195 protein-coding genes, 1 tRNA gene, 3 pseudogenes and 1 other annotated feature (2 of these 200 cut by a window edge) are annotated in these 230,686 nt (G+C 56.4%); of the genes and pseudogenes, 158 read left to right on the forward strand and 41 right to left on the reverse strand.

All coding sequences use genetic code 11. The features are described 5' to 3' along the window. From ACK2JC_RS17510 to ACK2JC_RS17525, 4 genes are all read left to right on the forward strand, one after another. On the forward strand, positions 1-296 hold the 3' end of the coding sequence (locus ACK2JC_RS17510) for a M20 peptidase aminoacylase family protein (protein WP_007706514.1). It extends 829 nt beyond the left edge of the window; the window shows 296 of its 1,125 coding nt (coding positions 830-1,125); its start codon lies beyond the left edge, outside the window; its stop codon occupies positions 294-296. Positions 297-527: 231 nt separating this feature from the next. Next, a complete protein-coding gene (locus tag ACK2JC_RS17515) occupies positions 528-1,979 on the forward strand; it encodes a lipopolysaccharide biosynthesis protein (protein ID WP_233460824.1) in 1,452 nt (483 codons plus the stop codon). 34 nt (positions 1,980-2,013) lie between these two features. After that, complete coding sequence (locus ACK2JC_RS17520) at positions 2,014-2,988, forward strand: ATP-grasp domain-containing protein (protein WP_320938137.1); 975 nt, start codon at positions 2,014-2,016, stop codon at positions 2,986-2,988. A gap of 13 nt (positions 2,989-3,001) precedes the next feature. Beyond that, positions 3,002-3,973, forward strand: a complete 972-nt coding sequence (locus tag ACK2JC_RS17525; protein WP_107434253.1) for a glycosyltransferase — start codon at positions 3,002-3,004, stop codon at positions 3,971-3,973. Between the two features lie 39 nt (positions 3,974-4,012). Here ACK2JC_RS17525 and ACK2JC_RS17530 read toward each other — a convergent pair whose 3' ends face one another. Next, entirely contained in the window at positions 4,013-5,488 is a 1,476-nt protein-coding gene (locus tag ACK2JC_RS17530; protein WP_092370796.1) for a L,D-transpeptidase, read from the reverse strand. 151 nt (positions 5,489-5,639) lie between these two features. On the opposite strand from ACK2JC_RS17530, the gene ACK2JC_RS17535 reads away from it, so the two are divergent. The 11 genes from ACK2JC_RS17535 (at position 5,640) to ACK2JC_RS17585 (ending at position 16,459) form a co-directional block, all read left to right on the forward strand. Then, the gene (locus tag ACK2JC_RS17535; RefSeq protein ID WP_320938135.1) at positions 5,640-6,638 is read left to right on the forward strand and encodes a glycosyltransferase family 8 protein; all 999 of its coding nucleotides are present in this window, start codon (positions 5,640-5,642) and stop codon (positions 6,636-6,638) included. 11 nt (positions 6,639-6,649) lie between these two features. Continuing rightward, positions 6,650-7,549, forward strand: a complete 900-nt coding sequence (locus tag ACK2JC_RS17540) for a glycosyltransferase family 2 protein (protein WP_092370790.1) — start codon at positions 6,650-6,652, stop codon at positions 7,547-7,549. A 23-nt stretch (positions 7,550-7,572) separates the two neighbouring features. After that, positions 7,573-8,688: a DegT/DnrJ/EryC1/StrS family aminotransferase gene (locus ACK2JC_RS17545; RefSeq protein ID WP_331681293.1), complete on the forward strand. Its 1,116-nt coding sequence runs from the start codon at positions 7,573-7,575 to the stop codon at positions 8,686-8,688. 50 nt (positions 8,689-8,738) lie between these two features. Further along, the gene (locus tag ACK2JC_RS17550; RefSeq protein WP_092370787.1) at positions 8,739-9,425 is read left to right on the forward strand and encodes a glycosyltransferase family 2 protein; all 687 of its coding nucleotides are present in this window, start codon (positions 8,739-8,741) and stop codon (positions 9,423-9,425) included. 24 nt (positions 9,426-9,449) lie between these two features. After that, entirely contained in the window at positions 9,450-10,763 is a 1,314-nt protein-coding gene (locus ACK2JC_RS17555) for a lipopolysaccharide biosynthesis protein (RefSeq protein WP_092370784.1), read from the forward strand. Next, the gene (locus tag ACK2JC_RS17560) at positions 10,753-11,739 is read left to right on the forward strand and encodes a glycosyltransferase (RefSeq protein WP_320938134.1); all 987 of its coding nucleotides are present in this window, start codon (positions 10,753-10,755) and stop codon (positions 11,737-11,739) included. Before ACK2JC_RS17555 ends, ACK2JC_RS17560 begins: the two co-directional genes overlap by 11 nt. 38 nt (positions 11,740-11,777) lie before the next feature. Beyond that, positions 11,778-12,191: a DUF2304 domain-containing protein gene (locus ACK2JC_RS17565; RefSeq protein WP_092370781.1), complete on the forward strand. Its 414-nt coding sequence runs from the start codon at positions 11,778-11,780 to the stop codon at positions 12,189-12,191. Next, positions 12,175-13,953: a DUF2142 domain-containing protein gene (locus ACK2JC_RS17570; protein ID WP_320938133.1), complete on the forward strand. Its 1,779-nt coding sequence runs from the start codon at positions 12,175-12,177 to the stop codon at positions 13,951-13,953. Before ACK2JC_RS17565 ends, ACK2JC_RS17570 begins: the two co-directional genes overlap by 17 nt. 148 nt (positions 13,954-14,101) lie before the next feature. Further along, on the forward strand, positions 14,102-14,656 hold the full coding sequence (gene rfbC / locus ACK2JC_RS17575) for a dTDP-4-dehydrorhamnose 3,5-epimerase (RefSeq protein WP_320938132.1): 555 nt from the start codon (positions 14,102-14,104) through the stop codon (positions 14,654-14,656). 120 nt (positions 14,657-14,776) lie between these two features. Then, positions 14,777-15,592: an ABC transporter permease gene (locus ACK2JC_RS17580; protein WP_092370775.1), complete on the forward strand. Its 816-nt coding sequence runs from the start codon at positions 14,777-14,779 to the stop codon at positions 15,590-15,592. Between the two features lie 267 nt (positions 15,593-15,859). Beyond that, entirely contained in the window at positions 15,860-16,459 is a 600-nt protein-coding gene (locus ACK2JC_RS17585; RefSeq protein WP_092370772.1) for a M48 family metallopeptidase, read from the forward strand. A 98-nt stretch (positions 16,460-16,557) separates the two neighbouring features. On the opposite strand, the gene ACK2JC_RS17590 is transcribed toward ACK2JC_RS17585, so the two are convergent. Next, positions 16,558-17,172, reverse strand: a complete 615-nt coding sequence (locus ACK2JC_RS17590) for a chromate transporter (RefSeq protein WP_320938131.1) — start codon at positions 17,170-17,172, stop codon at positions 16,558-16,560. Then, the gene (locus ACK2JC_RS17595) at positions 17,169-17,774 is read right to left on the reverse strand and encodes a chromate transporter (RefSeq protein WP_182481703.1); all 606 of its coding nucleotides are present in this window, start codon (positions 17,772-17,774) and stop codon (positions 17,169-17,171) included. The genes ACK2JC_RS17590 and ACK2JC_RS17595 overlap by 4 nt, the downstream gene beginning before the upstream one ends. A 179-nt stretch (positions 17,775-17,953) precedes the next feature. On the opposite strand from ACK2JC_RS17595, the gene ACK2JC_RS17600 reads away from it, so the two are divergent. After that, positions 17,954-18,883: a LysR family transcriptional regulator gene (locus ACK2JC_RS17600; protein WP_276853739.1), complete on the forward strand. Its 930-nt coding sequence runs from the start codon at positions 17,954-17,956 to the stop codon at positions 18,881-18,883. On the opposite strand, the gene ACK2JC_RS17605 is transcribed toward ACK2JC_RS17600, so the two are convergent. The 5 genes from ACK2JC_RS17605 to trxA all read right to left on the reverse strand — a co-directional run bounded on the left by ACK2JC_RS17605 (position 18,846) and on the right by trxA (position 21,252). Then, a complete protein-coding gene (locus tag ACK2JC_RS17605; protein WP_368271178.1) occupies positions 18,846-19,517 on the reverse strand; it encodes a Crp/Fnr family transcriptional regulator in 672 nt (223 codons plus the stop codon). The genes ACK2JC_RS17600 and ACK2JC_RS17605 overlap by 38 nt on opposite strands. Before the next feature lie 29 nt (positions 19,518-19,546). After that, entirely contained in the window at positions 19,547-19,912 is a 366-nt protein-coding gene (locus tag ACK2JC_RS17610) for an ACT domain-containing protein (RefSeq protein ID WP_320938130.1), read from the reverse strand. 233 nt (positions 19,913-20,145) lie between these two features. Further along, positions 20,146-20,718, reverse strand: a complete 573-nt coding sequence (locus ACK2JC_RS17615) for a 4Fe-4S binding protein (protein ID WP_320938129.1) — start codon at positions 20,716-20,718, stop codon at positions 20,146-20,148. Beyond that, complete coding sequence (locus tag ACK2JC_RS17620) at positions 20,715-20,933, reverse strand: 4Fe-4S binding protein (protein ID WP_107434263.1); 219 nt, start codon at positions 20,931-20,933, stop codon at positions 20,715-20,717. The genes ACK2JC_RS17615 and ACK2JC_RS17620 overlap by 4 nt, the downstream gene beginning before the upstream one ends. A 1-nt stretch (position 20,934) precedes the next feature. Beyond that, a complete protein-coding gene (gene trxA / locus ACK2JC_RS17625) occupies positions 20,935-21,252 on the reverse strand; it encodes a thioredoxin (protein WP_107434264.1) in 318 nt (105 codons plus the stop codon). A gap of 211 nt (positions 21,253-21,463) precedes the next feature. Here trxA and ACK2JC_RS17630 point away from each other — a divergent pair, with 211 nt between their 5' ends. The 19 genes from ACK2JC_RS17630 (at position 21,464) to ACK2JC_RS17720 (ending at position 46,395) form a co-directional block, all read left to right on the forward strand. After that, the gene (locus ACK2JC_RS17630) at positions 21,464-23,011 is read left to right on the forward strand and encodes an ABC transporter ATP-binding protein (RefSeq protein WP_368271177.1); all 1,548 of its coding nucleotides are present in this window, start codon (positions 21,464-21,466) and stop codon (positions 23,009-23,011) included. A gap of 50 nt (positions 23,012-23,061) precedes the next feature. After that, positions 23,062-26,952: a glycosyltransferase gene (locus ACK2JC_RS17635; RefSeq protein WP_368271176.1), complete on the forward strand. Its 3,891-nt coding sequence runs from the start codon at positions 23,062-23,064 to the stop codon at positions 26,950-26,952. Positions 26,953-27,245: 293 nt separating this feature from the next. Beyond that, a complete protein-coding gene (locus ACK2JC_RS17640; RefSeq protein WP_320938126.1) occupies positions 27,246-27,953 on the forward strand; it encodes a nucleotidyltransferase family protein in 708 nt (235 codons plus the stop codon). 75 nt (positions 27,954-28,028) lie between these two features. Then, positions 28,029-29,099 carry a GHMP kinase gene (locus tag ACK2JC_RS17645; protein WP_092368394.1) on the forward strand — a complete coding sequence of 357 codons (1,071 nt, stop codon included), beginning with the start codon at positions 28,029-28,031 and terminating at the stop codon, positions 29,097-29,099. Positions 29,100-29,187: 88 nt separating this feature from the next. After that, entirely contained in the window at positions 29,188-29,778 is a 591-nt protein-coding gene (locus ACK2JC_RS17650; RefSeq protein WP_320938125.1) for an HAD family hydrolase, read from the forward strand. Positions 29,779-29,791: 13 nt separating this feature from the next. Further along, positions 29,792-30,430: an SIS domain-containing protein gene (locus ACK2JC_RS17655; RefSeq protein WP_320938124.1), complete on the forward strand. Its 639-nt coding sequence runs from the start codon at positions 29,792-29,794 to the stop codon at positions 30,428-30,430. A gap of 13 nt (positions 30,431-30,443) precedes the next feature. Continuing rightward, positions 30,444-31,229, forward strand: coding sequence for a glycosyltransferase family 2 protein (locus ACK2JC_RS17660; protein ID WP_368271175.1), 786 nt, complete (start codon positions 30,444-30,446; stop codon positions 31,227-31,229). A 14-nt stretch (positions 31,230-31,243) separates the two neighbouring features. Beyond that, the gene (locus ACK2JC_RS17665; protein ID WP_320938122.1) at positions 31,244-33,631 is read left to right on the forward strand and encodes a hypothetical protein; all 2,388 of its coding nucleotides are present in this window, start codon (positions 31,244-31,246) and stop codon (positions 33,629-33,631) included. A 55-nt stretch (positions 33,632-33,686) separates the two neighbouring features. Next, positions 33,687-35,546, forward strand: a complete 1,860-nt coding sequence (locus ACK2JC_RS17670; RefSeq protein ID WP_368271174.1) for a hypothetical protein — start codon at positions 33,687-33,689, stop codon at positions 35,544-35,546. Between the two features lie 178 nt (positions 35,547-35,724). Further along, on the forward strand, positions 35,725-37,113 hold the full coding sequence (locus tag ACK2JC_RS17675; RefSeq protein ID WP_331681292.1) for a hypothetical protein: 1,389 nt from the start codon (positions 35,725-35,727) through the stop codon (positions 37,111-37,113). A gap of 21 nt (positions 37,114-37,134) precedes the next feature. Beyond that, a complete protein-coding gene (rfbF, locus tag ACK2JC_RS17680) occupies positions 37,135-37,911 on the forward strand; it encodes a glucose-1-phosphate cytidylyltransferase (protein WP_092368373.1) in 777 nt (258 codons plus the stop codon). 4 nt (positions 37,912-37,915) lie between these two features. Beyond that, a complete protein-coding gene (gene rfbG / locus ACK2JC_RS17685; RefSeq protein WP_368271173.1) occupies positions 37,916-38,974 on the forward strand; it encodes a CDP-glucose 4,6-dehydratase in 1,059 nt (352 codons plus the stop codon). 306 nt (positions 38,975-39,280) lie between these two features. Continuing rightward, a complete protein-coding gene (rfbH, locus tag ACK2JC_RS17690; RefSeq protein ID WP_320938118.1) occupies positions 39,281-40,630 on the forward strand; it encodes a lipopolysaccharide biosynthesis protein RfbH in 1,350 nt (449 codons plus the stop codon). Positions 40,631-40,678: 48 nt separating this feature from the next. Further along, the gene (locus ACK2JC_RS17695; RefSeq protein ID WP_320938117.1) at positions 40,679-41,521 is read left to right on the forward strand and encodes a phosphorylcholine transferase LicD; all 843 of its coding nucleotides are present in this window, start codon (positions 40,679-40,681) and stop codon (positions 41,519-41,521) included. 62 nt (positions 41,522-41,583) lie between these two features. Further along, positions 41,584-42,510 carry a glycosyltransferase family 2 protein gene (locus tag ACK2JC_RS17700; RefSeq protein ID WP_320938116.1) on the forward strand — a complete coding sequence of 309 codons (927 nt, stop codon included), beginning with the start codon at positions 41,584-41,586 and terminating at the stop codon, positions 42,508-42,510. 231 nt (positions 42,511-42,741) lie between these two features. Beyond that, complete coding sequence (locus ACK2JC_RS17705) at positions 42,742-43,440, forward strand: TetR family transcriptional regulator (RefSeq protein ID WP_320938115.1); 699 nt, start codon at positions 42,742-42,744, stop codon at positions 43,438-43,440. After that, the gene (locus ACK2JC_RS17710; protein WP_092368354.1) at positions 43,430-44,647 is read left to right on the forward strand and encodes a TolC family protein; all 1,218 of its coding nucleotides are present in this window, start codon (positions 43,430-43,432) and stop codon (positions 44,645-44,647) included. The genes ACK2JC_RS17705 and ACK2JC_RS17710 overlap by 11 nt, the downstream gene beginning before the upstream one ends. Before the next feature lie 26 nt (positions 44,648-44,673). Next, positions 44,674-45,903 carry a TolC family protein gene (locus tag ACK2JC_RS17715; RefSeq protein WP_320938114.1) on the forward strand — a complete coding sequence of 410 codons (1,230 nt, stop codon included), beginning with the start codon at positions 44,674-44,676 and terminating at the stop codon, positions 45,901-45,903. Positions 45,904-46,146: 243 nt separating this feature from the next. Further along, positions 46,147-46,395, forward strand: coding sequence for an HPr family phosphocarrier protein (locus ACK2JC_RS17720; protein ID WP_007717299.1), 249 nt, complete (start codon positions 46,147-46,149; stop codon positions 46,393-46,395). Between the two features lie 114 nt (positions 46,396-46,509). Here the strand turns inward: ACK2JC_RS17720 and ACK2JC_RS17725 are convergent, their stop codons facing one another. After that, a complete protein-coding gene (locus ACK2JC_RS17725; RefSeq protein WP_227169433.1) occupies positions 46,510-48,051 on the reverse strand; it encodes a BCCT family transporter in 1,542 nt (513 codons plus the stop codon). A 331-nt stretch (positions 48,052-48,382) separates the two neighbouring features. Between ACK2JC_RS17725 and ACK2JC_RS17730 the strand changes: the two genes are divergently transcribed. Then, entirely contained in the window at positions 48,383-48,919 is a 537-nt protein-coding gene (locus ACK2JC_RS17730) for a hypothetical protein (RefSeq protein WP_092368345.1), read from the forward strand. A gap of 51 nt (positions 48,920-48,970) precedes the next feature. Then, on the forward strand, positions 48,971-50,209 hold the full coding sequence (locus tag ACK2JC_RS17735) for a ComEC/Rec2 family competence protein (RefSeq protein ID WP_320938113.1): 1,239 nt from the start codon (positions 48,971-48,973) through the stop codon (positions 50,207-50,209). Positions 50,210-50,311: 102 nt separating this feature from the next. On the opposite strand, the gene ACK2JC_RS17740 is transcribed toward ACK2JC_RS17735, so the two are convergent. Then, a complete protein-coding gene (locus tag ACK2JC_RS17740) occupies positions 50,312-51,292 on the reverse strand; it encodes a zinc dependent phospholipase C family protein (protein ID WP_092368339.1) in 981 nt (326 codons plus the stop codon). A 162-nt stretch (positions 51,293-51,454) separates the two neighbouring features. Between ACK2JC_RS17740 and ACK2JC_RS17745 the strand changes: the two genes are divergently transcribed. After that, positions 51,455-52,840: an alanine/glycine:cation symporter family protein gene (locus tag ACK2JC_RS17745; RefSeq protein WP_118757076.1), complete on the forward strand. Its 1,386-nt coding sequence runs from the start codon at positions 51,455-51,457 to the stop codon at positions 52,838-52,840. Here the strand turns inward: ACK2JC_RS17745 and ACK2JC_RS17750 are convergent. Further along, the gene (locus ACK2JC_RS17750) at positions 52,837-53,925 is read right to left on the reverse strand and encodes a metallophosphoesterase (protein ID WP_368274882.1); all 1,089 of its coding nucleotides are present in this window, start codon (positions 53,923-53,925) and stop codon (positions 52,837-52,839) included. The two genes, ACK2JC_RS17745 and ACK2JC_RS17750, sit on opposite strands and share 4 nt — an antisense overlap. Further along, positions 53,901-54,599 carry an MBL fold metallo-hydrolase gene (locus ACK2JC_RS17755; RefSeq protein ID WP_368271357.1) on the reverse strand — a complete coding sequence of 233 codons (699 nt, stop codon included), beginning with the start codon at positions 54,597-54,599 and terminating at the stop codon, positions 53,901-53,903. The genes ACK2JC_RS17750 and ACK2JC_RS17755 overlap by 25 nt, the downstream gene beginning before the upstream one ends. Before the next feature lie 206 nt (positions 54,600-54,805). On the opposite strand from ACK2JC_RS17755, the gene ACK2JC_RS17760 reads away from it, so the two are divergent. The 5 genes from ACK2JC_RS17760 (at position 54,806) to ACK2JC_RS17780 (ending at position 61,577) form a co-directional block, all read left to right on the forward strand. After that, the gene (locus ACK2JC_RS17760) at positions 54,806-56,602 is read left to right on the forward strand and encodes a sensor histidine kinase (RefSeq protein ID WP_320938110.1); all 1,797 of its coding nucleotides are present in this window, start codon (positions 54,806-54,808) and stop codon (positions 56,600-56,602) included. Beyond that, complete coding sequence (locus tag ACK2JC_RS17765) at positions 56,595-58,199, forward strand: response regulator (protein WP_320938109.1); 1,605 nt, start codon at positions 56,595-56,597, stop codon at positions 58,197-58,199. The genes ACK2JC_RS17760 and ACK2JC_RS17765 overlap by 8 nt, the downstream gene beginning before the upstream one ends. 185 nt (positions 58,200-58,384) lie before the next feature. Further along, on the forward strand, positions 58,385-59,740 hold the full coding sequence (locus ACK2JC_RS17770; protein ID WP_320938108.1) for a sugar ABC transporter substrate-binding protein: 1,356 nt from the start codon (positions 58,385-58,387) through the stop codon (positions 59,738-59,740). A gap of 67 nt (positions 59,741-59,807) precedes the next feature. Further along, the gene (locus tag ACK2JC_RS17775) at positions 59,808-60,725 is read left to right on the forward strand and encodes a sugar ABC transporter permease (RefSeq protein WP_320938107.1); all 918 of its coding nucleotides are present in this window, start codon (positions 59,808-59,810) and stop codon (positions 60,723-60,725) included. Positions 60,726-60,743: 18 nt separating this feature from the next. Continuing rightward, positions 60,744-61,577 (forward strand): carbohydrate ABC transporter permease, encoded by an 834-nt coding sequence (locus ACK2JC_RS17780; RefSeq protein ID WP_302325219.1) that lies wholly within the window; start codon positions 60,744-60,746, stop codon positions 61,575-61,577. Between the two features lie 416 nt (positions 61,578-61,993). Here the strand turns inward: ACK2JC_RS17780 and ACK2JC_RS17785 are convergent, their stop codons facing one another. Next, positions 61,994-62,395, reverse strand: coding sequence for a hypothetical protein (locus tag ACK2JC_RS17785; RefSeq protein WP_276948469.1), 402 nt, complete (start codon positions 62,393-62,395; stop codon positions 61,994-61,996). 352 nt (positions 62,396-62,747) lie between these two features. Between ACK2JC_RS17785 and ACK2JC_RS17790 the strand changes: the two genes are divergently transcribed. Beyond that, positions 62,748-63,011: a hypothetical protein gene (locus ACK2JC_RS17790; RefSeq protein WP_320938106.1), complete on the forward strand. Its 264-nt coding sequence runs from the start codon at positions 62,748-62,750 to the stop codon at positions 63,009-63,011. Here the strand turns inward: ACK2JC_RS17790 and ACK2JC_RS17795 are convergent. Beyond that, positions 62,986-63,186 carry a helix-turn-helix domain-containing protein gene (locus ACK2JC_RS17795; RefSeq protein ID WP_092368329.1) on the reverse strand — a complete coding sequence of 67 codons (201 nt, stop codon included), beginning with the start codon at positions 63,184-63,186 and terminating at the stop codon, positions 62,986-62,988. The two genes, ACK2JC_RS17790 and ACK2JC_RS17795, sit on opposite strands and share 26 nt — an antisense overlap. Before the next feature lie 133 nt (positions 63,187-63,319). On the opposite strand from ACK2JC_RS17795, the gene ACK2JC_RS17800 reads away from it, so the two are divergent. From ACK2JC_RS17800 to ACK2JC_RS17825, 6 genes are all read left to right on the forward strand, one after another. Then, positions 63,320-63,502 carry a hypothetical protein gene (locus ACK2JC_RS17800; protein ID WP_320938105.1) on the forward strand — a complete coding sequence of 61 codons (183 nt, stop codon included), beginning with the start codon at positions 63,320-63,322 and terminating at the stop codon, positions 63,500-63,502. A 112-nt stretch (positions 63,503-63,614) separates the two neighbouring features. Next, a complete protein-coding gene (locus ACK2JC_RS17805) occupies positions 63,615-65,666 on the forward strand; it encodes a transglutaminase domain-containing protein (protein WP_320938104.1) in 2,052 nt (683 codons plus the stop codon). Positions 65,667-65,807: 141 nt separating this feature from the next. Then, the gene (locus tag ACK2JC_RS17810) at positions 65,808-66,458 is read left to right on the forward strand and encodes a hypothetical protein (RefSeq protein WP_320938103.1); all 651 of its coding nucleotides are present in this window, start codon (positions 65,808-65,810) and stop codon (positions 66,456-66,458) included. A gap of 248 nt (positions 66,459-66,706) precedes the next feature. Then, complete coding sequence (locus tag ACK2JC_RS17815; RefSeq protein ID WP_320938102.1) at positions 66,707-67,837, forward strand: zinc ribbon domain-containing protein; 1,131 nt, start codon at positions 66,707-66,709, stop codon at positions 67,835-67,837. Positions 67,838-67,905: 68 nt separating this feature from the next. Next, entirely contained in the window at positions 67,906-68,424 is a 519-nt protein-coding gene (locus ACK2JC_RS17820) for a peptidylprolyl isomerase (protein WP_024736272.1), read from the forward strand. Positions 68,425-68,431: 7 nt separating this feature from the next. Beyond that, the gene (locus tag ACK2JC_RS17825; protein WP_320938101.1) at positions 68,432-69,232 is read left to right on the forward strand and encodes a GNAT family N-acetyltransferase; all 801 of its coding nucleotides are present in this window, start codon (positions 68,432-68,434) and stop codon (positions 69,230-69,232) included. Here ACK2JC_RS17825 and ACK2JC_RS17830 read toward each other — a convergent pair. After that, positions 69,147-69,815, reverse strand: a complete 669-nt coding sequence (locus tag ACK2JC_RS17830) for a hypothetical protein (protein WP_320938100.1) — start codon at positions 69,813-69,815, stop codon at positions 69,147-69,149. The two genes, ACK2JC_RS17825 and ACK2JC_RS17830, sit on opposite strands and share 86 nt — an antisense overlap. Before the next feature lie 415 nt (positions 69,816-70,230). Here ACK2JC_RS17830 and ACK2JC_RS17835 point away from each other — a divergent pair, with 415 nt between their 5' ends. The 4 genes from ACK2JC_RS17835 (at position 70,231) to ACK2JC_RS17850 (ending at position 73,191) form a co-directional block, all read left to right on the forward strand. Further along, complete coding sequence (locus ACK2JC_RS17835; protein WP_007717243.1) at positions 70,231-70,974, forward strand: YesL family protein; 744 nt, start codon at positions 70,231-70,233, stop codon at positions 70,972-70,974. A 400-nt stretch (positions 70,975-71,374) separates the two neighbouring features. Further along, positions 71,375-72,268 carry a 4-(cytidine 5'-diphospho)-2-C-methyl-D-erythritol kinase gene (ispE, locus tag ACK2JC_RS17840; protein WP_092368306.1) on the forward strand — a complete coding sequence of 298 codons (894 nt, stop codon included), beginning with the start codon at positions 71,375-71,377 and terminating at the stop codon, positions 72,266-72,268. A gap of 18 nt (positions 72,269-72,286) precedes the next feature. Beyond that, complete coding sequence (locus ACK2JC_RS17845; protein ID WP_007717240.1) at positions 72,287-72,988, forward strand: GntR family transcriptional regulator; 702 nt, start codon at positions 72,287-72,289, stop codon at positions 72,986-72,988. After that, complete coding sequence (locus tag ACK2JC_RS17850) at positions 72,988-73,191, forward strand: hypothetical protein (RefSeq protein WP_024736268.1); 204 nt, start codon at positions 72,988-72,990, stop codon at positions 73,189-73,191. Before ACK2JC_RS17845 ends, ACK2JC_RS17850 begins: the two co-directional genes overlap by 1 nt. Positions 73,192-73,309: 118 nt before the next feature. Here ACK2JC_RS17850 and spoIIR read toward each other — a convergent pair whose 3' ends face one another. Continuing rightward, positions 73,310-73,978 (reverse strand): stage II sporulation protein R, encoded by a 669-nt coding sequence (gene spoIIR, locus ACK2JC_RS17855; protein WP_320938099.1) that lies wholly within the window; start codon positions 73,976-73,978, stop codon positions 73,310-73,312. A gap of 398 nt (positions 73,979-74,376) precedes the next feature. Between spoIIR and ACK2JC_RS17860 the strand changes: the two genes are divergently transcribed. Together ACK2JC_RS17860 and ACK2JC_RS17865 are read left to right on the forward strand one after the other, a co-directional pair. After that, positions 74,377-75,438: a D-alanine--D-alanine ligase family protein gene (locus tag ACK2JC_RS17860; protein ID WP_320938098.1), complete on the forward strand. Its 1,062-nt coding sequence runs from the start codon at positions 74,377-74,379 to the stop codon at positions 75,436-75,438. 59 nt (positions 75,439-75,497) lie between these two features. After that, complete coding sequence (locus tag ACK2JC_RS17865; RefSeq protein ID WP_107434289.1) at positions 75,498-75,947, forward strand: DUF1934 domain-containing protein; 450 nt, start codon at positions 75,498-75,500, stop codon at positions 75,945-75,947. 52 nt (positions 75,948-75,999) lie between these two features. Here the strand turns inward: ACK2JC_RS17865 and ACK2JC_RS17870 are convergent, their stop codons facing one another. After that, the gene (locus ACK2JC_RS17870; protein ID WP_166434351.1) at positions 76,000-76,890 is read right to left on the reverse strand and encodes an AraC family transcriptional regulator; all 891 of its coding nucleotides are present in this window, start codon (positions 76,888-76,890) and stop codon (positions 76,000-76,002) included. 226 nt (positions 76,891-77,116) lie between these two features. Between ACK2JC_RS17870 and ACK2JC_RS17875 the strand changes: the two genes are divergently transcribed. The 5 genes from ACK2JC_RS17875 (at position 77,117) to ACK2JC_RS17895 (ending at position 82,386) form a co-directional block, all read left to right on the forward strand. Continuing rightward, on the forward strand, positions 77,117-78,145 hold the full coding sequence (locus ACK2JC_RS17875) for a Gfo/Idh/MocA family protein (protein WP_166434352.1): 1,029 nt from the start codon (positions 77,117-77,119) through the stop codon (positions 78,143-78,145). Between the two features lie 33 nt (positions 78,146-78,178). Beyond that, entirely contained in the window at positions 78,179-79,267 is a 1,089-nt protein-coding gene (locus tag ACK2JC_RS17880; protein WP_146153720.1) for a tripartite tricarboxylate transporter substrate binding protein, read from the forward strand. Between the two features lie 67 nt (positions 79,268-79,334). Then, positions 79,335-79,793 (forward strand): tripartite tricarboxylate transporter TctB family protein, encoded by a 459-nt coding sequence (locus ACK2JC_RS17885; protein WP_107434293.1) that lies wholly within the window; start codon positions 79,335-79,337, stop codon positions 79,791-79,793. Positions 79,794-79,805: 12 nt separating this feature from the next. Continuing rightward, positions 79,806-81,305 carry a tripartite tricarboxylate transporter permease gene (locus ACK2JC_RS17890; protein ID WP_107434294.1) on the forward strand — a complete coding sequence of 500 codons (1,500 nt, stop codon included), beginning with the start codon at positions 79,806-79,808 and terminating at the stop codon, positions 81,303-81,305. Further along, entirely contained in the window at positions 81,289-82,386 is a 1,098-nt protein-coding gene (locus ACK2JC_RS17895; protein ID WP_107434295.1) for a M24 family metallopeptidase, read from the forward strand. Before ACK2JC_RS17890 ends, ACK2JC_RS17895 begins: the two co-directional genes overlap by 17 nt. A gap of 91 nt (positions 82,387-82,477) precedes the next feature. Here the strand turns inward: ACK2JC_RS17895 and ACK2JC_RS17900 are convergent, their stop codons facing one another. From ACK2JC_RS17900 to ACK2JC_RS17910, 3 genes are all read right to left on the reverse strand, one after another. Continuing rightward, positions 82,478-83,914, reverse strand: a complete 1,437-nt coding sequence (locus ACK2JC_RS17900) for an aldehyde dehydrogenase family protein (RefSeq protein ID WP_368271356.1) — start codon at positions 83,912-83,914, stop codon at positions 82,478-82,480. Between the two features lie 19 nt (positions 83,915-83,933). Beyond that, positions 83,934-85,028, reverse strand: coding sequence for an NAD(P)-dependent alcohol dehydrogenase (locus ACK2JC_RS17905; RefSeq protein WP_092368271.1), 1,095 nt, complete (start codon positions 85,026-85,028; stop codon positions 83,934-83,936). Positions 85,029-85,222: 194 nt separating this feature from the next. Continuing rightward, a complete protein-coding gene (locus tag ACK2JC_RS17910; RefSeq protein WP_007717203.1) occupies positions 85,223-85,699 on the reverse strand; it encodes a hypothetical protein in 477 nt (158 codons plus the stop codon). A 292-nt stretch (positions 85,700-85,991) separates the two neighbouring features. Here ACK2JC_RS17910 and ACK2JC_RS17915 point away from each other — a divergent pair. The 21 genes and pseudogenes from ACK2JC_RS17915 (at position 85,992) to ACK2JC_RS18015 (ending at position 117,633) form a co-directional block, all read left to right on the forward strand. After that, positions 85,992-89,872 (forward strand): annotated as a pseudogene (locus tag ACK2JC_RS17915) (DNA-directed RNA polymerase subunit beta). 18 nt (positions 89,873-89,890) lie between these two features. Next, positions 89,891-93,619: a DNA-directed RNA polymerase subunit beta' gene (gene rpoC, locus ACK2JC_RS17920; protein ID WP_107434298.1), complete on the forward strand. Its 3,729-nt coding sequence runs from the start codon at positions 89,891-89,893 to the stop codon at positions 93,617-93,619. A gap of 222 nt (positions 93,620-93,841) precedes the next feature. Beyond that, positions 93,842-94,618 carry an IclR family transcriptional regulator gene (locus ACK2JC_RS17925; protein ID WP_092368265.1) on the forward strand — a complete coding sequence of 259 codons (777 nt, stop codon included), beginning with the start codon at positions 93,842-93,844 and terminating at the stop codon, positions 94,616-94,618. A gap of 330 nt (positions 94,619-94,948) precedes the next feature. Beyond that, positions 94,949-95,914: a threonine/serine dehydratase gene (locus ACK2JC_RS17930; RefSeq protein WP_118756515.1), complete on the forward strand. Its 966-nt coding sequence runs from the start codon at positions 94,949-94,951 to the stop codon at positions 95,912-95,914. Between the two features lie 11 nt (positions 95,915-95,925). After that, a complete protein-coding gene (locus tag ACK2JC_RS17935) occupies positions 95,926-97,158 on the forward strand; it encodes an MFS transporter (RefSeq protein WP_092368259.1) in 1,233 nt (410 codons plus the stop codon). Between the two features lie 29 nt (positions 97,159-97,187). Next, positions 97,188-98,330 (forward strand): Glu/Leu/Phe/Val dehydrogenase dimerization domain-containing protein, encoded by a 1,143-nt coding sequence (locus tag ACK2JC_RS17940; protein WP_368271790.1) that lies wholly within the window; start codon positions 97,188-97,190, stop codon positions 98,328-98,330. Positions 98,331-98,348: 18 nt separating this feature from the next. Beyond that, positions 98,349-98,558 carry a 4Fe-4S binding protein gene (locus tag ACK2JC_RS17945; protein WP_092368256.1) on the forward strand — a complete coding sequence of 70 codons (210 nt, stop codon included), beginning with the start codon at positions 98,349-98,351 and terminating at the stop codon, positions 98,556-98,558. A 5-nt stretch (positions 98,559-98,563) separates the two neighbouring features. Continuing rightward, a complete protein-coding gene (vorB, locus tag ACK2JC_RS17950) occupies positions 98,564-99,634 on the forward strand; it encodes a 3-methyl-2-oxobutanoate dehydrogenase subunit VorB (RefSeq protein WP_107434300.1) in 1,071 nt (356 codons plus the stop codon). After that, on the forward strand, positions 99,627-100,367 hold the full coding sequence (locus tag ACK2JC_RS17955) for a thiamine pyrophosphate-dependent enzyme (protein WP_320938263.1): 741 nt from the start codon (positions 99,627-99,629) through the stop codon (positions 100,365-100,367). Before vorB ends, ACK2JC_RS17955 begins: the two co-directional genes overlap by 8 nt. Then, positions 100,360-100,911, forward strand: a complete 552-nt coding sequence (locus ACK2JC_RS17960; RefSeq protein WP_118756513.1) for a 2-oxoacid:acceptor oxidoreductase family protein — start codon at positions 100,360-100,362, stop codon at positions 100,909-100,911. Before ACK2JC_RS17955 ends, ACK2JC_RS17960 begins: the two co-directional genes overlap by 8 nt. Beyond that, entirely contained in the window at positions 100,911-102,998 is a 2,088-nt protein-coding gene (locus ACK2JC_RS17965; protein ID WP_320938262.1) for an acetate--CoA ligase family protein, read from the forward strand. Before ACK2JC_RS17960 ends, ACK2JC_RS17965 begins: the two co-directional genes overlap by 1 nt. Positions 102,999-103,203: 205 nt before the next feature. Further along, positions 103,204-104,775, forward strand: a complete 1,572-nt coding sequence (locus tag ACK2JC_RS17970) for a VWA-like domain-containing protein (protein WP_320938261.1) — start codon at positions 103,204-103,206, stop codon at positions 104,773-104,775. Beyond that, positions 104,753-105,973 (forward strand): ATP-binding protein, encoded by a 1,221-nt coding sequence (locus ACK2JC_RS17975; protein WP_320938260.1) that lies wholly within the window; start codon positions 104,753-104,755, stop codon positions 105,971-105,973. Before ACK2JC_RS17970 ends, ACK2JC_RS17975 begins: the two co-directional genes overlap by 23 nt. A gap of 20 nt (positions 105,974-105,993) precedes the next feature. After that, positions 105,994-108,630 carry a hypothetical protein gene (locus tag ACK2JC_RS17980; RefSeq protein ID WP_411337549.1) on the forward strand — a complete coding sequence of 879 codons (2,637 nt, stop codon included), beginning with the start codon at positions 105,994-105,996 and terminating at the stop codon, positions 108,628-108,630. 92 nt (positions 108,631-108,722) lie between these two features. Continuing rightward, a complete protein-coding gene (locus ACK2JC_RS17985) occupies positions 108,723-109,457 on the forward strand; it encodes a tyrosine-protein phosphatase (RefSeq protein WP_320938258.1) in 735 nt (244 codons plus the stop codon). Between the two features lie 180 nt (positions 109,458-109,637). Further along, positions 109,638-110,848 (forward strand): annotated as a pseudogene (locus ACK2JC_RS17990) (DUF401 family protein). A 351-nt stretch (positions 110,849-111,199) separates the two neighbouring features. Further along, on the forward strand, positions 111,200-111,625 hold the full coding sequence (locus tag ACK2JC_RS17995) for a hypothetical protein (protein WP_368271796.1): 426 nt from the start codon (positions 111,200-111,202) through the stop codon (positions 111,623-111,625). 156 nt (positions 111,626-111,781) lie between these two features. Continuing rightward, positions 111,782-113,017 carry an RNA polymerase sigma factor gene (locus tag ACK2JC_RS18000; protein WP_320938256.1) on the forward strand — a complete coding sequence of 412 codons (1,236 nt, stop codon included), beginning with the start codon at positions 111,782-111,784 and terminating at the stop codon, positions 113,015-113,017. Then, on the forward strand, positions 112,966-114,267 hold the full coding sequence (locus tag ACK2JC_RS18005) for a hypothetical protein (RefSeq protein WP_320938255.1): 1,302 nt from the start codon (positions 112,966-112,968) through the stop codon (positions 114,265-114,267). Before ACK2JC_RS18000 ends, ACK2JC_RS18005 begins: the two co-directional genes overlap by 52 nt. A 52-nt stretch (positions 114,268-114,319) precedes the next feature. Then, a complete protein-coding gene (locus tag ACK2JC_RS18010; protein ID WP_368271799.1) occupies positions 114,320-117,319 on the forward strand; it encodes an RNA polymerase sigma factor in 3,000 nt (999 codons plus the stop codon). A 35-nt stretch (positions 117,320-117,354) separates the two neighbouring features. Then, a complete protein-coding gene (locus ACK2JC_RS18015; protein ID WP_320938253.1) occupies positions 117,355-117,633 on the forward strand; it encodes an RNA polymerase sigma factor in 279 nt (92 codons plus the stop codon). Between the two features lie 95 nt (positions 117,634-117,728). On the opposite strand, the gene ACK2JC_RS18020 is transcribed toward ACK2JC_RS18015, so the two are convergent. Further along, positions 117,729-118,934: an IS110 family transposase gene (locus ACK2JC_RS18020; protein ID WP_368282939.1), complete on the reverse strand. Its 1,206-nt coding sequence runs from the start codon at positions 118,932-118,934 to the stop codon at positions 117,729-117,731. 299 nt (positions 118,935-119,233) lie between these two features. On the opposite strand from ACK2JC_RS18020, the gene ACK2JC_RS18025 reads away from it, so the two are divergent. The 5 genes from ACK2JC_RS18025 (at position 119,234) to tuf (ending at position 126,378) form a co-directional block, all read left to right on the forward strand. Beyond that, positions 119,234-121,510, forward strand: a complete 2,277-nt coding sequence (locus ACK2JC_RS18025) for a sigma-70 family RNA polymerase sigma factor (protein WP_320936770.1) — start codon at positions 119,234-119,236, stop codon at positions 121,508-121,510. Between the two features lie 247 nt (positions 121,511-121,757). Then, positions 121,758-122,177: a 30S ribosomal protein S12 gene (rpsL, locus tag ACK2JC_RS18030; protein WP_024736244.1), complete on the forward strand. Its 420-nt coding sequence runs from the start codon at positions 121,758-121,760 to the stop codon at positions 122,175-122,177. 199 nt (positions 122,178-122,376) lie between these two features. After that, positions 122,377-122,847, forward strand: coding sequence for a 30S ribosomal protein S7 (gene rpsG, locus ACK2JC_RS18035; RefSeq protein WP_024736243.1), 471 nt, complete (start codon positions 122,377-122,379; stop codon positions 122,845-122,847). A 43-nt stretch (positions 122,848-122,890) separates the two neighbouring features. Continuing rightward, positions 122,891-125,008, forward strand: coding sequence for an elongation factor G (gene fusA / locus ACK2JC_RS18040; protein ID WP_024736242.1), 2,118 nt, complete (start codon positions 122,891-122,893; stop codon positions 125,006-125,008). 176 nt (positions 125,009-125,184) lie between these two features. After that, on the forward strand, positions 125,185-126,378 hold the full coding sequence (tuf, locus tag ACK2JC_RS18045; protein WP_007717083.1) for an elongation factor Tu: 1,194 nt from the start codon (positions 125,185-125,187) through the stop codon (positions 126,376-126,378). Positions 126,379-126,609: 231 nt separating this feature from the next. Here the strand turns inward: tuf and ACK2JC_RS18050 are convergent, their stop codons facing one another. From ACK2JC_RS18050 to ACK2JC_RS18070, 5 genes are all read right to left on the reverse strand, one after another. Further along, positions 126,610-127,842, reverse strand: coding sequence for an NAD(P)/FAD-dependent oxidoreductase (locus ACK2JC_RS18050; RefSeq protein WP_320936006.1), 1,233 nt, complete (start codon positions 127,840-127,842; stop codon positions 126,610-126,612). Next, positions 127,839-128,291, reverse strand: a complete 453-nt coding sequence (locus ACK2JC_RS18055) for a 4Fe-4S dicluster domain-containing protein (protein ID WP_320936005.1) — start codon at positions 128,289-128,291, stop codon at positions 127,839-127,841. Before ACK2JC_RS18055 ends, ACK2JC_RS18050 begins: the two co-directional genes overlap by 4 nt. An 11-nt stretch (positions 128,292-128,302) precedes the next feature. Next, positions 128,303-130,186, reverse strand: coding sequence for an anaerobic carbon-monoxide dehydrogenase catalytic subunit (gene cooS / locus ACK2JC_RS18060; RefSeq protein WP_320936004.1), 1,884 nt, complete (start codon positions 130,184-130,186; stop codon positions 128,303-128,305). A gap of 265 nt (positions 130,187-130,451) precedes the next feature. Beyond that, positions 130,452-130,850, reverse strand: coding sequence for an RrF2 family transcriptional regulator (locus tag ACK2JC_RS18065; protein WP_092361554.1), 399 nt, complete (start codon positions 130,848-130,850; stop codon positions 130,452-130,454). 307 nt (positions 130,851-131,157) lie between these two features. After that, entirely contained in the window at positions 131,158-132,063 is a 906-nt protein-coding gene (locus ACK2JC_RS18070) for a LysR family transcriptional regulator (RefSeq protein ID WP_107434314.1), read from the reverse strand. Between the two features lie 152 nt (positions 132,064-132,215). On the opposite strand from ACK2JC_RS18070, the gene ACK2JC_RS18075 reads away from it, so the two are divergent. The 24 genes from ACK2JC_RS18075 to ACK2JC_RS18190 all read left to right on the forward strand — a co-directional run bounded on the left by ACK2JC_RS18075 (position 132,216) and on the right by ACK2JC_RS18190 (position 159,276). Continuing rightward, positions 132,216-133,397, forward strand: a complete 1,182-nt coding sequence (locus tag ACK2JC_RS18075; protein WP_092361552.1) for a MalY/PatB family protein — start codon at positions 132,216-132,218, stop codon at positions 133,395-133,397. Between the two features lie 47 nt (positions 133,398-133,444). Beyond that, complete coding sequence (locus ACK2JC_RS18080; RefSeq protein WP_092361551.1) at positions 133,445-134,773, forward strand: APC family permease; 1,329 nt, start codon at positions 133,445-133,447, stop codon at positions 134,771-134,773. 11 nt (positions 134,774-134,784) lie between these two features. Further along, positions 134,785-136,206, forward strand: coding sequence for an NAD(P)/FAD-dependent oxidoreductase (locus tag ACK2JC_RS18085; RefSeq protein WP_368271471.1), 1,422 nt, complete (start codon positions 134,785-134,787; stop codon positions 136,204-136,206). Continuing rightward, positions 136,148-138,280 (forward strand): molybdopterin-dependent oxidoreductase, encoded by a 2,133-nt coding sequence (locus ACK2JC_RS18090; RefSeq protein ID WP_320936002.1) that lies wholly within the window; start codon positions 136,148-136,150, stop codon positions 138,278-138,280. Before ACK2JC_RS18085 ends, ACK2JC_RS18090 begins: the two co-directional genes overlap by 59 nt. Then, complete coding sequence (locus tag ACK2JC_RS18095) at positions 138,281-138,802, forward strand: 4Fe-4S dicluster domain-containing protein (protein WP_092361547.1); 522 nt, start codon at positions 138,281-138,283, stop codon at positions 138,800-138,802. A gap of 655 nt (positions 138,803-139,457) precedes the next feature. Further along, positions 139,458-140,285: a MurR/RpiR family transcriptional regulator gene (locus ACK2JC_RS18100; protein WP_024736229.1), complete on the forward strand. Its 828-nt coding sequence runs from the start codon at positions 139,458-139,460 to the stop codon at positions 140,283-140,285. 2 nt (positions 140,286-140,287) lie between these two features. Further along, entirely contained in the window at positions 140,288-141,151 is an 864-nt protein-coding gene (locus tag ACK2JC_RS18105) for a transketolase (RefSeq protein ID WP_267903030.1), read from the forward strand. Further along, a complete protein-coding gene (locus tag ACK2JC_RS18110; protein ID WP_107434321.1) occupies positions 141,151-142,104 on the forward strand; it encodes a transketolase family protein in 954 nt (317 codons plus the stop codon). The genes ACK2JC_RS18105 and ACK2JC_RS18110 overlap by 1 nt, the downstream gene beginning before the upstream one ends. Before the next feature lie 14 nt (positions 142,105-142,118). Beyond that, the gene (locus ACK2JC_RS18115) at positions 142,119-143,042 is read left to right on the forward strand and encodes a carbohydrate kinase family protein (RefSeq protein WP_320936001.1); all 924 of its coding nucleotides are present in this window, start codon (positions 142,119-142,121) and stop codon (positions 143,040-143,042) included. A gap of 166 nt (positions 143,043-143,208) precedes the next feature. After that, on the forward strand, positions 143,209-144,336 hold the full coding sequence (locus tag ACK2JC_RS18120; protein ID WP_092361539.1) for an ABC transporter substrate-binding protein: 1,128 nt from the start codon (positions 143,209-143,211) through the stop codon (positions 144,334-144,336). Positions 144,337-144,537: 201 nt separating this feature from the next. Further along, entirely contained in the window at positions 144,538-145,632 is a 1,095-nt protein-coding gene (locus ACK2JC_RS18125) for an ABC transporter ATP-binding protein (protein ID WP_092361537.1), read from the forward strand. A gap of 15 nt (positions 145,633-145,647) precedes the next feature. Next, on the forward strand, positions 145,648-147,306 hold the full coding sequence (locus tag ACK2JC_RS18130) for an ABC transporter permease (RefSeq protein WP_024736227.1): 1,659 nt from the start codon (positions 145,648-145,650) through the stop codon (positions 147,304-147,306). Between the two features lie 36 nt (positions 147,307-147,342). Then, positions 147,343-148,209, forward strand: a complete 867-nt coding sequence (gene fba / locus ACK2JC_RS18135) for a class II fructose-1,6-bisphosphate aldolase (RefSeq protein ID WP_092361535.1) — start codon at positions 147,343-147,345, stop codon at positions 148,207-148,209. A gap of 59 nt (positions 148,210-148,268) precedes the next feature. Further along, positions 148,269-148,547 (forward strand) — a binding site (T-box leader). Positions 148,548-148,648: 101 nt separating this feature from the next. Next, on the forward strand, positions 148,649-148,879 hold the full coding sequence (locus tag ACK2JC_RS18140; RefSeq protein WP_118756493.1) for a hypothetical protein: 231 nt from the start codon (positions 148,649-148,651) through the stop codon (positions 148,877-148,879). A 53-nt stretch (positions 148,880-148,932) separates the two neighbouring features. Then, positions 148,933-149,496, forward strand: coding sequence for a hypothetical protein (locus ACK2JC_RS18145; RefSeq protein WP_320936000.1), 564 nt, complete (start codon positions 148,933-148,935; stop codon positions 149,494-149,496). Positions 149,497-149,741: 245 nt separating this feature from the next. Then, positions 149,742-150,629, forward strand: a complete 888-nt coding sequence (locus ACK2JC_RS18150) for a YitT family protein (RefSeq protein WP_320935999.1) — start codon at positions 149,742-149,744, stop codon at positions 150,627-150,629. Between the two features lie 47 nt (positions 150,630-150,676). After that, positions 150,677-151,489, forward strand: coding sequence for a hypothetical protein (locus ACK2JC_RS18155; RefSeq protein ID WP_320935998.1), 813 nt, complete (start codon positions 150,677-150,679; stop codon positions 151,487-151,489). 53 nt (positions 151,490-151,542) lie between these two features. Continuing rightward, a complete protein-coding gene (locus ACK2JC_RS18160) occupies positions 151,543-152,502 on the forward strand; it encodes a hypothetical protein (RefSeq protein WP_276954088.1) in 960 nt (319 codons plus the stop codon). Further along, positions 152,499-153,710, forward strand: a complete 1,212-nt coding sequence (locus ACK2JC_RS18165) for an aspartate kinase (protein WP_092361524.1) — start codon at positions 152,499-152,501, stop codon at positions 153,708-153,710. The genes ACK2JC_RS18160 and ACK2JC_RS18165 overlap by 4 nt, the downstream gene beginning before the upstream one ends. 172 nt (positions 153,711-153,882) lie before the next feature. Next, positions 153,883-155,334, forward strand: a complete 1,452-nt coding sequence (locus ACK2JC_RS18170; protein WP_368271470.1) for an acyl-CoA carboxylase subunit beta — start codon at positions 153,883-153,885, stop codon at positions 155,332-155,334. A 17-nt stretch (positions 155,335-155,351) separates the two neighbouring features. Next, on the forward strand, positions 155,352-156,170 hold the full coding sequence (locus ACK2JC_RS18175) for an OadG family protein (protein WP_368271469.1): 819 nt from the start codon (positions 155,352-155,354) through the stop codon (positions 156,168-156,170). Positions 156,171-156,232: 62 nt separating this feature from the next. Beyond that, positions 156,233-156,628: a biotin/lipoyl-containing protein gene (locus ACK2JC_RS18180; RefSeq protein ID WP_117778044.1), complete on the forward strand. Its 396-nt coding sequence runs from the start codon at positions 156,233-156,235 to the stop codon at positions 156,626-156,628. Positions 156,629-156,676: 48 nt separating this feature from the next. Next, the gene (locus ACK2JC_RS18185) at positions 156,677-157,822 is read left to right on the forward strand and encodes a sodium ion-translocating decarboxylase subunit beta (RefSeq protein ID WP_007716983.1); all 1,146 of its coding nucleotides are present in this window, start codon (positions 156,677-156,679) and stop codon (positions 157,820-157,822) included. A gap of 41 nt (positions 157,823-157,863) precedes the next feature. Next, positions 157,864-159,276 carry an oxaloacetate decarboxylase subunit alpha gene (locus ACK2JC_RS18190; RefSeq protein ID WP_092361516.1) on the forward strand — a complete coding sequence of 471 codons (1,413 nt, stop codon included), beginning with the start codon at positions 157,864-157,866 and terminating at the stop codon, positions 159,274-159,276. A 189-nt stretch (positions 159,277-159,465) separates the two neighbouring features. On the opposite strand, the gene ACK2JC_RS18195 is transcribed toward ACK2JC_RS18190, so the two are convergent. After that, positions 159,466-159,642 carry a hypothetical protein gene (locus ACK2JC_RS18195; RefSeq protein ID WP_368271468.1) on the reverse strand — a complete coding sequence of 59 codons (177 nt, stop codon included), beginning with the start codon at positions 159,640-159,642 and terminating at the stop codon, positions 159,466-159,468. Beyond that, a complete protein-coding gene (locus ACK2JC_RS18200; RefSeq protein WP_368271467.1) occupies positions 159,642-160,946 on the reverse strand; it encodes a S8 family peptidase in 1,305 nt (434 codons plus the stop codon). Before ACK2JC_RS18200 ends, ACK2JC_RS18195 begins: the two co-directional genes overlap by 1 nt. Before the next feature lie 215 nt (positions 160,947-161,161). Between ACK2JC_RS18200 and ACK2JC_RS18205 the strand changes: the two genes are divergently transcribed. Beyond that, on the forward strand, positions 161,162-162,019 hold the full coding sequence (locus ACK2JC_RS18205) for a MurR/RpiR family transcriptional regulator (RefSeq protein WP_368271466.1): 858 nt from the start codon (positions 161,162-161,164) through the stop codon (positions 162,017-162,019). A 214-nt stretch (positions 162,020-162,233) separates the two neighbouring features. Here the strand turns inward: ACK2JC_RS18205 and ACK2JC_RS18210 are convergent, their stop codons facing one another. Next, positions 162,234-164,534: a glycogen/starch/alpha-glucan phosphorylase gene (locus tag ACK2JC_RS18210; protein WP_368271465.1), complete on the reverse strand. Its 2,301-nt coding sequence runs from the start codon at positions 164,532-164,534 to the stop codon at positions 162,234-162,236. Between the two features lie 182 nt (positions 164,535-164,716). On the opposite strand from ACK2JC_RS18210, the gene ACK2JC_RS18215 reads away from it, so the two are divergent. After that, complete coding sequence (locus ACK2JC_RS18215) at positions 164,717-165,595, forward strand: AraC family transcriptional regulator (protein WP_320935992.1); 879 nt, start codon at positions 164,717-164,719, stop codon at positions 165,593-165,595. An 87-nt stretch (positions 165,596-165,682) separates the two neighbouring features. Beyond that, on the forward strand, positions 165,683-167,284 hold the full coding sequence (gene malQ / locus ACK2JC_RS18220) for a 4-alpha-glucanotransferase (RefSeq protein ID WP_368272089.1): 1,602 nt from the start codon (positions 165,683-165,685) through the stop codon (positions 167,282-167,284). A 159-nt stretch (positions 167,285-167,443) separates the two neighbouring features. Here malQ and ACK2JC_RS18225 read toward each other — a convergent pair whose 3' ends face one another. From ACK2JC_RS18225 to ACK2JC_RS18240, 4 genes are all read right to left on the reverse strand, one after another. Next, on the reverse strand, positions 167,444-167,989 hold the full coding sequence (locus ACK2JC_RS18225) for a rhodanese-like domain-containing protein (RefSeq protein ID WP_320935990.1): 546 nt from the start codon (positions 167,987-167,989) through the stop codon (positions 167,444-167,446). Between the two features lie 59 nt (positions 167,990-168,048). Further along, entirely contained in the window at positions 168,049-169,737 is a 1,689-nt protein-coding gene (locus ACK2JC_RS18230) for a VanW family protein (protein WP_320935989.1), read from the reverse strand. A gap of 486 nt (positions 169,738-170,223) precedes the next feature. Beyond that, complete coding sequence (locus tag ACK2JC_RS18235; protein WP_320935988.1) at positions 170,224-170,592, reverse strand: YkvA family protein; 369 nt, start codon at positions 170,590-170,592, stop codon at positions 170,224-170,226. Between the two features lie 22 nt (positions 170,593-170,614). Continuing rightward, positions 170,615-170,785 (reverse strand): hypothetical protein, encoded by a 171-nt coding sequence (locus tag ACK2JC_RS18240; protein WP_166434354.1) that lies wholly within the window; start codon positions 170,783-170,785, stop codon positions 170,615-170,617. A gap of 512 nt (positions 170,786-171,297) precedes the next feature. Between ACK2JC_RS18240 and ACK2JC_RS18245 the strand changes: the two genes are divergently transcribed. The 3 genes from ACK2JC_RS18245 to ACK2JC_RS18255 all read left to right on the forward strand — a co-directional run bounded on the left by ACK2JC_RS18245 (position 171,298) and on the right by ACK2JC_RS18255 (position 174,292). After that, positions 171,298-172,968 (forward strand): putative manganese-dependent inorganic diphosphatase, encoded by a 1,671-nt coding sequence (locus tag ACK2JC_RS18245; RefSeq protein WP_092361485.1) that lies wholly within the window; start codon positions 171,298-171,300, stop codon positions 172,966-172,968. Between the two features lie 119 nt (positions 172,969-173,087). Beyond that, positions 173,088-173,777: a flavin reductase family protein gene (locus tag ACK2JC_RS18250; protein WP_276948126.1), complete on the forward strand. Its 690-nt coding sequence runs from the start codon at positions 173,088-173,090 to the stop codon at positions 173,775-173,777. After that, positions 173,774-174,292, forward strand: a complete 519-nt coding sequence (locus ACK2JC_RS18255) for a shikimate kinase (RefSeq protein ID WP_024736210.1) — start codon at positions 173,774-173,776, stop codon at positions 174,290-174,292. The genes ACK2JC_RS18250 and ACK2JC_RS18255 overlap by 4 nt, the downstream gene beginning before the upstream one ends. Positions 174,293-174,565: 273 nt before the next feature. Here the strand turns inward: ACK2JC_RS18255 and ACK2JC_RS18260 are convergent, their stop codons facing one another. From ACK2JC_RS18260 to ACK2JC_RS18270, 3 genes are all read right to left on the reverse strand, one after another. Beyond that, the gene (locus ACK2JC_RS18260; protein ID WP_368272087.1) at positions 174,566-175,219 is read right to left on the reverse strand and encodes a hypothetical protein; all 654 of its coding nucleotides are present in this window, start codon (positions 175,217-175,219) and stop codon (positions 174,566-174,568) included. After that, positions 175,209-178,028, reverse strand: a complete 2,820-nt coding sequence (locus ACK2JC_RS18265; RefSeq protein ID WP_368272086.1) for a transglycosylase domain-containing protein — start codon at positions 178,026-178,028, stop codon at positions 175,209-175,211. Before ACK2JC_RS18265 ends, ACK2JC_RS18260 begins: the two co-directional genes overlap by 11 nt. A 150-nt stretch (positions 178,029-178,178) precedes the next feature. Beyond that, on the reverse strand, positions 178,179-178,796 hold the full coding sequence (locus ACK2JC_RS18270) for a TetR/AcrR family transcriptional regulator (protein ID WP_092361475.1): 618 nt from the start codon (positions 178,794-178,796) through the stop codon (positions 178,179-178,181). 183 nt (positions 178,797-178,979) lie between these two features. Here ACK2JC_RS18270 and ACK2JC_RS18275 point away from each other — a divergent pair, with 183 nt between their 5' ends. The 3 genes from ACK2JC_RS18275 (at position 178,980) to ACK2JC_RS18285 (ending at position 181,351) form a co-directional block, all read left to right on the forward strand. After that, positions 178,980-179,297: an SCP2 sterol-binding domain-containing protein gene (locus ACK2JC_RS18275; protein ID WP_368272085.1), complete on the forward strand. Its 318-nt coding sequence runs from the start codon at positions 178,980-178,982 to the stop codon at positions 179,295-179,297. A gap of 117 nt (positions 179,298-179,414) precedes the next feature. Next, entirely contained in the window at positions 179,415-180,272 is an 858-nt protein-coding gene (locus ACK2JC_RS18280) for an alpha/beta hydrolase (protein ID WP_368272084.1), read from the forward strand. Between the two features lie 431 nt (positions 180,273-180,703). Beyond that, positions 180,704-181,351, forward strand: a complete 648-nt coding sequence (locus ACK2JC_RS18285) for an endonuclease III (RefSeq protein ID WP_320936011.1) — start codon at positions 180,704-180,706, stop codon at positions 181,349-181,351. A gap of 90 nt (positions 181,352-181,441) precedes the next feature. On the opposite strand, the gene ACK2JC_RS18290 is transcribed toward ACK2JC_RS18285, so the two are convergent. Further along, a complete protein-coding gene (locus ACK2JC_RS18290; protein ID WP_368272083.1) occupies positions 181,442-182,326 on the reverse strand; it encodes a hypothetical protein in 885 nt (294 codons plus the stop codon). Between the two features lie 442 nt (positions 182,327-182,768). Here ACK2JC_RS18290 and ACK2JC_RS18295 point away from each other — a divergent pair, with 442 nt between their 5' ends. From ACK2JC_RS18295 to ACK2JC_RS18305, 3 genes are read left to right on the forward strand one after another with little or no spacing between them, the layout of a single operon-like run. Next, positions 182,769-183,083, forward strand: a complete 315-nt coding sequence (locus ACK2JC_RS18295; RefSeq protein WP_024736194.1) for a PTS fructose transporter subunit IIB — start codon at positions 182,769-182,771, stop codon at positions 183,081-183,083. A 13-nt stretch (positions 183,084-183,096) separates the two neighbouring features. Then, on the forward strand, positions 183,097-184,200 hold the full coding sequence (locus ACK2JC_RS18300; protein ID WP_368272082.1) for a fructose-specific PTS transporter subunit EIIC: 1,104 nt from the start codon (positions 183,097-183,099) through the stop codon (positions 184,198-184,200). Then, the gene (locus ACK2JC_RS18305; protein ID WP_368274758.1) at positions 184,184-185,377 is read left to right on the forward strand and encodes a hypothetical protein; all 1,194 of its coding nucleotides are present in this window, start codon (positions 184,184-184,186) and stop codon (positions 185,375-185,377) included. Before ACK2JC_RS18300 ends, ACK2JC_RS18305 begins: the two co-directional genes overlap by 17 nt. Positions 185,378-185,609: 232 nt before the next feature. Here the strand turns inward: ACK2JC_RS18305 and ACK2JC_RS18310 are convergent. Beyond that, positions 185,610-186,987 (reverse strand): annotated as a pseudogene (locus tag ACK2JC_RS18310) (transposase). 120 nt (positions 186,988-187,107) lie between these two features. Between ACK2JC_RS18310 and ACK2JC_RS18315 the strand changes: the two are divergent. From ACK2JC_RS18315 to ACK2JC_RS18360, 10 genes are all read left to right on the forward strand, one after another. Beyond that, complete coding sequence (locus tag ACK2JC_RS18315; RefSeq protein ID WP_368274806.1) at positions 187,108-188,559, forward strand: glycoside hydrolase family 38 C-terminal domain-containing protein; 1,452 nt, start codon at positions 187,108-187,110, stop codon at positions 188,557-188,559. A gap of 3 nt (positions 188,560-188,562) precedes the next feature. After that, positions 188,563-189,561 (forward strand): Gfo/Idh/MocA family protein, encoded by a 999-nt coding sequence (locus tag ACK2JC_RS18320; RefSeq protein WP_368272336.1) that lies wholly within the window; start codon positions 188,563-188,565, stop codon positions 189,559-189,561. Next, positions 189,554-190,531, forward strand: a complete 978-nt coding sequence (locus ACK2JC_RS18325) for a Gfo/Idh/MocA family protein (protein ID WP_368272337.1) — start codon at positions 189,554-189,556, stop codon at positions 190,529-190,531. The genes ACK2JC_RS18320 and ACK2JC_RS18325 overlap by 8 nt, the downstream gene beginning before the upstream one ends. A 63-nt stretch (positions 190,532-190,594) precedes the next feature. Beyond that, entirely contained in the window at positions 190,595-191,041 is a 447-nt protein-coding gene (locus tag ACK2JC_RS18330) for a PTS sugar transporter subunit IIA (RefSeq protein WP_368272338.1), read from the forward strand. A 9-nt stretch (positions 191,042-191,050) separates the two neighbouring features. Beyond that, complete coding sequence (locus ACK2JC_RS18335) at positions 191,051-192,955, forward strand: transcription antiterminator (protein WP_368272339.1); 1,905 nt, start codon at positions 191,051-191,053, stop codon at positions 192,953-192,955. A gap of 257 nt (positions 192,956-193,212) precedes the next feature. Next, complete coding sequence (locus tag ACK2JC_RS18340; protein ID WP_309471928.1) at positions 193,213-195,234, forward strand: [FeFe] hydrogenase, group A; 2,022 nt, start codon at positions 193,213-193,215, stop codon at positions 195,232-195,234. A 518-nt stretch (positions 195,235-195,752) separates the two neighbouring features. Continuing rightward, the gene (locus ACK2JC_RS18345; RefSeq protein ID WP_320938382.1) at positions 195,753-197,201 is read left to right on the forward strand and encodes an MBOAT family protein; all 1,449 of its coding nucleotides are present in this window, start codon (positions 195,753-195,755) and stop codon (positions 197,199-197,201) included. Between the two features lie 17 nt (positions 197,202-197,218). Beyond that, on the forward strand, positions 197,219-198,253 hold the full coding sequence (locus ACK2JC_RS18350) for a hypothetical protein (protein ID WP_320938381.1): 1,035 nt from the start codon (positions 197,219-197,221) through the stop codon (positions 198,251-198,253). A gap of 234 nt (positions 198,254-198,487) precedes the next feature. Then, positions 198,488-200,224: a DUF5722 domain-containing protein gene (locus tag ACK2JC_RS18355; protein ID WP_309471939.1), complete on the forward strand. Its 1,737-nt coding sequence runs from the start codon at positions 198,488-198,490 to the stop codon at positions 200,222-200,224. A gap of 248 nt (positions 200,225-200,472) precedes the next feature. Beyond that, positions 200,473-202,071, forward strand: a complete 1,599-nt coding sequence (locus tag ACK2JC_RS18360; RefSeq protein WP_368274805.1) for a glucosyltransferase domain-containing protein — start codon at positions 200,473-200,475, stop codon at positions 202,069-202,071. A 9-nt stretch (positions 202,072-202,080) separates the two neighbouring features. On the opposite strand, the gene ACK2JC_RS18365 is transcribed toward ACK2JC_RS18360, so the two are convergent. Then, entirely contained in the window at positions 202,081-202,836 is a 756-nt protein-coding gene (locus ACK2JC_RS18365; protein ID WP_092361453.1) for an AAA family ATPase, read from the reverse strand. Positions 202,837-203,015: 179 nt separating this feature from the next. Between ACK2JC_RS18365 and ACK2JC_RS18370 the strand changes: the two genes are divergently transcribed. The 17 genes from ACK2JC_RS18370 to ACK2JC_RS18450 all read left to right on the forward strand — a co-directional run bounded on the left by ACK2JC_RS18370 (position 203,016) and on the right by ACK2JC_RS18450 (position 219,988). Continuing rightward, complete coding sequence (locus ACK2JC_RS18370) at positions 203,016-203,957, forward strand: sugar-binding transcriptional regulator (RefSeq protein ID WP_227169368.1); 942 nt, start codon at positions 203,016-203,018, stop codon at positions 203,955-203,957. A gap of 170 nt (positions 203,958-204,127) precedes the next feature. Next, the gene (locus tag ACK2JC_RS18375) at positions 204,128-204,748 is read left to right on the forward strand and encodes a DAK2 domain-containing protein (RefSeq protein WP_118756468.1); all 621 of its coding nucleotides are present in this window, start codon (positions 204,128-204,130) and stop codon (positions 204,746-204,748) included. Between the two features lie 172 nt (positions 204,749-204,920). Next, entirely contained in the window at positions 204,921-205,919 is a 999-nt protein-coding gene (locus ACK2JC_RS18380; RefSeq protein WP_118756467.1) for a dihydroxyacetone kinase subunit DhaK, read from the forward strand. Positions 205,920-205,938: 19 nt separating this feature from the next. Then, entirely contained in the window at positions 205,939-206,259 is a 321-nt protein-coding gene (locus tag ACK2JC_RS18385) for a hypothetical protein (protein WP_024736179.1), read from the forward strand. A 12-nt stretch (positions 206,260-206,271) separates the two neighbouring features. Continuing rightward, positions 206,272-207,114, forward strand: a complete 843-nt coding sequence (locus ACK2JC_RS18390) for a ketose-bisphosphate aldolase (protein ID WP_368271725.1) — start codon at positions 206,272-206,274, stop codon at positions 207,112-207,114. A gap of 166 nt (positions 207,115-207,280) precedes the next feature. Next, a complete protein-coding gene (locus ACK2JC_RS18395) occupies positions 207,281-208,186 on the forward strand; it encodes a LysR family transcriptional regulator (RefSeq protein WP_320938378.1) in 906 nt (301 codons plus the stop codon). 151 nt (positions 208,187-208,337) lie between these two features. After that, positions 208,338-209,285: an ABC transporter permease gene (locus ACK2JC_RS18400; protein ID WP_368271727.1), complete on the forward strand. Its 948-nt coding sequence runs from the start codon at positions 208,338-208,340 to the stop codon at positions 209,283-209,285. Positions 209,286-209,303: 18 nt separating this feature from the next. After that, positions 209,304-210,227, forward strand: a complete 924-nt coding sequence (locus ACK2JC_RS18405) for an ABC transporter permease (RefSeq protein WP_320938383.1) — start codon at positions 209,304-209,306, stop codon at positions 210,225-210,227. 12 nt (positions 210,228-210,239) lie between these two features. After that, a complete protein-coding gene (locus tag ACK2JC_RS18410; protein WP_320938376.1) occupies positions 210,240-211,214 on the forward strand; it encodes an ABC transporter ATP-binding protein in 975 nt (324 codons plus the stop codon). Between the two features lies 1 nt (position 211,215). Then, positions 211,216-212,211 (forward strand): dipeptide ABC transporter ATP-binding protein, encoded by a 996-nt coding sequence (locus tag ACK2JC_RS18415; protein WP_320938375.1) that lies wholly within the window; start codon positions 211,216-211,218, stop codon positions 212,209-212,211. Next, complete coding sequence (locus tag ACK2JC_RS18420) at positions 212,208-213,824, forward strand: ABC transporter substrate-binding protein (protein ID WP_320938374.1); 1,617 nt, start codon at positions 212,208-212,210, stop codon at positions 213,822-213,824. Before ACK2JC_RS18415 ends, ACK2JC_RS18420 begins: the two co-directional genes overlap by 4 nt. 27 nt (positions 213,825-213,851) lie before the next feature. Next, positions 213,852-215,564 (forward strand): M28 family metallopeptidase, encoded by a 1,713-nt coding sequence (locus ACK2JC_RS18425; protein ID WP_320938373.1) that lies wholly within the window; start codon positions 213,852-213,854, stop codon positions 215,562-215,564. Between the two features lies 1 nt (position 215,565). Further along, positions 215,566-216,930 carry a M20/M25/M40 family metallo-hydrolase gene (locus ACK2JC_RS18430; protein WP_320938372.1) on the forward strand — a complete coding sequence of 455 codons (1,365 nt, stop codon included), beginning with the start codon at positions 215,566-215,568 and terminating at the stop codon, positions 216,928-216,930. Positions 216,931-217,042: 112 nt separating this feature from the next. After that, entirely contained in the window at positions 217,043-217,825 is a 783-nt protein-coding gene (locus ACK2JC_RS18435; RefSeq protein ID WP_092361427.1) for a threonine/serine exporter family protein, read from the forward strand. A 20-nt stretch (positions 217,826-217,845) separates the two neighbouring features. Then, positions 217,846-218,256 carry a threonine/serine exporter family protein gene (locus ACK2JC_RS18440; RefSeq protein ID WP_411338522.1) on the forward strand — a complete coding sequence of 137 codons (411 nt, stop codon included), beginning with the start codon at positions 217,846-217,848 and terminating at the stop codon, positions 218,254-218,256. A 130-nt stretch (positions 218,257-218,386) separates the two neighbouring features. After that, positions 218,387-218,707, forward strand: a complete 321-nt coding sequence (locus ACK2JC_RS18445; RefSeq protein ID WP_320938370.1) for a hypothetical protein — start codon at positions 218,387-218,389, stop codon at positions 218,705-218,707. A 246-nt stretch (positions 218,708-218,953) separates the two neighbouring features. Beyond that, a complete protein-coding gene (locus tag ACK2JC_RS18450) occupies positions 218,954-219,988 on the forward strand; it encodes a hypothetical protein (RefSeq protein ID WP_320938369.1) in 1,035 nt (344 codons plus the stop codon). An 88-nt stretch (positions 219,989-220,076) separates the two neighbouring features. Here ACK2JC_RS18450 and ACK2JC_RS18455 read toward each other — a convergent pair. Together ACK2JC_RS18455 and ACK2JC_RS18460 are read right to left on the reverse strand one after the other, a co-directional pair. Continuing rightward, positions 220,077-220,150 (reverse strand) — tRNA-Arg (locus ACK2JC_RS18455). An 81-nt stretch (positions 220,151-220,231) separates the two neighbouring features. Further along, positions 220,232-221,026, reverse strand: a complete 795-nt coding sequence (locus ACK2JC_RS18460; RefSeq protein ID WP_320937628.1) for a M55 family metallopeptidase — start codon at positions 221,024-221,026, stop codon at positions 220,232-220,234. Positions 221,027-221,377: 351 nt separating this feature from the next. On the opposite strand from ACK2JC_RS18460, the gene ACK2JC_RS18465 reads away from it, so the two are divergent. From ACK2JC_RS18465 to ACK2JC_RS18500, 8 genes are all read left to right on the forward strand, one after another. Beyond that, positions 221,378-222,304, forward strand: a complete 927-nt coding sequence (locus ACK2JC_RS18465) for an ABC transporter permease (RefSeq protein ID WP_007716872.1) — start codon at positions 221,378-221,380, stop codon at positions 222,302-222,304. Positions 222,305-222,312: 8 nt separating this feature from the next. Continuing rightward, positions 222,313-223,266: an ABC transporter permease gene (locus ACK2JC_RS18470; RefSeq protein ID WP_320937627.1), complete on the forward strand. Its 954-nt coding sequence runs from the start codon at positions 222,313-222,315 to the stop codon at positions 223,264-223,266. Between the two features lie 16 nt (positions 223,267-223,282). Beyond that, positions 223,283-224,281, forward strand: coding sequence for an ABC transporter ATP-binding protein (locus tag ACK2JC_RS18475; RefSeq protein WP_092361416.1), 999 nt, complete (start codon positions 223,283-223,285; stop codon positions 224,279-224,281). Continuing rightward, positions 224,278-225,264, forward strand: a complete 987-nt coding sequence (locus ACK2JC_RS18480) for an ABC transporter ATP-binding protein (protein WP_118757224.1) — start codon at positions 224,278-224,280, stop codon at positions 225,262-225,264. The genes ACK2JC_RS18475 and ACK2JC_RS18480 overlap by 4 nt, the downstream gene beginning before the upstream one ends. Positions 225,265-225,425: 161 nt before the next feature. After that, on the forward strand, positions 225,426-227,084 hold the full coding sequence (locus tag ACK2JC_RS18485; RefSeq protein WP_092361413.1) for a peptide ABC transporter substrate-binding protein: 1,659 nt from the start codon (positions 225,426-225,428) through the stop codon (positions 227,082-227,084). A 172-nt stretch (positions 227,085-227,256) separates the two neighbouring features. Next, positions 227,257-228,195 (forward strand): LD-carboxypeptidase, encoded by a 939-nt coding sequence (locus tag ACK2JC_RS18490; protein WP_092361411.1) that lies wholly within the window; start codon positions 227,257-227,259, stop codon positions 228,193-228,195. 203 nt (positions 228,196-228,398) lie between these two features. Beyond that, on the forward strand, positions 228,399-229,790 hold the full coding sequence (gene brnQ, locus ACK2JC_RS18495) for a branched-chain amino acid transport system II carrier protein (RefSeq protein ID WP_320937626.1): 1,392 nt from the start codon (positions 228,399-228,401) through the stop codon (positions 229,788-229,790). 209 nt (positions 229,791-229,999) lie between these two features. Then, positions 230,000-230,686 carry the 5' portion of a carbohydrate ABC transporter permease gene (locus ACK2JC_RS18500; RefSeq protein ID WP_368272287.1) on the forward strand. 198 nt of this gene lie beyond the right edge of the window, so 687 of the gene's 885 nt are visible here — the first part of the coding sequence; the start codon lies at positions 230,000-230,002; its stop codon lies beyond the right edge, outside the window.

Raw genomic sequence — 230,686 nt, forward strand, 5'->3', positions numbered from 1 at the left:
TGCGCTCCAAGGACGGCGTTCCGGCGGCTGAGTTCGACCAGGGTATGATCGAGCTGGCCGAGGAGACCATAAAGGACGTGCTGGGCGAGGACGGCTCCATCGGAATTTTCAAGAATTCCGGCGGAGAGGATTTCCACTACTACGCCCAGAAGCTTCACTGCAAAGCCACCTATCTGGGACTGGGCGCGGACGCGGTTCCGGGCTTCCACAATCCCAACGTGGTGATCGACACCAAGGCGCTGGAGTACGGCGTGCCCATTTGGTGCAGACTCGTAGAGAAACGCCTGGGAGCATAAAACTTCATAGACAGACGGACCACGCGGCCCCGGCATATAAACCTGCCGGGGCCGTATCTGTTGTGGGTGGCGGGACGGGATCGCGTTACACAGGGGATTTACATTTTACGGCGCGCATAGTACAATGGTGGGAGCGAAATGGGCTTGCCGCCGCGCCGTCTGCGCGCGGGGAAACAGGAAATATGCCGGCGGCCTGCGGTGAATGATTGTTTGACGGAAGGAAATAAAAGATTGGCTGAAACAGAAATCAAAGGTCAGGTGATCAAAGGGCTTTTTTGGAAAATATCGGAAAATTTTGGGGCGCAGGGCCTGCAATTTGTGATCTCCATCCTGCTGGCCCGCCTGCTGACGCCTGCGGAGTACGGGCTGGTGGGGATTGTGATGATCTTTATCACCCTCGCCAACGTCACGGTGCAGAGCGGCTTTTCAACGGCGCTGATTCAGAAGAAAAACTCGGACGAGACGGATTTTTCGTCGGTATTTTATTTCGGACTGTGCCTTGCGGCGGCGATGTACGGGGCGCTGTTTTTCGCGGCTCCGGCCATCGCCCGGTTCTACCAAAACGATGTGCTGGTCCCCATCGTGCGGGTGCTGGCGTTCGTCTTGTTTCCCGGTTCCGTAATTTCGGTGCAGACCGCTTACGTTTCCAGAAAAATGGAGTTCAAGGGGCTGTTTAAAGCCACGATCTGCGCGGTTGTGGTGTCCGGCGCGGCCAGCATCTGGATGGCCTACACGGGATTTGGCATCTGGGCCATCGTGGGGCAGCAGCTCTCCTACTACGTGGTTTTGATGGTCTGCCTATTCTGGACCGTGACCTGGAGACCGGGGCTTGTGTGCTCCTTTGTCCGGGTTGTGAGAATCCTGTCCTTTGGCTGGAAGCTGTTGGCGGCGTCCCTGATCGATACGCTGTTCAATAACCTGTACGGCCTTATTATGGGAAAAATTTACAATGAAGAGCTGCTGGGCATCTACAACCGCGGAGATCAGTTTCCCAAACTGATCGTCAACAACCTGGGAGCGGCCATCCAGGCCGTGCTCCTGCCCGCCTTTTCCTCGCGTCAGGGGGAGGCAGCCGAAGTGCGCAGCATGGTGCGCCGGGCCATCCGCACCAGCTCCTTTCTGGTGCTGCCCATGCTGTTCGGACTGTTCGCCGTGGCGGACACCATGGTGTTGGCGCTGCTGGGCGAAAAATGGCTGGTCTGCGTTCCCTATCTGCGGATTATGTGCGTGGCTTACTCCTTCTGGCCGATCCACATCACCAACCTCCAGGCCATCAACGCGGTGGGGCGCAGCGACGTGTTCCTGAAGCTGGAGGTGATCAAGAAGGTCGTGGGGATTTTGGGCCTGGTGGTGGGAATCCGCTACAGTCCCATTGTTCTGGTGTCCATCAAGGCGGCGCTGGATTTCCTCAGCACCTTTATCAACGCCTGGCCCAACAAGAAGCTTTTGGGCTACAGCATCGGCAGCCAGTGGAGGGATATCATGCCGTCCATGGCCCTGTCTCTGGTGATGTGCGCCCTGGTCTACGGGCTCCAGTTTGCGCTGCCCGGCGGGCCCTGGATGAAGCTGATTCTCCAGATTCTGGCAGGAGCGGGAATCTATGGGGGGCTGGCGTGGCTGTTTAAGGTGGAGAGCTTTACCTATCTCTTTAATCTTGTGAGCGTGCGGATGGGACGGAGATAGTACAATGGTGAGAGCGAATTTGTGAGGTGACAAAGTGAAAACAGTATTGATAACGGCGATTGGTTCCTTTTCAGCGGATATCGTCATAAAGAAGTGCCGGGAAAACGGTATGCGGGTGATCGGCTGCGATATTTATCCCCGGGAATGGGTGGTGGACGCGGGCAATGTGGACGCGTTCTACCAGGTGCCCCGCGCCACCGAGGCGGAGGCTTACCCGGAGGCTCTTTTGGAGATCTGCTCCCGCGAGAAGGTGGATGGGATTCTGCCTCTGACCGATGTGGAGGTCGACGTGCTCTGCCGGCTGCGCGGGGAATTTGCGGGCAGGGGAATCACGCTGTGCATTTCAGAGGACGCCTGCATCGGGCTTTGCCGGGATAAAATGAAGCTGTTCTGCCGTCTGGAGGAGGAGCGGCCGGGCACGGTGATCCCCACCCAAACGCTCTTTGGGGTAAAACCGGAAGCCCTCTCCTACCCGGTGGTCTGCAAGCCCTATAACGGCCGGAGCAGCCAGGGACTGACCTTCATCGGCTCGCTTCGGGAGATGGAGCACTTTTTGGAGGGAAGGGACGTATCGGATTACATTGTGCAGCCCCTGGTAAAGGGGGACGTTATAACGGTGGACGTGGTGCGAAACGCAGCGGACGGAGCCTGGGCGGCCGTGTGCCGCCGGGAGCTTCTGCGCACGCTAAACGGCGCTGGCACGTCGGTGCGGGTGTTTCGGAACCCGGAGCTGGAAGGGCTGTGCGGGCGCATCGCGGGCTGGCTGGGCGTGAACGGCTGTGTGAATATAGAGTTTATCGAGGACAGCCGGGGGCAATACCACATGCTGGAGTGTAATCCCCGTTTTTCGGGCGGGGTGGAATTTTCCTGCATGGCCGGGTACGACTGCGTGACGGAACACCTGCACTGCTTTGAGGGAAAACCGGTCAACACCCGGGCGGAGATAACAGAGATGTATATTGCCAGAAAATTTGAGGAATATATTACCGGGACCGGCGGGGCGCGGTGAGAGAGGGAGAACGATGGAAGCTGAGACAGTGATGGCGAGCATCAACTGCGTTACATTTAACCATGTGAATTATATCAGAAAGGCGCTGGACAGTTTTCTGATGCAGAAGACGGATTTCGCCTTTGAGATTCTGGTGCACGACGACGCCTCCACGGACGGGACCAGCGAGATCATAAGAGAGTACGAGGCAAGGTATCCCGGCCAGGTGCGGCCGCTGATTCAGAAGGAGAACCAGTATTCCCAGGGTATTGACAACATCAGCGGAGCGTTCAATTTTCCCAGGGCCAGGGGAAAGTATATTTTCATGTGCGACGGGGACGACTATTTCCTCTCCCCGGACAAGCTGCAGCGCCAGGTGGATTATATGGAGGCCCACCCGGACTGTACGCTGTGTATCCACAGCGCCCGGATCGACCTGGTGGGAAAGGCGCTGACTGAGGGCCAGATGCGGCCCTACCGGAAGAGCCGGGTGATCCCCCCGGAGGAGATCATCGACAAGTCCTCCGGCTACGCCATGTCCTCCATGGCTTTTCCGGCCCGGCTGGTGAAAGAACTGCCCGACTATTACGTGGACTGTCCGGTGGGCGACACGCCCCTGCAGCTTTTGGCCGCGGCCAATGGATACGGCTATTATATGGATGAGCCCATGAGCGCGTACCGCGTGGGGGTCGCCGGTTCCTGGACCGTGGAGGGCAAGAGCGGCGACTATGAGGGGAAGCAGAGCGCGTATTACCGGCGGATGAAGCGGACCTACGAACAGTTCGACCGGGCCACCGGCGGGCGGTTTCATCAGGCGTCTGAGAGCGCAGCCCTTCGGACCTACTACCACACCATGGTGAATACGAAGAAGTTCGACGAGATATATAACCCGGCCTACCGCCGGTATTACAGGGAGCTTACGCCCAGGACCCGCTTCTTTCTGCGGTTTGAGCGTTCCATGCCCGGGGCATATAAAATGGCGAGGAAAGCATTCACTGGAAGATAATTCCAGTGGCTGCTTCCTCGCCGTTTTTACGGTTTGGATTTACTGTTGTGCAAAGAGCGGGTCCGTGGGATCCCAGGTCTGATCCGCGGGAATTGTCTGCTCGATGGCGGGTCGGTCATAGGGGCCGGGCTTTTCCGAGTTGTAGATATTCACAGTGGTGCCGATGCCGCAGTGGTCATACACCCACTTGGCTTCCCCGGAGACCAGACGGACGCAGCCGGCAGACTCGGCGATACCCAGGTAGTTGTAGGTCATGGGGTCCAGCGTCATGGGATCCGGGCTGCTGTAAAGGATCGAATGGATCAGGAAGCCCTTGTAGATCCGGGTTGCGTACTGGGTGAAGATCCCGTGGTTCATATCGCGCCAGCGGTACTTGGCCGGCGTCTGGAAGGTTCCAAGGGGCGTATCCGGGCCGGTGGAGGTCAGGAACGTCTTGACCGGGATAATGAAGCCGTTGGCGCCGTCCTGGGCGAAAATGGTCATGCAGTTCATCTGCTTGTTGATGCTGATGAGGAACGGGCCGTTGTTGCCCACGATGGGCTCTAAGTCGGTCAGCAGCTTTCCGGTCTCGTCAAAGTAATACTTGAAGCCGTCGATGTACTGCCAGCCGGTCACAGGGGCGTTGTCCACAAAGTAGTAGCGGTCCTTGTCGTTCCATCCCCATCCGGTGAAGGGAACGCCGGTGCCGTTGGTGTAGGAAACCACACCGTCCACAATCTGAACGCCGTCCGGGAACGCCGCCTCCACTGCGTTTTCCATATTGTAGGAAGCGCCCTCCACGTCCTTGCCCCAGAGGGAAACGCGGAAGCCCTTTAATACCTTTCCGGTGCCCATGGTGCCCGCTGTTCCGCTGTTGCGCGCCCAGCCCAGCTCCGTGCCGTCGTTTAAGGTGGTGCAGTAGTAGATGTCAAACTTGTTGCGGGCAAAACCGTTGAAGCGCAGCTGAATGGCTTCCACCAGCGCGCCGTCGTCCCATACGGTGGTGTGGCCGCCGTTCATGGCCCAATCGCTCCAGCCGTGGGCTCCGGTGTAAGTCCGGTACAGGACGTCGCCCACGATGTTGTTGAGGTAAATGGACACGGAGCGGAAGCCTTCGTCCGCTGTCACCGGTGTGTCGCCAACCACCGGATCGGTCCAGGTGGTGTCGGGTCTTAAGACCTGAATCTGGACATAGGGAGTGTTCGCAATCACCGCCTGTCTGGCAGCCTCCTCCTCGGCGAATCTGGCGGCCGCCTCGGCTTCCGCATCGCCCTGGGCTGTGTCGTCGGCCGCCTGCTGGGCGTTAGCCGCATCTTCCGGAGTGGTAACGCCGGCGTCCGGCGCGGTAGTTCCGGCGTTGGGGTCGGCCTGGTTCTCCGCCGGTGTATCCGTGGGCGCAGACTCGCTCTCCGCCGCTGTGGTAAAGCCTGGTCCGTAGTTCGAATCATCCTGGACAGCCCATGCGGGACTTGCCTGGCCGATGATCAGAAGGCCGGATAAAAAAGCGGCGGCAGCCCGCTTAGCTAATTTATTCATTCGTGAATCCTCCTAATTTTTGATAGAATTTCCGTACATGTCCTAATTTAACATATCTGTTATGAAAATTCTATATGTGATTTACTTTTTATTGGGATTATTGTAAAATTGTAAATAAAATGACCACGGAATGTAAGAAATGGGTGCCATAATGAAATGGAATAAAGAGACAGTCAATATCATATACGCCTCCAACGACGGGTACGCGGGACATCTGGCCGCCTCCCTGGTTTCCCTGCTGGAGAACAACCGGCAGATTCCCCATATGCACGTCTATGTGCTCTCGGTGAATATGTGCGGCCTTTACAAGGATCGCCTGCGCCGGATCGCGGAGGGATACGGCCGTGGGTTTACGGCCGTGGAGCTGGGGGATCTGAAGCAGCGCTTTACCTACGACATCGACACCAGGGGCTTTGACATCAGCGCCATGGGGCGTCTGTTTGCGGCCGAGGTGCTGCCGGAAACGGTGGAGAGGGCCCTTTATCTGGACTGCGACACCATCGTTTGCGGCAGCATTTTGCCGTTGTACGAGTGGGATCTGGGGGACTGCCTGGTGGGGATGGTGATGGAGCCCACGGTTTACGGGGAGATGAAGGAAGCGCTGGGGATGGGCCGGGACGACGCCTACTACAATTCCGGCGTGCTGCTCATGGCCCTGGGGCGCTGGCGCAGGGAGCGCGTGTTAACCTGGCTGCTGGATTTTTACGGAGCCCACGCAGGACGCCTTTTTGCCTGCGACCAGGACACCATCAATGGCGCCCTGCGGGGACAGATCCGCACCCTGCCGCCCAAATACAACTTTTTTACCAATTACCGGTATTTCCGCTACGATACGCTCTATGGCCTGTGCCGCGCCTACGAGGAGGTGGGGCGGGAGGCCTTTGCCGAGGCAAAGCGTTACCCGGTGGTGCTCCATTACCTGGGGGACGAGCGGCCGTGGATCGCGGGGAACCGCAATCATTACCGGAAGCTGTATGAGACGTATCTGGACCGGACACCCTGGAAGGGGACGCCCAAGCAGACCGGCAAGGAGCTTTACATGTTCCTGTGGTGGGGGCTCAACAAGGCGACGCTCCTTTGTCCGGGGCTGCGGCTGTGGATCAGCCGCCGGTTCGGCATGAAGGTGATCGACGCCCGGAAGAAATCATAAGGACTGGAAGAATGGACAAGATCAGCTGTATTGTGCTCAATTACAACGATGCCCGCACCACCTGTGGACTGGTGGAGGAGCTTTTGGGGATAAACTGCCTGGATTCGGTGGTGGTGGTGGATAACTGCTCCACGGACGATTCCTGGGTTCAGCTTTCCGGGCTTGCGCGCCCGGACGGCCGCGTGAGCCTGATCCGGGCGGAGCAGAACGGCGGCTACGGCTGGGGCAATCAGATTGGGGTGGACTGGGCGGTGGACCGCCTGGGCGCGGATTACGTGATCGTGGCCAACCCGGATATCCATGTGTCGGAGGAGTGTATTCTGCGGGTGAAGGAAGCCCTGGACCGGACGGAGCGCTGCGCGCTGGCCTCGGCCTTGGTGGAGAGCCCGGAGGGGAAGCCGCTGTTCAGTTATTGGATGCTGCTGCCTCTGTGGAAGGATCTGCTGGACACGGGACTTGTGACCCGGCGGCTGTTTGCGCGCTGGCTGAATGTGCCGCGGGAACGGCTGAAGCAGGGGGGGCTGTCCGGCTGCCGCCTGGTGGATGCGGTTCCGGGGTCTTTTTTTATGCTGCGCCCGGACCGTTTCCCGGAGGGGGAAATTCACAAAGTATTTGACAAAAGGATCTTTTTATATTATGAAGAGAAGGTGCTGGGACAGAAGTTAAAGGCCATGGGCCTGACCGCCGTCCTGGCTCTGGACTGCTCCTACGTCCATGCCCACTCGGTGAGCATCGACAAGAGCGTGAAAAACATCGGGGACAAGCAGCGGCTGCTGCACGAGAGCAAGCTGTATTATTACCGGGAGTACCTCCACGCCGGGCCGGTGAAAACGGCCGCCGCCAGAGTTTTTCTGGGGCTGGTGCTGGCGGAGGTGCGGTTTCTCACCGGGGTGTGCGGCATGCGCTGGTAGCGCGTGCACGGAAAGGAACGATTATGTCTGCGAAAGAAACGGAAAAGCCGATACTGGTGACAAGGTCCTCCCTGCCGCCGTTCGAGGAATTTACAGAAATGTTAAAGCCCATCTGGGAGTCCGGGTGGCTGACCAATATGGGAGATTACCACAAGGAGCTGGAACAGAAGCTGAAGGAGTATCTGGGCGCGGACCGGCTGGTGCTTTTCACCAACGGCCACATGGCCCTGGAGATGGTGATTCAGGCCCTGGAGCTGACGGGCGAGGTGATCACCACGCCCTTTACCTTTGCCTCCACCACCCACGCCATTGTGCGCAACGGGCTGACGCCGGTGTTCTGCGATATCAATCCCCGGGATTACACCATGGACGTGGACAAAATTGAGGCTCTGATCACGGAAAAGACCTCCGCCATCCTGCCGGTGCACGTTTACGGAAATATATGTGACGTGGAGCGGATTGAAGCCATCGCCAGGAGGCATAATTTAAAGGTGATCTACGACGCGGCCCACACCTTCGGGGAGACGTACAACGGGGTGGGCACGGCCTGCTTCGGGGACGCCAGCATTTTCAGCTTCCACGCCACCAAGGTGTACCACACCATCGAGGGCGGCGCGGTGGCTTTTCGGGAAGAGTGGATGGAACACCGCCTGAACTGCCTGAAAAACTTCGGCATCGTGGATCAGGACCACGTGGTCTGGGTGGGCGGAAACGCCAAGATGAACGAGTTCCAGGCCGCAATGGGCCTGTGCAATCTGCGCCATCTGGAGGACGAGATAACGAAACGCCGCCGCGTGGCGGAGCGGTATCTGGAGAATCTTGACGGTGTGAAGGGCTTGAAGCTGCCGGAGTACCGCCCCGGGGTAAAGCCCAATTACGCCTATTTCCCCGTGGTGTTCGACGGCTTCGCCCGGACCCGGAACCAGGTGTTCGATGGCCTGGGGGCCCATCAGATCCATCCGCGGAAATATTTTTACCCGCTGATCAACGATTTCCAGTGCTATGAGGGCAGATTTTCCTCCAAGGACACGCCGGTGGCCAAGTACATCGCGGACCGGGTGCTGACGCTTCCGCTGTACGCGGATCTGGCGCTGGAGGACGTGGACCGGATCTGCGGGCTGCTCCGGGAGATGGGCTGATTGATCCGGGACCAATATTGTGGAACGATATCGCATAAGAGGAACAATTCATGGACAAGGTGCTGCTGGTAATACCGGCTTACAATGAGGAAAAGAATATACGAAAGGTTGTGGGCCGTCTGGTGGAGGATTTTCCGGAGCTGGACTACATTGTGGTCAACGACGGTTCCCGGGATTCCACGGCCGATATCTGTCGGCAGAACGGCTACAACCTGCTGGATCTGCCTGTGAATCTGGGGCTGGCGGGCTGTTTTCAGGCGGGTATGAAGTACGCCTACTTGAAGGGCTATCAGTACGCCATCCAATTTGACGGGGACGGCCAGCACCGGCCGGAATATATCGGCGCTATGAAGGATAAGATGGATGAGGGATACGACATTGTGGTGGGGTCCCGGTTCGTGGAGCAAAGGAAGGACTGGTCCCCCCGCATGCTGGGCAGCCGCCTGATCGGGGCGGCCATCCGCCTGACCACCGGGGCGAAGATCAAGGACCCCACCTCCGGGATGCGCATGTTCAACCGCAGTATGATCGAGGAGTTTGCGCTGAACTTAAATTACGGCCCCGAGCCGGACACCCTCTCCTTTTTGATCAAGCAGGGGGCCAGGGTGGCGGAGATTCAGGTGGAGATCGACGAACGCCTGGCGGGGGAGAGCTATTTAAAGCCCATGGTGGCGATGAAATATATGACGCGGATGCTGATTTCCATATTTTTGATTCAGAATTTCCGCAAGCGGTGACAGCCGCATGAGGTGGTGGATAAAATGAACAAACTGACGGCCCGCCTGCTCTACAAGGGCGGCAATATCGAACGGCAGAACGTCCTGTGGAACACCGCGGGCAGCTTCTGCTACGCGCTGGCCAGCATGGTGCTGTCCTTCCTGGTCATCCGGATGATCGGGGAGGACCAGGGAGGAATCTTTTCCTTCGGGTTTTCCACGTTGGGCCAGCAGATGTTTATCATCGCGTACTTCGGAATCCGCCCGTTCCAGATCACGGACGGCAAGGGCGAGTTTTCCTTCCGGGATTACCTGGAACACCGTTACATTACCTGTCTGGCCGCGCTGGCGGCGGGCTGCGTGTATCTGACGGCCCAGGTGTCCGTGGGATTTTACACCCCCTACAAGGCGCTGATCCTGATTCTCCTGGTGCTGTACAAGGTGATCGACGGATATGCCGACGTCTACGAGTCGGAGTTCCAGCGCCGGGGCAGCCTGTATCTCACCGGAAAATCCAATTTTTTCCGCACCCTGCTGTCCGTGTCCTGCTTCCTGCTGGCCCTGGCCGTCACCCGGAACCTGTTTGCGGCCTGCCTGACGGCGGTGGCGGCCCAGGTCGCCGGAGTCTGCCTGTTCAATCTGCCGGTGATCCACGCGGTGGACGGTGTGAGCTGGATGCGGGGAGAGCGGCAGACCTCCCGCCTGTTTCACAGTACGGCGTTACTGTTTCTGTCCGCGTTTTTGGACTTTTTTGTGTTTTCCTCCGCCAAGTACGCCATCGACGCCCGGCTCAGTGACGCGGCTTCCGGGTATTTCAACCTGATTTTTATGCCAACCTCCGTGATTTATATGGTGGCGAATTTCGTGATCCGGCCGTTTCTGACCAAGCTGACGGATCTGTGGGAGGGAAAATTATTTCTGGGCTTTAAGGAGCAGCTGGCGCGCATCGGCGCCATCATCTCCGGTCTGACGGTGCTGGCCGTGGCCGCGACCCTGATTCTGGGGCGGTTTGTGCTGGGGGTCATGGAGACGATCCTGGGCGCCGGATACGAGGGCACGCTGACCGTATATCAGACCGCCTTTGTGGTAATCGTATTAGGCGGGGGCTTTTATGCCCTGGCCAATTTGATGTATTATGCGCTGGTGATTATGAGAAAACAGAAGGCCATTTTCATCGTGTATCTTTTGGCGGCCGTCACGGCGGCCCTGATTTCCGGCCCAATCGTTTCGCGCTGGGGAATCGGAGGAGCCGCGGGCTGTTATCTGCTGCTGATGATCGGGCTGACCGCTGGCTTCGGATTCTGTATGGTCCGGGCCTATAAACGTGAGAAAGGGGAGAATCGTGGGAATGCAGGATGAGACAATGGAAGTGCGCAGTGAGAGAAATGCGGGCGCGCGCAGGCGCACCGTGGATGTGATCATCCCGACCTACAAGCCGGACAAGAAATTCAGCCGTCTGCTGCGCATGCTGGAATTGCAGACGTACCCAATCCGAAGAATTATTGTGATGAATACGGAGAAATCCTACTGGAACGACAAGGGTTACGAGGGCATAAAAGGGCTGGAGGTCCACCACCTGACCAAGGCGGAATTCGACCACGGCAGGACCCGCAACCTGGGCGCGCGCTACAGCCGTGCGGACATCATGGTGTTCATGACCGACGACGCGGTGCCCGCCGACAACCAGCTGATCGAGCAGCTTATGGCTGCCTTTGACCGGCGGGGGCCGCTGGGGGAGTCGGTGATTATGGCCTACGCCCGGCAGCTGGCGGATAAGGACTGCGGCCTGGCGGAGCGCTACACCCGCTCCTTCAATTATCCGGACCAGAGCCGGGTGAAAACCAGGGCGGACTTAAAGGAGCTTGGAATCAAGACCTTTTTCGCCTCAAACGTATGCTGCGCCTATGACCGGGAAAAGTTCTGGTTCCAGGGAGGTTTTACCGACAAGACCATTTTCAACGAGGATATGATTTTTGCGGGCCGCGCGGTGCTGGAGGACGACTACGCCGTGGCCTACGTGGCTGAAGCGCGGGTGGTGCACTCCCACAACTACAGCTGCATGGCCCAGTTCCACCGGAATTTCGACCTGGCGGTGTCCCAGGCCGACCACCCGGAGCTGTTTTCGGCGGTGCGCTCGGAGAGCGAGGGCATCCGCCTGGTCAAACAGACGGCCCGCTACCTGGTGAAGCAGCGCCGTCCCTGGCTGGTGCCCGGGATGTTCGTGAAGAGCGGTTTTAAGTATCTGGGCTACCGTGTTGGGAAATGCTACCGGCTTCTGCCGCGGGCCCTGGTGCTGCGCTGTACCATGAACAAGGAATACTGGAGCCGGGTCTGACTTGTCCCGGAAATGACGAAAGAAGGTAGGAAATTCCTATGATGCAACCGATGTTCCGAGTGATTTTGATCATTGTATCCCTGGCCACCATGGCGTACATGATGCGCAAGATCCGCCAGGCCAAGGTTCAGATCGAGGCAGCCATGTTCTGGGTGATGCTGGCCCTGCTGCTGGTGGTATTTGCAATCTGTCCGCCGGTGGCCAACATCTGCGCCAGACTGCTGGGCATCTACTCCACCCCCAACTTCCTGTTTCTGTTCACCATTTTCCTGCTCATGGCAAAGGTGTTCAGCATGACCATCCATCTGTCGCAGATCGAGAGCAAACAGAAGGAGCTGATCCAGAAAATGGCGTTGGACCAGAAGGAGAAGGAGGAGCTGGAGCTGAAGGTACAGGAGCTGATGGACGGGAAAGACAGAGCGGCCGAGGTGGAAGATGAGTGCGAACGATAAAAAATTACAACTGAGGACTCCGGGGCTGCGCCTTCTGGCCGCCTGCGCGCTGGCGGTGGCCGTTCTGGGACTCTGGCATGGGTTGGATGTGCGGGACGGCATCGCCAGGACCGGGAACCGCTTCCTGTACGGCTGGTACGGGGCGGCGTTTGTCTGGGGCATGGGGCTTCTGGCCGCGTCGGGCTGGCTGCTCCTGATCCGGAGGCAGTGGAGCCTGGAGCGGGTGTTCGTGGTCTGCAGCCTCGCCCTGGGGGTGTTGTTCGCGGCCGTGCTGCCGCCGCTGTCCGCGCCCGATGAGGTGGCCCACTATATTTCCGCCTACCAGGTGTCCAACCGCCTGATGGGGAAAACAGCAGCAGATGAGGACGGGCGGGTGCTCATCCGGGCGCAGGACGCCTGGGTGGAGGACCTGGAGGACGTTCTGGCCGACGACGGAAGCGGCCGGACATCGGACCGGGACTCCGCGGTGTTGGGGCAGATGATGACGCAGTATACCTATGGGGAGATTCGCGGCGGGGGGCCGGGAGGCGGAGAGGCTGCTGTGGCTCCGGGCGGAGGAATGGCTGAGGCGGCGGGCGGCGGAGAGGCTGCTGCGGCTCCGGATGGAGGAATGGCTGAGGCTGTGGGCGGCGGAGAGGCTGAGGCGGCTCCGGGCGGCGGGAAATCCGCCGCGGTTTCCGGGGATGGCGTGGCCGTCTCCTACCAGCCCGCCGTGCACACCACGCCCTTGGCGTATGCGCCGCAGGCAGTGGGAATTACGCTGGCAAGGGCGCTGGGCCTTGGCAGCATCGGGCTGCTGTTTCTGGGACGTCTGTTTAACCTGCTGTTTTACACCGGAATGGGTTATCTGACCATGAGGCGGATGCCCTTTGGGAAAGAGGTGGTGTTCGGGGGTGGGCTGCTGCCGATGACGCTGAACCTGGTCTCCTCCATGTCCTACGATGTGATGATTCTGGCCATGACCGCCTACTTTACCGCGGTGTGCCTGGACCTGGCGTACCGGGCGGAGCGGGTGCGGCTCTTGGACGTGGCGGTTCTGGCTCTGGTGATGGCGGTCATGGGGCCCTGCAAGATGGTTTACGGCGTGATCGCCGGGCTGTGCCTGCTGATCCCGGTGAAAAAATTCGGCGGCTGGGGCCGGTGGCTGGCGGCCGCTGCCGCGGTGTTGGGCGCATTTGCGCTGGCTATGCTGGTGGTGAACAGCCAGACCGTGGCGCTGTATACCGGGATCCAGGATCGTCATGTGATCTGGGCCGACGAGCCGGGATATTCCTTTGCGCAGCTGATCCACAGCCCGCTCCTGGTGCTGAAAATGTGTTACAGCACCCTGGTCTGGCAGGGTGGGGAGCTGTTCTCCGGTATGATCGGCGGCAGCCTGGGCAACATGGACCCGGTGCTGAACACGCCCTATATCATTGTGCTGGGACTGGCCTTTACTCTGCTCATGCTGGCCCTGCGGAAGCCCGGGGAATCCTTAAAAATCTCAGGCGGGCAGCGGGTCTGGATCTGGGTGATCTGCCTGATCTGCCTGGGAGCGCTGATGTTTTCCATGCTGCTGGCCTGGACGCCGGTGAGCGCCAGCTTCATCCGGGGAGTGCAGGGCCGGTATCTCCTGCCGCTGCTGCCCATATTCGCGCTCTCCCTGAAAAATGACCGGCTGGTGCGCACGGACTGCGACGACCGCAAGCTGCTGTTTGGCATGATCTGCATGGATGTGTATGTGATTCTGCGGATTTTCAGCGTGGTGTGCTTGCGGGTGTGATGGGGCGGGCAGAAAACTCCCGCCCTGGGTATTGTCAGCAACGCCGGAATGTGATAGAATTGCCAGATGTGCAGCGGCCATCGCTGCAAAAAATTTACATAAAATGGAAGGGCCTTTGAACCTTCTGAACATAAAGGAGCATTGAATTATGGGAAAGATAAAAGTGACGCCCTGTCCCATCGAGGGGCTGTATGTGATTGAACCGACTGTGTTTAAGGATGAGCGCGGATATTTTGTGGAGACCTACAACCAGAATGATTTCCGGGAGGCGGGCCTCAATATGGTGTTTGTGCAGGACAACCAGTCCATGTCCGTGAAGGGCGTGCTGCGGGGGCTTCATTTCCAGAAGCAGTATCCCCAGGGTAAGCTGGTGCGCGCCATCCGCGGCACGGTGTTCGACGTGGCGGTGGACCTGCGCTCCGATTCCGGGACCTACGGGAAATGGTTCGGCGTGACACTGTCCGCTGAGAACAAGAAGCAGTTCTATATCCCGGAAGGTTTTGCACATGGTTTCCTGGTGCTCTCCGACGAGGCGGAATTTGCGTACAAGTGCACGGATTTCTACCATCCGGGTGACGAGGGCGGCCTGCTGTGGAGCGATCCCGAGATTGGCGTGGAGTGGCCCATTGAGGAGGGAATGGAACTGATCATTTCCGAGAAGGATCAGAAGTGGAGCGGCCTTAAGGATACGTTCAAGTTCTGACGGAGAACCGGCCGCCGGAGCGGTCTTGGGACGGCAGCTGCGGACCCGGTAAACGGCCCGGCAGATTCTACGGTCTGCCGCCTGGCGGCTTTTACGCACAAGAAAAGGAATTAAACGCATATGAAGTATGTCATCTCTCTGGTGAAAGAGATTGTAAAAAAACGGAAAATGATTCTGGACCTGGCGCTGGCGGATTTCCGCAAGCGGTTTGTGGGCTCGTATTTCGGGATTGTCTGGATGTTTCTGCAGCCCCTGGTGACCGTGCTGATCTACTGGTTCATTTTCGGCGAGTACGGCATGAAGACGGTGCCCCCTGTCCCCAACGCCACCTATGTGGTGTGGCTGGTTCCTGGTCTGGTGCCCTGGTTCTTTTACAGCGAGGCGCTGAACTCCATCACGGGCTGCCTTCAGGAGTACAGCTACCTGGTGAAGAAGGTGGTGTTTAAGGTGGAGATGCTGCCTGTCATCAAGCTGCTTTCCTGCCTGCTGGTGCACTTCTTTTTTGTGCTGATCATGCTGGCGCTGTACGCGGCGTACCGGCAGCCGGTGTTCGCCACCTGGATTCAGATTCTGTACTACACCTTTGCGGCGGCCATGCTGGCCCTGGCCTTCGGGTATTTTACCAGCGCGGTGAACGTATTTTTCAAGGACATGGCCAATATTGTGGGAATCTGCCTGCAGTTCGGCATATGGATGACACCGATTATGTACGACGAGGCCATTTTCACCAGCCGGAATCCCTGGATCGGCACTGTGCTCAAGCTGAACCCGTTTTACTATATTGTGGCGGGCTACCGCGACAGCATGCTCACGGGCGACTGGTTCTGGAGGCGTCCCACCATGACCCTGTACTTCTGGGGAGTGACCATTGTGGTGATGCTGGTGGGTTTACGGATGTTTAAACGGCTTCGGCCGCATTTTTCAGACGTCCTCTGACGCGGCTGCGGCAGGGATGGACGGGGTATAGCGAGAGCGGGCGACCGTTCCGGCCGGGGCAGGGATGCCGGGCCGGAGCGGTTGTTTGCATTGCGGAGGGCGGTTAAACGGCGGGGGCGGGCAGCAGCCGGTGACCGGTACCGGTTTACCGGATTGTCCGGCCGGAGAAAACACCGGGCCGGGGGATGGAGCGCCGGGCCCAAGCGCCGGGATATCCGCTATAATGCAATAGATGGGGGAAATAAACGGGAAAGGAGGCCGGAGGCTGTGATAAAACAGATATGTCTGAGCTGGAGCGATGGCCGGGAGGAGGGTGCGATTCAGGTGGAAGTGGTTTACTCCGCCCGCAGGACTCTGGGGCTGGAGGTAAAAGCCGACGGTTCGGTGCTGGCCAGAGTTCCCAGGCGTATGCCGGATCAGGCGGTGAAAGAGTTTGTGGAGGAGCGCCGGGAGTGGATTGTGGAGAAATGGTTCCTCATGCAGGACAGGCGGCGGGCTGAGGAGGAGCGCGGGCCCCGGGACTACGAGGGGGACCCGGCTCTGGAACGGTGGTACCGGGAACAGGCGCGCAAGCGGATCGCCTGGCGCACCGCCTATTTCGCCCGCCGCATGGGCGTGACCTACGGCCGTATCTCCATCCGGGCGGCCAAAACCAGGTGGGGCAGCTGCAGCGCCGAGGGAAATTTGAATTTCCATTGGAAACTGATTTTAATGCCGCCGGAAATCCTGGATTACGTGGTGGTGCACGAGCTGGCCCACCGGAAGGAGATGAACCACTCCGACCGCTTCTGGGCGGAGGTGGAGCGGGTATTGCCGGATTACCGGCAGAGGAGGGCTTGGCTTAAGGAGCACGGCCGGGAGGCGTGAGGGCCGGGAGGTAGTGGCGGGAGGTGCGTGGGCCGGGAGGTAATGGCGGGAGGTACGTGGGCCGGCGGCTACAGGAGGCGGGCCAGGTATCCCTACGTCTACGCAATACCCGGCAGCGCCCGCATCGCCAGCTGGTAAGCCACTTCCACCACGCCGGACAGAAGCATCACCTGGATGGGATTGCGTTTGAAGCGCACCAGCAGCACCATGGCGCCCAGGAAAATGAGGAAGGCGCGCAGGTTGGCGGACCGGAGCGCTGTTCCCAGAATCTGGGACAGGGAGCCGGAAACGGTGATTGCCTGGGGCCAGAGGGCCGTGACCAGGATGCTCACGCCCGCGGAGGCGATCATGGCGATCACGGCAGGGCGCAGGGCGGTGAGGACCTGCTGGATCAGCGTGAGGTTGCGGTACTTCAGATAGGCCCAGGCCAGCAGGGAAACCAGCAGGCAGGAGGGAAGCACGCAGCCCACGGTGGCGGCGACCGCTCCCCCAAAGCCAGCGATTCTGGTGCCCACGAAGGTGGCGGAGTTGATGGCGATGGGCCCCGGGGTCATCTGGGAGATGGTGATCAGGTCCGTGAATTCGGCGGGGGAAAGCCAGCCGTGGAGCGTGACGACCTGCTGCTGGATCAACGGCATTGCGGCGTAGCCGCCGCCGAAGCTTAACGCTCCGATCTGTATAAAGCTGATGAAAAGCTGAAGGTAAATGTTCATTTGTTCTCAGCACCTCCTTTTTTGCGGGTCAAAAGACCGAGAACGGCGCAGGCGAGAATAATCAGGGCTGCGTTGACGTTAAATACATAGCTGGCAACGAACGCGATCACCAGCACGACCATGGAACTCCAACTGCGCTGCTTCACCAGGCCCTGAGTCATTTCCAGCACCACCTGGGCGATCACCGCGGCCACGCCGGACTGCATGCCGTTTAACATCCAGCCCACGTAGGGGTTGCTGCGGAACGCGGTGTAACACAGGGAGATCAGGGAGAGGATGGTGAAGGGAGGAATCACGGTGGCTAACACCGAGATGATCAGCCCGGGAACCCGCGCCAGCTGGTAGCCCACCACAATGGCTCCGTTTACCGCGATGGGCCCGGGGCAGGACTGGGCGATGGCTACCAGATCCAGCATTTCCTGATCGTCGATCCAGTGGTACTGGTCCACAAATTTTTTCTTCATCAGCGTGACGATCACATAGCCGCCGCCGAAGGTAAAAGTGCTGAGGTAGAGGTTGGAAATAAACAATTTTAACAATATCTTTTTTCGGCTCTCGTTCTCATGAGGCCGGATGGCTTCCTGGGCTGTCATAGAAATCATCTCCGTTTTCCTTCCCTGTTCGGGATATTTATTCCACTGCATGATCCGGCAACCGGCGCGCCGCAAGGGCAGACGGAGCCTTATCGCTGTATCTACTATAGAACTTGTAAATCCATATGTAAAATAGTATAATTTTATAATATATATAATGAATTCGATATGAATTGGAGGAAATGAATGTGACGCTGCGGCATCTGAGGATTTTTCTGACTGTGTGCGAGGCCGGAAGCATGACCGGGGCGGCGAACCGGCTGTTTACGGCCCAGCCGTCGGTCAGCCTGGCAATCCGGGAAATGGAGGAATACTATGGCGTTAAGCTGTTTGACCGCATCTCCAAGAAGCTGTTTCTGACAGAGGCGGGGCACCAGGTGCTGGAATACGCCAGGCACATTATCGCGTTGTTCGACGAGATGGAGCAGGAGGTGCGCAACCCGGACATGAGCGGAACGCTGCGGGTGGGCACCAGCATCACTGTTGGTACGTTTCTGCTGCCCGGATATGTGAAGGAGCTGACCCGCCTTTATCCGGAGCTGCGGGTGGAGGCCAGAATTGAGAATTCCAACAACATCGAGAAGTGCGTTCTCTCCAATGAGATCGATCTCGGCGTGATCGAGGGCATCGCCCACAGCCGCTACATCAACAGCGAGAGCTTTCACGGGGACAGACTGGCCTTTGTCTGCCCGCCGGGACACCGGTTTGCCGGGAAACAGGGCGTGAAGCTGGGGGATCTGCAGAGCGAGAGCTTTATTCTGCGGGAGAAGGGCAGCGCCGGGCGGGAGATTTTCGACGGCCTGGCGGCCGCCCATGAGCTGGATATCCGCATCGCCTGGCAGAGCACCAGCAACCAGGCCATCATCCACGGGGTGGCGGCCGGTTTCGGGCTTTCCGTTCTTCCGGCCTCCCTGGCCGCAGAGGGGGTGGAGCGCGGGAGTATCGCAGAATTTACGGTAGAGGGATTATCCATGGAACGGAAATTCTGCGTTATCTACCATAAAAACAAATTCCTGGCCCGGGGGGCCAGGGAATTGATCCGTCTGTTTAAAGAGGGCGGGGAGGAAAAGCCCGCCGCCCCTACGCGGTCAGAGCCTTTAAACGTGGAATATCGGTGATGGTCACCGTGCCGCGGGAGAGGGACACCAGCCCTTCCTTCTCAAAATATTTCAACATGCGGGAGACCACTTCCCGGGCGCTGCCCAGATTTTTGGCGATCTGGTCGTGGGTGGCGGTGATGGCGGTGGAGCCGCTTCGGCGGCGCTCATCCTCCAGGTAGGAGGCCAGGCGCTTGTCAAAGCTGGAAAACAGAATCTGGCTGATGGCCCACATCACGTCGGAGAAGCGCTCGGCCGTCTGTTTGTAGATGAAATTTTCCACGTAGATATTGGTTTCCATAAAACGGTGGACGCAGCCGGCCCGGGTGATCAGCACCTGACTTGGCTCCGCGGCCTCCACATAGATGTCGAAGGTGATTTCCGACATGACGCAGGAGGCGGAGAGCGTGCAGAGTTCTCCCGGTCCTACCCGGAACAGGGTCACCTCCCGTCCCTCGTCGGACTGGATGTAGATGCGCAGCTCGCCGGAGAGCACCAGCAGAACTCCCAGGCACTCGTCGCAGTCGCTGCGCACAAAGCTGCCCTTTTCATAACCGCGGATCATGGAGCAGGCCACAAAGGCATGCTGCTCATCCGCTTTTAAATGTTCCCAGAACGGGTAGTGCTCCGCTAAAATAGATGGGATTTCCGTCATGCTGAAATTACCTCCTTATGGTTGGAAAATCAATGGATCCGGCAGCCGCTCTGCTCCAAAAGCGCCAGCGCCCGGCCGAAATCCGATTCCTTTATCAGAATGTAGTCGGTATTGTAGGTGGAGACGGCAAAGAGGCTGATTTTGCCCTCCGCCAGTATTCCGGAGATTTGAGCCAGTATGCCCACCAGGGAGAAATCCAGCACGCCCTGCACGCGAAACGCCCGCCATCCGTCCTCGCGGACCAGCGTGTTTGCCGGAACCCGGCCGGTGGGACAGACCAGGGAAATCTCTTCGTCGGTTCTGCTGAGAAAACACCAGGGCGTGTTTGGATCGACGCCGGAGCAGTCCTCCAGCTTGCAGACCGTGAAGTTCTCATCGATAACATGTAATTCCATATGATATGCTCCTTGCTGGGGAAAATTGTCATTTGCTTTGCACGACCGGCTGACAACCGTAAATTATCCGTTAAAACTATTATAAGGGCGGGGGCTGCGAAATGCAAGGCTGCCCGGAAAAACCCAGACAGGGCGGCGGCAATTCCATAATCGGAACAGCCGCCGCCCTGTCTGGGTTGCATGTATGATTTAGAAGAAGTTAGAAAAAGGTTGGCAAAATACAAAGGCCGCCGCTAATCGCGGGCCTTGGCCTTGCAGATCATCTGGGTCATGGTGCCCATGGGGCAGTAGACGCACCAGGAACGGGGCTTGAACAGCACCATGGTGATCAGCCCCAGGATCGTGGAGGTGAGCATCACGCTGTAAAAGCCAAAGGCAAACTGAGAAACCCACAGGGGGAGTCCAGTAATGTGGTAGGCCTGATGCCAGGGCAGGAGGAAGGTCCACAGCAGCGTCACCACCTGGCGCAGATCCCGGGCGCCCTTAAAGACCAGCGCGGTGTTGAAAAGCATCTGCCCGAACATGACCATAAAAAAGGCCAGGAATCCGTAGCGGAATCCCTTGGAGCTGAGCCATGCGGGGGCAGGACGGCAGCCGGACAGATGAAATTTGCGGCCCAGCAGAGCAAAGAGCTGGCCACGGCCACAGTAGGTGTGGCAGTAAGCCTTGCTCCCGGTCACCAGGGAGATGACGATGGGGACAATAAAACAGATCAGTCCCAGCCAGGCGAACAAAATGTTAAAAAATCCCAAAATCAGGTAAGTAAGGGAGGCGATCCAGAGGTAGTCGGACCATTTTTTCTTCATGCCATACCTCCCTCTGCCGCCTCTCGGACGTTCATGGAAATAATGCAGGCCGGGCATTCCTTCTCACATTTGCCGCAGCCCACGCATAAGGCCGGATCCACCGACGCGTAATATCCGTTTGAAATACAGATGGCGCGGCGGGGGCAGACCTTCACGCAGCAGCCGCAGGCGACGCATCGCGCCGTGTCGACTGCCGCCAGACGTTTAGGCGCCATATCAGCCCAAACGCTCCAGCATGGATTCCAACTGTTTGCGGCTGATTACACCGCTGTTCTGGAACACCAGCTTACCGTCTTTAAAGAAGAGAAGGGTGGGGACGGTCATGATTTTATACTGGTTGGCCAGCTCCATTTCCTCATCGATGTCTACTTTGTAGAACTGTACATTGGTCAATTCTTCGGCTGCTTTTTCCAGAACCGGCGCCAGCATTTTGCAGGGGCCGCACCAGGTGGCGAAGAAGTCCACCACTACAACGTGATCTGCGGAATTTGTCTTTTCGTTAAAATTTGCTTTGCTTAAATGTTCGAGTGTCATATGTTTATCCCTCCGAATGTGTTGGTTGTTTGATTTGTTGAGTTAAGGATACCACATGAAAAGAGGGATTTCTGTGATTAAGTCACGCACAGTTTTCAATACCCTTAACATTTCTTTAAATCAAAGGAATGGGGTATAAAAAGTTGGCGAGATATGCTATACTTATGCCTAAAGTGGGGAAATATGCAGAAATGAGATAACGGAGAACACTATGTCGGATTCGAAACAACAGGCGGAGTATGCCATTTCCGTCAAAGATGTGACAAAAGTTTATAAATTATATGAGAAGCCCATCGACCGCCTGAAAGAGTCGGTCAGCCCGACCCATAAGAATTACCACCGCGATTTCTACGCGCTGAACGGGCTGTCCTTCAATGTGAAAAAGGGCGAAACGGTGGGCATTATCGGGACCAACGGTTCCGGAAAATCCACGATCTTAAAGATTATCACCGGCGTGCTCACGCCGAGTACGGGCCAGGTTCAGGTGAACGGAAAGATTTCCGCCCTGCTGGAGCTGGGCGCCGGTTTCAACATGGATTACACGGGAATTGAAAATATATACATGAACGGCACCATGATGGGCTACACGAAAAAAGAGATGGAGGCGAAGCTGGACGACATTCTGGACTTTGCGGAGATCGGGGATTTCGTGTACCAGCCGGTCAAGACTTACTCCAGCGGTATGTTTGTACGGCTGGCTTTTGCGCTGGCCATCAATGTGGAGCCGGAGATTCTGATCGTGGACGAGGCCCTGTCCGTGGGCGACGTATTTTTCCAGTCCAAATGCTATCGCAGGATGGAGGAGATCCGTCAGAGCGGAACCACGATCCTGATGGTGACCCACGATATGGGCAGTATCATCAAATACTGCGATAAGGTGGTGCTGCTGCACAAGGGCGAGTTCATTTCCCAGGGTACCCCGGGGCACATGGTGGACTTGTACAAGAAAATCCTGGCTGGTCAGATGGATTCCCTGCGGGCCCAGCTGGAGCAGGAGCGCCGGGAGGAGGAACTGCGGGGAGCGGAAGGACGGGACGGCGCGGAAGCCGGGATGAGCCAAGGCGGCGGTCCAGACCGGGGTACCGGGATGGGCCAAGGCGGCGAGTCAGCCGGGCTGTCTCCGGACGGTGCGGGTTCCCATTCGTCCCAGCCCGGCACAGGCGGAGCTGCCGTCACGCCCGGCGGCGATCCGGATGCGCAGATGTCGGACTTTTCCGGCGGTATGGATCTGTCCGGCGGCGGGAAGCCTCTTCTTATGAAGGATCAGCTCACCATCAATTACGACCGCACCGAGTACGGGGACGGCAGGGCTGAGATTTACGATCTTGGGCTGTTGGACGAGCGGGGCAATATTACCAATCTGCTGTTAAAAGGGGAAATGTTCACCATCCGGGAGCGCATCCGCTTTAACGCGGAGATTCAGGCCCCTATTTTCACCTTCACCATCAAGGACAAGATGGGCACGGAGCTGACGGGCACCAACACCATGTTCGAGGGAGCGGATATCAAGCCGGTGAAGCCCGGCGACGCCTACACCGTGGAGTTTACTCAGAAAATGACGCTTCAGGGCGGCGAGTATCTGCTGAGCATGAGCTGCACCGGATTTGAGCACGGGGAGCATGTGGTGTACCACCGGCTTTACAATATCACCAATGTCACCGTGATCTCCAACAAGAACACGGTGGGCGTCTACGACATGGAATCCCAGGTGAAGGCTGTGAAGGAACCCTACCGGGCGCAGCCCGAACCCACGAAGTAGGCTGTGGGGCAAATTGGCGAACTGCTTTCGCGAGAATAAGAGGAATACCGATGAAAGATGTCAGTTACGAAATTTTAGATTTATTTGAAACGTATGGGAGCGATCCGGAGGGGATCCGCCGTGCGCTGGCGGCGGAAAAACGGCCGGAGTATCTCTACGCGCTCTCCGATATCCGCCAGAATCTCCTGGAGTGGTATCCGTTTGACGGCACGGAGCAGGTGCTGGAGATCGGCTCCGGCTATGGAGCCCTGACCGGCCTGCTGGCAAAGCGCGCCGCCCATGTGACGGTTCTGGATGAGAGCGACGAGAATCTGGAGGTGAACCGCAGGAGAAACGCCGGGTGTGCCAATATTTCCTACGGGCTGGAAGATCCGTCCCGGAAATTTGACCTGGTGGTGATCTGCGGCGTGAAAAAGGGGACTTCGGCCCCGGCGGCCGTGGAGCGGGGCTGCTCCTTCCTGGCGGAGGAGGGCTCGCTCATTCTGGCCTGCGAGAACAGCCTGGGACTGCGCTATCTGGCGGGCGGCTCCCACGGGGAGGACCAGGCGGATTTCACCCGTTCCCAGGTGGCCGGGGCGTTTGCGGACCGTGGATTTAAGGAAGTGGAGTTCTACTATCCAACGCCGGATTACCGGCTTGCGGTGTCGATCTATTCCGACCGTTACCTTCCGGGTAAGGGAGAGCTGGCGGACGGGCCGGCCTACGATGAACCGCGTTATAGCTGTGTGAATCAGGAGGCGGTCTTTGACCTTCTGGAGCAGGAGGGGGACTTCGGCCGTTTTTCCAACTCCTTCCTGGTGGCGGCGTCGAAAAAGGCGTGGGAGAGCAGAACCATTTTCGTCAAGTATAACCGCACCCGGCGGGAGGCATTTGCCATCCGCACCTCCATCGGGGAGGAAAATGGACGGCGCTATGTGGAAAAAACGGCGCTGGACGACGCCGGGAGCTGGCACATCCTCTCGTTTGAGAAAAAGTACGCCCAGCTTCAGGCGCTGTGCCCCAATATCCACATTTTAAAGCCGGAAATGGGTGGGGACGGCAGGTCCGTACGCTTTGAATTCCTGACCGGAGTGACGCTGGCGGAGAAGCTGGGGCGTCAGATTTCGGACGGCAGGGCGCCGGTGGCGGCGATCCGGGAGGCCATGGACCTGGTATTTGCCGTGCCGGAGGAACAGACCGGTCCCTTCAAGGTGACGCCGGAATTTACCGAGGTTTTTGGGGAGGTTCCTGAGCTGTCTGACCGGGCTTACCGGGCCAGCAACATCGACGGGCTCTTTGAGAATCTCATGGAGGTGGACGGCCGGATTTATTGCCTGGATTACGAGTGGGTGTTCGACTTTCCGGTTCCGGCGGGATTTGTCCAATACCGGAATCTGGCTTATTTCTATTATAAATACCAACGGCAGATGGTTTACGCCTCCCTGGAGGAATTTCTCGGGGAATTCGGTGTGAGCCGTGAGCTGGCGGGCGTCTACGGCGCGATGGAGCGGGCGTTTCAGGCCTATGTCCACGGCGACGGGAACCAGGGGTATCTGGCGAATTACCAACAGAAGGTGACCACGCTGGAGGAGCTGAAAGCGGCGGACGGCGAGCTGTCCAGGGCCAGGGAGCGGATCAACCAGCTTCAGGCCGAGGTGGAGGAGAAAAACCAGCAGATCCGCAAGGAGCAGGAGGTCCAGCGTCTGACCAACAACCATGTGGCCAATCTGGAAGTGATGATCAAGGACCTGCGCCATGAGATCGACGAGCTGGGCAAGCTCGCCACCTACCTAAACGGCCACGAGGCCCTGGTATTCAAGGCCCGCCGGAAGCTGGGGGCCCAGGTGAACAAGGCGTTTCCCAAGGGCACCAGAAAGCGCAAGGTGTTGAATTACTGCTTTAACACGGTCAAGCACCCCTGCCGTTACGGAAAATTATATCTGACCAGCGAAGGGCGCAGGCAGATTGACGGAGATTTCAAGATCGGCGAGGATTATCTGAAATACGGCCGTTTGAAATTTAAAACCTATGATGAGGCGTCCGGGGAAATGCCCCTGGTGTCCATCGTGATCCCGTGCTACAACCAGGTGCATTACACCTACGCATGCCTGCAGTCCATTCTGGAACACACGGGCGACGTCTCCTACGAGGTGATTATTGCGGACGACGTGTCAACGGACGCCACGGCGGAGCTTGACAAGTTCGTGGAAGGGCTGGTGATCCGGCACAATTCCACCAACCAGGGCTTTTTGCGTAACTGTAACCAGGCGGCTCAGGCGGCCCGGGGAAAATACATCATGTTCCTGAACAACGACACCAAGGTGACGCCGGGCTGGCTGTCCTCCCTGGTAAACCTGATCGAATCCGATCCGTCCATCGGCATGGTCGGCTCCAAGCTGGTGTACCCGGACGGCCGTCTCCAGGAGGCGGGCGGAATCATCTGGAGCGACGGTTCCGGCTGGAATTACGGGCGTCTGGACGACCCGGAAAAGGCGGAATACAACTATGTGAAGGATGTGGACTACATTTCCGGGGCGGCGATCCTGCTGTCCGTCTCACTGTGGAAGCAGATCGGTGGTTTCGACGAGCGCTTTGCGCCGGCCTACTGCGAGGATTCGGATCTGGCATTTGAGGTGCGCCGGGCCGGTTACCGGGTGGTGTACCAGCCTCTTTCCAGGGTGATCCATTTTGAGGGAGTTTCCAACGGCACGGATGTGAACGGCACCGGGCTCAAGCGCTATCAGGTGGAAAACAGCCGGAAGCTTAAGGAAAAGTGGGCCGGGGAGTTTAAAAAGCAGTGCGTCAACGACGGCAATCCCAACCCCTTTAGGGCCAGGGAGCGCAGCCAGGGCAAGCCGGTGGTGCTGGTGGTGGACCACTACGTGCCCACCTTTGACCGGGACGCCGGTTCCAAGACCACGTACCAGTATCTGAAAATGTTCCTGAAAAAGGGATATGTGGTGAAGTTCCTGGGGGACAATTTCCTTCACGAGGAACCGTATTCCACCGCATTGCAGCAGATGGGCATCGAGGTGCTTTACGGGGACGAGTACGCGGCGGGAATCTGGGACTGGATCAAGAAAAATGGGGACGAGATCGATTTCGCGTATCTGAACCGGCCCCATATCGCCACCAAATATGTGGATTTTATCAAGGATTACACCAATATCAAGGTGATTTATTACGGCCACGACCTGCATTTCCTGCGCCTGGGCCGGGAGTATGAGCTGACCGGGGATATTAACATCAAGCGGGAGGCGGATTACTGGAAATCCGTGGAGCTGACCATGATGTACAAGGCGGCGGTTTCCTACTATCCGTCCAATGTGGAGGTGGAAGCCATCCACGCCATCGACGCGGGCATCCGGGCCAAGGCCATTACGGCCTACGTGTACGACACCTTCCTGACGGATATTCAGGACGACTTTGCCAAACGGGAGGGGTTATTGTTCGTGGGCGGCTTCGCGCATCCGCCGAATGCGGACGCGGTGCTGTGGTTTGCGCGCGAGGTATTCCCGAAAATCCGGGCGGAGCTGCCCGAGGTGAAATTCTACGTGGTGGGCTCCAAGGTCACGGAGGAGATCAAGGCATTAGCGCAGCCGGACAATGGGATTGTAATCAAGGGCTTTGTCAGCGAGGAAGAGCTGGCCTGTCTGTACGCCACCTGCAAAGTGGTGGTAGTGCCCCTGCGTTACGGAGCCGGGGTCAAGGGCAAGGTAGTGGAAGCCATCTACAACGGAGCCCCCATCGTCACCACCGCCACCGGAGCCGAAGGAATCCCCTTCGTAGACCAGGTATTAAAGATCGCAGACGGAGCCGAAAACTTCGCCGCCGCTACTGTATCTCTATACCGCGATAATACACGCTGCCGCCAGCTCTGTCACAGGACCCAGGATTATATTCGGAAACACTTCAGCCTGGACGGAGCCTGGGAAGTGGTGAAGGGGGACTTTTCGCGATAGCAATGTACGCGCCAGCAATGAGCCGTGCAAAGATACGCTTGTGGGCCGCCTGGCGCGAGCTCGCTCGGGTCAGGCGGCCCGCAAGTGTAGCTTTATGGGGCGAAGCCCGCGACTGAGAAAACGCGCAGCGTTTTCGAAGTTGCCACGGCGGGGTAGTGGGGAGGAAAGCGAGCTCGCTCGAGTCAGGCGGCCCGCAAGTGTAGCTTTATGGGGCGAAGCCGTGGGGCGGAACACAACCCCCCTCACGCCACCCCTCACCCCTCTCATCTCTCAAAATCAGGAGGAATTTCAAAATGCAGGCAATACTTCTCGCCGGAGGCTTAGGCACCCGCCTACGCAGCGTAGTAAGCGACCGTCCCAAGCCCATGGCCCTGATCGAGGGCCGTCCGTTTATGGAATACGTCACCCGTGAGCTGGTCCGCCACGGCATCGCAGACATCATATTCGCCGTAGGCTACAAAGGCTCTATGGTGGAAGAACACTTTGGCGACGGCTCCGCCTACGGCTTCAAAGCCGCCTACGCCTACGAGGAAACCCTTCTGGGCACGGCCGGGGCCATCAAAAACGCCGGCCGGCTGATCACCGAGGACCGCTTCTTCGTATTAAATGCGGATACATTCTACCAGATCGACTACACCCGCCTGACCCGCCTTCGGGACGAGATGAACCTGGACATGGCCCTGGTGCTGCGGGAGGTTCCCGATGTGTCCCGCTATGGGCAGGCGGTGCTGGACGGCGCGGGCCGTCTCACCGGCTTTAACGAAAAGACAACCGAAGCGCGGCCGGGTACCATAAACGGCGGTATTTACCTGATGAAACGCGGATTGCTGGAAGATATCCCGGAGGGCAAGGTGTCCCTGGAGAACGAGATGATCCCACGCTGGCTGGAAACGGGGCGGCCTCTGGGCGGATTCGTCAACGACGGATATTTCATCGACATCGGGATTCCGGAGGCATATTTCCAGTTTCAGGAAGATGTGATCCGGGGAACCGTGCGCTGACGGCTGCGGTTCACGGCAATGATCCCGAGGGGTGGAACCGGCCAATCGGGAATCACTTATTTGGAGGAGAAAGTTATGGTTATCAGAGGAAGAGCGCCGCTGCGCATAAGCTTTGGCGGCGGAGGTACGGATGTGGCCCCGTTTTGCGAGGAGCAGGGCGGAGCGATTATCGGAAGCACCATCAACAAGTACGCTTACTGTTCCATCGTTCCCAGAGACGACGACCAGATCGTGGTCCACTCCCTGGATTTCGATATGACGGTGAAGTACAACACCAACGAAAACTATGTGTACGACGGCAAGCTGGATCTGGTGACGGCGGCCCTCAAGGCAATGGACATCAAGCAGGGTTGCGAAGTTTACCTTCAGTGCGACGCGCCGCCCGGATCGGGCCTTGGAACCTCCTCCACGGTGATGGTGGCCATGCTGACCGCCATGTCCCGCTGGAAAGGCACCATGATGGATGCCTACGCCATGGCGGACCTGGCCTACCAGGTTGAGCGGCTGGACCTTAAGATTGACGGCGGTTATCAGGACCAGTACGCGTCCACCTTCGGCGGCTTCAACTTCATTGAGTTTCACGGCCGCAACAACGTGGTGGTGAATCCCCTGCGCATCAAAAAAGACATTATCCACGAATTGCAGTATAACCTGCTGCTCTGCTACACCGGCAAGGTCCACGTTTCCGCCAACATCATCAAGGACCAGGTGCAAAACTACGAGAAGCAGGATGCGTTCCAGGCCATGTGCGAGGTGAAAGCCCTGGCCTACGCCCTGAAGGACGAATTGCTGAAAGGCAATCTGCACAGCTTCGGAAAGCTTCTGGACTACGGCTGGCAGAGCAAAAAACGCATGAGCACCAAGATTTCCAACCCGCAGATCGACGAGCTCTACGAGGAAGCGCTGAAGGCCGGGGCCATGGGCGGCAAGCTGCTGGGCGCCGGCGGCGGCGGTTTCCTGCTGCTGTACTGCCCCTACAACGTGCGCCACAAGGTGGCGGCGCGCATGGAACAGATGGGCGGCCAGCTGACAGACTGGAATTTCGAGCTGCGGGGCGCTCAGAGCTGGGTGGCCGACGACGACCGCTGGCAGTACAACCAGGTCAAGGTGCATATGCCCAACGGGGAATACCGGTTCGATATTTAGAATCAGCCGTGGAAAGCGGGAGCGGGGCAGTCGCGGCAAGCCGGATGCAAAACTGCCCGCAATCACATCACAGAAGGAGCGCACATCGATGGATAAGGTAGTATTTCTGGACCGGGACGGGACAATCAACGAGGAGGTTCACTACCTCTACCGCCCGGAGGACTTTAAATTCCTGCCCGGCGTTCCGGAGGCCCTGAAAATGCTCACGGATTCCGGTTACAAGCTGGTGGTTGTGACCAACCAGGCCGGGGTTGCCAGGGGATATTACAGCGAGGCGGACGTGGTAAAGCTGCACGGTTATGTCAACCAACTGCTGAAACCGTACGGCACCGGAATTCACGGGTTCTACTACTGTCCCCATCACCCGGAACACGGCAAGGGCCGCTACAAGATGGCCTGCGGCTGCCGCAAGCCTGGCATCGGTTTATTTGAACAGGCGGAAAAGGACTTTTCGGTGGACAAATCCGCTTCCTATATGATCGGGGACAAGCTTCTGGACGTGGAGGCGGGAAAACGTTACGGCGTCACCTCCATTCTGGTGGGAACCGGGTATGGAGCCGGATACCGCCGGCAGGCGGAGGAGGCGGGAACTCTGCCGGAATATGATTATTACGCGGAAACCCTGACGGAAGCGGCCCGGTGGATATTGCAGAGAGACGAGGATATCGCAAAGAGATAGGAGGAACATTCCCATGAGTGAGATGGATTATCTGGAATTACTGATCAAACGTTACCCGGCGCTGTCGCCGGTGCGGGATTCGATTCTGGCGGCATACGAGACCATGAAGGAGTGCTATGAGAACGGCGGAACGCTTCTGGTGGCCGGAAACGGCGGAAGCTGCGCGGACAGCGAGCACATTGTAGGGGAGCTGATGAAGGGATTTGTGAAGCCCCGCCGTGTGTCCGAAGAATTTGCCAGGGCTTTGGCCCAGGCGGACCCCGAACGGGGGCCTGAGCTGGCGGCTAAGCTTCAGGGCGGACTTCCGGCCATCGCGCTGACCGGCCACAACGGCCTGACCACCGCATTTGCCAACGACGTGGACAGCAGCATGGCCTTTGCCCAGCAGTTAAACGGCTACGGCCGGAAGGAGGATGTGTTCCTGGGTATCTCCACCTCGGGAAATTCTGCCAATGTGCTGTACGCCATGGCGGTTGCAAAGGCTAAGGGGATCAGCACCATCGCTCTCACCGGACGGGACGGGGGCGCTATGGGGCGCTCTGCGGACGTGGCGGTCATTGTGCCGGAAACAGAGACCTACATGATTCAGGAGCTGCACCTTCCGGTCTACCACGCCCTGTGCCTGATGCTGGAGGAACATTTTTTCAAATAAGGAGCCAAACCCGATGAAACATAAGCATGTATTTGCCATCTGCGCCTATAAGGACTCGCCATATCTGGAGAGCTGCATCCGCTCTCTGGTGGGGCAGCGCACCAAATCCCCGGTGATTCTCTGCACCTCCACGCCCAGCCCCTACATAGACGGGCTGGCCGGGCGATACGGAATCCCGGTCTTTGTGCGGGACGGGGCCAGCAACATGCGGGACGACTGGAATTTCGCCTACCACATGGCGGACGGGGAGCTGGTGACCATCGCCCATCAGGACGACGTGTACCACAAGGATTATGTCACGGAGCTGCTGAGAGCTTACAGGCGTTACCCGGATATGACCATGTTCACATCGGACTATGTGATCGTGAAAAACGGCGCGCTGATCACCGGGGACAAAATGCTCCTGGTGAAGCGCCTGCTGCGCCTGCCCCTGCGTTTCCCGGCTCTGAATGACCGGGGCTGGGTGAAAAAGCTGCCCCTGAGGTTCGGCAACTCCATCTGCTGCCCGGCGTCCACCTACCGGAAAGACCGGTTGGGCGAGCCGCTGTTTTTGGAGGACTACAAGTTTGCCCTGGACTGGGCCAACCTTTTGGCGCTGGCGGAGCGGGACGGGCGCTTCATCTGCGTGGAACGCCCGCTTCTGTACTACCGGGTTCACGACGGCGCTACCACCAAACAGTGCATCGTAAACAACGACCGGGCCCGGGAGGAAGAGGAAATGTTCCGCAGATTCTGGCCAGAGGCGATGGTGAAGCTGCTGATGATACCCTACCGGACCGCTTATGACGAGTACCAATAGTCAGGAAAGGACGCATGAACAGACGGGAAAAATGGATTCTGGCGCTGGCCGGCCTGCTGGTGCTGTTTTTATTAACCATACAGGGGATCGGATTGTGGATTCTGGGGCCCTTTCATCAAATAATTGTGGATCACGCCACCGCGGCCATGCTGGTGGAGACGGCTGCGGTGCTGGTCTGGAATTTCTGGTGGCTCAGCCGCGTGGAACAGCCGGGCCTGCAGATCACCGGCTGCGCGGCGGGACTGGCGGTATTTTCCTGGTGCCACCGGATTCTGGTGCCGCTGGCGGGGACCGCACTTTATGTGGGAGTCCTCCTACTTGCCGGGCGGAATGTGCGAAAGGGAATTTTTGGAAAATCATCTTTGCTTCCCACGGCGGAGCGCCTGGGGCTTGATTTGATCCTGGGCTGTGCGCTCTGGATTGTGATTGTCTGTCTGGTCTCCCTGACCGGCCACGGAGGACTTTGGCTGTGGCGGACCTTGGCAGCGCTTCTGGGGGCCGTGTGCGGTCTGGCTGAGCTGTGGGCCCGGGGACGAGAAAGCTCCCAGATCCCGGACGTCCCAACCGGCGGCCCGTCCGGGTCCTGTCTCCTCCCCGAGAACCGCAAGCAGGCGCTTCTGGCCGCTTTTGCCCTGACCATGGTGATGGTGCAGATCGGCCGCCTGAACCTTTCGCTGGATTACGATTCCCTCCATTACGGCCTGCGATCCGCCTACGTGCTGGACAACGGCAGGGGGATTTTTGAGGATTTGGGGATGGTCAATCTGGTTTACACCTACCCCAAAGGGCTGGAGGTTCTGGCTCTGCCCTTAAACGGCACGCCCACCTACGGTTTTGTGCTCTCCCTGTCCCTATTGGCAACGGTGGGAGTTATGCTTCTGGCGGGCCACATTGCGGGCCGCCGGGCGGGAAAGACTAGGCGCTTCTGGGCCATGGCGATGCTGGGGGCGGTTCCCGGCGTCATGAACATGGCCGCCACCGCCAAAAGCGACAACGTGACCCTTCTGTTCCAGCTGCTGTTTTTCGACTTCGTGTGCTGTGCTCTGGGGGCCGCGGGAGAAAAGCAGGAAAGGGAACAGCCCTGGTTTCTCATGGGACTCTGCACCTATCTGATGACCCTGGTGCTAAAGCCCACGGCCATCGTGTTCTCCACAATTATGGCGGCCGTGTGCCTCTTCTGCCTGGCATGGTGCAGGCGGCTTCGGATCACCATAAAAGGCAGGGAAAAATGGACCCGGCTTCTGTTTCTGCCGCTGCTGCCCGCGGCAGCTGTGGCGGGCCTGTGGTACAGGACCTGGAAAATGACCGGGGTGCCCGTGACGTCCATCTTTGCCGGAATATTTGAGCGCCTGGGCTTTACCGTCCGGCTTCCTTACACCTTTACCGGCGTCATCGGGAATCCCGCCAGTCTGAGTACGGGAGAGAAGCTGACCCGTCTGGCACGGAGAATCTGGGGCATGGCGGTGCTGCCGCTGGGCGAGGACATGGACCATGTGATCATTGCCTGGGGGACCGGGCTGGTCACGCTGCTGGCCTTTCTCTGGGCCTGCTGGTTGGCTGGTTTTGTTCGGACCGGGGGAATGAGGGGGCGGCGGGGATTTGCCGCCGGGAAACACGCGGTCCCCGGCGCTCACGGCTCCGCGGCCCGGCCCTGGGCTTCTGCACAGCCCTTCTGCGAGGCCCTTCTCCTGCCTGTCCTGGGGCTGGCCTGTATTTACAGCGTCTACACCCTCTCCCAGGTGGACGGAAATTATTTCATCCTGTTCTACACGTTGTTAATCACCGGCGTGTCCGGGATCCGGCAGCGCCATGGGAGAAAGACCGATCTGGAGCGCAATCTGTCGGGCCTTCTGGCTCCGCTGGCCGCGGCCGGACTTTTTGCCACCTGCTGTACCAGCTGGGCGGGCGCTGTGGGATTCACGCCGGTTTCCCTGATCCATCCCGGATGGTACGATCACCGGGAAGCGATACAGGAGCGCCAGGCGGAGGCCGGCATATCGGAAATCGTTTCCGCCCTGACACCCAGAAGCCGGGTGGTGGCATTCGGCGAGCATCCCCGGGTGCTGGACCTGCCCTGCAGCGTGCAGAGCTACTACGATATCACCGGCAGCGGCGGGAACGTCTACCTGGTGAAAAAGCTGGACTATTTCAAATGGTATCTGGACATCTCCGGCACCGAGTACATTTTCGTGGAAAAGGGCTATGGGGACCGGCAGAGCCGGGCGGGCGAGATTATCCGCTATATGATTGAGGACAAAAGCCTGACGGATCTGGTGTACGAGGACGGCAATCTGCTGGGGCGCGTCCATCTGGGCGGCCCGGACAGCGATGGAAATCCCTACGACCGCCAGCGGATCGGCCGGGAGTTTGCCGAGAGTTTCTACCAATATATGGGAAAATAGATGGAGCGTTTTACCGGAAACAGACGGGAGATAAGACAGAAGGAGGCGGCTTACATTGGAAAAAAAGCAAACCAGGAAATACACCATCGGCTTCTCGCGCATGGAGAAAAAATACGAGTGGAAGGACCATGTGATTTTCATGGGGCTTCTGCTGGCTCTGGCGGTCTGGGTCAACCGGGGAATCGAGATCAAAGGGCTTTACATGGACGACCTCTATTTCTGGTCCTGCTATGGGGAGCAGAGTTTTCTGGAGTACGTGTTCCCAATGGGCAGCACGCGGTTCCGCTTCCTCTATTACCTGGCGGCCTGGCTGGAGATGGCGGTGGTGCAGAATCACACCGGCCTGTTTGTGCCCATCAACATTCTGCTAAACGCCGCCTTGTCCTGGATGCTCTACGGCATCGGACGCCGCCTTGCCTCCTCCAAGGGCGTTGGTTTTCTCTGCGGCGCCATGTTTCTGATCAGCCGGATGGCCTACTATCAGATCGGCCAGGTATTGGGGCTGATGGAGACCATGGCCCTGTGGATGGCGATTCTCATTCTCTGGTATCTCTACCGCTATTTAAATGAGGAAGGGCAGCAGCGGCGCTATTTCATCGCCTGCGGCCTGTACTTCGGCGTCTGCTTTGTCCATGAGCGCTACATGGCCCTGATCCCCCTCTTTCTGCTGGTGCTTTTGTTCAAACGCTCCAGAAAGCTTTGGGAGTGGCTGGCCCCGGCCATTTCCTTCCTGGCGGTCCAGCTGATCCGCACCCTCACCATCGGCTCCGTCCTTCCCGCGGGAACGGGGGGAACCCAGGTGGCGGACACCTTCAGCATTTCCCGATCGATCCGCTTCGCTTTAAGCCAGGCGGCCTATGTGTTCGGGATCAACGCGGGGCCGGAACATTTAAACGGCCTGCCCTGGTCCGAGAGCCCATGGCTCATTAGGGGGCTGGTGATTCTGGCGGACCTTATGGTGGCCGCGCTGGTGGTTGGATTCCTGATCCGGCTGGTAAAGTCGGTGAAAGAGGAGCGGCAGTCCCTGCTCAAAAATATCGTGCTGTTTCTTGTGTTCATCGCTATGTGCATCGCCAGCTCCAGCGTCACCATCCGGGTGGAAATGCGCTGGGTGTACGTTTCCCTGGCCGCGGCCCTGCTGTTTATGGCCTGGATGTACGGCGTGCTGACCGCGGACGTGAAGAAGGAGCTGTATTTAAAACGCCTGTGGCCCTGGGGCGCGGCCTTCGCCTGCTATGTGCTCCTCATGCTTCCGGTGGAACTGTTCTACCGGGGGTATTATCCCAAATTGTACCTCTGGCCCAACCAGCTGCGGTACAATTCCCTGGCCGAGGAAACCTATGAAAAGTACGGGGATGAACTGTTCGGCAAGACCATCTATATCATCGGCGACAGTTACGAGATGAGCGATTTCACCGCCAATACCTTTTTCAAGGTCTTTGACCCGGAGCGGAAGGCCCAGGGAACCCGGGTGGTGCACATCCGGAGCATCCGGGAGTTCGGCCTGGTGACGGACAACATGCTGGTGCTGCGGGAGGACCCGGAGAACAACGCGTTCCAGGACGTGACGGAGTTCGTGCGGGAGCTGAAGCTCAAGCCGGAGTACGGTTATTACCGGGACGGCTGGATGGACGAGCACGCGGAGATCAGCGTGATGGCCGGTTCCACCGGGAGTATTGATCTGGAAATCATGTACCCGGGGGTGCTCCGGGGAGGAGAGACCATCTCCATCACCCGTGAGGGCTGGCCGCCGGACACCATGGCGGTGCAGTCCAGCGTGATCCGCACCTCGGTTCACGTGGAGCCGTTCCAGACGGTGCGGCTGAGATTCGACTATAACTTCTATATGCAGGACGCCCAGGAACAGCGGGGGGAGGACCGGTTGGCCGCTATTGTGAACATTAGAGCTGATTAGAGGTAGCAGTTTAGACGGCGGGAAAATTGGTGCGGGAAGCCGCGTCAAGCTCGCTTGTAAGCGGATTTTCGCGCCAATTTTCACATCGGATGGACATCCGATGCTTCTTGACCGGTTTTTTCGGTCAAGAAGAGGGGCTGTCTGAACTGTTACAATTAGAGGACAGGAATTGCGGATTATGAGACAGAAGAAACAGATTTTATACTGGCTGCTGCCCCTCATGGGCACGGCCTTCGCCCTTTGGTATGTGAAAAACGCCACGGCGGACGTGGTGTATTCCGACTACATCCGCCTGGTCAACAGCTATCTGCCGGACGTGTGGAACCCGGCAAAGTTCTTTGTGCCCGACGTGCTCACCCGAATCCCCGTCAGCTACCTGGCCCGTATCGTGAACGTGGAGCTGTTCGGCTTCTCCGTCACCTTCGAGCGGGTGCTGGGGGTGTTGAGCCTGGGGCTCTCCGGGGCGGTGTTCGGGCTGTACTGCCGGGAGCGCAGGGTGGGTTTCCTGTGGTTTGCGCTGTTGTCGGCGGTGATGTTCAGCCTGAACAAGTGGGAGATGCTGACAAACGGCAGCGGTTGGGCCCATTTCCTGGCGTTTGCCTGCTTTTATTACCACGAGGTGGTGCTGGACCGGGTTTGGGCCGGGGAAGAGAAAACACACGACCGGCTTAAGCTGTGCATTCTGCCCTGGCTGGTGATCCTGGGAGCGGCAGGCCCCTACTGCGCCAGCTACGCGGCGACCCTGCTGTTGTCCTACGGTTTCTGTATGGTCCGGGACCATTATAGAAGAGCGGATGGAAAATGGGACCGGCGCTACGTCCTCTACGGCCTCTGCGCCCTGCTGCCCCTGCTGCTGTACATGCTCAGCAATTCCTTTGCGGTTAATGAGCACGCCGGGGCCACCGGCCGTTCCCTGGGGCAGATTCTGGCCGACCATCCCAGCTTTCCGGTGCGGTTCCTGCTGAAATCCTTTGCCGGTATTCTGGTGGGCGGGGAGGAATTGCAGGCGCTTGTGGAAAATGGGACTCTGACGAATTTGGGGGTCTACCTGCTGGGACTGTTTGTGGTTTTGGGGTATCTTTTGGCCCTTTGGCTGAACCTGAAGCTGAGGCTGTACGAGAAAACTTTATTTCCCATGATGCTGCTGGCGTCCGGGGGAATGAACCATGTGCTGATCTTCCTGTCCCGGTACATTTTCGAGAAGGAGGACTACGCCTGGAGTTCCCGCTACGCGCTGCAGTTTCAGGTGGGAGTCCTGGGGATTGTATTGACCTTTGCCCTGGCGGTTCCCATTATTTCCCAGAGCAGGAGGGCCTGGCGGGCGATGACGGTGTTGTTCTGCCTTGCAATCCTGGCCGGAAATGGTTATACTACTTATCGTGAGTTGAAGAAAGCTCCCTACCGGGAGGACCGGTTTGAGCAGATGGCGCGGCAGGCCGGGGATTTTTCCGGGATGACGGACGATAAGCTTGCCGATCTGTACGAGTACCACAAGGGCCGGGACAAGATTGAGCAGGCATTTGAGATATTGAAGGAGAACCACCTGAACGTATTTCGGGACAGGTAGAGGATAACGGAGGATAATACTATGAAGGTTGTGATTTTAGCGGGCGGTCTGGGGACCAGGATCAGCGAGGAGAGCCATTTAAAGCCGAAGCCCATGATCGAGGTCGGCGGCAGGCCTATCATGTGGCATATTATGAAGTATTACTCGGAGTACGGGTTCCATGACTTCGTGATCTGCCTGGGTTACAAGCAGTATGTGGTGAAGGAGTTTTTCGCGGATTATTTCCTGCACACCTCCGACGTGACCTTTGACCTGGCCCACAACAAGATGGAAGTGCACAACAACTATTCCGAGCCCTGGAAGGTGACCCTGGTGGACACCGGGCTCAACACCATGACCGGCGGGCGGGTGAAGCGGATTCAGCCCTACATCGGGGACGAGCCCTTCATGCTGACCTACGGCGACGGCGTGAGCACAGTGGACCTGGATAAGCTGGTGAAATTCCACCAGTCCCACGGCAAGATTGCCACCATCACCACGGTGAACATCGGACAGATGAAAGGCGTGCTGGACATCGCCCCGGACAACACCATTCTCTCCTTCCGCGAGAAGCAGGACGACGACGGGGCGCTGATCAACGGTGGATTTATGATGCTGAACCCGCAGATTTTCGATTATCTGGAAAATGACGCCACCGTCTTTGAGAAGGAGCCCATGCAGCGGCTGGCCGCGGAGGGGGAGCTGAAATCCTTCTACCACAGCGGATTCTGGCAGTGCATGGACACCCAGCGGGAGATGAACAAGCTGGAGACATTGTGGCAGTCCGGCAACGCGCCGTGGAAAATCTGGAAGGACTGAGCGTATGAATTGGAATGAATTGGAGAAGTTTTATAGTGGAAAGTCCGTGCTGGTCACCGGCCACACGGGGTTTAAGGGCTCCTGGCTGACGCGCATGCTGACGCTGGCAGGTGCGAAGGTTACGGGATATTCCCTGAATCCGCCCACGGATCCCAGTCTTTTTGAGATCGCGGGGCTGGAGGACACCATGGACAGCGTGATCGGGGACGTGCGGGACCTGGCCCGTCTCCAGGAGGTATTTGAGCGGGTGCAGCCCCAGGTGGTGTTCCATCTGGCGGCCCAGCCCATTGTGCGGGATTCCTATAAAGACCCGGTCTACACCTATGAGACCAATGTGATGGGCACGGTGAACGTGCTAGAGTGCGTGCGCAGGACGAAAAGCGTGCAGTCGTTTTTGAATGTGACCACGGATAAGGTGTATGAGAATAAGGAATGGGAGTACGGCTACCGGGAGTGCGATCCCCTGGACGGCTACGACCCCTACTCCAACAGCAAATCCTGCTCCGAGCTGGTGACCCACAGCTACCAGAAGTCCTTTTTCCAGGATGGGCGCTGCGCCATCTCCACCTCCCGCGCGGGAAATGTGATCGGCGGCGGCGATTTTGCCAACGACCGGATCATCCCCGACTGCGTGCGGTCCGCGGGCTGCGGCCGGGAGATCGCCGTGCGCAATCCCCATTCCACCCGTCCCTACCAGCTGGTGCTGGAGCCCCTGGCCGTGTACATGGCCATTGCCATGCGCCAGTGGGAGGACAGAAGCTTCCAGGGCTATTACAACGTTGGCCCGGACGACAAGGACTGCGTGACCACCGGGACGCTGGTGGATTTATTCTGCGCCGCCTGGGGGCCGGAGGCCTCCTGGGTGGACCAGTACGACGGGGGGCCGCACGAGGCTAATTTCTTGAAACTGGATTGTTCCAAGATTAAACGCGCCCTGAATTGGACGCCCCGGTACGGCGTGAAGGAGGCCATCGAAAAGACTGTGGCCTGGTCAAAGGAATACCTGGAGGGCGCGGACATGCTGGAAGTGATGGACCGGCAAATTCGTGAGTTTTTCGCGTAGGCGGCCCACGTAGGGCGGCGGGACGCGGTGTTTCCCGGCAGTGAGTGCGGGCGGGCTATGATAGCGGTTTGTGCGCTGCCGTCTCGTCCTGGCGGTCTTTGCGGTCTCGTGTCCGCCCCGGCATCGGGCGCATTCCCGGGCCCGCCCCGGCGTCCGGCGCATTCCCGGGCCCGCCCCGGCGTCGGGCGCATTCCCGGGCCCGCCCCGGCGTCCGGCGCATTCCCGGGCCTGTCCCGGCGGCCGCGCGTTCTCGTGCCCGCCCTGGCGGTCCCCGACATGAATAAAGAATAAGGAGAATCGACCCCAATGTTTGAAAATAAAACCGAAGCACAAGCAAAAGAACAGATTCTGGGCCTGGTGGCGGAATACTGCGACAAGTTCCACAACCGGAAAAAGCCTTTTGAGGAGGGTGACCGCATCCCCTACGCGTCCAGAGTCTACGACCACGCGGAGATGGTAAACCTGGTGGACAGCGCCCTGGAATTCTGGCTGACCTCGGGCCGTTATACCGACGAGTTCGAGGCCAAGCTGGCCAAATACCTGGGCGTGCGCTACTGTTCCCTGGTGAACTCCGGCTCCTCCGCCAACCTGATCGCCTTCATGACCCTGACCTCCCCCCTTCTGGGTGAGCGCCGGGTGAAGCGGGGGGACGAGGTCATCACCGTGGCCTGCGGCTTCCCCACCACGGTCAACCCCATGATCCAGTACGGCGCGGTGCCGGTGTTCGTGGACGTGACCATTCCCCAGTACAACATCGACGTGACCATGCTGGAGGCGGCCCGCTCCGAGAAAACCAAGGCCGTGATGATCGCCCACACCCTGGGCAATCCCTACGATCTGGCCGCCGTGAAGGCATTTTGCGACAAATACAACCTGTGGCTGGTGGAGGACAACTGCGACGCCCTGGGAAGCCGCTACACCTTAAACGTGGACGGCAAAGAGGTGACGAAGCTCACCGGCACGGTGGGCGACATCGGCACCTCCAGCTTCTACCCGCCCCACCACATGACCATGGGCGAGGGCGGCGCGGTGTACACGGACAACCCGCTGCTCAACAAGATCATCCACTCCTTCCGGGACTGGGGCCGGGACTGCGTCTGCCCCTCGGGGAAGGACAATACCTGCAACCACCGCTTTGACCGCCAGTACGGCGAGCTGCCACTGGGATACGACCACAAGTATGTCTACTCCCATTTCGGCTACAACTTAAAGGCAACGGACCTCCAGGCCGCCATCGGCTGCGCCCAGATTGAGAAATTCCCCACCTTCGTGGAGCGCCGCCGCCACAACTTCGACCGCCTGAAGGCGGGGCTTTCCGGGACGGAGGAGAAGCTGATCCTGCCCGAGCCCTGCCCGAATTCAAGACCCAGCTGGTTCGGTTTCCTGATCACCTGCAAGGAGGGCACGGACCGCAATCAGGTGGTGCAGTACGTGGAGAGCAAGGGCGTCCAGACCCGGATGCTGTTCGCCGGAAACCTGACCAAGCACCCCTGCTTCGACGAGATGCGGGCCACCGGCGCGGGCTATCGGGTGGTGGGAAGCCTGGAAAATACGGACCGGATCATGAGCGACACCTTCTGGGTGGGCGTGTATCCGGGCATGACCGACGAGATGATCGACTATATGGCAAAGACCATCCGGGAAGCGGTTCTGTAAGGGGGATAAGACTCCCGGTAATTCCGTTTGACATCAGAGGAGGAAGCCATGGCGGACCAGTACGACATGAGCGGCGTGCACAGCGCCAATTTGAAAATATTGAAAGAGGTGGACCGAATCTGCCGCAAGTATAAGATTCGCTACGGCCTGGACGCGGGAACCCTGATCGGGGCGGTGCGCCACCATGGGTTCATTCCCTGGGACGACGACGCGGACGTGTATTTCACCCGCGGCCAGTACGAAGACTTCTGCAAGGTGGCGCCCCGGGAGCTGCCCGAGGGCATGGAGCTTCTGGAGCCGGATCAGATGCGGGGCGGGAAGGCATTTTACGACTTCACCCCGCGGATCATCTACCACAAGAGCCGCCGCCACGGGGATACGCCGGAGATGGCCTACTATGAGGGAAAGCTGAACCACCTGTGGGTGGATCTGTTCATCATTGACAAGCTGCCCGCGGGGAAGTCCGCGGCCGCCATGACCCGGTTTCTCCACAAGGCGGTTTACGGCCTGGCTATGGGCCACCGCTACCATTTGGATTTCAAAAAATACAGCCTGCCCCACAAGATTTTTGTGGGCGGCCTGGCCGCGGTGGGACGGCTGATTCCCATGAGGGCAATCTTCGCCATGCAGCGGGCCGTGGCCTTAAAGGACCGGCACAGCAAGGGCAGTCTGCGCTACTACAGTAATTACCAGCCGGATTTCCTGTACGTGACCGTGGAGAAGGACTGGTGCGATCAGGTGGTGGATATGGAATTCGAGGACACCCGGCTTATGGCCCCGGCGGGCTGGCATGAGATTTTGACGGAGGTGTACGGGGACTATATGACGCCGCCGCCCAAAGAACAGCAGGTACCCACCCACTCCGGCCGGGAGATCGAGGTGTTTGGCTGAGGCGGAAGAGAGAAGGCCGCGCGGGGTGCCATACAGCAGAGGAAAGGATTCAGGACGGTTTAATGGACAGGAAAGTATCGGTTGTAGTGTCCGTCTACAACGAAGAAAAGGCATTGGAAGAATTTTACAGGGAAACGGGCAAGGTCTTAAATGAGCTGGACTGGGGTTATGAGCTGGTGTTTGTCAACGACGGCAGCGCGGACGGCAGCCTGGCCATTCTGGACAGCCTGGCGGAGCAGGACAGCCGGGTGAAAGTAGTCAGCTTTTCCAGGAATTTCGGCCACGAGGCGGCCATGATCGCGGGGCTGGATTACAGCAGCGGCGACGCCGTCGTCTGTATGGACGCGGACCTGCAGCATCCGCCGGAATGTATTCCCCGGATTCTGGAGAAAATGGCCCAGGGCTACGAGGTGATCAGCATGGTGCGGACCAAGAACAAGAGCGCGGGACTGGTCAAGAATATCACCTCCTCGGGCTTTTACTGGCTGATCAATCACATTTCGGATGTGCATTTCGAGCCAAACGCCTCGGATTTCTTTGCGGTCAGCCGCCATGTGGTCCAGGTGTTAAAGGACAATTACCGGGAGAAGGTGCGCTTTCTGCGGGGGTATGTCCAGAACGTGGGCTTCCGCAAGGCTACCATCGAGTACGAGGCCCGGGCCAGGGTGGCGGGGGAGAGCAAGTACAGCCTGAAAAAGCTGTTCATTTTCTCCATCAACACGATCCTGTGCTTTTCCAACATGCCGCTGAAGCTGGGCATCTACGCCGGGATTTTCTCCGCGCTGCTGGGCGTTGCGGTGATCGTCTACACTCTGTTCACCCGTCAGGGCGCTCCCAGCGGTTACGCCACCATCGTGGTGCTGATCTGCTTTATGTTCGCCATGATGTTTGCGATCATCGGCATCATCGGGGAGTACATCGCCATTCTGTTTACCGAGCTGAAGGACCGGCCCATCTACATCGTGGACCGGACGCGGAATGTGGAGTGAGCGGCCGTCCAAAAGCCGCCCCGGAAACCGGTTTAATAGAAATTTAATGATGCGTTGCTTGACATTGGCTGGAAACTATGGTAAAAATTTAAACGTAAGTATGAAAAAGCAGATTGTTCAACTTTCTGCTTTTTTGTTCGCAGGAAGATGACAACTTGTCACAAGTGACAGGTTATCATAATCTGTGCGTTATACATTACCACACACAGGATAAAAGGGGGGACGAAAGACGTGCCGACCCAGCGTTTTTTTAATTTGAAAGAGGAGAAGCGGCGCGCGATTGTGGGAGCCGCGGTGCATGAGTTCTCCCGGGTGCCCTATTCCGTTGCTTCCATCAACCAGATTATCAAGGAAGCGGATATTTCCAGGGGAAGCTTTTACACGTATTTTGAAGATAAGGATGATCTTCTGCAGTATCTGGTCAGCGGATTTCGGGAAAAGTGCAGGGAGCAGGTCTACGCCCAGCTGGAGTTAAATCAGGGCGATCTGTTTGAAACCGCCTGCGCGATGATGGAACAGATCATGGACGCGGGGAATGAAAGCCGTGGGGCCGAGCTGTACCGCAACGCCCTGACGGAGCTGAACCCGGTGACTCAGAGCAGGATGATGGGCATCAAGGGATTCCTGTACGAGGACGAGGTCTACTGCCAGTTTATCCACGGGCTGTACGAGCGGATCGATTCCGCCAGGTATCCCGTGGGGAGCGAGGCGCAGCTGGCCTGCCTGGTGGAGATCATTCTGGTACTGGTGATCAAGGCCGTTACCATGTTTTACATGGGGGCGGCGGACCGGGAGCGCATCATGGAGGTGACCCGGAGACAGATGTACATATTGAAAAACGGCGCCCTGTCCGGGAATATGCCGGAGGAATCCCCGGCCGTCCGTCTGGACAGAAGGCCGGAAAAGAAGGAGATTAGCTATGAGAGATAACAGGAAACGGCCCGGCGCCCGCCGGGGCCTTGTAGTTTTGACCGCCTGCGTGCTGGCGGGAATCACGCCGGTTACGGCCTTTGCAGCCAAACGGCCCGACGACAACCTTTCCGATGTGGAAGCGCCCAGGCCGGATGTAAACAAGGATTTAAGCCCGGAGTTCGCCTACAGCGAGGACAAATGGGCATCCCTGCGGGATAACGTGATGGAGTACGGCGAGCTGGCCGACCTGATTCACGAGTACAACCCCGTGGTCCGCAGCAACCGGGAGTCCTACAACGATATGCGGGGTAAGACGCTGAACGACGTGTACCAGGAGGCCATGGACGCGGCCCAGGACCTGTGGGACCAGGCCGGGGATTCGGACGACGATTCCATGCGGGCGACCCTGAACATGCAGGGGAACACGCTGGCCAAGTCCGCGGACGATCTGTTTGAGGACCCGGAGATGCAGAAAATCAGTTACGACCAGGCCGAGGCGGGGCTGGTGTCCCAGGCCCAGCAGCTGATGATCACCTACCAGCAGTCCGGTTACACCATGGAGAATCTTCAAAACACCCGGAATCTCCTGCAATCCAAGTATGAGGCAGCGGTGGCGCTCATGGGAACGGGAAGCTCCACCCAGGTTGAGGTATTGAACGCCCAGAAGAGCGTTCAGGATCAGGACGCCGCCATTTTGTCCACCCAGAAGTCCATCGACAGCGTGCACCGCACCCTTTGCCTGATGACCGGATGGGCGGCGGACGCGCAGCCGGAGATCCGCACGGTGCCGGAGCCGGATTTGGCCCGCATCGACGCCATAAATCCGGAAGCGGACCAGGAGACGGCCCTCAAGAACAATTACACCATCCGGTACAATGAGAAAAAGCTGGGCAACCTGACCGCATCCACCCAGATCGAGGCCACCAAGGCCACCATCGAGGATGCCAGAAACAATGTGATCAACGGCTTAAAGACCCAGTACAACACCATCCTCACCACACGGGATTCCCTGACCACGGCCCAGCTTCAGCTTCAGCTGGCCCAGGTGGATCTGGAGAAGGCGGCGGCCAGTCTGGCCGTTGGTTCCTCCACGCAGCTTCAGTACCAGAGCGCGGAGAATGCCTTTATCACGGCGAAGAACACGGTGGAGACCACCAAACTGCAGCTGTTTTTGGCCATGGAGAACTATGACTGGATTGTAAAAGGTCTTGTGGCATCGAAGTGATGTGAGGAGTGAACGAGGTGAGTTTGATGAACGATAGAAAATGGAAGGGTTTCTGCGCGGCCGCCATGGCGGCCCTGCTCTCGGCCGGACTGCCCCTCACCGCAATGGCGGAGCCGGAACCGGCTCCGGGGGACGGATACCAGCAGTATATGGAACGCCTGACCGACAACCGCATCGAGTACGATGAGCTGGCGGATCTGATCAAGAATTTTTACGGTCCCTTAAAGAGCCAGTACGATTCCCTGGAGAGTATGAAGGGGGACACCGCCGACATTGCCATGCAGATGCGCGTCAGGGCGGATGATATGGTCAACGATGAGGACGGCCTGAAGGACCAGAAGAAGGATAATCCCCAGATGGCGCCTGTGCTGAACGGATACATTGCGCAGACCCGGGCTGGTATCAAGGAGCTGCGCAAGCAGGCCAAGAAGGTGGAGGACAATCTGGATAAATTCGACTCCGGCGCAAAGATGATCGACCGCTATGTGAACAGCGCGGCCCAGGGTCTGGAGTTTCTGGTGAACACCTATCAGCAGACCCTCTCAAAGCGGGAGCTGGTGGCAAAATCCGTGGAAGTGTCCCAGGCTGCCTGGAATCTGCAGCAGACCATGCAGGCTCAGGGCCTGGCGGTGGACGCCGATATTTTGTCCGCGGCCTCCCAGCTGGCTTCCTCCCGGCAGCAGTTGTCCAGTCTGGACTCCGGGCTGGAGCAGATGCGGCGCAATATTTACCAGCTCACCGGCTATGATATGAACGCGGCCGGTGTGGAGATCGGCCAGGTGCCCCACGCGGATCCGGCGGCCATCGCCTCCATCGATGTGGCGGCGGACAAGGATAAGGCGGCCATGAACAACTATGATCTGATCAACCTGCGGGGAACCGCGGGGGGCGGAAGCATGAATATGGTGGAGAAGCAGACCATGAAATCCACCACCATGACCCGCAACAAGATCCGCAACGTGGAGTACAGCGAGGAGCAGGTGCGCTCCAACGTGCAGGGACTCTACGATACCATTTTACAGAAAAAGGCTGAGTACGACTCAGCAAACACCGCCTGGCAGAGCGCCCAGATCACCTGGAACGCGGCCCAGATCCAGCGCCAGGGAGGGCTGGTCAGCGACATCCAGTTCATGCAGATGGAGCTGGCTTACCTTCAGGCCAAGTCCGGTTACGAATGCGCGGACCTGGCTCTACAGCAGGCCATGCGGGACTACCAGTGGGCGGTTAAGGGCGTGACAATAACGACAGCATCATAAAGTTACATATGTTCCCGATTTCATTGAATTTTCAGAAGATGTAACTTCTGAAAATTCAATGAAATCGGGATTCTTTATAAATAATTTATGCAAATTACAGAATAAATGTACAAAAATTGGGAGTTGTCTCTTGCATTTGACAAAAAAAGATGTTATCATTTTTTTATAGGGGATATATAATGATTTACAAGGAGGTTCGTGGTTACTGTTTTATGGTTCTGTGTTTTGAATTGAGGTGAGTTTATGTTGATGCGACAAGTTGACCTCAGGGATATGGCCCCCAGGCCGATCCCGATTTCTTATCTGATTCAGACCGCCAATCAATTTCACTGCGATATCTATGTGACCAGCGATGCTGAGACTGTCAACGCGAAGAATTATGATGAGATCAAGAAGCTCAGAATGTGTGGCGCCCCCTTGACATTCTACTTTAAGGGAAGTGACGAGGGAGAAGCGGGCGACCGCATCGAACGGATTTTTACATCAGGATAATAAAGAGAAGGGGAAAAAGGACATGCATTTCAAGCGCTAAAGGAGAGCCGGCGGCAACGCGGAGGCTCTCCTTTTCGAATGACGCGCGCCCCTGGGCGCGGTCTGTCATAGATTTCAGTTGGTTTCTTCGTCCAGATAATGTCTGGCGTCTTTGAAAAAGCTCCATACAATCAGCAGAATAATGAAACCGATGGGGAAGGCGGCGATGATGGATACCGTCTGCAGGTTCGTCATGGAATTCTTCGAGAAGATCAGGGCGATAGGCAGCAGCATGAGCACCACGGCCCAGAACAGCTTTACCTTCCGGTCCGGCTCCTCTCCGGCCTCCAGGGACTTGTAGGAGTAGGAGGAGGCCACCATGGTCAGGGCGTCGAAGGAGGTTGCGTAGAAGGCCACCATGGTAACCGCCAGCAGAATCAGGCCGAACTTGGCCAACGGCAGAGTCTCGAACACGGCGATGATGGTCTTGTAAAGGTTCTGAGTTCCGGCGTAAATCCCCATCAGATCCAGCTTTCCGTGCATCTGCAGGCCCAGCCCGTAGTTGCCCAGAATGATGAAGGAGGTAAAGGTTCCGGCCAGCCCGAAAAAGTAGCCGCCGAACACGGTCTGGCGGATGGTGCGCCCCTTGCTGATGGTGCCGATGAAGAAGGGGGTTGCGACGCACCAGACCATCCAGTAGGCCCAGTAGAAGATCGTCCAGTTCTGGGGGAAGGAGGAGGTGCGCAGCGCGTCGGTCCAGGTGGCCAGGGAAATAAAGTTCTGGGTCAGGTTGCCCAGGGCGGTCAGGCCGGTTTCCACGATGTAACGGCCCTCGCCGCCGCCGAAGAACACATAGGCCAGCAGTCCGAAAAACAGGTACACGCAGGAGGCGGCCAGCTTTGCAATGCCCTCCATGCCGAAGTAAACGGCCATGGTGTAGACCACACAGATGATCACCAGGATGCCGATGGTCAGCAGGTTGGTCTCCTGAATGCCGAACACCCGGCTGATGGCCATGGACAAAAGCGGGGTGGCCAGGGAAAAGGTGGTGGCGGTTCCCGCCAGCAGGGCAAAGACCGCGGTCAGGTCGATCACCTTACCCCAGAAGCCGTCCACGCGTTTCCCCAGAAGGGGGCGGCAGGCCTCAGAGTATTTCTGTTTGCTGCGGCGGCGCACATGGATCATGAAACCGAAGGAGACGGCCAGGATGATGTAGAAGCTCCAGGGGATGGGGCCCCAGTGAAACAGCGGGTAGGTGCTGGCCCAGTCCTGCTGGGTACCCATTTCCAGAATATGGGGTTCATTGGCGTAGAGCATCCACTCGCACAAGGAATAAAACAGGATGTCCGCGGCCAGCCCTGCGGTGAACATCATGGAGCCCCAGCGGAAGGCGGAATACTGCGGTTTGTCCGTGTCGCCCAGGCGGATTTTGCCAAAGCGGGAGAAACCCATGTACAGGGAGCAGATGAAGGCCCCCAGCCCCAGGATCAGGTAATAGCTGCCCAACTGGTCGCCCAGGAAAAAGCGGATGGAGCCGAGAATACCCGACGAGGCCTCCGGCAGAGCCATGAACAGGGCGCACAGCACGAGAATGCATAAAAAGGGCACGATGGTGACAATCCAGTCCACGCGCTTTGTGACAGGGCGGGCGGCGGGAGTGTTGCAATCCGGTTTCATAAAATATTCCTCCTTGGCAGGCAGATTCAGTCGTTTATCTGACAATGTTCAAAAAAGTTTAAAAATAAATGATATTGAACATATTACCACCGGAAGCTGGAAAAATCAAGAGGGATTTCAAACTTTACCAAGAATAACAATAATTTCGTAAGAAAAAAGGTCTGTTAAATTCGGGGATTGTCCGCTATAATAATACCGTTGACGGTCTGTCCGCCCGGCGGTTCGCGGGGGATCAGGCCGAATTGCAGCCGCCGGCTGCTCCCGGGAGATCCAGACCGGCGGGGCCATCAGGCCGGCTGCTTTTTGTAAGAATGAAGGAGGATTTGATAAAATGAAACAGTTCAAAAAGTTATCCGCGTTGTTTCTCTTGTGCGCGGCAATCCTCTGCGGCTGTACGCAGAGCAATATTGTTTCCCCCACAGGCGGCGTGGTGGAGGGCCCGGCCGTTCCGGACGTGGAGACAAAGGACGATGTGGAGATCGACTGGGATGAAGTGAACCAGGCTATGCGCGACGAGTTTATGGAGCCCTACGGGCCCTTTGGCGATTACGTCATGGAGATGGCCGTAACCTACGACGCCTCCAGCAAGACCGTAACCGTGCTGCTTCCCGTGACAGCCAAGACCACCGGCGAGATTGCAGTGGAATACGGCGAGGCCGTGCTCAAGGTCATCGGCGATGAGCTGGCGACCCAGGACTTCTCCTACGCGCCTTCTGATGAGGAGAAGCTATACTACGGCGGTTTCTTTGATGAGAACAATGTGAAGATCCAGATCTTCCCCTTCAACAGCCAGGACGACGAGAGCACCTATCTGGTGAATGACACCATCAAGGCGGGCGAGCAGAGAGCGCTGACCGCTCTGAAGTAGGAACGGCGCTCCGGCGGCAGACAATGAGATTAGAAAGAGAAGGACTTGAATATGAGACGAGATTCCTACTGGAAACAGTCGGCGGCATGCGTCCTCGCCCTGATGCTTCTGCTGGTGAGCGGCGGCCGGGCTGAGAGCTTTGCCATGGGCGGTTCCTACAAGGCTCAGGCCCAGACCCTCTACTCCCCCGGCAAGGTGATCGTCGTCGACGACGAGCCGGCGGGCGGCGGCAGTGCGGGCGGCGCAGGCGGCTCCGGAGAAGCCCAGATCACCAGCGTTGGCGGAGACGGTGGACAGGCGCAGCAGACGGGAGACGCAGGCCAGACCCAGCAGGCGGCCGGGCAGACCGGGGACAGCACCCAGGCGCAGCCGGCGGCCGGACAGGCCGGGGATACCCAGGCGGCCGCGCAGCCGGCTCCCGTGGTCGCGGCAATCGGCTCTGTGCAGACGACGGTGACTGATTCCTCCACTTGGTTCGGACCGGGCCGTTTGACCATGTATGCCAATAACGCCTCCACGGCCCAGCTGCTCTCGGTGATCATCGAGAACGGGGAAGGCGGGCTGATCGTGGTGGACGGCGGCTGGACCGAGAACGCGGATTATCTGTTAAATCAGATCAAGGAGAAAGGCGGCCATGTGATGGCCTGGCTGGTCACCCATCCCCACAGCGATCACGCGGGAGCGCTTGCCGAGATTCTGAGCAAGCACAGCGGAGAGATTACCATCGACGGTATCTATTACTCCTTCCTGGAGGACAGCTGGTACCAGGAGAAGGATTCCAACGCGGCGGGAATGGTGCAGCACCTTAAGAGCATTTTCGCCCAGATGCCCCAGGAGAAGCTACACGGAAACATCGTTTCCGGCCAGGTCATCGAGGCGGGTCCGGCCCGGATCCAGGTGCTCAATCCGGCCTACAAGACCAGCAGTGATTTCGTAAATAACAGCAGCGTGGCCTACATGGTGTCGCTCAACGGGACCAACGTGGTGTTCCTGGGCGATCTGGCACTGGCAGGAGGCGACCGGCTGATGTCCGAGGTCGACCTGCGCGCCCTGGACTGCGATATCGTTCAGATGGCCCATCACGGCCAGAACGGCGTGGACTATGAGGTTTACAAGGCGCTTAAGCCCAGGGCCAGCCTGTGGCCCACTCCACAGTGGCTGTGGGACAACGACGGCGGCTCCGGCTACGGAACCGGCAACTGGAAGACCCAGGAGACAAAGAACTGGCTGGTCCGCCTGGGCGTACAGGAAACCTACTGCATCAAGGACGGAAATCAGGTAATCGAATAACGTGCGGCTGGCGTTTCACAGCTGAAAAACGGCGTCTGAGAAAGCTCTCAGGACGCCGTTTTTGGTTTGAATGCAATGGGCTGCTGCATGTTTTGCGGCCCGTTAATCCCGGCAGGGAAGCCCGCTGTGGTAGGAATAGTTTCCGATCTCGTTCAGGAGACGGCCCAGGGAAACCGGGTCCACGCTGGGGGTGCCGTCCACCAGGGAATTGATCATGTAGTAGATGGTGTCCAGCTTGGACAGGGACTGTTTGAACAGATCCGGGAATGAGGCCTGGGAGGCGATCTGTTTATTCCAGGGATTACACCAGGCCTCGTGGTGCAGATTCAGGCTCCAGGCCGGGTCCGCCACCGTGTCCGTGACCAGCTTGTTGGAGGCTACGGGGTTCTTGAGGAAGATATTCTCCACAAACTCGATCTTGTTCTTTTTCTTCCCGTAGGGGTCCGCCAGCGTGCGGCAGCCGAAACGGATGGCCAGAATGGAGCGATGGATCATCCGCGCGGTGACCTGGTAGTTGTTGCGGTAGCTCAGCGGGTAGTAGGTCTCGTTGATACATTTTGAGAGAAAGCGGGAGATAAACTGGATCTCCATGCCGTTTAAACAGATGGTTGCCGCCTGGTTGAACTGGGACGGCTTTTTCTTTTTGTATTTGCGCAGCAGCAGGGCGTCGATGTCGTTCTCCAGCTGGGCGTGAAGCCCGTGGTAGTAGCCGCCCGGATGGTCCACGTCGTACTCGATCCGGCCGTAAACGTAGGGGTGGCAGATGGAATCGCCCACATAGTGGCACAAAAACCCGCAAACATAGGCAAGTCCCTCCTCGCGCTGTTGGCGGGACTCGATGTTGGTAAGATTCTCAAAGCAGCAGCTGAAAAACTGATTGACCAGATGCTCGTGCATGTGGGAGCCCACGTTGCGGTGGTCCCGGTGGCGCAGGACCGGGAGATTGTAGAAGAAAATATCCGGCCCCTGCAGTCCCAGCTGATACAGCCAGCGGTACTTGGCAATTATAAATTTTAAGGATGTCTGGGGCATATCGTTGTACGCTTTCATGCCCAATATATAGTGTGTGGTAAAGCCCGGCATCGCCATACCTCTTTTCTTTGTAAGATATGTTTTATTTTAACATAATTGCATCTGAAATGCGAGGCATATACACTAGAAAATTCTGTGAACTGTCATAGTCCCGCCCGGCTGCGAATAAGACAGATAGTGAGGACGGCAGCCTTGGGCGGAAGGTGGCGGAATATGGCATTTTTAGAACAGATACATCAGATGGTATGGGGGCCGTGGACCATGGTGGCATTCCTGGGCGTGGGGCTGTTCTTCAGCCTGAAGAGCCGTTTATTCCAGCTGAGAGGTTTTTCCTACTGGTGGAAGGCGACGGTGGGAAGTCTTGGAAAAAAGGGCGGGAACGAGGAGCAGGGAAAGGGCGGAAAGAAGGGAATCAGCCAGTTCCAGTCCGTGTGCACCGCCCTGGCGGCCACGGTGGGGACGGGAAATATTGCGGGCGTGGCCACGGCCCTGACCGCGGGCGGACCAGGGGCGCTGTTCTGGATGTGGGTGTCCGCCCTGATCGGTATGATCACCGCCTACGCGGAAACCACGCTGGGAATCCGTTACCGTTACCGCGATGAGGACGGCCGTTACATGTGCGGGCCGTACGTGTATATGGAACGCGGTCTGGGCATGAAGGGCATGGGCATCATGTACGGCGTGCTGTGCCTTCTGGCGTCCATGGGTATGGGGAGCATGGTGCAGTCCAACTCCGCCGTGGGCACCATGGCCTACAGCTGGCATATCCCTGAACTGGCAGGCGGCCTGGTGCTGACCGCCCTGATCTGGCTGGTAATCAGCGGCGGTATCAGCCGCATCGGCACGGTGGCGGAGAAGCTGATGCCTGCGGCGTCCGGCATCTATATCGTATTCTCGCTGGTGGTGATCCTCTCCTGTGCAGAGCGGCTTCCCCAGGTTTTCGGGGCGATTTTAAGCGGCGCATTTACCCCGTCGGCCGCCGCGGGCGGAGCGGCGGGTTACGGGATCAGCCGCAGCCTGCGCTACGGAATGGCCAGAGGCGTATTTTCCAACGAGGCGGGCCTTGGCACCCTGGCGGTGCTGCACGGGGAGGCCAAGGACACCACACCCCAGCAGCAGGGCATGTGGGCCATGTTTGAGGTGTTTTTTGACACGGTGATCCTCTGTACCCTGACCGCGCTGGTGATTTTGTGCATGACCGGGTCTGCGCCGGAGCGGGTTCCCTACGAGGGGGCGGCGCTGGCCTCCTGGTGTTTTGAGGGCCGTCTGGGCGCTGCGGGGGAATTTCTGGTGTCTGCGTCCATGGTGGTGTTCGCCTTTGCCACCCTGATCGCCTGGTTTTACCTGGGCAAGCAGGCCGCGGCTTACACGGCCGGCGCGCTGGGGTTCGACCGGCAAAAGAAGCAGAAATTCGTGAACAAAATTTACCCCCTGTTCTACGTGGCGGCGGTGTTTACCGGGAGTATCGGCCGGCTGGAGGTGGTGTGGATCCTGTCCGATATCTGGAACGGCCTGATGGCGTTCCCCAACCTGACGGCTCTGCTGTTTTTGAGCGGGCAGGTGATGATGCCGGAGTGGAGAGGGGGAAGGGGGCGTTAGAGCGTGAAACTGCGTCTGAGAGAACACAGGGCGGATAGACTGCGGCCTTCGGAGGCGTTCCGGGGCAGGGAGGGGACATCGCTCCAGCGTAGATTCCAGCTGTCGATGGAAGGCGAGGAGGGACCGGTCCAGCCCAGCTGCTGCGGCGTGGGCGGCACAAAGCGTCCGGTGCGGCCTGTGACACTTATACCACCGCGAGTCAGGGTGATGATGGCGAACAGCGGGACCTGGTACGGTGCTACAAACGCAAGGTTAGGGTACTGTTCGTGAAGTCCGCGGCTATAATGCAGTGCCGAATAGGGCTGTCCCATCCAGAGATTCGAGATACTGTTGACCGTGTAATACAGCACGTCCTCCACGCAGCGCAGATCATCGATGTGAAGATGACCGTTGAGACACAGACGCACGTTTCCATGCCTGGAGTTTGCTTTGCGCAGGATTTCCCGGAATGTCCCGGCATTTTTGATGCCGCGTTTTCCGCCGCACAGGGGCTGGTGGGAGCAGATGACAACCGGTTCGTCGCCGGAGGCCAGTTCGCGTTCAAGCCAGTCCAGCTGATCGCCGGAGAGATAGGGCAGATCCTTGGTGCCGAAGTAAACACCCCGGTCATAGTCCCTTAAAACGCCGTTTTCATCCCGGTAGAAGCTGGAGTCGAGCGCGATAAAATGCCAGCCGTTTACGTGCCAGGCGTAGTGGCTGCGGCTGATCCCGTAGGCGTCCATTACCGTCCTTTTTGTGCAAAAATCCATCTCATGGTTGCCCAGCACATGGTAGACGGGTTTTTCAAAGCGGTTGAACTGCCGCAGCACGTCCAGCTGCGGCTCACGGGGACGCTCCATTGCCAGCCGCAGATTGACCGGCAGATCCTCCGGGGGGCACAGGGACTGAAAGGTCCGCACGGGATAGAGAAAATCTCCCAGAGACAGGATAAAATCCACATCCGCCGCCCGCGCGGCTTCCAGAAAGGCGTTTACCCGCTGAGCGCCATCGTGCATGATATCCATGTGCAGATCCGCCATCACGGCAAAACGGACAGGCTGCTCCATCGATAGTCCCCCCTTCACCGTCCCAACGGTTCCATACATACGCCGAATCCCCGGTCGCGCAGCTGGCCGGAGAAATCGCCGCTGAAATGCATGGGATAGACATTGCGCCGCAGACTGGGCGGAATCACAGCGCTGAGATAGTCCAGGCTGCCGTGGGACGCGCCCTGATCCTCCAAAAAGGTGGCGTCCTGGTAGAGCTCGCGGATGCGTCCGTTTAAAAACGCGTCCAGCACGCCCGGCGGAAGCCGTCTGGCATCGCCGCTGTAGTATAACGACTCCGGGCCGCAGATAAAGTGATATCCGTAACAGTGCAGGTCCGGGTGATGCTCCACGGGGAACGCGCTGCAGCGGATGCCCGGAGCGAACACGATATTAGCGCCGCTGTAAAATTCGCACTCATCCACAGCGATGCCGCAGCAGGTCATCAGGGTCCGCACATCCTCACCGGGATAGTACACGGCCACCGGCTTCTGTTCCACATCGTGCATGTAAGAAATCAGCGTCGGCAGGCTGCCGGCATGGTCGGCGTGACAGTGGGTGACGAGAACCGTAAGGCTGCGGCAGCGCTCCAGAAGTCCGGTTTGCAGCAGCCGGGTAAAGACCGTTTCCCCACAGTCAAACAGAAACAGGCGGCCGTCCACGGACAGCCAGGCGCTTGTGTTGCCAAACTGCGGCCGGTACGCGCAGCCGCAGCCCAGAAAATTCAGAATCATCGCATTTCTCCCTTCCCGCCGGAATCCCGGCAAGACTTCGTTGCTTATAATGTAAAAGCTGTGGGATGTAAAGTCAATCACAAAAAAAGGGCAAAATCTGCACTTTTCGGTCAAGAAAGGGGATGCTTGTTGACAAAATCTGCCCGCAATTTTATGATGCTTTTATGGTGTTTACATAATTTTAGCAGCTTTGCGGGGGAAGAATTATGGGGAAAAAGCAGGCGCGTCCATTGAAGGTGACGCTGCTGGTGTATTTTATGGCGACGATGTTCGTCTTTTGCTGTATCATCGGTTTCCTGGCGGTATTTGCCGCCCGGTCCGTCGTGCGGGCCAATACGATTGCGCACTATACGGCCACAACCCGTTATGTGGGGAAGAACATTTCCCGCGAGCTGGACGACATTCAGGATATCTGCAACTATATGTTTGTCAACAGCGACGTCAAGAACGTGATTGAGAACAGCGGAGAGAAAAACTACGCGTACGTCCGATCCGTGGACAACCTGGACCGTCTGCTGATCCAGAATGTGATGGCCAACGTGTACAGCAATCTCACGGCTATGATTGTGTTCGGTCATGACGGGATTGTATACCGGTATGTGGGAGATTCCTGGCTTGGACGTAATTTTGATTATCCTGCCCTTTACGGCAGCGGCGAGTACCGGCTTGCCGTGGAACGCAGCCGCATGGTGATCTCTTCCCGGGATTTTTATACCGGAGCGCGCGGAAACGGGAAGGGGAGTATCTCGGTGGTGCACTGTGTGATGGACTCCCATTACGATCATGTGATTGGCGGCATGCTGTTGTTGTTCGACAGCGACCTGGTGGAAGCTCCTATGATCGAATCCGGCGCGGAGGAAGGATTTAGCGCGTATCTGCTGAGTGAGGCGGGGGATGTGCTCAACCGGGAGCAGCAGGCGCTGCCCCATGGCGTCCGGGACCTGCTGCCGGATTTTAAGGAAGGGGAGGACGTGGTCTACCGGACGATGGGGGACCTGGATGTATTTATCTATCCCATTCCACGGGAACGGTGTTATATGGTATTTCTGATCGAGCCGAAGAGCATCCTGTCGGAGAGCTGGCATCTGATGACCGTTGTGGTGATTTCTCTGGTGTCCGGAATCCTGATCTCCCTGATTCTGTGGCGCTCCATGAACCGGCGCGTGGTACAGCCCATCCTTCAGATCCGCGCGTCCCTGGACCGAGCCCGGGATGGCGTGCATCTGCCTATCGTCACCGGGCGGGGAGGGGAAATCGAGGAGGTGGAGGAGCTCGTCTCCAGCTATAACCGGAATGTGCGGTATATTGACGAGTTGGCGGAAAAGCTCAGCGAACAAAAGACCCGCTACAAGGACCTGGAGTACAAGGCGCTCCAGTCGCAGATCAACTCCCATTTTATCACCAACACCTTAAATGCCGTCCGCTGGCTTGCGATTATGCAGAAAGCTACGAATATTAAGGAGCTCATTGACGCATTTTCCCGTCTGCTGAAAAGCACCTGGCAGGGGTTGGAGCATGACACGACCATTGAGCGGGAACTTTCGAACGTTCAGGACTATATCTTTATTCAGCAGATCACCCATTCGTATAATTGTGAGATATTTTACGATGTGGAGCCGGGGCTGTTAAAGGCGCCCTGCGCCAAGTTTATTCTCCAGCCGCTGGTGGAAAACGCTTATTTTCACGGAATCGCGCCAAAAGGTGGAGTAGGAACGATCCGGATCGGGATCCGCCCGGACGGTGAGAAGGGCAGAATCATTATCCAGGTGACGGATGACGGGGTGGGAATGGACCGGGAGACACAGGTTCAGGTGCTGCACTCCCAGGGAGGCGGCAGCCGGTTTAATGGCATCGGCATCAGCAATATCCACCAGCGCCTCCAGCTGAAATACGGGGAGGAATACGGGATCTCCATCGAGAGCGAGGTCGGAAGCTACACGAAGATGACGGTTGTCATACCATGGATGGAAACGGGGAAGGAAGAGGGGGAGACCAATGTATAAGGTGTTGGTTGTGGACGACGAGATGCTGGCCCGGGTGGGGATCAAATCGCTGATACCCTGGGAGCAGGAGGGCTTTACCATTGTGGGGGAAGCGGACAACGGCGAAAAGGCACTGGAAGAAATTTACAAATTACATCCAGATATCATTATCACGGATTACAAAATGCCGATTATGGATGGAATCGAGCTGCTGCTGCGCTGCAAGAAAGAGCAGATACCGTCGCCGTTTATCGTTCTGAGCGCATATAGCGATTATGAATATGTGCGGAGCACGCTGAAAAACGGTGCGGTGGATTATCTGCTGAAGCTGGAGCTGGAACCCGAAGGGCTTCTTCAGGCGTTGCACAAGGCGGTAGAACAAATCTGTGAGGCCCAGACCGCCGCAGCTCCCCCTCCGGCCGCAGGAGTCCCGGAAAGCGGTCTGCGCCACGCCTACCGTCAGTTAATCAACGGCTGCAGCCCGGCTCAGGCGAAGGCCTGCCGCGCGGTCATCTCCCAGGCCGGTTCCATGCCCTCCGGTCCGTTGGCCCTGGCCGCCTTCCACATTTTGAGCGCTGAAAAGAGCGAGCTTACGGCTGCGCAGTTTGGAGACACCGTGGGGCCTGTGGTCAATGTCATCGGCGATATTGTCGGTTCCTACGCCCCTGCCGTAACGCTGAGCCTGCATCGGGACGGGATTATCTGTACGGTATTTCAATGCGGGGATGATGTGGCCTGCGTGAATATTGTCACCGCCATGGCCCTCCGGGTGCGCGAGACGGTGAAATATCTGTTCAATTACAGTACATTTATCGGCTGTAGCCTGGTGAAACGAGGTACGGAGCAGCTGGGCGAGGCCTGGGGGGAGGCGGCGGATTCCATGCATCGGGCCGAACTGTACAATATGGACGTGTGTGTAGCCGCGGCCCTTGGATCCTCAGGAACCGGGGCGGCCACGGCGGAGAAGCTGCTGGAGCGCATTGGCCGCGCGGCTGAGAATCTGGACTACGGGGCCCTGCAGGGCGCTTTCCGGGATATCTGCGCTTATATTCTGGATGAAAAGGGTGCCGATCCCCAATATCTGTGCGGTGTGTGCTGTCTGCTGGTATTTCAGCTGGGCAGCCTGAAACGGCGCATGGGCTTTGCCGAGACGGAGATCATCGAGGGGCAGCAGCTTTTGCAGCGCCAGCTTCGCACCCTGTCCGGCCAGGAGAGTGCCATTAGGTTTGTCCGGAATGTGAATATGGAATTTAAGAAACTGATGGACGGGGATCGGGAGTACCCCAGCATCGCCAGGGCTAAGGCCTACGTGGAGGAGCACCTTGCCGGAGATATTTCTCTGGAGGATGTGGCGGAATACGTCTCCCTGTCGGCCAATTATTTTTCCAAATTATTCCATCGCAGAACCGGGCAGAAGTTCACCGCCTACATTACGGATAAAAAGGTGAAAGCGGCAAAGGCCCTTCTGCTGTCCGGAAATAAAAATGTGGGGGAGATTGCGGCGGAACTGGGATTCGAGAATACCACATACTTTTCAAAGGTGTTCAAAAAGGCAACAGGCGTTACGCCCCAGGCATACCAGCAGGGACAGCGGGGCGGGGACGGGGAAGCACGATAGACCAAAAAGTACAAGAATTGGCAGGAAAATGCAAGACTTCGCCCTCCTTCCCGGCCCCGCCGGGTGAGGAGGGCTTTAAAATACACGTTTTGCCATTTTTCTTTATTTACTGTAAAAGGGGTTAACGGTAGAATGATTTCATAAAAAAGAGCTTGCAGTTGAGCAAAGTCGAAAAGGAGGAAGGTATGAAACGTTTTACAGCATTTTTTCTGTGTGCGGCATTGGTGTTCGGACTGGCCGGATGTAAGGGGACGGACTCCGGCAAAGGGGCAGCTCCGGCTACCGGCGCCGAGACTGGCGCGGCTTCCGGGGGGACGGAGGCGGGTGAGAGCCAGGGCGAGCCTGTAACGATCACGTTCATGAACTGGGGGATGGCGGAGGATACCACGATTCCGGCATTTGAGGCGATGATCGCCGCGTTTAACGAGTCCCACCCCAATATCCGGGTGGAGTCTATTGCGGAAGCCTACAATTCCTATCTGGACCAGACGCTGATCCTCAACGCCAGCAAGGAGATGCCGGATTGCCTGCAGGTGCACAATTCCATGTTCAGCGCGATGGTCAGCGCGGGCGCCCTGGCGGATATCAATTCCCTGATCTCCGACGATGTTCGGGCGGACTTTTATGACAACCTGATGGATTCCCTCAACTACGACGGCAGACAGTTCGGCCTTCCCTGGGCGCCCTCTTCGGAAGTGCTCTATTGCAATATGGAGCTTCTGAAGCAGGCCGGATACGACAACACGCCCTCCACAATGGCGGAGATGCGCGATATGGCCGCGGCTGTGGCGGCTCTGGGAACGGATGAAAACGGCAATACGATTTACGGCCTGGGCCTGCAGACGAAGGCCATGGACAGCTCCGGCTTCTATTTTCTCCCGTATCTGTGGAATTACGGCGGAGAGATGTGCGACGAACAGGGAAATATCACCATAAATTCCCAGGAGAGCATCGACGCGTTTAATTTTGTCAAAGGCCTGGTGGCCGACGGAATCACGCCGGTGGGGCAGGAAATAAAGGATCTGCGCAATATGTTCGCCAACAACCAGGTGGCGTTTATTGTGGACACGGCGTTCGGTTACGCGGCGGTTCAGAATATGGCCGAAGATAAAGCGGCGTTTGACATTCATACGCAGCTTAGTGCCATTCCCAGCGATACGGACAAGCCGGTGAACTTCTTTATCGCTCATAACCTGGCTGTCTCCGAGCAGAGTGAACACAAGGAGGAGGCATACACCTTTATCGAGTGGCTCAGCAGCGCGGAGGCGGTGGAGCTTTATAACACCTATTCCGCCAACATCATGCCGAGCCGCACCAGCGTGGAGGGGCTTGCCTACTATTCCGAGCCGGGGAATGAGTATACGCAGGTATATATCGAGGAACTACCCAAGGCCCGGGCGCTGCCGGAAAAATACTCAGGCTTTAAAGCGAGCATGCTGGATATTGCCAACGCCCTTCAGCGCATCATCATCAACAACGAAGATACCGCGGCTGTTGTGGCGGATTTGGAGACACAGCTGAAAACGGATTATGTGAAATAGGGATTGATGGGAGATCGCGGGTATTCCCCTTCGGAGTACCCGCGCTTTTTTAGAAAGGATCTTGGACGTGAAAAATAAACACAAAATTTCCAGCGTACAGACGGGGGATTCCCGTTTTGCGTTCCTGTGTATTTTACCGGCGTTTGCAGGGGTTGGACTGGTGGTGCTTGCCCCGATTCTCAAGGCGGTGTGGATGAGCTTTACGGATTACAAGCTCACAAGTGTGGCTCCGCCCCGGTGGAACAATTTCGCAAACTATAAAAGCCTGTTTTTGAGCGGAAAGGCAGGGGCGTATTTTGTAGTAACCCTGACCTTTATCGCAATGGTGGTTGCGATTCAGTTTTTATTCGCTTTGGCCGTGGCGCTGCTGCTGAATGCGCGGTTTATCAGGGGACGGAATGTGATGCGGGCGCTTTTTATGATCCCGTGGACCATTCCCTCCGTGGTGACCGCCCTGCTGTGGTCCTGGATGCTGCACTCTCAATACGGCGTGGTGAACTGGCTGTTGTTTCATATGGGGCTGATTGACAACATTAACCTGGTGTGGACCTCCAGCAGGACCCTGGCGCTGCCCAGCGTGATTATGGCCTGCGTGTGGAGACAGACTCCCTACATGATGGTGATGCTCTTGGCAGGGCTTCAGAGCGTGCCAAACGACCTGGTGGAGGCTGCGCGGGTGGACGGGGCCAATGGCTGGCATGTATTTGCGCATGTTATGCTGCCCTCCATCCGTCCGGTGATCGATACGTCTATTATGGTGGCGGTTATCAATAACTCCCAGATGTTTACAATTATTTACAATATGACGGGAGGAGGACCCACGGGCCGTACGACTACGTTCTCGGTAGGCGCATATCTGGAGGCGTTTATCAGCTACGACTTTGGAAAGGGATCGGCGTTGGGAGTGGTGTGGCTGGTCTTTCTGGGTGTTTTTGTCTTTTTGTATAAGCGTTATTCCGACAAAAAGGCAAGCAGCTACCTGTAAAATGGAGGTGAGAGAAGTATGAAAACAAAAAAAATCACACGCATTGTGGTGTACCTGCTGCTGGTCCTGTCCATCGGCGCATTCCTGTTCCCGGTGTACTGGATGGTAATTTCCTCGTTCAAGAATAACAGCGCGCTCATTTCGTGGCCTCCCAGCTTTTCGCCGGTTTTCAGCAATCTGGATAACTACATTACCATTTTCGGAAACACCAAATACCTCACGTATTTTAAGAACAGCCTGATCACCTCCGGGGGTGCGGTTGTCATCAGCCTGTTCGTCTCCGTGCTGGCGGCTTATGCGTTTTCGCGTTTTCGTTTCCGGTTTAAAAACCTGCTGATGACCTCCCTGATGAATATACAGGTATTTCCAGTGACAGTAATCGTGATCTCCCTCTTTACGTTTTATACCAAGCTGGGGCTGCAGAGCACTTATCAGGGATTGATTCTCGCGGAGCTGGTGTATTCGCTTCCGTTTACGGTGTGGTTCCTCAAGGCGTTTATGGACACGGTTCCCTTTTCCCTGGATGAGGCGGCCAGGATCGACGGCTGCTCCCGCCTGCAGGTGCTCCGGCAGATCGTGTTGCCGGTTGTGCAGCCGGGGCTGATCGCAATCAGCATCTATACGTTTCTGTATTCCTGGGATGATTTTGTATTTGCCCAAATCATCATGAAAAAGGAATCCATGAAAACGCTTCCCGTGGGAATGGCCAGCAGTTTTATCGGAGAATTTATTTTTGATTATGCCGGTATGATGACATTGTCCGTTCTGGCCTCTCTGCCGGTGGTGGTGGCGTTCATTTTCGCAGGAAAATATATGGTGGAGGGACTTACCAGCGGGGCGGTGAAAGGGTAGCAGCGTGCTGGATAAAATGAAAATACGGAAAACGTGCGGGGCAGCCAATACCCCGCAATACAAAAAACAGGTTAGCCAACGCGGGCTAACCTGTTTTTTGAAATAAAAAGTATTATTAAAAGGGAGGAGAGCTGATAATTGCTTATCAGCTCGAGTATTATGAAAAAAATCTTGTAAGCGTTATTTAGTTTAGTCGTTTTGTCTAACTGACTATGGTTAAAGTATATCCGGCAATCATGAATAGTTCATGTTGTTTATGTAAAGAGTTTTTAAATGATTTATGAACAGAATGTGAATGAGGAGCGTTGGGGAATCTGTCGTGTTTCACAGGTAACAAAAAAACTTAAAAATACTAAAAAAATGAGTAAATGTAATAAAACCGGAGTATGCTCAGGTGGACAAGCCGGTCCGGGCTGTCACCGGGCGCAGAGGCTGTTGACGAATGCCAGGTAACAGCCAAAGTCCCCGATGCGTTTCCGGTTGTACGGGTCCTCCTCCTCATAGCCCAGGGTCTCGCGCCACGCGGTTTTATGACCCTGAAGGCGGAGATATCTGGCAAGCTGGTTGAATTTGACGATCAGGGAGTTGTGGCAGGCGGTGCGGCTGGAATCGCGGTCCGTCTTTTCAGCCCGGCTCCAGAGGAACCATTGGGAGCGGAAGGCGATATAACGGGTGGCGGTTGCAGCCAGCTCCTGGTAAAGCTCAAGGGCGTCCGGGTCATTGCCCATCTCAGACACCATGTCCCCGTGCAGCTGCTCCATCTCTTCCAGTGTAAGGCTGCGGTCCGCGGCCAGATAGGTTTTATAGGTATCAATCATTGTGCGCCTCCGAAGGTGTGGTTAAAGTGCTGTCTTTCTTAATTATACGTTGTTGTCAACTGTAGGTTGACGATAAGGGATGCGTTTCCTTATTATACTTTGTCGTCAACTGCAGGTTGACGATAAGGGATGCGTTTCCTTATTATACTTTGTCGTCAACCGCAGGTTGACGATAAGGGATACGTTTCCTTATTATACCATAAAATGCATGGAAAATGAGGCCGGCCGCCGGATTTGCCGTTGCTTTTGAAACTATTTTTGAAAAATACCGGATTTATAAAACCGGACGGGCGGCTCAAACGTCTTATAGGCAGGAACGGGAAAATGAAAAAGGAGGCGGAAAGGAGGTTTTATGGATTTTTTTAAGATTATCAACGACATTGCCGCGGAGACGCGGATGAATATGGGGGAAAAGGTGCGGATGCTGATCCGGATTCTGGTGGGCATTTCCCCGAAACGGATCGAATGCCACAGGCGGGCCGGGCCGCCTGTGGGCGGGTATCCGGGGGAGAAGTCCCTGGGTCCGGGGCCGGATGGCGCGATGGCGGCGGGAAGCTGCGCGGGGAAAATGAAGACGGCCGGGCCGGAGACTACTCGTCCTCACGATATTCAATAATATCGGCGACACCGCATTTTAAAATCCGGCAGAGCTGGTTGACGGTGTTGGTGGAAATACTGTTCCCCTGCTTAATGCTGTAGTAGGTAGCGCGGCTGAAGCCGGCCTTTTGCAGCTTATAGGAAGTGATCTTCTTTTCTTTCATGGTTTTGAACAGCGGTTCATAGCTTATCATCCCGTACCTCCGGCTGATGTGATGATTTAAGTATAGGGGGCTTGAAAACGATTGAATATGTACGAATATACGAGTATAATTGGAACGGGACGGAGGGCAGGTCCGGCCGTCGCAGAGTCAGGAGGTGGAGCGTATGGACCAACGGTGGAAGTATAATTTTATAATACACATTCTTTTGAGTATTATGACAGTTCTTGCGGTAGCCGCGCTGTTTTTATTTTATGAGAACCGGCTGGCGGAGGACATGATCCGGGAGCTGAACCGGGATTATGAGGAGCTGCTGCGGGAGCGGGGAGCCGGTTCCGGTGGCGAATGAAAAAAATTTAAATTATTTTCAAATATTTAAAACCGGCGGGGGATCGCAGGCGTCTTTAAGGCATAGGCAATCAAATTGGATCGACAGACCAACTATCAGGAGGGTAAAAAAGATGAACAAAACGAAACGTATTGCACTGATCCGGCTGGGGGCAGCAGCCGTAATGACCGCGATGACCGCGTCCACCGCATTAGCGGGCACATGGCAGTCCGGGGCCGCAGGCTGGCGCTATCACAGCGACGGCGGGCAGCCTGTGGGTGGCTGGATTCAGGATGGGGCGGAGTATTACCACACGGATGAAAATGGTTACATGCAGACCGGGTGGTATCAGGATATGGCCGACGACGGCCGCTGGTATTATCTGAATCCGCAGCAGGGCGGGCCACAGGGCGCTTTAAAGACCGGCTGGCTGCTGGATAACGGCAGGTGGTATTTCCTGGACACCCGGATCGGAGGGCCAAGGGGCAGCCTGATGAGCGGCTGGCAGTGGATCGACGGGAAATGTTATTATCTGGACCCGGCGCAGGGCGGCGCCATGGCGGCGGACTGCATCACGCCGGACGGTAGCCGGGTGGATGCTTCGGGAGCCTGGGTGGACGGAAACGGCGTTCCTCATTACGAGGAGGGGAAGGGGATTTCCTCCACTGTGACCGTGGACATCACCGCCCAGGGTCCAGGAGGCGCGGTAACCGGCTCCGGTGGACGTACAGCGGGAGGTTCCGGTGGAGGAAGCGGTTCCGGCAGTGGAAGCGGGAGCAGCTACAGCGGCATTTATGGGGAGGATTTTGAGTGGAGCGATTATTCCGACGATTCGGTCAGCCGTTCGGCCAACGATTTTGAGAACGGCAACTACGGGATGATGGACTCCGACGAGCGGGAGGAGATGAAGGAGGCCATTGCGGATTTCAAGGACACCTATATCACCTCCGGCATGAGCGATTTCGAGAAGGAGATCATGATCATCAAATGGCTGGTGGAGAATTGCAGCTATGAGAAGGCCAAGGACTGGTCCCGGGCAACCGGTTACAGCTGCATCGTGGAGGGCAAGGCACAGTGCTCCGGTTACGCGGATGCGTTTTTGCAGACGGCAAAGGCCTGCGGGCTGGAGGTCCGGTATGTATACAGCAGCACCCACGCCTGGAACCTGATCAAGCTGGACGGCGAGTGGTACCACGTGGACGTGACCTGGGAGGACCCGGTGGGAAGAAACGACTACGGTTTTTCCGGGTTGCGCAACCTGTACATCAACCTGGAGGACGATGAGATCAAGGGCGTGTCCCACCACCACAGCTGGCAGCCGGACCGGATTAAGGCCAGGGGAAGCGCCTATGGCCGCAAGGTGGTGGCTCAGTATCTGAAGGACGGCACCATCGACACTTCCAAAGGCGAGAGCTTTAAAGAGCAGATGGACCGGTATTTCGACAAGGTGACCAATGAGGACGGCAGCAACAGCTTTATCTATACCAGCACCGGGGCTACGGCGGACCGGATCTGCGCCTACCTGGAGACCATGATTGAGGCTAAGAGCGAGAACTTTGGCTTTTTGGTCCGTTATCCCTCCGCGTATACGGCTCAGGTGACGGGAAACTACAGCAAACTGGTGAAGATTAACAACGAGATTGAGGAGAAGGTGAACAGCCGGATCAATGAGAAGTATCAAAACGTGCTGAAAAATCCGGTGAGAATCTCCCTCTTTCTGAAACGGGATGCGGACGTCAACTATTACGCGTATGAGAACGGAAGCCTTTACTATCAGGAGGGACAGGGAAGGAAAATTAATTATCTGGTGCGTTTTGTGGACACGGACGGAAATGAGGTCGGAACCCAGAGCGGCACGGGAGAGAAGAAACGGACCGTCCAGCTGACGTTCCCGGAGGGGTATAGCTGGATCAGCAACGGCTCTGAGAACTGCAAGGTAAGCCAGGGGAAGGTTTCTTACGGTGGAAGGAGCTTCCAGATTCTGGACGGCGACGAGATCGAAGTGCAGATCCGCCTGAGAAAGCTGAAAACGGAGAACAGCAAACCGGTGGAGCAGGAGAACGAGGTGCCGGAGACCGGGAAAGAGGCGGAGAGCGCGGGGAATATAGCGGAGAGTAAAGAGGAGAGCAAAACGGAGAATCAGCAGCCGGAGAAGGCTTCGCCGTCCTCCGCGGACAGGAGATAGGAATCCGCCGCCGTCCACTGTAAACAGAGAATAAGAATCCGCCGCCGGAGCGCGGCGGTCACACGATAAAGAGAGAAGAGGAGAGCAAAAATGGGATTGTTTTCGAAAAAAGCGTGCGGGATTTGTGGGAGAGAAGAGCGGATGCCGACTACATTTTACAATGAGGACGGCGGGAAGACTGCGATTTGCAGCGAGTGCTGCAAGGAGCTGCAGCTGGACGGGATCGCCAGGTACTGCCGCTGGGATGGGAGGGTCCCATACTATGATACGGAGCTGGTGCCATTTCTGCAGCGGCGGGCAGCACTGTTGGAGGGACTGGATCAGGTGACGGCTGTGGATGTGGGAAATGTGAGGATTTTCGAGCGGGGTCTGGCTTCCCTGGGACTGGAAGGAGTTGTGGTTTCCCTGGACGAGATTTATCTGATTACATATTTCCAGGTGGATGTGGGGATGATGTCGGAAACGCTGGAGGTTGTATTTTTTACTAGAAATCCCCAGTTCCCGGTGCTCTTCGAGTTCATTTCCCTGAAAGCGCATCCGTTGAGTTTTAACAAAAAGGCGAAGGAAGGCCGCGGCATGATGGAATCCCTGTATGGAGACATGTTAGGGGACGGCCTGATGTATCCGATGATGGAATACGGACAGCTGAAAAAACAGATGAAGGCCGATTACAAGGAGGGAAAATCGCCGGAGCTCAAGGCGCTGTTGTCACAGTTGGACGATATCCGGGCCGGATGGGGAAAATATAAGTTGGATAAGATCGCAGAACTGATGGAAAGAAAGACGCGGTAAATCGCAGGGGCGGAACGGAACCGACGGCTGAGGTGTAACCGGAGGCTGTGGTATAACCGGTGGCCGGAGGAGCATTTGTTTGCTTCTCTGGCCGCCTTTTTTGTGCTACGGGACACTGCCGCAGGGCGGGCACTGGCGGAATCAGGAATTTTAAAAATAGTTTTAAAAAATAAAACCAAAGGCGATTGAAATGGGACCTATATAGTAGAAATAAATCAAACAGTAGATGAGAGAGGATGGAGAATCAGATGAGAGAACTGGGTCTGGGAATTGACAGGGTGTGCGGCCTTCTGTCGCCAAATAAAATCGCGGAGCGGCTGGGCCGTTCGGTTTCGCAGAATTCCGCAAGGCGGATGGATCCCCTGCTTAAAAACCTGCTGCGGTTGCTGTTGGTACTGTGCGAGGTTTCCCTGGTACTGAACATGGCCTCCTGTGGGGATTCCGCTTACAGTGGATTCGAGTTGATCCGGCGGACCGTGGTGTTTGAGATTAAACGGGAATACGAGTGGGGAGCGGTGGCGCTGACCTTTATCTCCGCGATGTCCCTGGCAGGGATGGCGGTTCTGGCGGCCAGAAAAGCGCCGTTTCGCACGCTTTGCGCCATAACCGCCCTGGACATGCTGTTGGCGGTAGGCGCGGTGGGATTCTATAAAATAAACGCCCTGTTTTACCCGCCTTCGGCAATGGGAATCGTGCACCCAAGATATGGTGCTTATGTAGCTGCGGCGCTGTACATAGCCGCTTTTGCCACCGCCGTGTACGGCAGGGCCTGTGAGATGTCGCGGGGGATCGGAACGGCGCTTTGGGACTACAGCCACCGGCAGGGGCCGTCTGCGGCGGAAGCACCGTATGTTCTGGGGCAGGCCGTTCTCATGCTGCTCATGCTGTACCGCGTGCGGTCTGGGTGGATGGAGACGCGGATCATGCTGCAGGTGCTGCTGGCCATGGAGGCGGTACTGCTGCTTTTGACCCTGTGCCGTTCCCGGTACGCCGGTCCGGCTGCGGCAGCGGAAGTAATGGGCCTTGTCTATATGGGTTATGCGACGGTGGCAAACGGCCGGAGATTGGGCGTTTTGTTTTTGATCGCATTTCTGGCGGTTTTTGGAATGGCGGTCCGGCTGCTGTTTTTCTTGAACCAAAGGGTGGAAAAGGAAATGGTGGAAATGGGGAGAAGGAGAACGGAGGCGGCTGCTGGATCGCGGCAGGTGCCGCCTGTGTCCCGGCTACACGCCCCTACGGGAAGCCGTTTTTGTACCGGGTGCGGCGCCAGGCTGGACAGCGATTCCCTGTTCTGCCCGAGCTGTGGGAAGAAGCGCAGTCTCCGGCCCCGCGCAGCCCACTCTGAGGGAAAGCAGGAACCGGCTGGACAAACCCGGTAATATTTGCTATAGTTTAAAAAGACAAAAAAGAGCCGGTTTTCCGGCCTCAAGCAGAAGGAGAATCGCATATGAGCAACCCGATTGTTACAATTACAATGGAAAATGGAGACGTGATGAAGGCAGAGCTCTACCCGGAGATCGCGCCCAACACGGTAAACAACTTTATCAGCCTGGTCAATAAGGGATTCTATAACGGCCTGATCTTCCACCGCGTGATCCGCGGCTTTATGATCCAGGGCGGCTGCCCCGACGGCAACGGCATGGGCGGCCCCGGCTACGGAATCAAGGGTGAGTTCAGCCAGAACGGCATTAAGAACGATCTGAAGCATACCCCGGGCGTGCTGTCCATGGCCCGTTCCATGATGCCCAACTCCGCAGGTTCCCAGTTCTTCATCATGCACAAGAACTCCCCCCATCTGGACGGCGCTTACGCTGCTTTCGGCAAGGTGACCGAGGGCCTGGACGTGGTGGACAAGATCGCCTGCGTGCAGACGGACTACAACGACCGCCCCATGACACCCCAGAAGATCAGCTCCATCACCGTGGAGACCTTCGGCGTGGACTATCCGGAGCCGGAGAAGTGCTGATTGATCTATGGTAAAGGAGATGGAGATCTGTGTGGACGGTTTGCGCCGCACAATCGTCATATCGGATGAACCGGAGGCCCTGCTGGCGGCGAAAGCCGCTGGCAGGGCCATTATTGGCGTGGAGCAGAAAGCGGGCGGGGGGTCCCTGCCCGCGGCCCGGTATATCGTTCCCGGCTGGGAGTTCGTCACCGAGGAGCTGGCCGGTCTGGTGCTGCGGCGGCATCTGGGCCTTCCCTGGACCATCGGAGTGACGGAGCACCTGCTGATCCGGGAGCTGACCATGGGGGACAGAGAGGCCATTCCCGTTTCGGAGCTTAAGGCCGGGGAAGCCATGTTCGGGGACCCGGAAATGCTGCGGGCCTACATCGGGGGACAGTACGGATTCTACGAGTACGGCACCTGGGCCATCCTGGAACGGGACAGCGGCCATCTGGCAGGCCTGGCCGGGGTGAGCCAGCCGCGCCTGCCGGAGGCGCTGGAACAGCGCCTGAACGCACACATCGCCGGGTGCTGCCCGGGCCAGGCGTTTCTGGAGCTGGGCTATCATATTTTCCGGCCGTACCGGCGGAAAGGCTACGCTTTGGAAGCCTGCCGGGAGATTCTGGACTACACCCGCCAGGTGCTGTCCTGCCGCGCCTGCGCCATGATCGCAAATGAAAACAAGGCATCCCGCCGTCTGGCGGAACGCCTTGGTATGAAGCCGCTGACCCCGGGCGGCGAATTTATGGAAACAGATAGCGGATCATCTGAACCGCTGCTTCTTTACGCGGAGAGCCGTCAATCACCGCCAGATAAGGCGGATCCATGACGATTCCGGTGATCTCATAGAAGCGGGTTCCCTCCAGGGAGACGGCGGCGGGGATCATCTGACCTTCGGAACCGGCTGCGCTATACATTTCGCCTGCCAGCGTGGCGTACAAGTCAGCCGGGAGCAGTTCGCTTAAGTCCGCGAAGGCGTCGACCCCGGCATAGTGGTCGATGGAATCCCGGTCCGCTATGACCACGTCCAGGCCCCTGCTGGCGACCAGGGCGCTGATTTTCGCCATGGTGGCGTAGCCGAACTCTGTGACATTGTCGCCGTAGGTGGCCATCAGGCCGGTGTTGATCTCGATGATATCCTTTTTGCCGCAGCCCAGGACCTGGCGCAGGTCCGCCTCCAGCGGGCCCATGCTGCTGGTGTCCCCGGAGCGGTCGTTGATCACGGCGATGGACAGGCGGGTGGTAAAGCTCTGGCGGTAAAGGGCGTTGCCGATCACGCTGATCAGGCAGATCACCACCGCCAGAGCGGCCAGATGAAACTTATAATATTCCCAGATGTACCAGATTTTGTCCCTGGCGCTCATCTGTTTTAATTTCTCTTTTTCTATAGAAGCTTTCTCTTTCCAAGACATGGACATTCTCCTCTTTTGATGATATTTCCCGTGCATGTCCTATCATATCACAATTTCACCGCAGCGTTCCATAAATTTTTATAAAATGTGGCGGCAGTCCGACTGTACTCCGCGGTAGTCCGCCCGCAATCCGCCGGTAGTCTGCCCGCAGTCTACCGGCAGTCCGCCACAGCGCGAAATGGAACTGGTACTTTGCAATTTGCCGGTAGTTTGATATAATTGAGGAAACGCCTCTCTTGTCATCAACTTTCCGGTTGGTGACATGGCATAATTGAGGAAACGTATCTCCAGCCATCAACCTGCCGGTTTACGACATGGCAGAAGCAGGGAAGCGTATTGCGGATCATCAGCCTGGGGCTGGTGGTAAGGTATAAACGATTATTTTAACACTGACTGAGAAAGTAGAGGACATACTATGCTGCAGGGACTATTTAACTACGACAATCCGGTGTGGAGATTTATCGGCAAGCTGGGCGATCTGATCATTTTAAACGTACTCTGGATCGTCTGCTCCATCCCCATTTTTACCATCGGGGCCTCCACCACGGCCGTATATTATGTGACGCTGAAAATGGTCCGGGACGAGGAGGATTCCACGATCAAGTCCTTTTTCCGCTCCTTTAAGAGCAATTTTAAGCAGGCCACGGCCATTTGGCTGATTCTGCTGGCGGCTGGCGCGGTGCTGGCCTTTGACTTTTGGTTCTTCACCACCGGACAGATGAATTTGAGCGGCAATGTAAAGACGGTGATGATGGCGATTTTCGGCGGCTTTCTGCTGATTCTCTCGTTTATTTTCACCTATGTGTTCCCGCTCCAGGCGCGGTTCTACAACCCGGTGAAACGGACGCTGTTCAATGCGTTTTTCATGTCCATCCGCCACCTGATCCAGACCATCGGCATTCTGGCCACGGATGTGCTGATCGCTTTCGGCTCTTATATGGCTCTGTTCTACATGCCCCAGGCCGCGCTGCTTATGATGCTGTTCGGCATGCCGCTTGTGGCCTTTGTCAACTCCTATTTCCTCGCGTCGATCTTCAAGCGCTACATGCCCAAGGAGGACACGGAGCGGGGCAACGGTATGAGACCGCTGTTTGAGGATGAGGACGAGGAAACCCTGGCCGCGATCCGGAGCCTGAAGGGCGAGGACGCAGAGAAATAACGCGGAATGAGAAATCAGATATCCCCTGCGGTGATATGCCGCAGGGGAGTTTTTGAATGAAAGGGGCGGCGGGGTAGTCTACGGCCCAGAATTTGGGCAACCCGGCGGGGCAGATCAGAACCCGGCGTCCCCGTCCATACCCCGGAATTTAGGCACCCAGGCGTCCCCGTCCGTTAGTTTCCCGCTAAAATCTCCGGTAACTTGAATTTTCCACTTGCTATTTCTGCGAAAGTAATGTATACAATATAATGTATAATAAAAACAGGAATACATACAAAATACAATTTCCAGATTGTTCCGGTTCCGCCCAGGGCGGACGGTGCAGTTTCAACATTTTGTCCGCGGCGGCAGATAGACAGACCGCAGCGGTATTACAAACAGAGAAGGGAATGTGAACGGAATGATTACACATTTGCGGCTGAAGGCCTACGGGAAGATCAATCTGGGGCTGGATGTGCTGGGGCGGCGCGAGGACGGCTATCACGAGGTGCGCATGATCATGCAGACGGTGCGCCTCCACGACAGCATCGACCTGTACCGCACAAGGGAGCCGGGCATCCGCCTGGAGACCAATCTGTACTACCTGCCGACCAATGAGCAGAATCTGGCGTACCGGGCCGCCAAGCTTCTGATGGACGAGTTCGGCATCCGGGAGGGAGTTTCCATGCACCTGCGCAAGTTTATCCCCGTGTCCGCGGGTATGGCGGGGGGCAGCACGGATGCCGCCTCCGTGCTGTTCGGCGTGAACAAGATGTTCGGCTTAGGGCTGGGCGTCAGGGCGCTGATGGAGCGGGGCGTGACGCTGGGGGCGGATATTCCCTACTGCCTGATGCGGGGGACGGCCCTCTCCGAGGGAATCGGCGAGAAGCTGACGGCGCTTCCGCCCGTTCCGCAGTGCCAGGTGCTGATCGCCAAGCCGGGGATCAGCGTGTCCACCAAGGTGGTCTACGAGGCATTGGACGCCATGGAGTTAAAGCCGGAGCAGCACCCGGATATCGACGGCATGATCCGCGCGATCCGGGAAAAGGATCTCCACCGCGTGGCAGGGAAATTCGGAAATGTGCTGGAGCTGGTCACGGCCGGGAGATACCCGGTGATCGGCCAGATCGAGCAGGCCATGCTGGAGTGTGGGGCGGAAAACGCCATGATGAGCGGCAGCGGCCCCACCGTGTTCGGACTGTTTACCAACCCGCGGGCGGCTGAGGCGGCCTATGAGGCGCTGCGTTTCGGAAAATACGCCAAACTGGCAAAACAGGTTTATCTGACCGGATTTTACAACGTGAAACGAGATTGAATACAGGAGGCCAAGGTGATGGAGAACAATTTTAAAGTGAATATGAACGAATATCTTCCGCTGCGCGACGTGGTGTTCAACACCCTGCGCCAGGCGATTTTAAAGGGCGAGCTGGCCCCCGGGGAGCGGCTGATGGAGATTCAGCTGGCCGAGAAGCTGGGAGTGAGCCGCACGCCCATCCGGGAGGCCATCCGCAAGCTGGAGCTGGAGGGACTGGTGCTGATGATTCCCCGCAAGGGAGCGGAGGTCGCCAAAATTTCGGAGAAGAGCCTGCGGGACGTGCTGGAGGTGCGGCGTTCCCTGGAGGAGCTGGCCATCGAGCTGGCATGCCAGCGCATGACCGAGGAGGAGCTGGCCCAGCTGGAACAGGCCCAGGCGGCCTTCAGCAGCGCCATTTCCCGGGGCGTGGCCATGCCCATCGCAGAGACGGACGAGCACTACCACGACATTATCTATCAGGGAACCTACAACGACAAGCTGGTGCAGATGCTCAACAACCTGAGGGAGCAGATGTACCGCTACCGTTTGGAATATATCAAGGACGAGGACAAACGCCAGGTGCTTTTAGTGGAGCACGAGCACATTCTGGCGGCACTTAAGGGGCGCAACATCGCGGAGGCTAAGACTGCCATGCGCGAGCACATCGACAACCAGGAAATCACGGTGTCGCGGAACATTAAGGAGAAGGAACAGGAGAAGCCGGTGCGGGGGAGAAAATGATGGAGGAGAAAAATTTTAAGGAGCGTTATCTTGCAGGGGAGATCCCCTTTGAGGAGATCGACCGATATATCAGTATCTGGAACAACAGCGATGATCCCAGGACGCTGGCCCAGTATCTGGGCCTGAACGCCAAGGAGGAGGACGTCTGGATCGACGTCAGCGACGAGGCGTTGGAGGAACTGTTGGAGAGTCAGAGGAAATAAGCGAGGTGATGGGCCGCAGTCAGCGTCCCATTACAGTCAAAAGGCAGGCCGCCGGGAAGCGCATCCCCGGCGGCCTATATTGTTTGTTTTGCGCAGTGGCGCGCCTAACGGCTCCGCCCTATTGATCCCCCGCATCCCTTCCAAGCCCCAAAAGTTCGGCCAGACGGAAGCGGACCTGCACCCTGGGTTTGCCGGAGTTATGGTCCGTCCGCTCCTTTTCCGGCAGAAGGGCTTCGTAGTCCTCGTCCGGGATCAGGGATTTGAGGGTTTCCTTGGAGCGCTCCGGGACCACCGCGTTCATGGAGTCCGTGTAGCACAGCGGCGGATAGAGCACGCACCACCAGTTGTGTCCCTGACCGCTGCCGATGGTGATCCGGGCCGCATCGTATGTACCGCAGGGAAACACCATGTCCCCGTAAGCTTTGGTGGGAAAATAGTCCCGTGCCAGCTCCAGCTTCACCGGGTAATCCTTTCCCTGGGAAAGGATATAAGTCCGGGCCATCTCCTCGATTCCGTCCCTGTGCTCCATCAGCCATCCGGCGGTCTCTTCCTTGGTGGTGTTTCCGCCCAGGTTTTCATTGACATAGTTGATCACCAGCCCCTTTACCTCCATTTTAAGCTGCTGGTCCTCGTCGCTGTCGCTGTTGGCCAGGATGTGGAACCGCAGGATTTCCGGGGCGATTCGGGCCGCGAGGGCTTCATTTCCCTGCTGTCTGGCGGACATGGCGATGAGAAAGGCGGTAAAAAAGCAAAGTGCGCTGACGCACAGGCTGATTTTATATTTCATAACGATTTTCCTCCTATTATGTTCCATATATTCTCTGGCAGGCAGCGGGCTTTGGGAAAGCTCACCTGTAAATGGAAAGGTTACTGTACACTCCGTTCCCAGTAACACGCTTCGCGATGCACAGAAACGGCAAAAAACGCCGTTTCGCGCCGCTATCCTCGGGTTTTCTGTGACTTCCGCTGCGCTCCACTCACAAAAAACGCCTCGCGGGATATTGCCTGTGAACAGTAACATTGTAAGGACCGCTGTCTGGTAAAATCAAATTCAATGCTGTTGTAATTATTGACACATATGGTATAATGTAAACACTGCGGAAGAATATATTGTGTTGGAGTGTTTTTCCCAGCCGGATTTACATATTTATATATTGCATAGAAGCGAAGCATGAGGAGAGTATCATGGGTAAAATAAGAGTAGTCGTTTTGTTCGGCGGGCAGTCGTCGGAGCACGTTGTGTCCTGCATGTCTGCGGCCAATGTCATAGACCGGATCGATCAGGAGAAATATGAGCTGCTGCTCATCGGTATCACCGAGGAGGGCCGTTGGATCAGGACGGAGTGTGTGGAGGACATCCGCAGCGGAAGCTGGAGGGATGGAACCGTGAGCGCGGTGATCTCGCCGGACGCCACCGAAAAGTGCGTGATCCTGATGGACGGGGAGTCCGCAGAGCGGGTACCCGTGGACGTGGTGTTCCCCGTGTTACACGGGCTGTACGGGGAGGACGGAACCGTCCAGGGACTGCTGGAGCTGGCGAAGATCCCCTATGTGGGCTGTGGTGTGCTGGCATCCGCGGTTTCCATGGATAAACTGTTCACCAAGATCATCGTGGACAATCTGGGCGTGCGCCAGGCGGAGTACGAGCCGGTGACGCGGGAGCAGCTGGACCATATGGAGGCCGTGACGGAGCGGATCGAGGGGCATTTCTCCTACCCGGTGTTCATCAAGCCGTCCAACGCCGGTTCCTCCAGAGGCGTCAGCAAGGCGGAGAACCGTGAGGAGCTTAAAGCAGGGCTTTTGGAGGCGGCGCGCCACGACCGCAAGATTCTGGTGGAGGAGGCCATTGTGGGCCGGGAAGTGGAGTGCGCGGTGTTCGGCGGAGGGGCCGAGGAGGTTGTGGCCTCCGGCGTGGGCGAGATCCTGGCCGCTGCGGAATTCTACGATTTTGAAGCCAAGTATTACAACGAGGAGTCCCGCACGGTGACGGACCCGGAGCTGCCGGGGGATGCCGCAGAGCGGATCCGCCAGACCGCGGTTTCCGTATTCCGGGCGGTGGACGGCTACGGCCTGGCGCGGGTGGACTTCTTTGTGACGGAGGACGGGGAAGTGGTGTTTAACGAGATCAACACCCTGCCCGGATTTACGGCCATCAGCATGTACCCCATGCTGTGGGAGGCCAGAGGCGTGAGCAAGGAAGAACTGGTGGAAAAGCTGATTGCCCACGGTTTAAAGCGTTTCGAATGACCGGTCGGGCGCGGACGCCGCGCGGGCACTGAACAGTTGCGAAGGAAGGAATTTGAATCATGACGAAGGACGTACTGATTACGATCAGCGGAGTACAGATGTTGGATGACGACGATGAGGATGTGGAGATGGTCACCCGGGGGGACTATTACCAGAAGAACGGCAAGCACTACATCATGTATGACGAACAGATGGAGGGCTTTGAGGGCACGGTGAAGAACATCATCAAGGTGTCTCCGGGCAGCGTGGACATCATCAAGAAGGGGATCACCAGCGCCCACATGCAGTTTGAGAAGAACAAGAAGAATCTCTCCTGCTACAACACCCCTCTGGGGGATCTGGTCATCGGCATCCAGGCGAACCGGATCCGCATCGACGAGGAGGAGGACTGCCTGAAGATCAACGTGGAGTATTCGCTGGACATCAACTACCAGCACGCTTCGGACTGCAATATTATGTTGGATATTCAGTCCGTCCATAAGCCGACGGCGGATACATGTTTTGCCTGAATGCACTCTGATAAAAAGATTATTGGGAGCAAATGCCAGGTGGCAGCGAATTTTAGTCGCTGCCACCTGGCATTTTTTTAGTGGTTGTCTCAGCTAACGCTGCAGCGTCCCGGGGGGATTTGCCATAGAAGCGGCGGAAGCACCGATAGAAATTAGAGTAGTCGTTAAAACCGCAGGACTGGCTGACTGTGGTAAGAGGGATATCCTTGCTTATCATTTCCATAGCCGCTTCCAGCCGCTGCTGGAGAATAAACTGATAGGTGCTGACGCCGCAGCAGCGTTTGAAGGTGTGCATGAAGGAGTATTTGTTCATGAAGAAATAGTTGGCGATCATGTCAACGGTGATATTCTCGTCCAAATGCTCCAGTATAAACTGGCGGACCATAGCGGGCATCTGCAGATCCGTGGTGGCCGCGTTGAAGGAGTAGATAGATGGGTTTGTATTGTATTTATTGACTTCCACGAACAGCTCTGTCAGGTAGGCCCGTCCCAACAGCTCGTCCCCGGGGCTGGCGCCGTCGGCCACGGAGAACAGCTGGTTGATCAGCGCGAAAATCTTATTATAAATTTCCTGGGGATAGTGGTACACCGTGAACACGTCCCGGGTGAAGCACTCACAGAGGTTGAAGCTGGGGGAGGATAGCTGCTCTAGGGTTTTGGTGGATACATGCAGCGCGATCCGCTCATAAGGGCGGGTGTGGTCGATGAGAACCGGGCAATGGGGCTGGTGATGGTTCAGGAAGAGAATATCCTTTGGCTGCAAAAAGAAGGAGCTTCCGGCGGTTTTATACTGAATTCGTCCGGCAATCAGAATAAACATTTCAAAAAAATCATGCAGATGGGTGTATAGGTGGGTGCTGTTTGTATCTGAGTAGAAGAATACGCGAAAGTCCTTATCGATGGTGTAGGTGTGTGTTATAAATGCTTGGCGCTTGATCTGCAATGGTCGAATCCTCCTTCCTTTTAAACCAATAATACCTAAAAATAGTGGAAATGTCAAAAAAAACTGGGAAATATGTATAAGAAATTTCGCGCCAGCCTGACAGTGGGAGACAGGATTTGCAATATAATGCCCATGAATCACAAGGTAAAATTTTAACAAAACAATTATAATAAATATATCGTTTTGTGGTATTTCAAGAGAGTACGAGGTGAGGAGGTCAGGGATTGTGAAAACGGTTAATTTTGCAGTGGCAGGCTGTGGATTTATTGGAAAATTGCACGCCCGGGTGATCCAGGCAATCGGGGGAGCAAGGGTGACGGCCGCTCTGGATACGGATGAAGCAGCGGCAAAAGAGCTGGCGCAACAATACGGATGCCGGTGGTACACAGACGCCGATCAAATGCTGGCGGATCAGGAAGTGGACGCAGTGGCGATCTGCTTGCCGTCGGGCCTGCATGCACAGCTGGCGGTGGCTGCCGCCAGGGCGGGAAAGCATGTCATGTGCGAGAAGCCCATGGATACGGATCTGGGACGGGCCCAGGAGATGATCGATGCGTGCAAAGAAAACGGCGTACAACTGAGTATTATTATGCAGCATCGGTTTGATGAGCCCATGTGCCTGCTGCGGAGGGCGATCCGGGACGGACTTATGGGACGGCTTTTGTGGGGGGCTTCCCGCACCATCTGGTACCGGGATGACAAGTATTACGCCAATCCCTGGCGCGGTACCTGGAAATACGACGGGGGCGGCGCTCTCATGAACCAGTCGATTCACTATATTGACCTGCTATTATCGGTAATGGGAGCGCCCAAGAGTGTGAGCGCCAAGTGCCGTACCATCGGTCATCTGCAGATCGAGACGGAGGATATCGGCCTGGCGGACATTGAGTTTGAGAGCGGAGCACTGGGGACCATCGAAGGGACGACCTGTTCCTATCCGGGACTTTACTCCGAACTGGCAATATTCGGAGAAAAGGGTACGGTGATCATCCGTAATGATTATCTGACGTTCTACTGCTTCCAGGATGGCCCGCAGCCGGAATTTGAGGCTGCGCTGAATCCTGAGATGGCCAACCGGCTGAACCAGACTCCGGCCATTGAGGACACGTCCCACAGAAGGCAGTATGAGGATTTTGTGGCCGCCTTGCAGGAAGGGCGCGAACCGCTGGTGACCGGAGAAGAGGCGATCCGAAGCCTGAGACTGATCCGGGCCGCCTACCGCTCATCCGAGGAAAAGAAAGAGATTTATTTTTAGAACATTTCTATATAAAGAAGGGAGAATTAAGTTATGAGAAAGAGATTGAGTGTTGTAATCAGTTGTATGTTGGCAGCGGCTATGATAGCCGGCTGCGGCGGCTCCGGCCAGCCCGCGCCCACCACCGCCGCGCCTACGGAAGCAGCTACTGCCGCTCCGGAATCAAAAGCAGAGACAGAGGCCCCGGAGTCCAAGGAAGAGACCGAGGCGGCCCAGGCAGCCTCCTCCGATTATCCAAACCGTCCGGTGAGCGCGGTTGTGGCATGGAAGGTAGGCGGCGGCCAGGATCTGATGGCCCGTGCGGTTGCGGCCAGCTTTAAGGATTATGCCAACGGCCAGCCCCTGGTGATCTCCAATGTGGAGGGCGGCGCCAGCGTGCAGGGCGTTACGGAGTATATGGGCTACGAGGCGGACGGCTACAACCTGCTGAGCTGGGCCACTGCGCAGACCATTAAGACGCACATGCAGGAAACCAAGTATTCAATTGATGATTTCCAGCCGGTCGCCAATATGGTCAGCGGAAATCCCTATATTCTGGTCCGCACGGATTCGCCCTTTGAGACTCTGGGCGATCTGGTAGAGTATGCCAAGGCTAACCCGGGCAAACTGACAATCGGCAACTCCGGCGCAGGCGGAGGAAACCACCTGGCGGCGCTGCAGTTCTGTCTGGCTACCGGAATTGAGGCCAACCATATCGGTTACGACGGCGGCTCCGCATCTGCACAGGCAACCCTGAGCGGCGAGGTGGACTGCTCCGTAAACGTTCCCGCGGAAGGTCTGACCAGCGTGGAGGCTGGAGATCTGCGTATGCTTTGCCTGCTTGCCGAGGAGCGTTCCGGCTTCTTCCCGGATGTTCCCACTGCCAAGGAGCTGGGCTTTGATGTAGTGAACAACCAGGACCGCGGTTTTGTGATTCACAAGAGCGTGCCTGAGGAGACCGTGAAACAGCTGGAGGCTATTTTCAAGCAGATTGCCGAGGACGAGGCGTTCCAGAAGCAGGCCAAGGAGCTGAACATGGAAGTGAAGTTCTTAGGAACCGACGATTACGCCGAGGCGTTAAAGGCTGAGGATGCAATGTACAAAGAGATCATCCAGAAGAACGGCCTGGGCGACAAGTATTAATTATACAAACAGTGTGGACGGAGGCCCGTAAGGCCTCCGCCCTGCGGCAGGGAGGAGCGGATATTCAATGACGAATCGAGCGGATTGTTATGCAGGCTGCGGCATCGTAGCGCTGGCTGTATTGGGATACGCGGGCGCAGCCCGTTTTCCGGGGGCAGCCTCCGGGCTGGGAGCCGGCGGCTTTCCAAAGTTTGTGACGGTATGCCTTGGAATATTGGGCGCGCTGCAGGCTGTCAAATCCTATACGGAGCTCCGCAAAAATCCGGGACAGGACAAACAGGTGTTAAAGGCGGCGGACCTGCTGGGGGCGGGAATCCTGCTGGCGAGCTTCGGACTGTATATTGTGCTGGTCCGGCCTCTGGGATATATATTGTCCACGACCCTGTTCTTTTTTCTGTTTATGCTCATATATGGGGAGCGGAAATGGGTCCGCATGGTTGTGATCAGCGTTTGCTTTTCCGTGGTTGCCTACTATCTGTTTACAAAGGTGTTCTATGTCATGCTGCCCCATGGCAGCTTGTTTTAAGGGGGTGAGGGGATGAACTATGATTTTGCGGCGATGTTTGCCGGCCTGACCGATCCGACCACAATCGGCATGATGCTGGTGGGCTGCATCGGAGGAATTATTATTGGAGCCATTCCCGGATTATCCGGCTCCACCGGTATTATCCTTTTGCTGCCCCTCATTTACAAGCTGGATATGGTTCCGGCGCTGGTGGTGATGGCGGGAATGTTCTGCGGCACCATGTACGGCGGCTCGCTGCCGGCTATCCTGATCCAGGCGCCCGGAACGCCATCGGCCGCGGCTACGTCCCTGAACGGCTATCCGCTGGCGCAGGCGGGAAAAGCGGGAAAAGCCATTACGGTGGCGTTGGTGGCTTCGGTGATCGGCGGCCTCGCTTCGGGGGTCTGCCTGATGTTTGTGTCTCCGTTTCTGGCCAGGTTTGCCTTAAAGTTCCAGGCTCCGGAATACTTCGCCCTGGCTTTGTTCGGCCTGACGCTGATCGCCAGCTCCGGCTGCAACTTCATCAAGGGACTGATTTCAGGCTTTGTCGGCCTGCTTCTCAGCTGTATCGGGGTGGATGTAATTACCGGCTCTTCCCGCTTCACCTTCGGTACGACCATCCTTTCGGGCGGCGTAGGTGTGCTTCCGCTTCTGGTGGGCCTGTTCGCAATGGCGCAGGTCTTAATCGATGTGACGAACCGCAGCGAGCCCCCGCGCCAGGAAAAGAATTTCGGTTCGTTCATGCTGAGCCTTGAAGAGTGGAAAATGATATTGCTGCCCATGCTGGTGGCTGCGGTGACAGGGATCGTCATTGGAATAGCGCCTGGGGCGGGCGGAGCGATTGCCTGCTTTATGGGCTATGAGCTGTCCAAAAAGGTGGCGCGCCGGCCCGACTTATACGGAAAAGGTTCTATCGAAGGGCTGGCCGCCTCGGAGTGCGCCAACAATGCCACTACGGGCGGCGCTATGATCCCGCTGATCACGCTGGGCGTGCCAGGCGACGCTGTGACGGCGGTCATGCTGGGGGCATTTATGCTGGTGGGAATCAAGCCGGGCCCGACGCTGTTCCAGGAGTACGGAACGGAGATGCAGACCTTTTTCCTTGCGTTTATCGTGATGCAGCTTGTCATCCTGGTTCTGGGCGGACTGGGTACCAGACTGTGGATCAAGATCCTCAGCATACCGCGTTCGATCCTCATGCCCGCCGTCCTGTTGTTCTGCTTCCTGGGAGCGTATTCCCTGGCGGGAAGTACAAGGGATGCCGTGTTTGCACTGGCATTCAGTATTCTGGGATACTTCATGAAAAAATTCCAGTATCCGGCGCCGCCGCTGATCCTGGGACTGATTCTGGGCTCCATGGCGGAGCAGAATTTAAACCGCACCCTTATGATCCACCAAAGCTGGACCGTCCTGTTTACACGGCCCATATCGGCTGTTCTGATGATCATATCCGTGTTCACTGTGGTATGGAGCATGACGGAGGCGTTACGCACTAAAATGAAGGAGAAAAAGCGCAATGAAACAAAATCGTGAGTTTACCACAAAGCTTGAGCGGCTGCGGGGCCTGCTTGAGCGGGAAGAATTATATGGCTTCTATATGAAACGGCAGGACAACTTTGCCTGGCTGACCTGCGGCGGTATCAACTATGTGGCTGTGGGGGATATGGGTAACTGCGGTCTGCTGGTGACCAGAGATGGCCTGTATGCCGTGACGACCAATATTGAAGCGCCGCGAATGCAGGAAGAAGAAAAACTGGAGGAAATGGGCTTTACGCTGTACTCCGGGATATGGCATGACCGGGAGTTTGAGGAGCGGACGCTGCGCTCCATCTGCGGGGAGCTGCCGTTTGCCAGGGATTACGGACCGGGAAACCGGTACGAGGAGATCCAGAAGCTGCGCTTCTCCCTGACGCCTGAGGAGGTGGAGCGGTATCTGGAGGGCGGAGCCATTGTGGCCTGCCTGGTGGAGGAGACGGCGGCTTCACTCAGGCCGGGGGAGACGGAGTGGTCCGTCACGGCCCGCGTGGCTGCAAGAGCGCGGGAAGAGGGGCTGGAGATTATGTCCCTGTTCTGCGGTTCAGATGAGCGGATCTACCGCTACCGTCATGCCATCGCTACGGACAAGAAGATCCGGGAGCGGGTTCAGATGGGCGGAAACATGCGGTATAAAGGGCTGGTGATCTGTCTGACCCGGTACGTGAATTTCGTTCCGGTCAGCCAGGAGCTGAAGAAGCAATATCTGGACAATGTGCGCATCGACTGTGAAATGATTGCGGCTTCCAGGCCGGGAGAGACCTATCAGACCCCTCTTCTTGCCGCTCAGAAGGCTTATGAAGAGCTGGGATACCCCGGCGAGTTCGACAAGCATCACCAGGGAGGTCCTATCGGTTATATTCCCAGGGATTACCGGGTTGATTTTTCGCATCACGGTGTGATCGCCGAGAACCAGGCGTTTTGCTGGAACCCGTCCATCACGGGGACCAAGAGTGAGGACACGGTGATCAGCACGGCGGATGGGCCGCAGTTTGTCAGCCGCCCCTATCTGTTCCCGAAAGTGGAGCTGGAGGTTTCGGGGAGACACTTTGTGCGGCCGGATATTTTGGAAAAATTCTGATTAAAATGAGCCGTTGCGAAAGCAGATCGATATTCTGCCAGAGCAACAGCTCATTTTTTACCACGTGCCGGGTTTTACATTTAACTAAATCCTAGAACGGCAACTGCGCCGCTGTATACTGCACCGTAATCCATTTCAGCTCGGTAAACTCATCGATGGAGTAGGAGCCGCCCTCGCGCCCCACGCCGCTGTTTTTGACTCCGCCGAAGGCCACGGTGGAGTTGTCGGAGACGGTGGCGTTGTTGATGTGGACCATTCCGGCTTCCATCTCAAGGGACAGGGCCATGGCGTTGGAGAGGTCGTTGGTCAGCAGGGAGGAGGACAGGCCGTACTCGTTGTCGTTGCAGAGCCTTACCGCATCCTGCGGGTCCTTTGCCTTGATGATGGAGGTGACCGGCCCGAAGCTCTCCTCGTAGAAGATCCGCATATCCGGCGTCACATCCTTTAAAACCGTGGGCTGGTAATAATTCCCCTCGTGTGTTCCGCCGGTCAGAAGCACAGCGCCCTTGGAGACGGCGTCCGCGATCTGGCTGTCGATGATATCGCACTGATCTTTCTTGATCAGGGGGCCAATCACCGTGTCCATGGCGTGGGGGTCGCCCACCTTCATGGTCCCGGCGTAGGCCGTAAACTTCTCGCAGAATTCGTCGTACACCGGTTCCTCCACGATCAGGCGGGAGGTGCACATGCAGATTTGACCCTGGTGGAAAAACGCTCCGAAACCGGCGATACGCACCGCCTGGTCCAGGTCAAAGTCCCTGAGCAGAATCAGCGGGTTTTTGCCGCCCATCTCCAGGGAATACTTTTTAAACAGCACGGAAGCTTTGGCGGCGATACCTTTGCCCACTGCGGTGGAGCCGGTGAATGCCACCATCTTGATCCGGGGGTCCTCCACCAGGCGGTTGCCCACCGCTTCGCCGGAGCCGGGAACCAGGTTAAAGACGCCCGCGGGCAGACCGGCGGCGTCCAGGGCCTTCGCGATCATCACGCCGGACACCGGAGTGGCGCTGGCGGGCTTTAAGACGAAGGTGTTGCCGGCGGCCAGGGCGTATACGACCTTCTTTAAGGCCAGAAGGAGCGGGAAGTTGAAGGGGGCGATTCCGGCCACCACGCCGAAGGGCAGTCTGCGGATCATGGAGATTTCTCCGGGGGCCTGCTGCTGGATTTCGCTGAACACCCGGCGGCACTCTCCGGCCGCGGCCCGGAACAAGTCCACCGCGAACCCGGCCTCAAAGTAAGCCTTCCCAAAGGCGGAGCCGCTCTCGTCCATCAGGACTCCCGCCACCTCATCGATATGCTCCTGCATCCAGTCCCCGGCCTTCAGGAGAATGGCCTCCTTGTCGGCTGCAGGCGTCTCAGCCCATGACTTCCAGGCGTGATCCGCCGCTGCGATGGCCTCCTCCACCTCGTCGGGACCTGCAAAATGAACCTGGGCGTACGCCGAACCGTCCGCCGGGTTGATATCGGTTACCACGGAACCACTTTCCGTATTTTTCCATTTTCCATTTATGTACAGCTGATATTCCATAGAACCTACCTCCTGTTATTTAGTTCATTTTCAGCAGGGCTTTGATCACCTTGCCGCTGTGTGAGGCGTGGAAGGCCTCGTTGATGTCGTTAAAGTCATAGACGTGGATCAGACGGTCAAAGGGGAAGCGCCCTTCTTTATAGTAGGAAATGAGCTGGGGGATGAACAGCTTCGGGTTGGAATCGCCCTCCACGATGCCGATTAAGGACTTGCCCTCGCCCATCAGTTCCTCCTGGACGTTGATGGTCAGATCGCCGGTGACGCCTAAAACCACGGCGGTGCCCAGGAATTTCACGCTGGCCAGTGCCTTTTTCACCATATCCGGCACGCCGCTGGTGTCGATGGCGTAGTCAGCGCCGCCGCCAGTGATCTTCTTGATCTCGGCCACCACGTCGCCGCAGGTCTTGCGGTTGATGCCGTGGGTCGCGCCCAGTTCTTTGGCCAGGGCCAGGCTCTCCTCGTTGCCGCTGACCGCGATAATGTTTTTACAGGGGCATAAATGCGCCGCCATGATGGCGCTCATTCCCACTGTGCCGCAGCCGAACACCACCAGGCTGGAGCCCGCCACGGGTTTCAGACGGTTTAATACCGCGCCCGCGCCGGTCTGGATTCCGCAGCCCAGGGGGCCTAAGATGTCCAGCTCCAGGTCCTTATCAACCCGGATAATGCTGTTTTTGTGGACCACGGAGTAGGTGGCGAAGGAGGACTGGCCGAAAAAGGAGGATACTTCCTGTCCGTCCTTGGACAGGCGCCGGGTGCCGTCGCTCATGACGCCGCCAAAGTTGATCGCGTTAAAATTTTCGCAGGCATAGGGCCGCCCGGCCAGGCAGCTGTCGCAGTGCCCGCAGGAGCCGAAGGAGAACACCACGTGATCGCCGGGCTCGAACTCGGTGACGCCGGGCCCCACCTTCTCCACGATTCCGCAGCCCTCGTGGCCCAGCACCGCGGGGAGCGGAACCGGAATCATCTGCTGCTGCGCGACCTCATCTGTATGGCAGACCCCGCTGGCGGCGATCTTGACCATCACTTCGCCTTCCCGCGGGTCCTGCAACTCCAGCTCCTCAAATTGGAAGGGCTGACCTTTCTCTCGTACAACTGCTGCTGTTATTTTCATAATAATGACACCTCCATCTGCATTTTTGTTCCTTTATTATAGATACAATTTGCCTAGAAGTAAACAATAATTAATAAATTATCAGACTTTAGTGTTAAAAATCTGTAAATTGTTGGAGCGCCAACAAAAAAAGAAGCTGCCGCTTCCTCAGATGTCTCCACCTGTGTCTGCGACAGCTTCTGATCTGTCCGTCATTACTTCTTTTCTTCTTTTTTCTTTTTATCCCGTTTGAACCTTGCAAAAAATCCCTTTTTCTTGGCCGGAGCCGGAACGGCGCCGCCGCGCACGCTCTTGATCTGAGTTATGTAGATACCGCTCATAACCACCTTGGCCTCGGTCTTGACCGGAAGGGACTGGAAAACGCGCTCGTCCGCCATCAGGGTCATCACCTTGGGACCGATCTTGGCCTTCACGATCGGCACCTTGGCCCAACGCATGTACTTGGGCGTCTGGTCGACTACCATCTTGGGAAGTCCGGCCTGCGTGATCTTCATTTTCTTCTTGTCAATCACCAGAAGGGAGACGGTCTGGGCGGCCGCATCGATGAGCGCCTGCTGCTCCACCTGGCGCTTCTGGAGTTTGTTCCCCATAAAATAGAGGATAGCCAGAATGATGACGGCGATCACGAGAATGACAAGTACCACGTTTAAAACAATTTGCAGTGTGGGCATAAAAATACCTCCAACCTTATTAATGTAAAGCTTGTCCCCTGGTTAAATGTTTCACGTGCCCAAAAGACATTCTATAACAGTATATCATTTTTACAATCGAATTGCAAGCAAAAAATGCTTGACACCTTGACAGGGCTATGATATTATGGAGTGTGCACTATTGTGGCAAGGTGGGCTTTTTGCGCCCAATTCTGCCCAATTTTGGAATGAAACGTAACCGCGTGTCTTTTTTTGTAAAATCTGGACGCGTACACTGTTACAATGATTAAAGAAAACAGGGGTGAAAACGTCAATGGAGAAAAGCAGAATACGTCCGGTACCGGCCGGGAAAAGCGTAAGAATGAGCTACTCAAGACAGAAAGAAGTTCTTGAGATGCCAAACCTGATTGAGATTCAGAAGGATTCCTATCAGTGGTTCTTAAAAGAAGGACTGATGATATCTCTCCGATTGCAGACTTTGCGGGTCACCTGAGTCTGGAATTCGTTGACTTTACACTTTGCAAGGATGATGTGAAGTACACCATCGAGGAGTGTAAAGAGCGGGATGCAACTTACGCCGCACCACTAAAGGTAAAGGTAAGACTGTACAACAAAGATAAAGATGAAATGAATGAACACGAGATTTTCATGGGCGATCTGCCTCTGATGACGGATACCGGATCCTTTGTGATCAACGGTGCCGAGCGTGTTATCGTAAGCCAGTTAGTACGTTCCCCTGGTATCTATTACGGCATCGGTCATGACAAGGTCGGCAAGGAGCTGTTCACCTGCACGGTGATCCCCAACCGCGGCGCGTGGCTGGAGTACGAGACGGATTCCAACGACGTATTCTACGTGCGTGTGGACAGAACCCGCAAGGTTCCGGTGACCGTGCTGGTCCGCGCGCTGGGCTACGGCACAAACGCTGAGATTCTCGACCTGTTTGGCGAAGAACCCAAATTGCTGGCCAGCTTTGGTAAGGACACCTCTGACAACTACCAGGATGGCTTATTAGAGTTATATAAGAAGATCCGCCCCGGTGAGCCCCTATCCGTTGACAGCGCAGAGAGCCTGTTAAATAGTATGTTCTTTGACCCCAGAAGATACGATTTAGCGAAGGTCGGACGCTATAAATTCAACAAGAAGCTGTCCTTCAAGAACCGCTTAAACGGCCAGACCCTGGCCGAGGACGTGGTGGACACCTCCACCGGCGAGATTCTGGCAGAGGCCGGAACCAAGGTGGATAAAACAAAGGCGGCTGAGATTCAGAACGCCGCGGTTCCCTTTGTATGGGTGGACGGACCCACCAGAAAGCAGAAGGTTTTATCCAACATGATGGTGGACCTGGCTGCGTATGTGTCCTTCGATCCCGAGGAAGTGGGCGTTACCGAGTTAGTATATTACCCGGCACTTTCCGCTATCCTGGCAGAAGTTGGGACCGACGATACGGAGGCTTTGAAGGAAGCGCTCCGCAAGAACATCCACGACCTGATTCCCAAGCATATCACCAAGGAAGACATCATCGCTTCCATCAACTATAATATGCACCTGGAAGAGGAAGTGGGAAATGCCGACGACATCGACCATCTGGGCAACCGCCGCATCCGTGCGGTGGGCGAGCTGCTGCAGAACCAGTACCGCATCGGTCTGTCCCGTATGGAGCGCGTCGTCAGAGAGCGCATGACAACCCAGGATATGGACGGCATCACGCCCCAGTCCTTAATCAATATCAAGCCCGTGACCGCGGCGGTGAAGGAGTTCTTCGGAAGTTCCCAGCTGTCCCAGTTCATGGACCAGAACAACCCGTTGGCCGAGCTGACCCACAAGCGGCGTCTGTCCGCCCTGGGCCCCGGCGGTCTGTCCCGTGACCGCGCCGGATTCGAGGTGCGTGACGTACACTACACCCACTACGGCCGCATGTGCCCCATCGAGACCCCCGAGGGTCCCAACATCGGTCTGATCAACTCCCTGGCGACCTACGCCCGGGTGAATCAGTACGGCTTCATCGAGGCCCCCTACCGGGTGGTGGATAAGACCACGGACCCGGCCAATCCGAGAGTAACGGACGAGGTGGTTTACCTGACCGCCGACGAGGAAGACAACTTCGTGGTAGCCCAGGCGAACGAAGCCCTGGACGAGGACGGCCATTTTGTTCACAACAACGTATCCGGACGTTTCCGCACAGAGACATCCGAGTTCCAGAAAAAGACCATCGACCTGATGGACGTATCTCCTAAGATGGTGTTCTCCGTAGCTACGGCTATGATCCCCTTCCTGGAGAACGACGACGCCAACCGCGCGCTGATGGGTTCCAACATGCAGCGTCAGGCGGTGCCGCTTCTGACCACCGAGGCCCCGGCTGTGGGCACCGGTATCGAGGGCAAGGCCGCGGTTGACTCCGGCGTGTGCGTGCTGGCAAGGAACGCCGGCGTGGTGACCCGCTCCGCTTCCAACGAGATCATTATCAAGCGTGACTCCGACGGAAACAAGGACGTTTACCATCTGACCAAGTTTAAGAGAAGCAACCAGAGCAACTGCTACAACCAGAAGCCCATCGTATATAAGGGCGACCACGTGGAGGCAGGCGAGGTGATCGCCGACGGCCCGTCCACCTCTCAGGGTGAGATCGCGCTGGGCAAGAACCCGCTCATCGGCTTCATGACCTGGGAAGGCTACAACTACGAGGACGCGGTTCTGCTGTCCGAGCGCCTGGTCCAGGAGGATGTTTACACCTCCATCCACATCGAGGAGTACGAGGCCGAGGCCCGTGACACCAAGCTGGGTCCGGAAGAGATCACCCGCGACGTGCCCGGCGTGGGCGAGGATGCCCTCAAGGATCTGGACGAGCGGGGAATCATCCGCATCGGCGCTGAGGTCCGTGCGGGAGACATCCTGGTTGGTAAGGTTACGCCCAAGGGCGAGACCGAGCTGACCGCGGAGGAGCGCCTGCTGCGCGCCATCTTCGGCGAGAAGGCCAGAGAGGTCCGCGACACCTCCTTAAAGGTGCCCCACGGCGCATACGGCATCATCGTGGATGCCAAGGTATTTACCAGAGAAAACGGCGACGAGCTGGCGCCCGGCGTGAACGAGACCGTCCGCATCTACATTGCCCAGAAGCGTAAGATTTCCGTGGGCGATAAGATGGCGGGACGTCACGGAAACAAGGGTGTTGTGTCCCGCGTGCTGCCGGTGGAGGATATGCCTTTCCTGCCCAACGGACGTCCGTTGGACATCGTGCTGAACCCACTGGGCGTGCCGTCCCGTATGAATATCGGACAGGTACTGGAGATCCACTTAAGCCTTGCTGCCAAGGCCCTGGGCTTCAACGTGTCCACCCCGATCTTCGACGGCGCAAACGAGAACGACATTCAGGATACCCTGGAACTGGCCAACGATTACGTGAACCTTTCCTGGGAGGAATTTGAGACAAAATATAAAGACCTGATCAAGCCCGAGGTGATGGATTATCTGGGTTCCAACCTGGAACACCGCGAGCTCTGGAAGGGTGTGCCCATCAGCCGCGACGGTAAGGTGCGCCTGCGCGACGGGCGGACCGGCGAGTTCTTCGACGGCGCCGTTACCATCGGACACATGCATTATCTGAAGCTGCACCACCTGGTAGACGACAAGATCCATGCCCGTTCTACCGGCCCATACTCCCTGGTTACCCAGCAGCCCCTGGGCGGTAAAGCTCAGTTCGGCGGCCAGCGTTTCGGTGAGATGGAGGTTTGGGCACTGGAGGCGTACGGCGCTTCCTACACCCTGCAGGAGATCATGACCGTGAAGTCCGACGACGTTGTGGGCCGTGTCAAGACCTACGAGGCCATCATCAAGGGCGAGAACATTCCGGAGCCGGGCGTGCCCGAGTCCTTCAAGGTTCTGCTCAAGGAGATGCAGTCTCTGGGCCTGGACGTACAGGTGCTGCGCGACGACGGAACCGAAGTGGAAATGGCCGAGAATATCGACTACGGCGATACCGAGCTGCGCGCGCTGCTTGAGGGCGACCGCCGCATGAGTCCCGAGGAGCCTCTGGGCGCTTACGGATACCAGGAGCAGGAGTTCAAAAATAACGAGTTGGTGAGCGTTGAGGAAGAGGTGGTTGAGACTGCTCTGGACGACGAGTACACCTTGGACGATGACGTGGATCTGGCCGACGATCTGGACGATCTTGTGGACGACGGTGAAGAAGAATAATAGAAGGGAGTATAGCTCATGCCGGAAACTAATGAAACTTATCATCCGATGACATTTGATGCGATAAAGATTGGCCTGGCCTCCCCCGACAAGATTCTGGAGTGGTCTCACGGCGAGGTGAAAAAGCCGGAGACCATCAACTACAGAACCTTAAAGCCGGAGAAGGACGGTCTGTTCTGTGAGCGGATCTTCGGACCCAGCAAGGACTGGGAGTGTCATTGTGGTAAATACAAGAAGATTCGTTACAAAGGTGTTATCTGCGACCGATGCGGCGTAGAGGTGACGAAGGCAAGCGTGCGCCGTGAGCGCATGGGCCACATCAAGCTGGCGGCTCCCGTCTCCCATATCTGGTATTTTAAGGGAATTCCCAGCCGGATGGGACTGATTCTGGATATTTCTCCCAGAACCCTGGAGAAGGTCCTGTACTTCGCTTCCTATATCGTTTTGGATCCCGGTTCCACCAGCCTGCAGTATAAGCAGGTGCTCTCCGAGAAGGAGTACCGGGAAGAGGTGGAGAAATACGGCGGTACCGGCGGCTTCCGCGTGGGAATGGGCGCCGAGGCGGTTCAGGAACTGCTTCGGGCCATCAACCTGGAGAAGGATTCCGCTGATCTGCGCAAGGCGTTAAACGACGCCACCGGGCAGAAGCGGGCGCGTATCATCAAGCGCCTGGAGGTTGTGGAGGCGTTCTTAAACTCCGGCAACCGTCCGGAGTGGATGATCATGGACGTGATCCCTGTGATCCCGCCGGATATCCGCCCCATGGTTCAGCTGGACGGCGGCCGTTTCGCCACCTCCGATCTGAATGATCTGTACAGAAGAATTATCAACCGCAACAACCGTCTGGCAAGACTTCTGGAGTTAGGCGCTCCGGACATCATCGTCCGCAATGAGAAGCGCATGCTGCAGGAGGCTGTGGACGCGCTGATCGACAACGGCCGCCGTGGCAGACCCGTCACCGGCCCCGGAAACCGTGCGTTAAAGTCCCTCTCCGACATGTTAAAGGGTAAACAGGGACGTTTCCGCCAGAACCTTCTGGGCAAGCGTGTGGACTATTCCGGACGTTCCGTTATCGTGGTTGGACCCGAGCTTAAGATTTACCAGTGCGGACTTCCAAAGGAGATGGCCATCGAGCTGTTCAAGCCCTTCGTGATGAAGGAGCTGGTGTCCAACGGAACCGCTCACAATATCAAAAATGCAAAGAAGATGGTGGAGCGCCTTCAGTCCGAGGTTTGGGATGTGCTGGAGGACGTAATCAAAGAGCATCCGGTGATGTTAAACCGTGCTCCTACGCTGCACAGACTGGGCATCCAGGCGTTCGAGCCCATTCTGGTAGAGGGTAAGGCCATCAAGCTGCATCCCCTGGTTTGTACCGCGTTCAACGCGGACTTCGACGGCGACCAGATGGCGGTTCATCTGCCTCTGTCCGTGGAGGCCCAGGCGGAGTGCCGTTTCCTGCTGCTGAGCCCCAACAACCTGTTAAAGCCCTCCGACGGCGGCCCCGTGGCCGTTCCGTCCCAGGATATGGTTCTGGGTATCTATTACCTGACCCAGGAGCGTCCGGGAGCCGTGGGCGAAGGCATGCTGTTTAAGAGCGTGAACGAAGCCATCCTGGCTTATGAGAATAAAGCCGCCACCCTGCATTCCAGAGTCAAGGTGCGCGTGAGCAAGACCATGCCCGACGGCACCGTGAAAACCGGTATCATTGAGTCCACCATCGGACGTTTCATTTTCAATGAGATCATTCCGCAGGATCTGGGCTTTGTGGACCGCAGCGTGCCGGAGAACGAGCTGAAGCTGGAAGTTGACTTCCACGTGGCGAAGAAGCAGTTAAAGCAGATTCTGGAAAAGGTAATCAACGTCCACGGCGCAACCCAGACGGCCGTGACCCTGGACGACATCAAGGCCATCGGTTACAAGTATTCCACCCGTGCGGCCATGACCGTTTCCATTTCCGATATGACCGTGCCTGAGAGCAAACCCAAGCTGATCGAGGACGCCCAGGCGACCGTGGACCGCATCGCAAAGAACTACCGCCGCGGTCTGATCACCGAGGAAGAGCGCTACAAAGAGGTTATCGAGACCTGGAAGAACACGGATGACCAGTTGACCCACGACCTGCTGACCGGCTTGGATAAGTACAACAACATCTACATGATGGCTGACTCCGGAGCCCGTGGTTCCGACAAGCAGATCAAACAGCTGGCCGGCATGCGAGGCCTGATGGCCGATACGACGGGTCATACCATCGAGCTGCCCATCAAGTCCAACTTCCGTGAAGGTCTGGACGTACTGGAGTACTTCATCTCCGCTCACGGAGCGCGTAAAGGTCTGTCCGATACGGCTCTGCGTACCGCCGACTCAGGATACCTGACCAGACGTCTGGTAGACGTTTCCCAGGACCTGATCATCCGCGAGGTGGACTGCTGCGAGGGCAGGGATATCCCCTTCATGGAGATCAAATCCTTTATGGACGGCAACGAGGTGATCGAGGAGCTGGAAGAGCGTATCACCGGCCGCTATATCGCCGAGACCATCACCGACCCGGATACCGGCGAGGTTGTGGTGAAGGCCAACCACATGGTGACCCCCAAGCGGGCGGCCGCCGTGATGAAGGTGTTAAACAAGACCGGACGCAAGTCCGTTAAGATTCGTACCGTGCTGAGCTGTAAGTCCCACATCGGCGTGTGCGCGAAGTGCTACGGAGCCAACATGGCTACCGGTCAGCCCGTGCAGGTCGGCGAGGCGGTCGGCATCATCGCCGCTCAGTCCATCGGTGAGCCCGGAACCCAGCTGACCATGCGTACGTTCCATACCGGCGGCGTGGCCGGCGGCGATATCACACAGGGTCTTCCCCGTGTAGAGGAGCTGTTTGAGGCGCGTAAGCCCAAGGGCCTGGCGATCATCACCGAGTTCGGCGGCACCGTGACCATCAAGGACACCAAGAAGAAGCGCGAGATCACTGTGACCAACGAGGCGGACGGAAACTCCAAGACCTATCTGATCCCCTACGGGTCCAGAATCAAGGTTATGGACGGGCAGGTGCTGGAGGCCGGCGACGAGCTGACCGAAGGTAGCGTGAACCCCCACGACATTTTGAAGATCAAGGGCGTCCGCGCCGTGCAGGATTACATGATCCAGGAAGTACAGCGAGTATACCGTTTACAGGGCGTGGAGATCAACGATAAGCATATCGAGATGATCGTTCACCAGATGTTAAAGAAGGTGAAGCTGGAGGAGAGCGGCGACAGCGACGTGCTGCCGGGCGTTTCCATGGATGTGCTGGACTACAACGAGATGAACGAGGCTCTGATCGCCGAGGGCAAGAAGCCCGCCGAGGGCAAGCAGGTTATGCTGGGTATCACCAAGGCATCCCTTGCGACGGATTCCTTCCTGTCTGCGGCGTCCTTCCAGGAGACCACCAAGGTTCTGACCGAGGCGGCCATCAACGGCAAGATCGACCACCTGATCGGTCTGAAGGAGAACGTCATCATCGGTAAGCCCATCCCGGCCGGTACCGGCATGAAGCGTTACCGCAAGGTGAAGCTGGACACCGAGCTGATCGCCGAGGAGGAGATCGTACTCTCTGAGGACGACGACCTGACGGCGGAGGAGCCGGATGAGAACAGCGCTATCAACGAGGACAACGTGGCCGAGGAAGTGCTGGACATCGACGATATGGAAGGCGAGGATGACGAGATCGCGTTGGACGAGATGGACGAGGTTGGAGACGGAAGCGAAGCGTAATCGGCGTTTCGGGTCTGTTTGATAAAAATGAATGAGAGGCGGCCTGCGTAAGCGGGCCGCTTTTTTCAGGCAGACTTGTGAGGGGCGGGAGCGGACGGAGCGGGTCGCGGCGCGGTTTTAAGATGTGTTTGACAAAGAAAATGCCGCCCCATATAATGGGTATTAAAGTGCAGGCCGTTTTCGGAGGCTGATGATTTACAGGAATTGGAAGGGGAGAGAGCCATGTATACTAAAGACAAAACCGGGATTGTGATGGTGGGCAGGGCCATGGAGATTCTGGACTATCTGGCGGGGAAGGACAAGCCGGTGGGAATTTCGGAGATGGCCAAGGATTTGAGCCTGCCTAAGGCTACGGTGTTCCGTCTGTTAAATTCGCTGGAGGAGTGGAACGCGGTGGAGTGCTCGGAGAACGAGGGCTATCAGCTGGGCTGCTTTCTGATCAAGCTGGGGCGCAGCGCCAGCAAGGACCTGCACCTGATCGACATCTGCAAGCCGTATATGGATCGGATTATGAAGGAAGTGGATGAAAATGTGAACCTGGCCATCGAGTATGAGAACGCCATGCTCTCGATCTACAGCACGTATTCCAACAGCTCGGTGCTGTCCATCAAGACCATTCCCATTTCACCGATGTACTGTTCTGCAATCGGGAAGGCGGCGCTGGCGTATTATGACGATGAGAAATTGGCGGCGTATTTTAAGAGGCAGGATTTGAGGAAACGGACGGCTAAGACGATTATTACCAGGGAGGCTTTTGAGAAGGAGCGGGAACGGATACGGGAGAGCGGACTTGCGTATGACGACGAGGAGTACGAGGAAGGGCTGTTCTGTATGGCGACGCCGCTGTTTAACGCGGAGGGAGCGGTGGTGGCCTGTATCAGCGTTTCGGGCGGGTATGGGCGGATGATGGCGAAGAAGGAGAAGGTTGCGGAGGTGTTGAGGCAGGCGAAGGAGTTTATTGAGATTTATACGGAGAGTATGGATCGGTTTGAGTTGTGAGGCGGAAGGGGGACGCCCATGGCGGGGGAGGGGGATGCGCAAGCCTGCGATCCCCCTCCCCCGCCATGGGCTGGCGTTTCCGGGAGTGAGGTGTAGGGTGGGAAAAATGGGGGATGGGTTTGATGAAAATTTAGGGGTTGAGGGTTGGGGCTCGTTAGATGGAATAGAAAAGATGGAACTTATAATGGGTTCCGTCTTTTTTTGTGCATTTTAGAAGGGGAAGGTTGTAATTCGTGCAAATTTCTGTTGACATTTTAAAAGTGGGGAATTATAATACACGTAAGAAATGAAACGGCGTTTCAAAAATTATAAAAACTTTGGAGGGTACAAATGCTGAAAGTTGAAATGAAGGACATTGTGGAGGCGTATGGCAGGATTCGGAATTATGTGCAGAAGACGCCGCTGATCTATTCGCCGGAGACTTCCGAGCGGACGGGCAGCGAGGTGTGGTTTAAGATGGAGAATCTGCAGCCCATCGGGGCGTACAAGCTGCGGGGGGCTATGAACAACATTCTGGGCATGAGCGACGAGGACTTGAAGTGCGGGGTGGTGGCGGCCTCCGCGGGTAATCACTCCCAGGCGGTGGCTTACGCGGCTAAGTTAAAGGGCGTTTCCGCGGTGGTGTGCGTGCCGGAATCCACGCCTATGAACAAGCGCTATGGGGCGATCAAGCACGGGGCCAGGCTGGTGGTGTACGGGCCGAATTATGAGGACGCGGAGAACCGGGCTCATGAGATCGAGGCTGAGGAGGGCAGAAAGTTTGTCCACGCCTATGAGTCCAATGAGACCATTGCGGGGCAGGGGACCGTGGCCATCGAGTCACTGCTGGAGAAGGGGGATTTCGACGCGATTCTGGTGCCCACCGGGGGAGGCGGACTGCTGTGCGGAGTTGCGATTGCGGCCAAGGCCATGAACCCGGACATCAAGGTGTACGGCCTTCAGACCAACACCTCCGCTCCCTGGGATAAATCCTTCCACGAGCGGAAGCTGAACAACGACTGTCCCTTCCTGCCCACCTGCGCCGACGGCCTGGAGGGAGCCATCACCTGGCCCAACGTGGAGCTGGCGCTGACCTGCGTGGACGACATTTTCGTGGTGGACGAGGAGAGCACCCGGGAGGGTATCAAGTGGATGGCCCAGAAGCATCACTATATGATCGAGGGCGCATCCGCAACCTGTCTGGCCGCTCTGTTTGAGGATCACCAGGAGTTAAAGGGCAAGAAGGTGCTGTGCATCATTACCGGGGGTAATATTGATCTGGACAAATTCTGTGAAATCTGTGAAAAGGATTATTGAGGGGGAAAATTATGAGTCAGAAAAGCAATCTTAAAAAATATGTGGCGGTGTTCGTGCTTTCCATGATTTCGAGCTCGCTGTATCTTTTGCCTTATGTGAAATATGTGTTTTACGACGCGCTGCTGGTGGGACTTAACGCCACCAACGCCCAGCTGGGCGAACTTCTGAGCGTTTACGCCATTGTCTGCGCCATCGGTTATATCCCCGGCGGCTGGGTGGCGGACCGGTTCTCGGCCAAGAAGATTATCATTATCTCCACGCTGGTTACCGGAGCGCTGAATATTATTCTGGCCTTTGTGATGAATTTCCAGATGGCGATGGTGATCTGGGCGCTGCTGGGACTTTCCACCAGCTTTGCTTACTGGGGCGCTTCCATCAAGGCCATCCGCATGCTGGGCGATTCCAGCGAGCAGGGACGGCTGTACGGCTTTTTCCAGAGCTTTGAGGGATTGATGAACACGGTGTCCGCCTTTGTGGCCATGGGTATTTTTACATATTTTGCCTCTCAGGTGGCGGGACTGAAATACACCCTGATTTTCTACGGATTCATGTGCCTTTTGGCCGCGGTGCTGCTGTATTTTGTATACGATGAGAAGAGCTCCGTGGACGACGGGGAGGAAGAGGACAAGATCGAGCTCAAGGACATCGGGCGTGTGCTGAAAATGCCTCAGACCTGGATTCTGGCCTTTACGCTGTTCTCCATTTACGCCGTGTACTCCGGTTCCACCCTGCTGACCCCGTACCTGACGGACGTGATCGGAATCAGCGTGGGAGCCGCAAGCATTATCGCCATTTTCAGAACCTATATCGCCAGATTCCTGTTCTGTCCGGTGGGCGGATTTATCTCCGACAAGACGGGGCAGGTGGCAAAGACCATTTTGGCCGTCGCCATTCTCTCGGGAATCTCCATCGCCTGCTTCTTCCTGATCTCCGGTTCCACTCCGGTGGCGCTGGTGCTGACGGTGGTGATGGTCAGCGCGGCCCTGATCTATATGAACTACGGCATCATGTGGTCCATTTCCGAGGAAGTGAAGATTCCGCGCCACCTGTACGGGACCGCGGTGGGCGTGGCTTCCATTATCGGATATCTGCCGGATTCCTTTATGCACACCATTTTCGGAAACTGGCTGGATCAGTACGGAGCGGACGGCTACCGGTACATTTTCATGTTCCTGATCGGCCTGTGCGTGATTTCCGTGATCACCTGTGTGATCGCCATGCAGTTTAAGCGGAAAAACGCCTGAGTGCGGGGGAAAACGGGAGGAGAGAAGGATTGAAACCTTATTTGTGCATTGAATGGAACGATACGGAGTCCGAGGCCATGGGCTGGCTGGTGATTCACAATTTTGTCAACGGCTACACGGGCGGCGGGATCCGCATGCACCCGGCTGTGACCCGGGAGGAGGTGCTGCGCCTGGCGGAGTGCATGGCCTACAAGTACAAGGCCGGCGAGTCCCGGTTCTGCGGCGGCTGCAAGGGCGGGATCGCCTACGACAGCCGGCGGCCGGACGCCGGGGAGGTGCTCAGGCGGTATATCATCGCCATGATGCCATACATCCGCACGGGAGTGTCCCTTGGAGGGGATTACGGCACCCGCTACGGGGATATCCTTAAGATTTTCTCGGAGTTTGGGCTGGATATGCCCATGACGAAATCCATGCGGGCGGACCCGAAGATTATGGAAAACATGGAGGCTTACAACCGGCTGTTGGATGAGACGGTTTACGGACGCCCGCTGAACGATGTGATCGCAGGCTACGGGGTTGCGTGCAGCGCGGACGAGGCATTTGCCGCGCTGGCGCCCGGCCGGAAGGCGGACGTGGTGATCCAGGGAATGGGCCGGGTGGCCTTCGGCTGCGCCAGCCGCCTGGCCGAGCTGGGACACCGGATCGTGGGAATGGCGGATTCGCAGGTGTTTGTGCACAGTGCGCAGGGGCTGGACGTGGAGGCGTTGTACCGGATGAAGCGGGAATGCCGGGTGCTGGACCGGGACGGGCTGCCGGAGGGCTGGGAAACCTATCCCACCGAAGCCTGCGTGGCGGCGGAGTGCGACGTGCTGATACCCGCGGCCCTGGCCAACACGGTGAACGGGGACAACGCGGCGTCGGTCAAAGCCGGTCTGGTGGTGGAGGCGGCCAATATCGCCGTATCGCCGGAGGCGGATGAGATTTTAAAGAAGCGGGGAGTCCGGCTGATCTGTGATTTTACGGCCAATTTGTCGGAGGCATGGCTGTACGACGCGGTTTTCTTCGGCGCGGTGACGCCGGAGCTCTCCAGCGTGCTAGCGGGCGCGGAGGCGCTGTGCAGGAGAAATGCGGCCAAACAGATGCGGTACGCTCTGGAAGATGGAATTTACGCCAGGGAGAGCGCCAGGGAGCTGTTCGAGCCGGATGTGCAGGATTTACCGGAAATATAGAAGGGAAACAAAACGCAGATGACAGAGAGATTATACATAAACGGACAGAGCTGTAAGGGCTGCGGCTACTGTGTGAAGGAATGTCCGAAAAACGCGCTGTCCTTGAGCGGCGCGATCAATGCCAAGGGCTATGCCGTGGTGCAGGTGGACCATGAGGTCTGCATACGCTGCGGGGTATGCTACACGGTGTGCCCGGATTACGTGTTTGAGATCAGGGAGGGGGAGTGAGCGGCATGAGACAATTAATGAAAGGAAACGACGCCATTGCGGAGGCCGCGGTGCGGGCCGGGATGCGGTTTTTCTCCGGCTATCCGATCACGCCCCAGACTGAGATATTGGAGTACCTCTCCAAACGCCTGCCGGAGGTGGGCGGCACATTTGTGCAGACGGAGTCGGAGATTTCCGGCATTTCCATGGTGTACGGTGCCGCTGCCACAGGGTTTCGGACCATGACCAGCTCTTCGGGGCCTGGGTTCAGCCTATTGCAGGAGGGAATCTCCTATATCGCCTCGGCGGAGCTGCCCTGTGTGATCGTGGACGTGATGCGTTACGGCACCGGACTCGGGGATATTTTCCAGGCACAGGGGGACTACCTTCAGGTGGTCAAGAACGGGGGACACGGGGACTACCGCTGTCTGGTGTACGCGCCGTCCTCGGTGCAGGAGGCGGCGGATCTGATGACGCTGGCCTTTGACAAGGCGGAGGAACACCGGAATCCGGTGATTCTGCTGTCGGACGCCTCCATCTCCCAGATGATGGAGCCGGTGGAGCTGCCGGAGATGAGAGAGCACGACCCGGATCAGTACCAGTGGTCCTTGAAGGGGCGCAGGTCGCCGGAGGATTTCCGGCGGGTGACCTCCAACATGTACTACATCGACAATTACGACCGGTATATCCAGGAGAAATACCAGCGGATCGAGGAGCAGGAGCAGCGTTGGCAGGCTGTGGAGACGGAGGACGCGGAGTATGTACTGGTGGCCTACGGCATTTCTTCCAGAATTTGTAAAGAAGCGGTGCGCCTGGGGCGCAGCCAGGGCATCAAGCTGGGGCTGATCCGGCCCATTACCCTGTATCCATACCCGGTGAAAGCCTTTGAGACGTGCCGGAATGCCAAATGCTTTATCTCCTGCGAGCTGACGCCCCTGGCACAGATGGCGGAGGACGTGGCGCTGGCCGAGGGCATGCGGAAGGACGTGTACGCCATCACGGGCGGCATGGAGGTATTTGACTCAAAGGATATTCTGGATGAGGTCGCCAGGATTGCGGCCGGAGAAAAGAAGGCGGTGTATAAGGGCAATGATTAAAACGAAACCACAGACATTGATAGTTGACAATAAATACTGCCCCGGCTGCGGACACGGCGTGATCAACCGCCTGGTGGCGGAGGTGCTGGAAGAGCTGGGGGTGGCGGATCAGACCATCGGGGCCGTGGCCGTTGGCTGCGCCTGCCTGATGATCGACACCTTTGGAATCGACTGGATACAGGCCCAGCACGGAAGGGCGGCGGCGGTGGCGGCGGCCATCAAGCGCTGCCGGCCGGACCGGACGGTTCTCACCTACCAGGGAGACGGCGACGCGCTGGCCATCGGCTTCTCCGAGACCATGTACGCGGCGATCCGCAACGAGAACATTACGGTGATTTTTGTAAATAACACCAACTTCGGCATGACCGGAGGGCAGATGGCTCCCACCACGCTGCCGGGGCAGAAAACCACCACCAGCCCCTACGGGCGGGACTGCGCCGTCACGGGAAATCCCCTGAAAGCCATCGATATGCTGAAAACCCTGGATATCGCCTACGCGGCCAGGGGAGCGGTGACCACGGCGGCAGAGATCGCAAAGACCAAACGGTATATCCGGAACGCCTTTGAGGCCCAGCTAAACGGGGAGGGATACTCCTTTGTGGAGGTCCTGTCTCCCTGCCCCACCAACTGGGGGATGCCCCCGCTGGCAGCCAAGGAGCGGGTGGCCTCCACGATTCAGGAGTATTACCCGGTGGGGGAATTTGTGAAAAGGAGGGAGAAGCGGCATGACTAATCTGGTATGCGCGGGCTTTGGCGGACAGGGCGTTCTGACGGCCGGGCTCATTATCGCCAAGACGGGGATGGACATCGGAAAAAATGTGGTCTGGATTCCCTCCTACGGCTCCGAGATGCGGGGCGGAACGGCCAACTGTAACGTGAAAATCTCAGAGGAGGAGATCGCCAGCCCCTTTATCCGCTCCATCGACGTGCTTCTGGCGTTAAACGAGCCGTCGGTGGACAAATTTCAGGGGAGCATCGCCCCGGGCGGCACGATGATTATTAACAGCAGCATTGTGAAACGGGAGGAGTTCCGGCCGGACATCCATGTGTACGCGGTGGAGGCCACAGGGTTGGCCGCGGAGCTGGAAAATTCCCGGGGAGCCAATATTGTGATGATCGGCGCGTTTTCCAAAACCACCGGCGTGATCGGGGAGACCCAGATGGAGGAGGGCATCGAGAACTTCTTCCTGAGCAAGGGGAAATGCAATCCGAAAAACAGAGAATGCTTCGCAGCCGGTATCCGTTCGGTGCGGGAGCTGCAGAGGGCGGTGGTCTGATGGAGATTGGAGCGTTATTAAAGCCGGATAAGATCTGCGTGATCGGAGCCAGCGAGAAATCGGGGTTCGGCGGGGATACCTGCCGCAACGTGATCGAATACATGAGGGAGGGCAGCTATTATTTTGTCAATCCCAGGCGGGACGAGGTTTTCGGAAAGCCCTGTTACCGGACCGTGGAGGAAGTGCCGGGCAGCTTTGACCTGGCGGTGATCTGTACGCCACAGGGGACGGTGGAGGAGCTGCTTAAGTCCAGCAGGGCCAAGGGCGCAAGGGCCGCGGTGGTGTTTGCCAGCGGCTACAAGGAGATCGGGAGCGCCCAGGGGCGGGAGAACCAGGAGCGGCTGTCCGGGCTGTGCAGAGAGCTGGACATGGCCCTCATGGGGCCGAACTGCGCCGGTTTTGTGAACTATACCGACGGCGTTTATCCCTTCGCCTTTCTCAGCGAGAGCCGGGACCGGAAGGGGGCTGTGGGAGTGGTGTCCCAGAGCGGTCAGATCTGCCTGTCCCTGATGGACAGCCCGGGTATGAGGTTCTCCTACGTGATTTCCTCCGGCAACAGCGCGGTGGTGCGCATGGAGGATTATCTGGAATTTCTGGTTGAGGACGAGAGCACCAAGGTGGTGGCCATGTATCTGGAAGGGGTGCAGAATGTGCCCCAGTTTCTGGATTGCCTGAAGCGGGCGGCCATGAAGCGCAAGCCGGTGGTGATTCTCAAGGCCGGGCGTTCGGAGAAGGGCAGCCGTCTGGCCGCCTCCCATACCGGCAGTCTCTCCGGGGCGGACGCGGTGTTCGACGCGGTGTTCCGTAAATACGGGGTGATCCGGGTGGACGATGTGGAGGAGCTGATGGCCGTGTCCATGATGCTCTCCGTATTACCCGGGCTGCCAAAGCGGCCGGGGATCGCCTCCATGAACCTTTCCGGCGGGGAAACCGGAGTCTGCGCCGACGTGGGCCAGATGTGGGGGATTGAGTACCCGGATTTCCAGGCGGAAACGCTGGAGCGTCTGAGGGAGCAGCTTCCCTCCTACGCCAGCCCGGCCAATCCCCTGGACATGACGGCCACCCTCTCCTATGACGTCCAGGCCTACGCCGGGGCGCTGCGCACGGTGATGAGCGATCCGAATGTGGGTCTGGTGGCCGTCGGGTACACGCTGTTAGAGCGGATTGCGGACCCGGCCATCTGCTACATGACGGAGGCCATCGAGCTGGTGGCCGCGGAGCCGGGGGCCAAACCCATGGTCATGATTCCGTTTTTGGAGAATACCCGAAATGAGGAGTATGCCCGGAGATTGGAGCGCGCCGGGGTTCCGGTGCTGCCGCCCACGGTTTACGCCTTTAAGATTCTTCGGTATCTGGAGGAGTTTGCGGCCTACCGGCCTGAGGAGCTGTGTCTGGATATGACGGCCCCGGCTCCGCGGGAGAGACAGACCAAAACAGCTCTGACCGAGCACGAGAGCAAGGTATTTCTGCGCGGACATGGCATCGAAACGCCCCGGGAGCGGGTGGCGCGGTCTGAGGCGGAGGCGCTGGAAGCCGCCGGGGAGTACGGATATCCGGTGGTTTTGAAGATCGATTCCGGCGATATTATGCACAAGTCGGACGCGGGCTGCGTCAAGGTGGGGATTCAGGACGAAGGGCAGCTGCGGCAGGCTTACGGGGAGATTTTGGATAACGCCAAAGCCTACGATCCCCAGGCGGTAATCGGCGGCGTGCTGGTGCAGGAAATGTTAAAGGCGGGCACGGAAGTGATCATCGGAGTGAACAATGATCCCCAGTTCGGTCCCATGGTGATGTGCGGTCTGGGCGGCGTGTTCGTGGAGATTTTCAAGGATGTGTCCATGGCCATGGCGCCGGTGAGCGAGGCGGAAGCTCTGAAAATGCTGCGTTCCCTGAAGGGATACAAACTGTTTACCGGATACCGCGGAGGAAAGAAGCTGGACGAGCAGGCGGTGGCGGATCTGATCGTGCGGGTATCGCGTATGGCCGCGGATGAGAAGGACTGTCTGGCGGAGTTGGACATTAACCCGGTGTTTGTGTATGAAAAGGGGATTGCGCTGGCGGACGCGCTGGTGTTGAAATATGATTGACGGTTTTTGAGGGATTGAATTGAAACGGATTTTATGGGCAGGGACTTGACAATTTTGATGGAAATTGTCAGGTCCTTGTTTTGTTCCGGGGCGTTTGTTCCGGGCGAGGTAGTCTGCCTGCAAATCTCTTCCCGGGCGCGCTGTCGGGAAACGCCTGGGATGATTATAATGGAAGAAAATAAACGACAGGAGGGGAAGCGGGCCTATGGAAGCGGAGCAGGCGCTGCGGGCGGCGAGGAGCCGGATTTTGAAGCGGATATCATTTCTCTCGCCGGTTCTGGAAGTGGTTGAGTGGAGGGAACAGGACGGGTTTGAGGGGATCGGGACGGACGGGCGGTTCCTGCTGTACGGCAAAGCGTATGTGCGGGAAATCGCGGAGGCTGGCGGGAACGGACGGCTGGAGCGGGAGTATCTCCACGCGGTCTGCCATATCATCTGCCGCCATCCGTCCCAGTGCCCGGGGGACGAGGCGGAGCGGGAATTGTTCGGGATTTGTGCGGATTTGAAGGCGGGGGAGCTGTATTTGCGGTTCCTGGAGTGTGTGAATGGGAGCCGGAAGAGGAAAGATGAACTGAAAATGCCCTGGGACTACTGTAATATGATCGGGCGGAGCCGAACAGAAGGGGCTTATATCAGGGAATTGTACCGGGAAGCGGAAGAAAATGAGGAGAAAAGGCTTGAGCTGGAGGGAATGGTAGGGGTGTTAATGGTGGATGATCACAGGTTTTGGCGGAGGAAGGATGTGGAGGGGCAGAGAAGCGGAATATACGCTGCGGGCAGCCCGGGAGCGTCCCCCGGAGTCCGGCCCGCAGGCAGCCCCGGGGCGTCCCACGGCGCGCAGTCCGCAGACATATCCGGCGTGTCCCCCGGCGCTCATTCTGACCGTCTCTCCCGCGCGCTTGAGGCGATGCAGATTATGGCGGGGCGCCAGATCAGTCTTATGCTGTTTGGCGGCCGGGGTTACGGCAGCGGAAGTCTGGGCGTTTCCTGTTATTACGAGGTAGTGGAGGAAAACCACCGCAGCTACCGGGAGTTTCTGGAGCAGTACCTGGCCCGGGAGGAGGTTTGCCGGGAGGACGACAGCGAGATCGACTATATCTGGTATACCTATGGGATGGAGCGGTGGGGAAACATTGGGCTGGTAGAGTCGTCGGAGATGACGGAGCAGCCTGCGCTGAAACAGATCGCCATTGCCATTGACACCAGCGGCAGCTGTCAGGGGGAGCCGGTGCGGCTCTTTCTGAGGGAGACTGCCAATATCCTCAAGTCCTATGAAAATATGGAACTGGATATCCTTGTTTTCCAGGCGGACAGCGAAATATGCCGGGAAGACCGGATCGCGGACCTGGATGGCCTGGAACGGTACCTGGCGGAGGGAAGGATCGACGGGGGAGGCGGAACGGATTTTATTCCCGTGATCCGTCGTATGGAGGAACTCAACCGGTCCGGGCGGGAAGCGCCGTTTAAACTGCTCATTTATCTCTCCGACGGGATGGGACGGTTCCCGGAACATAAGCCGGAATTCGATGTGGCGTTCGCCTTGGTGGAGTGCGGCTGTTTTGAGCCGGAGCTGCCGGAGTGGGTGATCCCGCTGTATCTCACCGGCGATGAGAAGGCGGGAACAATTCGGCAGGGAAAAGCTGCGGCGGCCGGGAGGCGGGAATGCACGTCGGAACAAGCTGCGGCGGCCGGGAGGCCGGAATGCACGTCGGAAAGCGGCGGGGTGTTGGGGGAGACGAAGGGAGGAGCTTTTGGTGGATTTTTCGGTATCGATTAAGAAGGCCAAAGAAATGATCAAGGAGAGCGTGGCGTGCTATCTGCAAAGGGACGGTGAGGGAAATTTCCTGTTCCCTGTAAAGGAGCAGATGCCCCTGGAACTGGTGGGGCCGCCGGGAGTAGGCAAAACGGAGATCGTGGAGCAGACGGCAAAGGAACTGGGAATCGGGTTCGTCAGCGTGAGCCTTGCCCACCATGTCCGGCAGACCGCCCTGGGCCTGCCGGAGATCGTGGAAATCCCCTTTGGGGGAGGGAAATGCAAGGCCACCCGCTACACCATGAGCGAGATTCTGGCGCCGGTGTACCAGGCGTGTGAGGCGGGGCAGCGGGAGGGGATTCTGCTGGTGGACGAATTCAACACTGCATCCGACAGCCTGATGCCCGCCATGCTGGGCTTCCTGCAATTTAAAGCCCTGGGGGCTCATAAGCTGCCCGAGGGCTGGATTCTGGTGCTCTGCGGTAATCCCAAGCAGTATAACCGCTACGCCCGGGAATTCACCGCCGCCATCCGGGACCGGATCCGCCGCATTGTCATAGAGCCGGACCTGGAGGTGTTTTTGGAGTACAGCATGGAGCAGGGGATTCACCCGGATATTGTGGCGTTTTTGAAAATGCACCCGGACTGCTTTTACCGCTGCGAAAACCAGGGAGATCGGGATGTCATCGTCACACCTCGGGATTGGAGCAACCTGAGCCGGACGCTGGCCGTCTATGAAGGGGCCGGGTTTGCCGTGACAAAGGAGATGGTGGTCCAGTTTGTCAAGGATGGGCACATTACTGCGGAATTTATCAACCATTACCGGACCTATTCCCGGCTCATCGACAGCGGGGACATCGAGCGCATTCTGGCTGGGGAGGGGATCGATAAGCTGGCCCGGAAATACAGCCTGGCCGATTTTGATGTGAAATGGGCTGTGCAGGGAATTCTGATGCGCAACATTGTATACCATTCCGGCTGCCTGAAAGCCGAGGAGCTGTCGCTTTCCGGTCGGGGAGAGGCGGTGGAGGCGGTCAACCGGCAGATTGGCTTTGCGCTGCAATTTATGGAGGCCGCCTACGGCAAGGGAGTGTTGCTGGAGGTTACGTTAAACTATTTATCCCGCAACAATGCCTGCTGGAAGGTGCTCGCTCTGTGCAGGAATCCGGTTTACGTCCGGCTTTCCGGGGAGCTGCTTCTGCTGGGGGAAAAACGGATTTGATGGACAAAGGAGGTGTCCCTATGTGGAAGGAGTGGGAGCTTAAGTCGCCGCAGGTTCAGCTGTACCTGGCAATTAAGGAGGGGAATGAGGAGAAGATCCGGAGCGCGCTGGAGGAGCACCACAGGTATGTTCTGGAACACTTTCATTTTGAAGAGCCGGTGGGAGGGGGAATCTATGAGAATGGAATATACATGGATACGGCGATTCTGTCAGGACGCAGAAGCATTGTGAAGCTGCTGCTGGAGCTGGGATTTAAACCGGTATTTTTTCATGGAAGCGGCGGGCAATATACAAGATTTTTGGACCAGGCGCTGGACCGTGAATATTACCGGGAGTCCAGGGAAATCTGGGAGCAGGTCACGTATGACTCCGAAATAAGGCTTAAGGATATGGCGCCGGGCCGGGTGGTATGGCCGATTGCGGATGAGAGTCTCTTTCAGATGCAGATTGAAGCGATGAAGAATATCAATTCCATTGGAATTATCAGCATCATAGGGAAGTGTGAGGAGGAGACGTGGTTTCCTTACCGTATGCAGATTGAAGTAACCCCCGCGTTGTTCACCCTGCTGACCGGGAATCGGAAACGGCTTTGCTGGCTTTTATCACAGGGCGCAAGACTGGACGCATGGTGGCCGGAGAGGAGAGAACGGAGTTTGAAACCGCTGCTCAATCCATTTGGACATGAGCCAAATTGGTGTGCCACCGTTCTGGAAGTTGCCATACTGTCCGGGAATCCGGAATTGGTGGATCTTGTGCTGGAAAAGAGCGGCAAAGAGGCGCTTTACTGGGCCGGTCACACGGTAGAGGGAGTGGGGAAGCGCTGGTTTCCGAAGTTCCGGCAATGTGGACGTACGTCGGAAGCGTGCGGCCATCGGTTGTATCGGATGGAGCGGGCCGTCAATTTTACGGGGCGTCCGATGTGGGAGTATCTGTGGAAGTATTATGGGGATTCGTTAAGCAATATCCCCATATACAGCGTTCTGGATATGGGCGGAGGGGCGCTTGCGGATCTGTTGTTTGAGCGATTGAGGGCGCAGGGAGCCGGAAGTTCCCATATGGCGGAGCTGAACCGGTGGGCGGGTAAATATTTGAAGTGGAGCCGGAAACCGAAACACGCCTGGGGCATCCGGCAGTATTTTTCACGGCACAGGGAATGGTACAGCAGCCATATGGGGGAGGCCGGCGAGGATTTGCGGGCTTTTTTATTGGGGGTTGGATGGCACGCTTGGAGCTGGTGCATATTGGGAAAATTTAACCAGCGGGAACCGGGCTGGTTTGAATTTCCAGAGCTGCTGGCGGGGTTTTCGGTGGATATCGGTGCGCTGCTGCAATGGCATATTTTACGCGGCGGGTTTGAAGAGGAAACCGTGATCGAGACATGTGTGAATTTGAAGCAAATGAGCCGCGATTACAATATTACGATGGAAATAAATGAAAATTATATGGACATGACGGAATTGGCGGAAACGAAAAGTCCGATGCAGCTTCTTACGTTCATAAACGTTAAAAACCGCGGCACTTCCACCGATGGACTGGAGAGGTTGAAAAAGGTCTGCGAGGAGTATGATGAGCTGCTGCCGGAGCCCCTTGTGGAGGCGGCGTTTGAAAACAATTACCTGACCGGAGCTTGTTATATGGAATTTCTGCAATATCTTGAGGGCCGGGAAAAGTACGATATGATTACACAATTTATCCGTGGAAGCAACTGCTATACCCTGGCGGAGGCGGGGAATGGCGATTCGCAGGAACAGAAACCGCAGTCTGTCAAACGATTTGTAAGACCAGAGGAGGATAAAGAAATATTAGCCCGTCATCTTGCCGTTTATCGCGCGCTGCGGGCGTGCAGGCTGGAGGAGGAGGTCGGGCTTTTACGCCAGGCGGGTAATCCGAGGTTCAATGGACGACTTATGGAGGCGCTGCGCAGTTCGGAAGGGCTGATTCTGGAGCCCCGGCTGCGGGTTAGATTCTGGAATCAGGTGTGCGAGTTTGACGGCTGCCTGAATTTGCCGGCGATTGCCTTTGTAATGGGAAACGACGGGCTGGCGAAGGAGCTGCTGGGATTTTGGAGTGAGAAGGAACAACAAAAATGCAATCCCCGGTCTGGTTTTCTGAAAATGGAGGTATTGTACAGAAGCAGAACCAATGAGGGGTACGGTATCCGCGTTCAGTACCGGAAGGGAGGCGCGGGGGAACTGCCGGGCGGGATTGTTACGGGGGAGGCGTCCTGGAAAGCGGATGAGGACTATCGGTGTAATATGACCGGGATGAGTCTTTCAGCTCTGGCCATTGTTATGGGCCGTCTTGAGATCGTGGAGGAGATCGACCGGCTGGGCTTGCTCTCGGATCAGGATATCCACTACGGGATCGTTTACGCCGGGGACGCGCGGATTCTGGAGTATCTGAACCGGAAGGAGAGATTTCATGCACAGCTGTGGTATGGGAAGGGGCCGGGAGGGTATTTGAGTGCGTGCTGGAACTGGTTCCTGCTGGCATGGTTTGCAGAACAGGGACTTTTGACTGCGGAGGATTGTAAGAAAATGCGGGATCGGCTCGGAAGGGACTATCCGCCCCGGGCGGGAATAGATGATCCGGTGAAGAGGCCGTGCGGTGAAGAATACCTGAGAAGGGCTTGCGGGGAGGCGCTGCGGGGGAAGTGAAATTGCCGGTGAAATTGCCCGGGCCGGGGGCTTTCACGAGCTTGATGTTTATGGTAAAATAGGGGATATTATGAATTGTGAGGTGCGGTAAAATGGAACAACACATCAGGCGTCTGAGGCTGAATCACGTGGAAAATGTGAGGGATTTGGGCGGTTACGAGGCGGACGGCGGGATGGTCCGCTGGAACATGCTCTACCGGGCGGGGGATCTGTCCGGGGCGGACGAGGGCGATTGGGAACGGCTTAAGGCCGCGGGAGTCAGGACGATCCTGGACCTGCGCAGCGCTTCGGAACTGCGTGTGAAGCCGGACCGGCCGCCCCAGGGGATTTCCTGGTATCACCTGCCGCTCCAGACGGAGGAAATCGATCTGGAACATCCGGCGGATTTGGCGGGGCTGGCATTTCTGAAAAGTCTGCGGGAGAGCTATGTGATCATGGCAGGAGAGAACATAGGGCTGCTGGCTGCGGCCCTCGCGCGGCTTACGGAATCCCTGGACGATGGAGCCGTGTTGTTTCACTGTACGGCGGGCAAGGACAGGACTGGCGTTCTGGCTGCGGCTGTCCTCTGGCTGTGCGGCGCAGCGCGGGAGGACATTGTGGCCGACTATGAGGTGTCCCACACCTACAACCAGGGCGGTTTGGGCGCACTGGCAGACAAAATGACGGACTGTGATCAGCTTCTGCCGCTGCTGCGGTCAGAGGCGGAGAACATGGAGCGGCTTTTGGACTTTTTCCGGGAGTCCGGCCTGGACGGACGGCTGGCGGAGAGCGGGTTTTCGGCGGAGGAGCAGAGGCGGCTGCGGGAAAAGATGATTCAGAAGGGGTGAGGCACGCTCCTGCGAAATCCCACTGTCCCTTTATGAAAATCTATGGTAAGATGGAGAGCGAGTCAGCAGTTTGGGCGGTCCGCCCCAGGTCAAGAAGCCGCGGGATGTCCGCCCGATGGAAGAGCAGGCGGAGAAAACGCCGCCTGAACTGCTGCAAATACATATTGTGAGGAAACCATAATGAACATCCTGATCCTGAAACTCTGCGCCGTATTTCTGGTCATCATCGCCATGCTCTGGCGCAAGCTCCTGCTGTTTGCGGCGATTTCCGGAGGTCTGGCGGCTGCGGTGCTGTTATACGGCATTCCCCTGGGCCGGGCCTTGACCATTGGCGAAAAGCGCTGGTCAGCCGGGAAACCGTCACGGTGGTGCTGAGTTTCTATTTTATTACATTTTTGCAGCGGATGCTGGAGCGCAGGCGGCGTCTGAAGCAGGCGGAGGAATCGCTGAGCGGCCTGTTTGGCAACCGGCGGATCAACGCCTCGGCGGCTCCCGCGGTGATCGGTCTGCTGCCGTCGGCGGGCGCAATGACCATCTGCGCGGAGATCGTGAGATCCTCCTGCGAGGACTATATGAGCCCGGAGGACATGACCTGCGTCACCAGTTTCTACCGCCATATCCCGGAAAGTTTTCTTCCCACCTACTCCTCGATCCTGATCGCCCTGGCCCTGTCCGGCGTGGGAGCGGGGCAGTTTGTGCTGGCTATGCTGCCGCTGGTGGCCGTACTGTTCCTGATCGGATACGTGTTCCACCTGCGCAAGCTTCCCAAGCGCACGGACCAGCGCCTGGAGGGCGGGAAAATGGACTTTGCCCGGATGCTGTTTTGCAGCCTCTGGTCCATTATTTTGATCGTACTTCTGATCATCGCGTTCGACATCCCGGTTTACATCGCCACCCCTCTGGTGACGGTGCTGAACATTTTTGTGGACCGCCTGAAATGGTGGGAAATCCGACCGATGTTTTTCACTGCTTTTGAGCCGGTCATCATCTTCAACACGGTGCTAATCATGGTATTCAAAGACATTATCACGTCCACCGGCGTGATCCATGAGCTGCCGGTCTTTTTCGGCGGTCTGCCGGTTCCGCTGCCCCTGGTGTTTGCGCTGATTTTCTTTTTCGGTACTATCATCAGCGGTTCCAACGCCATCATTTCCCTGTGCCTGCCCATGGCCATGGCGGCCGTGCCGGACGGCGGAGTGGCGCTTTTGGTGCTGCTCATGAGCATGGCCTACGCCGCCATGCAGGTTTCCCCCACCCATGTGTGCCTGTTTATCGCCTCGGAGTGCTTTAAGGTCAACATCGGGGCGCTGGTGAGGCGCAATATTCCGATGATTCTGGTGTTTTCGGCGGCCGCGGTGGGGTATGCGGGTATGCTGGGGGTATTTTCGTAGAGATTGCGGCAGTGTGAAAATTGTTTATAGTATGGCCTCCGGGAGAAAATTGCCGGGGGCCTTTTTCTGCCTGTGCCAGGAGCGCGGAAGATGGGATGATTCGCTGGAAATTTGGAAGTTCTTGGGGATTGTGATTGAAACTGTATGAATATCCGAGTATAATAATGGAAAATGGTTTTGGAATCATAAAAATTAAAAATATTTAAAACCGGACGGAAGGCTGGTTCGTCTTTTAATCAGAGGCAGGTAAAGGAGGATGAAATCATGCCGGGATATTTGATAATGGCTGTGTGTCTTTCCGCGGCAGTTGCATTTTCGGGCGCGGGAGAGAGGCGGGCAGGAGAGCAGGAGATGGAACTTGCGGTTTGCAGCGAGTCAGTTTGCAGTGAGGCGGGGAAGGCGGAGGCGCCGGAAAAGGTGTACCAATATCTGAACGAGGAAGGATACTGTGATCGGATGATCAGTGGGATTTACACGGAACAGCAGCCGGTTATATGGGCGGAAAATGCCGTGGATCTTGGCGGATTCTATGAGATGGAGGCGTGCGTGGATCACGGGCTGGAGGATAAGGGGTACCTGGGCGAGAGCTTTTTCACGGTCATACGGGTGAGAAAGGATGCGGTTGTGTCTTATATGGGGGAAGAAATGAGCCTGGAGGAATACCAGAATTACAGGCCGGACAGGTCGGGACGGCCCTTTGCGTCCGCCCGGATGCTCCGTTTTTCCCAGGATGAGGACGGGTATATTACCTGGTTTATGGATATGAATGCGGGGTGAACTGCTGACCGGCGCAGGGGGCGGGGCAGGGAAAAGGCGCTGTCAATACAGGGCGGGTTGTGGTAAAATAAGGATCAGATTGAAGTTTGGAAGTTTTTGGGAAGAATAGTATTTTTAAGGGGACCTTACAGTGCGGCGATGGAGGGATTAAAGCGAATGGAACAGAGTATGAAAGAGCTGGTGGGAAAAGCTGCGGAGGGGGATCAGCAGGCGATTGCCGTCCTGTATGAGCGGACCAACCGTAAGGCGTATTATCTGGCCTTGCAGCTGGTGAAGGATCAGGATCAGGCCCAGGACATTTTGCAGGATGCGTATCTGAAAGTGTTTACGAACCTGGGAATGCTCCAGCAGCCGGAAAATTTCCAGGGCTGGCTGGACACGATTGTGATCAACAAGAGCAAGGATTATCTGAAAAAGAAGAAGCCGGTGCTGTTTTCCCAGATGGCCGTTGGGGAGGAAGCGGACAGCGAGCCGGATTTCGAGGATGAGAGCGGGTATTTTTCGCCGGAAAAGCGGGTGGACTACGGCGAGACGAAGCGCTTGATCCAGGAGATGATCGACCGTCTGCCCGAGGCGCAGCGGATGGCCGTGGTGTTGTACTATCTGGAGAATCTTCCGGTGGCCCGGATCGCCAAAATTATGGAGTGTTCCGAGGGTACGGTGAAGAGCCGCCTTAATTATGGAAGGAAGTCGATTAAGGAGCAGGTGCTGGCATTGGAGAAGAAAGGCACCAAGCTCTACTGCATGCCGCTTGTTCCCTTCCTGTACTGGATGTTCCGCCAGCAGGTGCTGTCGGCCGTGGTACCGGGCGCTGTGGGCGCGGCAGTGGTGCAGACGGCCGGCGCCGGTGCGGTTGGCGCCGGTATGGCAAAGGCGGTTGGAGCGGGGAATGTGGTAGGAGGTACCGGAGGGGCGTCCGCGGGAACGGCATCCGCGGGGGCGGCGTCTGCGGGAACGGCATCCGCGGGGGGAGCGTCTGCGGGAACGGCATCCGCGGGGGCGGCGTCTGCGGGAACGGCATCTGCGGGGGGAGCATCCGCGGGGCAGCAACTGCGGGGGGAGCGTCCGCGGGGGCGGCGTCTGCGGGAACAGCATCTGCAGGGGCAGCGTCTGCCGGGACTGCGGCCGCCGGAGCTGCGGGAAAAGCAGGACTTACAATTCTTGGGAAAGCTATCGGTGCCAAGGGAGTCGCCATTGTGGCGGCAGCCTGTGTGGGCGTCGGAGCGGCGGGCGGAGCATATGCTGCGAAAAGCCACCAGGCGGCAGAGGCGGCCAGGATCGAGGCAGAGCAGGATGAAGAGCGGTCAAGGAGGACGAGGGAGCGGAATCGGGAAGAGACTGTGGCAGAACGTACGGAAGCCGCGGCGGCAGAGCCCACAGACGACCGGATGAAAATGGATGAACAGATGAAAGCGGCCTGGACGCCTGAACAGAAACGAATTTGGGAGGCGTCGCTTTACACGGAAATGAATACGCGTGTGTCCGGCACGGATTTGGGAAAAGAGCCGGGGACGTTATCGGTAAAGAGCCGGACGATGTTTGTGGAGGAGAGTTATTCGATTGTTTTTTGGGGAAATCAGATCGATATGAAGGAAAATAACAACTGGAGTTATTACATATATGATAAAGACCCAGTGGATCAGATCATTGAGGAGTGCTTCGGCTACCCGTTGGAGGATTATGTGGAGGGAACCAATCAGACGTTGGTCCAGCTGCAAGATGACTCCTACCGTCTGTCTGGCGGGGACTGGGGGGCCATGTGGCCGTATGTGGAGATTGCGGATACCGAGGCGCGGGATGGACGCCTGATTGCGTATGGATACAAGGGATGGGTAACGGACGTTGAGGAGATCGCCGACAGCAATTACGTCTTTGATTCGGGACAGAACGCCTGGATTTTCAAAGAACCGCTGGTGATGGAATTCAGCTGGCACCCGGAAGCGTCCTACAGCCAGTTCCGTTTGGAGAGTATCCACTATAACCGGGATTGGAAAAGCGAGCTGGAAAACGGACGAAGCAATGCGGAAGGGACGGAGAATCTGTCACAGATGGAGGGAGAGCGCCAGGGGGAAAAACGGACGGGCGAGATTCAGGTAAGCGCAGAACAAAAGCGCGTTATGGAGTTGCTGCTGCCGCCGCTTGTTTACGAACAACATCCGGATAATGGGATTGTACGGACTGAGAATCTGAGCCCGGAGCGGATTGTCAGTCTCATGGACGGTCATTTGCATGAGATTATGATCGATCCGAATAACAGCATTTTCGCCCCATTTGCAGACGAAACAACGCACAGCGTAGAACAAGGGTTAGTTTATCGGTATACGGAGGATATGTATGGGCAGCCGGTATCTATGAAGGCGGTGGAGAAGGAATTTTCCCGGGAACTTACCTGTCTGAGGCTGGAAAACGGCCGCCTCAGCGTTACTATGGCCGAAGGGGAGTCCTGGTGTGGGGTGACTCTTGAGGAATTTGCGTTGGAAAACGGGAAAATGAAGGCAAAGGGATATTATGAGATTGAGCTGGGGGACATAATGCTGACCGGAGATGTGAGGGCGGTATTTGAGGTAAACCCGGACAGCTTTTTCGGCTATACGCTGGAATCGGTAGAAATTGAAAACGATGGGAACCAGGACGGGAATTGAAGCGGTTCAGACTACCTGAGATGAATTTATGAAAGACGAGTGAGGAAGCGGAATGATGGAGCAGAGTATAAGAGAGTTGGTGGAACGGGCTAAAATGGGGGATCAGCAGGCCATAGCCGCGCTGTATGAGAAAACCAGCCGCAAGGCATATTATCTTTCCCTGCAGTTGGTGAAGGATCAGGACCAGGCCCAGGACATTTTGCAGGATGCGTTTTTGAAGGTGTTTACTAACCTGAACATGCTGCAGCAGCCGGAGAATTTTCAGGGCTGGCTGGACACGATTGTGATCAACAAGAGTAAGGATTATCTGAAAAAGAAAAAGCCGGTGCTGTTCTCCCAGATGACCGGGGCGGAGGAACCGGACTCGGAGCCGGATTTTGAGGACGAGAGAGGTTATTTCTCCCCGGAAAAGCAGGTGGATTACCAGGAGACAAAGCGGCTTGTCCAGGAAATGATCGACCGGCTGCCCGAAGAGCAGCGTATGGCCGTGGTACTGTATTATCTGGAAAATCTTTCGGTGGGGCAGATCGCCCGTTTGATGGAGTGTTCCGAGGGCACCATCAAGAGCCGGTTAAATTATGGCCGGAAATCCATCAAGGCACAGGTGTTGGCGTTGGAGAAAAAGGGCACCAAGCTCTACTGCATGCCTCTGGTACCGTTCCTTTACTGGATGTTCCGCCAGCAGATACTGGCTGCGGCTGCGCCGAAGGCCGTGGGCGCGGCGGTATTGCAGGCCGCGGGAGCCGGTGCTGCGGCTGCCGGAGCCGGAAATGCGGCAGGGATCTCTGCGGGAACCGGGGCTGGGACCGGAACTGGCGGTACAACGACCGCTGGGGTGGCGACTGCTGGGAACGCTGCCGGAACCGCTGGAACAACTGCCGGGGCAGGGGGAGGAATTGCCGGGACAACCGCTTCCGGGGGAACCGCCGCGGGAGCCGGAACCGCCGGGGGAACTGCCGCCGGGGGAACCGGTGCTGCCGGAACAACCGCCACCGCGGGAACCGGTGCTGCCGGAACAACCGCCGCTGCGGGAGCCGGAACCGCCGGGACAACCGCCGCCGCGGGAGCCGGAACCGCCGGGACAACTGCCGCCGCGGGAGCCGGAACCGCCGGGACAACCGCCACCGCGGGAGCCGGAACCGCCGGGACAACTGCCGCCGCCGGAGCCGGAACTGCTACCGCCGCCACGGGAGCCGCCGGAAAAGCCGGTCTTGCATTTCTTGGCAAGGCCCTTGGCGTCAAAGGCGTTGCCATTGTGGCTGCAGCCTGCGTGGGCGTGGGAGCCGGGACGGCGGGCGGCGTATATGTGTATAAAAACCACCAGGCGGCTGAGGCTGCAAAGATCGAGGCGGAGCAAAGAGCACAGGAAGAGGAAGCGCAGGAAAACGCCGGAGGCGGGGAAACAGAAAACGAAGATGAGGGAACTGCGGATGGAGAGCTGGGGACCTCCAGGCTGTCCGCAGAGGAACGCGAAATTCTGAGCCGCATCTACCAAGCGGCGGAGCAGCGGGATTATAAGGCGCTGGCAGAGGCATTTCAGCCGGAATTTGCCACACTGTACAATCTGGAACAAGAGCGTTTTCCGGGACAATATATAATTTTTGACGGCCAGGGAATTTCCGATACGCTGGAGGGGCACAAGCTGGCGGTCCGGGCCGTGAGCACCAAAGCCAAAGGCGGCAGCCATGAAGGCCAGACCGTATACAGCGTAACTTGTTACCAGGGAGATTTTGTGGACGGGGTCCCCGTTGGAGAGCTGTTGGCCTGCCGGATTGAATATCGAACCTGGTCGAGCCGGCCAGGCAGGGATGTGAACATAACCCTGGCAGACTACGAGCATGGAATGTCGGTGGGAACCGTGGCAACTGAGTGCTGGCAGATCGGAGAAGATACAGGCGAGGCGGCGTGGCAGATCCATATAGAGGGCAGCTACAGGGAAGACCATTGGCCGGAAGGGATGTTTGAGATTGGCTATCCGGTAGGGAAACAGTGGGTATTTGACCGGAATGAAAATGTGATTGAGGAGGGGCTTGCGCAGGAGCTGTGGTTCAATGTGAATGTGGAGTACGGCAATACGGATGAATTCAACGCATTGCCGGATTCCGAGAAGCAAAAGCGCCTGAACATGGAAACCGGCTCCGGGTATCTGGTTCCCGACATAACCGGAAACTACCGGCTTGACAATTTTGAACTGATGATGGACCTGGAGTCCCAGAACGCCGTGTTCTGGGGCTCAAAAGGTTCCTACCACGTTGAGGGAACTGAGGGGCTGTTCCCCTTCGAAATAACACCGGCCGGGGAGGCGTCTCAGGCCGGGGCGGACTCCGGCGAGACAGACCATTTTGCCGCGCCGGAGGGGGACTCTGACCTGGACCCGGCAGTAGGGGAACCTTACCGGGCGGCGCTGCGCTACCCGCAGTATGAACATGGCAAAATGGAGGACCGCTTTGGCGAATGGAAAATATCGGCCTCATCATTTGAGGACCCGAATTGGAATCCGGTGCCCAGTGAAATGATTACCCATGAGAACTATTATGAGATCACAAACGCCTCGATCTGGGTGCCGTACATTGTTTCCGCCGAAGAGTTCGGCCGGATGAAAGTGGGGCACACCTTTTCCGTTAGCGTGATGGATCAAAACGGTCTCGTATCCTTCGAGGAGTTTCAGGTATTGAGCAAGGACAATAACGGATATTATGTTCTCACCGGAGACGAATCCGGGTATGAGGAAGCTTACCTGTCACCGAGGGCTGACGGTACCGCATTTATTTGTTCCAATGATGACGATGCCCTGTATAGCGGTGTGATTTATATGGGAAGCCTGTATTTTTCTAAAAATTGTAAAATCTACGATGTCTATGGATTTGATCCGTCGGCGGGGCCCATCACTCTGGAGTCGTATTTGACCGAGGAGCACACCATGACGTTTGACAACGGCATGGCGGGATATGAGTATGGGTTGAGTAACGGTTATATCCGGTTGTACGGTACTCCTGTTTTTGACCCAAATACCGGTTTGATCACAGAGTACGCTGAACTTTATACACCCTGACAATTAATCTGAAGAATAAGCGAGGAAACAGCGTGATGGATCAGAATATCAGTTTATTGGTAGAGCGGGCAAAAGCCGGAGATCAGCAGGCGGTCGCGGCCCTGTATGAGAAAACCAGCCGGAAGGCGTATTATTTATCCCTGCAGTTGGTGAAGGATCAGGATCAGGCCCAGGACATCTTGCAGGATGCGTATTTGAAGGTGTTTACCAGCCTGAATATGCTCCAGCAGCCGGAGAATTTCCAGGGCTGGTTGGACACCATTGTAATCAACAAGAGCAAGGACTATTTAAGCCTGCAAATAAAAAGTCAATAGGAAAATGAGAAATTTTCAAGATTTATTGTTGATTAAATTTCAGGTACAACAAATAGACCACCGTTATCCGCTGGTCTGAAAGGATGCGGTATTCTCTATTCTGGAAGAGACATTAGATATTCTTTTACCCTTCCGTAATAGATACGCAGAAACTTATTAGCGCCTGCAGTCATGTAGACATAGTAAGGCTTTCCCTGAGCACGTTTCTTATCAATAAACGCATATACAGGGTCGTCCTGCGGTTTTGTTTTGATGAGACAGTCCATGACCTGAAATAAGGTTTTTCGGAGGGAAGATGAGCCGCGTTTGGAGGTTGGAACGCTTTTTTGTTCATAGGTTCCGGATTCATTGACACCTGGGTCTACACCAGCAAATGCAGTGATAGCGCCCTTGTGGGTAAAGCGTGTGACATCTCCGATTTCAGCCATAAGCTGAGGACCAAGAGACGGGCCAACACCCTTCATCCCCATAACAACGGGATATTCAGGCAGCTTGGCGGCTGTGTCATTCATCAGGGTACGGAGTTCTTCCACGGTTCTGGAAGCAGTGTTTAATTGTTCTATGGACTGTTTCACGATCAGCTTGGTTAGATCATCTTTTGGAAGTATAGGAACAAGCTCCTTTGCGGCCCCATAGATTTCTTCAGCCTTGTCTTTGCTGAAGTTGTACTTCCTGCGTTTGCACCACTTCTGATAATGGTCGACAAATGCATTTAATGAAAGTTTACGAACACAGTCCACATGCCAGTATGTAGTAGCAAAATCAACCCACTTCTGGCTGCCGTCCTCACGGGCAGGGCTATCAAAGTAAGTATTAACACCAGGGTAAGTCTGATCGAGGATACCGATGAGGTTATTCTTCATAGCTGTTTTGTGTTTCATGTAGAAGCCAAACTGACGGTTCATGGTCTTTAATTGATTGCGTAGTTCGTCCATAAGACTATACTGTTTCAATTCCGTCCAACTGTCAAGGGTGTAACGAGCTATTTTTACAGAGTCAGCTTTATCAGATTTTACTTTGCGGAGGGAATGAGCTCCAAAATCTTTAATGAGCTTAGGATTTACGGCAGTTACAAAAAGACCTGCCAGAGAAAGCTCACGAGCCAGTGGTTCGTAGTAACGGCCAGTATGTTCCATAACGATGCGTGATTCACCATCGATTGATCGGATCTGCGCAATTAAGGATTGGATGTTACTGGAAGTGTGCTTGATTTCAAAGGGAGAAGAAACGATTTCTCCATAAGGTCGTAGAATGGCGACCATACTTTTCCCTTTGGAAACATCAATACCAACAGCGTTCATGTTCATAAATTTGTCACTCCTAAAGAATATTGCAATAGATAAGTACCAGTTTTACTCATTGCCTATTCAATCTACTGTGGTGTGACACGAACGTACCAAAGGCAGTTCAACCTGCATAAAACGAACGCTGCAAATGAGGAGCTGGTTATCAGTCTCAAATACGGACGCGAAGTCCAAGAAAGGAAGCCGATATACCGATTGCTCCAACATTGTAACAGCTTAAGCAACAAGATGGATAATTCCTTACTGGCTGTAAGGGATATTAACCATAAATATATTGTAGTAGAAAGAAGAAACCGGTGTTGTTTTCCCAGCTTCCGGCGGAGGGGGAAACGGATAGCGACCCGGACTTCGAGGATGAGAGCGGATATTTTTCGCCGGAGAAACAGGTAGATTACGGCGAGACAAAACGCCTGGTGAAGGAAATGATCGACCGGCTCCCGGAGCAGCAGCGGATGGCGGTGGTACTATATTACCTGGAAAATATGTCCGTAGGCCGTATTGCCCAGGTAATGGAATGTTCTGAGGGGACGGTCAAGAGCCGCCTGAATTATGGAAGAAAATCGATCAAGACCCAGGTGCTGGCGTTGGAGAAAAAGGGTACCAAGCTCTACTGCATGCCTCTTGCGCCGTTCCTCTACTGGATGTTCCGCCAGCAGGTGCTGGGTGCGGTTGTGCCCGGCGCGGTGGGAAATGCAGTGCTTGCCACGGCGGCGGGAACTGCCGGAGCGGCAGTTGGCAGCGGAACCGGAACCGGAACTGCCGGAGCGGCGTCCAGCAGCCAAGCCGGAATCAGCCAAGCCGCCGGGAGCACATTTGGAACCGGGACTGCCGCCGCTGCCGGAAAGTCCGGGATCGTGATTTTGGGTAAGGCAGTCAGTGTAAAAGCAGTGGCAGTGGCCGCCGCAGTGTGCCTGGCGGCAGGAGGCGCATGCGCGGTGGGGGTTCATTTTGCGGGAAAGAATAACCCGGCGGAGGCAGTACAAAACGTGGAGGATCAGGAACGGGAAGCAATCCAGGAAGTGCAGCCGGAATCCGAATCAGCGCCTGTAACCGAAGTGGAAGCTCCCGCCAACGCTTATGGTTTGACGGCGGAAGATTTGAAGGTTTTGGAAAATATTTACAGGGCTGGTGAGGGCGGCAGAACGGAGGAAGTCGCGAAAAGCGCCCAGCCTGAGTTTGTACGTCTCTATCAGATTGTGACGGATCATTTTCACGATCAGGACATATTGTTCGACGGGAAAAATCTGACCGATACTGTGGAGGGCCCGGGAATGATCTTAAAAGCTTCCAGCGTCCAGATGGGGGATATCGTCCTATATACGGTGGCGGGACATATAGGCTCATTCCGGAGCGGAGTGCCGGACGGGAATTTGATATCATTCAAACTCACCTATTATGACAACTACATGTTTCCGAACAATTCTGCCGATGTCAGCAAGGCGGGATACATACAGGGAAAAGCCGACGGCGTTGTGGTGACGGAGCGGTGGCGCAGCAACGGAGCGGTTGTGATGGCGGATGGAACTGTGATGGGCAATGGCCCTTCCGACCGGAATCAGTTGGTCTGGTCCAAAGCCCATGACGTGGAGGCCCGTTACGATCAGCCGGGCGAGATCGCGCCCTATCTCGGATGGGTTGACATAAAAATGGACGCGGCGCTATATGCCTCATATTTTCAGGCGGTTTCTCCGGAGGACGGCGCAGAGTTGCCCCATGAGCTGGAATTCCACTATTCGATTGAAAATCAGCAAAATGCCGCTGAAAATGAAGAAAACCTGGTTTTTGACCACGATTTCCAGAAGGCCAGGGTATTGGATTCCAGCAAGAGATACGAAGCGCAGACGGTATACCTGGGAGTTCTTGTAAATTCGGCCGTTCTATGGGATGGACAGCCCTCGCAGCATGACGAGGGAACGAAAGCGCTGCCGGAAGCGTGCTCAACAAATGCGGGAAACAATGGACCAGTGATGGCCGCCGGAACTCTTGAAATGAAAAATGGTAAAAACCCGGCCAGCAGTCTCTATATAGATGGACAGGGCATTGACCTGGGCATGTGTACCATGGAAGAACTGGAAGTGTTTTTGGGGAAATTCGGTTTTCATCCCATCGTTGATGAAAATGGAGCTTCGATGGAACTGGAGATTGAGGGCGATCCCCAGCCGGGCTCTGAATACGGAGTGGTATACTCCAATCAGGGAAAGGGAATCACATTTACAGACGGCGGCGGCACCCCTGTATTCCAGGTTATGCCCCGCAACCGGTCGGGCAGGGCGGTTACGGTCCGGCAGTGTACGGTTTACCGGTTTAAAGCCAGCAGCGCGCAGGCGGTTCAAAACTGCGGCCACACGGTCCGGGTGTTTAACGATATGGTAGATTTGGTAAATACGGAGAAGCGTATGATTGCCGATCTGTACGACCGGTACGGAATTGAGTGGAAGCAAAGCGGCAGCGGCGGTTATTATTTCGACACGGTAAATGCGTACGGGAAGCAGATGGTGGTGGGGATCAATGACTTTATCATCACTGAGTTCGACGAGGCGTTTATTGTAATTGACCCGGTATTGGGATTTTAAGCACAACGAAATCAGAAAACGCGTTTTATTCAAAAATGTCCGGTCAGAGCGGCGATAACCCCGCGATGGCCGGACATTTTGGCCGATTTGAGTTGGTTTTGCCCCAAATAAGGCGCTTATGAAAAAAATCCCTTGACAGGAATCAGGCCGACGGCTATAATTATATGGCGTGCGAGAATTTACAAAATTTTTGCGCACAAAAGCTGATAAGCAGCAACCACAGACAATATCACAGGAGGTGAAAGGAATGCCAACATTTAACCAGTTAGTGAGAAAGGGAAGACAGACCAGCGTTAAGAAGTCCACTGCTCCTGCTCTGCAGAGAGGTTACAACTCTTTACAGAAGAAGGCGACAGCAGTTTCTGCTCCGCAGAAGCGCGGCGTGTGCACCGCTGTTAAGACTGCAACCCCCAAGAAGCCTAACTCAGCACTGAGAAAGATCGCCAGAGTTCGTCTGTCCAACGGTATCGAGGTAACAAGCTACATTCCGGGAGAGGGTCACAACCTTCAGGAGCATAGCGTTGTTCTGATCCGTGGCGGAAGAGTTAAGGATCTGCCCGGTACCAGATACCACATCGTTAGAGGTACGCTGGATACGGCAGGTGTTGCAAACAGACGCCAGGCCCGTTCCAAATACGGCGCCAAGAGACCGAAAGATAAGAAATAAGTCACCGAGAATTGGAACCACTAACAGCAGTAAAGTGAAATTAGTGCCGGATTTGTGATATTGAACCTGTAGGTTGCAGGAAATAGATATACGCCCGAGCACGAACACATTTTATGGAAATATGTGAGTACCGATGAATTAATGGAAAACTGCAAGTGCCGTCACGGCATTGGCAGCCAGTATTAAGGAGGGAAGTAACGTGCCACGTAAAGGACATACTCAGAAGAGAGACGTTCTGGTAGACCCGATCTACAATAACAAGGTTGTGACCAAGCTGATCAACAACATCATGTTAGATGGTAAGAAGGGTGTTGCCCAGAAGATCGTATATGGCGCTTTCAACCGCGTTGCAGAGACAACCGGTAAGGATGCCGTAGAAGTATTTGAAGAAGCAATGAACAACATTATGCCCGTTCTGGAAGTAAAGGCAAAACGTATCGGCGGCGCCACCTATCAGGTACCGATCGAGGTTAGACCTGAGAGAAGGCAGACGCTGGCTCTGCGCTGGATCACTCTGTATTCCCGCAAGAGAAACGAGAAGACCCAGGAGGAGAGACTGGCAAACGAGATTATGGATGCCGCCAACAATACCGGCGCTTCTGTAAAGAAGAAAGAGGATATGCACAAGATGGCGGAGGCAAACAAGGCATTCTCCCACTATCGTTTCTAAGCTGCAAATCGTCTTTGCTTGAGTATTTAAGGAGGAAAATCCGTTGGCTGGAAGAGAATATCCATTGGAGAGAACCAGGAATATCGGAATCATGGCTCATATCGATGCTGGTAAAACCACAACGACCGAGCGTATTCTGTATTACACTGGTGTAAACTATAAAATCGGCGATACCCACGAAGGTACCGCTACCATGGACTGGATGGCCCAGGAGCAGGAGCGTGGTATCACGATTACCTCTGCTGCTACAACCTGTCACTGGACTCTGCAGGAAAACTGCAAGCCGAAAGAGGGCGCTCTGGAGCATCGTATCAACATTATCGATACTCCCGGACACGTTGACTTTACGGTGGAAGTTGAGCGTTCCCTGCGCGTGCTGGACGGCGCCGTTGGCGTTTTCTGCGCAAAGGGCGGCGTTGAGCCTCAGTCCGAGAACGTATGGCGTCAGGCAGACACCTACAACGTACCGCGTATGGCCTTCATCAACAAGATGGACATCCTGGGTGCGAACTTCTACGGCGCTGTAGATCAGATTAAGACCAGACTTGGCAAGAATGCGATCTGCATTCAGCTGCCGGTTGGCAAGGAAGATGATTTCAAGGGAATCATCGACCTGTTCGAAATGAAAGCCTACATCTATAATGATGATAAGGGCGACGACATCTCCATCATTGATATCCCTGAGGATATGCAGGATGACGCCGAGTTATATCGTTCCGAGTTAGTGGAGAAGATCTGCGAGCTGGACGACGATTTAATGATGGCTTACCTGGAGGGCGAGGAGCCCAGCAATGAGGAACTGAAGAAAGTATTAAGAAAAGCTACCTGCAACTGCGAGGCGATCCCCGTATGCTGCGGTACCGCTTACAGAAATAAGGGCGTTCAGAAGTTACTGGATGCGATCATCGAGTTTATGCCCTCTCCCTTAGACATTCCCGCAATCAAGGGCGTTGACCTTGAGGGAAATGAAGTGGAGAGACATTCCAGCGATGACGAGCCGTTCGCAGCTCTGGCATTCAAGATCATGACCGACCCGTTCGTTGGTAAGCTGGCGTTCTTCCGCGTGTATTCAGGAAGTCTGAACTCCGGTTCTTATGTACTGAACGCAACGAAGGGCAAGAAGGAGCGTGTTGGACGTATCCTTCAGATGCACGCCAACAAGAGAAATGAGCTGGATCGGGTTTACTCCGGCGATATCGCTGCTGCGGTTGGCTTCAAGGTTACCGGTACCGGCGATACCATCTGTGATGAGAAGAATCCCGTTATCCTGGAGTCCATGGAGTTCCCGGAGCCGGTTATCGACATCGCAATCGAGCCCAAGACCAAGGCCAGCCAGGACAAGATGGGCGACGCTCTGGTCAAACTGGCAGAGGAAGATCCGACCTTCCGCGTCCGCACGGACGAGGAGACCGGACAGACCATCATCTCCGGTATGGGCGAGCTGCATCTGGATATCATCGTAGACCGTCTGCTGCGTGAGTTCAACGTAGAGGCCAACGTGGGCGCACCTCAGGTTGCGTACAAAGAGACCTTTACCAAGGCGGTTGACGTGGACAGCAAGTACGCGAAGCAGTCCGGCGGACGTGGACAGTATGGTCACTGTAAAGTGCACTTCACTCCCATGGAAGCGAATGCCGAGGAAACCTTCAAGTTCACCTCCTCCGTTGTCGGCGGTGCGATTCCGAAGGAATACATCCCCGCAGTCGGCGCTGGTATCGAGGAAGCTTCCAAGACCGGTGTTCTGGGCGGATTCCCCGTGCTGGGCGTTTGGGCGGATGTATACGACGGTTCCTACCACGAGGTTGACTCCTCCGAGATGGCGTTCCACATCGCCGGTTCCATGGCGTTTAAGGATGCTATGAGAAAGGGCAACCCGATCCTGCTTGAGCCGATCATGAAGGTTGAAGTAACCATGCCTGAGGAGTATATGGGCGACGTAATCGGCGACATCAACTCCCGCCGTGGCCGTATCGAGGGTATGGATGATATCGGCGGCGGTAAGATGATTCGCGCTTATGTTCCGCTGTCCGAGATGTTCGGTTACTCCACCGATCTGCGTTCCAGAACGCAGGGCCGTGGAAACTACTCCATGTTCTTCGAAAAGTACGAGCCCGTACCAAAGAGCGTGCAGGAGAAGGTTCTGAACGACACTAAGAAATAACTCCTGTCAGGTCCCGTGAGCGCGGAGGCGCAAAGCTTTCGCACTCACGGCGCAGACTGGCGGAGAAAACGTAAATTGGGCTTGTCAATCAAAGGAAAATAGAATATAATGATAAACAGCCTGAGAACTATAAAAGCCCTGTGAAATGGGTGTAAATTAAGGAGGACGTTAAAGAAATGGCTAAAGCTAAATTTGAGAGAAACAAAGTTCATTGTAACATCGGAACCATTGGCCACGTTGACCATGGTAAAACCACTTTAACCGCTGCTATCACCAAGACCCTGCATGAGAGACTGGGTACCGGTGAGGCTGTTGCTTTCGAGAACATCGATAAAGCTCCCGAGGAGAGAGAGCGTGGAATCACGATCTCTACCGCTCACGTTGAGTACGAGACCGAGAACAGACACTATGCACACGTTGACTGCCCCGGACATGCTGACTACGTTAAGAACATGATCACCGGTGCTGCTCAGATGGACGGCGCTATCCTGGTAGTTGCTGCTACCGACGGTGTTATGGCTCAGACCAGAGAGCACATCCTGCTGGCTCGTCAGGTAGGCGTTCCCTATATCGTAGTGTTCATGAACAAGTGCGATATGGTTGACGATCCCGAGCTGTTAGAGCTGGTTGAGATGGAGATCCGCGAGCTGCTGAACGAGTACGAGTTCCCGGGCGACGACACCCCGATCATTCAGGGTTCCGCTCTGAAGGCTCTGGAAGATCCGTCCAGCGAGTGGGGCGACAAGGTTCTGGAGCTGATGGCTGCAGTTGACAGCTATGTTCCCGATCCCGTACGTGACACCGACAAGCCGTTCCTGATGCCCGTTGAGGACGTGTTCACCATCACCGGCCGTGGTACTGTTGCTACCGGTAGAGTTGAGCGTGGTACTCTGCATCTGAATGACGAAGTTGAGATCATCGGTATCCATGAGGACGTTCGTAAGACCGTTGTTACCGGTATCGAGATGTTCCGTAAGCTGCTTGACGAGGCTCGTGCAGGCGACAACATCGGCGCTCTGCTGCGTGGCGTTCAGAGAACTGAGATCGAAAGAGGTCAGTGTCTGTGCAAACCCGGCTCCGTTAAGTGCCACAAGAAGTTTACCGCTCAGGTTTACGTTCTGACCAAGGACGAGGGCGGCCGTCATACTCCGTTCTTCAACAACTATCGTCCGCAGTTCTACTTCAGAACCACCGACGTTACCGGCGTTTGCGAACTGCCGGCTGGCGTTGAGATGTGTATGCCTGGCGATAACGTTGAGATGACCATCGAGCTGATCCATCCCGTAGCGATGGAGCAGGGCCTGCGTTTCGCTATCCGTGAGGGTGGCCGTACCGTAGGATCTGGCCGTGTTGCTACCGTTATCGAGTAATCACAGCGATCGACTGAAATTTTAGATATATTTGTGCCCAAGCGTAAAAGGCCCGCAGAGTTTCATGCTCTGCGGGCTTTTCTTTGAATGCAATGGGCAGCTGGTATAGCCTGCGGGCGATTGTTTGAATGCAATGGGCCGCAGGTGTTATGCGCTTTGCGGCACGTAGTTCTGATAAACGCGGAGCCTCAGGCATAGCCTGGGGCTCCGTATTGTTGGGGGTATTCGTGTCTATCCCGCGTTCCACAGGTATTTCCCGCTCTCCTTGTCAAAGCCGTAGAAATCGGCGAAGGTAAGCCGGAAGATATCCCGGTCGCAGCAGGGAAGGGGAACTTCGTTCTTGATCAGATACTGGAAAATACCGCTGGCGGAGATGTCCCCCAGCAGCAGGATCGCCTTCAGGCGGCCGTTCTCCACCAGGGCCTTCCGGTAAACGCGGCTGTCCTCCTCCACGATCACCTGGGTGTCCGGACACACGCGGTTGATGTCGCCCAGGCACAGGGCGGGCAGGCCGAAGAAGTTCATGGTGTTCTTCATGGCGTAGGTGTCCTCGTAGCGCTCGGACAACCCGCACATGTTGCGGGCCGCGGTGATTCCCTGTTTCATGGCGTTGGGCCAGATACCGGAGAGTCCGCAGACGTCTCCGGCCGCGTACACGTCGGGAACCGTGGTTCTCAGATATTCGTCCACCTGGATGGAACGGTCCACCTGAACGCCACAGTTTTGCAGGAAGCGGACTTCAGGCCGCACGCCTGCGGCTACGATTACAAAGTCGCACTCCAGCTCGGTGCCGTCGTCCAGCACCACGGCGGTGATCCGGCCCGTCCCGTCCCTGCGGGTGTCCGCGGCTTTGGCGGAGAGGAAGAAGCGGCAGCCGTGGGCTTCAAAGCGCTGCTGGTACTCAGCGGCGGCGTCCCCGTCCAGCTGAAGAGGCAGGATTCGGTCCGCCATCTCCACCACCGCGGGTTTGATTCCCCGCTCCATCAGCGCGTAGGCTGCGTCCATTCCCACCAGGCCGGAGCCGACGATCACGGCTTTTGATCCCTTTTCCGCCGCGCGGTCAATGGCCTGGGCATCGCAGAGATCGCGGAAGCCGTAGACATTTTCCGATTCCCGAAAGCCTGGGATGGGCGGCACCAGGTAGTAGGCGCCGGTGGCGATGAGCAGCCGGTCAAATTCCAGATAGCTGTCGCCGTCGAACAGCGCCCGCTTGCCGGCGCAGTCCAGACCGGTCATGGAGCGGCCGGAAATCCATTGGATGCGGTTGTCCTCGAAAAAGTTTTCCGGCACGAAATTGATTCCCTGGGCGGTGCGCTCACCGCTCAAATATTTGTGGAGCATACAGCGGGAGTGGACCTGATCGTCCCTTGAAACCACCACGATCTCGTCCTCCGGGCGCAGGCGGCGGATCTCCCCGGCCGCGCTGATTCCGGCGGCTCCGGCTCCGATTATGATATGTCTCATGCGTCCACCTCCTCGATCCAAATGGCCTTTTTGGGGCAGGCCTTCACACAGTTGGGTTCACCGCCGCTCTCCTGACAGAAGTCGCATTTGAGGATGCGGCTTTTGGTCTGCCCGTCGGGTTTCAGGACTCCGAAGGGGCAGTTCATCACGCACATGAAGCAGGCGGCGCAGCGTTTTTCATCGTATTCCACCAGCCCGGTTTCCGGGTTCTTGCTGAGCGCTCCGCTCATACAGGAGCGCACGCACTCCGGCTCGTCGCAGTGGCGGCAGAAGATGGGGCGGTAGCTTCCGTCTTTTAAGCGGCGGATCACGTTCCGGCTCTCGCTGGCCGGGTTGGTCAGATCCAGGTCGTAAATGGTTCCCTGGTCCCCGCGGTGGGCGTTCATGCAGGCCAGGGTGCAGTTTAAGCAGCCGTCGCAAAGGCCGGCGTCAATCCAGATTCGTTTCATGGCAGGCCCTCCTATATGTTCAGCGCTTTCCGCTTGTCCTCGATGATGCGCTCCAGGATGTCGGCGGAAGCTTTGGCGTCGCCGTTCACGATCACTTGCCCGCCGGTCAGCTCCCGCATATCCTCGGTGAGTACCTGGGTCACCAGGGAACTTCCGGTGATAAAGGGCGGCAGGCCCAGATGCAGGGGCAGTCCCAGGGCCAGGCCGAAGGCGCCGTCGGCCAGAGCCTGCTCTTCCAGCCACTGGGCGGCGGAGAGAACCAGGGGAAGGTCGGGAATATCCACCTTCAGGGCTTCGGCCAGCTGGGTGGCCACCATCTCCAGACGTCCGATAGCCAGGCAGGGGCCGAAGTTCAGCACCGGCGGGATTCCCAGGGATTCGCAGACCGCCCGCAGTTTGGGTCCGGCCAGCTTGGCGGCGTCCGGGGTCATAAGGCCGCAGTTTTCCAAACCGCCGGAGGAACATCCCGCAGTCAGCACGATGATATCCCGGGCGATCAGCTCCTTGGTCAGCTCTACGGTCAGCACGTCGTGGCCGCCTGCCGTCAGGTTGGAGCAGCCCACTACGCCCGCCACGCCCTTGATGTCGCCGGACACGATCAGGTCGATCAGGGGCTGCCAGCTTCCGCCCAGGAATTTCTTTAAGGACACTTCACTGACGCCGGTGACGGTATCCCGGTTGCCGTGGTCTGCAAAGAGGTTTAAGGGCACGCACTGGCGGCGGGCCTTGTAGGCATTTAATACTTCGGAAATGATCTCCTCGCTGATCTGTTCCCGGTCCTCAAACACAAAGGGCTTTAACTCGGCGTTTTTCTTCTTGGCCACGTCGTCCAGGCAGATCTGCTTGATCTGTAAGGAGTCGCAGATGGGTTCGATGCCGGGCAGGGTGCAGTTGAATTCGGACAGCACCGCGTCGATGGCTCCGGTGGCCAGAACCGCCTCGCTGGTGTAGTTGTTGCCCGCGTGGCCGCTGAAAATGTCCTCGTAGTGCACACCGCGCAGCTGGAGGTCCTGACCCACGCAGGTGCAGCCCACCAGGCGGATTCCCTTGGCTCCAGCCTCAACAGCGCGGTTCTGCACCTCCTCAGAGCGCAGTTTTTCCTGAAGGTGCACGAAAATGGAGTGCTGGTGGCCGGTGATCATGATATTCACATAGTCCGGGTCAATGACGTTTAATCCCACCGGGGCCTTGGTGATCTCCGGTTCGCCCAGCATCACGTCGTTTAACAGGTTGGTCAGCATGAGGCCGTAGACACCGGTGGAGATGCCCAGCTTCAGGCAGTGCAGCAGCATGTCCACGGGGTCGGAGTTTAAGTTGGTGGAACATTTTACCACGCCGGAACAGACCTCGGATTTTGCTCCGCCCGGAAGAATTCCTAGTTCCTCCCAGCACTTAAGGCGGGGAGCGTAGGCCAGCTTTTTCGTCAGCTCCATGGGCTCATAGTCGGGTTTGTACAGGTCGTCCAGCACGGCCTGGGCCACAGCCTCCGCCTGCTTGTGGGGATCGCCCTCTGGGATGCCGAACAGTTCGCACAGGTGCTTTAATGCGTTGGGGCCTTTGATCTGACCGCCGGACCGGGCGGTGTTTCTCAGGTTCAGGGCGGTTGTCTCGATCACGTGGATGTAGCAGCCGGAGCCGGAAGCCACGGCGCGCAGGAAGTTGCGGGCCACGATCACGTCGGCGGAAGCGCCGCAGATGCCGTGGGGGGCCTCGGGGGTAATGCGGCAGGGGCCGTTGGAGCAGAGACGGCAACAGACGCCCTGGAGGCCGAAGCCGCATTTCACGGACTGGCCCTCCACCCGGTGATGGGACGTCTCCATGGGAAGCCCGGCTATGTAGCCTTCCAGCGGCTTATCCGCACTTTTGCAGGTGGTGCAGCTGTAGCAGTTGTTCATAAAAAGATACCTCCTGTTAGATGGAATTTTTGTGGCTGCGCGCCGCGGGTTCGAAGCGCAGGGGCGGGCGCAGGGTTTTTTATTGTGTGCAATGGTCCGCAGGCATTGTTTGCGGGTCATTGCTTAAAGTAGATAAAAATTATCCACTTTAAGGGCGAAAAGAAAGGCAGGGAGCGCCAGGGGGCGGCGGCCGATTAGGCCGTAGACGGCAGAGCCGCGTGCGCAGGGCCGCATGGATCAGTCCGATCCCGGGCCGCTGCCGCTCCTACACTCCCAACAGCTCCGCCATGGAGCGGGCCCGCAGCTCCTGTTCCAGGATACCCTGGACCCGGGCCAGCTCCCGGTGGATGGTGCAGGGGGATTTGGCCAGGTATTCGCAGTCGAAATCCGCCTGGAGGCAGTGGGTGAGAAAAAATTCCTCATCCGTGGCCCGGATCACGTCGTAGAGCGTCATGTCCGCTAAGTCCCGGGCCAGCGAGCAGCCGCCCCCGGAGCCGCGCTTGATCTGCACCAGGCCGGCCAGATCCAGTTTTTTCAGGATTTTGTAGGCAAACTGCTTGGGGATGCACTCCCGCTCGCAGATTTGCCCGATGGTCATCAGGCCGCCGTCCTTCAGCGCCCGGATGATGCGGACTCCGTAGTCCGATTCCCTTGTAATCATCATAATGCGCACCGCCTGTTTGTTAATCTTGTAACATGATTGTATTATAACAAAGTTGATAAAAATTATCAAGTATATTTCGAAAAATAAACAGACTACACAAAAGGAGGCGTTACGGTACACTCCGTTCCCAGTAACACGCTTCGCGATGCACAGAAACGGCAAAAAACGCCGTTTCGCGCCGCTATCCTCGGGTTTTCTGTGACTTTTGCTGCGCTCCACTCACAAAAAACGCCTCGCGGGATATTGCCTGTGAACAGTAACAAGGAGGCCCGTTCAGTCGCGGCCTCCTTTTGTACCGTCCGGTTTCTCAACTGCACTCGTTGCAGTCCTCCGCCTGCTGATCCGTGTAATACTCATGCAAAAATTCCAGAAACGCCCGGGCCGCCTTTGTCATGTAGCGGGCTTTTTTGTAGCTGACCAGCATGGGGCGGATGACCGGCGGTCCGGCCAGGGGCAGCACCTTTACCGTGTGGTTGTAGAGACATTTTTTGCGGAAGGACTCGGGAACCAGGGCCACGCCCAGGCCCGCTGAGATCAGGTCCAGCATCTGGCAGTGAAAACACTCCATGGCCACGCAGGGCGTGAATCCGGCGGCAAGGCAGATCTGGTCCGTGAAATCCCGGAACGCATACCCCTTGGGTAGGCTGATAAAGCTTTCGTCCTTCAAGTCGGCCAGACGGACTTCCGTTTGGTCCGCCAGCGGGTGGGAGGTGTTTAGGGCCAGGGCGAAGCGGTCCTCATAGAGAACCTCCTGGATGAAGTCCGGCCGCTCCAGATATTTGGGGATCAGCAGGAAGTCAAAGTCGTTCTGGTTCAGCTCCCGGTCCGCGTTCTCCGGCTCGATGGTGAACTGGCTGATGCGGATATCCGGGTGCCGCCGCTTGAAGGCCATGATGGCGTCCTGGAGATAGGTCTGGCTCACGGAGCCGAGGACCAGATTGTCCAGGCGCTGCTGTTTGAAGTCGTCCACGGAGCGGGCGGCATTTTCCAGGAGGGCCAGGGCGGGGGAGACAAAGGCGTAGAAGGACTGTCCGCACTCGTTCAGATAGATATTGCGCCCAACGCGGTCGAAGAGGGAGACGCCCAGCTCCTTCTCCAGGCGGCCCAGGCTGGCGCTTAAGGCGGGCTGGGCGATGGAAAGGCGGGCGGCGGCCCTGGTCATGTGGCCCTCCTCCACGATTGCACAGAAATATTTCAGTTGCAGCAGGTCCATTTGGGAACCTCCTCTCAGATTGTATTATTGATAACGCCGGAGTTATCAATCACCGGAAAATTGGTATTATACTTATTTTCTCTCTAATGATAACATAAAGGAAGAAACGAGACAAGAAAACTGTAAAAAAGCACAAATTGGAGGCGGGGAAAATGGAGAGGTTTGATATTCCTGTGGACCGTAGGGGCACGGGGAGTATAAAATGGGACCGGGCCAAGGGAAAGTTTTCGACGGATAAAGAGCTGATCCCGTTATGGATTGCGGACACGGATTTCAAGGCGCCCCCGGAGGCGATGGAGGCGGTGGCCGGCCGGGCGGAACACGGGGTTTACGGCTACAGCTTTGCCGGACGGGATTACATTTCCAGCGTGGCGGGCTGGTTCAACCGGGAGTACGGCCTGGGGGTTGAAGAATCCTGGGTGTGTCCCACCTACGGAGTGGTGACCGCTCTGTATTTCACCATTCTGGCGTTGACGGAGCCGGGAGACCGGGTAATGATCCACACGCCCATCTATGATCCCTTCTACGCCATTATCCGGAACACGGGGCGGGAGATCGTGGACTGCGGGCTGGTTCATGAGGACGGAACCTACCGGATCGACTACGAGCGCATGGAGGAGCAGATGAAAGCCGGAGTCCGGCTGCTGATTTTCTGCAACCCCCACAATCCCACCGGCCGCGTGTGGCGGCGGGAGGAGCTTCTGCGGGTGGCCGGGCTGTGCAGCCGCTACGACGTGTACCTGGCGTCCGACGAGATCCACTGCGACCTGGCGCTGTTTGGCAATCCCTTCACCTCCATGCTGGCCTTTGATGAGATCCATAGCCGCCTGGCGGTGTATACCTCCCCGGGCAAGACATTTTCCATGACCGGACTCATTGTGTCCAATCTGTTGATCCCGGACCCACAGCTGCGGGAGCGCATCATGGGAAAACTGCGGGGCGCCTGGATCATGAGCCCCAACCTGTTCGGAATGTCGGCGGCCAAGGCGGCCTACGACAATGGACGGGATTGGCTGCAGGAGGAGAAGCGTTACCTGGAAGAAAATTCCCGGTTTGTTTCCGATTATATCGGGGAGCACATGCCGGAAATCGGCGTCACCGCCCACGAGGGCACCTATCTGATGTGGCTGGACTTAAACTGTCTGGGCCTGGACGGGCAGCTGTGCGGCACGCTGGTGGAGGAATGCGGAATCGGAGTGGGGGACGGCCTTCACTACGGGGAAGCGGGAAGAGGATTTATCAGATTGAATATCGGCTGTGCCAGAAGCCTTCTGGCGAAAGCGCTGGGCGCGCTTGAACAGCTGTATATAAAACGGACGGCGGGCAGAAGCTGAGAGCCGGTCCGTGGGGATAAGGAATCAAAATAGGAGGATGAAACGGTATGAGTAATCAACAAAACAACGGGGAGGCCCAGGTGCTGGGTTTCCGGGACTGCATGAGCTTTTGTATCGGACAGATTATCGGGTCCGGCATCATGGTGCTGACGGGTATCGCGCTGGCTAAGACGGGCAGGGGAGTGCCCTTCGGGTTCCTGGTGGCAGCGGCCATCATCATGATCACCATGGTGCCCCTGGCGGTGCTGGGATCGGCTATGCCGGGTACCGGCGGAAACTATACATATGTCCGTGAGATGATCGGGCGCAAGTCGGGATTCGTGTATGTGATTATGTTTGCGGTATCCCAATGCCTGATTTCCACCTTTGCTCTGGGATTTGCCAATTATTTACAGGCAATCCTTCCCTGGATCAATGTGAAGGTGGTGGCGCTGGGGCTGCTGGTTCTCTGCGTATTGTTCAACATGGTGGGTCTGAAAACGGCCGCCAAGCTGCAGACCATCATGGTGGCGGTATTGATGGCGGCGCTGTGCGTTTACATTATCTTTGGACTTCCCCGGGTGAACTTCTCCGTGTTTACGGAACCGGGCGCGATCATGCCCAACGGCGCGATCAGCTTTTTCACAGCCTCGGCCCTTCTCTATTTCCCCATGGGCGGCGCCAAGTTTGTGGCGGAGCTGGGCGGCGAGATCAAGGATCCGGGCAAGACCATTCCCCGTTCCATGTTCCTTTCCACCGGTATTGTGGCTGTGTTCTACGCGCTGATGGGCGTGGTGGCCGCGGGCGTGCTTCCGGTTGAGGAGGTTGCGGGTAAAACGCTGGTGGTCTCCGCAAAGGAGATATTCCCCACGTCGGTTTATCTGTTCTTCGTAATCGGCGGAGCGCTGTTCGCCCTGGCGACCACCTTAAACGGCACGCTGTCCTGGATCACCAAGGGTCTGTTTGTGGCTTCCAAGGAGGGCTGGTTCCCGGAGAGCCTGGCGGACACCAACAAGCACGGGGTTCCCTACAAGCTGCTGCTGATCTTTTTTGTCATCGGCGCGGTGCCGATTGTCACCGGGATGGACGTGTCCTTTATCTCCTCCCTGGGCGTTGGACTGACCGTGATCTGCAACGTGCTGCCGGTCAGCGCCGCTTATCGGCTGAAGGAGAAAAAGGCGGAGGCCTACGAAAACGCCACCTTTAAGATCGGCAACACGGCTCTGCGGGTGATCACTGTCATTTCCGTGATCCTGCTGCTGGTCACCGGATGGCTGAATTTAAAAGATCTGAATCTGGTTACCTGGATCAGCCTGGCAGTGTTCGCGGTTCTCTGCGTGATCTACGCAAACCTGCGCGAGAAGGTTGTGATTGAAAAGGCGGCCGGGAAGAAATAGAGGAGACAATTATGCGGACATATGCGATTGTTGGATTCGGCACAGCCGGCTACCACGCCCTGATGGCGATCCGCCGGCTGGACGCCGGGGGAACTGTGGATGTGTACACCAATACGGGTCTTGCGCCATACAATCCCATGCTTACCACCTATTACGCGGGTGGTAAGCTTTCCTATCGGGAAATGTTTCCCTTCGGCAGTCTGGAGGAGATACAGAAAACATGTTCCTTTCGCTGCATCTGCGATACGGTAAAATCGGTCGCGGCGGGGAGAACGGTGGAGACGGAGAAGGGCGAGGTCAGAAGCTACGATAAAATCCTGATCGCCACAGGCGCGTCGGCCTTCGCCCCGGCGATTCCGGGGCTGGAGCCGGAACGCTGCTTTTTTATGCGGACAGATGAGGACGCCCTGCGGCTGAGCCGGGCGTTGGAGGACAAACGGGTGAAAAGCGCCGTGGTGGTGGGCGCCTCCATGGTGGGGATCAAGGTAGCGGAGCTTTTGGCAAAGCGTGGGATTCGCACCGTGCTGGCGGACCTTGCGTCCTGTATGTTTCCGCTGGCCGCCTATGAGGACGTTGCGGCGGAAATCGGCCGCCGGGTGGAACAAAAAGGCGTGAGCCTGCGATTTGGGCGAACGATTGAGCGTGTGGAGTTGGAAGCGGGAGAGGCGGAGCAGAGGCCGGATGCGGCCTGCGGGGACGCGGGGGAGCAGAGGCCGGGCGCGGGCTGCGGCCGAGTGCCTGAGCCGGAGTCAGCCTCCCCCAGGCGGCCGCGCCAGATTGCCGTCATGACGGACGGGGAGCGGCTGGAGGCCGACCTGGTGGTGCTCTGCATCGGAACCAGGGCCAACATCGGCCTGGCGGACGGCGGGATCGAAACGAACCGGGCGATTCTGGTCAACGAGCGGATGGAGACGTCGGCCGAGGGGATCTATGCGGCAGGCGACTGCTGCGCCGGAACCAATATCCAGAGCGGAGAGCGCCAGATCATCGGCCTGTGGGCCAACGCCAACCACCAGGGAACGGTAGCCGGGATCAATATGGCCGGTGGAAATGCACGGTTTGAGGGAAATATTCTGCACAACATCACGCATTTCATGGATATGGACTTTATCGGGTTCGGCGACAACCGGATACAGGGGGAAACCCTGGTATTCGGCAGTCTAAAGCAGGGGCTTTATCTGAAAGCCGTGTGCCGGGACGGGCGCATCGCGGGAGTCAACATTCTGGACAGTTACCCGATCAGCGGCATGATCAAGAACTATATGCTGCGCCTGTTCCGGGAGCCGGAGAGCCGGCTTCCCCCGTTCCAGATCGGGATGCTGGTGAAGGCGGGGCTGACGGAAGAATTTATTGAGAGATTGGAGGCTGCGGTACATGGAGACCAGGAAAGAGCTGCTGAGAGCGAAAATTCCGTGCCCGGAAACGGGAATTGAGATTAAGAGGACATTGTGCGCGATCTGCAGCCCCTCGTTCCACTGCGGCGTCGACGCCTATGTGAGGGACGGCAGGATCATAAAGGTGGAGGGGACAGAAGGGCATCCCATGAACGACGGGCTGCTCTGCACCAAAGGGCTGTCCAACCGGGAGTATATCTACCGGAAGGACCGGATTTTGACACCCCTGAAGCGGGTGGGCAGTCGCGGCGAGGGGGAATTTCAGGAGATCACCTGGGAGGAAGCCTATCGGGAGATTGCGGACCGCCTGCTGGCGGTCCGGGCCCAGGACGGCGCGGACAGCGTGCTGTTTTTCGGGGGCTACTCCAAGTGGTTCCGTCCCTGGCTGCATCGGCTGGCATTTTCTTTCGGAACGGAGAATTACGCCACGGAGTCCAGCACCTGTTTCACCTCGGGCCTCATGGCCTGGAAGGTGGCCACGGGCCGGCCGGCCAGGCCGGATATGGAGCACTGCGGCGTGTTTCTCGGCTGGGCCTTCAACCCCTATCATTCCCGGTATCTGAACGGGAAACGGGCGGATGAGGCCAAGGCGAGGGGCGTCAAGTTCATTATCGTGGACCCGCGGGAAACTCCGGCCACCGAGAAGCTGGCGGACATCCACCTGCGGCCCGTCGGCGGCACGGACGGCGCACTGGCGCTGGGTATGGCCAACATCCTGATCGAAAACGGCTGGATCGACCGGGATTACATTGAGCGGTACGTTTCCGGCTTTGAGGCGTTCGCGGAGTACGTCCGGCAGTTTAACGCGGACAATCTGGAAGCGCTGACCGGCGTGCCCTACGAGCAGGCCCTGGCCGCCTGCCGCTTGATCCACGAGAACGGGCCGCTGTCCGTCAACGAGTCCAGCGCGCCCCTGGCCCACCACAAAAACGGCATGCAGAATTACCGGGCGATCATGGCCCTGACGGCCCTGACCGGCAGCTATGACCGCGTGGGAGGTCAGAGGCCCAGCCTGCACACCTACGTCCATCAGTCCTCGGGCTTTCAGACCCGCGAGGAGGAATTTGTGGAGGAGAAGCGGCCAAAGGCTTGCAAGGAGCCGGTGGGTAAGCCGCGGTTTCCGCTCTGGTATCACCTGGAGCGGGAGGCCCAGGCCATGGACATTGCCCGGCAGATCACCGAGGGCAAACCCTATCCCATCCGGGCGGTGTTCGCCTGCGGGATGAATGCCCGGATGTTCCCGGACACGGAGTATGTGAAGGAGGCCTTAAAAAAGCTGGACTTCTTTGTGGACGCGGACCTGTTTCTCACGGACACGGCCAAATACGCGGACATTGTGCTGCCCGCCTGCTCGTCCTTTGAGCGGGGGGAGTTCAAGACCTATCCGGGCGGTTACGCCACCTACACGGAACCGGTGATCCCACCCCTGGGCCAGTCCAAAAGCGACGCGGACATTCTCTGCGAGCTGGCGGGTTATCTGGATTTGGACGATCCGCTCCTGCGCAGCGGCTACGAGAACTGCGTGCGGGACATAATCCGTGACCTGTCCGTGACCGTGGAGGAGTTAAAGGCGGCGGACCTGCCGGTTCTGGTGCCGGAGCGGGAGCCGTACGCGGAGGGCGCTTACATTGAGGGAGGTATGGACACTCCCAGCGGAAAGTTCGAGCTGGACTCCCTGGTGATTCAGGCCCATCCGGAGTGGGGGCTGGATTCCCTGCCCACCTACCGCTGTTCCCTGAACCAGGCGGACGAGACGGATTACCCGTTTATTCTCTGCGCGGGGGCGCGCATTCCCCACGCGCTGCACTCCCGGTTACACGATGTGCCCTGGCTGAGAAGCCTGCGGCCGGAGCCTGAGGCGGATTTGGCGCTCTGCGACGCTGAACGCCTGGGGATCAAAAAGGGAGATAAAATTCAGCTCTTTACCGCCGTGGGTTCCATCGAGGTGAAGGCCAACCCCACGGCCCGGGTGCTTCCCGGCATGGTGCACATGTACCACGGATACCGGGAAGCGGATGTAAACTCGCTGATGGATCGGGACAATCTGGACCCCTACTGCGGTTTTCCGGGCTTTCGGTCCACACGCTGCGGGGTGAGAAAGGGGGAGAATTAGATGGGAATCATGCTGGATCTGGATTTGAAGAAATGCACGGCCTGCGGCGCCTGCGCCATCGCCTGCATGGATCAGAACGACATTGATACGGAGAAGGGCATCCGCCCCTTCCGCACGGTGTTCGACTGGGAGAAACGCGGCTGCGGGGAAAATGCGGAGTACGTGCACATTTCCATCGCGTGTATGCATTGTACGGACGCCCCCTGCGTCACGGCCTGCCCCTGCGCCTGCATCCGCAAGGACGCGGAGACGGGCCTGACTATTTACGATAATACGTCCTGTATCGGCTGCCACAGCTGCGCCATGGCCTGCCCCTTTGGGATACCGGCCTTCAACGAGGAGGGCCGCATGCAAAAATGCGACGGCTGCGCTGTGCGGGTCCGCCACGGCCTGGAACCGGCCTGTGTGAAGGTCTGCCCGTCCAGAGCGCTCCACCTGGTGCATACCGGGGACGTGGAAGGGCTGGACGCCTCCCGCTCGCTGGAGAAGGCGGGGGAGACGGTGCTGAAGGCGCAGGTCTGAGGGAGTGGAAGGGCGTAAGCCTGGAAGCGACATGAAGCGCGGGAGTGACGTGAGAGCGCAGCGGCCAAGTGAAGCCTGGAAGCGACGTGAAGCGCGGGAATGACATAAGCGCGCGGCGGTCAAATGAAGCCCGACGGCGACTTAAAGCGCGTAACCAACATGGCACGTCTGTAAAGCAATAACCCAAATGTATTTTAAATCATATATGTATCACCAATCATATTTTAAAGGCTCTATCCTTTCGGCGGCGCAAGGATGGGGCTTTTTTCTGTTTTCTGGAACTCATAATCCCCCCGCTCTGCAAATCTCCTCCGCGCTGCCGCCACACATGAAAAACACCCCCTCCCAAGCCGCAGGTATTCTGCAAACCGCCATTTTTTCATACATGCCAACAGACCATTCAGAGCAGCCGTCCATTTCCACCATATTCTTCCAAAAAACCTCCAAAAACCAAGGAATTAGAAAAAAATGTAAAAATTACTTGTATTTATATACAAAGTTTCACATATGAAATTATTAATTTTTGTAAATATTGTTGACATTACAAAAACCTTGGGTTATGATGCAGTAAAAGAAATTTCAGTAATTTCGCTTTTGACGAAATTAATTTCACATGTGAAACTTTTCATACACTACGCGTAGAGGAGGAGTCAATATGGATGTTCCGAGGACACCGTCATGGCAGATTAAACTGAGAGGGGTAATCGGGAGCCTGGGCGCCCAGGAGCGCCGCTTTGCGGAATACCTGCTGAACAGCTTTGCGGGCATCGAGAAGGAGCCCATCGCCGTGCTGGCGAAGGAGGCCCAGGTCAGCGAGGCAACGGTGGTCCGGGTCTGCCACAAGATGGGGTATTCCGGGCTGAAGGAGCTGAAAATCGTGGTGGCCAGAGAGAACGAGACAGCCGGAAGCTTTGACGGAGGGATCGGCGGCCAGTACATGGATGAGCTGAAGGAGCGCGTGTTTATGGGCGCGATCCGCGCGCTGCAGGATACGATGAACCTGATCGACGAGGACGAGGTGGAGAAGGCCACCAAGGTGCTCTGCAACGCCAACTACATTTCCATCTACGGAGTGGGAGGTTCCGTTCCGGTGGCCCGCAGCCTGAAGCACCAGCTCATGAAGCTGGGAATCCCGTCCAACGTCTACAATGAATTCCAGCCGTCCATCATAGCGGCGGAGAAATATAATAAGGGCGATGTGGCGATTGGAATCAGCCATTCGGGAGAATCCTCCCAGGTGGTGGAAGCCCTGCGGATCGCCCGCGGCAAGGGCGCTACGACGATCTGTATCACCAGCTACGGGGATTCGGCCATCACCCACTGTTCGGACGTGAAGTTTTTTACCACCTCCGAGACTCTTCTGAACGGGGGAGACAATTCCCTGGCCCGGATCGCACAGACGTCCATTATCAATCTGCTGTATCTGAATGTTGCGCTGAAATATAACCGTTATCACAACACCGATGAGGGAGAAACCATATAAGAGTGAGGAAGGAGCTACATATGCAGAAGGAACAAAAGCGGGAGTTGGAGCTGATTGCCGCCAGGATCCGGAAATACGGCCTGCAGGCGGTGAAAGACGCGAACTCCGGACACATTGGGGGATCATTTTCCATTGCGGAAATTCTGTCCGTCCTCTACTTTGACAAGATGAGGATCGACCCCAAAGACCCCAGGAATCCGGACCGGGACCGCCTGGTCCTGTCCAAGGGGCACTGCACTCCCGCCGCTTACGCTGCGCTGGCCATGAGGGGATTTTTCCCGTTGGAGGACCTCTCCACATTCCGCAAGATCGACAGCTATCTGTCCGGGCATATGGAGATGAACGAGGTGCCGGGGGTGGATATGTCCACCGGCTCCCTGGGACAGGGGCTTTCGGCCGGAATCGGCATGGCCCTGGCTGCCCGGGTGGACAAAAAGGATTACCGGACCTACGTGATTTTGGGGGACGGCGAGATCGAGGAGGGGCAGGTCTGGGAGGCGGCTATGTTCGCCGGGAACCACGGCCTGGACCATCTGACCGCTATTGTGGACTACAACAAGCTTCAGGTAGACGGAAGTCTGGAGGAGGTCAATTCGCCCTGCCCCATCGCGGACAAATTTGAGGCGTTTAAGTGGGAAGTGTTGACCATCGACGGCAACGATGTGGAGCAGGTGGCGGACGCCCTGGAGCGGGCAATGGCAGTCAGGGGAAAACCCGTGGCGGTCATTGCGGACACGGTCAAGGGCAAGGGCGTGTCCATTTTCGAGGGCGGCGTGAAATGGCACGGCAACCGGCCGAATGAGGAGGAGTACCGGACCGCCTTTGGAGAGCTGGATCAGAGAATCAGGGAATTGGAGGAATCGTGATGGGAGAGATGATTGCCACGAGGGCGGCTTACGGCGAAGCGCTGAGAGAGTTCGGCGGCCGCGAAGAAATTATGGTTCTGGATGCGGACCTGTCCAGCTGCACCATGTCCTGCAGATTCCAGGAGCTCTACCCGGAGCGGTTTTACAACGTAGGGATCGCGGAGGCCAATATGGTGGGAATCGCCGCCGGTCTGGCCGCGGCGGGCAAGAAGGTATTCTGCCATTCCTTCGCCATGTTTACGGCCGGAAGGGCCTACGACCAGATTCGCAACAGCGTGGCCTATCCGGGCTTAAATGTGACGATTGTGGGAAGCCACGGCGGTCTCACCGCGGGCGAGGACGGAGGCACCCACCAGTGCATCGAGGATTTGAGCCTGATGCGCACGGTGCCCGGTATGACGGTGATCTGCCCCTGCGACGCCAATGAAACCCGGCAGGCGGTCAGAGCTCTGGTGGATTACAAGGGCCCCTGCTATATGCGGACCGGGCGGATCACGGTGGAGAACATTACAGATTCCTACCCGGATTACCGGTTTCAGATCGGCAGAGGGATAACGCTGAAGGACGGCCGCGACGTGACGCTGATCGCCACGGGGCTGATGGTCCAGGAAGCGGTGCGGGCGGCCGGGATGTTGGAGAAAGAGGGCATATCGGCCAGAGTGATCGATATGCATACCATAAAACCGCTGGACGAGGAGCTGGTGGCAAAGGCCGCCCGGGAGACCGGAGCCATTGTCACCGCGGAGAACCACAACTGCTACGGGGGCCTCGGCTCCGCGGTGGCAGAGGTGCTGGTGAAAAAATGCCCGGTTCCCATGGAAATGGTGGCGGTGAACGACCGCTTCGGCCATTCGGGCAATGCGCTGGAACTGTTAAAGCGGTACGGGCTCAGCGCGGAGATGGTGGCGGAAAAGGCCAGACAGGTTATGGCGCGCGCCGCCCAGACGGATTAAGGGGGAGCAGGACGATGGCTGTGGATATTTGGGGCATCGGACATTGCTGCCAGGACAATATATGCGTGGTGGAGCAGTACCCGCCCGAGGACGGCTCCACCCATATTCTGGAAATTGACGATTCCCAGGGCGGGGGAGCGGCGGCTACCGCCATGGTGGCGGCGTCCAGGCTGGGGGCCAGGGCGGGCGTGATCGCCAACCTGGGGGACGATCCGGTGGGAGACAGGATTCTCGATGGATTCCACCGTGAGGGAGTGCAGACAGAGCTGATCCGCAGGATTCCCGGCGGGCGCAGTTCCACTTCCTATGTGATGGTCAACCCGGAAAACGGCAGCCGCACCAAGTTCCCATACCGGGATCAGCTTCCGGCGCTGCGCTTTACGGATGAGATCCGCGCCGCGCTGGCGGGGGCCAGGATCCTTCACCTGGACGGCACTCAGTATGAAAACGCGCTGAGGGCGGCCAGGCTGGCAAAGGAGCTGGGAATCACCGTTTCCCTGGACGCCTGTTCCATGCAGGAGGACAACGAAAAGAACTGGGAGCTGGCCTCCCTGGCCGATATTCTGATCGCCAACGAGAAATACCCCCGGCGTCTGACCGGCAAGGACAGCGTGGAGGAAGCGCTGGCCGTGATGGCAAAGCTGGGGACGAAGGTTTTGGCTTCAACCGCGGGCAGCCGGGGCTGCTGGTATGTCAGGGACGGATGCGTGAAGCATTTACCCGCGTTTGAGATACGGGCGGTGGATACGACGGGAGCGGGGGACACGTTTCACGGGGCGTTTCTGGCGTGCTGGCTGACCAGGCCGGACCCCGAATACTGTCTGAGGTTTGCCAGCGCGGCCGCGGCGCTCAAATGTCTGAAGCGCGGCGGGAGAGCGGGGATCCCGGACCGGGCGGCCGCCGAGGCGTTTCTCAGCCGGAACGGCGTCGTGGAATAGCTCGTGGACGGTGCCGCAAGAAGAACCGGCGGAACGGCGCCGTGGAATAACCGGCCGGAAGCCGTTCATTTTCCTACACTCATTCAGGTAACAAATAGCCGCGCGCAGGCTGCGCCGGACTATTGTTGATAAACACGTAATCAAAGAAAAGGAGGATATTAAGATTATGAGGAAACAAGTAGCATTACTGCTGGGGGCCGTTATGACGGCGGGACTGATCACCGGATGCGGAGGCGGAAAAGCCGCTGATCCCACCACCACCGCAGCGCCCGAGACCAAGGCCGAGACGCAGGCCGCGGCTCCCGAGAGCAAGGAGGAAGCCACCGAGGCCGAGAGTCAGGAGGAGGCAGCAGCCGCAAGCGGGGACTTAAACATCTACACAACGGTCAGCGATCTCCAGTACAACGCCATTGTGGGCGCGTTCCAGGAGAAATACCCGGATATCAAGATCAGCTACACCCAGGCCGGAGCCGGAGAGTGTAAGACCAGAATCCAGGCGGAGGCCGACAATCCCCAGGGCGACGTGATGTTCGGCGGACTGGTGTACGCCGACACCCTGACCTACAGCGACCTGTTTGAGACCTACGTTTGCAAGAACGACGACAAGATGCCCGATGAGTTCAAAAATACCACCGGCGTCCTCACCTACCACGATGCCCAGATTCCCTGCCTGTGGGTAAACGACGAGCTGGAGAAAAAAGCGGGCGTCACCATCACCGGCTATGAAGATCTGCTGAATCCGGCCTTAAAGGGCCAGGTGGCAAACGGCGATCCCACCGCCAGCTCCAGCGCGTGGAACCAGCTGCAGTGTGTATTGACCGATTTCGGCGGCTACGACAGCGAAGAGGCCTGGGACTTCATCGACAAGCTGATGGACAACATGGTGATCACCGACGGTTCCTCCGCGGTTTACAAGGGCGTTTACAACGGCGAGTACACCGTTGGCATGACCTATGAGCCGGCCTGCGTGCAGATGCTCTCCGAGGGCGCTGAGGGCGTGCACATTGTATACCCCAAAGAAGGCGTGACCAGCATCGCATTCGGTTCCGCGATCATCAAGAATTGTAAGAATCTGGATAATGCTAAGCTGTTCATGGATTTCCTGGAGAGCGACGAGTGCCAGGCCATCTACAATGAGTGCGGCGCCAGACAGGCCAACGCAAACTTAGACATTGAGAACGAGTGGCTGCCCAATCTCAGCGACATCAACTACAAAGCGGCCGATACCGAGGGGCTGGCCAAGAACCAGGAAGATATCTTAAACCGCTGGATCGAGCTGTGGAAAACAAAATAGGATTGATATGAGATAAACGGCAACTGTACATACGGCTTATCTTTCTGACCGGAAAGGCCGGTCAGGGAGTGCCGGATGTCCATCTGATGTGAAAAATGGTGAGGAAAGCCGCCTGCAAGCGGGCTTGACGCTGCTTACCTCACCATTTTCACGCCATCCAAACTGCTGCCATCGATAAATGAATGAGGGGATAGGGGAATTATGGACAAGGTGAAAATTAAAATCAGTCACGCTTTGAAACAATACGGCAACAATGTCATAATTCCCGACCTTTCGGTTGTGATTGAGGAAGGTGAGTTTTTCACCCTCCTGGGACCGTCTGGTTGTGGAAAGACAACATTACTGAGAATGATCGCCGGATTCAACACCATTGAGGGCGGAGACTTTTACTTCAACGACCAGAAGATCAACGATCTGGCGCCTGAAAAGCGCAACATCGGCATGGTGTTCCAGAACTATGCGATTTTCCCGCATTTGACCGTGAAAAAGAACGTTGCCTTCGGCCTTCAGAACCGGAAACTGCCGAAGGATCAGATAGAAGAACGGACGCAGAAGTTTCTGGGTCTGATGAAAATCGAAGAATATCAGGACCGGCTTCCCGAGCGGCTTTCCGGCGGGCAGCAGCAGCGCGTGGCGCTGGCCCGCGCCCTGGCCATCGAGCCAAGCGTCCTGTTGATGGATGAACCCCTGAGCAACTTAGACGCCAAGCTCCGCGTGGAGATGCGCGAGGTGATCAAGGAAATACAGAATAAACTGGGAATTACCACCGTCTACGTGACCCACGACCAGGAGGAAGCCATGGCGGTGTCGGACCGCATCGCGGTCATGAACCAGGGCGTGATTCAGCAGATTGGAACGCCCAAGAACCTGTACCAGCGCCCCTCCAACCTGTTTGTGGCCACCTTCATCGGCCGGACCAACGTGCTCAAGGTGGAGGCCTCCCTGAAAGCGGACGGCCAGCGCGGCATCACGTTTTCGGACGGCTACTACGTGACCATGGACAGCATGGTGCGCGGCGTGGAGGACAAGACGCCTCTGACCGTTTCCATCCGCCCCGAGGAATTTGAGATCGTACCGGAGGACCAGGAGGGAATCGGGGCCACCGTGGAATACAGCACCTTCCTGGGCCTGAACACCCACTATTTTGTGAATCTGGATTCAGGGGAGCGCGTGGAAATCATCCAGGAATCCCGGATCGACGACATTCTGGATAAGGGTTCCCGGATTCGCCTGCAGGTCAAGAAGGAAAAGATCAACCTGTTTACCGAGGACGGTTCCAAGTCCCTGATGCGTTAAGGAGGGGGACTGTCTATGAAAAAGAAACAAAAAATCGATATGTGGATGGGCATCAGCCTTGGGATCCTTCTTCTGTATATTGTATTCATGCTCTATCCGCTCCTGAAAATCCTGGTGCAGTCCGTGCTGGACAATGAACAGGGCACCTTCACGATGCAGTATTTCAAGCAGTTTTTCAGCGACACCTACTATTTTTCCACGCTGTTAAACAGCTTTAAGATCGCCGTGTGCGTGACGGTGGTGACCCTGGCCCTGGGCGTTCCCCTGGCCTATCTTTACAACATGTATGAGCTGAAGGGCCGGAACTTTTTACAGGTCATGATCATTCTCTGCTCCATGTCCGCCCCCTTTATCGGCGCGTACTCCTGGATCCTTCTGCTGGGCCGTTCCGGCATTATCACCAAGTTTTTCAGCCGGAACCTGGGGATCGAGATGCCGTCCATCTACGGTTTCAACGGGATTCTTTTGGTGCTGGCCACCAAGCTGTTCCCGCTGGTATTTCTGTACGTGTCCGGCGCGCTGAAAAATATCGACAACTCCCTGTTAGAGGCCTCCTCCAACATGGGCTGCCGGGGCGTCAAGCGGTTCTTCAAGGTGGTGGTGCCACTGTGCATGCCCTCCATTCTGGCCGCGGCCCTGATGGTATTCATGCGCGCTCTGGCCGATTTCGGCACGCCCCTTCTGATCGGCGAGGGATACCGCACCTTCCCGGTGGAGATTTACAAGCAGTACGTGGGCGAGACCTCGGTCAACCACAACTTTGCGGCCGCGGTCAGCGTGATCGCCATCATTATCACGGCCATCGTGTTCCTGATTCAGAAAATGCTGTCCAACCACTACAGCTTCACCATGAACGCGCTGCACCCCATCGAGCGCAAGAAGCCCCATCCGGTGCTCAGCTTTTTCGCCCATTTTTACGCTTACGGCCTGGTGGCGGTCTCTTTCCTGCCCCAGTTTTACCTGATTTACTGCTCGTTCCGTAACACCTCCAAGACGGGCAACATGTTTAAACCCGGTTATTCCCTGATGAGCTACCGGCAGATTTTTGAGACCATGGGCGATGCGGTGAAAAATACCATCGTCATCTGCGGCAGCGCGCTGGTGTTAATCATCCTGTTAGCCGTGCTGATCGCCTACCTGGTGGTGCGCAGAAGGAACCATGTGAACAACATCATCGACACCCTGTCCATGCTGCCCTACATCATCCCCGGTTCCGTGGTCGGTATCGCGCTGGTCATGGGCTTTAGCAAGGGACCGCTGGTGCTGACCGGCACGGCGGCCATCATGGTGGTTTCCATGTGTATCCGCAGAATCCCCTACACCATCCGCAGCAGCGTGGCGATTCTGCAGCAGATCCCCATCACGGTGGAGGAGGCGTCGGCCAGCCTGGGCGCGTCGAAGTTTAAGACGTTCTGGAAGGTCACAACGCCGATGATGGTAAACGGTATCATGTCCGGAGCCATTTTGAGCTGGGTAACCCTGATTACGGAACTGTCCTCGTCCATTATCCTGTACAGCTCCAAGACCATCACCCTGAACCTGGGCGTTTACATCATGGTGTCCAGAGGTACGGACGGAAAGGCGTGCGCCATCTCCACCATTCTGACGGTGATGACGATTATTTCCCTGGTATTGGTTACGAAACTTTCGAAAGGAAGAGAAATTACGCTGTAAACCTGCAGTGGAAAAAATATAAAGGAGAGTAGTATCATGAGATTAGTAAATGCGAAGGAAATGCTTCGGAAGGCCAAAGAAGGACATTACGCGGTGGGCCATTTCAACCTGAACAATATGGAGTCGGTCAGAGCCTTTTTGCTGGCGGCCCAGGAAACCCATTCCCCCATCATTCTGGGCGTCTCCGGCGGCACGGCCAAGTACATGGGCGGTTACCGGACGATCACGGATATGGTCGAGGACTTTATGGCCTATCTGGATATCACGGTTCCGGTGGCCCTGCACGTGGACCACGGCAAATACGAGGAGGCATTGGACGCGTTAAACGGCGGCTTCAGCTCCGTGATGTTCGACGGCTCCAAGCTGCCCATTGAGGAAAATCTGGAGAAAACACGCCATATCGTGGAGCTGTGCCGGGAGAAGGGCGTTTCCGTGGAGGCCGAGGTGGGCTGCATCGGCGGCCAGGAGGACGGTCACGTGGCCATGGGCGAGTGCGCGGACCCGGCTGAGTGCGGACAGATCGCGAAGCTTGGCATCGATATGCTGGCGGCGGGCATCGGCAACATCCACGGCAAGTATCCGGCCGACTGGAAAGGCCTGAACTTTGAGGTGCTGGCCGCCATCCAGAAGGCGGCGGGGGACATTCCGCTGGTGCTCCACGGAGGCTCCGGGATACCGGACGACATGGTCCGCCAGGCCATTTCCCTGGGCGTCTGCAAGGTCAACGTAAACACCGAGTGTCAGATCGCCTTCACCGAAGCCACCCGGAAATTCATCGAGGACGGCAGGGACTTAACGGGCAACGGCTTTACCCCCAGAGCGCTGCTGGCCGACGGCCTGGTGGCGACCAAGGAAAAATGCATTGAGAAAATGACTCTGTTCGGAAGTCTTGGAAAGGCTTGACATCCGGTTCATTTTGTGCTAAAAACTATAAATAACAGACATCTGCATATCAGAACATAAGAAAGGCTATGAAGAGAAAGAGTAGCAGTCAGGAAGCCATACAGAAAGCAGCCGGTTGATGAGAGGCGCATGGATATGGATTGTGAATACATCTCGGAGCTGCGCACCCAACGGAACGGAGGCATTTTCCGGACCTAGTAGGCTGCGACGGAGGGACACCCCGTAACCGCGTGTCAGGGTATCGTTTCAGGCAACACGGAGCCGTACCTGCTGAGGCTGTCAGCGCGAGCTGGCGGTGAACGAAAGGTGGTAACACGAGATCAGGTCTCGTCCTTTTGGAAACAAAGGGGCGGGACTTTTTTGTTTATAAAAAGTAGCGAAAAATTCTTATGCCGGTTGCAGAGCCAAAAACAACACAAAATGAGAGGGAGAGATCGCGATGATGAAGGAATTTTTGCTGGATTGGGAGAAGGACACGGTTGAGGGAGCCATCGAGGGCCTGGTGGGAATGGGTCTGGTGCGCGACGCAAAAGAATTTTTGAACCTGCTGGGCCAGGGGGAGGTCTCCGTGGAAGGGGAGCTGCTGGCAGCGGACGATCTGGGCGGCGTGCTGTACACGGGGGATGTGATGAAGATCGGGCAGGGGAATTTTGTGCGGTTTATCAAATAGGGGATCAATTCCCGGATTGGTTCGAGGCGGAATACAGAAAGGAAATGCAGGAAATGAACGATATTTTGACGTGGGTCGGCGAACATCAGGGGATTTTGAGTCTGGGTGTTTCCGCGCTGTCGTTTCTTACAGCCGCAGCTGCCATTGTTGTATCGGTTCAGATTGAACGCAGGGGCAGGAAATTCAACCAAAACAGCGTGAAGCCCCTTCTGAGTTTTGAACTGGTGGATCTGCCGCACCGGGTTGCAGTTAAGATCAGAAACGACGGGGTAGGCGTTGGAATCATAACAGATGTGCGGATTTTTACCGCCGGTATCGGCGGCGGTTCCTGGAACGTACTGTTAAATGCGATTGAGGCCATGGATGAGGAAAAGCAGTTGTCCAACCGTGGAATATGGAAACGGTATCAACAGCCGATCAAGGGGATTGCCATTGCGCCGGGAGCGGAACGTTTTCTTATCGAACTGGAGAACAAGCCGTCTGAACAGACGGCGGCGCTGCGGCAGATTCTGGGGAAACTGAAAATGGAAATTATTTACACGGATATCTATGATAAGCCGCAGAAACATTTAATAAGCGACTTTCAGTATTTTGACAGGGCTGAGATTTACTTTTAGTATCCTATATTATAAGTCTCCGCTTGACATCCACCCGCCCCGGTGCTACCATAAAGCGTGAACCCGGGGCGGAGGTTTCCAACCGGGGACGGCGAGAATAAAGGACTGGACAAGAAATGATCAGGGACAACCGCGGGCTTTTGGCCCCTATGGACCGACAACTGAATGCAGAGAACAGACGGCAGAGCTTCTGCCGTTTTTTTATTGGAAATTTTACTATAGTAGAGTGAAAAAGGAGTAACGAAATGCAGAAAAAATGGAAAAGCGCAGCCGGAAAGCTGGCAATGATCGTGTTGGGAAATCTGTTGTATGCTCTGGCGGTGACGGTGTTTATCGTGCCCAACCAGCTGATCACCGGTGGAACCACGGGACTGGCGCTGTTTTTCAACCGCACCGCCGGTATTCCCATCAGCGCCTTTGTGTCGGTGTTCAACATTACCATGTTCCTTTTGGGCGCATGGGTCCTGGGAAAGCAGTTCGCGGTGACCACGGTGATGAGCACGGTGATTTATCCGCTGCTGCTGGGCATTCTGGAACGGGCCGGGGTGACCGGAATCGTGATGGAGGAGCGGCTGGTGGCCGTGCTTTACGCCGGCTGCCTGATCGGCGCGGGCATCGGCATCGTCATGCGGGCCGGGGCCTCCACGGGCGGCATGGACATTCCCGCCCTGATCCTTAAAAAGGTAAAAAATGTAAATGTCTCAATGACCATCTATCTGTGCGACTGTGTGATCCTGGGGTTACAGATGATGAATTCCGACGCTCACGCCATCCTCTACGGCATCCTGCTGATCGCGGTGTACACGCTGGTGCTGGACAAGGCCCTGATGCTGGGCGGCGCGCGCATGCAGGTGAAGGTGATCAGCCGGGAGTACGCGGCCATCAACCGCCTGCTGGCGGAGCGCGTCGACTGCGGAACCTCCCTGATCCATATGGAAACCGGTTATCTGCACAAGGAGCAGGACATGGTTCTGGCGGTCATTTCCAGCCGCGACCTCCCGAAGGTTAACCAGCTGGTGCTGGACGCGGACCCGGAGGCGTTTATGATTATCAGCCAGATCAACGAGGTGCGGGGGCGCGGATTTACATTAAATAAGGTTTACCGTGGCGGGGAGCAAAAGGATATGGTATAATTTAGAAAACCATGCATTTTCTAAATTAAAACCGAGGGGGAAGAATTATGTTGATCAAAAAGCTTTGCCTGACCGCGCTGTTGTTTTACCTCTCCATGACCAGCCAGGGGATTAAAGCGGGCCAAAGTATCGACAAGCCGGTGGCTTCGTTTGACATCTTCAACGAGAACGAGACGGCGGCGGCCGAAACCGAGGCCGATACCGGGGCGGAGACCGAGCCGCTGAGAGCGCGCAGGCCGACCGACGAGGTGGCGGCGGACCTCGCCGCATTTGGGCTTTATGTGCCCGACGAGGTCGTAAACGAGATAGAGGACACCTATAGGATGGTGGAAGCCGACGAGGCCTATGCGGGGATGTACGACTATTATCTGGAGTACGACCCGGGGTTCGAGTATCGCATGCTGTTATCCAGCTGGGGATACGGAGATTATGACGACGACTGGAACTGGATTCCCACGTCGGACAAGGTGTACGCCTTCGACACGGAGGTCTTTGACATGGGCTGTATGTATACGGATTTCCTGAACGGCGTGATCGCCATCAGCGGCGGGGAGTTTGAGATCACCGACATTGTGGAGAACACCGACGACGTGAACTATGAGGAGGACTCCGGCACGCAGGTGCTGTCCTTCCGGTACAACGGCACGCCCTACACCTTCGAGGCTATTTATTACGGCGATTGGCTGGACTGTGAAGTGATCGAGTTCATGAACCAGGTGTTTGAGACGGAGGGTAATCCCAAGCGTCTGCTGGCTACGGACGATGGCGGCCAGGGCTGTATCCTGTTCTATAATACGCCGGAGTGGGGCGACGAGCTGGAAGCGGCGACCGGGCTGGATTTGAAAGAGTATTTTTACTAGCACCGTGTTAAACGAGGCGGGGCTACGGTCTTGAGAAAGGTTGGGAGATTGATTTGAAACAGACATTTCGGGTTCCGGTGCGGGAGCTTCTGGAACCCTTCTATACGGATCGGGCCGATCCACAGGATTTGGCCCGTTTTACGCGCTGGGGCGCCTTCGGGAAAATGCTTCAGGTGGCCGGTCTGTGGCTGATTGTGGTGTTTACGGCCTTCGAGCTTATCACCGGGGTCGATCTGAAAACCCATTTTTTGCTTATGCTGCTGGCCCTTGGGGTTTCGCTGGCGGGATTCTTGCTGGGCTTAGTTGGCAGCAACAGAATTCTGGGGGTCATGGAGAAGAGATGCGATCCGCGGCTGTACGCGGGGCTGATGTACGAGAGCGCCCTGAGGCTGCAGAAGGCACGGATGCCCAAACAGAGCGTTCGGGAGGGAGGCTGCGGGAGACTGGCGGCCAATTTTGCCACGGCCCTGTGTTATATGGGGCGTTGGGAGGAGGCGCGGGAGCTGATAAGCCGCCTGCTGCGCTGCGAGCCCACCCCGGTGGAGGAGCTGATCTGCCATGGCGTGATGGTCAGCTATTATAGCCACCATATGGAGACGGAGGCGCTGCGGGAAGCGCTCCAGGACATGCGTTACGCGGCAAACGGGGTGGCTGGTGGCCGCACAGGCCTGCTGATTCAGCACGCGGAACGGACGGAGCGGATCAGCCGGGCCTTTCAGGAGGAGGGCCTGGAGGGAGCTTACCGGGCCTGCCGGGAAATAAAGCAGGTGAAGGATACCCCCCTTACCCGGGTGCAGCAGGCCTTTGACCTGGGGCGGATGGAGCTGGCCCTGGGCCGAACCGGAGAGGCAAAGAAACATTTGGCCTACGCCGCCAAACACGGAAAAGACCTGCAGATGGGTAGGGAAGCGGAAATGCTTCTGAAAAAGCTGCAGGCCGGGCGCGCCGCCGGAGAGAAGAGCGGTGTCCCGGACAAGGATCATACAGACAGAGAGAGAGGAACTGATTCATGAGCCTGATTGTACAAAAATTTGGCGGCACATCCGTAGCGGATAGCGGCCGCCTGCGCCATGTAGCGCAGATTATCACGGATACCTATAAGGCGGGAAACCAGGTGGTGGCCGTGCTGAGCGCTCAGGGCGACACCACCGACGAACTGATTGAGAAGGCCAGGGAGATCAATCCCGGCGCGTCCACGCGCGAGATGGACATGCTTTTGTCCACCGGGGAACAGATTTCCGTGGCCCTCTGCGCCATGGCCGTGGAGGCGCTGGGATTCCCGGTGGTGTCCCTCACCGGGTGGCAGGCCGGCATGGTGACCAACACCGTGTCCATGAACGCCCGGATCAAGAAGGTGGACACCGAGCGCATCGAGGCGGAACTGGACGCCCGCAGGATCGTGATTGTGACCGGATTCCAGGGGATCAACCGCTACGACGACGTCACCACCCTGGGGCGGGGCGGATCGGACACCTCGGCCGTGGCCCTGGCTGCGTCCCTGCACGCGGATCTCTGCCAGATTTACACCGACGTGGACGGCGTTTACACCGCGGACCCGCGGCTGGTGCCCCACGCCAGGAAGCTGGACGAGGTTACATACAATGAAATGCTGGAGCTGGCTACCCTGGGCGCCCAGGTGCTGCACAACCGCTCCGTGGAAATGGCAAAGAAATACAATGTGAGCCTGGAAGTTCTGTCCAGCTTTTCGGGAAATCCGGGCACAAAGGTGAAGGAGGTTGCAAAACGAATGGAAAAATCATATATCAGCAGCGTGGCAAAGGACACAAATATCGCGCGGATCGCGCTTCTGGGGGTGCCCAATGAGATCGGCACGTCCTTCAAGGTCTTTTCCCTGCTGGCCCAGCACAACATCAACGTGGACATCATTCTCCAGGGCATCGGCCACGAGGAGGGCAAGGACATCTGCTTCACGGTGGCCCAGTCCGACCTGGCCATGGCGGAGAAGCTGCTTCGGGAGAACCAGGAGCGCATCCGGTTCCGCGTGCTGGAGACAAATGCGGACGTGGCCAAGGTGTCCGTGGTGGGCGCGGGCGTCATCGGCAATCCGGGTGTGGCGGCCAAGCTGTTTGAGGCGCTCTACGACGCGGGCATCAACATCAACATGATCTCCACCAGTGAAATTAAAATATCCGTGCTTGTGGAGCGCAGGGACGCGGAAAAAGCTGTACAGGTTATACACGATAAGTTTTTTGCTATATAGGTTATAAGGAAAAAAGTTGTTAAATCCTTCACCATTTTTGATTTAAATGTCTTGATATTTGCACAGAATGAATATATAATTATAATCGGCAAGATTTTTGTATTCTTTAGGCGACGGCTTTTCAGATGCCGCCGCCTAAGTTGTAAAATACTTTTTTATGGAGGACTGCAATATGAGTAATTCAGCACAAGCTTCAGCAAGCAGCCGGATTGCGGCACTGCTTGATGAAAACAGTTTTGTTGAAGTCGGCGCGTACATCACCGCCAGAACCACAGACTTTAACATGACTGAGCAGGAGACCCCTGCCGACGGCGTGGTGACCGGTTATGGTACCATTGAGGGCTGCCTCGTGTATGTGTACAGCCAGGACGCTTCCGTACTGGGCGGTTCCATGGGCGAAATGCACGCCAAGAAGATTTCCAATATCTATTCCATGGCTATGAAGATGGGCGCTCCGGTGATCGGACTGATCGACTGCGCGGGACTTCGTCTCCAGGAGGCGACGGATGCGCTGGCAGGCTTCGGCCAGGTGTACTTAAATCAGACCATGGCTTCCGGAGTGATTCCGCAGATTTCCGCGATCTTCGGCACCTGCGGCGGCGGCATGGCAGTGTCCGCGGCGATCACGGATTTCACCTTCATGGAGGACAAGTCCGCGAAGCTGTTTGTGAACGCTCCCAACGCGCTCAAGGGCAACTATACATCCAAGTGCGACACCTCCAGCGCGGCGTTCCAGAGCGCAGAGGCCGGCCTGGTGGATTTCACAGGCGACGAGGCTTCCATTCTCGGACAGATCCGCACGTTGGTGTCCATTTTGCCGTCCAACAATGAGGACGACATGTCCTACGGCGAGTGCCAGGACGATTTAAACCGCATTAGCGGCGAGCTGGCAGGCTGCGCAGGCGATACCGCGCTGGCGCTGTCCATCATTTCCGACAACAACTTCTTCATGGAAGTTAAGAAGAACTATGACCCCTCTATGGTGACCGGTTTTATCCGTCTGAACGGAACCACCGTCGGCTGTGTGGCAAACCGCAGCGAGGTTTACGAGAACGGAGAGAAAACCGCGGAGTACGAGCCGGTGCTGTCTGCGAAGGGCTGCGACAAGGCTGCGGACTTCATCAACTTCTGCGATTCCTTCAACATCCCCGTGCTGTCTCTGGTGAACGTCAGGGGCTACAAGGCCAGCAAGTGCACCGAGAAGCTGATCGCCAAGGCTGCGGGCCGTCTGACCTACGCTTACGCCAACGCCAGCGTTCCCAAGGTGACCGTGATCGTGAAGGATGCGCTGGGCAGCGCATATCTGACCATGGGCAGCAAGTCCATCGGCGCAGATGTGGTGTACGCCTGGGAGAACGCGGCCATCGGCATGATGGACCCGGCCGAGGCCGTGAAGATCATGTACGCCAAGGAGATCGAGGCGGCTGAGGACAGCGTGGCGCTGATCAATGAGAAAACCGCCCAGTACGCCGCTCTTCAGTCCAGCGCTCTGGCAGCAGCCAGGAGAGGATATATCGACGATATCATCAAGGCCGGGGAGACCCGCCAGCGTGTGATCGCAGCGTTTGAGATGCTGTTCACAAAAAGAGAGGACCGTCCGTCTAAAAAGCATGGCACGGTTTAAAGAGAGGTGACAGGCATATGAAAGGATTATTGAAACGAGCGGCGGCAGCGCTGTTGACGGCGGCTTGCCTGATGAGCCTGTCGGCCTGCTCCGCTGAGGATAATGCCGCGGAAGCGCCTAAGATTTCCACCGAGGGCGTGGCGGCGGATGCCTATACGGAGCAGATGGTACTCCAGCAGGCGGTCAGCATTCTGATTGCCAATGAGGAGAGCCTGCTGATCCAGCGGGATTTCTACAAGGCCCAGGGCAATGACGGCCTTGCGGAGGCGCTGGAGGTCATAAGAGAGGCCAAGAGCGAGTACGGCGTCATTCACGGCCTGGATGTGGAGAACGCCAAGGTGGTGCAGCTTCCGGATACCACCTACACCGTTTCCATGGGCGCTACCTTTGACGAAGGCGAAATGAAATATGTGATGAACATCAACGGCATGACCAGCGATATGAAGGTGGAAATCCTTCCCGTTGGCGGCGACGATGCAAATCAGACCACGGCCCAGAAGATGGAGGCCGGCGGCGTGTATTCGGCCCTGGGTATCGGCACCGTGTTCAGCGTGCTGGTATTTATCAGCCTGCTGATCTGCTGCTTTAAGTTCATCCATAAATGGGAAGAGAATCAGAAGAACGCAAAAGCGGCCCCCGCGCCCGCCCCGGCACCTGCCCCGGCTCCCGCGCCCGCAGCGGCGCCTGCCCCTGTGCAGACGGAGGACCTGATGGAGGACGCGGAGCTTGTGGCTGTGATCAGCGCGGCGATTGCGGCTTACCAGGGCACTTCTTCCAACGGCCTGGTGGTGCGTTCCATCCGCCGGCTTCCCGGTTCTAAGTGGAAACAGAATTAAACTGAATAATCGATTAGTTTATATCAAATAAGAATCATACCCAATTCAGGAGGAATTGAACCATGAAGAGTTATACAATTACAGTGAATGGAAAAGCATATGCAGTAACGGTTGAAGAAGGCGCGGCCAGCGGCGTGGCAGCAGCTCCCGCAGCGGCACCTGTAGCTCCGGCGGCCCCGGCGGCTCCGGCTCCGGCGGCAGCTCCGGCCCCCGCTCCCGCAGCGGCTCCGGCAGGCGCAGCAGGCGCGGTGAAGGTTACCGCTCCCATGCCCGGCAAGGTAGTAGGCGTTAAGGCGTCCGCAGGTCAGGCAGTTAAGAAGGGTGATACCATCCTGGTTCTGGAAGCTATGAAGATGGAGAACGACATCGTGGCTCCGCAGGACGGCACAGTTGCCAGCATCAATGTATCCACCGGCGATTCCGTTGAATCCGGCGCGGTTTTAGCTACTCTGAACTAATCATAAGGATGGATTTGCAGCAATGTGGATCCACATGGAGGGAACATTATGGATTTTGGCACTATTGTGAACAACCTCCTGGACCAGATGGCGTTTTTCCATCTGCAGCCAGGCAATTATGCTATGATCGGAGTGGCCCTGGTTTTCTTATTCCTTGCAATTAAGAAAGGCTTTGAACCGCTGCTTCTGATCCCAATTTCCTTTGGTATGCTGCTGGTGAACATTTACCCGGAGATTATGTACTCTCCCGAGCAGACATCCAACGGAACCGGCGGACTCCTCTGGTACTTCTTCCAGCTGGACGAGTGGAGTATCCTGCCGTCACTGATTTTCCTGGGCGTGGGCGCGATGACGGACTTCGGTCCCCTGATCGCCAACCCCATCAGCTTCCTTATGGGCGCCGCCGCCCAGGTGGGAATTTACTCCGCTTACTTCTTTGCGATCCTTTTGGGATTCAACGGCAAGGAAGCGGCGGCTATCTCCATCATCGGCGGAGCCGACGGCCCCACCTCCCTGTTCCTGTGCAGTAAGCTGGGACAGAGCCAGATCATGGGCCCCATCGCCGTGGCGGCATACTCCTACATGGCGCTGGTGCCGATCATCCAGCCGCCGGTCATGAAGCTTCTGACCACTGAAAAAGAGCGCAAGATCAAGATGGAGCAGCTTCGTCCGGTATCCAAGCTGGAGAAGATTTTATTCCCCATCATCGTTACCATCGTGGTGTGTCTGATCCTGCCGTCCACCGCTCCCCTGGTAGGTATGCTGATGCTGGGCAACCTGTTCCGTGAGTGCGGCGTAGTAAAGCAGCTGGCGGAGACAGCGTCCAACGCTCTGATGTATATCGTAGTGATCCTGCTGGGAACCTCCGTTGGTGCGACCACCAGCGCGGAGGCGTTCCTGAACTGGACCACCTTAAAGATCGTCGGCCTGGGCCTGGTAGCCTTTATCTTCGGCACCGCAGGCGGCGTGCTTCTTGGCAAGCTGCTGTGCAAGATCACAGGCGGCAAGATCAACCCGCTGATCGGTTCGGCAGGCGTATCCGCCGTTCCCATGGCGGCCCGCGTATCCCAGAAGGTAGGCGCGGAGGCGGATCCCACCAACTTCCTGCTGATGCATGCCATGGGCCCCAACGTGGCCGGCGTAATCGGCACGGCTGTGGCCGCCGGTACATTTATGGCGATCTTTGGAGTTTAACGTGACCACATTTCACTGAAATTTTAGGAGGATTATAAACTATGGCAGAGATAGAGAAAAAGCCGGTAAAGATTGTGGAAACCGTCCTGCGTGACGCCCATCAGTCTTTGCTCGCAACCAGAATGTCTACGGACCAGATGCTGCCCATTGTGGATAAAATGGATCAGGTCGGCTACTACGCAGTAGAGTGCTGGGGCGGAGCAACCTTTGATTCTTGCCTTCGTTTCCTGAAGGAAGATCCCTGGGAGCGTCTGAGAAAGCTGAGAGCCGGATTTAAGAACACCAAGTTACAGATGCTGTTCCGCGGCCAGAATATCCTGGGCTACAACCATTACGCGGACGACGTGGTGGAATACTTCGTACAGAAGTCCATCGCCAACGGCATTGACATCATCCGTATTTTCGACTGCTTAAACGATATCCGCAACCTGCGGACCGCCGTGAAGGCTACCAACAAGGAGAAGGGCCATGCGCAGATCGCGCTGTGCTACACCCTGGGCGACGCCTACACCCTGGACTACTGGAAGAACATCGCCAGAGAGATCGAGGACATGGGCGCTGACTCCCTGTGTATCAAAGACATGGCGGGACTTCTGACCCCCTATGCGGCGGCTGAGCTGGTGACGGCTCTGAAGGAGGGCACCAGCCTTCCCATCGACCTGCACACCCACTACACCTCCGGCGTGGCTTCCATGACCTACTTAAAGGCAGTGGAGGCAGGCTGCGACATCATCGACTGTGCGATGTCTCCGCTGGCTCTGGGTACCAGCCAGCCGGCGACCGAGGTTATGGTTGAGACCTTCCGCGGAACGCCCTACGACACCGGCTATGACCAGACCCTGCTGGCAGAGATCGCTGATCACTTCCAGCCCGTCCGCGACCAGGCCTTAAAGAGCGGCCTGCTCAATCCCAAGGTGCTGGGCGTAAACATCAAGACCCTGCAGTACCAGGTGCCGGGCGGCATGCTGTCCAACCTGGTGAACCAGTTAAAGGAAGCCGGTCAGGAAGACAAGTACCGTCAGGTGCTTGAGGAGATCCCGAGAGTTCGTAAGGACTTCGGCGAGCCGCCCCTTGTTACCCCGTCCTCCCAGATCGTGGGCACCCAGGCTGTGCTGAACGTGATCATGGGCGAGCGCTACAAGATGGTTCCCAAGGAATCCAAGAAGATCATGCTGGGCGAGTTCGGCCAGACCGTAAAGCCCTTCAATCCGGAAGTACAGAAGAAGATCATCGGCGACGAGACGCCGATCACCTGCCGTCCGGCCGATCTCATCGAGCCCCAGCTGCCCCAGTTCGAGAAGGAGTGCGCGCAGTGGAAGCAGCAGGATGAGGACGTACTCAGCTACGCCCTGTTCCCGCAGGTTGCCAAGGACTTCTTTATTTATAGAGAGGCGCAGCAGACTAAGGTGGATCAGACTGTGGCGGATAAGAATAGTAAGGCTTATCCGGTGTAATGTGAATTTAAAAAAGCCGGTTCCGGGACAGATGTCCTGGGGCCGGTTTTTTAGTGCAAAAAAGAGCGCAAGAGGTATGGCCATATAATGAAAAAGCACTCTGCCAGGCAGAATGCTTTTTAAAGGTCATATTCTGTTCGTCGTTTTCCGGCTCATAGGCGGCTTAGGGAAGCGATTTGAGCTGATTACTCATTCGATTTCAAACGTTTCTGCTTCGTTCAGGTCGATTTCGGAGATATCAAGGTTTTCCATGGCCTCATGAAAGGATAGAGCGCGTTCCAGGCCTCCGCTTGTAATGCGCTCCTGTGCAATCAGAAAAAGCCGGTAATCCTCCTCAATGTCATCCAGGCGCTCGTATACTTTCATTAATTCCCTCTCCCATACGCCATCGCCGCCCCGGCGTCCAGCATCCCACCGCTGAACACCTTTCCCGCCAGACTGTCCGTCTTGCGGGCGCTGTTTAGGAGGGTGTTTTTGACGCCGATGAGATCCAGGTCCGGGCGGGAGGAGTAGACCATGGCCGCCACGCCGGTGACCATGGGGGCCGCCATGGAGGTGCCGCTCATATGGGCGTAGCCGTGGTCGGAGGCGGTGCTTAAAATGTACACGCCGGGAGCGGCGATATCCACATTTTTAGGGCCGTAATTGGAGCTTTCGTCCAGATTGCCGTCAAACATCAGGTTGGCAACAGTGAGCACGTTGTCGTAGGGCAGGCTGGCCGGGTAGACCGGCGTGGTGTCGATGTTGTAGCCCAGCTCCCGGTCGTCCCCGTTTCCGGCGGCCACCACAAAGAGCATTTTTGAGTCGCGGATTACCTGGGCAATCGCCTCGTCGGAGTGGCTGGAGCCAAAGCTTAAGTTGCAGATGGAGGCGCCGTTGGCTTCCGCGTAGCGGATGGCGTCCAGTACGGCCTGGGTGTTACCTTTTCCTTCGTCGCTGCCCAGAGCCTTCAGGACCATGATTTTTACATATTGGTTGTCCGTGATGCCGACCATTCCGCCGTCGCCCCTGCCCGCGCTGATGGTGCCCGCGGCGTGGGTTCCATGAGTGTCGTCCGCGCCGGTGTAGAGCGTATTGTTTCCGTCATAGAAATTCCAGCCATGCACGTCGTCCACATAGCCGTTTCCGTCATTGTCGATGCCATCGTCCGGGATTTCGTCCTCATTGGTCCAGATGGCGTTTTTCAGATCCGGATGGGTAATGTCGATACCGGTATCGATGATGGCTACGGTGACGGGACGCTTAGTCTCCACCGTTTCGTACAAATCCCAGGCAGGGAGAATATTGATATCTATGCCCTCCACCGCGTCGGTGTTGATCTTGTCGTAGTTCCCGGGCCCCACGGGCGGAAGTGCCACGGCGTCCACGTCGCCGCCATCGTCCTTGTGCACATACATGTGATCCAGGGAGTCCAGGTTCAGGCGGGATTCGGTGCGCCGGATACGCCCGTTGTTTCTCAGCGCCCACTGGCGGTCCGCCAGGGAGTCGGCCGGGGAGAGGTTGATGACGCCGGGGCCGACGGCAAATGGATGGTAGAGGCTGTCACCGGTGGTGGTAAATGCCTGGTAGAGGCCGGCAACGGGCGGTATTTCCGCCGCCCCGCCGATGTATTGTGAGCCGGCGATACAGAGGGCGAGAGCCGCTCCGGCCAGCTTGGTGATCATTTTCATAATGCTGTCTCCTGTCATTCTGGTAATACCAACTTATCATAACACATCCATAAATAAAAAGGGTGAATTAAATACGAAAAAAAGTTTAAGAATTGATGTGGAAAAAACTTACGAAATCTTGACAAAACGGGGTGAAATTTCCTATTATGGATAAAACGGGTTGTGGTTCGCGAAAACCGGCCTTGACCGGAGTGCGCCAGAGAGGGGATTTTCAGATGCAGGGAGATTTTATCACCAGAATCAAGTCGGCATACAATCAATTTACCAAGACGGAGCGGAAGGTGGCGGATTTCGTGCTGGACAACCCCAGGAGGGCGCTGTTCATGTCCATCACGGACCTGGCGGAGAGCTGCGGCGTGGGGGACACCAGCGTGTTTCGGTTCTGTAAAACCCTGGAGCTGAACGGATACCAGGAGTTTAAGATGCTGCTGAGTCTGAGCCTCAATGAGGGCGGGGACGAGCTGGACCAGTTTGCCGGAAAAAATGTGACGTTGAACGACACCTTTGAGCAGGTGGCCCAGAAGGTGTTGAACGCCAACGTGCAGACGCTGAGCGAGACGTATTCGCTGCTGGATGAGGAGAAATTTTCCAAAGCAATGGACCTGCTGAACGCGGCCCAATCCATTTACTTTTTCGGCGTGGGGGGCAGTATGCTGACGGCGATGAAGGCCATGAATAAGTTTCTGCGCATCGAACCCAAGGTGCGCTGCCTGCCGGATACCCACATGCAGGCCATGGCGGCCTCGGTCATGGGGCCGGAGGACGTGGCGGTGCTGTTCTCCTACTCAGGCGCCACCAAGGACACCATCCATGTGGCGGAGCTTGCCAAACAGGCGGGGGCCACGGTGATCTGCGTGACCCGGTTCGTCAAGTCGCCTCTGACCTCCTTTTCGGATGTAACCTTGCTCAGCGGCGCGAATGAAGGGCCGTTCCAGAGCGGTTCCACCTCGGCGGAGATCAGCCAGATGTTTTTGATCGATCTGATGTATACAGAGTATTACCGGCGCTACTTCAAGCGGTGCAGCCGGTATAATGAAAAGTCCACGGCTTCGGTGGTGGAAAAGCTGGTGTGAACGATAGCGCGTCTGACAGGCGCGCCGCCCATACCCTTATGAATATATATAAAATAAATCACCCGCGACGGTTTGCTTCCGTTGCGGGTGATTTTAATGACCGATATAGCCCACTGGGGCGGATTGTCGAATGTGATGGGCCGCTGGCGCAGCTAGTGGGCGATTGCCGAATGCGATGCTCCCGTCAGCCCACCCTCCACCACATGAAAATTTCTCAGGATTCCAACTTCCAGATATCCCGGTTATATTCCCCGATGGTGCGGTCGGAGGAGAAATAGCCGGCCTGGCTGATGTTGACCAGCATTTTTCTGGCCCAGCCGGTGCGGTTCTCATAGTCCGCCAGGGCCTGTTCTTTGGTGCGGCAGTAATCTTCAAAATCCGGGAAGGTCATGAACCAGTCCTTGGTGAGCAGCTCGTTGTACAGGCGCTCCAGGTTCTCCGGGTCGCCAACCTCCTGCATTTCTTCGCTCACAATGAAATCCACGGCATTTTTCAGGTTCTCGTCCTTCTCATAGTAGTCTCTGGCGCAGTAATCGCCGTCCTTGTAGCGCTGGATCACGGTCTCGCTGGAATCCCCAAAGACGTAAATATTCTCGTCGCCGACCAGTTCATGGATCTCCACGTTGGCTCCGTCGTCGGTGCCCAGGGTAACGGCTCCGTTCAGCATGAATTTCATGTTACCGGTGCCGCTGGCTTCCTTGGAGGCCAGGGAGATTTGCTCAGAAATGTCGCATGCCGGGATCAGCTTTTCCGCCAGCGTCACGTTGTAGTTGCTCACCATCACCACCTTTAAGTAGGGGCTTACCTCCGGATCGCTGTCGATGATCTGCTGCAGGCAGAGGATCAGGTGGATAATGTCCTTGGCAATGGTGTAGGCGGGCGCGGCTTTGGCCCCGAAAATGGCCGTGATGCTGGTGGTGGGACGGTGCCCCGCCTTGATCTCCTGGTATTTGCGGATCAGGTACAGCGCGTTCAGCTGTTGGCGCTTGTACTCGTGGAGCCTCTTGACCTGGATGTCGAAAATGGAGCTGGCATCGATCTCAATCCCCTGGGTTTCCTTCAGGTAAATGGCCAGGTCCTGCTTGCAGGCATCCTTAACGGCCAAAAGACCGTGAAGGACCTTGATGTTTTTCAAAAACCGGCTATCGTTCAGCGCTTTCAGGCAGTCCGCATTTTCCTTGAAACCGTCTCCGATCAGATTTTCAATGTAATCGGTCAGGCGGGGATTGCTGTGGAGCAGCCAGCGGCGGAAGGTAATTCCGTTGGTCTTATTATTGAATTTCTCCGGGTACAGCTTGTAAAAATGGTTCAGTTCGGTTTCTTTTAAAATCTCCGTGTGCAGCGCGGCCACGCCATTTACGCTGAAGCCATAGTGAATGTCGATGTGGGCCATATGGACCCGGTCGTCATTTCCGATAATGTACACGGAAGGATCTTCGCAGCGGCGGCGCACCTTGTCGTCCAGTATTTCCATAATGGGAATCAGCTGGGGTACGGTTTCCTTGAAGAAATCCATGGGCCAGGTTTCCAGGGCCTCGGCCAGGATGGTGTGGTTGGTGTAGGCGCAGGTGCGGCGGACTACGTCGATGGCATCGTCCATTTCCAGGCCGTGCTCGGAGGTGAGCAGGCGGATCAGCTCCGGAATCACCATGGTGGGATGGGTGTCGTTGATCTGGATGACCGCGTAGTCGGGCAGGTCGTAGTAGTTGCAGCCCTTGGCGGCCGCTTCCTCCAGGATCAGGCGGGCTGCGTTGGCCACCATGAAATACTGCTGGTAAATGCGCAGCACCCTTCCGGCGCGGTCGCTGTCGTCCGGATAGAGGAAGAGGGTCAGGTTCTTTTGAATGTCCGTTTTGTCAAAGGAAATGCCGTCCTCCACCACGGTTTCGTCCACCGTTTCCACGTCAAACAGGTGGAGCTTGTTGGTGCGGTTGTTGTAGCCGGTCACCGCAATGTCGTACATGCGGGAGGTCAGCGTAAAACCTTTGTAGGAAATGGTGTAGGTCTTGTCGGTTTTGGTGAGCCAGGACGGAGTTTCCAGCCAGGGATTGGGCTCCTCCTCCTGCTTGTTGTCCGCGAAGAACTGTTTGAACAGGCCGAAATGGTAGTTCAGTCCCACGCCGTCCCCGTTTAGGCCCAGGGTGGCGATGGAGTCCAGGAAGCAGGCCGCCAGACGGCCCAGCCCTCCGTTGCCAAGAGATGGCTCGGGCTCCATTTCCTCCACCGCGCTTAAGTTGTGGCCGGAGCCGGCCAGAATCTCACGGACCTGGTCGTAGATTCCTAAGTTGATCAGATTGTTGGAGAGCAGCTTTCCGATGAGAAATTCAGCGGAAATATAGTACAGTTTTTTCTTGCCCGCCGGGGACTGGCGCTCTCCCGCCAGGTCCTGAACCAGGGCGAGAAGTCCGGCATAAATTTCGTGGGAGGAACACTGGGCCAGCGGTTTGCCGCAGGCGGCGGTGAGTTTCTGCTCCAGTTTTGTTTTGTCGTTCAAATGGTTGGTCATAGTCATCATTCCTTTTTTGAGGCGGCCGCCAAGGGCGGGGAGACAGGCGGGAAGGTGCGCGGCCTGCAGGCCCGGGCGGCGGCGTTTTTGGGTTTGGGTGATACGTTTCCTTAAGTATAATACGTTTTATCCGGTAAATCTTGCAGCATGGTGGGATAATATTGTACAATACAATCATAGAGGAGGCGGATATGACCGGTACAGAGTATTATCATGAGATCAAAAAGCACGCGGGCAGGGATTTTCCCTTCAATATTTATCCCTGCACAATTCCGCTGGATTTCCGGCAGGTGCCGGTGCACTGGCACGAGGAGATGGAGCTGATTACAGTCAAGAAGGGCAGGGGTACGGTGACCGCGGATCTGATCCCTTATGAGGTGAAGGCGGGGGAGACCGTGGTGGTCTTTCCGGGCCAGCTGCATGGAATCGGTCAGCTGGGCGGGGAGGCGATGGAGTATGAAAATATCATTTTCCAGCCCACCATGCTGATGGCCTCGGCGGACGAGGCGTGCACCTCCCAGTTTTTGCTCCCGCTGGTGATGGAGGGCGGACAGGCGCCCGTGCACATTACGCAGGAGAGTCCGGGGTACCGGGAGTTTATGCGCTGCATTGAGGTGATGGACCATATGTGCGGGGAACGGCCTTACGGTTACCAGCTGGCGGTGAAGGGGGCGCTGTTCGGTTTTCTGTTCCAGGTGTTTACCCGCTACCGGGAGGCGGTGCCTGAGGGGAGCAGAAAATACCGGGAGAAAATCAAAACGCTGCTGCGGCACATCGAGGACCACTACGGAGACCGGTTGACCGTGGAGGAGGCTGCGGGGATGTGTTTTTACAGTAAATCCCATTTTATGAAGTTCTTCCGGCAGCACATGGGATGTTCCTTTGTGGACTATCTGAACGATTACCGGCTGGCCATGGCGGCGGGGTTTCTCGCTTCCACCGGGGACACGGTGACGGAGATCGCCCAGCGCTGCGGTTTTGATAATATTTCTTATTTTAACCGTTTGTTCAAGCGCAAATACGGCCAGGCGCCGGCCGCTTACCGAAAGACGGTTGTTTTCAGGGGATAAATATGGTAAAATAAGGCGGTATTTCAAGCGGGACACAGGCCCGCAGGTGCACCCGGCGGAAAAGCCGGAGGAATGAGGAGATTAAGAATGCGGGAATGCGGAATGTTGCTGCCAATCGCCAGTCTGCCGTCGCGGTACGGGATCGGGGCATTTTCAAAAGAAGCATATGAGTTTGTGGATACATTAAAAGCTGCGGGGCAGTCCTGCTGGCAGATTCTGCCGTTGGGCCCTACAGGGTACGGGGATTCACCCTACCAGCCCTTTTCAGCCTTTGCGGGGAATCCCTATTTCATCGACCTGGACCGGTTGGTGGAGGAAGGGCTGCTGACGCTGGAAGAATGCGAGGCCGTGGATTTCGGGGAGGACCCGCGCAAGGTCTGGTACGACAAGATCTACGAGGGGCGTTTCCCGCTGCTGCGCAAGGCTTATGAGCGGTTTAAGGGGACGCTGGCGGGCGAGGACGGCGGGGCGGCCGAGGGAAATGCGGGCGCAGCGGCTGAGCGTGGAGCTGCGGAGAATACCGCTGCGGTGGAGATGGTTCATGATATGGCGGCCCGGCTTCTCGGGGATGAGACGCGGGAATACTGCTTTTACATGGCGGTGAAGAACCATTTTGGGGAGCAGAGCTGGAATCTGTGGGACGAGGATATCCGCATGCGACGTCCGGAGGCGGTGGCCAGGTGGCGACAGGCGTTGACGGATGACATCGGTTTCTATGAGTTCCAGCAGATCAAGTTTGAGGAGCAGTGGGAACGTTTAAAGGGATACGCCAATTCCCAGGGAATCCGGTTGGTGGGAGATATCCCTATTTACGTGGCCTTTGACGGGGCGGACAGCTGGGCGCACCCGGAGCTGTTCCAGTTTGACGAGAAAAACGAACCGGTGGCGGTGGCCGGCTGTCCGCCGGATGCATTTGCCGCCACGGGACAGCTGTGGGGGAACCCGCTTTACAACTGGGAGTACCATCGTCAGACCGGGTATGACTGGTGGATGAAGCGGATGGCGTACAGCTTCAAGCTCTACGACCAGGTTCGGGTGGATCATTTCCGGGGATTTGACGCCTATTATTCGATCCCGTACGGGGATCCCACCGCGGAGTTCGGCCACTGGGAGCCCGGACCGGGCATCGAGATTTTCCGGCGGATGCAGGAGGTATTCGGCAAGAAGCTGCCCATTATCGCGGAGGATCTGGGTTTCCTGACGCCGTCGGTGCGCAAGCTTTTAACGGATACCGGATTTCCGGGGATGAAGGTACTGGAATTTGCTTTCAATTCCAAGGAGGAGAGCGATTACCTGCCCTACAATTACAATAGCAACTGTGTGGTTTACACGGGGACTCATGACAACGACACCCTGGTGGGCTGGTATAAGCACATGGAGATTGAGGATAAGGAGTTCTCCATGGCCTATCTGGGAAGCGAGGATACGCCGCTGGCGAAGATTCATTGGGATTTCATCCGCCTGGCGCTGTCCAGCGTCGCCCGGCTGGCGGTGATTCCGGTCCAGGATTATCTGGGCCTGGGCTCCGAGGCGCGGGTCAACGAGCCGTCCACACTTGGGAAAAACTGGAGATGGCGTATGCTGCACGACGAGCTGGATGGGCATACCATTCGGAAATGCCGGCGGCTGGCGAAGATTTATGGGCGGCTGCGGGAGGAACCGGAGAAGGAAAACGCAGAGCAGGAATAGCGTTAAGAATGGGAAAAGAAGCAGGATTAGAATAAGAGCGCAGTAAAAGCGCGGCGCAAAAAAAGCACCTGGGAGAGACCGCTGGATTGGCGGTGGGGACCAGGTGCTTTTTGTATAGTCTGTTGAGCTATTTAATGACTGGAAAATTTTTACAGGACCCTACTCCGTCTCATACGGCCAGTCCACAATCCCGCCGAAGTCATACACATTCTGGTATCCCATTTGAATCAGTTTGTCGGAGGCTGCTTTGCTTCGGATACCGGTGCGGCAGTGTACCAGGAGGACTGCGTCCATATCGGGCAGGGCGGCGGGGGGATCGGAGCTTATATCCTCATTGGGAACATTGATGGCGCCGGGAATGTGCTGGGCGGCGTATTCGTCCGGACGGCGGACATCCACGATGGTTACTCCGCCGTTATCGATCATGGTTTTGGCCTCCTCGGCGGTAATCTTGTGGTAGACTCCCTGGGGATCTGCGGCTGCGGTTACGGTTTGTGCCTGGCCGGTAGCGCTGCCGGCTGTGCCGGAGGCCGATGAACTGCCGGAATCCGGGCTGTCCGCAGTTTTATTTTTTGACTTTGCAGTGGGCGCAGCCGTGGTTTGGGAAGCAGAGGTCTGAGCGGCAGAGGCGGCGCCTGACCGGGCGCAGCCGGTGAGGGCAAAAACGGCGATCAGACCTGCGTACAATAAATTCTTTATTTTCATGGTGGATTCTCCTTTTCAATGTTTGTCTTGAATGGTGATTTCTGGGGTATTTACGGATTTTATGGACTGGTTGGTGTTGTGGACACCGGCCCGGACTGTGTTTGGTCCGGTGTGACAGTTGGGAGGGCGCTTTGCGTGTCACTGGGGGGCTCACCCTGGGCCCCAACCGTCGGCACGCTCTGGGGCGAATCCGGTGACTCACCCTGAACTCCCTCCTGGGTCCCATCTGGCGCTTCTACCGATGTCCCCTCCTGCGGCGCAACGGGAGTCCCGGCGGGAGTCTCAGCCGGCGCAGCAGGAGCTGTTGGCGCCGCTGTTTCGCCGGGAACCGTGGTATTCTGTTGGATCACACCGGCTTTGGGGCGGTAGTTGCTGTTGTGCAGAGGCGTTTCCTGGATCACCTCGCCGTTTTTGGTCACGACGCGGAAGCTTTTCCAGCTGGCCCCCGGTTTAGGGGCTTCCACCTGCTGCTGGGTGCCATAGGGGAGGTTGGGATTTTCCTCAAGCACCTGATCCGGGGCGGGCGTTTCGCCTACCTGCTCGGAGCGGATGGAGACCTTGACCCCGTCCTCCAGGACCGGAAGGCCCACGATGGATATTTTCAGCAGGTTGTCCTGAAAATTGGCGCGCAGGGCGATGGAGGTCGTGTTGGTATTCACAAATTTCAGATCGGGACCGGCGTAGCCGTCGAAGCTGACCATGGCATCCTGCCCGGGCTCCACATAGCTGGGGGCGAAGCTGTGGGAATTGCGCTCCGTGGTCATGAAGCCGGAGGTGATGATGGCGTGGTACAGGGTGGTGGAGACCTGGCAGACGCCGCCGCCCGGCTCCTCAATCAGCACGCCGTTCTTGTAGGCTCCGGCCGGCTGATAGCCCTTCTCACTGGTGCGGTTTCCGGTGGCCAGGTTGAAGGAAAATTCCTCTCCGGCCTTCAGAATCCGTCCGTCAATGGCGTCCACGGCCAGTTGGATGTTCTGGTTGCGGTTTTTGTTGTTGGTCGTCTTGGTGGTGAAGGTGCCGATCACCTGGTATTGTTCCTTGGCCTGAGCCTGGGTGCGCTCCGGCGGGATAATGGTCAGGGACGGGGAAATGGAGGCGGTGTAGGAACCGGAATTCACGGCAGCCAACACATCGGCAGCCAGCTGACCCCGGTCCAGCTTAAGCCCGCTGACTTCCTTGCTATACTGGTACTTGCCGGTTTCGCGGTCGTAGGATACCAGCTGGGAATTCTCCGGAGAGCGATCGAAATGGCCGGCAAATTCGTCCGCCGCTTCCCGGATTCTCCCCTCCACGGCTTCCAGGTCAAAGGTGTAATTCTCGGCCGAGGACTGACCGGCGGCGTAAATTTCATCCAAAATCCGCCTGATCTCCGGTTCCAGCGGGTTCGGGAAGGGCAGGCGGTCGTTCTCCCAGACCACGGACACGTCCCAGGAAAATGCCTCGGTCAGCTTCTTTTCAGCTGCGCTGCGGTCCAGGCCGGTGAGATCCACGCCCTGGACCGTGACGGCGGGTGCGGCCGGAAGGGAGGAAGATTCCATCGGGGCGTCCGGAGCGTAGGCGGCGGACGCGGAGGGCTGTTTGGTTTCCCTTCTGTCCTTTCCGAAAACGGTCCACGCCGCGAAGGTCAGGACAGGCACGAGTACGGCAAGGGAGAGTACGAAGCCTCGTGAGAGGGCGGCGGCTTGCAGCCGGTTCATATGGCTGCGCTTTCTGCGGGATCTGAAGCGGTTGCTGCGAATTCTGGTCATCTATGCGGGTTCCTTTCTGAAAACTAAAGTGGATATCTGTAATTATAAATTATACAGTTCATACTGTAACAATACCAGATACAGTTAATTCTGTCAAGTATTTTCTTTTATAACATAAGTTTATCCTCTTCCAGTCAGGGAAAACATGGAAATAACCTGTTTTTTTTGCATTTTTACAGAATTTCCACAGACTGTTCCTGCATTTTTCGCCTGCAGGACATTAAAATGGCGTTATAGAAAATGGAAGGAGTGATCCGATGAGGGGAGGGACGTTGGTACTGGCCGGGCTGGGAGAAGGGGAGCGTCTGCCGGTGATGGATTAACATGAGGTGTATGTGCCGTGTTAGCAGGAAAAATACGGCGGATGACCGGTTGAAGGTAACCGGTCATCCGCCGTTTAGGGAGCATGGCTCCGGGATGTGTCGGGTAAATGGCAACGCGGCCATAAATCCGGCATGTTTAGACTCGGAAATGGACCTGCGGCATTTACCCGCAGACTGCCTGAACGCCCAGCCACAGAATCAGCAGCCAGATCAGCCAGATTGGGATTGCAAAATACCATTTTTTCGGCTTCCCATTCTCCCACAAATGCTCCGACCGCGCGCGGTTTCGCTCCCAGACCTCTCCCGGAATCAATTTCACGGTCAACGCGATCAGCGCGGGCAATAGGATCAGATCGTCCAGGTACCCGAGAACCGGAATAAAATCGGGTATCAGATCGACGGGGGACAGGGCGTAGCATACGGTAATACCGGCCAGTACCTTTGCTGAAATGGGCGTGTCCTTATCCTTCAGGGCCAGAAATACGGCGGGAATATCGCGCTTTAAGCTTTGGGCGCGTTCTTTCAGAGTCATGGGGATTACCTCTCATGCGGTTTTATTTTGATCCGATCCAATAACATCCGGCTGCAATGATCCCTGACATGAACTCCAGTGTCTTTACCAGTCCGTCATAAGCCGGCATTTGGGTAACGAGGCCTGCGCCCAAATAAACAACTGCGAATATTACTGCGGAGATAACCGCTCTCTTAAGTGTCTGATTCATCATCCGTTCCCTCCATATTATAAGGATTCTTCCTCCGGACGGGGCTCCCGGGAGCAGCCCCGTCCGCCTGCATCTGTTCCCTAAGTTTAGTATTGAGAACAGAAAATGTCAATGCCCGGAAACGTGAGAAAATTTTTTTACCACAACGGCAGTTTTTGTGATAACATAGGAGAATAGATAAATACTGTATACAATGAACAAAATATATGAGCACATCAACAAACCGCACGTTTGCCGGGAAGCGGCCGTGTTTGTCCTGTCTGGTGGCGGTTGAAAAAATGCCGCCGGTTTGGTATACTGGAGCGGAGGATGAAAGATCCCACAGACATGAGGAGACCCCGGCGATTTCTCGACCGGGGCAATTATGAAAAATCTATGTGCAATTTCACTATTAAACATATTTTTTTGTATTTCGTTTCTATACAAATAGTATAAAAAATAAATGTGAACGAAATGTGAACCCTATGTAAACAGATTATGAAAAGTAAAATTTAGAGAAATAGAAGGAGAGAAGGATGGGACAGGAATTGAAACGAAAGACGACGGTCATCGGTCATCGGAATCCGGACACGGATTCGATCTGCTCGGCCATCTGTTATGCCAATCTGAAGCGGCTTGTGACCGGCGACGAGTATATTCCGGGCCGGGCCGGACATGTGAACGGAGAAACCCAGTTTGTGCTGGATTACTTTGGCGTGGAGCAGCCCAAGCTGGTGGAGGACGTGAGAACCCAGGTAAAGGACATCGAGATCCGCAAGACCAAAGGCGTGGCGGGCAGCATTTCCCTGAAAATGGCCTGGAAGATCATGCAGGAGAACAATGTGGTGACCATCCCTTCCGTTCGTGAGGACGGGGCGCTGGAGGGCCTGATCACGGTGGGCGACATCACCAAAACGTACATGAACATCTATGACAGCAGCATTTTGTCCAAGGCCAATACCCAGTATTCCAATATCATCGAAACGCTGGAGGCGGATCTGATCGTGGGAGATGAGAACGCCTACTTTGACCGGGGGAAGGTGCTGGTGGCTGCGGCAAACCCGGATTTGATGGAGTTTTACATTGAACCCCACGATCTGGTGATTCTTGGAAACCGCTACGAGTCCCAGCTGTGCGCCATTGAGATGGGCGCGGACTGTATTATCGTGTGCGAGGGCGCGGGCGTTTCCAGGACCATTAAGAAGATTGCACAGGACCGCGGCACTACGGTGATCGCTACCACCTACGACACGTACACGGTGGCACGTCTAATCAACCAGAGCATGCCCATCAGTTATTTCATGACCAGGGAGCACCTGATCACATTTGACAGCGACGATTACATTGACGAGATCAAAGAGGTGATGGCCAGCAAGCGGCACCGGGATTTCCCGATTCTGGACAAAAACGGCTGCTACCTGGGTATGATTTCCCGCCGGAACCTGCTGGGCGCCAAGGGCAAGCAGGTGATTCTGGTGGATCACAATGAGAAGAACCAGGCCGTGGCCGGGGTGGAGGGCGCGGAGATTCTGGAGATCATCGACCACCACCGTCTGGGTACGGTTCAGACCATGGCGCCGGTATTTTTCCGTAACCAGCCGCTGGGCTGCACGGCCACCATTATTTATCAGATGTACCGGGAAGCGGGCGTGGAGATCGAGCAGAAGATTGCCGGCCTGCTGTGCAGCGCCATCATTTCCGATACGCTACTGTTCCGTTCTCCCACCTGTACTTCCGTGGACGAGCGGGCGGCCAGGGAACTGGCTCAGATCGCGGGTCTGGACATTGAGAAGTACGCGGTGCAGATGTTCTCCGCGGGCAGCAACTTAAAGGACAAGGGCGACGAGGAGATCTTTTACCAGGATTTCAAGCGTTTTACCTCCGGCAAGGTGACCTTTGCGGTGGGCCAGATCACGTCCCTGGACGAGAACGAGTTAAAGGCGTTAAAGCCGCGGATGCTGGCGTACATGCAGCGGTCCCACGAGACGGATAACCTGAACATGATCTTTTTCATGCTGACCAATATCCTGACGGAGTCCACGGAGCTTCTGTGCGTGGGCCAGGGCGCGGTGCAGCTGGCGGCCAAGGCGTTCCACCTGGACCAGGATGAGGAGACGGAGAAATCTGAGCCGGTGGTCAGCCTGCCGGGCGTGGTGTCCCGCAAGAAGCAGTTGATTCCGGAGCTTATGCTGGCGGAGCAGATGTAGGGGGAACGCGGGCAGAACGACGGAACAATTAAACGGAATTTAAGGCGTATTCATGACAGGAGCCAAACGGCGGAAGCCGTCATGACAGCCGTCTGTGTTAGAAAGAAAGGCATCTGAAAATGGACAATCAAAATAAACGTAAGCCCGAGGTATCCACCCCCGGAAAGATTTCATGGAAGCCCGGCAATATGCTCTATCCCCTTCCGGTGGTGATGGTCAGCTGCGGGCGGGAGGGCGAAACGCCCAATATTATTACCGTGGCCTGGGCGGGCACGGTGTGTTCGGACCCGGCCATGGTCTCCATTTCCGTGCGCAAGGAGCGATTTTCCCACAAGATCATCAAGGACACGGGGGAGTTTGTAATAAATCTGGTGAACAAGCCCCTGGTGCGGGCCACGGATTACTGCGGCGTGAAGTCCGGCCGCGACGTGGATAAATTTAAGGAAATGAAGCTGACGCCGCTTCCGTCCCAGCATGTGAAAGCCCCGGGGATCGGGGAAAGCCCGGTGAACCTGGAGTGCCGGGTGGTGGACGTGAAGGAGCTGGGAAGCCACGATATGTTCATTGCCAAGGTGATGGGCGTGACGGTGGACGAACGTTACATGAACGACAAGGGGAAATTCAATCTGAATGCCTCGGGCTTGGTGACCTACTCCCACGGCGAATATTTTGAGCTGGGAAAACGCCTGGGCAGCTTCGGTTATTCCGTGAAGCGGCCGGCGAAAAAGCGCGGACCCGGAAACCGGGGAGCAAAAACCTCAGGCGCTTCCGGCGGCGCAGGGAAAAAGAGCAGGAGGACAAAAGGATGAAATCAAATATTACCATGATCGGCATGCCCTCGTCGGGTAAGAGCACCATCGGCGTGCTGCTGGCCAAGCGGCTGGGTTATTCCTTTGTGGATGTGGACATTGTGATTCAGGAGAAGGAAGGACGCCTTTTGAAGGAGATTATTTCCACCGAGGGTATGGACGGCTTCCTGGCGGTGGAGAACCGTGTAAACGCCGGGCTGGACGTGAAAAAGTCGGTAATTGCCCCCGGCGGAAGCGTGATTTATGGCGCAGAAGCTATGGAGCACCTGAAAGAGATCAGCGAGGTGGTTTACCTCAAGATGAGTTATGAGGAGATGGAAAAACGCATCGGAAACGTGGTGGACCGCGGCGTAGCGTTAAAGGACGGTATGACGCTGCGCGACCTGTACAATGAGCGGGTGCCGTATTATGAGAAATACGCGGACATCGTGATCGACGAGGAGGGTATGACGCCGGGCGATACGGTGGACGCGCTGCGGGAGATCCTGGAGGAGAAGATTCGCCTGGAGCAATAAGCGGATGGCCGGGGAGACGGCGCGGGATACTGGAAAATGGTTCCGGCGGTGGATTGGCGGCTGTGATCCATACATAGACAGAGAGACGCCCGCGGGGCAGGCATTGAATGAACATGCACTGCGCCCGCGGGCGTCCTTTTGTTTGAATGCAATGGGCCGCCGGCGATTGTTTGAATGCAATGGACCGGCTGCGCTGCCGATAGGAGATTGCTGTGTGCCGTAAGCTGCAAAAGCTGCGGGCAGTGAACGTTCCCGGAACCGCCTGACTCAAGTTTACAGCATCTCCATGTAGGCCAGCAGTTCGTCCAGAATTCCCAGCCCCACATACACGGCCAGGCCCAGGATGATCAGGGCCACCAGCAGAAATACCAGTTTGTAGAGCAGGTAGGCCCGTGCGAAATCTTTCAACTGAGTATTTTTCCTGCCAAATGCTTTTACCAGCAGGTAAATCCATCCGATGACCGGTATATTCATATACATGAAGGTCAAAAACCATTTGCGGGGCGGTATGCGGTAGTCCGCCGGCAGCTGGGACGAGGGGGAACCGACGGGAGTTTCATCACCATCATAAGTCTCATCGCCTGGCGTATTGACGCCCAAAGCCTCATCGTCCGCCGCCTCGTCTTGCGTCTCAGCCTCACAAACCGGTTCATGTCCGGTGCCAGGCTTTGTGGGATTTGCTGTGGAACACAATTCAAACGCCGAATCTTCTGTGTTTCCGTTTTCCGGCAGCGCATTCTCTATTCCTGCGCCTACCTGATCCGTGTCAACCGCCATCGCGTTCTCTCCCCCGGCGACCTCCTTATCCCCCGCGACCTTCCCTTCATCCCTCCACGCCGCGCTCCCGCCTCCGCCGTTCCTGCGGCGGCGCCGGGAGCGGATCTCAGGGTTATTGTTTTTCTGTCTGTTTATTCGGTCATCCCTCATCGCTTCCTCTGCCTCCCGGTCCATAAAATTCCATGTTGTTCCACTTGAACTGTTCGTGGCTTAAGGTGGATTGCAGGCGCTTTTGCTGGGCCTGTACTTCCTGCTGGGCTTGGCTCTCCTCGGCGGCCTTTTTTGCGGCCTCATCGTCCAGCTTTTTCTGCCATTCCTGAGCGGTAGGCAGGGTGGAGATTCGGTTGATCGCTGCATCCAGGCGGTTGGAAAGTTCCTGCTGCTGTGGATCGCCCGCCACAAGGGGCAGTTTGCCGATGGCGTCCTGCACCAGCTGCTGGGCGTCGGGTTTCTGGTATTCCAGTTCCTCCACCGCGGCCAGTGCTTGCAGGAATTCATTCTTGCGGGTCTGCTTCTCCAGCTCTTCCCGCCGTTTCTCGGCGTCCTTCTCCGCCTGCTCCTGGGCCTTGGCGGCGTCCACCGCCCGCTGTTTCTCGTACATGATGATGGTGTCGCTCATCCCGAAGATAATGGTCTCAAACTCGTCATATTTGGTCTCGGTCCGCTCCAGCAGCCTGGCCCGCAGGTCGCCGTCGTCCAGCAGAGGCAGCTTGGTGGTGATATTCTTGTAACGCGTTTTCACATCGTATGTATCTTCCACGGTCTGTATGGTCTTGGCCTCAAATTCATTTACCATGGTGTTCAACTCGTCGGTCAGCTTCTGCTGTTCCTTGTCGTGGAGACTCTGCTCTGCCCGCAGCTGCGCCGTGGTGCTGAAGTAATCCTCCACGCCTGTCTTTTCATCGGCCCGCAGCTCCACAGTCTCCGGCTGCTCCCAATCCAGGGGCGGCAGGTCCGTGTGGATTTTGTCCATAATATTTTTCCAGATTTTACCGGCATAGGTGCTGCCGTACACGCCGGGCATATCCCGGGGGATTTCGTAGCCAACCCACACCGCAGTGGTGTAATAGCGGGTGTAGCCGCAGAACCAGGTGTCGCGGCTTGCGTTGGTGGTGCCGGTTTTTCCGGCGGCCGGCATGTCGTTTGCCAGGGAAAGGCCGCGGCCGGTGCCGTAGGGGGAGGTCATGGTCCCCTTCAGAATATCCGTCAGCATGAACACCGAATCCTCCCGGTAGACCTGTTTGGTGGCCGGAGTCATGTCCTTTGTCAGATTTCCGTCGTGTTCATGTTCGATGCGCACAATGCAGGTGCGGTCATTGTAAATGCCGTTGTTGGCAAGGGTGCTGTAGCCCTTGGCCATGTCCACCACCCGGACCCCGTAGGTGAAGCCGCCGATGCTCAGGGAGGGCACGTCATTGTCCACATAGGAGAGCTTTTGAAACTCCATTTCCCCCAAATAATTCAGGCCGTAATTGATCCCGATGTCGTCCAGAATCTGCCAGGCCACGGTGTTCAGGCTGCGGTTTAACGCCTCGCGGACCGTCACTGGTCCGTAGTAGCTGCCGCCGCTGTTGGAGGGGCCGTCCTCCCATTTGTGGTCGTCCACAATCCGGGTGGGATAGTATTCGCCGGTGTCAAAGGCCGGGCCGTAGTCGATTAAGGGTTTGATGGTGCTTCCCGGCTGACGGGCGCTCAAATAGGCTCGATTAAACTGGTCCTCGCTGCCGCGTCCGCCCACAATGGCCACCACATAGTTGGTGCGGTTGTCCACGATCACGCCCGCGCCCTGGAGGGCGTATTTGCCGTTGTCCTGTAATTCCGTGTAGGAGGCAAGGCCGTCATCCACGGATGCCTGAAGCTCCGCCTGAAGGCTGCTGTCTAAGGAGGTGTAAATCTTGAAACCTCCGGCCCGGATCAGATCGGACTTTTCACTGTAAGCGGCCTGGTATTTTTCCAGGTAGGCGTTGTAATCAGCCTTGTCCGCATAGGTGTACTGGAATGGAAAATGGTCCAGCTTCATCAGTTCCAGGGCCGCGCAGTGGATGGCGTAGCTGCTCTGGTAATTCTCATCCGTGCCCTCAGTCTGGGACTGCACGATGGTGAAGGGCGCGTTTATAGCGGCCTGGTAGTCCTCGTCCGAGAGCTCGCCGATCTCATTCATGCTCTTTAACACGTCGTTGCGCTTTTCCCTGGACGCCTGGGGGTGGGCCACCGGGTCGTAGGCGGAGGGGCTGTTGCTGATGCCCGCCAGGGTGGCCGCCTCGTAGACGGTCAGATCCTCCGCGTCCTTGCCGAAATAATACCGGCTGGCCGCCTGGACACCGTAGCAGCGGTGGCCGTAGAAGTTGGTGTTGCAGTAGAACTCCATGATGTCCGCCTTGGAGTATTTTTTCTCGATCTCCGGGGCCAGCAGAATCTCCACAATTTTTCGGGTAAAGGTCTGCTCCTGGGTCAGATAGGTGTTTTTAATCACCTGCTGGGTGATGGTGCTGCCGCCCTGGGTCACCCTTCCGCCGTGCTTGACCAGAGCCAGTCCGGCCCGGAAGGTGGCGATCCAGTCCACCCCGGTGTGGCTCTTGAAACGCCGGTCCTCCTGGGCGATGTAGGCATTTTGCAGGTTCAGGCTGATGTGCCCGATGTCCACGTACTCGTAGTGCCCTGCGTTGATCAGGCCGATTTGATTACCGTCCTTATCGTAGATCAGGGTGTCAGAGAGCATGGAAAAATCCTGACGGCTCATCTGAGCCAGCTTGTCATAAGCCATTTCACGGCACTGGTCCAGCTCCGGTTTTACCTTGACGTACAGAACGGTGGCAGTAATCACGGCGCAGATTAATCCCACGGTGAGCAGGGTTAGAAGCGCGCGCAGAAGCCATCCCAGAATTCCCAGGATGCTGATAAAGAGATGCCAAAGTCCCGTTACGGCGCGGACCAGGATACGCTTTAAAATCTCAATCATTTCCGTTTAATCCTCCGCAATTCGGGCATGCTGGGAAAATCTTCCTGCATGCCGGGTTATAGCTATTATAAGACAAGATGTGGGAATTGAATAGTGAAAAATTGCTGGACGGTCCATCGAACCGGCGCAGAACCTGGCGAAAATCAGGATTTACGGCCTGCTGGTGAGAAAATCCAGCAGATGGGGGTCGATGCCCATGCTCTTTTCCTGCATCGCCGCGAAGGCCTCCAGCAGCCGGCGGATTTCCCCTTCCGAGGATGGGGCCAGGTGGTTGTCCAGGGTGACGGTGAGCACGATCAGCACGATCTGGGCGGTTTCCTCCGGATAATCGCAGCAGATGGAGCCCTCGCCGATGCCCTGGCGGATGATATCGGCCAGGATGGGCTTCAGCCGGGAGATCAGGATGCGGATAAAGCGCTGGTGAATCAGCGCGCTCTGCTGCATCTCGTTGAAGGTGGCGCTCTGCTCCTGGCGTTTCAACTCCGAGGAGGACTCCAGGCAGGCGTGGAAAATAATCTCCAGTTTCTGGAAGGCATTCATCCCCCCGGAGGCTGCCAGCGCGCGGGCCTTCTCGATGGCCCTGGAATAGGAACGCTCGATAACGGCCTCGATGATATCATTTTTTGAAGAAAAATAGTAGTAAATACTTCCTTTTCCGATGCCCGCCTTTTGGGCAATATCACTGACTGAGATGGCCTGGGCTGAAGAACCGTTCATCAGCTCCTGCATGGCATCCAGGATGATCTCGCGTTTGGTATGATTTTGCATAAAAAATGCTCCCTTTTCCTTGAAAACTAGCCCCAGTATAACAGATATCGCGGGAAAAGACCACACTTGACTGGCGGTCGAAAACGTGATAATGTGATTTGGTACTTATTCGACCAATGGTCGAAAAACGCGGTCAAGGCAGCTGGCGCACCGTTGCGGTGGCAAGCAGGGAGGAATTGGATCATGACATTTCAGGAATTATTTGAACAGGTGAAGATGGAATTCAGGAAGGCGGATGTCAGCGGTGTGAAGGAGCATTTGGCGTTCCAGTTCAACATTACCGGCGAGGCAGCAGGTTCATTTTACGCGGAGGTGAGGGAGGGGGAGCTCTATGTGGAGCCCTATGAGTATCACGACCGGGACGCTGCATTTACCTGTTCGGCGGATACGCTTCTCAAACTGGCGGACCGGAAAATGGACCCGGTGGCCGCATTTACCCTGGGCAGGCTTAAGGTGGACGGAGATATCGGAAAAGCGCTGATGCTGCAGAAGTTCCTGTAGGGCGGCGCACAGGCGGGAGAGGAGAATGACCATGGGAATTGGAAATGGATCGCAGGAGCAGCCGCGGCGGGTACGGCGGCGGAATACGGTTTTGCCGGATGTTTTTTCCATCGGACGATGGTGCGGACCAATGCTGTCCGCCAGCGGACCAGGGACGTGTCGGGAACCGACTGGGGCCGGTACATATCTGAAATTCAGGAGCGCAAGGAGTGGGTGAAGCGGCAGCCCCACAAGGATGTGTTCATCGAATCGGAGGATCACCTGCTGCTCCACGCCACCTATTTCCCGGGCAGCTGCTCCGATCGGGCGGTGATCTGTTTTCACAGCTATGCCAGCGAGGGACTTACCGATTTCTCTTCCTTAGCCCGGTTTTATCTGGAAATGGGGTACCGCCTGCTGGTGGTGGACGAGCGGGCTCACGGGCGGAGCGAGGGCATCTATTTCGGGTTCGGCTGTCTGGACCGCCTGGACGCGGTACTCTGGATCCGGGAAATGATCCGGCGTATGGGCCAGGACTGCCGTCTGGTGCTCCACGGCATTTCCATGGGCGGGGCCACGGCGCTGATGACCGCCGGCCTGGATTTGCCGCCCCAGGTAAAGGCCGTGATTTCGGACTGCGCATTCACCTCAGCCTGGGAGGTATTTTCCTCCGTGCTGCACAAGCAGTACCACATGCCGGCATTTCCGGTGATACAGATCGCGGACCGGATGACCCGCAAGAGCGCGGGGTACGGCCTGGACGAGTGCAACGCCAGGGAGGAAGTGAAAAAGGCCGGGGTACCGGTGCTGTTCATCCACGGGGAGGCGGACGCCTTTGCGCCCTGCTCTATGGCGTACGAGCTGTACGCTGCCTGCCGGTCGCCCAAGGAACTGCTGGTGATCCCGGGAGCCGGACACGCGGAAGCCTATTACAAGGACGCAGAGCGGTATGAGCGCGCGGTGAGGGCGTTTTTACGCCGGAGAAATTTAGATTGAACGGGATCAAAGCGGTTGGAATAACTCTTTTGCAGGGGGGATTCCAGCCGCTTTTTAAATTGGGGCGCGAATGAATGTTAAAACACTTAGTGAGGTATTCCACGAACTTAGAGTTTATGGTATAATAAGGAAACGGTGTCCCTTATCGTCAACCTGCGGTTGACGACAAAGTATAATAAGGAAACGGTGCCCCTTATCGCCAACCTGTGGTTGACGACAAAGTATAATAAGGAAACGGTGTCCCTTATCGCCAACCTGCGGTTGACGACAAAGTATAATCAAGGGAATATACTGATATCTATATGAAACGACACGTCCCGCTGCCGGTCTGTAAACGGCGGCAGGATAAAATAGAGCGGGCCTGGCGGGCGGCCCGGGCGCAGATTGGCGCCAAACGCCGCAAAACGAAAGAGATAAGGCGGGAGACGGCGATGACGAAAGAGAAACTTGCGAAGGAGATTGTAAACCGGTTGAAAAAGGAGTATCCGGACGTGGGCTGCACGCTGGATTACGACCAGGCCTGGAAGCTGCTTGTCAGCGTGCGCCTGGCGGCCCAGTGCACGGACGCCCGTGTAAATGTGGTGGTCCAGGACCTGTATGCAGAATACCCGGATGTAAATGCGCTGGCGGACGCTCCGGTAGAGGAGATTGAGCGGATCGTGAAGCCCTGCGGTCTGGGACACAGCAAGGCTAAGGATATAAGCGGCTGTATGAAGATTCTCCGGGACCAGTACGGCGGCAAGGTGCCGGACGATTTCGACGCCCTTTTGAAGCTTCCGGGGGTAGGGCGCAAGAGCGCCAATCTGATCATCGGGGACGTGTTCGGCAAGCCCGCCATTGTGACGGACACCCACTGCATCCGCCTGGTGAACCGCATGGGCCTGGTGGACGGAATCAAGGAGCCTAAGAAGGTGGAAATGGCCCTGTGGAAGCTGATCCCCGGCGAGGAGAGCAATGACTTCTGCCACCGCCTGGTGTTCCACGGCCGGGATGTGTGCACGGCGCGGACAAAACCCCACTGTGAGCGGTGCTGTCTGAAGGATGTATGCGCGAAGGTTGGGGTGGAGCAGGAACTATAAGAAAATTAAGATGCGGTCAGAAGTGCTGCCACAGCTCATATCAATGAGTGCGGCAGCATTTTTAATTTGAATGTAATGGGCCGCGGGCTCTTACCAGTCGCACTGGGGGAAAAGCCCAAATTCCCGGAACAGCTGCTCCTGATATTCCGGGTCGGTGGCGGACCGGATGAGGTCCTCGGTTCTGCCGGCTTCTGCCAGACGGGCGATCAGGAGATTGACCCGCTCCTGGCCCTGGGCAGCACCCTCTTCAAAGCTGATCTTTTTCTCACTTTTGATGTGAAGCTCTTCATTGTATTCGGACAAGATCATTTCCCTCACCTCCTCACGATGTTTTAACAAAAAGCCTTTTAATATATTGTTCCCGATGCATTCTTTCACCGCCTGATCCACCGCATTTTCCAGGGGAAGATTCTGCCTCAGATGGCTGCGGATGGCGTTAATCAGGTAGGCGTACTCGTACAGCTTGTGACATTTCTCCATCAGATCCGAATTGTGGCCGTAATTGATATTGTATACCGTGGCGACGCACTCCAGGCAGGGCGTCTTTTCGGAGGGGAGAAACGCGTCGGAAAGCCGCAGCTCCATCTGATCCGGCTGAGTTTTCGTCCCGTTGTAAAAGACGATGAACTGCGGCGCAGGGAGTTTTAAGAGCTGCTTGGAGAAAAGATCCATCTCATGTTCCGCCACAAAAGCCTGATAGAGACGGCTAAGGTAGAAGAAACCGCGCAGCGGCATGTTAGGGTTCCAGGAACTCTGGGCCTCATAGAGGTTGAGATACTGGCCGATGAGAAACGAAATGTCGTTTTTCATCCCCATATACAGGACATCGCCGATGGTTGTGACGATCAGGTCGTCCGGATTCTGGTAGTTGGAATGATTAATGGCATTGTAGCGGTCCAATAATTCCTTTTTCCCGCCGAAAATCATCCGAAATAAAGTGTCTTTGAATTTGGCATTGATGCGCACGGACACCATGTGCATTTCTCCTTTCATTGTACTATAAACGTTGTGTGGTTGTAAATGATTGTGGAATGATGATTTCGAAAAAGAATCAAGAACCACAGATTCCCGTAATGGGATAAAGATACGGCTGGCCGCGGGCGAACGCCCGGCGGAGCCGGTAAAGATAATGACAGGATAACACATGGGAGGGAAGTTGGCAACCTATAATTAAGACAGATTTTGTCGATAAGATACCTGTTCCAACTGATCGATAAAATGTGTGGTGAGCGGGCCGGTTTTTTGGAATTCAAGTCACTGCCCGGTGTCATTTATTAAGGCAAAAAAATGTCACCCCAAGGGCATTTTTTTCGTGTTTAAAATAATCCCATGTGCCGTTATACTTAAGATAATCCAAAATCGATGATGGGTGTAAACGTGAACGAAATTAAAAAACAAAAATCAGGGAGGTAACAGGATGAAGGGTAAGATTGTGGGCGTATGTGCGTGTCCGGTGGGGGTGGCCCATACTTATATGGCCGCTGATAAATTTACAGAGGTGGCGAAGAAAATGGGGTACAGTATCAAAATTGAAACGCAGGGGGCGTCCGGGATCGAGGATAAATTGACGCAGCAGGACCTGGAGGAAGCGGATTGGATTGTCCTGGCAAATGATATTGCGCTGCGGGAGCCGGAACGGTTCGAGGCGTATCAGGAAAAAACCATTCACACGACGATGGCTACGGTCCTGCACCACACAAAAGAGTTTATTTTGAGCAATCTTGAGAAATAGGGGGAAAACGGAGATGGGAGAAACGAAACGAACGACCTGGAGAGCGATACAACAGCATTTGATGACGGGAATCGGTTACATGATACCGGTTCTGATGGCGGCGTCCCTGGCAGGGGCTATAGCCTCTCTTTCGGCGGCTGTGCTGGGATGGGACATCGGCAGTGCAGAAGCGCTTGAAAGCGCGAACATGTTCCTTAAATTTTTGGCATGGGTCAAGCAGGTGGCGGCGCCACAATGCCAGAATCTTATGTACCCTGTATTTGGGGCCTACCTGGCCTACTCGATTGCGGACCGGCAGGCGCTGGCGATCGGATTCTTTGGCGGGTATCTGGCGTTAATCGGCCCGTCCGGGTTCGTGGGGGCGATTATCATCGGATTTGCGGCGGGCTTTTTCATGAAATGGCTGCAACAAGTGTGGAAACCGGGAAGGCAGTACCGGACGATCATGAATTTTTGCGCATACCCCATTGTGGGAGCGATCTTCGCTTTTACGCTGATGTTCTGGATCGTCAATCCGCTGGGCAGCTTTATCAATCAGACGATGCAGAATATCATCAACGCAGTTGGATTATACGGGGAGCTTCCGCTGGCTGCAATGATCTCCGGCATGATGGCGTTTGACTGTGGAGGTCCGGTCAATAAGGCGGCGTTTACAATCGCCTACTCCCTTGGCGCCACGGGATGGAATATGGTGCCCCTTACATATGGAGCCATGATCGCGCCGCTGGGCTTTGGAATCGGAGTCGCCATTGATAAGTTCATCATTAAGAAGAATATATTTGGCGAGGATTTGTCCGGCCAGGGATTTTCAGGATTTATCATGGGGCTGTTTAATGTAACGGAAGGCGCGCTGCCTCTGGTTCTGGACGATCCGGTTGCCATGATTCCGATTAACGTGATCGGGTCTGCCTTCGGAGCCGCTCTCAGCGTGTGGGTTGGAAATTATAATTACATCGGTCGCCCCGGAAATGTGCTCGGTTTCTTTTTGCAGGATAATCCCTTGTCATATATACTCTGCCTGTTCGCAGGGGCTGCGGTGGTGGGCGTGCTGACATGTTTCAGAAGAATGCAGCTGGCGAAAAAACGGGAATTAACGGAAGATGGAGCTGAGAGCTGAGGAAGGAATTAAAACCATGAGGTTTACGGTAATCCCCCATGTGCATTGGGACCGGGAGTGGTATTTTACCCAGCAGAAATCCACGTTGTACCTTCTGCACGATATGGACGAAGTGATTGACCAATTATGTCAAACAAATGATTTAAAATATTTTCTCTTTGACGCGCAGACATCCCTGATCGAAGATTATCTGGCCTTCCGCCCTGAGCGGGAGGGCCAGGTCAGGCGGCTGATCGGGGAAGGACGTCTTGTGACGGGGCCGTGGTATACGCAGACGGACCAGATGATCATTCACGGGGAGTCCATTGTGCGGAACCTGTTATACGGGACAAGGGAGGCAAAGGCGTTTGGGGGCTGCTTCTACGTTGGCTATGCGGTGGACTGCTTTGGTCAGGGCGCCCAGATGCCCCAGATTTATAAGGGCTTTGGCATTGACAAGGTTCTGTTTAAAAGAGGGATCGAGACTTCCCAAATTCCGTTTACGGAATTCGAGTGGCGCAGCGACGACGGGTCTCAGGTATTTGCCTACCACTGCGTGGACTATATGAATTTCCGCAACCCGTCCCCGGATGCCGAAGAGAATGCAGAGCGGCTGCGGGAAATCGCTGAAGCCTATGACAGCCGTTCTCTTTCCAAAGAAATCCTGCTGTTTAACGGATTCGACCAACATCCGGTCCGACGGGATATTCTGAATATAACAGCAAAATTAAATGAGAAGCTGGAGTCTGCGGTTCAGATCGGACGTGTGGAGGAGGTGTTTGACCGAATCAAAGAGAGACACACGCTTCCACGCTACACCGGCGAGTTGACCTGCGGGGAAACCAGCCGGGTGCATAAGTCGATTTATTCTTCGAGGGCAGATATTAAACGGGCGAACTCCAGGTGCGAGAATCAACTGATACGGAGTGCGGAACCGCTGCAGGCGATTTATTATGAGCTGACCGGCCGGGATGAGCGGATTTTTATGACGGGTCTCTGGAAGGAAATGATGAAAAACGCGGCGCATGATTCTATCGGCTGCTGCAACAGTGATCCGGTCAACCGCCAGATCATGCAGCGGTTTTCGGAAGTTATGGATTCTCTGACGGAATATGAGAATCTGACGCACCGTCTGATTGCAAATCAGATCCCCCAGGAACCGTTTTCGCTCCAGGTTTACAACTATCTGCCCTATTAGTTGATTGCGAAACAGGTATTCAATCCTGATTCCAAATAAGGAAGCCACTTTGCGAAGCAGGAGGACCTGAATAAGTGGGATGTATTCGGATAATGGCGCACATTCATAAGCCATACGTTTTATGGAGTTGGTAAGTCCTATGCAATTAAAGATTTTAACGTCCGTATGCATTCATGCTTATGAATCTTATCTGCGAGAACCACACCGATTAATTGTGTAATGCCTGCGAGGATTAGGTCGGCATGAAGTGTTTTCTCATTTTGGGTTTTACGTCCGGCCAGACAGAAGCAGTCTTTTAAGTGATTGATAGACCGCTCCACATAGGTTCTGGTTTTGTAGACCTTATTCCATTCGTCAGTCCCTCGCAGAATACCTGGATAGGCACGAAGATTTTTCTCTGGATAAATGTAAATCATTCTGCCACAGGAAGACGTGGTACATGGGTTGTCACATTTACAGAGCCGGTGATAGTTTCCAGAAGAAGGATCTTTTATCCAAACAACTTTGGGACAGACGAATTTGTATCGTGTGACGCCGCTTTTAAGCTTACAGGTTCCTTCGTATTTCATTGGAAGAGAGGGATCCTTTGGACAACAGGGAATCCCGTTTTCATCAATGGTATAGTCAAGGTTTTCAAGATGTGCCCTGGAGTTCAAAGGAATATAGGCTTTCTTGAAGTGCCTGCCATTACCAAAGGTATCCCCGGAAAGAAGTTCCTTGTACAGGCGGACCGAATCAAAGGCGGAGTCACCAAGGAAGGTGTCAGGCCGGATCAGAGGATGTGTAGCGAAAAAGTCCTGAAGAGTAGGAATCAAGAGCCTTGCGTCATGGACAGATTTGTCCTCATCAGGCGAATCGGATTTCTTAGAAATGGTAATTTCAGGATGCTTCTCAAAGAAAGCTTTGTTGTAGAAATCAATGTGCCGGATAATGCCGAGGCCATTAGTAACAATTCCTATCTTATAGGCGTAACAGAAATGCCCATCGATATAGAGCTGTTTGATCTCCGGATTGGCAGCTGAATGTGAGGGCATGGAAGCATAGGCAGCTTTATATGGATCATAAGAATCGTCAAAGCCTTTGGATTTTGCATACGCTTTTAGCTGTTTAATGATGCGGTTTGCGTATTTAGGATTGTTTTCAGTAACCCAAGCTTCTATACCAGAAGAATCGAAGATAGTCATACTGGCTTTGGAAGAGTCAATCGCCTGACAGATAGGTTCAGTGAGGTCAACAAGGCGTGAGAAAACATCTTCGAGTTCAGGAAGAAAATCCTGTTTGAAGCGGGTTATCTTAGAAGCATCGGGGACTTTGTCAAAGCCACAGAATTCTCTGAGATGTCTGGAATAATGAAGGAAAATAAGCAGTAACGAGTCAGTAGGAATAGAAAAAATACGTTGAATGATTAAGGCCCATAAAAGGGCGAACAAAGGGTATTTGCGGGTTCTGCCCGTTGATGCATAGAAACGCTTCCGGAAGGAAGCAGGGACAATTTCAATAAGGTCAATATGGGATTGGAGCAGTGACAGGAAAGCAGGTTTGTCAGATTCATAAATATCCTGGCAACATGAAAAAATATCTGCCAAAGAAAGCTGATTGTATGGTATCATATAGGTACAACTCCTTTCAGGTGGATATGGTTGATTGTTACTGGACATCTCAATTTTACCATAAACCTGTGAGGAGTTGTTTTATTTTGACAAAGAAAAAAGCCCGAATTTATGAGGGCTGTGGCGTTTCGCAAACGCCTATATCTGCCCTATGAGAGAGAGGAGGAGGCGCGTTTTGAACTGTTGTCCCCATATGAAGAATTCTCTCTGGCTGATCCGGAGGGGCGGTTGGTTCCGGTGCGTGTCCTGCGGCGGGAAGATGCGACGCAGAGGGTAAAAAAGGCGTTGGCATTCTCAAACGGCGTAAACGGGCGTTATGACAATTTCTGGGAGGATTGTGATCATATCTATGAATGTGAAGTCTCCTCAGTGCTGTCGGCTCCGGCCATGGGTTACGAAACGTATCGTGTTGTGGAGGCGAAAGCCCAGGACGCGCCCGGGAACGGGCTGGAAAATGATTCTATCAGAATCGATATTGAGGCGAACGGAAGCCTGTCCATTTTTGATAAAACCTGCAACAGGCAGTATTCCGGGATGCTGGTATTCGAGGATCAGGGGGATGCCGGAGACAGCTATGACTATTCATCGGTTCCGGGCGATACGGTACTCACCTCCGAATGGGCGCAGACCGGGAATCTCCGGGTTACCGGCAATACGGCCGGCTATGAGCTGGAAATGATGATTCCACGGAATCTGGAACAAAGAAGAGCCGGACAGATGGATCAGAGGATGAACATACGCGTGGAGCTGACGCTCCAACCCAATAAGCCGCAGTGTGATTTTAGAGTGAAGGTCAAAAATCCCGGCACGGACCATCGCCTGCGCGTGAAGTTCCCCATAGGGATCAAGAGCCGTTTTTCCTATGCGGATCAGACCTTTGGAATCATCGAGAGGCCGACCAGTCTGGAAACGGCGGAATGCTGGAGGGAAGAGGGCTGGACGGAGAAGCCCAGATGCATCGAACCTATGCAGTCGTACGTGTATCTGCGGGATGAGAAAACGGCGGTCGGCGTGATAGCGGACAGTGTAAAAGAGTATGAGATCGTGGGAGACGGATTTGACACGATTGCCTATACGCTGTTTCGAAGCTTCCCGAAGATGGGGCGGGCCAATCTGGAAGACAGACCGGGAAGAGCCAGCGGTAAGGAATGGGATACCCCGGATAACATGCTGATTGGGGAGATGGAGTATACATTTTCCCTGTGCTTTGCGGGCAATGGCCCCCAGGTTGCGCGTTATGGGGCCGAATACCTCACCCCGCTTAAGATCCATCAGGAAATCCGCTTCTGCGGCAGCTTCGACGAGTTTATTTTGGGAGCGATGGAGAAAAAACTTCCGGCTGTATATTCCTCGTTTTCTGTTGATGACCCTGACACCCAGATGAGTATTTACAAATTAGGGGAGGACCGCGGCACGATTCTTCGGTTATACCGGCTGGAAGACGGAAATGTGGACGTAAAAGCGCAAGCGGCTATGTACGAATGCCGGCTGGATGAAACGAACGATGAGAAGCTGGAACCATTGAAACTTTATAAAAAGAATCAGATTATCACAATCAGGATGGAGAAATAGCGTATGAAGAAAATCGTAAATTGGGGCGTATTGGGTCCCGGGTTTATCGCCCACAGCTTTGCGAAATGCTTTCCCAAAAGCGGGAAATGCCGTCTGCTGGCGGTTAGCGCCTTACTCAAGGAAGATGCGGACCGGTATGCGGAGACGTTCGGAGTTCCCCGCTCTTACGGGAGCTATGAGGAACTGATCGCGGACAAGGATGTGGATGTTATTTACATAGCGGTTCCCACGGGCGCTCACTACAAATATATCAAGGATTGTTTAAATGGAGGCAAGCATGTGCTCTGTGAAAAGACAATCACAATGAATGCGGCGCATTTAAAAGAATGCGCGGAGATTGCACGGAAAAATCATTTGATTCTGGCGGAAGGTCTGACCAGCGTTTATGAGCCTGTCATGAAAGCCATGAAGGACAAAATTCAGTCCGGTATTTACGGAAAGCTGCACTTTATAACGGTTACCTGCGGCAGCTGTAAGGAGTATGATCCGAACAACCGGTTTTTCTCGCCTGAGTTAGGCGGTGGGGCATTGTTTGATATCGGCTGTTACGCCATCGGTTTTGCAAATTATTTCATGTCCGGCAAGCCGGTGGTGGTTAAGTCGGAAGGCGTGCTGTGCGATACGGGCGTTGACCTCAAGAGTGCTTATGTTCTGAAAAACCAGGAGGATGAGCTGGCCACCGTGCTGATTGCGCTGCGCAGCAAAACAGAGAAGATCGGAATTATTGCCTGTGAGGATGCGTTTATCCGTATCGAGGGATTCATAAGGGCCAATCGAGCAACGGTTACTTATCTGGACGGACGAACGGAAACCTATGAATTCCCCACCAGGCAGCTGGATGCCGAGGTGGAAGCGGTAACCGCGGATATTCTGGCGGGAAATGAAGTGTGCACGGTGTGCCCGGTGGACTACACGATTTCGATTCTGGAAGTTATGGACGAGGCAAGAAGGCAGTGGGGATACCGTTTTCCGTTTGAAAGCGAGGTTGGAGTAAATGGTTAAACTGGCAATTCTGGGGACCGGATTTATCGCAAATATTTTAATGAAGGTGATCCATGAAATCGAGGATGTGGAAGTCTGCGCAGTTTTGGCGGTAAATGATGAGGATGCGGAATCGTTTGCGTCCTCTTACGGAATCCCGAAACGGTATACGGACTACGATAAATTGCTGGACGACGGGGAAATTGAATTTGTGTATGTGGCGCTTCCCAATCATCTGCACTATGAGTATGCCAAAAAAGCGTTGGAAAAGGGTAAAAACGCCATTGTGGAAAAACCGTTTGTGTCAAGCGAGGAGGAAGTGGAGGAGCTGATTGCCGTTGCAAAGGCAAATAAGCGGATGCTTTTTGATGCAACGATCACAAAGTATATCCCGACGTTGGATTCCATGAAAAAGAACCTGCACAGGGTGGGGGAGATTAAGCATGTCACCACTTCGTATTGTCAATATTCCAGCCGGTTCAACGCTGTCCGGGAAGGCAATATTCCCGGAGTATTTACGCTGGAACATGACGGAGGGGCATTGAAGGATTTGGGGATCTATCCCATCAATTTTATCGTCGCTTTATTTGGGAAGCCGGACTTGATCCGGTATTATGCCAATAAGTTGGAAAATGGCTGCGACAGCAGCGGCGTGTTGATTATGCAGTACAAAACGTTTATTACCACATCGCTCATTGCAAAGGACAGCTTTACGGAAAACCGCTGCACCGTGGAAGGGTATGACGGTACGCTGTTTGTGGACGACGACTGTTTCAGGTTTCCCAACCTGCGGTTTAAAAAGCGCGCGGGGGATGAAAGCGAGCAAATCGACCGCCTGCAGGTCAATGGCCTGGCCAATGAATTTAACTGTTTTATGCGGATGTACAAAGACAGAGATTTTGAGGCGTGTTATTACAATCTGGAAAAGACGAAAGTGGTGATTGAGGTCCTTAAGACGGCGGCGGAGTCGGCGGGGCTTGTATATGGCTGACGCGTTTACAGTATGTACAGAATATGCCGTTTGCGGATGGCAGTGAAAGGGATATGAGAGTTTATGGCAGTATTGGAAAAAAACCAGATTATTACAGGGGAGAAATTTGAAAATAAAGAAGCGCTTTTTAAATATGTTGGCAAAATTGCCTTGGAAAATGGTATAATTGATTCTGTGGACGGCTTCGTGGAAGGGCTGTTTGAGCGCGAACACGAGATGTCCACCTGCTTCGAGGATGGAATTGCAATCCCCCACTGCAGAAATGCAAGCGTTAAAACAGCGGCAATATTTATTGTCAGGTCGATGAACGCCGTGGAATGGGACGCCCAGCATAACCAGGCGGATTTTATTGTACTGTTAGCCGTTCCCATGGGGGAGAACGATACGCATATCAACCTGCTCTCATGTGTCGCAAGAAAGTTAGTGGATGAAACGTTTAAGAAGAAGATATTGGCGCTTACCGATGCCGGAGAGCTGTACCTCAGCTTTAACGAGGTCATTACAAAGTAAGGGATTTAAGTGGATAAGCTAAATTACAGATTACAAAAATTATTGCGCGACAGCGGAAAGCCCATGACAAGCGCGGAGATCGCGCAGGCGTTAGGGATAAGCGCGCGAACCGTAAAACGGAAGATATGGGACCTGGACGGGGAACTGCGGCCGTTTGGAGCTTTGATTTCATCGAGCCAGTACGGGTATTCTTTGGAAATAACGGACAGGCGCGCGTACGATTCTTTTGTGAACAAGCAGGCGAGGATTTCCGGGGAGTTATCCATCAACAACGACATTGTGCTGCAGATTATCCAGCTGCTTTTGCTGAAACCATACATCACCCAGGATGAAATCGCCAGAGACGCATTTATCAGCAGAGGAACGGTCAATAAATATATAAAAGAGGTCAAAGCCCTTCTCGAAAAGGAAAAGATTTTCCTGAGCAACCGCCCTCATTACGGCTATTATCTGATTGCCGATGAAATCGATATCCGCAATTATATGATCAGGATTTTTTTCAATTCTGACAGTAACATGGAGCGGAACACGTCGTCTCTGGCGGAGGGCTGTAAGGACTACCCGTCGTTCTACAGCGCGCCGATTAAAACGCTTTATGAGTTTGACTATCTGGAGAGCGAGGCCAAAACGCAAAATCTGGTGAAATATATCCTGGTGATCGCGAACCGGAATCTGTACCATAATTCGATCGGCTCGTTTGAGAGCAAAATCTATGTCTCAAACTCGTCGCGTTTACTGGCGGAAAAGGTTCAGGAGCTGATAAAAGAATACTTCGGGACCGATATCAATCAGGATGAGCTGGTTTATATCTGTTATCTGCTGGGCAATTACGAGCACCATGAAACCGATCAGGCAGAGCACGACGCAGCCTTTTTCGAGCGGATTGTGGACCGCTTTTTGGATGAGATTTACGACGTGTATCAGCAGGACTTTTCGCGGGATGACATTCTCAGAAGAGGACTTATGCAGCACTTACTGACGTCCTATTCCCGCCTTTACATCAATGTCCAGCTGGGGAATCCATTTATCAGCTTTATAAAAACGCAATACATTGAAGCGTACAATTATGCAGTTCTCTGTGGAAATATCCTGCATAATGAGTACAAATTAAAGGTGAACGAAGACGACCTGGCCTATATTGCCGTCCATTTTGGAGCTTCCATTGAACGCATGGAATGCCGGTATGATTACAAGGTGCTGGTGGTATGCGAGAGCGGCTACGGCATGGCGGAATTGCTTAAAGCGAGATTAAAAAGCCGGATTCCCTATTTGAATGTGATTTACACCACATCCCTGAAAAAGCTGCGGGACATGAATCTGGACGATGTGATTCTGATTATTTCCTCGGTTCCGGTTCCGGAAGGGCTTGGTAAGCCTCTGATCATTGTAAATCCTCTGCTGCTGGAGCAGGATATCGGAAAGATAAAGGATTATTTGTCGGACTGCCGGTACATCGAAGAATACAAAAAACTGTTCTCGGAAGAGCTGTTTTATCCCCGGATGGAAGCGGATAATAAAGAGATTTTGTTGGATACGATCTGCGACCGCATGATCGGACGGGGAATTATAAGTGAGACTACCAAGCAGGACATCATAAGCAGAGAGCAGCTCTCCTCCACTGAAATAAACAAAATTGTAGCGCTGCCACATTGTATCGTTGAATCGGGGAACAGGACCAGCTTCGCCATTGTGACTCTCAAGCATCCAATTCAATGGGGGAAAGGGGAGGCCCAGTTGATTTTCTTTGGCGTAATTGCCCGGAACAGCCGGTTTAACAGAAAGATATTCCCCCTGCTGTACAAATTGACAATGGATCTTCAAAAGGTGGAAAGCCTGTGCGGGATAGAGGAGTTTGATCCCTTTATCCAAAAGCTGTTCAGTGATCTGCCGGTGGAATATGATGTAGACGGTTGACCCCATGGCGGTCAGACAGTGTCAACTCATTTGAAATGCATGATTCGGCTAAAACGTCAGCCGGAACATGCATTTCTTTTTTTGGATGTAGTGGGCCGCGGGCACAGCTGTCGGTGGGAAGGAACGTTCCTGGTATTAAATAAATTTTTCTGGAATCAAGTGCAAAAACTACTTGACAAATATAATAATAGTAATTATTATTAATATCAAGAAAGCGTGAACGAACCATACCAATGATAAAAGGAGAAGAGAAACCTATGAGCAAACACTTATCACCCGAGGTACGGGTACCCATCGAGAGAGACAATGTATCGATTTTCCGCGACGAGGACAAGTGCATCAAATGCGGCCAGTGCCGTGACATGTGCCGGGATTACATCGGGGTTCTGGGCCATTACAGCTTAAAGGCCACCGGGGACCGGGCGGTCTGCATCAACTGCGGCCAGTGCGCCAACGTCTGTCCCGTGGGCAGTATTTCCGAGGTGAAGGAGTACCGCCAGGTGGCGGCCGCGATCGCTGACCCGGACAAGATCGTGATTATGTCAACCTCTCCCTCGGTCCGCGCGGCGCTGGGCGAGGAGTTCGGCATGGGCAGCGCTTTTGTACAGGGGAAAATGGTATCCCTGCTGCGCGCCCTGGGAGCGGATTACGTGCTGGACACCAATTTTGCGGCGGACTTAACCATCATGGAGGAAGCCAGCGAGCTGATCGAGCGGGTCACCAAGGGGAGCAAGCCCCTGCCTCAGTTCACCAGCTGCTGCCCGGCCTGGGTGAAATTTGCGGAAATTTATTACCCGGACATGCTGGACCACATCTCCAGCGCCAAGAGCCCCATCGGTATGCAGGGCCCCACGATCAAAACCTATTTTGCGAAGAAAATGGGCATCGATCCCCGAAAGATCGTAAACGTGGCCGTGACGCCCTGTACGGCCAAGAAGTATGAGATCCGCCGCGAGGAGATGAGCGCTGCTGGCAAATATCTGGGCATCGAGGACATGCGCGACATGGACTACGTGATCACCACCAGAGAGCTGGCCCAATGGGCGCGGGAAGCGGAAGTGGACTTTGCCGCTCTGGAGGACGGAACCTACGACCGCCTCATGGGCGAAGGCTCCGGCGCGGGCGTGATCTTCGGCAATACCGGAGGCGTGATGGAAGCCGCTCTGCGCACCGCCTACGAGTACATCACCGGGGAGAAAGCGCCCCAGGTGCTCTACCAGCTGGAGCCGGTCCGCGGCCTGGAAGCGGTCAAGGAAGCCAGCCTTCAGGTGGGGGATCTCACCGTCAACGTGGCGGTCATCTTCGGAACCGCCAATGTCCGCAGCTTCATCCAGCGCATGAAGGAAGGCGGGAAGCAGTACCACTTCGTGGAGGTGATGACCTGTCCCGGCGGCTGCATCGGCGGAGGCGGACAACCCAAGGACAAAGAATTTGAGGGCGACGCTCTGCGTGCAAGGCGGATTGAAAGCCTGTACGGCCGCGACCGCTCCATGGCAGTCCGCACCAGCCATGAAAACGAAGAAATCAAAGAACTCTACCGCGAGTTTTACGGCCAGCCCCTCAGCGAACTGGCGGAACAGCTGCTCCACACCAGCTACGAGGACAAGAGCCGCGAACTGGGCGACCCGTCCCTGGCCGCTGCAGCGGAAGAAGAGTCCCCCTCCTCCAACCAGTCCGAAAATACCGGAAATGCAAAGAACTCCGCCGCCCCGAACGCTTCTACCGCCACTACCACCCGCCGCTTCATCTGCCAAATCTGCGGATACGTGCACGAGGGCGACAGCGCCCCGGACCAGTGCCCAGTATGCAAAGCGGGGCCGGACAAATTCACAGAGCAGAAAGCCTCCATAAGCTGGCCCGCCGAGCACATAGTGGGCGCAGCGTCCGGAGCCCCCGAGGACATTTTAGAGGACCTGCGCGCCAACTTCTCCGGCGAGTGCTCCGAGGTCGGCATGTACCTGGCTATGAGCCGCGTTGCCTTCCGGGAAGGTTACCCTGAGATTGGCCTATACTGGGAGCAGGCCGCCCTCGAAGAAGCAGAGCACGCCGCCAAATTCGCGGAGCTTCTGGGCGAGGTCGTCACAGCTTCCACCAAGGAAAATCTGACCCTACGCGCAGCCGCCGAGAACGGCGCCACCGCCGGAAAAGCCGATCTGGCCGCCCGCGCAAAAAAGCTGGGTTTCGATGCAATCCATGACACCGTACATGAGATGGCCAAGGACGAGGCGCGGCATGGAAAGGCATTTGAAGGGCTTTTAAAGAGATACTTTGTCCTCTAAATCTGAAAGTCACACCCAAAAACATCCAGGAAAGGCCAGAGGGATCCCCCACCCTCCGGCCTTTCCTTATTTTTAACCAACAAAACTGAAGGGAAAAAGCACCATCGTACGCAGGCCAGGAAGCGCGTAGTGGGTGAGAGGCAGGGAGATGGGGAGGCAGGTGACTATTGTAGCGGTTCGGAGAGTCTTAGGCAGAAGGGCGCGGAAAGGGGGGATTGTGAAGGGCGTTCAACGCCCGCAACAAAGCGTAGGCGGAGGGGCCGGCATCAGGCCGGCGCCGGAGCTCGGAGCGGTGCCCCCCTTTCCGCGTCATTCTGCCTTAGACTCTCCCACCGCGGAAACCGGAACCTGCCTCCCCATCTCCCTGCCTCTCACGAACGCAACCCCCTCCCTCCTCCCCACCTTCAAAAAAAATTTCCCTCCCCATTTTCTTGCCCTCCCCATCCCCCTGTAGTATAATAAATCCCATACAAACGATAACCTGCCCCCTCAAGGCAGAAAATCCCGGAGGCCCCACCGTGCTGTTCAACTCCTTATCCTACGCAATTTTTCTCCCCATCGTATTCGCCCTATACTGGCTGCTTCCCCACCGGCATCGCTGGTGGCTTCTTCTTGCCGCCAGCTATTACTTCTATATGAGCTGGAACGTGCGCTACGTGGCGTTAATCCTGTTCACCACCGTGATTTCCTACGCCAGCGCCATACTCCTGGAGCGGACGGACGCTCCCCGGCAGAAACGCCTGATTCTCACCGCCGCCCTGGTGAGTTGTTTTGGCGTTCTCTTCGTGTTCAAATACTTCAACTTCGTCAGCCAGTCCATCAGCGATCTCTGCCGTGCCGTCTCCATTCCCATGCACCCGGTGACGCTGAAGCTGATGCTGCCGGTTGGAATCTCCTTTTACACCTTCCAGACCCTCAGCTACGTGATCGACGTCTACCGCGGCGAGATCCGGGCGGAGCGGCATTTCGGCGTTTACGCCACCTTCGTGTCCTTCTTCCCCCAGCTGGTGGCCGGACCCATCGAGCGCAGCAAAAACCTGCTGCACCAGATCCGGGAGGAGCACGTATTCGACTACGACCAGGCGGCCTACGGCATGAAGCTTATGACCTGGGGCTTCTTTAAAAAGCTGGTGGTTGCCGACAACCTGGCCGTGTACGTGGACCGGATTTACAATCAGATCCATCTCTACCAAGGCCTTTCCCTGATGGTGGCCACCGTGTTCTTCGCCTTCCAGATCTACTGCGATTTTTCCGGATACTCGGACATCGCCAAGGGCACGGCCAATCTCTTCGGCGTGAAGCTGATGACCAACTTCAAAAGCCCTTATTTCTCCACGTCCATCAAGGAATTCTGGAGCCGCTGGCACATTTCCCTGTCCACCTGGTTTCGGGATTACGTGTACATCCCCCTGGGCGGCAACCGGGTGAAAAAATCCCGGCACTATTTCAACCTGGTGGCTACCTTCCTGGTCAGCGGCCTGTGGCACGGCGCCAACTGGACCTTTGTGATCTGGGGCGGAATCCACGGCGTTTTGCAGGTAGGAGAGCAGGCCCTGGGGCTGGTGAAAAAGAAGCCGGAGACCGGGGAGCGCCACGGCCTCAAATGGTGGCTGAATGTGATCGGCGTGTTCATCATCGTCTGCCTGGCCTGGGTGTTTTTCCGGGCCAATACCCTGGACGACGCATTTTACCTGCTGACCCACATGTTCTATGGCATCGGCGATCCCTACCTGTACGCGGTGCAGGCCTGCGTGGACATGAACATCTGGATCGGCCGGGCCGCCGTGCTGGCGCTCTACCTGGTGATCCTCATGGCCTACGACTACGCCTCCCTCGGGCGGGATGTGATCGCCTGGGTGGGAAGCCGCAGGGCGGCGGTGCGCTATCTCGTTTATTTCGGGCTGGTGACCTTCATTATTTTTAACCGCTCCATTACGGAGTCGGCATTTATTTACTTCCAGTTCTGATTTGGAGGATACGAACGATGAAACGATTTCTGATCAAACTTCTGCCGTTTGTTATATGGATTTTTCTGCTCATGGTGGTGGTGCCGGTGGCAATAGACCCCTACAACGTATTCCATGTGGAGAATATCCGGGACAACGGCATTGAACCCAATAAGAACTTCCTGAAAACCGAGTATGTGATCCGCCACCCGGACCGGTTCGACGCCTTCCTGTTCGGCTCCTCACGGGTGTCCTCCATCCACTCGGACCGGATCGAGGGCTACCGTTGCTATAACATGACCTACTCCGAGGGCGTTCCCAAGGAGCATCTGGAGAATTTACAGGTCATGCTGGAACACGGAGTCCGGCCGAAAATGGTTTTGGTGGGAGTTGACAGCATTTCCTACATGATCGACCCGGCCATTCACGAGGACAACCGCCTGCGCTGCCCCTACCCCATGACGCGGGAGGAGAAAAAGGAGTTCTATCTGCAATACCTGGAGCCCATCATGGCGGTGGAATCCTTAAAGACCACGTACTTTGAGCCGCGGGTGGTGGCCTACGACCAGAAGATTTACGACGTGGGCTGGACTCTGGACTACGGCGTGGAGTCCCACACGGACTGGAGCAAGGCGGAGGCGGACTGGACCGTACAGTACGCAAACCGGACGCCCCAGGCCCTGGAGGAGATCCGCCAGCTCAAAGAATTGTGCGATGCCAACGACATTGAACTGGTAATTTTTACCAATCCCATGCATGTCCTGACTTATGAAAAGGCCGTGGAGAACGGCTACCGGGATTTCCTTTCCGGGCTGGCACAGGTGACGGATTTTTATAATTTCAGCGGGATCAACGACATTACCACCAACAATGACAACTACCTGGAGACCAGCCATTATATGCCCCAGGTGGGCGACCGGATGCTGGACGTGATGTTCAAAGGTCAGGCGGATGAGCGCCTGCTGGAGCAGGGGTTCGGCTATCGGGTGACCTGCGGCAACTGCGAGGAATTTTTGCGGAAATATGTGGACGGCGCGGGGCAGAACGGAGATTTGGCCATGAACCTGTATTAAACAGGCGGACAGAGCATATGAATCGAATACAGGCTGTACCGGAGCTAAGCGGCGCCGGTGCAGCCTGTTTTTTGACCTTGAAAGGGGAACGGAAGAGCGGGAGGCGGGGGTGTATGCGCACGGCGGACAGATGGGAATATTCACAATACCGTAATAAAAACTTTATTGTCTCAGGAACGGAAATGGGGTATTATGTAAACGTTACTAGTTTTAAGATGCGGAGGTAAAATATTGATGAAAAAAATGTTTGGCGCTGCGTTGGGGCTGTTGCTTACGGCTGCGGTCTGCGGCGCAGGTACGGTGACTGCCTGGGCGGACGTGACGGATGGGACCGCAGCCGCGGGGGAGACCACTGCCGCGGAGGAGACGGCAGCCCCTGAGAAACCGGAGATACAGGTGAGCGCACAGATCAATTCCTGCACGGTCACTTCTGATAAACAGAATATCCATATTACGGGGAGCAGTAGCGGGGACCCGGTGGGCACGGACGGGAATATTTACATGTTCGAGTTGCAGCCCTACGAGAGCGGAATCGGGGACCGGCGGGATTACCTGTGGAAGACGTCCGTGGGCCAGGCCATCGATTTCACCCTGCCTGCCAACTGGAGCAAAAACTCCCCGGACCGGCTGTACGATTCCTACGTGGCGGCTGTGTACGACGGCGAGAAGTTTGTGGAGGTCAGCGCGCCCCACTATGTGACGAATCCCGAGGTGGTGGCGGCGAACCAGAAGCCTTTTAACGCTGCTCTGACCAAAAAGGGCCTGCGCATCCAGATCGACATGCTGGACGACGCCATGGACCTGGGCGTGAAGCACGCGGGCACGGACATTATGTTCCAGCAGATTCTGGGCGAGGGCATCACCTACGAGTACGACGGAAAAATCTACCATTTCAGCGCGCCGGTGATGGCCGATTACGACCGGACCATCAGCGCCCTGTCGAACAAGGGCATCAGCGTCACCGCGGTGATCTTAAACGGCTGGAGCGACAACACGCCGGATCTGGTTTACCCGGGAGTCAAAAAGACGAGCAGCGCCTACCACTATATGTTCAACGTGGCTACGCCTGCGGGTTACGAGCAGACCCGGGCCATCGCCGCCTTTTTGGCGGAGCGCTACGACGGCTCCAACCCCAACTACGGCAAGGTGTCCAACTGGGTGATCGGAAACGAGGTGAACAATCAGAAGGACTGGAACTACATGGGGCCCATGGACCTGACCAACTACGTGCGGACCTATCTGAAGGCGTTTCGGGTATTCTACACGGCCATCAAGACGGCCAGCGCCAGCGACCGGGTGTACATTTCCCTGGACTACAACTGGAACAACGAGATCGACGGCAAACTGAAATACGGCGGCAAGAATATTGTGGACTCCTTCAACTCCATCGCCAACGTGGAGGGGCAGTTCGACTGGGGGCTGGCCTACCACCCCTATCCCTATCCCATGACGGAACCGGAGTTCTGGGACGACGACCAGTCCGGGCTGGTGACCAATGACTTCAACTCGCCGATTATTAATTTCAAGAACCTGAACACACTGACCGATTATTTCGCCCAGGAGACCCTGCGGACCCCGGCGGGGCACGTGCGCCACATCATCCTGACCGAGCAGGGCTTCACGGCCAAGAGCCTGACCAGGGGCGACGTGCCCTACATCCAGGCGGCGGCCTTCGCCTACTCCTATTATCTGGTGGACAGCAACCCCTACATCGACGCGTACCTGCTGAGCCGCCAGGTGGACGGCCCCGCGGAGGTGGTGCTGGGGACGGCCCAGGGCCTGTGGGAGTGCGATTTGAACCAGCCCAACCGGATCGTGGCCACCAAACGCCGCAAAATCTGGGAGGTGTTTAAAAATATCGACAAGAAAAACAGTACGTTGGAATCGACGGAGTTTGCCAAGTCCATTATCGGGATCGACAAGTGGTCCGACGTGGTGCCAAACTTCAAGTGGAGAAGTCTGGAGAATTAAATGATTTAAAAAACCAATACGGCCGGTCCGCGGCAGCCCCTGGGGCACGCGGGCCGGCCGCTTTTTGCGGACCGCCGGAGGAGAGAAGGTTGAAATTGATATTTGGGCCGTGTTTGTGGTATCGTATGAACACTTGACGAGGTCTTTCCGAGTCTGGTGAGAATACATGCCGAAACACTTAGTGAGGTCTTTCACGAACTTAGTGTTTATGGTACAATTACGAAAACGGATTTAAAGGGGAGACAAGGATGAGAGCTGGTTTGAAAGAGGAACTGAACGAATTTTGGCGGGAGTACCGGAGGTTTGCCTGGGCGCTGGGGCTTGTGATTCTTTTGGTGTACGGCGGGCGCGTCATCCACGACGATTTTTTCCTGGACAGCGAGATCATGATTCTGAATCCGGAATCCATGTGGTATCTGTGGATGGGAAGCAACCGGTTCGGCATGGTTGCCACAAGCCGCATTTTCGGGCTGCACCGCCTCAGCCCCTGGATCTCCAATGTGCTGATGGCCTGCACCATGTGGTGCTGCGGGATCACGCTTGCGTTCTGCGCGCGGGAGTGGACGGGGAAATGCCGCCGTTACCGTGTCTTTACCCGGCTGTTTCCCATTCTGTTCGTCACCGCTCCGGTATTTGTGGAGCAGTATCTGTTTGTTTTACAATCCTTTGAGATAAGCTTTGGGATACTGGCGGCAATTTTGGCGGCATTTTGCAGCGACCGGTTCTGCCGCAGCGACGGGTTCTGCCACGGCGGGCAGAGCTGGTTTTGGGGGATTTTGGGACTTGTTTTGCTGGTATGGTCCTTCGGAACCTATCAGGCTATGGTGCCGTTATACATCTGTCTTGTGCTGACCGCGTTCTTTCTGGGGTATCTGAACGGAAAGGCAGCCACCGCTTTGCGGTACGCGCTGTGCCAGGTCTGTTTTTTTGCGGCGGGTATTGCCCTGTATCTTGCGGCGGTCTGGGTAACGCGGCGCATGAGCGGCACGGATTCCGTCTATGTGTCGGGCATGGTGAGGTGGAAGATCGACGGCGGTTCTGCCGGTTTAACGGCGATCCGGGACAGTATGAAAAATATTTTTATGAGCACGTCCGTGTTTTACCGGAAATACTATACCCCTGCCATGGTGCTGTGCCTGATTCAGGCCTGCTGGTACGGTTGGAACAAGAAGGATGGCGCCGGCAATTTTTTGTGGTTCCTGCTGGGGGCGGCGCTGCTGATTCTCTCGCCATTCTACATCAATATCGTGACGGGATCGGCCCAGCCGGTCAGAACGCAGCTGGTTTACCCGATTACGTCGGCGCTGTTTCTGGCGCATCTGACGGTTCTGCCGGAGAAAATGCCGGAGGCGGCAGGATTTTTGCGGAGCGGAGGCCGGGCGCTTGTATCCGCTGCCGCGGCGGTGTGCGTGTTCTGCGGCGCAAGGCAGGGAATGGCCACCGCGCAGCTTTTTCAGACCTCCTACGAGGTGTACCGCAACGACGTTTTGACCGCGGTCAGAATGTATCCGGACATATGCCGGGTAGCGGACACGGACAGGATTCAGGACACCGCGGTGATCTTTACCGGAGGGAAAAGCGCCGGAATCAAGGGTCCCGCGGTGCTGGGAGAATTGGCCGGGCGCTCGATGTTTGAGGCGGAGGCCCACACGCCGGTGGGGGTATCGGCCAGAGTGGGGCGTCTGTTCACCATTTTGGGCATGGACATGCAGGTGGTGTCCGGGGACCCGCAGCTGTACCTGCAGGCGACGGAGTACATGGAGTCCGCTCCGTCATGGCCGGCCCAGGGCAGCATCCGGAAAATGGACGACATTGTGGTTGTGAAATTGTCGGATTCCACGGTTTAACCATGCAGGTCAGTCGGAAAACAGCTTTTCCAGCAGAACTTTCCGGCTGTTGATGAACATTTCCATCACCTGGTACACCTCGGTCTCCTCGTAGGTGATGGGGTGGAGGTCCCCGTCGTCAAAGCAGAGGATCTGCGCCCCGGGCAGGCCTAAGAGGATGGGGGAGTGGGTGGCGATGATGAACTGGGAGCCCTCTTTTGCCAGGCGGCCGATCATCAGGAGGGCGGTGAGCTGGCGCTGGGGGGAGAGGGCGGCCTCCGGCTCGTCCAGGATGAAGATGCTGTTGCCGTGGAAACGGTTCTGCATCAGGGCCAGGAAGCTCTCCCCGTGGGACTGGCAGTGGAGGGAGCGGCCGCCGTAATAATCCAGGTAATTGATCCGCCCGATGCTCTCCGCCGCGTAGTCGTCCACCTTGCTCGCCACGTTGTAAAAGCTTTCCGCCCTCAGGAAAAAACCGTCCTGGGGCTTTTTTACGCCCTTTCGCAGGCGCAGGGCGGAGCTGAAATCCGAGTGGGTGTCCCGGGTGGAGAACTGGAAATTTCTGGTACCTCCTTCGGGGTTGAAGCCGTAGGCCACCGCCACCGCTTCCAGAAGCGTGGACTTGCCTGAGCCATTTTCCCCGGTAAAGAAGGTTACGGGGCAGGGAAAGTCCAGATTTTCCAGACTCCGCAGGGCCGGGATTGCAAGCGTGTAGGAATCGGCGGGCAGTTGGTCCCGCAGGACCTCCAGGCCGGTGATGTAGTTGGTGGAAAAACAGGAATCCATGGGCGGACCTCCTTGACAGTATGTATTATAGAACAGTATAGCGCATGGACGGGGCGGTGGCAAGGGAGGCGGGGACTGATTCGGCGCTTGTGCGGTTGCGGTTCACAGAAAACTTGTGTTTGCGGCCCGGATGGGGTATGATGTACATAACAAAAACAGGGAGCATGGACAGATACCAAATGAGAAAACAGGATGATAAAATCAGCCGGCTGGTGAATATCGCCCGGCTTTATTATGAGGAAGATAAGACGCAGAGCGAGATCGCTTCCCGCTATCAGATCTCCCGGCCCATGGTCAGCAAGCTGCTGGAGGAGGCCAGGAAGCTGGGGATTGTGACGATCCGCATCAAGAACCCCGCGGAGGGCTCCGGGGACCAGGAGGCGTTAGTGGAGCAGGTCCGCAGGACCTTTGGGGTGTACGGCGGAGTTGCGGTGGCGGACGGAGCCAGCGACAGCGCCACCAACGCGGCTGTTTCCCAGACCGCGCTCTGCTATCTGGAAAGTCTGGAGGAGGACAGCCTGGGGCTGGGCTGGGGACATATCATCGGGGACCTTGTGGCCTATGTGGAGCGGGAGAACCGGACGCTTAAGGTGGGGAGCCGGGTGTGCCCGCTGATCGGCAACGGGGGAGTGGGCCTGAAGAATTACCACTCCAATGAGCTGGTGCGGGTGATCGCGGAGCACAGCCAGGCCAAGCCGGAGTTCCTTTACTCCCCGGCCTGCATGTCATCGGAGCAGGAGCTGAGCCTGATCCGGGAGCTGGATAACTACCGGACCGTTTACAATGACTGGGAACGGCTGGATGTGGCACTGGTGAATATTGGAAATTTTCCCTCCGTCCCGGATTTCGCCACGGAAGCCAGGTTCGGGGACCTGTTGGTGCGGCGCAAGGCGGTTGGGAGAATCCTGAATTATTTTGTGGACGTGGAAGGGCGGGTGATTCACTCCGACATGGACTTTGCCGTGCAGATTCCGCTGGAGCTGCTGGGCCGGGTCCGGCATGTGGTGGGAATCTGTTCCGCCAACACCAAGGGGCGGGCGCTGAGGGGCGCGCTGCGCACCGGGTATATCAACCATGTGATCGCGCCGGAGCACGTGATGCAGGCGGCTATGGAGGTCTAAAGTTACATATGTAACCAAAATGCGCGGGCGGCGGAATGCTGCCATGCGCATTTTTTTGTGCATATCGGTAAAAATATAAGAAAAACCATTGGATTTATTGACATTTACGTGTGCAAATGGTACGCTTGTGCTATGGAAAAAGGCGGAGAGCACATGAAAGGAGGTTACATATGTTACTTTCGAAGCCGGAAATTGAAAAAATGTTCCACAAGGTGGCGGAAATCTGGCAGGAGAACAAGGATTATCTCAGCGAGATTGACTCCCGCTTCGGCGACGGGGATCACGGGGTGACCATCGGCAAGATCGCGTCCCTGATCGAGAAGAAGCTGGCGGCCTGGGAGGACGACGACATCGAGGAATTTTTGGAGGACCTGGGGGACAGTACCATGGAGATCGGAGGCGGCAGCGCAGGCCCCCTGTACGGCACGCTGATCGGCGGCCTGTCCGGGCCCTTGAGCGGCGGCGGTGCCATCGGCGAGGGATTATTAAAGGAAATGTTCACGGAGTGCCAGTCCGCCATGGAGGACATCACCAATGCCAAGGTGGGCGACAAGACCATGATGGATGCGCTGATCCCCGCGGTGGCGGCGGCCGAGGCGGCGGAGGGCGACTGCCTGGCGATTCTGGAGGCGGCGAAGGAGGCCGCGGCCAGGGGCGCGAAGGAGAGCGAACAGTACGTTTCCAAATTCGGCCGGGCCAGAAGCTATAAGGAGCAGACCATTGGAACGCCGGACGCGGGCGCGGTGAGTACGTCGCTGTTTTTCGCGGGGCTGTGCGACGGGTTGAAGTAAATGTGGAACCATGGAAAAGGCGGCGGCGCGCCCCTGCTGCTGTGAGCGCAGGACGCGGCGGCCCCGTCTGATTCTAAAAAAGCAAACCACCCCGAGGGCGGACGTTTGAGCCGGGAAAGCCGGGAACGGGCCGGATGCCGTTTGGGGAATAAAAGAGGAGAGGTAAAGCGCTATGAAAATGAAAAAATTTATCAACGATCCTGAGAATTTGACTCCTGAGCTGCTGGAAGGTTTTGTGGAGGCCCATAAGGACCTGGTGCGGCTGGGCGACGAGCGCATGGTGATCAACCGCAAGCTGGACGAGGCGGACCGGGTGACCATCGTGACCCAGGGCGGATCGGGCCATGAGCCGGCCATCAGCGGATTCGTGGGCGAAGGTATGGTGGACATTTCCGTGGTAGGCGACGTGTTCGCGGCTCCGGGCCCCAAGGCCTGCGTGGACGCCATCAAGATGGCCGACAAGGGTAAGGGCGTGCTTTACATCGTGCTGAATCACGCGGGCGACATGCTGACCGGCAACATGACCATGAAAAAATGCGCCAAGGAAGGCTTAAACGTGGTTAAGGTTGTGACCCAGGAGGACATCGCCAACGCGCCCCGCTCCAACGCGGACGACCGCAGGGGTCTGGTGGGCTGCATTCCCACCTACAAGATCGCGGGAGCGGCCGCTGCCGAGGGCAAGAGCCTGGAGGAGGTCGCCGCAGTGACCCAGCGCTTTGCAGACAACATGGCTACGCTGGCCGTGGCGGTAAACGGAGCCACCCATCCGGCCACCGGCAGCCTCTTAGCGGACCTGGGCGAGGACGAGATGGAGATCGGAATGGGCCAGCACGGCGAGGGCGGCGGCGGACGCCAGCCCATGAAATCTGCGGACGAGACGGCGAAAATCATGCTGGACGGCCTGCTGGCGGATCTGGACATCAAGGACGGCGAGAAGATCATGCTGATCTTAAACGGCACGGGCGCCACCACCCTGATGGAGCTGTTCATTATCTACCGCAAGTGCGTTTCCTACCTGAAAGAGAAGAATATCGAGATCGTGGCCAACTACGTGGGCGAGCTTTTGACAGTTCAGGAGCAGGCCGGTTTCCAGATGTTTATGGCGAGAATGGACGACGAGCTGCTGCACTATTGGAACGCGCCCTGCAACACGCCTTACATGAAGAAATAATCCGGGGAGGAAAACGATTATGGCAGCCGAATATATGCACATTGGAATTCCGGTGCTGAACCGGAAAGAGGGAATGACTTACAACGAGGCCATGAAGTTCTGGGTGAGCAACGTGGACGATTACGATTTCAAGATCGAGTACCTGAAGTTCGAGGAGGGCACCCCCTTCCCGGAGATTCTGTCCAAGCAGCCCCATGTGGCCTACAAGGTGGACGATCTGGAGCACTACGCGGATCAGGCGGACCGGGTGATTTTCGGGCCCCTGGAGCTGGGCCCGGGCGTGCGTCTGGCATTTGTGATCTGGGACGACGCCATTGTCGAGCTGTACGAGGAAAAGTAAGGAGACGGATCTATGCTTGTAAATATGAATGAAATCCTGCGTTACGCCGAGGAGAAGAGCTGCTGCGTGGGCGCGTTTGACACGCCCAATCTGGAGATCCTCATGGCGGTGCTCCGGGCGGCCGAGAAGCGGAACGAGCCCGTGATCATCCAGCACGCCCAGCTCCACGAGCCGGAGATGCCCATCCGCATCATCGGCCCCATCATGGTGCATATGGCGAAGGAGTCCAGCGTGCCCGTCTGCGCCATGCTGGACCACGGCGAGGATATGGACTACGTGAGGACAGCCCTGGAGCTGGGATTCTCAGCGGTGATGATCGACGGCTCCTCCAAACCCTACGACGAAAATGTGAGCCTGACCCGGGAGGCTGTGGCCCTGGCGAAGGAGTACGGGGCCAGCGTGGAGGCGGAGATCGGCATCGTCACCGGCCACGAGGGTAAGGAATTCCACATCGAGGAGCCGGGAGCGGCCTACACGGACCCGGAGCTGGCGGCCCGGTTTGTAAAGGACACAGGGATCGACGCCCTGGTTGCTTCGGTGGGCACGGTTCACGGTTTCTACGCGACCAAACCCAAGCTTGATTTCGAGCGGATTGAAAAAATCAAGGAGCTGACCGGCCTGCCCCTGGTGATGCACGGCGGTTCCGGGATCAGCGTCGAGGACACCCAGCGGGCTATCCGCTGCGGCATCCGCAAAATCAACTATTTCTCCTACATGTCCAACGCGGGCGTGCGCGCCGTGAAGGAGCTGCTGGCTGAGAAGGACGTGAAGTATTTCCACGATCTGGCGGGCGCGGCGGTGGATGGGATGGAGAAGGATGTGTTGAGCGCCATGGGGATGTTTGCGTTGGAGTAAGAGAATACGGTAAATGAGCAGGGAGAAGATCTCCGGGCGGCGCCGATGTGGCGCCATCCGGAGATCTTCCATATATTGGAATTGCTTTACATTCAAATGCAGAATCGCTATAATGAGGTTTAGAGCAACTTATTGATAAAATTGGGGTGGAAGAGGGGAGAATAAGATGACGATTGAGAATATTGGGTATATTTTGGAGGTTTTGAAGTGTGGAAGCATATCCTCCGCGGCGAACAAGCTGTTTATGTCCCAACCGCTGCTCAGTCAGAAAATACGCAATATTGAACAGGAGCTGGGGATTGTGATTTTCAACCGTTATTCCACCCCCATATCATTAACCTACGCGGGAGAGATTTTTGTCAAATATGCGGAGGAGATCATTGAGAGTAAGTGCAATCTCTGCAAGGAAATTGAAGATATCAACGGGGGCCATTCGGGAAGGCTGCGTATTGGAGTTTCCACTCACCGGGCCCTGTACACGCTGCCTCAGCTGCTGAGTGAGTACCGGAAGGAGTATCCGGCGGTGGATGTGAACATCATGGATTATTCCCTCACCACGTTTACCGATGCGCTTTTGGCGGATCAGGTGGATCTGGCTATGATCAGCCACGGGAAGATCAATAAAAATCTGGAATACACATTTCTGCGCAGGGATAAGGTGATACTGGTAGGCGGCCTGAACACACAGATCGCACAACAGTTTCCGGTGGGCGAGACGATCAGTATCAAGCAGGCGGAGAACGAAAAATTCGTTTCAGTCCAGGAAAAATTTGGTTTCCGCATGAACCAGAGCGAAATCTTTAAGGCAGGGGGAATCGATCCGGAGATTGTGTTGGAAACATTCAACATTGATTTGGCCTGCCGTCTTGCCATTGTATCCGATTTTGTTTCCCTTTGTCCGGAGGCCCATCCTTTGGAAACACAATTTTTGAAAAAAGATAGTTTTTATTGCTATATAAAGGAGCAGGAATATACGCGGAATTTCAGTATCTGCTACCGGAAGGGGATCTTTCTTCCGAAGTATATGCGGGCGTTTATTGAGATGGCCGTGAAGCTTTATAGGGAGTCATAGATTGAAAATGATTGAGAGCCTTATGTGCGTCATTTGACAAAACATAAGGTTTTTTTATATTTAGTATAAAAAAATTCCGCCTTCTGTAAACTGATTGATAATGATATAATTTTAAACGAGATATCTGACTAATTAAGGGAGGAGGAAGGGAATGTATAAGTATATTGTGAGACGGTTTCTGATGATGATTCCGGTCCTGCTGGGCGTTATTTTCATAGTCTTTTTTATCATGAGTCTGACGCCCACCGACGCCGCGGAGGTAATTCTGGGGAATGAGGGCACGCCGCAGGAGATTGAGCGTCTGCGGGATGAGATGGGTTTAAACCGGCCGCTTCTGGTTCAATACGGCAGCTATGTGGTCAATCTGCTGCGGGGGGACATGGGGGTTTCCTACAAGAACAATATGAGCGTGTCAGCCCAGATTTTCGAGAAGCTTCCCAACACCTTGATGCTGGCCAGCAGCGCGGTATTGATCGCTATTGTGATCGGAGTTCCGGCAGGGATCATATCGGCGCGAAAACAATATACGTTTTTTGATCACACGGCAACGGTAGTGGCTCTGATCGGAGCCGCTATGCCGGGGTTCTGGCTGGGGCTCATGGGTGTATTGCTGTTCTCCGTGAAACTGGGGTGGCTGCCTGCGGCCGGAATGGGTGAAGGGCCCGCCGGGATTTTCAAAAGCCTGCTGCTGCCTGCGTTTACGGTGAGCAGCAATACCTGTGCCATGATTATGCGGCAGACCAGATCTTCTATGCTGGAGGTGGTTAAACAGGATTACGTGGACACGGCCAGGTCCAAGGGACTGAAAGAATCTGTGGTTACGATCCGGCATATGCTGCACAACGCCCTGATTCCGATTATCACGGTGATCGGGCTACAATTCGGAGTGCTATTGGGCGGATCTGTGATCTCGGAAAACGTATTTGCATGGCCGGGACTGGGAAGATTTGTGGTGGATTCCATCAAAAACCGGGATACGCCGGTGGTGCTGGGCTGTGTGGTGGTGATCGCGGTGCTGTTTTCGCTGGTGAATCTCTGTGTGGATCTGCTGTACGCCTATGTAGATCCGCGCATCAAATCTCAGTATTCCAGACGATGAGGGGAGGGGACGCAGATGATGAAACAGCAGAAAACGTATCACGCAGAATTGACTGAGGATGGCAGCGGCAGAACGCTGACGCAGGAAATCATCAGAAGATTCCGCAAGAACCGGATGGCGGTGGCCGCGCTTTGCGTAGTAGCCCTCCTGCTTCTGATTTCCGTTGGAACCGTGGTGGTGGACCTGGTGACGGGAAAGGAAGTTTACCGGCAATTTGTGGTGGGTCAGGATTTGATGATGAAACTAAAAGGCCCGTCCCTTCAAAGCCCGGCGGACTGGTTCGGAAGGGACGAGTTTGGCAGAAGTATTTTTTTCAGAGTTCTCTGGGGGACCCGGTACTCCCTGTTTATCGGATTGTTTACAGTGGGAATGGCGACGGCGGTCGGGGGGATCCTGGGGGCGGTTGCCGGATTCTACGGCGGGAAGCTGGACAATATGATCATGCGGGTGATGGACGTGCTGCTGGCAATACCGTATGTGTTGTTTGCAATAGCGATCGTTGCGGCTCTGGGAGCCAGTATTATGAACCTTTTGATCGCAATGACCATTCCCAGGATTCCCAGCATGGCCCGGGTGGTGCGGGCGGCGGTGATGACGGTTAAGGACCGCGAGTTCGTGGAAGCGGCCAGGGCGGCGGGTTCAAACGACTCTCGGATTATTGTCAAATACATACTCCCAAACGCAGCCTCCTCCATTATTGTACAGTCCACGTTGAATGTGGCGCAGTGTATTCTGGGGATCGCCGGTCTGTCCTATCTGGGGTTGGGCGTCCAGCCGCCGCTTCCTGAGTGGGGGGCCATGCTGTCCTCGGCAAAGTCGTTTATCCGGGATGCCTGGCACATTACGGTAATTCCTGGTCTGGCGATTACGGTTACGGTACTGGCGCTCAATATTTTCGGCGACGGTCTGCGGGATGCCCTGGACCCCAAGCAGAAGAACTGAAGGAGGGCTTAGATGGAGCATTTGCTGGAAATTAAAAATTTGACGATTCGTTTTGACACGAATGACGGCATCGTGCGGGCTGTGAATGGAATCGATTTGAATATGCACGGTGGGGAAACCCTGGGACTTGTGGGGGAGACGGGGGCGGGAAAAACCACACTGGCCAAAGGCATCATGCGTCTGACTCCATGTCCGCCCGGAAAAATTGTGTCGGGGGAAATCCTGTTTGAGGGCAGGGACTTGCTGAAAATGAACGACAATGAAATCCGCCAGATCCGGGGGAAACATATTTCCATGATTTTCCAGGACCCGATGACCTCCTTAAATCCGGTGATGACCGTGGGGGCGCAGATCGCCGAGGTGATCGCAACCCATGAACACCTGTCGGAGGGAGAGGCCAGGAAGAAAGCGGAGTCCATGCTGGAGATGGTGGGAATCACAAAGGAGCGGTACGGGGAATATCCACATCAGTTCTCAGGCGGGATGAAGCAGCGGGTGATTATTGCGATTGCATTGGCCTGCAATCCACAGCTGTTGATCGCAGACGAGCCCACCACGGCCCTGGACGTGACGATCCAGGCCCAGGTGCTGGAGATGATGCGCGAATTGAAAAATAAACAGAATACCGCAATGCTTTTGATTACCCATGATCTGGGAATCGTGGCACAGAACTGCGACTACACTGCCATTGTTTACGCGGGCAAGATCATAGAGTACGGTTCCGTGCTGGAGGTTTTTAAAAAGCATCTGCATCCCTATACGGAGGGACTTCTGGGATCGATTCCCAATATGGCGGTGGATGTAAAGCGTCTGACGCCCATTGAGGGGCTGATGCCCGATCCCACCCGGTTGCCGGAGGGCTGCGCATTTCATCCGCGCTGTAAATATGCATGTAAACGCTGCGCTCTGGAAGCGCCTGAGCCGGTCCAAATCAGCGAAACCCACTACGTCCGCTGCTGGCGGCAGCACAAGGAGGTGAAGCAATAGAATGGAAGAGAGACAAGAACTGCTGCGAGTGGATCGCCTGAAAAAATACTTTCAGACGCCGGGAGGGCTGCTCCATGCAGTGGATGATGTGAGCTTCTCGATCCGCAGGGGGGAGACGCTGGGGGTTGTGGGGGAGTCCGGCTGCGGTAAGAGCACACTGGGGCGGGCCATTCTCAGGCTGCATGAGCCCACTTCCGGGGAAATCTATTTTAAAGGGGAGAATATACGGAACCGGAGCAGGGAAAAGATGAAGGAGCTGCGCAGGAATATGCAGATCATTTTTCAAGACCCCTTCGCCTCCCTGAATCCACGGATGACGGTCAGCCAGGCTATTGCGGAACCGCTGCTGATCCAGAAAATTTATACGGACAGGGATAAAGCGCAGATAGCCCGCCTGGTTCGTGAGATGATGGATCTGGTGGGCCTGGCTCCCCGCCTGGTGAATACATATCCCCATGAACTGGACGGAGGGCGCAGACAGAGGATCGGAATCGCCAGAGCGCTGGTGTTAAATCCAGAGTTTATTGTGTGCGACGAGCCGGTGTCCGCTTTGGATGTGTCGATCCAGGCGCAGATTCTGAATCTGATGCAGGATCTCCAGGACAAGCTGGGGCTTACCTACCTGTTTATCACGCACAATCTGAGCGTGGTGAAGCATCTGTCGGATCATATTATGGTGATGTACCTGGGGCAGATGGTGGAGAAGGCCCCGGCAAAACAATTGTTTGCTAATCCGCAGCATCCTTACACCAAGGCCCTGTTGTCCGCAATACCGGTTCCGGACCCCGAGTTCAAAACGGAGCGGATTATCCTGCAGGGAGAGCTGACCAGCCCGATCAATCCCGGGGAGGGCTGCCGGTTTGCCAGGCGGTGTATTTATGCCTGCGAGATGTGTTTTAAACAAAATGTAGCGTTAAAGGAAGTGGAAGAAGAGCATTTTGTGGCCTGCCATCTGGTGGATCAGGCCGCAGACCAGGAAAGGAGAAGGGAATTATGAAAAAAAGGTTGGCAGTATTTTTGGCGGCGGCCATGGCGGTATCCGTGATGGGCGGATGTTCGGGCGGTACAACTTCCGACACAGCGAATACGGGAGCCGTTTCAGAAGCATCGGCGGGAAGCGAGGCCGATTCGGGAGGTTCTCAGGGGGAGGAGGCGAAAATCAAGGATACCATCAAGATTGCGCTGGCATATGACATCACCTCCCTGGATCCACACATCGGGAAGGAAATGCGGGCCTGTATCATTTCGCAGCAGATCTTCGATACACTGGTGGAGTGGGACCCGGCAGGAGGCATCGGCTCTGAAATCATGCCGTGTCTGGCAACTTCGTGGGAATATTTGTCGGATACCGCGGTCCAGTTTAAGCTGAGGGAAGGGGTCAAATTCCATGACGGCAATGTTATGACCGCTGAGGATGTGAAATATTCCATCGAGCGCTGCATGAATTCCCCGCAGGTGGGATACAACGCCACAGCTCTGGATTCTGTGGAGATTGTGGATGAAAATACGGTGATTATCAATACCAAGGAGCCCTATGCGCCCTTGCTGGCGAGCCTGACCATCACGCCTTTTTCGATTGTCAGCAAGGCCGCGGCTTCGGCGGATGAGGACAATTTTGGAGCTCATCCGGTGGGAACCGGGCGCTACCAGTTTGTCTCCTATGAGACGGGCGCATCCGCAAAGCTAGAGGCGTTCGGGGACTGCTGGAGAGGCGCTCCCAAGACAAAGTATCTGGATATGGTAATTGTCCCGGAGAATGCACAGCGGACTATTTTGCTGGAAACCGGGGAGGTGGATATCGCTTATGAGATCCTGCCCAACGACGTGGAACGGGTGGAACAGTCGGATAATCTGAAAATGGCGACTACAACGGGAAGCAAGTGCTATCTGGTCAATTACAACACCCAGGCCGAGGGGCGTCCCATCGGCAATAAACTGGTACGTCAGGCCATCGAGTGCTGTATGGACAAGCAGCTTCTGGTGGATATGGTGCTGTACGGAAAGGGATCGCCGGCCTATAACATCGTGTCTGAGAACAATGTGGCCTACCAGCCCGTTGAAGAGCGCCCCTGTGATTTGGAGAAGGCCAAAGCGCTTTTGGCGGAGGCGGGATATCCGGGCGGAGGCTTCAGTCTGAATATCTGGCTGGACACAAACGACGTCTGGCTTCAGTATGCTCAGATCATGCAGGCAGAGCTGGAAAAAGTTGGAATCACCCTGAACATCGAGACTATGGAATCCTCAGCGCTGGCCAGCCGCGAAAAATCTGATACGGACAACTATGATATGAGCGTGCGGTTTATCAATTCCCTGACAGGTGATTCACGGTTTACCGTTTACAACCTGCTGTTTTCAGAGTCTGCCAGCAATAAGTCCTACTGGAAAAACGACAGAGCGGATGCGCTTATGCTGGAGGGAAGAGCCATTCTGGATGTGGAGGAATCCAAAGATATTTACAAGGAACTTTACGGGATTATCCGGGAGGAGATGCCCTGTCTGCCCATGTGGTTTGACGAGATTTTAGTGGGGCTCAATAAAAATGTGGAAGGCTTTATCCCGCGGGCGGATGGTATCCACGTATACGGCCAAGATGTGGTCTGCTATGAATAAGAACCTGGAATAGCTGGAGGAAAACTGATGAGAGATTTAAAACCATATTTGGATTATCCGGTATCCATTGACCGGCTGATGGACAACCTTCATCACATCTGCATGTGGGAGCGCCTCTCCGGTACGGAGGAAGAGCTGGAGGCGTTCTGCTACATGGAGAGGGAATTAAAAGAAGCCGGAGCGGAGACGGAGATGATTTTCCACGACGCCTATATCAGTCTGCCTGTGTCGGCAAAGCTGTACATCAATGGGCAGGAGTATATGTGCCACACGGCCTCCATGGCGAAGAGTACGCCGCCTCAGGGAATAAAGGGGACGCTGGTCTATGTGGAAGGGGGACCGGAGGAGATCACGGCGGAGCGGTGCAGGGACAGGATCGTTATGCTGGGAGGCGGAGCTGGTTTTGAGAAGATTCACAAGGCCTGGAAGTCCGGGGCCAGAGGGGTAATCGGCTGCCCGGGCGAACATTTCCATGAGAAGATCATTTCCAATGCCTGGGGATCCCCCACCCCCGATACAAGGGATTTGATCCCCGATATCCCGTACGTTTCCGTGCTGGAAAAGACGCGGGATGAGATTATGGAGCTGGTTGAAAATGGGATCTATGAAGCCTGCATCATCACGGAGGTGGATACCGGATGGAGAAAGATTCCGTTGCTGTTTGCAGATATCAGAGCTGAACAGAAAACAGACCGGTATGTGATGCTCAGCGGCCATCTGGATTCCTGGTATTACGGGGCCACGGACAATGGGACGGCCAACTGCATCCAGCTGGAGCTGGCGCGCATAGCCGCACAGCACCGCCGGGATATGAAGCGGAATATCAAAATTGTCATTTATTCCGGCCATTCCCACGGGCGTTACGCAGGTTCGGCCTGGCACGCTGACAATTATTGGAATGATTTACACAAGAACTGCGTGCTGAACATGAACTGCGACATTATCGGGGGAAAAGGGGCCACAGACCTGAGCCGGTCCATCATCATGCCGGAAGTCCGCGGAGTGGCGGCGGATTTCATAAAGGCTTATACAGGCTGCGAGTTCAGGGGCGGACGCTGCGGCCGGAACGGAGATCAGTCCTATTATATCAACGGAGTTTCCAGCGCGTTCTCCTCATTTTCAAAGCAGCCACGGCCGGACAACCCGGAAAACCGTTTGCAGCAGACGCGCTCGGGGGCTTATGATTTCGGCTGGTGGTGGCATACCACAGATGATCTGACCGATAAGGTAGAACCTGAATATTTCTTGCGGGATGCCAGAATCTATATATCCATCGCCATGTATTTTGCCTGCAATCCTATTATACCTCTGGATTTCAGGGAGACGGCCAGGGAGCTCTGCGATCTGGTGGCTTATTGGGCGCAGCGGGCCCGGGGGAGATATGATCTCTCGGAGCCTCAGCGGCTGGCAGATTGTCTTATGGAGCGGTTGGAGCGGCTGTACGGGGATGAACGGAAGGAAACGGAAACGTTCAATCATTTACTGCTGGCGCTTGGACGGATTTTGGTTCCGCTTAATTATACGACGGGAAATATTTATGAAAATGACAGCGGAGTTCCCCTTCCACCCATGCCGGCCCTGAAGCTGATCGACGATCTGGTCCGGACACCTGTGGGAAGTAGCGCTGCCTATGATATTGTGACGGCTCTGAATCACAAACGGAATTTTGTGCTGGACAGCTTTGAACGGGCCATCGAGCTGACGGACCGATATATGGACGGACTGGCTGAGGGGGTCTGATATGGCGTTGAAACAGAGCGATTTTGATGAAAAATGGAGCCTTTTTGCCGCGAAAAATGAGGAGCGCTGGATTCAGGAATGGCTGGATCTGGTGAGACAGCCCAGCGTCAGCGCCACAGGCCAGGGGGTTGAAGAATGCTGTAGGATGATCGCAGGGCATATGAGGCGGATCGGGCTGGAACCGGAGATTTATCCGGTCCGGCCGTATCCGGTGATTGTGGCCAGGCATGGGGATGCGCCGGATCGTCCCACCATGCTGATTTATGCCCATTATGATGTGGTGGAGCCGGGGGCCCCCGATTTGTGGAAAACGCCGCCTTTTGAGCCGGTGATTGTGGACGGAAAGGTGTTCGGGCGGGGGGCCGCGGACAACAAATCTCCGCTTATGGCCCATTTACAGGCCTTCGGGTTTTGGAAAAGCACGGGGGAGGAACTTCCGGTTAATTTGATCTTTTTGTTTGAGGGCTGTGAGGAGTCAGGGAGCAGGGGATTGCCGGAATTTTTGAGGGAGCACAGGGAAGAGCTGGGAGCCGACCTGGTATTTTTCAGCGACGGACCGAAGAATGAGCGGGATCTCCCGATCATCGCACTGGGGGCGAAAGGGAATATTACAATTAAGCTGAAGCTGCGGACCATGAACCAGGATGCCCACTCGCGGTATGCGCCGGTTCTACCCAGCGCGGCCTGGCAGATGGTGGAGCTGCTGGGGAAACTTAAGACGGGCGACCATGTAAATGTGGAAGGTTTTTACGACGGGATTGTCCGGCCCGGACAGGAGGAAATGGAGATTTACCGGTCGCTGCCTCCGGTTGAGCGGGAGATGGAGGAAATCTATGGGGTAAAACCCACGTGCGGGGCAAACGAAAATTATTATGTAAGGCTCAACACCACCCCCACGTTTAATATCAAGCAAATTTCATCCGGAGATGGCAGAGGCGTGGTGACCAGTACGGCAGAGGCGCTCATCGATATCCGGCTGGTGGAAGGGCAGGAACCGCGGGATATACTGGAAAAAGTGCGCTCTTACGTGGTGGCCCTGGGATATCACAATGTGACGGTGGAGTCGGACGGCGGCGTTCTACCGTCCAAGACGCCGGTGAGTAATCCCTATGTCCCGGTGATCAGTCAGGTTGTCCGGGAGGTCTACGGGGATTATATCATTTATCCCTGCCGCCCGTCCACCGCCCCGGATTACCTGTGGACAAAGATTTTGGAAATACCTGCGATCCAGGTGCGCTGGTCCGACGCGGATTCCAACAATCACGCGCCCAATGAACACCAAAGCGTCGCGGGGTACCTGAAGGGAGTTGAACTGACCGCCCGGGTGATCAGGGAGATAGGGAAGAGGAAGGGAGAGAACAGTTAAAAAACAGCTAAAAGCGGTTGCATTTCCAACGTGAAATTCTTGCATTTCCCGCCCATACCCAATATAATAAACATAGCTGTGTTACGATGAATTTTGGGGGAAATGGATCGGTATGGGAGAGCAGGAAGAAAAAGAAGTCATGGAGCTGGCCCTTCAGGCCGGGCACCTGCTTCTGGAGAACGGGGCGGAGATTTTCCGGGTGGAGGAGACCATGGACCGGATCTGCAAGCACTACGGGGTGCGGTCGGGGAGCGCCTTTGTGCTCAGCAACGGCATTTTCGCCACTGCGGGCAGCGAGCGGGAGCGGTATTTTGCCAAGGTGCAGCACATCCCGGTGAGCGGCACCCATTTGAATCGGGTGGCGGCGGTGAACCAGCTCTCCCGGGAGATTGAGAGCGGACAATACACGGTGGAGGCGGCGGCGCAGGCGCTGGAGGACATCAAGAACATGCCGGGCAAGCGTAAGAGCACCCAGGTTCTGGCCTCCGGCGTCGGCAGCGCGGCTTTCTGCTACCTGTTCGGCGGAAATATGGGGGACACGCTGTGCGCACTGTGCGCCGGTCTGGTCCTCTATTTGTATGTGCTCTATGTCAGCGCCCCGCGGCTGTCCAAGATCGTGGGAAATATCGGCGGCGGGGCGTTGGTGACGTTCATCTGCAGCGGGTTTTATCTGCTGGGGGCAGGGGCGCATCTCAACTTTATGATCATCGGCTCCATCATGCCGCTGATCCCCGGGGTGGCGTTCACCAACGCAATCCGGGATATTGCGGACGGGGACTATATTTCCGGCTCCGTGCGCATGCTGGACGCGCTGCTGGTGTTTTTCAGCATCGCCATCGGCGTGGGCATGGCGTTTTCGTTTATCAGCCGGGTGACGGGAGGTGCGTTGCTGTGATACAGGAAATACTGGCGGCGATGGTGGGAACCATTGCGTTTTCCCTATTGTTCGGCGTGCCTCGGAAATATTATGCCTACTGCGGTCTGATCGGGGGCGCGGGCTGGGGCGTGTACAGCGCCTCAGGTCTCCTCTGGGCTCCGGCTCAGTCGGCCCTGGCGGCCACCATTGTGGTGATTCTGCTGTCCCGTCTGGCGGCGGTGAAGGAGCGGTGCCCGGTGACGATTTTTTTGATTTCCGGCATTTTTCCGCTGGTGCCGGGGGCCGGGGTCTACTGGACCGTGTACTATATGGTGACGGACCAGTTGTATCTGGCGGTGCAGACGGGTTACACGGCGGTGAAGGTGGCGGTTGCCATTGTGCTGGGGATCGTGTTTGTGTTTGAACTGCCACAGGGGCTGTTCCGGGCGCTGGTGGGGCGGAGACGGTAACCGGTGCCGGGATACCGGATGGCGGCGCCTGGCGGCCGGATACCGGGGCGGAGACGGTGCCTGACTGGAGCTGGAGCCGGAGAAATGTGCGGACACTGTGGGGAAATGGACAAGATGCGGAGGAGATCGTATGGGATCGGGAGTGTTTGACTTCAGGAGCAAGGAAGAGCGGGAACGGGATTACAAGGCGTTTTACAAGCGGGTATTCCCGGGCGGGGAGGCTCAGAAGGAGCGTGTGAGAAGCACGCTGGCGGAGCGCCTGCCGGGTGAGGAGATTACCTTCCTGCTGATGTATTACATAACGCTGAAGGACGCGATGGTTTTGGACGACGAGCTGGATTTTTACGAAGCGGCCGACCAGGCCCGGAGAAAAATGAGCGTGATCAAGGTGACGCCGCAGATGCTGGAGGTTATCCGGGAGGTCATGGAGCAGGACGGAGCGGGGAGCTGAGAATCAGACGAGGAGTGGCTGAAGACTGGCAGCGAGCCCGGATTGTTTTTTGAAAATGGAACGGGTGAGGGAAAGTCTGAAACCGATGCTGTTTCAGGAACCGGTTTGAGAAACGCCGGGGAAATTTATCAAGGATGCGGTAGACATATGAAATCTGAAAAGAGTGATGGGCGGAAAAAAGATAAATTTTCCAGAGAAGGGTTATGATATATTCATTTTATCATAACAAATAGGAGGAATTTATCTATGAAACGAAAAGCAGCTTTGGGGACCGGGATCCTGACCATGGTCCTGTGTCTGGCGATGGGTTTTACCGCGTACGCCCAGGGGTGGGAGCAGGATGGAAACGGCTGGTGGTATTCGACGGACAGCGGTTATCTGAGCAACGGATTCTCCCAGATCGACGGAAAATGGTATTATTTCGGCGGAGACGGCTACATGTGCACCGGCTGGGTGCAGGATGGCGGAAAGTGGTATTACATGGACGGTTCCGGCGTGATGCTGGCAAATACCACTACGCCGGACGGTAAATACTGGCTGGATGCCAACGGTGTCTGGGATGGAAAAACAATCGGTTCATCAAGCGCGGCCTCGTCCCTGGAACGAAATACCATGAAGGCCACGATCGACGGAGTGGAGGAGACATTTTATCTGACGTCCACAGGTGGAACGGCCGGCGGCTATAAATACTATTCGGCTTACGCCCTTAAGGCGGACGGTACACTGGGGAAAAAGCTATTAATTAACATAAATCCGGACGTTTCATCCGGCACCACTGCGAAAAAGGGGGACAAAATAAAGGGCTTCAGTTTGTCCTATAAAACCTCCCCTGGGGGCTTCCAGTATAGCGCCAGGCCTGGAAAAGGGGATTACACGATCACAATCACGTCCAATGAGTCAAATGGTTCCCACGTGGAGGGGACATTTTCCGCAACTGCCAGGATGATTGACGGAAACGGTAAGGTTTCCATCACTGGCGGCTCTTTTAACGTTTATTTCGGGGAGCAGGTGGCTTCGGTAGCGGCGCTGGTGGACGCTAATTCCACAGGAGGCGGTTCTTATTCCGGATCGGACGGATACGATACAGGCTCGTCCGACGTCCTCGGAAGCGGTTTTTCCAATGATTATACCTGCCGCAGCTGCAACGGCGACGGGCGCTGCAAGAGCTGTGCGGGGCGGGGATATAAGAGAAGGAACGGGGATGGGAAGGAAGTCGATTGTCTCAGCTGCCGTGGTTCAGGAACCTGTCCGATCTGCAACGGGTTTGGAAAAGTTTATTAGAGAATTTTGCGCCGCCGGCCGTTTGGACCGGCGGCTTATTGCATGCAACAAAAAACCCTGCAAGCTTCCGCTTACAGGGTTTTCCACGCGCGCCAGAGAAGATTCGAACTCCCGACACTACGGTCCGTAGCCGTATGCTCTATCCAGCTGAGCTACTGACGCATCCGCTGTTCTTCAACAGCAAAAACTATTATATCTATAGATTGGACAAAAGTCAATAGCTTTTTGGAAAAAATTTAATTTTCACAGAATAAACATTCTGGCGGTCATCATTTCGTCCACGGAGGCTGCCGTGTACGTCACGGTGTAGGGGTCCACCAGAGTTGCGCCGGGGTAGTGGGAAGCGCGCAGGGCTTTGAAGTGATCTTTGAAGCCGATCTCCATGGTCAGCGTTTCCGGCACGGCCAAGTGGCAGCGGTCCCGGCGCAGGAGTCCTTCCCGGGCGGCCTCGCGGATGCGCTCGCAGGCCAGCTGGGGCGTCAGGTTTATGGTGGCGCGGCCCAGGCCCTCCTTCACCGGCGCGGTTTGGATCCCCGGAACAAATTCCCGGGCGTGGCCGCAGAGCAGCTTGTCGCCGGAAACCATCACGGAGGGCACGCCGCGGGCCGCGCCCACATAAGCGTGGAGCAGAAATTCCGAGGCCAGCTCCCCGTTGATCTTTACATAGTTGTTTCCGCGGTTCATGGTGTGGCTTAAGGGGCTTCCCGGCAGCCCGGCGGGAGAGTGGTAGCCCACAAACATCAGCGCGTCAAAGGAACCGTCCAGCCCGGCCACCATGGAGTCCGGGGTCAGGGTCCAGTCGAAAATGACCCTGGCTTCCCTGGGAAACAGGGATAAGTCCATGTTGCGGCCGCTGTCGTGGGCGTCCTTTACATAGAGTTCCGTGGCCCCGGCGTCCAGCGCTCCCTGGCAGGCCGCCACGGCCTCCAGCGTCATCTCCTGTGCGGCGGCGCGGTGCTCCGGGTCGCCTAAGTTGGTTGCGGACCAGGATGCGATCCCGGCGGTGCCTTCAATATCTACGCTGATATATACCTTCATTTTCGTCTCCTTTACGGGGCCTCTGGGAAGCTCGGCGGAAACGGTGTTCCGGCCGGGCTTCACAGGCGGCGCGCTTAATGATCTTTTGCCGCAGGCGGGATAATCCTCAAGCGAATGGAAGAATCTCCCGGCAAAACGGCGGTTTTAATTCATATTATAAAGGGAATGCCGTAAAAATCAATGGCTTTGACTTGACTTTTAAATCTGATATAGGTATAATTTTTCACATCAGATTCTTTTTTAGTCCGGAATAGAATGAAGAGAAAGACGGTGATGAAGCGATGCTGCTGAAGAAAGTAGGCGGGCATCGCTTTTTTACACAATCGGACGGAAAGGCAGTGGTCAATTTTTATGTTGAAGTACATATTAAAGCGTTTGGCAGCCGGCGCGGTTTCGCTGTTTGTGCTGGTGACCATCACATTTTTCCTCATGCACGCCATACCGGGAGGGCCCTTCAGCCCGTCGGAGGAGCGCAACGTGCCGCCCCAGATTCTGGAGCGCATCGCGGACAAGTACGGACTCAACGAACCGATTCCGGTCCAGTACGTGAAATATCTGAAAAATCTGCTGCACGGCGACATGGGCACTTCCTTCAAGAAGCGCGACACCACGGTGAATGAGCTGATCGCCCACGGCTTCCCCATCTCCGCCCGCGTTGGCGCCTGGGGCGTGGCCCTGGCCCTGGCGGCTGGGATTCCCCTGGGCATGGTGGCGGCGGTGAAGCGGGGGAAGCTTCCCGACGGCCTGGCGATGGTGTTTGCCACCATCGGCGTCTCGGTGCCCAGCTTCGTGATCTGCGTGCTCATGATGTACCTTTTCTGTGAAAAGTGGAAAATCTTTCCATCTTATGGCCTGGATTCCTGGCGGCATTACGTGCTGCCGGTATTCTGTATGGCCTTCTCCCAGATCGCTTATATTACCAGGCTCATGCGCTCCAGCATGTTGGAGACCATGCGCCAGGACTACATCCGCACCGAGCGCTCCAAGGGCGTGCCGGAGTTCCAGGTGATCGGGAAATACGCCCTGAAAAATTCCGTGCTGCCGGTGGTGACCTACGTGGGCCCCATGGTGGCGGCGCTGCTCACGGGAACCTTTATCATCGAGAAGTTGTTTTCCGTGCCCGGACTCGGGCGGTATTTTATCTCCGCCATCAACGACCGGGACTACTCCGTCACCCTGGGACTTACGGTGTTCGTGGGCGCCATGATCATCGTCTGCAACCTGGTGGTGGATATCCTGTACGCGGTCATTGACCCGAGAGTAAAAATTACGAAGTAGGTGACACAATGGAAGAGACTTTAAGACAAGGCGGATTCGCCATGGACGACGAGATTCCGGTTGACCTCATGGAGGAGCTTTCCGCCGCGGAGCGGGACCCGGAGGAGATCGACCGCCCCAGCATTTCCTACTGGAACATGTGCTGGCTGCGCCTGAAAAAAGATAAGCTGGCCATGTTCGGTTTTGCCGTCATTATCGTCATAACGGTGCTGGCCATCGCGGTGCCCATGCTGTCCCCGTACAGCTATGACCAGACGGATTTCGCCCATATGCTGGAGTGGCCCAGCCGCCTTCACCTATTCGGGACGGACAAGATGGGCCGCGACATTTTTGTGCGCACCATGTACGGAGCCCGCATCAGCCTGACCATCGGCTTTACGGCCGCGGCCATCAATATGGTGATCGGCGTGTTTTACGGCGGAATCGCCGGATATCTGGGCGGGCGCACGGACATGATCATGATGCGTATTGTGGATGTGCTCAGCGGAATCCCCAGCCTTCTGTACCTGATTCTGATCATGATGTTTCTGGGCAACACGGTCAAGAGTATTCTGCTCGCCATGTGCCTTACCTTCTGGATTACCACGGCCCGCATGGTCCGCGGACAGATTCTGACGCTGCGGGAGCAGGATTTTGCGCTGGCGGCCAAGGTCTGCGGGCAGAGCCGGTGGCAGATTCTGATCCACCATCTGATTCCCAACAGTATGGGGTCCATCATCGTGACGGTGACATTTTTGATTCCCCAGGCTATTTTCCAGGAGGCGTTTTTGAGCTTTCTGGGGATCGGTATCCAGGTGCCGAAGGCCAGCTGGGGAACGCTGGCCAACGATGCCATCGAATATCTGTTTTCCTATCCGTATCAGATGCTGTTCCCCGCCTTTGCCATCAGCATTACCATCTTTGCGCTGAATTTCATCGGCGACGGCCTGCGGGATGCGCTGGATCCCAGATTGAAGAAATAGAACAGAGGTATCGCACATGAGTGATAAGTTGCTGGAAGTGAAAAATTTACATACCACCTTCGCCACCGACGCCGGACCCGTACAGGCGGTGCGGGGCGTGTCGTTCTACGTGAACCGGGGCGAGAGCCTGGGGATCGTGGGGGAGTCGGGCTGCGGCAAGAGCGTCAGCATGCTGTCGGTGATGCGGCTTCTGGACGACAACGCGTCCATGACGGCGGACGCCATTCTGCTGGACGGGGAGGATTTGAACGCCAAGTCGGTCAAGGATATGCGCAAGATCCAGGGAAATGACATCGGCATGATTTTCCAGGATCCGATGACCAGCTTAAACCCGCTGTTCACCGTGGGAGAGCAGATCCGCAATCCCCTGATGCGCCACATGAAGTTGAACAAGCGGGAGGCCAACGAGCGGGCTTTGAAGCTTTTGGAGCTGGTGGGAATCCCCAGCCCGGAGAAGCGGCTGAAGCAGTATCCCCACGAGCTGTCGGGGGGCATGCGCCAGCGGGTGATGATCGCCATCGCCATGTCCTGCGATCCCAAGCTTTTGATCGCGGATGAGCCGACCACGGCCCTGGACGTGACCATACAGGCCCAGATTCTGGAACTGATGGGGGAGATGAAGGAGCGCTACAACATGTCGGTGATCCTGATCACCCACGATCTGGGCGTGATTTCCAGCCTGTGCACGCGGGTGATCGTGATGTACGGCGGGTTAATCATGGAGGAGGGCACGGTGGACGACATTTTCTACCGCACCGGCCACCCCTACTCGGCCGGGCTGCTGGCCTCCATCCCCAAGCGGAGCCGGGAAAAGCTGGTGCCCATTATGGGCACGCCGCCGGACCTGTTGAACCCGCCTGCGGGCTGTCCCTTTGCGGCGCGCTGCAGCCACGCCATGAAGCTGTGCCGGGAATACCGCCCGGAACTGACCGAGGTGGGACCGGGGCACAAAAGCGCCTGCTGGCTGCACAATAAGTCGGTGAAAATCCATCGGAAGGAGGTGTGGCCGGTATGAGCATAGCGGCAGAAAACCGGGAGACCTGCCTGAAGGTGACGGATTTGAAGATGTATTTTCCGGTCAAGAGCGGAATCTTTTCCAAGGCCAGGTCCTTAAAGGCCGTGGACGGGGTGTCCTTCTCCATCGCCCAGGGCGAGACCATGGGTCTGGTGGGGGAGTCGGGCTGCGGCAAGACCACCGTGGGGCGGACGATTTTAAAGCTTTACGAGGCCACGGGCGGCTCCATTGTATATAAGGGAACGGACATCACCGGTTTTGACGACCAGGAGATGCGGCCGTACCGGAGAAAGATGCAGATGATTTTCCAGGACCCCTACACGTCCCTGGACCCGCGCATGAACGTGGAGGCCATTATCTCCGAGCCTATCCGGGCCTTAAAGCTGTGCAGCGAGGGGGACCGTCGGGACCGGGTGCGGGAGCTGATCCAGATGGTGGGACTGAAGGCGGATCATCTGAACCGCTATCCCCACGAGTTTTCCGGCGGACAGCGGCAGAGAATCGGCATCGCCAGAGCCCTGGCCGCGGAACCGGAGTTTATCGTCTGCGACGAGCCCATTTCCGCCCTGGACGTGTCCATACAGGCCCAGGTAATCAATATTTTGGAGGAGCTGCAGCACAAATTCGGCTTCACCTACCTGTTCATTTCCCACGACCTGTCCATGGTGCGGCATATTTCCCATCAGGTGGGCGTGATGTACCTGGGCAACCTGATCGAGTACGCCCAGGTGGACGAGCTTTACGACAACATGCTTCACCCCTATACCAAATCCCTGATCTCGGCTGTGCCGGTGGCGGATCCCAACCAGGCCAGACAGAACAAGCGGATTGTGCTTCAGGGGGATGTTCCCTCGCCCATCGACCCGCCGCCGGGCTGTCCTTTCCGGGCGCGCTGCGCTTACGCTAAGGAAATCTGCGGCAGGGAGAAGCCGGAACTGAAGAAGATCAATGACGACCACATGGTGGCCTGCCATTTGTACTGAGCAATGATCGGCCGCGGGAAATGCGCGCGGTTTATCATATTTATCGGTTGGTCCCGGGTAAAACGGCGGCCGGCTGCATTCAACAGGGAAGCGCTTTGGCGTGGAACGGCGAGCTCCGGCCCCGGGCTGCGGCGCAGACCTGATCAAAAAGGAGGAATATTATGAAGAAGAAACTGAGCGTATTACTTTGCGCGGCGATGGTAGCTGCCAGCCTGGCGGGCTGCGGCGGTTCGTCCGGCGCCAAGACGGAGACCACGGCGGCGGAGGCTTCTCAGGGCGGCCAGGAGAGCGCTGCGGAGGGCAAGATTCTGACCTACGCCATTTCCGGCGAGCCGGAGACTCTGGATCCCACCATGAACAACTACAGCAACTCTTCCATTCTGCTGCAGAACCTGTTTTCCGGCCTGTTCCAGCTGGAGGCGGACGGCACTCTGACCAACGCAATGTGCGACACCTACACGGTCAGCGACGACGGCCTGGTTTACACCTTCACTCTGAAGGACGGCCTGAAATGGTCCGACGGCAGCGATCTGACGGCGGCGGATTTCGAATACACCTGGAAGCGGACCTTAAGCCCTGAGCTGGCCTCACCGGCAGCCTGGGAGCTGTTCTACATCAAGGGCGGCGAGGAGTACAACAAGGGAGAGGGAAGCGTGGACGACGTGGCGGTGAAGGCTGTGGACGCCAAGACCCTGGAAGTGACCCTGAACAATCCCACCCCCTATTTCCTGTATCTGACGGCTGCCTCCAACTTCTTCCCGGTGAAGAAGGACGTGGTGGAGGGCGAGCAGGTCTGGACCAAGTCCGGCGACACCTATGTGTGCAACGGCGCGTTTGTTATCTCCGAGATCAATCCTCAGAGCAGCTATGTGATGGTCAAGAACCCCTACTACTTTGCGGCGGATTCCGTGAAGCTGGACGGCGTTAAGATGGTGATCATCGAGTCCGCCGAGGCGGCGCTGTCCGCGTACAACTCCGGCGAGATCGACGCCATGGGCGATTCCCTGGTGGCCACCCAGGCGCTGCAGCAGTACGGCGACAGCGACGAGCTTCACCGCTTTGACAAGATCGGTACCCGTTACTACGATCTTAACTGTGAGAATGAGTACATGACGCCCGAGGTGAGACGCGCCCTGGCTATGGGCCTGGACCGCAAGACCATCTGTGAGGCGGCGGTTCCCTCCAAGCCCCAGCCGGCTCTGGCATTCGTACCGCACGGAATCCCCTACGAGGGCAAGACCGACGATTTCCGCACCGTTGTGGGCGATCTGATCAGCGAGGACAAGGAGGCTGCCAAGCAGCTGCTGGCGGACGCCGGTTATCCGAACGGCGAGGGACTGCCGACCTTGAAGTTTATCATCACCAACACCCAGGAGAACAAGGACGTGGCGCAGGTGATGCAGGCTATGTGGAAGGAAAATCTGGGCGTGCAGGTGGAGATCGTGACTTTCGAGTCCAAGGTGTACTGGGATGAGCTATACGCGGGCAATTTCGACATCGCCTTCGACGGCTGGACCGGCGATTACCTGGATCCGGACACCAACTTAAACTGCTTTACCCAGGACCGCACCTACAACCAGAACCGCTGGAACGGCGAGAAGGCGCTCCAGTATGACAGCCTGATCAAAGAGTGCCGCAGCCTGGCGGACAACAACAAGCGTATGGAGCTGTTCACCGAGGCTGAGAAGCTGCTGATGGACGACATGCCCATTCTGCCGCTGTATTACTTAAACGCTTCCCTTCTGGTGAAGCCCAATGTAACCGGCATGACCAAGAACGCCAACGGCCACACCCTGTTCAGGGGCGCGGACAAGACCTGATCCGCGGGCGCTTGAAGAAACCGTTATTTTCGGTGCGCGGCCCAAAATGCAGGGCGCGGACGTGGAGAGCGGCATATATTGAAGTATGAAGTGACGGACTCCGCCTGAGCGGAAACCGGGGCGGCGCAGGTGTATCCTGGGCCGCCGGGAAAATCGAAAAGAGGTAAAACCAATGGTATTTCCGGAAATGCTGAAACCGGGCGATACCATCGGGCTGGCAGCGCCGGCATTTCCCGTGAGCAGAGAAAAACGGGATGCCGGCGCCTCTTTGCTGGAAAGCATGGGGTACAAGGTCGCGATGGGAGATTGCCTGAAACATCTGTACAATTTTCACGAGTATCTGGCCGGAGGGGCTAAGGAGCGGGCCGAGGACCTGAACCGCCTGTTCGGGAACCCGGAGGTCAAGGCTATTTTCTGTGCCAGAGGGGGATACGGCAGCGCCCATATCCTGAAGTATCTGGACTACGAGACCATCCGGGCCAACCCCAAGATCTTTGTGGGCTACAGCGATATCACCAACCTGCACGCGGTGTTCAACCAGATCTGCGGTTTGGTGACCTTTCACGGCCCCATGCTGGCAACGGAGATGGTGCCGGAGTTTGACGCCTACAGTCGGGAGAGCCTGTTTGCGGCCATGGGCATGAAGCCCGGGGAGAAGCTGGAGTTTCGCAATCCCGATTCCAAGCCGGGGATCCGCATGCTGCGGCCCGGCAGCGCGTCGGGGCAGCTGACAGGGGGGAACTTATCCCTGGTGATCGGGGGACTTGGCACCTTCTATCAGCTGGACACCCGGGGCAAGATTTTGTTTCTGGAGGACGTGGAGGAGTCGATTCCGCGGCTGGATATGTATATCACCCATCTGGAAAATGCCGGGCTGATGGACGGCGTGGCCGGGATTGTGCTGGGGGAATTTTACAAATGCAGCAACGAGCGGTACGACGCGTCCTATGATCTGGAAACCTTCCTCCACGACCGGTTCGCTGGATACAAGGTGCCGGTGATGTACCACGTGGCCTCCGACCACTCGAATCCCATGGGTACGCTTCCGATGGGCGCGATTTGCCGGATCGACGGGGAGCGGGAGCGGCTGGAGTTTTACAGGGAGGCGTAACGCTGCTGTTCACAGTAACGGCGTAACGGGAAAGAGGGGCCGGTGGAAAAATGGGGATAGTAATGTGGGCGACGATTTGCTATAATTACGGTAACGATTTATCAGGCCGCGCATCCGCTGCGCCGGCCGCAGGAAACCGTGAAACAGCAAGGACGAAAGAAATGGCCGTGAAACAGCGGCGGTGAACGAACGGAGAAGGAACTATGAGGCAAAAACTTTCGTGGCGTAACCTGCTGTTGGTGGGATTTACGCTGTTTTCGATGTTTTTCGGGGCGGGAAATCTGATTTTTCCGCCCTTTCTGGGAGCCGAGGCTGGGACGCTGACCTGGCACGCGATGAGGGGATTTCTGCTCAGCGCGGTGGGGCTTCCGGTGCTGGGAGTTGCGGCGGTTGCTATGGCCGGAGGGCTTGACCGCCTGGGAAGGCGCGTTCATCCGGGGTTCGCGTTCGTGTTTACGCTGCTGATCTACCTGTCCATCGGCCCCTGCCTGGCGATTCCCAGAACGGCCAGCACTTCCTTCGAGATGGCGGTGCTGCCGTATCTGGGCGGCCTTGGGACGGCTCTTGGCAGCCGCGCCCAGCTGATTTATTCCGTGGTGTTTTTCTGCATTGCCATGGCGCTGGCGTTCCGGCCGGACAAGCTGACGGACCGCCTGGGCAAGGTGTTGTGTCCCACGCTGCTGATTCTGATCGCCGTGATCTTTACGGGCTGTCTGATCTGGCCTCTGGGCGCTTACGGGGCGCCTGCCAAGGAGTATGCGGACAGCGCAGCGGTGAAGGGATTTCTGGAGGGCTATCAGACCATGGACACCATCGCGGCCCTGAATTTCGGGATTATCATCGCTCTCAACATCCGGGCCAAGGGCGTGCAGGAGGATGGAGCCGTGGTGCGGGAGACCGTCAAGGCGGGCGTGATCGCGGGGCTGTTGATGGCTGCGGTTTATGTGGCGCTGGCCCACATCGGCGCTCCGGCCGGGGCCAAGATGCGCTATCCCGGTAACGGAGCCAGAATTTTGACGTTTGTGGCAGACAGCCTGTTCGGCAGAGCGGGAATGATTCTGCTGGGAATGATCTTTTTCATCGCATGTCTGAATACCTGCGTGGGGCTTTTGAGCTGCTGCAGCGAGTATTTTTCCACCATTCTTCCGGCGGTCGGATACCGGCTCTGGGTGGTGGTGTTTGCGGGCGTCAGTTTGTTGATCTCCAACGCGGGGCTGGACCGGATTCTCCAGTTTTCCGTTCCGGTTTTAAACGCCATCTATCCGGTGGCAATCGTGCTGATCGCGCTGGCCTTTCTGAATCCGCTCATCAAGGGCTGGAAGCGGGTGTATCCCTGCGCGATCCTGTTCACGGGCGCTGCCAGCGTGCTCTACGCGCTGGAGGAGTGCAGCTTCCTGGACAAGGTTCTGCCGTGGCTGCTGGGCCGCCTGTTCGGGAATGCGGTAAGCGGGGCGGCCGCGGCCGCCGGGGTACGCCTGGAGGCGCTTCTGGCTCTGCTGCCGGGGTATGAGGCGGGGCTGGGATGGATTCTGCCCGCTGCGGCAGGCTGCGCGCTGGGAATCCTGCTGAGTCTGGCAGGGAGCCGGGAGGACTGAACGGTAACAGTATAAGGTTGAAAGCATCTTTCCATTATTCGGGGAAGGTGCTTTTTTATGGGATATGTGTTCAAAAAATACTAATATTTAAAAATATTGAACATAAGATGTTGACTTTTGCGCGATGAATGTGTATAGTCAATGATGTTCAATTAATTTGATAAATAATGGAAAATGAACAAGAGGTTTGGTGGTCAGGAGGTAAGCGGATGCGGCGGAGATTGCAGATACTGGTATTTATTTTCCCGGCCGTGGCGTTTCTGGTACTGTTCTGGCTGGGGCCCATTGCTGCGACGGTGGGAATCAGCCTGACGGACTGGGACTATATGACGCCGGATTTTCGCGTGGTGGGGCTGGAAAATTACCGGAACCTTCTGGGAGACGAGGCATTCGCGGCTGCTCTGCGCCAGACGCTGATGTTTGCGCTGGAGACGGTGATTCCGGGAGTGGCGTTGGGACTGGCGCTGGCTGCGCTTGTGACTGCGGCGGGCCAAAACACCCCCTATGCGGCCTTTCTGTTTGCCCCGTGGATCACCCCCACGGTGGCAGTGTCCATTGTCTGGACCTGGATTTTTGAGCCGGACAGGGGATTCGCCAACCAGGTGCTCCGATGGCTGGGGGGAAGCGGGAGCGACTGGCTGAAGAGCTCGGACACAGCGCTGGCGGCGGTGGCGTTGGTGACAGTTTGGAAAAATATGGGATATGTGATGCTGCTGTTCATGGGCGCGCTCTCCCGGGTTCCCGCGGGGCTTGGCGAGGCGGCCGCGGTGGACGGAGCCGGAACATTCCGGCGTTTCCGGTCTGTGACGCTGCCTCTGATCGCGCCGTCGGTGCGGATGGTGGGGCTGCTGCTGGCGGTGGAAGCCCTGCGGGCCTACGATCAGATTCAGATTCTG

The organism is Enterocloster lavalensis, from assembly GCF_046603895.1.
In the GTDB taxonomy this organism is placed as follows: domain Bacteria; phylum Bacillota; class Clostridia; order Lachnospirales; family Lachnospiraceae; genus Enterocloster; species Enterocloster lavalensis.

Coding starts and splice junctions, on each gene's coding strand:
- ACK2JC_RS18275 (WP_368272085.1), top strand. CDS start 178,980: ATGACATTTCAGGAATTATTTGAACAGGTGAAGATGGAATTCAGGAAG.
- ACK2JC_RS18085 (WP_368271471.1), top strand. CDS start 134,785: ATGCGGACATATGCGATTGTTGGATTCGGCACAGCCGGCTACCACGCC.
- ACK2JC_RS18410 (WP_320938376.1), top strand. CDS start 210,240: ATGGAGCATTTGCTGGAAATTAAAAATTTGACGATTCGTTTTGACACG.
- ACK2JC_RS18430 (WP_320938372.1), top strand. CDS start 215,566: ATGGCGTTGAAACAGAGCGATTTTGATGAAAAATGGAGCCTTTTTGCC.
- ACK2JC_RS17735 (WP_320938113.1), top strand. CDS start 48,971: ATGAGACGAGATTCCTACTGGAAACAGTCGGCGGCATGCGTCCTCGCC.
- ACK2JC_RS17845 (WP_007717240.1), top strand. CDS start 72,287: ATGGAGAACAATTTTAAAGTGAATATGAACGAATATCTTCCGCTGCGC.
- ACK2JC_RS17825 (WP_320938101.1), top strand. CDS start 68,432: ATGGTAAAGGAGATGGAGATCTGTGTGGACGGTTTGCGCCGCACAATC.
- ACK2JC_RS17665 (WP_320938122.1), top strand. CDS start 31,244: ATGAACAGACGGGAAAAATGGATTCTGGCGCTGGCCGGCCTGCTGGTG.
- rfbF (WP_092368373.1), top strand. CDS start 37,135: ATGAAGGTTGTGATTTTAGCGGGCGGTCTGGGGACCAGGATCAGCGAG.
- ACK2JC_RS17615 (WP_320938129.1), bottom strand. CDS start 20,718: ATGAAGAAAAAATGGTCCGACTACCTCTGGATCGCCTCCCTTACTTAC.
- ACK2JC_RS18320 (WP_368272336.1), top strand. CDS start 188,563: ATGAAGAAAATCGTAAATTGGGGCGTATTGGGTCCCGGGTTTATCGCC.
- ACK2JC_RS17605 (WP_368271178.1), bottom strand. CDS start 19,517: ATGACGGAAATCCCATCTATTTTAGCGGAGCACTACCCGTTCTGGGAA.
- ACK2JC_RS18330 (WP_368272338.1), top strand. CDS start 190,595: ATGGCAGTATTGGAAAAAAACCAGATTATTACAGGGGAGAAATTTGAA.
- ACK2JC_RS17535 (WP_320938135.1), top strand. CDS start 5,640: ATGAAATGGAATAAAGAGACAGTCAATATCATATACGCCTCCAACGAC.
- ACK2JC_RS18465 (WP_007716872.1), top strand. CDS start 221,378: ATGTTGAAGTACATATTAAAGCGTTTGGCAGCCGGCGCGGTTTCGCTG.
- ACK2JC_RS18230 (WP_320935989.1), bottom strand. CDS start 169,737: ATGACCAGAATTCGCAGCAACCGCTTCAGATCCCGCAGAAAGCGCAGC.
- ACK2JC_RS18425 (WP_320938373.1), top strand. CDS start 213,852: ATGAGAGATTTAAAACCATATTTGGATTATCCGGTATCCATTGACCGG.
- ACK2JC_RS17570 (WP_320938133.1), top strand. CDS start 12,175: ATGAGTGCGAACGATAAAAAATTACAACTGAGGACTCCGGGGCTGCGC.
- ACK2JC_RS18190 (WP_092361516.1), top strand. CDS start 157,864: ATGGCAGAGATAGAGAAAAAGCCGGTAAAGATTGTGGAAACCGTCCTG.
- ACK2JC_RS17730 (WP_092368345.1), top strand. CDS start 48,383: ATGAAACAGTTCAAAAAGTTATCCGCGTTGTTTCTCTTGTGCGCGGCA.
- ACK2JC_RS18125 (WP_092361537.1), top strand. CDS start 144,538: ATGGACAAGGTGAAAATTAAAATCAGTCACGCTTTGAAACAATACGGC.
- ACK2JC_RS17530 (WP_092370796.1), bottom strand. CDS start 5,488: ATGAATAAATTAGCTAAGCGGGCTGCCGCCGCTTTTTTATCCGGCCTT.
- ACK2JC_RS18165 (WP_092361524.1), top strand. CDS start 152,499: ATGAGCCTGATTGTACAAAAATTTGGCGGCACATCCGTAGCGGATAGC.
- ACK2JC_RS17970 (WP_320938261.1), top strand. CDS start 103,204: ATGGAAGCGGAGCAGGCGCTGCGGGCGGCGAGGAGCCGGATTTTGAAG.
- ACK2JC_RS18405 (WP_320938383.1), top strand. CDS start 209,304: ATGAAACAGCAGAAAACGTATCACGCAGAATTGACTGAGGATGGCAGC.
- rfbH (WP_320938118.1), top strand. CDS start 39,281: ATGTTTGAAAATAAAACCGAAGCACAAGCAAAAGAACAGATTCTGGGC.
- ACK2JC_RS17885 (WP_107434293.1), top strand. CDS start 79,335: ATGACGAATCGAGCGGATTGTTATGCAGGCTGCGGCATCGTAGCGCTG.
- ACK2JC_RS18130 (WP_024736227.1), top strand. CDS start 145,648: ATGAAAAAGAAACAAAAAATCGATATGTGGATGGGCATCAGCCTTGGG.
- ACK2JC_RS18440 (WP_411338522.1), top strand. CDS start 217,846: ATGGTGGGAACCATTGCGTTTTCCCTATTGTTCGGCGTGCCTCGGAAA.
- ACK2JC_RS17710 (WP_092368354.1), top strand. CDS start 43,430: ATGAGAGATAACAGGAAACGGCCCGGCGCCCGCCGGGGCCTTGTAGTT.
- ACK2JC_RS17930 (WP_118756515.1), top strand. CDS start 94,949: ATGCTGAAAGTTGAAATGAAGGACATTGTGGAGGCGTATGGCAGGATT.
- ACK2JC_RS18235 (WP_320935988.1), bottom strand. CDS start 170,592: ATGACTCTGAAAGAACGCGCCCAAAGCTTAAAGCGCGATATTCCCGCC.
- ACK2JC_RS18095 (WP_092361547.1), top strand. CDS start 138,281: ATGGGAATCATGCTGGATCTGGATTTGAAGAAATGCACGGCCTGCGGC.
- ACK2JC_RS18090 (WP_320936002.1), top strand. CDS start 136,148: ATGGAGACCAGGAAAGAGCTGCTGAGAGCGAAAATTCCGTGCCCGGAA.
- ACK2JC_RS18215 (WP_320935992.1), top strand. CDS start 164,717: ATGACCGGTACAGAGTATTATCATGAGATCAAAAAGCACGCGGGCAGG.
- ACK2JC_RS17815 (WP_320938102.1), top strand. CDS start 66,707: ATGAGAGAACTGGGTCTGGGAATTGACAGGGTGTGCGGCCTTCTGTCG.
- ACK2JC_RS17910 (WP_007717203.1), bottom strand. CDS start 85,699: ATGCCCACACTGCAAATTGTTTTAAACGTGGTACTTGTCATTCTCGTG.
- ACK2JC_RS17555 (WP_092370784.1), top strand. CDS start 9,450: ATGAACAAACTGACGGCCCGCCTGCTCTACAAGGGCGGCAATATCGAA.
- ACK2JC_RS17560 (WP_320938134.1), top strand. CDS start 10,753: ATGCAGGATGAGACAATGGAAGTGCGCAGTGAGAGAAATGCGGGCGCG.
- ACK2JC_RS18395 (WP_320938378.1), top strand. CDS start 207,281: ATGACGATTGAGAATATTGGGTATATTTTGGAGGTTTTGAAGTGTGGA.
- ACK2JC_RS18210 (WP_368271465.1), bottom strand. CDS start 164,534: ATGATGACTATGACCAACCATTTGAACGACAAAACAAAACTGGAGCAG.
- ACK2JC_RS17765 (WP_320938109.1), top strand. CDS start 56,595: ATGTATAAGGTGTTGGTTGTGGACGACGAGATGCTGGCCCGGGTGGGG.
- ACK2JC_RS18450 (WP_320938369.1), top strand. CDS start 218,954: ATGAAACGAAAAGCAGCTTTGGGGACCGGGATCCTGACCATGGTCCTG.
- ACK2JC_RS18200 (WP_368271467.1), bottom strand. CDS start 160,946: ATGAAAATGATCACCAAGCTGGCCGGAGCGGCTCTCGCCCTCTGTATC.
- vorB (WP_107434300.1), top strand. CDS start 98,564: ATGAGACAATTAATGAAAGGAAACGACGCCATTGCGGAGGCCGCGGTG.
- ACK2JC_RS17700 (WP_320938116.1), top strand. CDS start 41,584: ATGGACAGGAAAGTATCGGTTGTAGTGTCCGTCTACAACGAAGAAAAG.
- ACK2JC_RS17655 (WP_320938124.1), top strand. CDS start 29,792: ATGAGTGAGATGGATTATCTGGAATTACTGATCAAACGTTACCCGGCG.
- ACK2JC_RS17900 (WP_368271356.1), bottom strand. CDS start 83,914: ATGGAATATCAGCTGTACATAAATGGAAAATGGAAAAATACGGAAAGT.
- ACK2JC_RS17550 (WP_092370787.1), top strand. CDS start 8,739: ATGGACAAGGTGCTGCTGGTAATACCGGCTTACAATGAGGAAAAGAAT.
- ACK2JC_RS18175 (WP_368271469.1), top strand. CDS start 155,352: ATGAAAGGATTATTGAAACGAGCGGCGGCAGCGCTGTTGACGGCGGCT.
- ACK2JC_RS18110 (WP_107434321.1), top strand. CDS start 141,151: ATGGGAGAGATGATTGCCACGAGGGCGGCTTACGGCGAAGCGCTGAGA.
- ACK2JC_RS18075 (WP_092361552.1), top strand. CDS start 132,216: ATGGAGAGGTTTGATATTCCTGTGGACCGTAGGGGCACGGGGAGTATA.
- ACK2JC_RS18150 (WP_320935999.1), top strand. CDS start 149,742: ATGCAGAAAAAATGGAAAAGCGCAGCCGGAAAGCTGGCAATGATCGTG.
- ACK2JC_RS18435 (WP_092361427.1), top strand. CDS start 217,043: ATGGGAGAGCAGGAAGAAAAAGAAGTCATGGAGCTGGCCCTTCAGGCC.
- ACK2JC_RS17805 (WP_320938104.1), top strand. CDS start 63,615: ATGAACAAAACGAAACGTATTGCACTGATCCGGCTGGGGGCAGCAGCC.
- ACK2JC_RS18300 (WP_368272082.1), top strand. CDS start 183,097: ATGGGAGAAACGAAACGAACGACCTGGAGAGCGATACAACAGCATTTG.
- ACK2JC_RS18375 (WP_118756468.1), top strand. CDS start 204,128: ATGTTACTTTCGAAGCCGGAAATTGAAAAAATGTTCCACAAGGTGGCG.
- ACK2JC_RS17890 (WP_107434294.1), top strand. CDS start 79,806: ATGAACTATGATTTTGCGGCGATGTTTGCCGGCCTGACCGATCCGACC.
- ACK2JC_RS17960 (WP_118756513.1), top strand. CDS start 100,360: ATGACTAATCTGGTATGCGCGGGCTTTGGCGGACAGGGCGTTCTGACG.
- ACK2JC_RS18420 (WP_320938374.1), top strand. CDS start 212,208: ATGAAAAAAAGGTTGGCAGTATTTTTGGCGGCGGCCATGGCGGTATCC.
- ACK2JC_RS18350 (WP_320938381.1), top strand. CDS start 197,219: ATGAAACGATTTCTGATCAAACTTCTGCCGTTTGTTATATGGATTTTT.
- ACK2JC_RS18155 (WP_320935998.1), top strand. CDS start 150,677: ATGTTGATCAAAAAGCTTTGCCTGACCGCGCTGTTGTTTTACCTCTCC.
- ACK2JC_RS18370 (WP_227169368.1), top strand. CDS start 203,016: ATGAGAAAACAGGATGATAAAATCAGCCGGCTGGTGAATATCGCCCGG.
- ACK2JC_RS18120 (WP_092361539.1), top strand. CDS start 143,209: ATGAGGAAACAAGTAGCATTACTGCTGGGGGCCGTTATGACGGCGGGA.
- ACK2JC_RS17820 (WP_024736272.1), top strand. CDS start 67,906: ATGAGCAACCCGATTGTTACAATTACAATGGAAAATGGAGACGTGATG.
- ACK2JC_RS17750 (WP_368274882.1), bottom strand. CDS start 53,925: ATGTATGGAACCGTTGGGACGGTGAAGGGGGGACTATCGATGGAGCAG.
- brnQ (WP_320937626.1), top strand. CDS start 228,399: ATGAGGCAAAAACTTTCGTGGCGTAACCTGCTGTTGGTGGGATTTACG.
- ACK2JC_RS17925 (WP_092368265.1), top strand. CDS start 93,842: ATGTATACTAAAGACAAAACCGGGATTGTGATGGTGGGCAGGGCCATG.
- ACK2JC_RS17725 (WP_227169433.1), bottom strand. CDS start 48,051: ATGAAACCGGATTGCAACACTCCCGCCGCCCGCCCTGTCACAAAGCGC.
- ACK2JC_RS17995 (WP_368271796.1), top strand. CDS start 111,200: ATGGAACTTGCGGTTTGCAGCGAGTCAGTTTGCAGTGAGGCGGGGAAG.
- spoIIR (WP_320938099.1), bottom strand. CDS start 73,978: ATGAAATATAAAATCAGCCTGTGCGTCAGCGCACTTTGCTTTTTTACC.
- ACK2JC_RS18065 (WP_092361554.1), bottom strand. CDS start 130,850: ATGATGATTACAAGGGAATCGGACTACGGAGTCCGCATCATCCGGGCG.
- ACK2JC_RS17525 (WP_107434253.1), top strand. CDS start 3,002: ATGGAAGCTGAGACAGTGATGGCGAGCATCAACTGCGTTACATTTAAC.
- ACK2JC_RS17770 (WP_320938108.1), top strand. CDS start 58,385: ATGAAACGTTTTACAGCATTTTTTCTGTGTGCGGCATTGGTGTTCGGA.
- ACK2JC_RS17675 (WP_331681292.1), top strand. CDS start 35,725: ATGAGACAGAAGAAACAGATTTTATACTGGCTGCTGCCCCTCATGGGC.
- ACK2JC_RS17740 (WP_092368339.1), bottom strand. CDS start 51,292: ATGCCGGGCTTTACCACACACTATATATTGGGCATGAAAGCGTACAAC.
- ACK2JC_RS17620 (WP_107434263.1), bottom strand. CDS start 20,933: ATGGCGCCTAAACGTCTGGCGGCAGTCGACACGGCGCGATGCGTCGCC.
- ACK2JC_RS17955 (WP_320938263.1), top strand. CDS start 99,627: ATGATTAAAACGAAACCACAGACATTGATAGTTGACAATAAATACTGC.
- ACK2JC_RS18290 (WP_368272083.1), bottom strand. CDS start 182,326: ATGGTGTCCGTGCGCATCAATGCCAAATTCAAAGACACTTTATTTCGG.
- ACK2JC_RS17895 (WP_107434295.1), top strand. CDS start 81,289: ATGAAACAAAATCGTGAGTTTACCACAAAGCTTGAGCGGCTGCGGGGC.
- ACK2JC_RS17545 (WP_331681293.1), top strand. CDS start 7,573: ATGTCTGCGAAAGAAACGGAAAAGCCGATACTGGTGACAAGGTCCTCC.
- ACK2JC_RS17755 (WP_368271357.1), bottom strand. CDS start 54,599: ATGATTCTGAATTTTCTGGGCTGCGGCTGCGCGTACCGGCCGCAGTTT.
- ACK2JC_RS17985 (WP_320938258.1), top strand. CDS start 108,723: ATGGAACAACACATCAGGCGTCTGAGGCTGAATCACGTGGAAAATGTG.
- cooS (WP_320936004.1), bottom strand. CDS start 130,186: ATGAACAACTGCTACAGCTGCACCACCTGCAAAAGTGCGGATAAGCCG.
- ACK2JC_RS17645 (WP_092368394.1), top strand. CDS start 28,029: ATGGTTATCAGAGGAAGAGCGCCGCTGCGCATAAGCTTTGGCGGCGGA.
- ACK2JC_RS18140 (WP_118756493.1), top strand. CDS start 148,649: ATGATGAAGGAATTTTTGCTGGATTGGGAGAAGGACACGGTTGAGGGA.
- ACK2JC_RS18180 (WP_117778044.1), top strand. CDS start 156,233: ATGAAGAGTTATACAATTACAGTGAATGGAAAAGCATATGCAGTAACG.
- ACK2JC_RS18050 (WP_320936006.1), bottom strand. CDS start 127,842: ATGAGACATATCATAATCGGAGCCGGAGCCGCCGGAATCAGCGCGGCC.
- ACK2JC_RS17905 (WP_092368271.1), bottom strand. CDS start 85,028: ATGAAAATAACAGCAGCAGTTGTACGAGAGAAAGGTCAGCCCTTCCAA.
- ACK2JC_RS18260 (WP_368272087.1), bottom strand. CDS start 175,219: ATGAGGGATGACCGAATAAACAGACAGAAAAACAATAACCCTGAGATC.
- ACK2JC_RS17795 (WP_092368329.1), bottom strand. CDS start 63,186: ATGATAAGCTATGAACCGCTGTTCAAAACCATGAAAGAAAAGAAGATC.
- ACK2JC_RS18255 (WP_024736210.1), top strand. CDS start 173,774: ATGAAATCAAATATTACCATGATCGGCATGCCCTCGTCGGGTAAGAGC.
- ACK2JC_RS18010 (WP_368271799.1), top strand. CDS start 114,320: ATGATGGAGCAGAGTATAAGAGAGTTGGTGGAACGGGCTAAAATGGGG.
- ACK2JC_RS17745 (WP_118757076.1), top strand. CDS start 51,455: ATGGCATTTTTAGAACAGATACATCAGATGGTATGGGGGCCGTGGACC.
- ACK2JC_RS18280 (WP_368272084.1), top strand. CDS start 179,415: ATGGTGCGGACCAATGCTGTCCGCCAGCGGACCAGGGACGTGTCGGGA.
- ACK2JC_RS17595 (WP_182481703.1), bottom strand. CDS start 17,774: ATGATTTCTATGACAGCCCAGGAAGCCATCCGGCCTCATGAGAACGAG.
- ACK2JC_RS17965 (WP_320938262.1), top strand. CDS start 100,911: ATGGAGATTGGAGCGTTATTAAAGCCGGATAAGATCTGCGTGATCGGA.
- ACK2JC_RS18325 (WP_368272337.1), top strand. CDS start 189,554: ATGGTTAAACTGGCAATTCTGGGGACCGGATTTATCGCAAATATTTTA.
- ACK2JC_RS18400 (WP_368271727.1), top strand. CDS start 208,338: ATGTATAAGTATATTGTGAGACGGTTTCTGATGATGATTCCGGTCCTG.
- ACK2JC_RS17835 (WP_007717243.1), top strand. CDS start 70,231: ATGCTGCAGGGACTATTTAACTACGACAATCCGGTGTGGAGATTTATC.
- ACK2JC_RS17580 (WP_092370775.1), top strand. CDS start 14,777: ATGAAGTATGTCATCTCTCTGGTGAAAGAGATTGTAAAAAAACGGAAA.
- ACK2JC_RS17660 (WP_368271175.1), top strand. CDS start 30,444: ATGAAACATAAGCATGTATTTGCCATCTGCGCCTATAAGGACTCGCCA.
- ACK2JC_RS17565 (WP_092370781.1), top strand. CDS start 11,778: ATGATGCAACCGATGTTCCGAGTGATTTTGATCATTGTATCCCTGGCC.
- ACK2JC_RS17590 (WP_320938131.1), bottom strand. CDS start 17,172: ATGAACATTTACCTTCAGCTTTTCATCAGCTTTATACAGATCGGAGCG.
- ACK2JC_RS17945 (WP_092368256.1), top strand. CDS start 98,349: ATGACAGAGAGATTATACATAAACGGACAGAGCTGTAAGGGCTGCGGC.
- ACK2JC_RS18020 (WP_368282939.1), bottom strand. CDS start 118,934: ATGAACGCTGTTGGTATTGATGTTTCCAAAGGGAAAAGTATGGTCGCC.
- ACK2JC_RS17790 (WP_320938106.1), top strand. CDS start 62,748: ATGGATTTTTTTAAGATTATCAACGACATTGCCGCGGAGACGCGGATG.
- ACK2JC_RS18490 (WP_092361411.1), top strand. CDS start 227,257: ATGGTATTTCCGGAAATGCTGAAACCGGGCGATACCATCGGGCTGGCA.
- fba (WP_092361535.1), top strand. CDS start 147,343: ATGAGATTAGTAAATGCGAAGGAAATGCTTCGGAAGGCCAAAGAAGGA.
- ACK2JC_RS17850 (WP_024736268.1), top strand. CDS start 72,988: ATGGAGGAGAAAAATTTTAAGGAGCGTTATCTTGCAGGGGAGATCCCC.
- ACK2JC_RS17880 (WP_146153720.1), top strand. CDS start 78,179: ATGAGAAAGAGATTGAGTGTTGTAATCAGTTGTATGTTGGCAGCGGCT.
- ACK2JC_RS17830 (WP_320938100.1), bottom strand. CDS start 69,815: ATGTCTTGGAAAGAGAAAGCTTCTATAGAAAAAGAGAAATTAAAACAG.
- ACK2JC_RS17630 (WP_368271177.1), top strand. CDS start 21,464: ATGTCGGATTCGAAACAACAGGCGGAGTATGCCATTTCCGTCAAAGAT.
- ACK2JC_RS18485 (WP_092361413.1), top strand. CDS start 225,426: ATGAAGAAGAAACTGAGCGTATTACTTTGCGCGGCGATGGTAGCTGCC.
- ACK2JC_RS17695 (WP_320938117.1), top strand. CDS start 40,679: ATGGCGGACCAGTACGACATGAGCGGCGTGCACAGCGCCAATTTGAAA.
- ACK2JC_RS18480 (WP_118757224.1), top strand. CDS start 224,278: ATGAGCATAGCGGCAGAAAACCGGGAGACCTGCCTGAAGGTGACGGAT.
- ACK2JC_RS18015 (WP_320938253.1), top strand. CDS start 117,355: ATGGATCAGAATATCAGTTTATTGGTAGAGCGGGCAAAAGCCGGAGAT.
- ACK2JC_RS17980 (WP_411337549.1), top strand. CDS start 105,994: ATGTGGAAGGAGTGGGAGCTTAAGTCGCCGCAGGTTCAGCTGTACCTG.
- ispE (WP_092368306.1), top strand. CDS start 71,375: ATGATTACACATTTGCGGCTGAAGGCCTACGGGAAGATCAATCTGGGG.
- ACK2JC_RS18265 (WP_368272086.1), bottom strand. CDS start 178,028: ATGATTGAGATTTTAAAGCGTATCCTGGTCCGCGCCGTAACGGGACTT.
- ACK2JC_RS17720 (WP_007717299.1), top strand. CDS start 46,147: ATGTTGATGCGACAAGTTGACCTCAGGGATATGGCCCCCAGGCCGATC.
- tuf (WP_007717083.1), top strand. CDS start 125,185: ATGGCTAAAGCTAAATTTGAGAGAAACAAAGTTCATTGTAACATCGGA.
- ACK2JC_RS17785 (WP_276948469.1), bottom strand. CDS start 62,395: ATGATTGATACCTATAAAACCTATCTGGCCGCGGACCGCAGCCTTACA.
- ACK2JC_RS18100 (WP_024736229.1), top strand. CDS start 139,458: ATGGATGTTCCGAGGACACCGTCATGGCAGATTAAACTGAGAGGGGTA.
- ACK2JC_RS18080 (WP_092361551.1), top strand. CDS start 133,445: ATGAGTAATCAACAAAACAACGGGGAGGCCCAGGTGCTGGGTTTCCGG.
- ACK2JC_RS18445 (WP_320938370.1), top strand. CDS start 218,387: ATGGGATCGGGAGTGTTTGACTTCAGGAGCAAGGAAGAGCGGGAACGG.
- trxA (WP_107434264.1), bottom strand. CDS start 21,252: ATGACACTCGAACATTTAAGCAAAGCAAATTTTAACGAAAAGACAAAT.
- ACK2JC_RS17760 (WP_320938110.1), top strand. CDS start 54,806: ATGGGGAAAAAGCAGGCGCGTCCATTGAAGGTGACGCTGCTGGTGTAT.
- ACK2JC_RS18360 (WP_368274805.1), top strand. CDS start 200,473: ATGAGAGCTGGTTTGAAAGAGGAACTGAACGAATTTTGGCGGGAGTAC.
- ACK2JC_RS18340 (WP_309471928.1), top strand. CDS start 193,213: ATGAGCAAACACTTATCACCCGAGGTACGGGTACCCATCGAGAGAGAC.
- rpsL (WP_024736244.1), top strand. CDS start 121,758: ATGCCAACATTTAACCAGTTAGTGAGAAAGGGAAGACAGACCAGCGTT.
- rpoC (WP_107434298.1), top strand. CDS start 89,891: ATGCCGGAAACTAATGAAACTTATCATCCGATGACATTTGATGCGATA.
- ACK2JC_RS17715 (WP_320938114.1), top strand. CDS start 44,674: ATGAACGATAGAAAATGGAAGGGTTTCTGCGCGGCCGCCATGGCGGCC.
- ACK2JC_RS17860 (WP_320938098.1), top strand. CDS start 74,377: ATGGGTAAAATAAGAGTAGTCGTTTTGTTCGGCGGGCAGTCGTCGGAG.
- ACK2JC_RS17780 (WP_302325219.1), top strand. CDS start 60,744: ATGAAAACAAAAAAAATCACACGCATTGTGGTGTACCTGCTGCTGGTC.
- ACK2JC_RS18270 (WP_092361475.1), bottom strand. CDS start 178,796: ATGCAAAATCATACCAAACGCGAGATCATCCTGGATGCCATGCAGGAG.
- ACK2JC_RS18250 (WP_276948126.1), top strand. CDS start 173,088: ATGGACAATCAAAATAAACGTAAGCCCGAGGTATCCACCCCCGGAAAG.
- ACK2JC_RS18355 (WP_309471939.1), top strand. CDS start 198,488: ATGAAAAAAATGTTTGGCGCTGCGTTGGGGCTGTTGCTTACGGCTGCG.
- ACK2JC_RS17865 (WP_107434289.1), top strand. CDS start 75,498: ATGACGAAGGACGTACTGATTACGATCAGCGGAGTACAGATGTTGGAT.
- ACK2JC_RS17800 (WP_320938105.1), top strand. CDS start 63,320: ATGGACCAACGGTGGAAGTATAATTTTATAATACACATTCTTTTGAGT.
- malQ (WP_368272089.1), top strand. CDS start 165,683: ATGCGGGAATGCGGAATGTTGCTGCCAATCGCCAGTCTGCCGTCGCGG.
- ACK2JC_RS18055 (WP_320936005.1), bottom strand. CDS start 128,291: ATGAAACGAATCTGGATTGACGCCGGCCTTTGCGACGGCTGCTTAAAC.
- ACK2JC_RS17935 (WP_092368259.1), top strand. CDS start 95,926: ATGAGTCAGAAAAGCAATCTTAAAAAATATGTGGCGGTGTTCGTGCTT.
- ACK2JC_RS18145 (WP_320936000.1), top strand. CDS start 148,933: ATGAACGATATTTTGACGTGGGTCGGCGAACATCAGGGGATTTTGAGT.
- ACK2JC_RS18195 (WP_368271468.1), bottom strand. CDS start 159,642: ATGAAAGTATACGAGCGCCTGGATGACATTGAGGAGGATTACCGGCTT.
- ACK2JC_RS18285 (WP_320936011.1), top strand. CDS start 180,704: ATGACGAAAGAGAAACTTGCGAAGGAGATTGTAAACCGGTTGAAAAAG.
- ACK2JC_RS17640 (WP_320938126.1), top strand. CDS start 27,246: ATGCAGGCAATACTTCTCGCCGGAGGCTTAGGCACCCGCCTACGCAGC.
- ACK2JC_RS18475 (WP_092361416.1), top strand. CDS start 223,283: ATGAGTGATAAGTTGCTGGAAGTGAAAAATTTACATACCACCTTCGCC.
- ACK2JC_RS18380 (WP_118756467.1), top strand. CDS start 204,921: ATGAAAATGAAAAAATTTATCAACGATCCTGAGAATTTGACTCCTGAG.
- ACK2JC_RS17810 (WP_320938103.1), top strand. CDS start 65,808: ATGCCGACTACATTTTACAATGAGGACGGCGGGAAGACTGCGATTTGC.
- ACK2JC_RS18185 (WP_007716983.1), top strand. CDS start 156,677: ATGGATTTTGGCACTATTGTGAACAACCTCCTGGACCAGATGGCGTTT.
- ACK2JC_RS18000 (WP_320938256.1), top strand. CDS start 111,782: ATGGAACAGAGTATGAAAGAGCTGGTGGGAAAAGCTGCGGAGGGGGAT.
- rfbC (WP_320938132.1), top strand. CDS start 14,102: ATGGGAAAGATAAAAGTGACGCCCTGTCCCATCGAGGGGCTGTATGTG.
- ACK2JC_RS18305 (WP_368274758.1), top strand. CDS start 184,184: ATGGAGCTGAGAGCTGAGGAAGGAATTAAAACCATGAGGTTTACGGTA.
- rfbG (WP_368271173.1), top strand. CDS start 37,916: ATGAATTGGAATGAATTGGAGAAGTTTTATAGTGGAAAGTCCGTGCTG.
- ACK2JC_RS18245 (WP_092361485.1), top strand. CDS start 171,298: ATGGGACAGGAATTGAAACGAAAGACGACGGTCATCGGTCATCGGAAT.
- ACK2JC_RS17610 (WP_320938130.1), bottom strand. CDS start 19,912: ATGGAATTACATGTTATCGATGAGAACTTCACGGTCTGCAAGCTGGAG.
- ACK2JC_RS18295 (WP_024736194.1), top strand. CDS start 182,769: ATGAAGGGTAAGATTGTGGGCGTATGTGCGTGTCCGGTGGGGGTGGCC.
- ACK2JC_RS18460 (WP_320937628.1), bottom strand. CDS start 221,026: ATGAAGGTATATATCAGCGTAGATATTGAAGGCACCGCCGGGATCGCA.
- ACK2JC_RS18240 (WP_166434354.1), bottom strand. CDS start 170,785: ATGATGAATCAGACACTTAAGAGAGCGGTTATCTCCGCAGTAATATTC.
- ACK2JC_RS18470 (WP_320937627.1), top strand. CDS start 222,313: ATGGAAGAGACTTTAAGACAAGGCGGATTCGCCATGGACGACGAGATT.
- ACK2JC_RS18205 (WP_368271466.1), top strand. CDS start 161,162: ATGCAGGGAGATTTTATCACCAGAATCAAGTCGGCATACAATCAATTT.
- ACK2JC_RS18115 (WP_320936001.1), top strand. CDS start 142,119: ATGGCTGTGGATATTTGGGGCATCGGACATTGCTGCCAGGACAATATA.
- ACK2JC_RS17635 (WP_368271176.1), top strand. CDS start 23,062: ATGAAAGATGTCAGTTACGAAATTTTAGATTTATTTGAAACGTATGGG.
- ACK2JC_RS18170 (WP_368271470.1), top strand. CDS start 153,883: ATGAGTAATTCAGCACAAGCTTCAGCAAGCAGCCGGATTGCGGCACTG.
- ACK2JC_RS18225 (WP_320935990.1), bottom strand. CDS start 167,989: ATGAAAATAAAGAATTTATTGTACGCAGGTCTGATCGCCGTTTTTGCC.
- ACK2JC_RS17650 (WP_320938125.1), top strand. CDS start 29,188: ATGGATAAGGTAGTATTTCTGGACCGGGACGGGACAATCAACGAGGAG.
- ACK2JC_RS18385 (WP_024736179.1), top strand. CDS start 205,939: ATGGCAGCCGAATATATGCACATTGGAATTCCGGTGCTGAACCGGAAA.
- ACK2JC_RS18390 (WP_368271725.1), top strand. CDS start 206,272: ATGCTTGTAAATATGAATGAAATCCTGCGTTACGCCGAGGAGAAGAGC.
- ACK2JC_RS18070 (WP_107434314.1), bottom strand. CDS start 132,063: ATGGACCTGCTGCAACTGAAATATTTCTGTGCAATCGTGGAGGAGGGC.
- ACK2JC_RS17540 (WP_092370790.1), top strand. CDS start 6,650: ATGGACAAGATCAGCTGTATTGTGCTCAATTACAACGATGCCCGCACC.
- ACK2JC_RS18415 (WP_320938375.1), top strand. CDS start 211,216: ATGGAAGAGAGACAAGAACTGCTGCGAGTGGATCGCCTGAAAAAATAC.
- ACK2JC_RS18365 (WP_092361453.1), bottom strand. CDS start 202,836: ATGGATTCCTGTTTTTCCACCAACTACATCACCGGCCTGGAGGTCCTG.